Here is a 228,314-nt window from a genome sequence, read left to right on the forward strand (position 1 = left end):
AGCCTGTTCGGCGACGAGCTGGAGGCGATCCAGGAGTTCGACCCCCTGACCGGCAAGAAGACCGCCGACCTGACCGAGATCACCGTCTACGCCGCCAGCCACTATGTGACCCCGCGCCCCACGCTGAACCAGGCCACCAACGGCATCAAGGCCGAGCTGAAGGAGACGCTGGACTGGATGATCGAGAACGGCAAACTGCTCGAGGCCCAGCGCCTGGAGCAACGCACCCGTTTCGACCTGGAGATGATGGAGGCCACCGGCAGCTGCGCCGGCATCGAGAACTACTCCCGCTGGCTGACCGGCCGCGCCCCGGGCGAGCCCCCGCCCACCTTCTTCGAATACATCCCCGACAACGCCCTGCTGTTCGTGGACGAGAGCCACGTCACCATCGGCCAGATCAACGGCATGTTCCGCGGCGACTACCGCCGCAAATCCACCCTGGCCGAATACGGCTTCCGCCTGCCCTCCTGCATCGACAACCGCCCGCTGAAGTTCGAGGAATGGGAGGCCATGCGCCCCCAGACGGTTCACGTGTCAGCCACCCCCGGCGCCTGGGAGATGGACCAGGCCGGCGGCGTCTTCGTCGAACAGGTCATTCGCCCCACCGGCCTGATCGACCCGCCCGTCGAGATCCGCCCGGTCTCCGGCGCCACCCGCAACCAGGTCGACGACGTCATCGACGAGGTCAAGGCCACCACCCGCGCCGGCTACCGCTCCCTGGTCACCACCCTGACCAAGAAGATGGCCGAGGACCTGACCGAATATATGCATGAACAGGGGATCCGCGTCCGCTACATGCACTCCGACGTCGACACGCTGGAGCGGATCGAGATCCTGCGCGACCTGCGTCTGGGCTCGTTCGACTGCCTGATCGGCATCAACCTGCTGCGCGAGGGGCTGGACATCCCCGAATGCGGCTTGGTCGCCATCCTGGACGCGGACAAGGAGGGCTTCCTGCGCTCCGAGACCTCGCTGATCCAGACCATCGGCCGCGCCGCGCGCAACATCGACGGCCGCGTCATCCTGTACGCCGACCGCATGACCGGCAGTATGGAGCGCGCCATCGCCGAGACCGACCGCCGCCGCGAACGCCAGATGGCCTACAACACCGAACACGGCATCACGCCCGAGAGCGTCAAGCGCGACATCAAGGAGCTGATGGACAGCCCCTATGAGTCCCGCGAAATGGACCGCCTGACCCGCCCCGGCGTCGCCGAGGCCTCCAAACCCTTCGTCGGCTCAAACTTCCAGGCCGCGCTCAAAGACCTGGAAGGCCGCATGCGCGAAGCCGCCTCCAACCTGGAGTTCGAGGAAGCCGGCCGCCTGCGCGACGAGATCAAGCGCATGAAGCTGCTGGACCTGGAATTCGCCAACGAGGCCCTGACGGGGGCGGGGGAAGAGGTGGACCGGTCGGCGCCGAAGAAGTGGCGCGCGGAAGCGGCGGCGGAGAAGGCGGAGGCGTTCAGGAAGGGGCGGTTGTAGGGGCATCGGGCAAGGGAGACCTTGCTCGTTAGCCGGCAATCAATTTTTCGGCTTTGTTGCGCAAGCTAGCTGGCAGAGCTTTCTCTGCAATTCCCGTTAACGCGCCTAGCACGATGGCAATCAGAGGGCTTGTTACCCATCCTACAGCTTTGTATTCGCCGATCTGTACAGCAAACAATCCAGCCCAAAGCATCAACGAAAACAGTGTTGCCAGAAAGCCTGTAAATATCAACCTAACAGCGGGCTCAAGCTGATCTTCACTAATCCGTGATAAATCAAAAAATCCAATGTCAAGCTTTCTACTTGCAAAAGACACCCAAGTGCCCGCCTGATTTGCGCACCATAAGCAGCTTAAGTTGAACAATGGGCTATCAAAAGAATCCACACCATAAAAAATATACATGCCTGCTATTACCAATGCCGCAGGAATACTTGTAAGCCCTGCAAATAGGCCAAGTTTTTTTAGGAAATCATTTTTTACTCGAGAGCCATCAAGCTCAGCGATTTCGTCTTGTAGACTTTTAAGCGCGCCCCTCGCTATCGCCGAATTTGATTCGCCTCGCACGCCAACAAGTCCAAGCTGTGACAGCATAAGCAGTTTCGATACGACCTCATCGTACCGAGAAGCATATTCTCTAGCTCCAAATATAGCATGAATAGCCGTAAGCGTTTTTTCTATCTCCGCATGCAAATCCGCCTGATCTGGCGTGACATCTTGCGGTTTACAAACCGAAAAATGGATATCGGAACGGCCGTCTTTGCCATCACGCCGGTGGACGATCCATACGGGCTGGTAGTCGACGTCCGGCGTAGATAGCTTTTTAGAGGGTCGTTTTATCGGCCACAGCACGGGCAACCCGCTCCGCTGCCTGCAGACTTAGTCACCGACGTTTCAATGCCTCGTACAGCTTCACTAAGGAGCCTGGCATCTAGGGCATTAAGTTCAGAAAGTAGATTAGTCTCGTTCGAGCTCTTAACGCTCTTGGCGTTTAGCCGGTTACGGATATTTGAAAGTTCTGTCGGTAAAGCCATCTACGAATCCCCATCTATAAGTTTCTATTAGCTACTCGCTAAGACGGGCAGCGCAGACGACCATAGCGCGACTTTCCGTCAAGTCCAGCGAGTGAACTCAGCTCCAACGGCAATTGAGATTTAGGCGACTTCTAATCCTCTTCGTCAACTCAGCCCCCTGTTTCGCTCCGCGCAGATCATGCCTGTGCCGTCATCGCCGTTCTGATCCTTCTCCCCTTGCGGGAGAAGGTGGCCGAGCGCAGCGAGGTCGGATGAGGGGTTTCACCGGCCCTGACGATCCACGCCGAACCGACCCCTCATCCGGCCCTGCGGGCCACCTTCTCCCGGAAGGGGAGAAGGAAGGGCGATTAGCGCCCTGGTAAAGACCGTCGCCGTCATACTAACCTAAGGTTGGCGGGGAGACTGGGTTGGTCGATCAGGGCAAGTATGGCCGAGACTGGGATGAGGAGGAGTTAGACCTCATCGTCGCCGACTATTTCGCCATGCTCGACGACGCGGTCTCTGGTCGTCCGCTGATCAAGGCCCGTCACGCCAAGGCGCTGTCCGATCAGATCGGCCGAACCGTCGGCTCGGTCGGTCAAAAATACGGGAACATCTCCGCCGTCCTGACCGAACTGGGCATGCCCAAGCTGAATGGTTTCGGCAGTCGGCCTAACTACCAAGAGGCCATCTTCTCCGCACTGGAACGCCATCTCGACCAGAATCCAGCCGCTTGGGACATCGGGATGCCATTGCGCGACTCCCTGCGGGTCCAAGCGACCGAACAGCCGACGTATGGAAGCGGGGTGTCGGAGCCCTCGACCGTGTTTGACCCGGCGCCCCTGCTGATGACCTCAGCCCCTCCCCTTGGCGCGGAGAGACCCCGACGACCCGCAGGTCTGTCGCGACTGGTTCGGAAGTTCGATCCGGCGGCTCGCGATCAGCGGAACCGGCAGCTTGGCTTGTTGGGCGAGGAGCGGATCTTCCATCACGAACGCGCCCAGTTGATCGCCCATGACCGGGCGGATCTCGCGACGAAAGTCGAATGGACGTCGCAGGAGCGCGGAGACGGGGCCGGATACGACATCCGCAGCTTCGACCCGACGGATGGTTGTGAGCGACTGATCGAGGTGAAGGCCACGCGTGGCGGCCCATCGACGGACTTCTTCCTCACGCGAACGGAATGCGAGGTGGCGCAGGAGCGGCCTGACGCATGGCGGCTTTACCGGGTGCATAGCTTGCCCGTCCGGCCGGAATTTTTCGTCCTAGCGCCGCCGCTGGAAAGCGCGGTGATGCTGACGCCGGAGGCGTGGCGGGCGTCCTTCTGACCCCTCATCCGACCTCGCTGCGCTCGGCCACCTTCTCCCGCAAGGGGAGAAGGAAGAGGTTGCAATCTTGGCGGGCGTTGCGCACAATCTGGATATGGACGACTGGCTGCAATCCCGCGCCAAACAGATGCGCCGCGAGCCCGTCCATTATGAGCGGCGGCTGTGGGGCCTGTTGCGGGATCGGCGGCTGGCGGGGCTGAAGTTTCGGCGGCAGATGGTGATCGGGCGGTATATCGTCGACTTCGTCTGTCTGAGGCATCGGCTGATCGTCGAGGCGGACGGGCCGCAGCATGACGACCGGATCGAGGACGCCGAGCGGGACGCCTGGTTGCGCGAACAGGGGTTCCGGGTGCTGCGATTTCCGAATGGGATGATCGGGAACCAGCGGGAAGCGGTGCTGTCGGCCATTGTGGCGGCGACGGAGGAAGGCCTGACGCGCGACTAAACCTTCCTTCTCCCCTTGCGGGAGAAGGTGGCAGCCGAAGGCTGACGGATGAGGGGTTTCACCGGCCCTGACGGTTCACGCCAAACCGACCCCTCATCCGACCTCGCTGCGCTCGGCCACCTTCTCCCGCAAGGGGAGAAGGAAGCCCCCTCAATCCTCCAGCCTCACCCTGAACTCCGCCGCCGGCATCTGCCGCGTCCCCGCGCCGTCGGGCGCAATGACATCGATCCCCAACCGCACGCGCGCCGCCCGCTCATCCTCCTCCACCGGCGGGATGCCCCGCCCTTCCAGCTGCGCCTCCAGCGCCTTGACCCGCGCCTCGGTGGCGGAGCGGCGGCGGGTCTTGACCTCTTCGTGGGCCCGGCGGCGCAGCGAACCCTGTCGCCGCCACTCGTGATAGGCCGCCTTGACCGGATCGACCTCGTCCGGCTTGCGCCAGAACCGGTCCTCCAGGGCGATGCGGTCCATGGTCAGGATGTCGAGGACCAGTTCCAGCGGCGCGGTTTCCGCCGTCAGGCCGTTGCGGGCCGGGTCGGCGCGCTCGGCCAGCTTGTGATAGGCCTCGGCCAGGCCGGCCAGGGTGCGGGCCTCGGTCCAGGCGCGGGCGCGCATGGCCCGGCCCGAGGCCACGGTGGCGGTGCGGACCAGGACGGCAGGGTCGTCGGGCGTTTCATCGCCCTCATCCGGCAAGCCGTCGAACCAGGCCGTCTTGTCGGGCGCCGCCTCGCCCTTCGGCTCCGTCTGCGGCTGCAGATACCGCGACCAGCCCTCGCGCGACGCTCGGGCGCGCAGGGCCTCGGTCCCGACGCCGTACCGCGCGGCCACCTGCCGGGCGCCGTCCCCGGCCAGATAATCCCGGCGCACCAGTTCCCAGATCGAGGGCGGCTGAATCTTGTATTTCCGTCGCTGTTCCATGCATCGCATCATGAATCATGCGGATGCTCAGGCGAGAAACTAACCGAATTTACAGGTCAAAGGCCTGAATTTACAGGACTCGCGGCGCCGGTTTACAGCCCCCAGCGCGCATAACCAGACCCTCTCCCGCTTGCGGGGGAGGTGGCCCGGCGTCCGCGCAGCGGACCAGGGTCGGAGGGGGAAGTGTCGCCTGACGCAAGACTTCCCCCATCGTCAGGCGTGTCGCTGCGCGCCACGGCCTGACACTTCCCCCGCAAGCGGGGGAAGATCCGGGATCAGTCCTCGTCCATCTTCAGGGCGGCGATGAAGGCTTCCTGCGGGATTTCGACCTTGCCGAACTGACGCATCTTCTTCTTGCCGGCCTTCTGCTTCTCCAGCAGCTTCTTCTTCCGCGTGGCGTCGCCGCCGTAGCATTTCGAGGTCACGTCCTTGCGGAGCGCGCGCACGGTCTCGCGGGCGATGATCTTGCCGCCGATGGCCGCCTGGATCGGGATGACGAACAGATGGGGCGGGATCAGCTCCTTCATCTTCTCGACCATGCCCCGGCCGCGCGTCTCGGCGCGGGCGCGGTGGACCAGCATGGACAGGGCGTCCACCGGCTCGGCGTTGACCAGGATGTTCATCTTCACCAGGTCGCCGACCTTGTATTCGGTGATCTCGTAGTCGAACGAGGCATAGCCCTTCGAGATCGACTTCAGACGGTCGTAGAAGTCGAACACCACCTCGTTCAGCGGCAGTTCGTAGACCACCATGGCGCGGGCGCCGACGTAGGACAGTTCGATCTGCTGGCCGCGGCGGTCCTGGCACAGCTTGATGACGCTGCCGAGGTATTCGTCGGGCGTCAGGATGGTGGCCTTGATCCAGGGCTCGGAAATGGTCTCGATCTGCATCACGTCGGGCAGGTCGGCCGGATTGTGCAGGTCGATCTCGGAGCCGTCGCGCAGGCCGATCTTGTAAACCACCGACGGGGCGGTCGCGATCAGGTCCAGGTTGAACTCGCGGCTGAGCCGTTCCTGGATGATCTCCAGGTGCAGCAGGCCCAGGAAGCCGCAGCGGAAGCCGAAGCCCAGGGCGGCGCTGGATTCCATCTCGTAGGTGAATGACGCATCATTCAGCCGCAGCTTGCCGATGGCGGCGCGCAGGTCCTCGAAGTCGGCGGCGTCGACCGGGAACAGGCCGCAGAAGACCACCGACTGGACCTCCTTGAACCCCTTCAGCGGTTCGGCGGTCGGCTTTCTTTCATCGGTGATGGTGTCGCCGACGGCGGCGTGGGCGACTTCCTTGATCTGGGCGGTGATGAAGCCGACCTCGCCGGGGCCCAGCTGGTCCACCGGGGTGTTCTTGGGCAGGAAGACGCCGACGCGGTCGATCAGGTGGGTCGAGCCGTTGCGCATCATCTTGACCCGCATGCCGGTCTTCAGCACCCCGTCGAAGACGCGCACCAGGACGACGACGCCCAGATAGGGGTCGTACCAGGCGTCGACCAGCATGGCCTTCAGCGGGGCGTCGGGGTCGCCCTTGGGGGCCGGGAGTTTGGTGACGATGGCTTCGAGGACATCCTCGATGCCGATGCCGGACTTGGCGCTGCACAGCACGGCCTCGGAGGCGTCGATGCCGATGACGTCCTCGATCTGGGCGCGGACCCGCTCGGGCTCGGCGGCCGGCAGATCGACCTTGTTCAGGACGGGGACGATCTCGTGGTTGTTATCAATGGCCTGATAGACGTTCGCCAGCGTCTGGGCCTCGACCCCCTGCGACGCATCCACGACCAGCAGCGACCCCTCGCACGCCGCCAGCGACCGGCTGACCTCATAGGCGAAGTCCACGTGGCCCGGCGTGTCCATCAGGTTCAGGACATAGTCCTGCCCGTCCTTGGCGCGGTAGTTCAGGCGCACCGTCTGCGCCTTGATCGTGATGCCCCGTTCCTTCTCGATATCCATATTGTCCAAGACCTGCTCGGACATCTCGCGCGCGGTCAGGCCGCCGGTGAATTGGATCAGTCGGTCGGACAGGGTGGACTTGCCGTGGTCGATGTGCGCGACCACGCTGAAGTTCCGGATGTTCGAGATAGGGGGAGTCGTCATCCGCGCGCCCCTATCACGCGTAGAGGTCCGGGACCAGCGGGCGCGGCGATCCGCGCCCCTGACAGTGTCAGATTAAGGCTTTGCAATAAAGCGCATGGGCGTTTGAGGACCGTTCGCAGACGCGGTAAGAAGCGGGTCTGCGATCACCGGCGTCAGCCGGGCGGTCCGCTTCGCCTGCAACCGAGGAAATCTCCCGTGTCCAAGACGACCCGAACCGCCTTCAGCCTTGGCGCTCTCGCCGTGTCGGCCTTCCTGCTGGCCGGCTGCGGGGGGCATGGCGACGAGGCGACCGAGGAGAGGGCCGCCGGCGGCTCGCGCCAGACCGTCACCGCCGCCACCGTGACCCAGACCAATCTGCGGCGCACCGTCACCGCCTCGGGCACCGTCTCAGCCTGGGAGGAAGTGCCGGTCGCGGCGGAGACCGGCGGCCTGACCGCCGTCGCCGTCTATGTGGATGAGGGCTCCTATGTCCGTCAGGGCCAGCCCCTGGTGCAGATGAACGACGTCCTGCTGCGCGCCCAGCTGCGCCAGCAGCAGGCCCAGGTGCAGCTGGCCGAAGCCAATGTGGCGCGCGACGACGCGGCCCTGGACCGGGCGCAGCAGCTGAAGGAACGCGGCTTCCTCAGCCAGGCCTCGCTGGACACCGCCCTGGCCAACCAGCGGGCCTCAAACGCCAATCTGGCCGCCGCCCGCGCCACCCTGGCCCAGACACAGACGCAACTGTCCCAGGCCACCATTCGCGCGCCCGTCGCCGGCCTGATTATCAGCCGCAGCGTCACCAAGGGCCAGATCATCGCCGCCGGAACCGAACTGTTCCGCATGGTCCGCGACGGCCGGCTGGAGCTGGACGCCCAGGTGCCCGAGACCGAGCTGGCCCAGGTTCGCGCCGGCCAGTCGGCGACCGTCTCCTCAAGCGAGGCCGGAACCACCAGCGGCACGGTCCGGATCGTCACGCCCGAGGTCAACGCCAACACCCGCCTGGGCCTGGCGCGCATCTCGCTGTCGCCAGGCGCCCCGCTGCGGCCGGGCATGTTCGCCCGCGCCGACATCGACGTCGGCGACCAGCCGGCCACCACGGTGCCGACGGGCGCGGTCCTGTATCGCGACAACAAGCCGGGGGTCTTCAGCCTGGCCGCCGACGGTCGGGTTCACTTCCAGCCGGTCGTCATCCTGTCGCGGACCGACACCCAGACGGCGGTCACCGGCGTCAATGTCGGCGCCCAGGTCATCGTCGACGGCGCCGGCTTCCTGAACGAGGGCGACCGGGTCAACGTCGCCCAGGCCCCCGGCGGCGCCCGCCCCGCTACACAGCCTGCGGCCAAGTAGGACCGACCGATGAACCAGATGTCGTCCTGGGCGATCAAGAACCCGATTCCGATCATCCTGCTGTTCCTGCTGCTGACGCTCGGCGGCGTGGTCGGCTTCATGGGGATGCGGATCAATCAGAACCCTGACATCGACTTCCCGCTGGTCAATGTCACCGCCGCCCGCCCCGGCTCGGCGCCGGCGGAAATGGAGGTCCAGGTCACGCGGCTGATCGAGGACTCGCTGGCCGGCCTGTCGGGCGTGCGCCACATCACCTCGAACATCAGCGACGGCGTCTCGACGACGGTGATCGAGTTCGAACTGGGCACGGACACCGACCGCGCGACCAATGACGTGCGCAACGCCATGACCGGCCTGCGCGCCAGCCTGCCCCAGGACATGCAGGAGCCGGCGGTCCAGCGCATCGACATCACCGGCGACGCCCTGATCACCTATGTGGTCCGGTCGCCGACCATGACGCCGGAAGAGATCAGCTGGTTCATCGACAACGAGATGAGCCGGGCCCTGCTGGCCCTGGGCGGCGTGGGCGAGGTCAACCGGTCAGGCGGCGTGGATCGCGAGATCCGGGTGGAGCTGGATCCGCAACGGCTGTCGGCCTACGGCGTCACCGCGGCCGAGGTCAGCCAGGCGCTGAACAACGTCAACAACAACCTGCCCGGCGGCCGCGTCACCATCGCCGGGTCCGAGCGCGCCGTCCGCACCCTGGGCGCCGCCACCTCGGTCGCACAGTTGCGCGAGACCCTGGTGCCGCTGGGCGACGGCAAGACCGTGCGCCTGGATAACCTCGGCACGGTCGAGGACAAGTGGAGCGAACCGCGTCGCCTGGCCCGCTACAACGGCCAGGAGGCCGTAACCTTCAACTTCCTGCGCTCGCGCACTGCGTCCGAGGTCAAGGTCGCGGAACGGGTCCGCGAAGAGGTCCAGAAGATCGACGAGGTCCATCCCGAGCTGACCATCAGTCAGGTCACGGCCAGCGTCGAGGAGATCGAAGAGAGCTATCTGGCCTCGCTGGAGGCCCTGCTGCTGGGCGCCGTCCTGGCCGTCATTATCGTCTTCATCTTCCTGCGCGACTGGCGCGCCACCCTGATCGCGGCGACGGCCATGCCGATGTCGCTGATCCCGACCTTCGCCATCCTGGGCCCGCTGGACCAGTCGCTGAACGTCGTCACCCTGCTGGCCCTGTCCCTGACCATCGGCATCCTGGTCGACGACGCCATCGTGGAGATCGAGAACATCGTCCGCCACATGCGCGACGGCAAGCCGCCCTATGACGCCTCGCTGGAGGCGGCGGACGAGATCGGTCTGGCGGTCGTGGCCACCACGGCCACCATCATCGCCGTCTTTGCGCCGGTCGGCTTCATGCCGGGCATCATCGGCCAGTTCTTCAAGGCCTTCGCCCTGGCGGCCTGCGTCTCCGTGGCCTTCTCACTGTTGGTGGCGCGGACCCTGACGCCGCTGATGGCGGCCTTCATCCTGAAACACACCCACCATGAGGATCGCGATCCCTTCTGGATGAGCGGCTATCTGAAGGCCCTGCGCTGGTGCCTGGGCAATCGCTGGAAGGTCTTCATCATCGGCATCCTGTTCCTGGTCGGGTCGATCGGAACCTCGATCGTGGCCAAGATGTCGTTCGAGTTCATGTCGCCCGGCGACACGGCCCGCGCGGCCTTCCAGGTCGAGCTGCCGCCGGGTTCGACCCTGCGCCAGACCGACGCCGTGGTGCAGCAGATCACCCGCAAGCTGGAGGCCCGCCCCGAGGTCACCTCGGTCTATGCCGCCATCGGCGGCCAGGACGTGACCCAGGCCAACATCTACGCCGACATGGTGCCCAAGGGCGACCGCGAACTGAGCCAGCAGGCCTTTGCGCGGGTCATGGTCGACGAGATGAAACAGATCCCCGGCGCCCGCATCCGCGCCGGCATCGCTCAACAAGGGGGCGGGCCGGGCGACGGCACGACCTACACCTTCTCAATTCTGAGCGACAATCCTGAGGCCCTGACCGCAGCCGCGCGCAAGGTGGAGGAGGAGATGCGCGGCGTCCCGGGCCTGGCCAACGTCGTCAACTCGGCCGCCATCGCCCGCCCGGAAATCCTGGTCACGCCGCGCGCGGACGAGGCCGCCCTGGCCGGGGTTTCGGCCGGCGCCATCTCGCAGGCGGTGCGGGTCGCCACCATCGGCGACGTCGATCAGAACCTGCCCAAATATAATCTGGGCGACCGCCAGATCCCGATCCGGCTGCAGTTGACCGAGGAAGCCCGCGAGGACCTGAGCGTGCTGGAGACCCTGCGCGTGCCCGGCAACAACGGCGCCTCGGTGCCGCTGAGCGCCGTCGCCGACATCGAGTTCGGCGCCGGTCCGGCCACCGTCACCCGCCAAGACCGGTCGCGCATCGCCTCGATCAGCGCCGAACTGGACGGCATCACCACGGGCGCGGCCGGCGTGGCGGTCAACCGCCTGCCCTCGGTTCAGAACCTGCCCGCCGGCGTGCGTCAGGTGCCGGCCGGCGACGCCGAGTTCATCCAGGAGATGCTGACCGGTTTCGGCATCGCCTTCGCCTCGGGCATTCTGCTGATGTATGCGGTGCTGACCCTGCTGTTCAAAAGCTTCGCCTATCCGATCACCATCATGGCGGCCCTGCCCCTGGCCATCGGCGGCGCCTTCATCGCCCTGGCCATCGGCGGCGCCAACTTCTCCATGTCGGCCCTGATCGGAGTGCTGATGCTGATGGGGATCGCGGCCAAGAACTCCATCCTGCTGGTCGACTATGTCATCATGGCCGAGAAGGAGGGGATGCCGCGATACGAAGCCATCATGGATGCGGCGCACAAGCGCGCCCGGCCCATCCTGATGACCACCTTCGCCATGGGCGCGGGCATGGTGCCGATCGCCATGGGGATCGGGGCCGACGTCCAGTTCCGCTCGCCGATGGCGATTGCGGTGCTGGGGGGGCTGATCTCCTCGACCTTCCTGTCCCTGCTCTATATCCCCGCCATCTTCACCATCATCGACGATGTGGCCAAGTGGGCGCGGCGCATCCTGCGCCGGTCGACGGCGGGACAGCGGGAACTGGCCCAGCCGAGGCAGGGGCCGTTGGTGGAGTAGTGGGTTCCCGTAAATCCGTCTCCTTGTCCTGACGGCGCGGCGCCGACATCGGTCCCGGCGACCGTTCGGGCTGGTTTATGAAGGGGGGCGGCGCCCCCGGGCTCAAGCACGGTCTGAAAGGACCAAGGGCGGCCGGTGCGCCGCCATCAACCTGGACAATCAGACGAGGCCGTCAGCAGACAAGGGTGACGGATTTTGGAGGGACGGAGATCGCGGCGGAAACACGGCGACGCACTGGCGCGACGCAAAAGCCGCGGTTATAGCTGGCGGATAAGGCGAGTTCATCGCCAGCCTAATTATAGAGATGAAACGCATGGCCGACGCGCACGCCGCTCCGCACCACGACTATCACCTCGTGCCGCCCAGCCCGTGGCCGCTGCTGTCGTCCATTGCGGCGACGATCATGTTCATCGGCGCGGTGATCTGGATGAAGGGGCTGGCCCCGGCCGAGAACGGGCCGATCGCCGCCAACTTCCTGGCCGAGGGTCGGCAGGGGGTCTTCTTCGCCGGTCTGGCGGGCGTGCTGATCTCCGCCTTCGGCTGGTGGTCGGACGTGATCAAGGAATCCAAGGCGGGCGACCATACGCCGGTCGTGTCCATCGGCCTGCGCTACGGCATGATCCTGTTCATCGCGTCGGAGGTGATGTTCTTCGTCGCCTTCTTCTGGATGTTCTTCGACATGGCCCTGTTCCATGAATCGCGGGCCCTGACGCCGGAAGTCGGAACCTGGGCCGATACGGCCAAGGCCTGGTCCACCTGGCCGCCGCAAGGTGTCGAGGTTCTGTCGCCGTGGCAACTGCCGCTGCTGAACACCGTGACCCTGCTGCTGAGCGGCTGCACCGTGACCTGGGCCCACCACGCGATCCAGGTCGGCGACCGCAAGGGCGCCAAGATCGCCCTGATCATAACCGTGATCCTGGGCGTCTTCTTCACCAGCGTTCAGGCCTACGAATATCAGCACATCCTGCACGAGCACCTGTTCTTCAACGAGGAAGCCATCAACTCGGGCCTGTATGGGTCGATCTTCTTCATGGCGACGGGCTTCCACGGCTTCCACGTCCTGATCGGCACCATCTTCCTGGCGGTCTGCCTGATCCGCCTGCTGGCCGGCGACTTCACCCCGCAGAAGCATTTCGGCTTCGAGGCGGCGGCCTGGTACTGGCATTTCGTGGACGTGGTCTGGCTGTTCCTGTTCGCCTTTGTCTACGTCGTCTTCGGTTGATCGAAGACGGCCCTGAAGACCTCAAGACGGCGCGGGACGAGGGATCGTCCCGCGCCGTCGTGGTTTGCGACACGCCGGTTCGGGCGGCGATGCGCGGGCGCTGTCCCCGGTGCGGGCAGGGGGCCCTGTTCGCGGGCTTTCTGAAGGTGGGGGCGGCCTGCTCCGTCTGCGGCCTGGACTACACCACCATTCAGACCGGCGACGGGCCGGCCAGTTTCATCATGCAGATCGCCGGCTTTGTGGTGGGGTTTTCGGCCCTGGTGGTCGAGATCAAATTCCACCCGCCCATGTGGCTGCACCTGATCGTCTGGCTGCCGCTGGTGGTGGCCTTGTCGCTGGCGCTGATGCGGCCGGGGCGGGGGCTGATGATCGGCTTGCAGTACAGGAACCAGACATGAGGCGGTTTCCCTGGATCCTGACCGTTCTGACGGTCGTCGCCCTGGCGCTGCTGATCGGGCTGGGCGTCTGGCAGGTCGAGCGGCTGAAGTGGAAAGAGGGGCTGATCGCGGCGTCGGAGGCGGCGGCGGCCAAGCCGCCTGCGCCGCTGGATCAGGTGCTGGGTGAGGGCGATCTGGAGTTCAGGAAGGCGCTGATCGTCTGTCCGGGCCTCGCGACCGCTCCCTTTGTCGAGCTGCAGTCGATCCATGACGGCGAGGCCGGGGTGCGGCTGATCTCGGCGTGCAAACCGGCGGGGGCGGAGTTCAGCCTGCTGATCGACCGGGGCTTCGTCGCCGATGGGGTGAGCGAGCGGCCGCGCGTGATCGAGACCACCCTGCCGCTGGTGCTGATCGGCGAGTTCCGCAGTTTCGATCCGCCCAGCGGCATGACGCCGGCGCCGGCGAACGGCCGCTTCTACGGCCGCGACACGGCGGCTATGGCCGAGGCCTTGAAGGTCCAGGGGCCGGTGCGGCCCGAAGCGGTGTTCGCGGTCAGCGCGACCAATCCCGAGTTCGCGGCCCTTAGGCCGTCCGCGCCGCCGGCGGCCTTTTCCAACAATCATTTCGGCTACGCCCTGACGTGGTTCGGACTGGCGATTGCGCTGGCGGGCTTCTATGTGGCCCTGCTTCGACGTCGAACCAAGAAAGACATCCCCTGACGGCTTCCCTGCACACCCTGTCCAACGGCGTTCGCGTCATCTGCGACCCTATGCCCGGCCTGAAGACCTTGGCCGTCGTCGTCACCGTCAAGGGCGGGGCGCGATGGGAGGCGGAGGAGCGCTCCGGCTGGTCGCACCTGCTGGAGCATCTGGTGTTCAAGGGCGCCGGCGACATGGCCGCGCGCGAGATCGTCGAACGGATCGAGGCCGAGGGCGGCACGATCAACGCCTCGACCGGCTATGAGCGGACCAGTTTCGAGGTGCGGGGCCTGGACGGGTCGCTGCCGCTGGCGATGCAGGTGCTGTCGGACCTGGTGTTCCGGCCCACGCTCGACCCCGCCGAGATCGAGCGGGAAAAGGACGTGGTGGCCCAGGAGATCGCCGAGGCCTTCGACACGCCCGACGACCATGTGTTCGAGATGGTCCAGACGCGCGCCTTCGCCGGCCAGCCGCTGGGCCGGCCGATCCTGGGCTCGGTCGCCAGCCTGAAACCGGCGGACAAGGCGACGGTCGAGGCCTGGCGGGCGCGGTTGTATTCGCCCGACCGGATGGTGGTGTCGGTCTCCGGCGCGGTCGAGGAGGGCGAACTGCTGGCCCTGGCCGAGCGTTGGTTCGGCGCGGCGGCGGCGACCCCCGTCGAGGCGCCGGCGCCGGCCCTGTTTGTCGGCGGGCATGCGGCCCTGACGCGCAAGATCGAACAGGCCAATCTGGTGTTCCAGCTGCCGGCCCTGTCGGCGACCGACCCGGCCCTGTCGTCGATGCGGTTGTTCGGCGAGATCCTGGGCGGGGGCATGGCCTCGCGCCTGTTCCAGAGCGCGCGCGAGGAGCGGGGCCTAGCCTACGCCATCGACGCCTATCAGGAGCCGTATGAAGATACGGGGGTGCTGGGCATCTACGCCGGCGCGGCGGCGGACCGGGCGAAAGAACTGGCCCAGGTGGCGGCGGGCGAGGTGCGGGCCCTGGCCGAGACGGGGCCGACCGAGAAGGAGCTGTCGCGGGCCAAGGCGGTGATGAAGGCGGGCCTGTGGATGTCGGACGAGAATCCGATGAGCCGGGCGGGACGCAACGCGGCCCAGACCCTGATCTTCGGCGCGCCCCGGTCCAGCCTGTCGATGACCGAACAGCTGGAAGGCCAGACGGTCGAGGACGTGCGGGCGGTCGGTGCGCGGATGCTGGCGGGCGGCCGGGCGGCCAGCGCCGTGCTGGGGCCCAAGTCGGCGGCTCCGGCGGGCGAGGCGTTTGCGGCGGGGCTGTTCGGGGGGTAGCTCCCAGCCCCAAAAGAAAGGGCCGCCTCGTTTCCGAAGCGGCCCAAGTTTGCTCAGGGGAGAAATCAGAAGCGGTAGTTCATGCCCACCGCGAAGGTCCGGCCGTAGCTCTGATAATCGATTGTCCGGCGTTCATCGCCGTTCTCGAAGGTCTTGAACGGCTCGTCGGTCAGGTTGTTGACCTGGGCCAGGATCGACAGGCCTTCCAGCGGGCCGGACTGGAACTCGTAGCCGACCTGGGCGTCGACGACGGTTTCCTCGGCCACTGAACGCAGGGTGCGGCCGTTGCCGAAGCCGGCGACCTCGCCCAGGAAGTCCGAACGGTAACGGGCCGAGACGCGGCCCTGGAAGCCGTAGCGTTCATAGTAGAGCGTGCCGTTCATGACCGTTTCCGACAGGCCCGGCAGGGTGGTGGGCGGGTTGGCGGGATCCGGCTGGACCTCGCTGTCCGTCTGCGAGGCGCTGAACAAGCCGCCGAAGCCTTCCAGCGCCGGGTGGAAGATATCAAATGGCGCGGAGACCGAGAATTCCAGACCCTTGATCCAGCCGCCGTCGCCGTTTTCAGGCGTCGTTAGAACACCCTCATTGATCACGGGCGTGACGCCGCCGGTCGGATAGCCGGTGAAATCGAACAGCACGCTACGCGTGTAGACGTAGCTTTCCAGGTTCTTGTAGAAGGCCGCCAGCGAGACATAGCCCTTACGGTTGGCGAAGTACTTCTCGAACGAGACGTCGACCACATCGGCGATGAAGGGCTTCAGCTCGGGATTTCCGCCGCCGCCGCCCCAGGGCGAGTTCTGGGTCGGCGTCGCGTTTGCGTTGTTGTTGCCCGCGTTGAACGAGAAGTTCCGCGAGGCGCGCATGTCGTCCATCCGCGGACGCGCCAGGGTGCGGGCCACGGCGAAGCGGGCGAACATGTCGTCGCCGACCTCCAGAATGAAGTTTGAGCTGGGCAGGATTTCCAGATAGTCCGCGCCGCCGGTGAGCTCGGCGACGGCGGCCACGCCCTGGCTGATCTGCTGGGCCTCAAAGCCCTGTCCCTGCTGATCGGTGTAGACGAACTGCATGCCGACATTACCGGTCAAGGGCAGGCCGAACAGATTGTGATCGATGTTGGCGCGGACATAGGCGGTCGAGACCTTTTCCGTGACTTCCCAGTTGCCGGCGGCGACGTCGGCGTTGGGGTTGCGGACCAGGTCCAGCAGGCCGCTGTTGACCAGGCCGAGGGCGTCATAGCTGAGCACCTGCGAGATGCCGAGGTAGCCCAGGTCGGTCGGGTCCAGCAGATACTCCGACGGCACGAACAGATCGCCGCCGCCCGGGACGCCGATGTAATACTGATCGTTGACGAAGCTCTTCGACCGTTCCGAATAGTTGAAGCCGAAGTCGATCGACTTGAACGGGCTCTGGTGCAGTTGGCGGTTCGCGGTCAGGCGCACCGCCTTGATCTCGTCCTCGATGGACGGGGTGTTCATATAGCCGACCTGGCCGCCCGTGATGACGTCGCTGCCCCAGCCCTGGGCTGAGGTGATGCGGATCAGGGTCGGGTCGGCGTAGTCGAGCTGGCTGGTGAAGCGGGTGACGCCGTCATCGGTCAGTTCGAAGCCGAGGGTGTCCAGCGCGCCGTTGATGTTACGGCCAGTGCCGGCGTTGGTCTCGAGGATGATGTCGTTCCGCTCGACCTTCGAATAGTTGACGTCGAGCGCCAGGGTCCAGTCGTCGTTGGCGACGAACTCGGTGTTCCAGCCCAGGGCCGTGATGTTGCTGTCACGCTTGTTCAGGTCGTTGCGGACGACGCCCTTGATGTTGTCCCAGGTGCCGGCGACGATCAGGCCGTCCTCGACCGTATAGCCGGGGCGCAGAGACGGGCCAGGACGGCAGACGGCGCTTTGAACATTGCCGCCCGCGGCGCAGGCGCCCGACGCAGCCTCAGCCGAACCGCCCCAGGCCAGCGGGAATTCGATGCCGCGCAGGACCTGGGTGTTCTTGAACTCGGAATAGAAGGCGTCGATCGTCGAGTGGATGCGATCGTTCGGGCGCCATTCAAGCACGCCCATATAGCCGTCGCGCTCCAGCTCCGACGACATGACATAGGGTTTGACGCCGCCGGTCAGCAGATTGCCGTCGCTATAGTTCGGATAGCCCCAGGCGTTGAACCGTTCCGACTGATACGGCGAGCTCATGTGAGCGTAACCCAGGGCGACGCCCAGGGTCCCGTCCATGAACTGGTCGATGTAGGAAATCGTGTAGCGGTCGCCGCTGTCGGTCGTGCCGGAGTTCAGGGCGCCGATGTCGTTCCACTCGTGACGATAGTTCACGGCGATGGCCTGGCGGCCGTAGGCCAGCGGGCGGACGGTGCGCAGGTCGACGGTGCCGGCCAAGCCCTGGCCGACCAGGGCCGAATCCGGGGTCTTGTAGACGACCACGCTGCCCAGCAGTTCCGACGGGAATTGGTCGAACTCAACGCCGCGGTTGTCGCCGGTGGTGACCAGTTCGCGTCCGTTCAGCAGGGCGGTGGTGAAGTCCGGGCCCAGGCCGCGGATGGAGATCTGCTGGCTGCGGCCGTCCAGGCGCTGCATGGTCACGCCCGGCAGGCGGGCCAGGGATTCGGCGATGGAGACGTCCGGCAGCTTGCCGATGTCTTCGGCCGAAATGACCTCGACGATCGAGGTGTTGTTGGCCTTGGCCGAAATCGAGGCCTCGATCGAGCGGCGGATGCCGGTGACGACGATTTCGCCGACTTCGGCGGCCTGGTCGTCGGCCGGGGCGGCGGTTTGGGCGTGAACGCTGCTGACGGCCATCAGCATGGCGGCGCCGAATGCGGCACCCGACATCAGGCGCACGCGCCGGTTAAGACGTTGAGACATGGTCATCCTCCCTGAGGCTGTCGCGATTCTGAATGTCGCAACCGAAGCCTTCGCAAAAATATGCAAACATTTGTCATTCTTGCAAGCAGTTAATCTCTGCGGCTCATTTTCGCCGCACCTCAAGCTAGGCGTTTACCCCGTATTTGCCCTTATTCTGAGCGTTCCTTCCCACCCAATGCTGCGCCGCAGCATTCTAATGCGCGTTGACACATGGCATCGGGACTGCAAAATCTTGCAAATCGATCTGGAAGGCTTTGCACTTTCCGGACAGGGAGGACGACAGGATGACGCTCAACCGACTGTGGAAGACGCCGAAGCGCGCCATAATGATGGCTGCCGCCCTGCTGGGCTCGACCTCTCCCCTGCCCGTTCAAGCGTCAGACGCCCTGACGGCGCTGCGTCAGCGCCCGCCCCAGGACGAGGTCATCTATTTCCTGCTGCCGGACCGGTTCGCCAACGGCGATCCGTCGAACGACCACGGCGGCTATGCGCCCGAGCGGCTGAAGAGCGGCTTCGATCCGTCCGACACCGACTTCTATCACGGCGGCGATTTAGCCGGGGTGACTCAACGGCTGGACTATATCCAGGGCCTCGGCGCGACTGCGGTGTGGCTGGCGCCCATCTTCAAGAACAAGCCGGTCCAGACGCACGGAAATTACACGGGTGCGGCCCACCACGGCTACTGGATCACCGACTTCACCACCGTGGATCCGCATTTCGGCGACGAGGCGGCGATGCGCGCCCTGGTCGATGCGGCCCATGCGCGGGGCATGAAGGTCTATCTGGACATCGTCGCCAACCATACGGCCGACGTGATCCGTTATCGCGAGTGTCCCGACCGGCCCTGCGAATACCGCAGCCGGGCCGACTATCCCTACACCCGCCGCGGCGGGCTGGACGGGGCGGCGATCAACGCGGGTTTCGATGGACGGGACTTCTCGCGCCTGACCCGGCCCGACTACGCCTATACGCCCTATGTCCCGGCGGGGGAGGAGACCGCCAAGGTTCCGGCCTGGCTGAACGACCCGATCCGCTATCATAACCGGGGCGACAGCACCTTTACGGGCGAGAGCTCGCTGGACGGGGACTTCGCCGGTCTGGACGACCTGCTGACCGAGGATCCGGTCGTGATCCAGGGCATGATCGACATCTTCGGCGGCTGGATCGACAAGTACGGGATCGACGGCTACCGCATCGACACCGCGCGCCACGTGAACCCCGAGTTCTGGCAGGCCTTCATCCCCGCCATGCTGGAGCGGGCGCGGACCAAGGGGATCCCGAACTTCCACATCTTCGGCGAGGTCTATGACCATGACCCGGCGGTCACGGCGCGGTTCACGCGGGTGGACGCCTATCCCGCGGTGCTGGATTTCCCGTTCCAGAAGACGGCGGTGGACGTCGCCTCGGGCAAGTCGGGGACCGACACCCTGGCCAAACTGTTCGCCGCCGACGCGATCTACGCCAAGGGTCCGGACACCGCCGCCATCCTGCCGACCTTCCTGGGCAACCACGACATGGGACGGGTCGGCTTCTTCGTGAAACAGGCCAATCCGAACGCCGACGAGGCCGAGGTCCTGGCCCGGGTGAAACTGGCCCACGCCCTGATGATGTTCAGCCGCGGCGTGCCGACCCTCTATTACGGTGACGAACAGGGCTTCGCCGGCGCCGGCGGTTACGGAAACTCACGCCAGGACATGTTCGCCAGCCAGACGGCCGTCTATGCGGCGGAGCAGCCCATCGGCGGCCGCCAGCCGGCCTATTCGACTGAAGCCCCGCTCTATACGGCCATCGCCGAGATGGGGCGCATCCGCGCCGCTGAACCGGCGTTGCGTCACGGGCGTCAGGTCGTCCGCGCCGCCGGCGACGCGCCGGGTCTGTTCGCCATGTCCCGCCTCGACGAGGCCGGGAAGGAAACCCTGGTCCTGTTCAACACCTCGACCGCCGAAGTCGCGGCCCAGGTTGAGGTGGAGCCCGCCTCGCTGCGGTGGCAAGCTGTTCGCGGCGACTGCCAGGCCCAGGCTTCGGCGCCGGCCAGCTACGCCGTCCGCATCGCCCCTCTCGACTATCTGATCTGCAAGAGCACGCCCAAGTGAACGCCCACACCCTCGATCTCGCGACCGCCGCCCAGCCGGCGACCGCCCACACTGAATGGTGGCGGGGCGCGGTGCTGTACCAGATTTATCCCCGCAGTTTCGCCGATGCGAACGACGACGGCGTCGGCGACCTGAAGGGGATCACCCAGCATCTGGACCATGTCGCCTCGCTGGGCGTGGACGGCATCTGGCTGTCGCCCTTCTTCACCTCGCCGATGAAGGATTTCGGCTATGACGTCGCCGACTATTGCGACGTGGATCCGATCTTCGGAACCCTGACCGATTTCGACGCCCTGGTGGCGCGCGCCCATGCGCTGGGCCTGAAGGTGGTGATCGACCAGGTCTTCTCGCACACCTCGGACGAACACCCCTGGTTCCTGGACAGCCGCGCGTCGCGCACCGGGCCGCACGCCGACTGGTACGTCTGGGCCGACGCCAAGCCGGACGGATCGCCGCCGTCGAACTGGCAGTCGGTGTTCGGCGGTCCGGCCTGGACCTGGAACGCCCGGCGCGGCCAGTACTACATGCACAACTTCCTGGCCTCCCAGCCGCAGTTGAACGTGCGGAACCCCGAGGTGCAGGACGCCCTGATCGAGGCGGCGCGGTTTTGGCTGGACAGAGGGGTGGACGGGTTCCGGCTGGACGCCATCAACTTCTCCATCCACGACCTGAAACTGACCGATAATCCGCCGATCAACGACGGCAAGAAGCGCACCCGTCCGTTCGACTTCCAGGACAAGATCAATAATCAGAGCCAGCCGGAGATCATCGGCTTCCTGAACCGGATCCGCGCCCTGACCGACAGCTACGAGGGCCGGTTCACCGTCGCGGAGGTCGGCGGCGATCACGCCGACCGCGAGATGAAGGAATATACGGCCGGCGATGACCGCCTGCATTCGGCCTACGGCTTCCTGTACCTCTACGCAGATGCGCTGAAGAGCGAACTGGTCGCGCAGGGCGAGACCATGTGGCCGGACCAGCAGGGCGAAGGCTGGCCGTCCTGGACCTTCTCGAACCACGACGCGCCGCGCGCGGTGTCACGCTGGGCCCAGGGCCGGGACCGCAAGGCCTTCGCCGAGATGGCCCTGCTGCTGCTGGTCTGCCTGCGCGGGAACGTCTTCGTCTATCAGGGCGAGGAGTTGGGCCTGCCCCAGGCCGAGGTGCCGTTCGAGCGGCTGGTCGATCCCGAGGCTATCGCCAACTGGCCCGAGACCCTGGGCCGCGACGGCGCCCGCACGCCCATGCCCTGGCATGCGGGCCAGACCAACGCCGGCTTCTCCACCGTCGAGCCCTGGCTGCCGGTCGACGCCCGCCACCTGCCGCTGGCGGTGGATGCGCAGGAGGCCGATCCGACCTCGACCTTGCAGGTGGCGCGCCGGATGATCCGGCTGCGCCACCAGCATGCGGCCCTGCGCTACGGCGGGATGGCGCCGATCGAGACGTCCCACCTGCTGGTGTTCGAACGGCAGGAGCGCGGCGGGAGCGGAGAACGGCTTCTGTGCGTCTTCAATCTGGGCCACGATCCCATCGACTGGAGTCCGCCGGCCGAGGCGACGCGGGTCGAGGCGATCAACTGGACCGAGGCCGACGGCGCCACCCTGCCGCCGCTCGCCGGGCTGGTCTTCAGACTGGCATGAGCCGGTCAGCCGCCACAGGTCTCGCGCACGATCAGATCGGTGGGAACACGTTCCGACCGACCGGCGGTCGCGCCCCCGTGGTCCAGCAGTTTGGACACCATCAGCCGGCCCGCCTTCATCGTGTCCTGGGCGATGGTGGACAGGGCCGGGCGCGAGTAGCGGCTGAAAGGCACATTGTCGAAACCGATCACCGAGACGTCGCCCGGCACGGTCAGTCCGGCATGCTCCAGCGCGCGCACCGCGCCCAGGGCGATCTGGTCGGACGCCGCCACCACGCCGTCGAACCGCACGCCCCGACGAACCAGCGCGTCCACGGCCGCCTCGGCGGACTCGACCTCGAAATGGGCGGGGACGATCAGTTCGGCGTCGACCGACAGTCCCGCCGTCTCCAGCGCCTCCAGATAGCCCCGGTGCCTCTGCATCGCCTCGGGCGGATCGAGGTCGCCCAGAAACACGATCCGCGTGCGCCCCAGCCGCGCCAGATGCGAGGTCGCGCGACGACCGCCCGAGAAGTTGTCGGAGCCGATGGAGCAATAGTCCTGTTCCGGCAGGTCGGCGCCCCAGACCACGAAGCGATAATCGCCCGCCGCCAGCCGGTTGAAGGCGCCGTGCAGGCTGGACTGGCCCAGGAAGATCACGCCGTCGGCGCGACTGGTGTTCATCGCAGCCGCCAGTTCGTCATAGGTGGCCGGCGAGATATGGCTCATCAGCAGGTCGCAGCCGCGTTCGCGCGCCGCCTCGCCCACCCCGGCCAGAAGCTCCAGGAAGAAGGGGTCGGAGATCCGGCCTTCCCGACCCTGAGGCCGCGGCGTCACCAGGGCGATCGTGCCCTGGGCCCCGATCGGGCCGGCGGGCATGTAGCGGCGGAACGGGTAGTCGTGCTCCTTCGCCAGCTTCCAGATCAGTTGCTTGGTGCGGTCATTGACTGCGGGGCTGTCGTTCAGCGCCCGCGAGGTGGTGGCGACCGACACGCCGGCCAGGCGCGCAATGTCTTCGAGTCGAGTGGTCTTGCGGCTCAAGGTCGCGGGTCCCCAGCACAGCCTGTTCTGGCTGCAAATTTTTCTGCAAACATTTCAGCCACCGTTCGCGGCGGTTGGCAAGAGGCGGCGTAACGGAGTTCCCATGATGCAGCGTAGATCCTTCCTGGCCCTTGGCGGCGCCTCGATCCTGGCCTTTGGAGCGACGGGCGTTCGCGCCCAGACCACGCCGACCCATGCCCGCGCCAGCTCGCCCGGCGGCGTCCTGACGGTCGAGGCCTTCACCGACAACGACGGCCGGCCGATGTACGCCGTCCTGCGTCAGGGCCGGATGGTCGTCGCCCCGTCGAAGCTGGGTTTCCTGCTGACCGACGCCCCGGCGCTGGAGCGCGGTCTGGGCCTGACCGCCGGCCAACCGGTGACGGTGGACGAGACCTGGGAGCAACCGTGGGGCGAGCGCCGGTTCATCCGCAACCACTACAACGAATGGCGGGTCAGCTACGCCGAGACCGCCGGCCTGCAACGCCGCGTCGATGTGGTGTTCCGCCTGTATGACGACGGCCTGGGCTTCCGCTACGAGTTCCCGGACCAGGCCGCGCTGAAGACGGTCCGCATCGGTTCGGAGATCACCGAGTTCAACCTGGCCGAGGACGGCGAGGCCCTCTGGTGCCCGGCCTGGGAATGGAACCGCGAGGAATACCTCTACAGCCGCACGCCGATCAGCGCGGTCGGCAGCGCCCAGACGCCGATGACGGTCAAGGGCCAGTCGGGCCTGCACGTCTCGATCCACGAGGCCGCCTGCGTCGACTACGCCGGGATGAACCTGCGACGGTCGGAGGAGACGAAGTTCCGCGCCCAGCTGACGCCGGGCCTGACCAACGCCGCCGTAGTGCGCCAGGCGCCGTTCAACACGCCTTGGCGGACGCTGCAGGTGTCGGACACAGCGGCCGGCCTGATCGAGGCGAGCCTGATCCTGAACCTGAACGAACCCAACAAGCTGGGCGACGTGTCGTGGTTCAAGCCGATGAAGTACGTCGGCGTCTGGTGGGAGATGCACCTGGAGCTGAAGAGCTGGAACTCCGGCCCCAAACACGGGGCGACGACCGAGAACACGATCAAGCACATCGACTTCGCGGCCAAGCACGGTTTCGGCGGGGTTCTGGTCGAAGGCTGGAACAAGGGTTGGGACGGCCAGTGGTTCGCCAATGGTTCGGACTTCAGCTTCACCGAAGCCTATCCGGACTTCGATCTGGAACGGGTCACGACCTATGCCGCCTCCAAGGGCGTTCAGCTGATCGGCCACCACGAGACCGGCGGCAACGCCTTCCACTATGAGCAGCAGCTCGAGGCGGCGATGGCGCTGTACGGCCGCCTGGGCGTCCATTCGGTCAAGACCGGCTATGTGGCGGACGCGCAAGGCGCGCGCGTCGCCGGACCGGACGGCCAGATGGTCATGGCCTGGCACGAGAGCCAGGCGATGGCCCAGCACCACATGAAGGTCGTCGAGGCGGGCGCGCGTCACAAGGTGGCGATCAACGCCCACGAACCGTTCAAGGACACCGGCCTGCGCCGCACCTATCCGAACATCATCAGCCGCGAAGGCCAGCGGGGCATGGAGTATTCGGCCTGGGGCGCCCCCGGCAATCCGCCCGAGCATGAGCCGAACCTGGTCTTCACCCGCCTGCTGGCCGGGCCGATGGACTATACCCCCGGCATCTTCGGCATGGAGACGCGCAGCCCCGGCGGGGTGCAGACGACCTGGGCCAAACAGCTGGCCCTCTATGTCGTCATCTACAGCCCGATCCAGATGGCGGCCGACCTGCTGGTCAATTACGAGGCCAATCCCGGCCCGTTCCAGTTCATCAAGGACGTGCCCTGCGACTGGGCCGAGACCCGCGTGCTGGCGGCCGAGATCGGCGACTATGTCGCCATTGCGCGCAAGGACCGGGCGTCGGATGTCTGGGCCCTGGGCGCCATCACCGACGAGCATCCGCGCGTCCTGACCGCCCACCTCGACTTCCTGGGCGATGGTCGCCGCTATCGCGCGGAGATCTACCGGGATGGGCCGGAGGCCGACTATCGCGGCAAGCGCGAGGACATCGTCGTCGAGCAGCGCGAGGTGACTTCGGCCGACGTCCTGACCCTGGCCCTGGCGCCCGGCGGCGGCCAGGCGATCCGGTTTGTGCCGCTGGGACGGAGCCGTCGTCGATGAGCGGCCCTCAACCCTCAAACCCGTCATCCTCGGGCTTGACCCGAGGACCGGATGATCAGCCGCTCATGCGAAGGGGCGATGCACAGCCCGACCGGCGCCCGGTCCTCGGGTCAAGCCCGAGGATGACGGATTGGGGGAGCGCCACATGACCCTGGTCGCCCAACGCCCGCGCCTGTCCGGCCTGGCGATCTGGAACATGTGCGTCGGCTTCTTCGGCATCCAGATCGGCTTCGGCCTGCAGAACGCCAACACCAGCCGGATCTTCCAGACCCTGGGCGCCGAGGTGGATTCGCTGGCGATCCTCTGGATCGCCGCGCCGCTGACCGGACTGCTGGTCCAGCCGATCATCGGCCATTTCAGCGACCGGACCTGGACACGGTTCGGGCGTCGGCGTCCCTATTTCCTGGTCGGCGCCATCGCCACCACCCTGGCACTGATCGCCATGCCCAACAGCCCCGGCCTGTGGTTCGCCGCGGCCATGCTTTGGATCATGGACGCCTCGATCAATATCACCATGGAGCCGTTCCGCGCCTTCGTCGGCGACAATCTGCCGGAAGAGCAGCGCACCGCCGGCTATGCGATGCAGAGCTTCTTCATCGGCGCCGGCGCGGTGTTCGCCTCGGTCCTGCCGTGGCTGCTGTCCAACGTCTTTAACATCGCCTCGACGGCCGAGGCCGGCGTCGTGCCCCTGACGGTCAAGATCGCCTTCTATGTCGGCGCCGCCGGCCTGTTCTCGGCCGTGCTGTGGACTGTGCTGAGCACCAGAGAATACAGCCCCGAACAGATCGCCGCCTTCGAGCGCGCCAAACAGGAAGCGCTGGGCGCGCCTGTCGACGACGGGCCCGAGGCGCCGGCGCGCAGCGTTCAGGGCTGGATGACGTCGGGCCTGGTCTGCGCCGTGCTGGGCGGGCTGGGTTTCGTGCTGATCGGCGCGCTGAACCTGGAGAAGGAGCTGCTGGTTCTGGCCGGCTTCTTCGCCGGTTTCGGCCTGTTGCAGATGGCCGTCGGCATGATGCAACGCCGCCAGATCGTCAACGCCGCCACCGAGATCCTGAACGACATCTTCCGCATGCCCGAGACCATGCGCGGCCTGGCGGTGGTGCAGTTCTTCAGCTGGTTCGCCCTGTTCTCCCTGTGGATCTACACCACCGCCGCCGTGACCAGCGTTCACTACGGCACGACCGACACGACCTCGGCCGCCTATGCCGCCGGGGCCGACTGGGTCGGGGTTCTGTTCGGGGTCTATAACGGCGTGGCGGCCCTGGCGGCCTTCACCCTGCCGGTGCTGGCCAGGCGTATCGGCCGCAAGGCGACCCATGCCCTGATGCTGCTGCTGGGCGCGGCGGGCCTGTTCGGGGTCTTCGTCATCCGCGATCCGGGCCTGCTGTGGCTGCCGATGATCGGCGTCGGCTTCGCCTGGGCCTCAATCGTCTCCATGCCGTACGCCATCCTGTCGGCGGCGGTGCCGGGCCGAAAAATGGGCGTCTATATGGGCGTCTTCAACATCTTCATCGTCGTGCCGCAGCTGCTGGCCGCCACCGTCCTGGGCCTGATCCTGAAGACCCTGTTCGACGGCCAGGCCATCTGGGCCCTGGTGCTCGGCGCCGTCTCCTTCGTGCTGGCGGCCGCGAGCGCCCTGCTGGTGCGCGAACATTCCCCCTCCCCCACGCCCAACCCGTGAGGCTTCTCCATGCGTAAGTTCAAAACCCTTTGCCTGGCCGGCGCCGCCGGTCTGGCCGTCGCCTCGGCCGCATCTGCACAGTCCGTAGCGCCAACCGCCGTCGCCCCGGGCGCGCCGGGCGATCTGCCGACCTGGTCCAGCGCCGCCAAGACCGGCGCCGGCGCCTCCTACGAGGCCTATGTCGACGGCCAATATCGCGACGGCGGCCAGACCGGGGCGGTGTCCAAGGTCTGGTTCTCGATCGCCGACGGGGTCCTGACCGAGACTATGTACGGCCTGATCCACGAGGCCCAGATCAAGGCGCTGCGCTTCGCCGTCGTCACGCCGGATGGTCTGGCGCTGGAAGGCGACGACACCACGGCCAAGACCGAATACCTGCACGTGGACGCGGAGGGGCGTCCGCTGTCCCCCGCCTACAAGGTCACGACCCGCGACAAGGCCGGCCGGTTCGAGATCGAGAAGCGCATCTTCACCGATCCCGACCGCAACGCCCTTGTGCTGCGCGTTCGGATCACGGCCCTCAGCGGAGAGGCCACGCCCTATCTTCTGCTGGAGCCGCACATCGCCAATACCGGCGTCGATGACCACGGCGCGGTGACAACCCAGGACTTCCACGCGTGGGAGGGGGACACGCATCTGGTGCTGAAGCCCAGCGAGGCCTTCACTGCGGCCAGCGTCGGCTTCGTCGGTGCGTCCGACGGGCTGACTGATCTGAAGGACAGCAGGCTGGACTGGACCTATGCTTCGACCGGCGAGACGGCGGGCAATACGATGATGACCGGGGCCCTGCCGCGCCTGCGCATGGGCCAGAGCGTTCAGCGCGACTTCGTTATCGGCTTCGGCGACAGCGAGGCGGCGGCCCAGGCGGCGGCGGACGGCGCCTTGGCGACCGGACTGGACGAGGTGCTGGCCCGCTTCAACGGCGAGGGTGAGCGCGCGGGTTGGGAGGACTATGTCGCCTCCCTGACCGAACTGCCCCGGATCGCCGAACAGGCGACCGACGGGGGCAAGCTGGCCTATGCCTCGGCCCTGATGCTGAAGGTGCAGGAGGACCGCACCCACGCCGGCGCCCTGATCGCGTCGTTGTCGAACCCCTGGGGCGACACGGTGGACGCGTCGAAATCCTCGACCGGCTACAAGGCGGTCTGGCCGCGCGACTTCTATCAGGTGGCCATGGCCCTGGCGGCCCTGGGCGACAGGGAGACGCCGCTGGCGGCCTTCAACTATCTGCCCCAGGTCCAGGTAGGGCCGGACACGCCCGGCAACACCGGCGTCGGCGGCTGGTTCCTGCAAAAGACCCACGTCGATGGGGAGCTGGAATGGGTCGCGATCCAGCTGGACCAGACGGCTATGCCGATCATGCTGGGCTACCGCTTATGGAAGATGGGCTGGCTGTCAGACGCCCAGATGACCGAGCACTACACCGCTATGCTGAAGCCGGCCGCCGATTTCCTGGTCGACGGCGGCAAGGTCGGGCTGTTGTGGAACGAGGCCGAGATCAAGCCGCCCTTCACCCAGCAGGAACGCTGGGAAGAGCAGCAGGGCTATTCCCCGTCCAGCACCGCCGCCGTGGTCGCCGGCCTGACGGTCGCCGCCGAGATGGCCCGAGCCTCGGGCGATGCGGCGGGCGCGACCCGCTATCAGGCCGCCGCCGACAGCTATGCGTCCAAGATCGAAGAGCGGATGTTCACCACCACCGGCGACTTCGGCGACGGTCGCTACTACATCCGCATCACCCAAAACGAGAACCCGAACGACAAGGCCCCGATCGGCGCCGCCAATGGTCAGATCGCCCCGGCCGAGGATCGGGTCGTGGACGGCGGCTTCCTGGAACTGGTCCGCTACGGCGTGCGCAAGGCCGACGATCCGCACATCCTGTCCACCCTGCCGGTCTATGATGATCAGAGCCTGGAAGACCTTTACCGCGTCCGCTACGACTTCGGGCCCGAGGGCGACAAGACCCCGGGTTGGCGACGTTATGGCGTGGACGGCTACGGCGAGGATCATCTAACGGGCGCCAACTACGGCGTCGGCGGCGAGATGAGCCCCGGCCAGCGCGGCCGGGTCTGGCCCTTCTTCACCGGGGAACGCGGCCATTATGAACTGGCTCGCGTCAGCGTGAACGGGACGCCGTCCGCGGCAGACATCGCGGCCATCCGCCAGACCTATGTGCGCGGCATGGAGCGGTTCGCCAACGACGGCCTGATGCTGGCCGAACAGGTTTGGGACGGGGTCGGCGATCCCACGGCCCACGACTACGCCCTGGGCCAGAACACCGACTCGGCCACGCCCCTAGCCTGGACCCACGCTGAATATCTGAAGCTGCTGCGGTCGCTGGCCGACGGCAAGGTGTGGGATAGGTACGCCCCGGTGGAAAGCCGCTACGCCCGCTGATGCAAAAAGGCCCCGGAGATCGCTCTCCGGGGCCTTCTTCATTCAGGAAAGGAAGCGATCAGAACGCCAGCTTCAGGGCGCCGACCACGCGACCGTCGGCGATGGTGACATCGTCGACGTCGGTGTCGTGATAGCGCACGTCGAGCGCCAGATTGTCAGTCAGGGCGTAGGCGACGCCGACGTTCCAGGTCACATAGTCGTCGCTAACATCCAGCCATTGCTGGCCCACGGCGCCCGAGATCGTCCACCGTTCAGCGGGGGCGAAGGCGGCGTTGACTTCAGCATAGGTCGCCGCCTCGTCCGCGCCGAAGAAGTCGGGTGAATAATAAACGGCGGCGCCGACCGTGGCGGGCCCGACGGCGCGCGAGGCTGCTGCCTTGAACTCGGCATAATTATAGTCGGTTTCATCCGGCGCTCCTGCATAGAGGTAGCCGATCACGCCGAAGTCGAGGGCGAAGCCGGCTGCTTCAGTCCGATAGCCGCCGTAAATGTCGAATTCGGCGTCGGTGTCGTCGCCGAAGTCCACGTTCGAGGCCCAGGCGCCGGCGTAGAAGCTGCCTGCGGTCAGATCGACGCCGCCCTGAATAGCCGGATCCTCGTTGGTCTGGCTGAACCCGCGGAAGACATAGTCGCTGAAGACGCCGACGTTAAAGGCGACATCGACGTCGCTTTGCGCCGAGGCGGGCGCGGCTAGACCGATCAGGCCCGCGGCGAGAGCGGCCGCAGCGGCGGCGGAACGGTAAAATCCAAACTTCATAGTCATATCCCCTTGATTATATTTGTTTCTAAGAGCCGAGACGGACCCGGCAGGCTGGACGCGGCCGGCGGAGCCGCGTCCAGATCGCATCAGTGATCGAGGCTCTCCCCGTGCAGCGAGGTATCCAGACCGGCGGCTTCTTCCGCCTCGCTCACGCGCAGGCCCGTGGTGAACTTGCAGATGATGAGGATGACGAAGGTGCCGACTGCGCTGTAGGCGATGGTCCAGGCCAGGCCGAGGGCCTGGGAGCCGACATTGGCGCCTTCCGACAGGCTGTTGATCGCGGTGGTCGCGAACACGCCGGTCAGCAGGGCGCCGATCAGACCGCCGGCGCCGTGGATGCCGAAGGCGTCCAGCGAGTCGTCGTAGCGCAGCAGTTTCTTGATCCAGACCGACGAGATGTAGCAGACCGGTCCGGCGATCAGGCCGATGATGACCGCGCCCTTGGGATCGACGAAGCCGGCGGCCGGAGTGATGGCGACCAGACCGGCGACCACGCCCGACAGCATGCCGATCAACGAGACCTTCTTCTTCTCGATCAGTTCGATGATCTTCCAGGTCAGGGCGGCGGCGGCGGCGGCCAGGACGGTGTTCAGCAGGGCGACGCCCATCAGTTCGTTGGCGGCGCCCGCCGAACCGGCGTTGAAGCCGATCCAGCCGACCAGCAGCAGCGAGGCGCCGATCATGGTCAGGACCGGGTTGTGCGCGAGGATGGGTTCAGCGCCATAGCCTTTGCGACGGCCCAGGAAGATGGCGCAGACCAGACCGGCTACGCCCGAGTTGACGTGGACGACCGCACCACCGGCAAAGTCCAGCACGCCGGCCGAACCGAGGAAGCCGCCGCCCCACACCCAGTGACAGATGGGCGAGTAGATCAGCAGCGACCACAGGGCCGTGAACAGCAGCAAGCCCGAATATTTCATCCGCTCGGCGAAGGCGCCGGTGACCAGGGCCGGGGTGATGATGGCGAAGGTCATCTGGAAGGCGATGAACAGATATTCGGGAATGCCCGTCAGCAGGCTGTTGGCCGTGCCCAGGGTCACGCCGTTCAGGAACAGCATTTCGATGCTGCCGACATAGGGCTGAAGGGCCGGGTCCGGATTGGCGCCGAAGGCGATGCTGTAGCCGGCGATGAACCAGACCAGCGAAACGACGGCGAAGACGCCGACCGACTGGGTGATGGTGGCGATGACGTTCTTGCGGCGCACCATGCCGCCGTAGAACAGCGCCAGGCCCGGCAGGGTCATCAGCAGGACCAGGGCGGTCGAAGTGCCCAGCCAGGCCGTGCCCGCAGCGTCCAGCTCGAGCGCCGACTGGTGCGCCAGAAGCGCAGGGGCCGCCTCGGGCGTCTGGGCGAAGGCCCCGCCCGCATAAAACAGCCCGATGGTCAAAAGCAGGAGCGCGGCGGCTCCCGGAAGTCGATTCCAGACACGCGACATGAGCAAAAATCCCCCTTAGCAATCTCGCAGATGCGAAGGTTTTACTGCAATCGCGTTCGACGCAAGAGGCTTGACCGTAAACGGTGCAACTTTCTTGCAACGGTCATTAAGAAAAAGTAAAGCCCCGCATGATCCGTGCGTCACGCGGGGCTTTTGCTCTTAATTGTTGTTCCAACAAACGGTGTTTGCGGCACGAAATTCGAGCCCCGATTTGGTCAAGCCCAGTGCATTTGCACCCGATGCGCCGCCGCCCAGTGGATGGCCCGGATGGCGTCGATCACCGCCTCGGTCGCCGCGCGCGTGCCCAAGGCTCCGCCCAGATCGGCGGTAACGGCGCCGGCGGCGAGGACGGCCGCCACGGCGGCCTCGATCGAGTCGGCCTCATCCTCCAGCTTCAGGCTGTGACGCAGCAGCAGGGCCGCCGACAGGATGGTTCCGACCGGATTGGCCAGATCCTGTCCGGCGATGTCCGGCGCCGAGCCGTGAATCGGCTCGAACAGGCCCGGCCCTTCGGTCCCCAGCGAGGCCGACGGCAACAGGCCGATCGAACCGCCCAGCACCGAGATCTCGTCCGACAGGATGTCGCCGAACATGTTCTCGGTCAGGATGACGTCATATTCGCGCGGCTTGCGGATCAGGTGCATGGCCATGGAATCGACCAAGGCGTGTTCCAGCGCGATCTCGGGGAATTCCTCGGCGTGGATACGGGTCACCACCTCGCGCCACAGGCGGCTGGTCTCCATGACATTGGCCTTGTCGACCGAGGTCACCTTGCCACGGCGCTGGCGGGCGGTCTGGAAGGCCGCACGGGTGACGCGCTCGATCTCCGGCACCGTGTATTCGCACAGGTCGGTGGCCCGGTCGGCGGTGCGGGTCTTTTCCCCGAAATAGACGCCGCCCGTCAGTTCGCGGAAGACGATCAGATCGACGCCCTCGACGATCTCCTTCTTCAGCGGCGAACGGTGCGCCAGCACCGGCGAGACCTGCAACGGCCGCAGATTGGCGAACAGGCCCATGGCCTTGCGGATGGCCAGCAGGCCCTCTTCGGGCCGGCGCTTGCCGCCGTCCCACTTGGGCCCGCCGACCGCGCCCAGCAGCACGGCGTCGGATGCGACGCAGGCCGCCTTTGTGGCTTCCGGCAGGGGCTCGCCCGTCTCGTCTATTGCGGCGCCGCCGATCAGATGTTCGGAGAAGTTGAAACTGTGGCCGTAGAAGTCGCCGATGACCGCCAGGACGTCGCGCGCGGCGCGCGTAACCTCCGGCCCGACGCCGTCGCCGGGCAGCAGGACGATATTATAGGTCTTGGGGGCGGTATGGGGCATCAGACGATCTCTCTCGAACGCTCAAAGGCTTCGATCTCAGGCAGGTTTGATTGCAGCCAGCCCAGGGTGTCCACCCCGTTCAGCAGGCATTCGCGCGCGAAGGATTCAACCGTAAACGACACGGGCTGAGCATTGCCGCGCCGGATCTGGTTGGCCTGAAGGTCGATCGTGACCGGTTGGTCCGGTTGCGACGCCAGATCGTCCCACACGTCCTGGCTTACGACGATGGGCAGCAGGCCGTTTTTCAACGCGTTAGATGTAAAAATGTCAGCGATTTCGGTCGAGATCACCGCCCGGAAGCCATAGTCGTACAGGGCCCAGGGGGCGTGTTCGCGCGACGAGCCGCAGGCGAAATTCTTGCCCGCCAGCAAGATGCGATGTTCGGCCGGATCGATCCGGTTCAGGATGGCCTCAGGCTTCTCCGATCCGTCCGTCTCATAGCGCCAGTCATAAAAGGCCGCCTTGCCCAGCCCCTCGCGCGAGGTCGTGGTCAGGAAGCGCGCAGGGATGATCTGATCCGTATCGATATTGGCCTGACTCAAGGTCACGGTCTTGGAGGTCAAAACCTGAAAGGGCTCAGACATGCTCGACCTCATTCAGATAGACGCGCGGATCGGTCAGCACCCCGGCCACCGCCGTCGCCGCCGCCGTCGCGGGACTGGCCAGGATGGTGCGGGCGTCCTTGCCCTGGCGGCCTTCGAAATTGCGGTTCGAGGTCGAGACGGCCAGCTGACCCGGCGCGACGAAATCCCCGTTCATGGCGATACACATCGAACAGCCGGGTATCCGCCACTCGGCCCCGGCAGAGATGAAGACCTCGTGCAGGCCTTCCGCCTCGGCGTCGCGACGCACGGCCTCCGAACCGGGAACCACCAGCATGCGCAGACCGGGCTTGACCTTGCGGCCGCGCAGCACCTCTGCGGCGGCGCGCAGATCGGGCAGTCGGCCGTTGGTGCACGAGCCGATGAAGACCACGTCCACCGGCTGGCTGGTCGTCGTCTCGCCGGCCGTGAAGCCCATATAGGCGATGGCCTTGCGGTCGCTGTCCGACTGGGGCTGGGGCACGGGCGTGCCGATGGGAGCGCCCGCATCCGGCGTCGTGCCCCAGGTCGCCATCGGGCGAATGGCGGCGCCGTCGATGACGACTTCCTGGTCAAAGACCGCGCCCGGATCCGTGGCCAGCTTCAGCCATTCGACCGTCGCGGCCTCATAGTCGGCGGGCGCGTGTTTGCGGCCGCGCAGCCAATCGATGGTGGTCAGGTCCGGGGCGATCATGCCCGCGCGGGCGCCCGCCTCAATGGACATGTTGCACAGGGTCATCCGCCCTTCCATGTCCAGCGACCGCACCGCCTCGCCGGCGTATTCGATGACATAGCCGGTGCCCCCGCCGAAGCCGATGGCGGCGATCACGGCCAGGGCGACATCCTTGCCCGAGACGCCGGGTTGCAGCCGACCGGTCACCGTCACCCGCATGGCCTTGGCCTTGCGCTGCAACAGGCACTGGGTCGCCAGCACATGGCCGACTTCCGAGGTGCCGATGCCGAAGGCCAGGGCCCCGAAGGCGCCGTGGGTGGCGGTATGGCTGTCGCCGCAGACCACGGTCATGCCCGGCTGGGTCAGGCCCAGCTCCGGTCCCATCACATGGACCACGCCGCGATCATCGGAGTCCCAACCCGCCAGCGGCACGCCGTGGGCGGCGCAGTTCTTCTCCAGCCGATGGACTTGGGCCTCGGCCTGGGCGGTGACATAGGGTTTCAGGCCGTTCAGCCCCGCCGGCAGGGTCGGGGTCGAATGGTCCAGGGTCGCATAGGTTCGGTCCGGCCGGCGAACCTTCAGCCCGCGCGCCTCGATCTCGCTGAAGGCCTGCGGGCTGGTGACCTCGTGGACCAGGTGCAGGTCGATATACAGAACCCCAGGCGTGTCAGCGGTCTCGGACCGCACGACGTGGGCGTCCCAGACCTTGTCGAACAGGGTTTTGGGATCAGGCATACTGGGCCACCGTCACGCCGTCGACACGGTCGATGATGGCGATCAGTTCGGCGTCGCTGATCTCGCCGATCTGGTCGGCGCGCTGCTTGAAGCCGGCGACCACCGCAACCAGCCGCTCGCCCTCAATGGGACGGCCGATGGTCTCGGCGCGCTTGGCGATGGCGTGGCGGCCCGAATGCTTGCCCAGAACGAACCAGCTGCCTTCGAAGCCCACGTCCTGGGGCCGCATGATCTCATAGGTGCGGCTGTCGGCCAGCATGCCGTGCTGATGGATGCCGGCCTCGTGAGCGAAGGCGTTGATTCCGACCACCGACTTGTTGCGGGCGATGACCGTCTCGGTGATCTCGCACAGGATCTTGGAGGCGCGAACCAGATGGCGGCTGTCGGCGCCGGTCGTGACGCCGTAACGGTCCTCGCGGACCTTCAGGGCCATGATGACCTCTTCGATCGAGGCGTTGCCGGCGCGCTCGCCGATGCCGTTGATCGCGCCTTCGACCTGACGCGCACCGCCCTCGATGGCGGCCAGGGAGTTGGCGACCGCCATGCCCAGGTCGTCGTGGCAGTGGGCCGAGAAGATCACGTGCGGGTGGCGCTTGTGGATCCGCGCGGCCAGGGCGCGATAGGTCTCGCGCACCTCTTCCGGGGTCGCGTAACCGACGGTGTCGGGCACGTTCAGGGTCCGGGCGCCGGCGTCGGCGGCGGCCTCCAGCACATCGGCCAGGAATTCGGGCTCGGTGCGGAAGGCGTCCTCGGCCGAGAACTCGACGTCGTCAAACAGGCTGACGGCGTATTCGACCGAGCGGACGGCCGTCGACAGCACCTCGTTGGTCGACATCTTCAGCTTGGCGGTGCGGTGGATCGGGCTGGTGCCGATGAAGGTGTGGCAGCGACGATGCGACTTGGGCGCCGGCTGCAGGGCGCGGAAAGTGGCGTCGATGTCCTTTTCGTTGGCGCGCGACAGCGAGCAGAAGATCGGCCCTTCGACCTCCCCGGCCACGCGGCGGATACAGTCCTCGTCGCCGGGCGAGGCTGCGGCGAAGCCGGCCTCGATAACGTCGACGCCCAGGTCCTTCAGGACCTGGGCCATCTTCACCTTGGCTTGGGCGCTCATGGAGAAGCCGGGCGCCTGCTCCCCGTCCCGCATCGTCGTGTCGAAGATGATGACGCGGTTGGGGTCGGCGGCGATCTCCTCAGTTCGGGATACGCCGGATACTCGTACTTTTTCGGCGGTCATTACGCGGCCTCGGATTGAATAATGTCGTTGCCGATGCGGCGCACGCCGAACAGGCGGTCGATCTGGCGACCCAAATTGTCAATACACCGGCTCGCGTCGCGGCCGCGCACGGTCAGGGCGATGTGGCGGAAGGCTCCCCCCGAACCGGGAACGTCGGCCATGTTCATGCCGTCGATGTGGAAGCCGCGGCGTTCCACAAGGCCGATGAGACGCTGAAGCGAACCGTCCGCGCGGTCGATCTGGATGTGGATCGTGTCGCTCATCTCAGGAGCCCTCCATCATTTCGGCGTTGCTCTTGCCCGGCGGAACCAGCGGCCAGACATTGTCTCGGGAATCGATGACCACATGGGCCAGGCAGGGACCTTCGGCGGCCAGCAGGCGCTGGATGCCGTCGGACACCTGATCGCGGCGATCGATACGGAAGGCTTCGATGCCAAAGGCCTCGGCCACCTTCACGAAGTCCGGATTGTCGGACAGGTCGATCTCGGAATAGTTCTCGGCGAAGAACAGCTCCTGCCACTGGCGCACCAGCCCCAGCGAGGAGTTGTCGATCAGCACGATCTTCAGTGGGATGCCGTAACGCTTCAGCGTCGCCAGCTCCTGGATGTTCATCATGAAGCCGCCGTCGCCGGCGATGGTGACGACGGTCGCCGACGGATCGGCCAGCTTGGCGCCGATGCCCGCGGGCAGGCCGAAGCCCATGGCGCCCAGGCCGCCCGAGGTGATGTGGGCCTCAGGCTTGGAGAAGCGGCAGTGCATGGCCGCCCACATCTGATGCTGGCCCACGTCGCAGGCGGCGACGAAGGCGTCGCCCGCCGCTTCGGACACTTCTTTCAGCAGGGCCGGGGCATAGACCCCCTCGCCGGGCGCGTCATAGCGGTAGGCGCTGGTCCGGGCGGCGTCGACGCACTCGTCGACCCAGGGCTGGATGTCCAGGGCCGGGCCGCCGGCTATGCGCGCCGTCAGGGCTTCGATCCCGTCCTTCAGCTCGCCGACGACGGCGACATTGGCCGCCCGCAGCTTGCCGACTTCAGAGGCGTCGATGTCGAAATGGACGATCCGGGCGTTGGGCGCGAACTCGGCCAGCTTGCCCGTCGCGCGGTCGTCGAACCGGGCGCCGACGACGATCAACAGATCGCTGTCCTGGACCGCATGATTGGCGGCGCGAGCGCCGTGCATGCCCAACATGCCCAGCATGCCGGGCGCATCGGTCGGGATGGTGCCCAGGGCGTTCAGGGTCGAGACCTGGGGGATGCCGGTGGCCGCGACGAAGGCGCGCAGGGCCTCGGTCGCACGGCCGATCTTCACCCCGCCGCCGATATAGACCAGCGGCTTCTTCGCGGCCCGGATCGCGGCCTCGGCGGCGGCGATGGCGTCGTGATCGATGCGCGGCGTCTCGTTGGGGATGTGGAAGCCGTAGTCATCGCTAGTCGTGGCGAACTGCACGTCCTTGGGCAGATCGACCAGGACCGGACCGGGGCGGCCCGAGGCGGCGATATGGAAGGCCTCCTCGATGGCGGCCGGAACATCTGCGGCGGACCGGACCAGGATCGAGTGTTTCACGATCGGCAGGGTGACGCCCAGGATGTCGATCTCCTGGAAGGCGTCGGTCCCCATCAGGCCCTGGGCCACATTGCCGGTGATGCAGACCATTGGCACCGAATCCATCATCGCATTGGCGATGCCGGTGATCAGATTGGTGGCGCCCGGGCCGGAGGTGGCCATGCACACCCCGACCTTGCCGCTCTTGCGCGCATAGGCGTCGGCGGCGAAGGCCGCGCCCTGCTCGTGGCGGACCAGGATGTGCTTCAGCTTGGACCCGGCCAGGGCGTCATAGACCGGCATGATGGCGCCGCCCGGATAACCGAACACCACCTCCACGCCCAGCCGCTCCAGGGTGGAGACCAGCAGGCGCGCGCCCGATTGCGGGGCGGCCTCGGCTGAGGATTTGAAGGCGGCGGCGGTCATCAGGGTCATCCGGTCTTTACGCTTGGGCTCAGGCCGCTTCGGACTTGGGCGTGTTCAGCCAGGCCATCCGCTCGCGCAGACGGGCGCCGACCTGTTCGATCTGGCTTTCGCGGTCCGCCTTCAGCCAAGCTTCGTACTGCGGCTTGCCGGCCTCGTTCTCGGCGATCCAGTTGCGCGCGAAGGTGCCGTCCTGGATCTCTTCCAGGATGGTCTTCATGCGGGCCTTGGTCTCTTCGTTGACGACGCGCGGGCCGCTGGCGACTGCGCCGTACTTGGCCGTCTCAGAGATGAAGTGGTGCATCTTCGAGATGCCGCCTTCGTAGAACAGGTCCACGATCAGCTTCAGCTCGTGCAGGCATTCGAAATAGGCGATCTCGGGCTGGTAGCCGGCCTCGACCAGGGTGTTGAACCCCTGCATCACCAGTTCCTTGGCGCCGCCGCACAGGACGGCCTGTTCGCCGAACAGGTCGGTCTCGGTCTCTTCGCGGAAGGTGGTTTCCAGCAGGCCGCCGGTCGCGCCGCCATTGCCCTTGGCGTAACCCATGGCCCGGTCGCGGGCCTTGCCGGTCACGTCCTTCTCGATGGCGAACAGCGAGGGCACGCCGCGGCCGCGCTGGAACTCGCGACGGACCAGATCGCCCGGGCCCTTGGGCGCGACCAGGATCACGTCCATGTCGGCGCGCGGGGTGATGCGCTCGTAGATGATCGAGAAGCCGTGGGCGAACAGCAGGGCCGAACCTTCCTTGGCGTTCGGCTCGATGATGTCGCGATAGACCTCGCCCTGGACCATGTCGGGGGTCAGGATGGCGATGATGTCGGCGCCCTTGACGGCCTCGGCCGGTTCGGCGGTCGGGACACCGTCGGCGGTGGCGTGTTTCCAGCCCGTCCCGCCATGACGGACGCCGGCGACCACGTCATGACCGCTGTCCTTCAGGTTCTGCGCATGGGCCCGGCCTTGCGAGCCATAGCCGATGATGGCGATGCGCTGACCGGCGATGGCGCCCGGCTTGATGTCTTCGTTGGTGTAGATGGTGATGGCCATGAGAATTCAGGCGTCCTGAGCAGCAGTGGATTTGTGAGACGCCTGGCCAAAATCGGGGATCTGGGCCGGCGGCGGGTTGGGAATGGTGACCGCGCCCTGGGCCGCCGAGGCGACCGAGGCGCGGTACTTGGCGAAGACACCTCGCGCCGGGCGGACTACGTGGGGCGTAAAGCCCGCCCGGCGCGTCGCCAGATCGACATTGACGTCGATGCGGCGGTTGGTGACGTCGATGGTGATGCGGTCACCATCGCGAATGAGAGCGATCGGGCCGCCGACGGCGGCTTCCGGCGAGACGTGGCCGGCGACGAAGCCGTAGCTGGCGCCCGAGAAGCGACCGTCGGTCAGCAGGGCGACATTGTCGATCTTGCGGCCCTTCAGGGCGGCGGTGACCTGCAGCATCTCGCGCATGCCCGGGCCGCCCTTGGGCCCTTCGTAGCGGATGATGATGACGTCGCCTTCGCCGACAGAACCGTCCTGGACAGCGTGGAAGGCGTCTTCCTCGCTGTCGAAGACGCAGGCCGGGCCTTCGAACTTATCGACCTTGTGTCCGGTCAGCTTGATGACCGCGCCCTCGGGGGCGACGTCGCCATAGATGACGGCGAAGCTGCCGCGGTCCATGACCGGAGCGTCGAAGGTGGTCACGACCACCTGGCCGGGAGTTTCCTCGGCCTCGGCCGCCTCGGCGAACAGGCTGCGGCCGCTGACGGTGGGGGTGTTCACGATCTTGCCGGCTTCGGCCATCCGCTGGGTGACCAGGCGGGTGCCGCCGACGGCGAACAGGTGCGAGGCCAGGAAGCGGCCGCCCGGCTTCAGGTCGCAGATGACCGGCGCCTCGACGCAGGCCTGGTGACAGTCCTCGACGCCGAAATCGACGCCGGCCTCGGCCGCGATGGCCGTCAGGTGCATGACCGCGTTGGTCGATCCGCCCGAGGCCGAAACCGCAACGGCGGCGTTCTTCAGGCTGGCGCGGGTGATGTATTTGCGGGCGGTGTCGCCGGCGAAGACCCGTTCGACGATCAGTCGGCCGCAGCGTTCGCCCTCGGCGGCCTTGCCGGGATCGACCGCCGGGACGTCATTGGCGCCCATGGGCGAGATGCCCATGACCGACAGGGCCATGGCCATGGTGTTGGCCGTGAACTGGCCGCCGCAGGCCCCGGCGCCGGGGCAGACGGCCTGTTCGACCGCCTTCAGGCCGGCGTCGTCCAGCGTCCCGGCCGAATGGGCGCCGATGGCCTCGAACACCTCCTGGACCGAGACCTCCCTCGCCCCGATCACGCCGGGCATGATGGTGCCGCCGTAATAGACCAGGCCCGGGATATCCATCCGCGCGAGGGCCATGGCCGCCGCCGGGATCGTCTTGTCGCAGCCGACGATGCAGACCACGCCGTCCAGCTGGTGGCCCTCGATGGCCAGTTCGATGGAGTCGGCGACGACCTCGCGGCTGATCAGCGAGGCCTTCATGCCCGCCGTGCCCATCGAGATGCCGTCGGTGACGACGATGGTGTTGAAATCGACCGGATAGCCGCCCGCCGCGATGATGCCGGCGCGCACGTCCTTGGCCAGGCGGTCCAGGTGCATGTTGCACGGGGTGACCGTCGACCAGGTGTTGACGATGCCGATCATCGGCTTGTCGAAGTCAGCGTCCTGCATGCCGGCGGCGCGCAGATACGAGCGGGCGGCGGCCCGGTTCGGGCCGGCCGTCACCGCCGCGCTGCGCGCGTTGGGCGTTCTGGGCTGAGAGGTAAAATCTTGCGTCATCGGTCCGGTTCTTTTTGAACCGCCAAGCACGAAAAACCCCGCTTCCTTATCGGGAGCGGGGTGGTGCGAGGCGATCCTGAGTGTGTTTAGGTCAGGTCGCGTGCATCCACGCCGCTTGCGTAAGCAGGCCGAGGAGTACGAGGAGAATGAGGAATACAGGGGCCTCTAGGCCGTTCGGCGCGCGAACGGCCGCTGCCGCCTGAGCGGCGCGTCCCTTCATCATGTCGCGCGTCATCGTGGCCACGGGGGCTCCTTGTTCTGACGCCAAGAAACCATACCGGCCGGGGTCGCACAACCCCTGTCGCAAAAATTTTGCTCAATGCATGCCAAACCGCCTCCGCAGAGGTGTTTCTTGCCTGATGCCCTCCAAACTCACCCGAACCGCAACGCTTGCTCACGCCAAGTTAGGCTTAAGGCGCGGCGGCGGGGTTGAAACCGGGCCGCGACAGTTCCATTGAGACGCCCAACAACATAATCGTTCAGAGGAGCCTCCCCATGACCGTTCGCGTCGCCATCAATGGTTTCGGCCGCATCGGCCGTCTCGTCCTTCGCTCGATCATCGAGCACGGCCGCACGGACATCGAAGTGGTGGCGATCAACGATCTGGGCCCGGTGGAGACCAACGCCCACCTATTCCGCTACGACTCGGTTCACGGCCGCTTCCCCGGCACGGTGACCTCGGGCGAAGACTGGATCGACGTCGGCACGGGCAAGATCAAGGTGACGGCCGAGCGCGACCCCGCCAACCTGCCGCACGCCGAACTGAAGGTGGACATCGCCTTCGAATGCACCGGCATCTTCACCGCCAAGGACAAGGCCAGCGCCCACCTGAAGGCCGGCGCCAAGCGCGTCCTCGTCTCGGCTCCCGCCGAGGGCGCCGACAAGACCATCGTCTATAAGGTCAACCACGAGACCCTGACCGCCGACGACATCATCGTTTCGAACGGCTCGTGCACCACCAACGCCCTGGCCCCCGTCGCCAAGGTGCTGAACGACCTGTTCGGCATCGAGCGCGGCTATATGACCACCATCCACTCCTACACCGGCGACCAGCCGACGCTGGATACGATGCACAAGGATCTGTACCGCGCCCGCGCCGCCGCCCTGTCGATGATCCCGACCTCGACCGGCGCCGCCAAGGCCCTGGGCCTGGTCCTGCCGGAACTGAAGGGCAAGCTGGACGGATCGTCGATCCGCGTCCCGACCCCGAACGTCTCGGTCGTCGATCTGAAGGTCGTCTCCGGCCGCGACACCTCGGTGGACGAGATCAACGCCGCGCTTCAGGCCGCCGCCGACGGCCCGATGAAGGGCGTCCTGTTCACGACGACGGACCCGCTGGTCTCCAGCGACCTGAACCACATCGCCGCTTCGTCCACCGCCGCCCTGCCCCAGACCCAAGTCGTCGACGGCAAGCTGGCCCGCGTGCTCAGCTGGTACGACAACGAATGGGGCTTCGCGACCCGCATGGCCGACACGGCCCTGGTGATGGCGAAGTTCCTGTAAACCCCGCCTCCCTCTCCCGGCGGGAGAGGGCTTGAGCGCACGGCGGCGCAAGCCGCCGTTCTGGCGCGAAAGGGTGAGGGGCACGGTGTGCGAATTGGCCCACCGGCTGTCCCTCATCCGTCTCGCTCCGCGAGCCACCTTCTCCCCATGGGAGAAGGAACATGAGAGATTTAAGCCATGACCTTCCGCACCCTCGACGACGCCAAGGACCTCGCCGGCAAGACGGCCCTGGTCCGTGTGGACTTCAATGTCCCGATGGAGGGCGGCAAGGTCACGGACGACACCCGGCTGCGGGTCGCCCTGCCGACGATCCAGCGTCTGCGCGACGCCGGCGCCAAGGTCGCACTGCTGGCCCACTTCGACCGGCCCAAGGGCCAGCGCGTCCCGTCGATGAGCCTGAAGCCGGTGGTCCTGCCGCTGGAGGAACTGCTCGGCGCCCCGGTCCGCTTCGCCGACGACTGCATCGGCCCGGACGCCGTGGACGCCATCCGCGACCTGGACGCCGGCGGCGTGGTCCTGCTGGAGAACGTGCGCTTCCATGCGGCGGAAGAGGCCAATGATCCGGTCTTCGCCCAGAAACTGGCCGATCTGGGCGACCTCTATGTCAACGACGCCTTCTCGGCCGCCCACCGCGCCCACGCCTCGACCGAAGGGATCGCGCACCACCTGCCCGCCTACGCCGGCGAGTCCATGCGCCGCGAGCTGGACGCTTTGGACGCCGCCCTGGGCAATCCGCAAAAGCCGGTCATCGGCATCGTCGGCGGCGCCAAGGTTTCGACCAAGCTGGACCTGCTGAAGAACCTGGTCGGCAAGCTGGACCGGCTGGCCATCGGCGGCGGCATGGCCAACACCTTCCTGTTCGCCCAGGGCATCGACATCGGCGGTTCGCTGGCCGAACGCGACATGGCCGACACGGCCCGCGAGATCATGGCCGAGGCCGAGGCGCGGGGTTGTGCGCTGCTGCTGCCCGTCGATTTCGTGGTGGCGACAGAGGTCAAGCCGGGCGCCGCGTCACGCCCCGTCGTCGCCGGGGCCGCCCTGTCGGCCGACGACAAGATCCTGGACGCCGGTCCGGCCACGGTCGCGCGCCTGCTTGAGGCCCTGACGGCGTCGAAGACCCTGATCTGGAATGGCCCCCTGGGCGTGTTCGAGGTTCCGCCCTTCGACGCCGCCACCGTGGCCGTCGCCCGCCATGCGGCGGCTCTGGCCAAGGCCAGAGTGCTGGTCGCCGTCGGCGGCGGCGGCGACACGGTGTCGGCCCTGAACCACGCGGGCGTGTCAGACGACATGACCTTCGTCTCCACCGCCGGCGGCGCCTTCCTGGAATGGATGGAGGGCAAGCCCCTGCCGGGCGTCGAGGCCTTGCAGGCGTGACCCGCCCGTTCGATCCGCGTCGTTTCGGCAAGACGGCGCGGAACGAACAGCGCAAACTGGTCGCCACCACCCTGAACACATCGGGCATCGCTGTCCTCGGGATCGGCGTCCTGACTCCGGTCTTTTCGGCCGCCGGATTTCAAGGTTCCCCAGTGAAATTCGCAGTGACTTGTGCTATATTCGCGGCGTTGCACATGTTCGCTCAACGTGTGCTCACGGACTTGGAGGAATAATCTTGACGATTGATCCGACTTGGTTGCCCCAACTTGCAGGCATCGGCGTGGGTGTTTTCCTGTTCGTCTACTGGCGCATTCTAGAACACGGATGGGCCAAGGATATCGAACGCGAGCGTCGCGAACAGGCCGACTGGGACGCCGCCCACCCTGCCGAATAGCAGGACTTGGGCGCTTGCTCTTACCCTGCGATGCAAGCGGATCACGCCTCTGATCAGATCGAATAGGCCCAGAGGAACTCGCTGTTACACAGCGTGACTTTGCTGCGCCGCAACGCTAGTCTCCCGCCCAATCATAAAAGACTTTCGGCTCAGGAGATTTCATCATGGCGCGCATCACGCTGCGACAGCTGCTCGACCACGCGGCAGAGAACGACTACGCCCTGCCCGCCTACAACATCAACAATATGGAGCAGGGTCTGGCGATCATGGAGGCGGCCCACGAGGTCAACGCCCCGGTCATCATCCAGGCCTCGCGCGGCGCCCGCAACTACGCCAACGACATCGTCCTGGCCAAGCTGATCGACGCCCTGGCTGAACTTTATCCCGATATCCCGGTCTGCATGCACCAGGACCACGGCAACGGCCCGGCCACCTGCGCCACCGCCATCCAGTACGGCTTCACCTCGGTGATGATGGACGGCTCGCTGGAAGAGGACGCCAAGACCCCCGCCTCCTACGAGTACAATGTCGAGGTCACGCGCCGCGTCACCGAAATGGCCCACGCCTGCGGCGTCTCTGTCGAGGGCGAGCTGGGCGTTCTGGGCTCGCTGGAAACCGGCATGGGCGAGGCGGAGGACGGCCACGGCTTCGAAGGCAAGCTGGATCATTCGCAACTGCTGACCGACCCGGATCAGGCCGTCGACTTCGTCGCCGCCACCAAGGTCGACGCCCTGGCCATCGCCATGGGCACCAGCCACGGCGCCTACAAGTTCAGCAAGAAGCCGGACGGCGACATCCTGGCCATGAATGTGATCGAGGACATCCACCGCCGCCTGCCCAACACCCACCTGGTGATGCACGGCAGCTCGTCGGTGCCGCAGGACCTGCAGGACATTATCAACCAGTACGGCGGCGAAATGCCCCAGACCTGGGGCGTGCCGGTCGAGGAAATCCAGCGCGGCATCCGCCACGGCGTGCGCAAGGTCAATATCGACACCGACAACCGCATGGCCATCACCGGCGCCATCCGTAAGGCGCTGATGGAAAACCCGCGCGAGTTCGATCCGCGCGCCTATCTGAAGCCCGCCAAGGCGGCGATGAAGAAGCTCTGCTTGGAGCGGTATCAGCAGTTTGGCTGCGAGGGTCAGGCGTCGCGGATCCGCCCCCTGTCCACCGCCCAGATGGCCCACCGTTACGCCTCGGGCGACCTTGACCCGTCCTTCCGCGGCGCCGCCGTCAAAGCCGCCTGATCGATCAGAACACCGGGTAGCGGCCGCTCAGTTCGCCGCGCACCTGGCGCAGGTCCCATTCGGCGCGATCCAGGGCGTCGCGCGCTTCTCGAGCGTTGCGGCGCGCGTCGCGGACTTCCCCGCGCACCTCGTCGATTCGATCACGAATCCGCTGCTTCTGTTCGTCCGTCAGGCCGTCCTGGCGCAGTTCGCGCTGCTTGGCGTCCAGCTTGTCCTCGCGATCCTCGATACGGGACTCGGCGCTGCTCAGCGCGCTTTCAGCGTTGTCGACCGCCGCCTCGACCTCATGCAGCCTGCGCCCGTCGTTATAGGCGGGCAGGAACTCCACCTCCTCTTCGGGTCGGCAGACGCCGTAGTAGCTATTGCCCGTCCGCCCCTCGACCCAGCCCCGCTGGAAGGTGCAGTAGCTTCTCAGCCCGTCCTCGCGCGCCGATCCATAGGCGGCCGGATTGGGCGGCGCCTGATATTTCTCACAGGCCTTGGCGTGGTCGTCCAGCCGGCTCATCGGATAGCCTGCCGCCCCGTCGGCATAGCCCTTTTCCCCCCAGGCGCCGGCCAGACATTCGTCCTTGCTCATGGTCGTGCAACTGCCCAGCATCGCCGCTGCAGCGATCCCGCCGCCCGTGATCAGAAAACGCTTCATCGGATTCCCCTCCGCCCCAAGCTTCACTATCGAACGACGACAGGTCATCGCGCAAGCCGCGCGTCATGCTAGGGAGCGCAAGTGCCCGACCCTGATCTGATCGACGAAGACGACCTGCCCCCGCCCCCAGCCGCCATGGAGGTGCTGGAAGCCCGCATCAACGCGCCCGGGGGTCGCCTGGACAAGGTGTTAGCGGACGCCTTCCCGACGCTGTCCCGCGCCCGGCTCCAGGCTCTGCTGGCGGAAGGCGCTGTCCGTCGCGACGGCGCGGTCCTGACCGGCGGCTCCGCCAAGGCCCAGCCCGGCCTCTATATCGTCGCCCTGCCGCCCGTCGCCCCGGCGACGCCTCAGCCCGAAGCCATCCCCCTGACGGTCCTGTACGAGGACGCCGACCTGATCGTTATCGACAAACCCGCCGGCATGGCCGCCCACCCGGCGCCGGGCTGCGAGACAGGCACCCTGGTCAACGCCCTGCTCGCCCACTGCGGCGACAGTCTGTCGGGCATAGGCGGGGTCGCGCGCCCCGGCATCGTCCACCGCCTGGACAAGGACACCTCCGGCGTCATGGTCGCCGCCAAGACCGACCGCGCCCACCAAGGCCTGTCCGCCCTATTCGCGACCCACGATATCGAACGCACCTATATCGCCCTGACGCGCGGCGCGCCGTCACCGTCCAGAGGCCGGATCGAAACCCGCATCGGACGCTCGACCGGTGACCGCAAGAAGATGGCTGTGCTGAAGGCCGGCGGCCGCGAGGCGATCACCGACTATGTCGTCCAGACGACCTTCGGCGAACCCGCCAAATCAGGCGGCGCGCCAATGGCCGCCCGCGTCGCCTGCACGCTCCACACCGGCCGGACCCACCAGATCCGCGTCCACCTGTCTTCCAAGGGCTCCCCCATCCTCGGCGACGCTACCTATGGCTCTGGCAGCTCCGCTGTGGCGGTGCGGGCCGCCATCGCGGAAGCCGGCCTGAGCCGTCAGGCCCTGCACGCGGCGGTCCTGGGTTTCGTCCATCCCGTCACCGGCGAAACCCTGCGCTTCGAGACCGCCCCGCCCCCTGATATCATGCGGCTTGAAGCCCTGCTCTCCGACTTCTGAGGCCTGCCATGATTGACCCCGATATTCGCGACAACGATGAACTCAAGCGTTACGAACTGCCCGTGGATGGCGAGGTGGCGGTCGTCACCTACAACCTGTCCCCGCCGAACCTGATGATCACCGAAACCTTGGTGCCGGAACGTCTCGAAGGCCAGGGCATCGCCAGCCGATTGGCGAAGCATGTGCTGGCCGACGCAAAGGCCCGCAATCTGCTGATCCTCCCGGTCTGCCCCTTCTTCTCCTCCTATTTGAAGAAGCACCCCGAGTACGCGGATACGGTGCACCCGACATACCGGGGTATTCTGGGGCTTTAGGCGCAGCACCCGCACACGGTGCCTCGCGCAGTCAATCTTGAATAGCAACTGACTAAGTTCTATATGGAGGTCCTGTCGGCGTAAGTGGCGCCGGGGCCACGGTCACGCTTTCGTGTGACCCGCCGCCTCTAAAAATGGCGGCAACCCATCGCTACTTTACCGGTTGAGGGGTGAGACGTCGGCGCACACGCCGTGGCCGACGACGAAGAACCCGCTCGTTTGACGGTCGGAGGGACCATATGGCTGCCAATAGTACGCTCGCGGTGATGTCGCCTGAACAAGGCCTGTCGCGTTACCTGACGGAAATCCGCAAGTTTCCGATGCTGACCAAGGACGAGGAGTTCATGCTCGCCAAGCGTTGGTCGGAGCACCAGGACCCCGAGGCCGCCCACCGTCTCGTGACCTCGCACCTTCGTCTCGTGGCCAAGATCGCCATGGGGTATCGCGGCTACGGCCTGCCGATCGGCGAAGTGATCTCCGAAGGCAATGTCGGTCTGATGCAGGCCGTCAAGAAGTTCGACCCGGACAAGGGCTTCCGCCTGGCGACCTACGCCATGTGGTGGATCCGCGCCTCGATCCAGGAGTATATCCTGCGCAGCTGGTCGCTCGTGAAGATGGGCACCACCGCAGCGCAGAAGAAGCTGTTCTTCAACCTTCGCAAGGCCAAGAGCCAGATCTCGGCCTTCGAGGAGGGCGATCTGCACCCCGAACACCTCGCCGCCATCGCCACCAAACTGGGCGTCAGCGAGGAAGAAGTCACCAACATGAACCGTCGCCTCGGCGGCGACGCCTCGCTGAACGCGCCGCTGCGCGCCGACGGTGAAAGCGAATGGCAGGACTGGCTGGCCGACGATACGGCCGTTTCCCAGGAAACCCAGCTCGCTGAAGACGAGGAAAAGGGCATTCGCATGAGCCTCCTTCAAGAGGCCATGGAAGAGCTGACAGATCGCGAGAAACACATTCTGACCGAGCGCCGCCTGAAGGATGACCCGGTCACTCTGGAAGAGCTCGCCGGCGAGTACGGCGTGTCGCGCGAGCGCGTTCGTCAGATTGAGGTCCGCGCCTTCGAGAAGCTGCAGAAGGCCATGCGCGCCGCCGCTGAAGAGCGCAACCTCGTCGACGCCTGATCCGAAGCCGACGTCACCTGTGGCGACGCCTCAGGTGACGTCGGCTCAGGACGCCCGGGCCATCTCGACTACAGGAGCCGATCTTGCAGTCGCCAACAGTTCGTCGATCGGCATCAACAGCCCCGCCTTGGTCACGGCGCCGGATCCCATAAAGGCTTCCAGTCCGCCGGCTGCAATAGCCAGTTTGGCGTCACCGCCCTTGACCGCCAGGCCCTTTAAAGTTTGAGCCTGCTGGTGAATCGCCCGAATAGCCTGAGCCGGATCCTGATCAAACTGGGCTATGGCCGCCGCCAAGATTCGGATGGCCTGATCCTTGACGTCAATCTTGCCGCCGCTGGCGCCGTCCGCCCGGCGCTTGCGCGCTCCGGAATATTCGCCAGAGTTGAAGCGACGCCGATCAGGACCGACATAGCCGACGGCCTCCACCCAGGGCCGTGACTTCAGGGCGACGTTCTCCACCCGTTTGAACAGGTCGCCAATCGTATAGGGCTTGCGCAGGAACTCGTGCACGCCGGCGTCGCGCGCGCCCTTGATGGCGGCGGCCGTGGCCTCATTGGTGATCATAATGATCGGCGCCGTGCGGCACGCCATGTTCGACCGACGAATCCGCCGCGCCAAGGTCTCCCCGTTCAGCGCCTCGCCGGCGCGTTCGGTAAAGATGATTCCCGGCTCTACATCGCGCAGCAGCTCGAGCGCGCCTTCTTCGTTCACCGCGACATAAACCTCGCGCGCGCCTAGGCCCTTCATGATGTCGGACAGAAGTCGCGAGGCGGCGACGTTCGGCTCGACGATCACGACCCGGCGCACTGCGGGCTCGATGCGGCTCAGGGTTCTGGTGTCGGCGGTGAACAAGGGCTTCTGCTCCGGTTTCAGTCGGAACCCTAGCTTCTGCTGGTTAAGGCCCGTTGAATCGAAGCGCCTTTTCGTCTCACCCCTGGAAGGGATCTCGCATCAGGATCGTGTCATCCCGCTCGGGACTGGTCGACAGCAGAGCCACCGGCGCGCCGATCAGTTCCTCGATCCGCCGCACATATTTTATGGCGTTGGCATTGATGTCCTTGAAGCTGCGGACCCCGGCGGTGCTTTCGCTCCAGCCTTCCAGTTCCTCGAATACGGGTTCGGCCGCCGCCTGGGCCCTCAGGCTGGACGGCAGATAATCGAGTACCTCGCCATCAACCTTGTAGCCGACGCAAATCTTCAGCGTCTTCAACCCGTCCAGCACGTCCAGCTTGGTCAGGGCGATGCCGTCGATGCCGTTGATCGCCACCGACTGACGCACCAGCACAGCGTCGAACCAGCCGCAGCGCCGCGCCCGGCCCGTATTCACCCCGACCTCGCGGCCGACAGTCGCGAGATGCTGTCCGACCTCGTCATCCAGCTCGCAGGCGAACGGGCCTTCACCGACGCGGGTCGTATAGGCCTTCACGATGCCCAGCACATAGCCGACGCCGCGCGGCCCGATGCCCGACCCCGCCGCCGCCTGGCCCGCCACGGTGTTGGAGCTGGTTACATAGGGATAGGTGCCGTGGTCCACATCCAGGAAGGCGCCCTGCGCCCCCTCGAACAACACCCGTTTGCCGTCCTTTTGCGCCTGGTCCAGCACCCGCCAGGCCGGCTTCACATAGGGCAGGATCTTCGGCGCGATCTCCAGCAGCGACGCCAGCAACGCCTCCGGGTCGATCGGCTCCAGCCCCAGGCCCGCACGCAGCGGATCGTGGTGCGAGCGCAGACGCTCGATCTTGACCTTCAGGTCGTCTTCATTGGCCAGGTCGCAGACCCGGATCGCCCGCCGGCCGACCTTGTCCTCATAGGCAGGACCGATGCCGCGACCGGTCGTGCCGATCTTGGCGCCCGGTGCGCTAGCCGCCGCCTCACGCGCCACGTCCAGCGCCGGGTGGATCGGCAGGATCAGGCAGGCGTTATCGGCGATGGTCAGGATGTCGGGGCTGATGGCCACGCCCTGGGCCTCGATCTTGGAGATCTCGCCCACCAGGTGCCAGGGGTCCACAACCACGCCATTGCCGATGATCGACGGCTTGCCCTGAACCACGCCCGAGGGCAGCAGGGCCAGCTTATAGACCTTGCCATCCACGACCAGCGTATGGCCCGCATTGTGACCGCCCTGGAACCGCACGACCATGTCGGCGCGGTTGGACAGCCAATCCACGATCTTGCCCTTGCCCTCGTCGCCCCACTGGGCGCCGACTACAGCCACGTTCGCCAAAGCCGTCTCTCCGCTTGAATGCGGGCGCAGCCTATAGCGAGGGAATCATCCGATGTCGTCCCGTCTCGCGCATTTATGCGACTTCAGCCGCCGCCGTCTCAAACGCCCACTCCAGCCACGGCGTCGCCGCCACCACATCGGCGACCTCGACCGTGCAGCCGCACCACAGCCTCAGCCCTGGCGGCGCATTCCGGTGCGGCTCCATATCGAACACCGCCGCCTCGCCTTCCAGCAGGGCCTTGAAGCGCATCACGAAGGCCTTCTGCGCCTCTGCGTCCAGGGCCGCGATGCGCGGGTCTGTGAACTTCAGACAAACCGAGGTGGTCGAGCGGATCTCTGGCCGTTCGGGCAGAAAGTCGAGCCAGTCGGTCCGCACCACCCATTCGGCCAAGGCGGCGTAGTTTGCGTCCGTCCGCCGGATCAGTTCGGTCAGCCCGCCGATCCCTTGCGCCCACTCCAGCGCATCAATCCAGTCCTCGAGGGTCAAGATCGAAAAGGTGTTGATCGCCACCCCATCGCCCAGCGCCCGGTCAAACCCCTTGCCGTCCGTCAACCGCAGCAGTTTGGGAATGGCCCGATCCGGCCGATAAGTATCCAGCCGCTGCACCGCCCGCGGTGACAGCGCCACCACGCCGATGCCGGCCTCTCCCCCCAGCGCCTTCTGGAAACTGAACGTCACCACATCCAGCTTGTCCCAAGGCAGATCCATGGCGAAGGCGGCCGAGGTGGCGTCGCAGATCGCCAGGCCCTCGCGATCATCGGCGATCCAGTCGGCGTCCGGCACACGAACGCCCGAGGTCGTGCCATTCCATGGAAACACCACGTCCTTGGACCAGTCGACCAAGCTCAGGTCCGGCAGTTCGCCCCAAGGCGCCGTCAGGGCCTCTGGCTCCAGGCCCAGATGATCCCGCACGTCAGCCAACCAGGTCAGGCCGAAATTCTCGAAAGCCACCACCTGCACTTGGCGAGCTCCCAGCATCCCCCACAAGGCTGCCTCGACCGCGCCGGTGTCGGACCCCGGCGTATAGAGCAGGACATGGCTCTCCGGCACTTCCAGCACCGCCCGCGTTAGCCGCAAACCCTGCGCGAACCGCTCCACCACCTCCGGCGCGCGAATGCCTCGCCCCAGCAAATCCTGCGGCAGACCGGCCAAGCTGTACCCAGGCCGCTTGGCCGTCGGCCCGGCCGAAAACCACGGCCGCGCCGGCTTCACATCAGGCTTTGCGATCATGGCTTTTCCCTTGTGCTACCGCGCTTGGCGCTGCTGGAGCGCCGCTCAACGTCCCGGCGTATAGGGCCGCTTGGCGCGCCAGTCTTCGGCGAATTTGACCAGGGCCGCATCCGGCTCATCCGGCAGAGTAACCACCAGTCGCGCCAACAGATCGCCCCGACGTCCCTGGGCGAAGGCGCCCCGCCCCTTCAGGCGCAGCAGCTTGCCGGAGTTGGAGCCGGCCGGAATCGTCATCTGCACCACGCCCTCGGGCGTTGGAACCCGAACCTTGGCGCCCAGCACCGCATCTGGCACCGATACCGGTAGATCCATAGTCAGGTCCGCGCCGTCACGCTTGTAGATGGGGTGCGGCTCGATCTTCAGCTCGATCAGGGCGTCGCCGTTCTCGGCGCCACGTCCGGGCGATCCTTGCCCCCGCAAGCGAATAGTCTGGCCATCCGCCGCCCCCTTGGGAATGGTCACATCCAGCGTGCGTCCATCAGAAAACTGAATTCGCTTGGTCGCCCCGGCGATCGCGTCTTCCAGACTGATGTCCAGCGTCGCCTTCACATCCTGACCGCGCGCGGTGAAGTCCCGCGCGCCGCGCTGACGCCCGCCGCCGCCGAACATGCCGAACAGGTCGTCCAGATCGACGCCCTCGAAGTTGGCGCGCCCGCCAGGGCCGCCGCCGCCCGAAAAGCCGCCTTGCCCGAACGGACCGCCCCCCGCACGGCCGCCGCCGCCGAAGCCCCGGTACTGTTCGTTGCCGTCGTTATCCAGCTGGCCGGCGTCGTACTTGGCCCGTTTCTCGGCATCGCCCAGGATGTCGAAGGCGGCCGTCACCCGTTTGAACTTGTCCTCGGTGATCTTGTCCCCGGGATTCTTGTCGGGGTGCAGCTCCTTGGCCAGCTTGCGGAACGCCTTCTTGATCTCGTCCGCGCTCGCGCCCTTCGAAACGCCTAGTTCCTTATAGGGATCGCCTGCCACGTGCGTTGCCGCTCCAACTGAAAACACCGAGAGGCCGTCAGTTAAGCCATGCCCCCGCCCCCGCAAAGGGCCGAACCCGGCATATTTGCTCAGACCAGCCCGATTTCCGCCTCTACGCCCCAGCCGAACCCCTCGCCCCATTGCGCTACACCGATACGCGCCGTAGGCGTCACCCCGCCCGGAAAGTCTGCGGCCAAATCGGATTCGGAATAAAGAACGGTCGTCCCCTCGACCTCCATCAACCGCACCACCGCCTCGGCATTGAGCACCCGGACCTGGAACAGGATGGGATCAACTGCGGTCGGCTCGCCGTCCCAGCCGTCGCCGTACAGCCGCACGCGCGGTGTCCAGCGCACCGCCAATCCTTCGTCCCCAGCCTCGACCGTCAGTCCTGCCGGAGACCAAGGCCGCGCATAAAGCCCGTGTAAGGTGAAGCCGAGCTCGCTGAACCCCGCCCCTCCCGGCGCAGCCCCCGCAGGTCCGACGCGACAGACCAGCGGCAATCCCCGCTCATTCCGCCCGATCTCCGCCCGCGCCAGCCTGTCGTCCAGAAACACCACGACCGCACCGGACCGCAGCCCCGACCGCATCTCGACCTCGGTTCCCTGCTGCCCGCGCAGCAGACCCGTCAGCCGCCAGATCTCCGGCCCAACCAGCACGGCCGATCGATATTGCACCACCTCCCACCCCGAAGGCGTTTCGACCGCCAGCCTATTGGCCCCGCCCAGCACCGCCGTCTCATTCGTGCTCCCCGGCGCCGCCCCCTCGACACGGACGATGATCGCGTTGACCTCGTCCCAGCGGTGACGCACCCCAGGCTGCAGCCGATCGACCAGCACCCCGACCGTCGCCGGCGCGGCCATGTCTGCCCGTTCGGTCAGAGCATTGGCGGAGGCTCCGGCGTGCAGCCGCATCGTCCGCCACGGCTCCGCCGCCGCCGCCACGACTGGCCGCCCATCGTCCTCGCGGCCGATCAGCGGCGGCAGGTCCATGACCCGCACGAAGGGCGCCCCGACCAAAGCAGGCGCCTCGCTTCCGCCTCCACCGACCTGGTCCTCGAAGGATCGCCTGTCCCCAATCGGTTCCAGCACGGCGGACGGAGCGTCATCGGCCGTGACACGCGTTACCCGCCAATCGCCTTGGCGCCCCTCAGGGCGCAGGACATCCCCCGGCTCCACCCGCAAGGCCTCTAGCGGCCCCAGCGCCACGGTGACCGTCTCCACGCCTGTCTCTTCCAAGGCCCGCACCGCCGCCGCCCTCGCCAAACCGTCGCCGCACGCCAGCGGCAGGTCCAGATCGACACCGCCGCCGGTCCTGGCAGCACCGTCGTCGGCCCGCACCGTCACGGCTCCAGTCTGATAGTCCGCCACTTCGTCGATAAAACGCACCCGCGCCTCACCGGGTCTTGGCTCCAGTGCTCGGTCAGCTGTTTCCGCCGCCCCTTGGCCCGGCAAAGCCAGCGCCTCCCGGCGCAGATCGGCGCAAACGGCGGTCCGGCCCAACACCGCCACCCGTCCGTCGCGTTCGGCCGCTACGGCGTCAAAGGCTGCCAGCAAGGGCTCCAGCGCATCGCGCGTCCGCATCGGTCGGTCGATGACATAGCCGGCCGCGCGCCCCTCGATTCCCTCGACAATCTTCTCGTCCGCCGCCAGTCCCCCGCGCCACAACACAGCTTCGATCAGGTCGCGCCCATCGCCCGCCAGCCGTCCGTTCAGCCAATGCCCGGCCCTCCAGGCCCCTGCATCCGCCCAGACATCCGCCCGCCCCGGAAAGGCCGGGTAGGGCCTCGCGTCCCAGCACCAGGCATCCGCGCCTTCCAGCATTCGCCCGCCATAGACCGCAGACACCGGATTGTTCTCGGCCCGGCCATAGTGGTTCAGCACCGCCTCCAGCGCCGCCCGCTGCACCGCGTCGTCACGCGCTCCGGTCGATCCCGGCGGCAGACTGCTCTCGTTGCTCTTGGGATCCTGGAAAAGGTTCGGCGCATTGCCGCCTCGGTCCACCGCCGCACAGCCGAATTCCGACAACCGCACTGGCTTCATCCCAGGAACCCAGGCCGTCGGCGTCGCGCTTCGCACACCGCCCGGCCGATCATGATGGAAGTTGGACCACCAGGATTTCAGATCCTTGAGCCGGAACACCCAGTCTTCGCCTTGCGCCCTATCGGCGATGGGCGTCCGCAACTGCGCCGCCCGATCCGCCTCATTCACGTAATACCAGTCGAACCCGTCCCCGCCCGCGACGCCCGCCGCCAGATAGGCCGGATCAGCCGCGCCATCGAACACGGCTGCATCCATGCCGCCGTCGCCCTCGCGCCAGTCGGTCAGCGGCGGATACCAGTCGATGGACACATGGTCGATGTTCGGATCGGCCCATAGCGGGTCCAGATGGAACACCACCTCTCCGCCGTTCTGACGCCCGAAATATTCGCTCCAGTCGGCCGCGTACGACAGCTTCACCATTGGCCCGACCACCACCCGGCATTCAGCCGCCAACCGCTGAAACTGTTCGACCGCCGGAAAGCCTCCAGCCGCATCCCGCGTCCTGGTCACGCCCCGCATCTCCGACCCGATCAGCAAGCCGTCGGCGCCTTCCTCGGCGGCGATCCGGGCATAGTGCAGCGCCATACGCCGCAGCCCCCAATCCTCGGCCCGGCCAAACAGGGCCGCGATCTCCGCCGTCGCGCCCGCACCGTCCACGCCCGCCACCCGTCCCCGCCACGGATAGCCGGGGCAATCCATGAAGACAAAGGGGTACAACGTCACCTCCAGCCCCCGCGCCTTCAGCTCCCGGATCGCCTGCCGAACGCTCTCGTCCGACGGCGTCCCTCCATAGGCCGGCGCCCCATCCACCCGACTGACCTCATAGGCCTGGTGGCGCTCCAACCCAGCCACTGACCAGATCATCGGCTCCGTGGGCTTGTTCCGCCGCTCCACCCCCGGCCGCACGCGGCAGGCGCCCGCCCGCAGATCATCCCCAAACCACCCCACCACCAAACTGACCCGTTTCAGATTCGGCAGTTGCGCCTGCAGCTGATCCAGCGACACGACCAAGTCCGTCCGCCCCTCGCCATTATGGCCATTCTCCGCCGTCGTCCGCGTCAGCCCCTCGCGCCGCACCACCGCCTCGGTCGCCAAGGCGAACTCCCCCGCGCCAGGGATCACGCACACGCCTTCCAGCAGATCCTCCAGCCGCGACTCCGCGCCGCGCGGCCGACGAAAAACCTCGAAACTCAGCTGCGGAATCCGATCCCCGAACGGCCCCAATGGCAGGTCCTCGAACACCACATAGGCCGTGCCTCGGTAGGCCGAAGCATCCCCCTCGACCGCCTCGATCAGCGGGTCGGGCGTCTGTGCCTCGCCCCCGCGATACACCCGCATCGCCACGCCGCTCAGGTCCATCAGCCGCCCGTCGGCCCAGACCCTTCCGATGCCGTCGATCTCCCCCTCGCACAGGGCCACGGCGAAGCTGAGCGAATAGACATAATCGACCGTCTTCGGTCCGCCCTTGCCCACTTGTCCCTTGTTCTTGCTTTCCAAAAACCGGGCCGCCCAGATCACCTGCCCCGTCACCCGCGCCCGTCCGAAGACACAGGCCATCGGCGCACCCTCCGCCGTCCCCTGCACCTTCAGAGCCTCCAGCCTAGGCCCGACCTGCCGCGCCGGCGACAGCGATCCGATCACCCGATTGTCGATCGCCCGCCCGATCGTCGCCCCGATCGCCCGACCGACCGGCCCGCCTACCGACTGCCCCACCGCGCTCAGTACCAATTGCGCCATTCAACCCTCCTGCAAACCACGCTGCGGGAATCGGAAGACCGCCACCAGACGCCGACGCCACCAGACGCCCATCCAGCTTTCCACCACCGCCCGGCCCCAGTAGGCGTGGATCATCCTCGGCTCCGGCCCATCGCGATCGCTCAGGATCGCGCAGTGTTTCGCCGCCGCGCCCGGCGACATCCGGAACACCAGCACGTCGCCCGCCCGCATATCCTCGACCGGCACTGGCCGTAGCCACCGCTCCGCCGCCTCCAGAAGGGTCTCGCGCCCGCCGGTCTCGGCCCAGTCCGCCGAATAGGCCGGCGGCGTCTCCGGCTCCTCCCCAACCACCTCGCGCCACACCCCGCGCACCAACCCCAGACAGTCCGCCCCCACGTCCTTCACACTGGCCTGATGCCGGTAGGGCGTGCCCAGCCAGGACCGGGCGGCGGCCGCCGCCTCCCCCCTCAACGCCGGCTCCCGCCGTCGTTCCGCGCGCTTCCTGCCGGATAGGCCGTCAGGAAATCATCGCCCGGCACGTCTGCGAAGCCTCGGAAGTTCACGCCATTGCCAAACGTCCCGACGCAGGTCTCCCACCGCTTGTCACACCGCCGCCCGGCCGCCACGATCCCGCAGCGTTCATCCCCCAGCCGCGCGTCGCACATCCGCCCATAGGTCCGCCCGACCACCCGCTCCAACTTGGCCAGCGGCCCTTCCAGATCAGCGACAAAGGCTCCGTCTTGCCGACGAATTCGCGCCAGCGTCCCAGCCCACAGCCGCACACTCAGCTCAGGTTCGGACCAGTCCACGCGCCACAGCTCGACTAACGCCCCGTCGAACAGCCCTGCCGCCACGTCCGCCTCTGTGATCGCCGAGTCGTCCAGCGCCCCCGCTGCAGAAGCCGCGCTCGCCGCCAGACCGACCGCGGTCTCGGCCGCCCCTGTCGTCCAACCGCTCCCGGCCCGACAGACCACCCCGTCGACCACCAGGTCACGATCATGGTCGGTGAACCCCGTCACCGTCCCATCGGCCCGCTCCAGCCGCCAGACATGACAAAGCCGCGCCGCCCCGCTCTCGATGCGGACGGCCATTTCCTCCGGTACGTCTCGCATGATCAGACCCGAACCTCGATGAGCGGAACCGCCGCCATCCGTCCAGCCTCGAAACTCTCCAGCGTCGTCTCGATCCGGTCCGTGTCGAACCGCACCGGCGTGTCGAACTGAAAGCCCGCCGTCACCACCGCCCCGGTCGGCGGCGCGACCGCCAGCCTCACAGCCCCTGTCGCTGCGTCCACCAAGGAGCCGGCCACCTCGGCGCCCCCGACCGCAATCCGAACCGACCCCTGGACCGGCTTGGCGATCGGCCGCTCCACGTCGCCGTAAGCCTTGATCAGCTGGAACGCCGTCCGCACACCGTCCCCCGCGCCCAACGCCTGATCCGTCGCCAACACCGTCCCGCTCGGCGGGCACGACTTGAAGTCGGCGAAGTCCTTGAACCGAAACCCATACAGCCGGCCTCGCCGCCCCTCGAAGAAGGCGATCAGTTCGGCCATGTCGTCCAACGACCTCAGATTGGCCCCGATCAGATACCGCCTCCGCCCCAGGGCCCACGGCGTCGACCGCCGCTCGAAGCCCGAGGCCAGGGTCGCGATCTCCGTCCGCCGCTCCACCCCGCCCGTCGAGCCGAAGGCCAGCCGCGCGGGCAGACGCACCTCATGGAAATCCATCCGAACCTGTCCCCTGTTTCACTTGTTCGCAAAGCGCCGCTCGTCCATGCTCGCGGCACTGCGGCCGCCACGGCCGTATCAAGACGGGAGCGAAGACTTGCGCGGCGAAATCCTCAGCTATGACACCACGGCCGGAACCGGCCTGATCAGCGGCGACGACGGCGTGCGCTACAGCTTCATCTCATCCGGGCTTCAGTCGCCGGCCGTTCCCGCCGCCGGCGTTCGCGTCGACTTCGTGCCGGAGGGCGCAGAGGCGACCCAGATCCTCATCCTGGCCGGCGGCCCCTCCACCGTCGGCGTCGCCGGCGGCCTGTCCGCCTCGACCGACACCACCGTCGCCGGCTTCGACTGGCAGAAGCTGTTCCTGTCGTTCGAGGGTCGCACCCGCCGGAGCCATTTCTGGATCGGCTGGCTGGTCCTTTTGGGCGTCGGCGTTGTCATCAACTGGATTCCCGTCATCAACCTGCTGGGCTTCGTGCTGATCTGGCCAAACCTAGCGATCTCGGTGAAACGTTTGCACGACATGGGCAAGACTGGCTGGCTGATCGCCATTCCCTGGGCCTCTGCCGTCGTCTTCTTCATGGCGGGTCTCGTCATGGTCGGCATGGCCGCCGTCGCCAACGGCATGACCGACTATGACTTCGATGAAGACCCGGCCGCCGTCCTGGCCCTGATCGGCCCCGGCATGATCGCCTTCACCCTCTCCGCCGTCGTCCCCTTGATCTTCCTGCTGTGGATCGGTCTCGTTGAAGGCCAGAAGGGCGACAACAGCTTCGGCCCGAACCCCAAGGGCGAATAAGCCCTACGCGAGGGCGAGTGGTCGGCGTTCTTCGCCGCCACTCGCCTCTCCACTCTACATCCGTCTCGCGCCCAGGCTGACCGCCCGCGCCAGCATCTGGGCCAACTGGGCCTCGGACCGCAGCAGGGCTGCCGCCCCGCCGTCCACCGTCACATTGACCGTGACCCCGCCGCCCGCCGCTGGCCCGATCTCGCCACCAGTTGCAGGCCGAAACACCTCCGGCCCGCGTTCCCCGACCAGATAGGCCCCGCCGCCCAACACCGTCCCTCCGTCGGCCCGCGCCCCGCTGAAGCTCGACACCGCCGCCTGGGTCGCCGCACTCAGCTCGCCTCCTGAACCGCCGGATCCTGCGGCCGCGTTCACCGCATTCAGCACCGCCTTCGCCAGCTCCGAAAGCGACACCTCCCCGTCCGCCGCCGCCCGCGCCAGTGACCGGGTCAGACTGTCGCCCGCCCTGCCGAACGCCGCTTCGATGGCGTTGGCGGCATCCTCGGCCGGCCCCTTCAGCGCCTCCAGCGCCGCCCCCGCCTCGGCGGCCTTCTGCGGCACATCGTCGATCCCGCCCCGCCCGAACTCATCCCTCATCCGGCCAGTCCTCCATCAGTTTCGCCAGGCCCGCGCGTCCCATCGGCGCCGTCCCGCGCGGCGTCTCGGTCAGCATCCGCCACTCCTTCAGCGACAGCCGCCAGAAAGCCTCGGGCGCCACCCCCATCCGCATCGCCGTCCGCAACATCTCGCCCCACGGGGTCAATTGGGGTGTCTGTTCCGCCGTCACCGCGCCGCCGCCTCGAACGCCGCCGCCACCGCCCGCGCCGCCTCGCACGGCTCGACGGCGTCCACCTCAGGTGCGCCTTCGCCGCCACCGCGCAGCACCGCCGCCAGCACCACCATCAGGTCCCGCGCCGACAGAGCCTTCATCCGCTCCGCCACCGCCGCCAGCCCCTCGACCGCTAGCCCGGTCTCGATTTCCGCCAGCGCCCCCAGCGTCAGACACACCCGACGCCGCACTCCGCCCAAAACCACGCCCGCCTCGCCCCGCGCCCCAATCTCCCCCCCTTGGGGGGAGTGGGCCGCCCCGCGGCCCGAGGGGGGCCAGTCCCAGCCGCTCATGTAGCCGAAAACCCGATCTCGCCCGCGCTGGCCAGGCTCAGCGCAAACGTCGCCTCCCCCTCGTGCTCACCGGCGTACTCCAGCGCCGCCACCAGGAACGGTCCCTCCAGCACGCCGAAGTCCGGCACCACCAGCCGCCAGCGTTTCGCCGCCTGATCGAAGAAGGCCTCACGCACCAGGGCGTCCGACGTCGCATCGCGGAAGATCCCCTGCCCCGACACAGCCGCCGACTTGACCCCCGCCCCCGCCAGCAGCTCACGCCACCGCCCGGCGCTGTCGCCGTCGGTCGCATCCACCGTCCGCGCATTCAGCGAGATCGTCCGCGCCCTCAACCCCGCCACTGTCGTAAACACGCCCGGTGCGCCCTCGATCTTCAGCAGCATGTCCTTGCCCGCCTGTGCGGTCATCAGCCTTCTCCCACGTCCTCGGTAACCGCCCTCAGCCGCACCACCGAATAGGTCCGACGCCCATCCCCGGCCCGGAACACATCGGCGAAGTTCGCCCTCAGCGTCGCCGTACGAACCCCGTCCGCTTCCAGCACGGCCTCGTGCAGGCACGCCCGCACCGCCGCCGCCACGGCCTTGGCCTCTTCCGATCCCGCGAACCGCGATACGCCCGTCAGTGTCAGCCTCTGCTCCACCCCGCCCCCGTCCGCCGCCACCGGCCGGCTCTCGGACCGGCCGAACGTCAGATAGGGGCAAGCCGCCCCCTCCGGCGCCTGATCGAACACTCGCGCACCCACGAGGGCCGCCACCGCCGCATCCGCCTTCAGCGCCGCCAGAACCGCCTTCTGCAGCGCGCTTTCGTGATCCCTCATCGCACCCGCTCCAAGCCCAGCTTGACCCGCCCAGGCCCCAGCGCCTCCACTGAAACTAGGTCCCAATCCGCCCCGCCGAACCGCAGAACCCGCCCGACCGCCAGCCTTTCATCAGCTCGCGCCTCGGCGCTCAGGGTCTCCAGCGTCCGCCGCTGATCCCCTTCACCTCGCTCGACCCGCCGCCGCGCCCCGCATTTCAGCCAGGCCGACCCAACCGCCTCGAACGTCACGCTCCGCCCGCCATAGGGCGTCTCCGCCTCCACCGTCCGGAACAGCCCCGCCAAGGTCCTCACAGCCGCACCACCCGATAGGGCGCCACCCATTCGTCGATCGGCGGAACACCCGCGTCGTCTCCCCGCTCATAGGCCCGCAGCACCAGCATCAGGATCGCCAGCCTCAACCCCGCCGGCGCGGTGGAGGTCAGGCTCACCCCCACATCCGCCTCCACCTGGGCCTGGGCCGCCTCGATCAGGGTCTGGATCAACCCGTCCTCGGCCTCATGCTCGACCCTCAGAAACAGCTTCGCCTCCGCCACCGTCACCGGCTGCGCCATGGCAGTCTCCCTTTCAAGAATCTCCCTCCCCACGGGGGAGGGGCGTCGCGCAGCGACGGGGTGGGGCGGGCAGGCGATCCGGACTCGGTTTCCCTGCCGCCCCCACCCGGCCGCTCACGCGGCCTGCCCTCCCCCGCAGGGGGAGGGAGAAACCGAGCGGCCGTCGCCGCCCATCACCCAGCGCTGAACTTCATCACCTTCACCGCGTCGAAGTTCTGCACCCCGCCGCCGACCCGTTTGGTCGTGTAGAACAGCACATAGGGCTTGGCCGAATACGGGTCCCTCAGCACCCGCACCCCCGCCCGGTCCACGATCAGATACCCCCGCTGGAAATCCCCGAAGGCGATGGACAGGCTGTTGGCCGCCACGTCCGGCATGGTCTCGATCTCCGTGACCGGATAGCCCAGCAGCGACGCCGTCTCGCCCAGCCGCGTCGCCGGCTGCCAGATGTAGTTGCCGTCCGCGTCCTTGAACTTGCGCACGGCCGAGACCGTTTTGCGGTTCATCACGAACCGCCCGTTCGGCCGGTACTGGGCCTTGGGCGCATAGACCAGGTCAATCAGACGATCCGCCGGACTGATCGGTGCGAACCCGCCCGCCGCGCCCGACGCCACATAACCGATCTGACCCCAGGCCTGACCCGCGTCCGCCACCGTCGGATAGGTCAGGAAGCCCTTGGGCTTGTTCACACCGTCGCCGTTGACGAAGGCCTGGGTCTCCTGGGCCGCAAAGGCGTCCTCGACTTCGGCCGCCAGCCATTCGTCCAGATCGACCATGGCGTCGTCCAACAGAGCCTGGGTCGCCGCCGGATTGGCGTACAGATCGGCCGAGGGGAACTCCAGCAGGGCTAGGGACGCCGGGTCCGTCTCCGGCCGCGCCGCCGTCTCCGCCACCCAGCCGCAGGCCACGCCCGCCGTCGACACCGGCTTTCTGAACACCCCCGCCGCCACCGTCCTGACCGTCGCGATCTCGCGCATCGGCGAGGCCGCCATCAGCCGCCGCTCGATGGCCCGCTCGGTCTCATACGGCACGACATAGCCGCCCGAGGTCGCCCCGCCCGACAACCCCGCCTTGACCTCCAGCGCGCCAGATTGGCCCGTCTTCAGATAGCCGTCCCAAGCCGCTTTGGCTTCTGGCGCCGACGCCGGCTCGGCGGGCTCGCCGCCGATAGCCGGACGCCTATTCTGGCTCATCACCCGATCCAGCCGCGCCTGCGCAGCCGCCACCGCCTGGTCGATCCTCGCGACCTTCTCCTCCAGCAGCACATCGGCCACCGCCTTCTTCTCGATCTCGCCCAGCCGGACGTCGTTCGCCCCTTTGAACGCCTCGAACGCCGCCATCATCTCGCGTACGACAGCCTGCGCTTCCGGCGAGCCGGAAGCCTGTTTGGTCTCTTTCATGATGTCTCCGTTGGAAAAAATCGCCGGCCGGAGCCGACCTCGTCAGGCGAGGCTGAACCTCGCCCCCGGCAGCATGGGAAAGGTCACCAGCGACACCTCCCACAGCTCGACCCCGCTCAGCACCCTTAAGCGCCCCTCACGCCGCGCCCGCGCCGTGCGGTAGCCGATCGACAGCCCGTCCATCGCCCCCGCCCGGCTCAGAGCCTGGGCGAAGCGGGCCTCGGGCGACCAGTCTTCGATCCGGCCGCACACCCACAGGCCGCGCGCATCCTCGATGATCTCGTCCCAGATCCCGACCGGCGCCCGCGCGTCATGCTGGTTCAGCATCCGCACCCCTGACGCGCCCGTCTTCTCCAGACTGTCCGCAAACGCCCCCGCCTGCACCACATCCCCGTTCAGATCCGCCACGCCCCACAGGGAGGCGTAGCCTTCGATCAAAAGGGGCCCGCCGCCTCTCCCTCCCCCTGCGGGGGAGGGGGGTCGAGCCGCAGGCGAGACCGGGTGGGAAGGGCCAGGCGATGCATTCCCCGTCTGTGCGCCCTTGCCCTGCCGCCCCCACCCGGTCGCTTCGCGCCCCCCCTCCCCGGAACGGGGAGGGAGAAGATCGTGCGCCAATCCCCTCATCGCCCCTCCAGCCTCCGCTCGATCCGCTCCACCGCCGCCGCCGTCGCCTCCCCCTGCGTCTCCAGCCGCGCCAGCCGTTCGGCGACCAGCCTCTGCTCCCCCACCCTCTGTTCCAGCGTCGCGATCCGCGCCGCCGCGCCCCCGGCCCAGACCAGCCCTCCGACCGTCTGCACCGCTAGGGCGGCGATCAGGGCCGCCACGGTTTTCTTCACCGCGTCGCTCATCCTTCCACCCCCGCCATCCGCCGTCGCTCCTCGTCCGTCAGGAAGCTCGCCGCCTCCAGCCGCGCCCACAAGGCGTCGCGCTCGGTCTGCAGCGCCGGCACGGCCTCAAGGTCGGCCCGCACCTCGCAGCCGGGGAACCGTCCGCCCAGCCAGCCCGTCATCGCCCCCGCCGCCTTGCGGACCAAGGGCGCGATCGTCTGCCGCCAGAAGGCGGTGTTGGCCTCGCGATAGTTGGCGTAGGTGGCGTCCCCCGGTATCCCCAGCAGCTGCGACGGCACCCCGAAGGCCAGGGCGATCTCGCGCGCCGCCGCATGTTTGCCGGCGGTGAAATCCATCTCGGCCGGGGTCAGGCTCAACGGCTTCCAGTCCATCCCGCCTTCCAGCAGGATCGGCCGCCCGGCGTTCTCCGCCCCGGCGTATGCGGACGACAGCTGCGCCTTCAGCGCCTCGAACTGCCCATCCGTCAGCCGCTCGCCCTTCTGCGCCCCATAGACCAGCGCCCCCGACGGCCGCGCCGCATTGTCCAACAGGGCCTTGTTCCAGGCGCCCGCCGCATTGTGCGCATCCACCCCCTGCGCCGCCGCCTCCATCGGCGACAGTCCGTACCAGTCGTCCAGCGGGTGCCACAGCTTCAGCTGCATCACCGGCCCCCAGCCGTCCGCCGCCCGCCCGATCCGCATCGACCGTCCGTCGACGCAATACTCCCACGCCTCGGGCCAGCCCGACCGGCCGGGAACCACCTTCACCCGGTCGGAACTCAGCGCCCACAGCTCTTCGGGAACCTCGTCCCCGACCGCCTCGACCCAGGCGTTGCCCGACACCTGAAGCGCCCCATAGACCGCCTCCATCAGCTCCGCCCCCGACTGTTCGGGATTGGGCCGGCGGATCAGCCGCGCCAGCGGATGGGCCTCGTCCCGCACCCCCTCCACAAACACCGCAAAGGGCGCCGAGGCCGCCGCCTCCGCGATCATCCGGATACAGCGATAGGCAACCGCATTCTTCTGATACCCCTCGCGCGCCAGACTGGCGTAGTCATTGGGCGTCCACCGCGCCCGCCCGACGCCTGACAGCAGCACCGCCGCCCGACTGGCCTTCTCTTCCGGCGCGCGCCAACGCCCCGCCTGGCCGAACGGCCATCGGATCGAAACCATCAAACTCTCCCTGAATTCCAGATCCTCCCCTTCATGGGGAGGGACGGCGAGGCGTCAGCCGAGCCCGGGTGGAGCCGTGCAATCCGGCACGCCGCCGTCAGCCTCAACGTCTTTCAACCGCGCCCTGTCGGACCCCACCCCGATCGCTTCGCGATCGCCCCTCCCCATGAAGGGGAGGGAGAAATGTGGCTTCGCCATCCATCGCAACATCGGCCGCTCGACCCACACATGCACCGCCGCTCCGGCCGCCAGACTGGCGATTACAGTCAGCGCTACAACCGCATCTCCCGGCAGGACCGCGCCCGCCTCGAACACCCGACCCAGCCCCCGGATCACCAACACATGGACCAGATAAACCGCATACGAAGCCTCCCCCATGAAGATCAGCCCGCGCCAGACCGGCCCCCGCCGCGTCTCCCCCACGACCGCCCCCAGCACCACCAACCCCGCCGGCAATCCCCAGATCGCCACCCGCGCCAGCCCGATCAGGGGCTGGTTCAGCGCCGCCTCGCCGTCGATCTCGCCATATCCAAACCCCAGCGACAGCCCGAACCCGACCAGGCCCAGCCCTACCGCGACCGGCCCCCATACCCTCGGCAGGCCGCGCCCCCAGCGCGCGATCCCCACCCCGATCAGGAACTCCAGCACCATCGGCGACCCGACGAACCTCAGCACCGGCGTCGCCACCGCCAGCCCCGCGACCACCGCCACCACGGCGCCGCCCGCCAGCCCCCATCCGGCCCGTCCGCCCCCCGCAATCGCCAGGCCGAACCCGGCGTAGAACAGCATCTCGAAACACAGGGTCCACCCCGCCCCCAGGGCCGGGAACGTCATTACCAGTCCACTGAACGGCCAGAACAGAAAGGTCGCCGCGGCCACATCGGGCGTCAGCGTCCCGCCCCGCGCCATCCCGAACAGGATCGGCAAGGACAACAGCCAATAGAGGGGGGCCACCCGCAGGAACCGCCGCCACAGGAAATCCCCCGCAGCCCGCAGTCCCGTCTGGCCCCGCGTCGTCGTGGCGATGATGAAGCCGCTGATCACAAAAAACAGATCGACCCCCGCCGCCCCGAAATCCTCCACCGTCCCGCCTGCCAGAACAGTCTCTAGACCCAGCCGCCCCGCGCTCAGATCGACCGCATGGGCGACCACCACCCCTGTGGCCGCCACGAACCGCAACACCTGGATGTCGTCGAACCTTCGCCCCATCCGTCACGGATAACACCAGCGCGAACCAGACCCAACCTCAGATCATTACTCGCGCCCGCACCGCCTGTGCGATCCGCGCCTGGCCCGCCGCATTGGGATGGACCGAATCGAACATCAGGCCCGGCGCAAACGTCCCGCCGAACAGGGCCGCCCCGTCGATGGGCGCCGCCAATCCCTTCTCCGCCGCCACCGCCACGGCCGCCGCCGCAATGGCCTGCTGCGTGGCGTAGCTCGCCTTGCCCTGGGCCGGGTCCGACGGCGTCCCCGTCATCATCAGCACATCGCCACTGATCAGGGCCCGCTCCACCAGCAGCCCCAGATTGGCCTGATAGGCCGCGACCGCTGTCCCATTGTTCCAGTCATTGATCGTCAGGCAGATCACCGTCAGATCCGCCCCCGCCGCCGGCAACGCCCCATAGGCCCGGTACGCCTGGTCCGTCGTGGCCCAGTCCGCCACACGCGACCCGCCCCAGCCGGCGTTGATCACCTGCACGCGCCGAAGCTCGGATTTCCACGCCACGCCCCCGGCGATGAAGACCGCCCCGCCTGAGGCCCGTCGCACCGAAATCGGCCCCGTCGTCTCGGGGAAACGGACCGTATGCCGCTCCAGCCCCGGCGCCTTCAGCGTGTCAATGGTCGCCCGCACCACGCCGTCGGTCTCGACCGCGATCACGCCCAGGGCCGTGTTGCACACCGCATAGAGGTCGAACCGGTCCACCGGCCCGTCCGGCTGGAACGCCCAGGTCTCGGTTCCCCAGTCCGGCGTCGTGAACAACCGCCCGCCCAGACTGGCCAGGGTCGTGACGCTCCACCCGCTCCCCAGGCTGACGCGCGGGTCATAGGCGCCGTATCCCCCGGTCGCCAGATCGCCCGCCCCCGCCCCCGCCAGCGACGCCGCCGAGGCCGGCAGACCGCCCGCGCTCATCAGATCCGCCAGCCGCTTCGGCTAGGCCGCCCCGCGCCCGTCCGGCGTCCACCCGCCCGGCACGCCGCCGAAGCCCTGGGCCACGCTGTCGCTGACGACCAGAAGCCGCGCATCCCCCACCCCCGCCAGCATCCCGCGCACCGCCGCCGACCAGCGCGGCAGGTCGGGCACGTCGAACGCCGGCCGCGACGGCGCCAGCATCCCGCCTGGCGCCGTCGTCCTCGCCTCGACGGCCAGGCTCAATCGAACACCGCCACGACCTGGGCCGCCGTCGTCCCCGTGGCCAGAACCCGCCGCACCTGCACCGGCAACCACCCCACCGGATGATTGGCGAAGGTCACGGCCTCCCCGTCCTCGCCCCCGACCGTCAGCACCCGCACATTCCCCGCCGCCCCGACATACAGCGCCTTGGCGTAGATCGTCAGATCGGCCGTATCGCTGGGCGTCACCGCCGCCGCGCGCCGCCCCGGCCCGCTGGCGTCCCGCCCATGATTCAGCAACCCGTCCCGCTCCGCTATGGCCGGCATGTCTCTCTCCTGGATGTAGTGGATCACCTCCCACTGGAGGAACGGGCCGCGCACGAGATCGGATGGGATCACCCGCCCCGCTCATCGCTATTTCCCGCCATGCCCAAACACTACCGCAACAGCGTCCTCAGGCGCGCAAACAGCGGAGACAAAAGCACAAGCCTTTGAAGTCCAACGATTCAGACCAGCGTCATTGTAATAGAAGCCGCCGCGAACCTATCAGGCCGCGGCCGTCAGCCTCGCTCGACCGCCCACTCGGGCGCCTCGAAATCCAGCGCGTCCTCAGGATCGGCCAGCGACAGTTCAGAGATCGTCTGGCCGCGCACCGACACCCCAGCCGTATGCACCGTCTCCGGATCGCCCGAGATCAGCGGATGCCAGACCGCCAGCGGCCGCCCCTCGTGCAGCCGGCGATAGGCGCAGGACTTGGGCATCCATTGCAACGCCTCGATATTGTGCGGCGTCAGCTTGATGCAATCCGGGACCTGGGCCTTGCGATTTACATAGTCCGAGCAGGAGCAGGCCTGGGAATCGAACAGCTTGCAGTGAACACGCGTCGGGATGACCTCGCCCGAATCCTCGTCCTCGAACCGGATCACGCAGCACAGGCCGCACCCGTCGCACAGCCGCTCCCATTCGGCCGGAGACATCTCGGCCAGGGTCTTGGTTTCCCAATAGGGCGGAACGGAGGACGGAACGGAAAGCATGGGACGGCGCGCCTAGTCGACGGATGCGGCCATCAGATGGCGGCCGCGTCCTGAACCAGGCACCCATACCATCCCAGGCCCTCATAGGTCTCGTATCCGGGCGTGCGGGCATAGCCGACGGTCCGGTCGCCCTTGGAATAGCTGCCCATGGCGCCCGCGCCGACATCCAGTTTCACCGTCTCGCTCAAGACTCCGACTCCGTCGGAGGCCGCCAGCACCCGGTGCTTCTGGTCCAGCAACAGCACCCGCGTCCGGGCCCGCTCCTCGGGCGTCAGCCGCACCCCGTCCACCACCGTCTGCGCCTGGCTCTGCCAGTCGAAATGGATGCCCAACACCCCAATCACGGCCCCGTTCGCCAGGCCGCCCTTGCGGATAGCGGTCGCATAGGTCGCGACCGGCGCCCCGTTCAGTTCTTCCAGCCGCGCGATGTCCGCCACCGCGAAATCATCGCCCGACTTCGTCGCCATGGCGTCGCGGAACCAGGACATGTCCCGCGCCGACTTCCCCTGCACCACGTACCGATCGGGCCGGCCGTTGGCCACGATCGCGCCGCTCCGGTCGCAGATCCACAGGTCCAGATAAACAGTATAGGCGTCCAGAATGACCTTCAGCCTCTGGCTGGCGTGCTCGGCCTTGGCCCCGTCGGGTTCGGCGACGCAGTCCACCACCGCGCTGTCCGTCGCCCACCAGCGGACGTCGCAGGTCCGCTCATACAGGTTCCGGTCGATGATCTCGATGGCGTTCAGCGCCAGGTCCGCCAGCCTCTGCCCCCGCAGCTGACCCAGGATCGCCCCGCCGATGGCCGACAGTTCCGTCAGATCGCCCCGCACCTGCTGTTCCAGCGCCCCGGCGACATCGTCGATCTGGCCCGAGATCCGCTTGAACTCTTCGGCCACGACCATGAAACTGCGCCCCGCATCCCCGCTGCGCGCGGCCACGACCTGGGCGTTGACCACCAGCATCTTGGCGGCTCGGTTGACCGAGGCGATCTCCCCGATCTTCTCGCCCGCCACGAGGTTGAGCCGCTTGGACAACTCGAGAATACGCTCCGGCCTGGCGGCCGCGCCCACATCGCTCATCTGAGATCCCCACCTCGCCCATCTTGGCGCGCCAGAGGGAGGGAGGGCGAAGCCGAAGATGCCGCAACACCTAAGGCTTTAAAACTTAACGCATTCTAACCATGATTCAGTGAACAATGGTCTTTGAAAACAGATTGATCACCCCGACCCCGCCGACGATCATCGCCAGCCCCATCACTGCCGGCAGATCCAGCCTCTGGCGGAAGGCCACCGCCCCGATCACCGAGATCGCCACCACCCCCAGCCCGCTCCAGATCGCATAGGCGATCCCCACCGGCATCTGTTTCAGCGCGACCGACAGCAAATAGAAGGCCAGGCCGTAACAGATCGCCATCCCCGCCGTCGGCCAGGGCCGGCTGAACTGCTGGCTTTGCTGCAACAAGGTCGTCCCCACGACCTCCAGCCCGATGGCGCCCAGCAGCGCGCCCCAGGTAAGGGGGCTCATGCCTCGTTAGCCGTGATAGGATGGCCGGGCGTCAACAGCGACAGCAGCGCCTGCCGCTGCTCGGGCGACACGTCATGCACCCCGAACAGGTCTGACACCCACAGTCCATCGGCCAAAAGCCGCAACATCAAGGCGTCGTCCGCCCCGACCGGATCGCTGGGATCATCCACCTTCACCCGGTCGATCCAGGTCCGCCAGCGCTGTGCCAGGGCCGGCTCGATGGCGCAGGCGGCCATCACCACCCGGCCGATGCTGACGTCCTGCGGCGTCACCGGCTCCGTAACCGTCGCCCGCAGATAGGCCCGCGCACTGCGGCCATAGGGCTCCGGGTCCCGCGCCGCCTCAGCCAGAATGCCGTCGGTGTGCATCTGCCCCAAATGGTCGATCATCCCCTCCAACAGGGCGATCTTGGTCGGAAAATGATGCAGCAGCGCCCCCTTGCTGACCGTCGTCCGCGCCGCCACCGCATCCAGCGTAAAGCCGGACGCCCCCAGTTCGGCCGCCACCTCCAGCGCCTTTTCGATGATCTGGGCCCGAGTGTCTTCGGGGGCGCGTCGGCGTGTGGTCGTGTCCATGGCCCTTACATACCAACCGGACGGTATGTGTCAAATCCCAAAGGTCGTGGCGGATCGCCCTCCCCTCCTCTATATGGCCGCCCATGGCAGCCAGACCCCCCCTCGTCGCACTCAAGGACGTTCGCCTTCAGGACGGCCAGCGCCCTCTCTTTGACGGCGTCGACCTCGCGGTCGAACCGCGCAGCCGCGCGGCCCTCGTCGGCCGCAACGGCGCCGGCAAATCCACCCTGATGAAGGTGGTCATGGGTCTGATCGAACCCGACAGCGGCGACCGCTCGATCCAGTCCGCCGTCCGCTTCGCCTATGTGCCGCAGGAGCCCGTCATCACCGGCGAGACCCTGCTGGACTACGCTTCTTCCGGCGAGGCCGAGAGCTGGACCGCCGAAGCCTGGCTGGCCACCTTCGGTCTGGACCCTGAAAAATCTACGCAGGGATTATCCGGCGGCGAGACCCGCCGCGCCGCCCTGGCCAAGGCCTTCGCCGAAGAGCCCGACCTGCTGCTGCTGGACGAGCCGACCAACCACCTCGACATCCTGGCCATCGAACTGCTGGAGAACGAGCTGATCCAGGCCCGGCTCGCCCTTCTGGTCGTAAGCCACGACCGCGCCTTCCTGAACCGCGTCACCAACACCGTTCACTGGCTGGAAAACCGCCGCGTCCGCACCCTGAACAAGGGCTTCGTCGAGTTCGACGAATGGTCGACCAAGGTCATGGAGGAAGAGGCCGAATCCCTGCGCCGCCTGACCAAGACCATCGAGCGTGAGACCGCCACCTTCTACAGCTCCATCACGGCCCGCCGCAGCCGCAACGAAGGCCGCGCCCGCTCGCTGAACGCTCTGCGCGCCGAGCGCGCCGAGAAGATGAAGGACGCCCCGCGCGAACTCTATCTGGGCGTCGATTCCGGCTCGACCTCGGGCAAGCTGGTCGCCGAGATCAAGGGCGTGTCCAAGGGCTTCAACGGCCGCACACTGTTCAAGGACCTGACCACCCGCATCATCCGCGGCGACCGCCTGGGCATCGTCGGTCCCAACGGCGCGGGCAAGACCACCTTGGTCAAGACCCTGCTGGGCGAATTGCCGCCGGACGAGGGCACGGTCCGCATGGGCTCCAACCTTGAGTCCGTCTATCTGGACCAGTCGCGCGAGGGGCTGAAGTCGGACATGACCCTGTGGGACGCCCTGACCCCGGGTGGCGGCGACTCCATACTGGTGCGCGGTGTATCCAAACACGTCGCCGCCTACGCCAAGGACTTCCTCTTCTCCGAAGCCCAGCTGCGCCAGCCGATCTCGACCCTATCGGGCGGCGAGCGCAACCGCCTGCTTCTGGCCCGCGCGCTTGCGAAATCCGCCAATCTGCTGATCCTCGACGAGCCGACCAACGACCTCGACATGGACACGCTCGACAAGCTGGAGGAGCTGCTTGAGGGCTATGACGGCACCCTGATCCTGGTCTCCCACGACCGCGACTTCATCGACCGCCTGTCCACCTCGACCCTGGCCCTGAACGGGCGCGGCGACATCGTCGAGACCCCCGGCGGCTGGACCGACTTCATCCGCCAGAATCCCGGCTTCCTCCAGCCGGGCTCGAACCCCCGCCCCCAGGACAAGGCCGCCGCCCAGCGCGCCGCCGACAACCCCGCGCCCGCCGTCGCCCAGGCCGCCGTCAAAAAGACCGCCAAACTCTCCTTCAAGGACGCCCACCGCCTGAAGGAGCTGGAGGCCCTGATCGACAGTCTTCCCGCCGTCATCGCCAAACACGACGCCACCCTGGCCGACCCCAACCTCTACACCCGAGACCCCAAGGCTTTCGACGCTGCCATGAAGGCCGCCGACAGGGCCCGCGCCGACCTTGAGGCCGCCGAACTGGAATGGCTGGAGCTGGAAGAGAAAAAGGCCGCCCTGGCGGGGTGAGGGTCGCGGCCTAAACGCCCGTTTCGCCGTCTTTCGCCTCACCGTCCTGTTCGGCAGGCTTCGGCGCCTCGCGCCGGTTCTGCATGACGCCGACGACGATGAAGGCGACAATCCCGAAGGCGAACCAAAGGCCGAAATTCTTGGTCAGCAGACCGACCAGGCCAAAGATCAGCAAGACGCCAAAGGGTGTGAGCCGTTTCATTGCGCCGACCTTACGGCGGATTTCGGCGTTTGGCGAATTGGTCGACGCCCGCGCCCTTGAAACCAAACCCGCCCTCGCCCACTCCAGCAGCATGACCCTGCGCACCCACGTCGTCGACTTCCCTCCGCCCCAGCGGGCGGCGGTGCGGCGGATCAACGCCGTCCTGGCCCGCGCACCGCGCCTTCGCACCGACGCCTGGCGCATCGAGGCCGGCCAACGCCTGTCGCTCTGGCTGGACGCCGCCGCCGGCGCCGTCACTGTGCCGCGCCTGCGCAAACGCGGCGTCACGGTAGAAATCCTCCAGACCGACGGCGACCACCCCGTTCCCCTTCGCATCCTCCGCCCCGAGGGGCCGCCCCGCGCCGTCGTGCTGGACATCCACGGCGGCGGCTGGGTTCTGGGCAGCGCGGGCCTGAACGACCGGCTCAACGCCCACCTGGCGCGCCACGGCTTCTGCGTCGTCTCGGTCGACTACCGCCTGCTGTCCGAGCGTCGCCAGGTCTATATCGACGCCGCCATCGCCGACTGCCTGGCCGCCGCGCACTGGACCGTCGCCAATATCGACCGCCTGGGCGCCGCGACCGTCTTCCTTACGGGCGAATCCGCCGGCGGCCACCTCGCCGCCCTGACCGCCATCGCCCTGCGCGACCAGGGCCTGATCGACCGGGTTTCGGGCTGCGTCTTCACCTATGGCGTCTTTGATCTGTCGGGGACCGAAAGCGTCCGTTCCGCCGGCCCGGACACCCTGTTGTTCAACGGTCCGACCATGCAGGCCGACCTGGCACGGTTGGCGCCCGACCGCGACGAGGCGGGCCTTCGCCGGCCCGACGTCTCGCCCCTCTATGCCGACCTGACCGGCCTGCCCCCTGCCCTCTTCCTGGCCGGCGAGTACGATCCCCTGTTTGAGGACAGCCTGCTGATGGCCGCCCGATGGGGCGAAGCCGCCGATGCCGACTTGATCCGCGTGCCAGAGACGCCCCACGGATTCCTACACTTCGGAGGTCCCGCCGCCCGTGGCGCCCGCAGCGCCGTTCGCGCCTGGCTGAGCAGCCGGCTCACAACCTGAATCATTTCACGATTGTCGCACCGAGCGATTTCCCTTACCGCAGAAACCTTCACCGCCGCGCAAGTCCATACGCAGGGAAGAAGAGGAAGCGGCTTTTGAATCCGGCGTGGTTTCGCAGCAATCCGATCTATGGCTACGGCCTGGCGATCTGCGCCTGGCTGACGGCCTTCTGCGTCCGCATGGCCCTGGCCGACTGGTTTCCGCCCGGTTTCCCCTACCTGACCTTCTTTCCGGCCGTGGTTATGGCCGCCTATTTCGCAGGCCTGTGGCCGGCGGTGCTGACCGCCGTCCTGTCGGGCCTTAGCGCCTGGTGGTTCTGGATCGGGGCGCCCGGCTTCGACTGGAGCACGGCGACCGGCCTCGCCCTGGCCTTCTATGTCTTCGTCGTCGCCGTCGACATCTTCTTCATCATCGGCATGAACTCCGCGACCGACAATCTGCGACGCGAAGTGGCGCGCAACGCCGCCCTGGCCGAGAGCCGAGACCTGCTTCTGAAAGAGGTTCAGCACCGCGTCTCCAACAATATCCAGGTGGTCAGCAGCCTGCTGCGGCTGGAGGCTGGAATGACAAAAGACCCCGCCGCCCGTCGCGCCCTGTCCGAGGCCTCGGCTCGGACCGCCATGATCGCCAATGTCCAGCGCAGCCTGCTCGACGCCGACGGGGCCGCCGCGCCCTTTGACGACCTGGCGCGCCGGCTGGTCTGCGACGCCCTGGACGCCGCCGGCCGCACCGACGTGACCGTCGTGGTTCAGGAAGCCCGCCACGCCCTGACGGCGGAGGAGGCGACGCCGGTCGTCCTGATCCTGCTGGAATGCGTCAACAACGCCCTGGAACACGCCTTCCCCGACCGTCCCGGCCGCATCGACGTCCGCCTGTACGAAGACGGGTCCGAACGTCGGCTCGAGGTGCGCGACAACGGCGACGGACCGCCGCCGAACTTCGACCCCGCCAAAGGGCGCAGCCTGGGCCTGCGGATCGTCCTGGGCCTGGCTGCGCAGCTTCACGGCCGCTTCAGCATCACGGACGCCGCCGGCGCAGTATGCGTTCTCAGCTATCCCAAGCCCATTGCGCACTGACATCGCGTTTCTGTGGACAAGACAAACCGCTGATACGCCAAAGCGAATTCGATCCGTCCACCGATGTTCACAGGCTTGTCCACCGCCGCCGGGCCAATCATGCACATCGGGGCGAGTTCGGGCGCTTGCCTCATACCGGGTTTCGCGAGAACGTCAACAGGCCGAGGGACACGGCGGCGCGGAAACCGGGGGAGACCCCGGCTTCAAGCGAACCGGCCCGGCTCTCCGACCCGGCGTGATCGGGCGATCTTCGGATCGTAACGTGCGCCAGGCGGGATCCACGGCCCCGACTTTCGATGGTCTTCGGATCGACGTCAGCAGGGGAATCGGATCGGGATCGACGGACGACGCGGACGCAATGCCGTGGAACGCCTGAGACCCGGAGCGCGACAGGATACAGCCGACCGTCCTCGCAGGTTCGCCCGCGACGACGCCCAGGCCGAGGTCCTGACCCAGACGGCCAAGTCCAACCCGGACTTGGCGAGGGGACGAAGTTCACGGGTTCCCCCTGAACGCTTCGTCCCCTCGCTCAATTGGGGCCCGATTTCACAGGTTTGCGCTAGACAGCCGCCGCGCCATCTGCACCCATGCCGTGCAGTTGGAGGCCGTCATGCGTGCAGTACAGTTCCCTCTCAGCATCCTGGCCGCCGTCGCCGTTGCGGCAGGGGCAGCCAAGGCCGATCAACGGCCCGAGTATGTCGGTCCCCCCGTCATCATTCCGACGCCGTCCCCTCCGCCTATCAGCGTAAGAAGCGGCGCTCTGGCCGAACCGGTCGAGGCCACCATACTGCGCGTGCCCCAGGCTGAGGCGACATGCGAAGGGGTCGTGGTCGCTCCGACCTACAACGATCTCCTTGCCGCCGCGCCACAGCGTCAAGGCGCGTCGTACGGCGACGCGGTCCTGGCTTTCTCGATCGGCCCCGACGGACGGACCCTGGACATCCGCCCGGATGAGGGGCCGCCCATCCTGTTCGACACCCTCCAGGCCGGGCTCGCCGCCTGGCGTTTTCCGGCTCAGGCGCGCAAGGATTGCCGCCTGACCGTTCGCTGGCGCGCGGTCGGCGTGGACGAAGCTGAAACGCCCGACCTGCTGAACTATTTCGCCGTCAACCGCGACCGTGGCGCGCTGCGCGACGCCGTGGCTAAACGTTTGGGTGGGGCTGGCGCCGACTGCGGCGACCGCTTCGGCGGACGGCGCCCCGCCGTCATGGCCTATCCTGACTTCCAAAAAGGTCATCGCCCGCCGCCCGGCGGACGCAGCTGGACCGTGGTCCGTTGGAACATCGACGCCGAGGGTCGTACGACCGATGTCGAGACTCTGGGCTCGTCCGGCGACGTCGATCTGGACGCCGAGGCCCGACGCGCCACCGCCGACAGCCGTATGCATCCCGGCCCGGCCCGCGTCGGCTGCGTCTACAACTTCTACCGCCTCGGCGAGACTCTGGAGGCTCCCCCCATGCCTCCGGAGGACCAGCGGCAAGATCCTCTTCAGCAGTGCCCGCCGGCTGTCGCCGAACGCTTCAAGGTCCGATCCCAGCTAAGCTTCCCGAGGGCATTCCGCGACCGCTCCATCGAGGGTTGGGCTCTGATCCGCTTCGATATCGCCCCCTGGGGCCAGATCGGCAACGCCTCGGTGATCGAGGCCCAGCCGGCCGCCGCCTTTGGCGTGGAGGCCTTGCGATTGGTTCAGACCAGCCAGGCCACGCCGGGGTTCGAAGCCGGCGTCCGATGCGTTATTCCCGTACGCTACAAGCTCTCGGACCACGAAGAACCCGCGGACGCGGATCGGAACTGAAACCCGCCTTCCCAAGGCCCTCATCCCCTCGTAAAGCAGGGCCATGATCCAGCGTGGGAATCGCCTGCTGACCCGTCGCCGCGCCTTGCTCACGGGCGGCGCGGCCGTGATCGGCGGAGCAGCGCTCGGCCTGCGCGCCTGCACGCGGTCCGAGGCGCCGGTGGACGAACAGGGCCGGGTGCGGCTGCGCTTCGCCACCGACTGGCGCGCCCAGGCCGAACAGGGCGGTTTCTACCAGGCCCTCGCGACCGGCGCCTATGAGAAGCGCGGCCTGAACGTCGAGATCATCCAGGGCGGACCGGGCGTCAATGTGCCGCAACTGCTGGCCTCTGGCGCCGTCGAGCTGGGCATGGGCTCCAACAGCTTCATCCCGATGAACCTGGTTGCCGCCGGCGCTCCGGTGAAGGCCGTCGCCGCTTTCTTCCAGAAGGACCCCCAGGTTCTGATCGCCCACCCCGATCCGGCGCTGGAAACCATCGCCGATCTGACGGGCCGCCCCATCCTTCTGGCCGACGCCTCGATCAACGCCTTCTGGGTCTGGCTGAAGGCCAAATACGGCTTCACCGACGATCAGGTGCGCAAATACACCTTCAACCTAGCGCCCTTCCTCGCAGACGAGCGGGCGGTGCAGCAGGGCTATCTGACCAGCGAACCCTACACCATCGAACAGGAGGCCGGGTTCGAGCCCGAGGTCTTCCTGCTGGCCGACGAAGGCTATCCCTCCTACGCCGCCATGGTCCTGGCCCCGAACGCCTTCGCGCGGGACAACGCCACGGCCCTGCGCAGCTTCATCGCCGCCTCGGCCGAGGGCTGGCGCGACTATCTGCGCGGTGATGCCGCGCCGGGCGACGCCTTGATCCGCAAGGACAATCCGGAAATGACCCAGGCCATACTGGATCAGGCCCGGCAGAAGCTGCGCGACAACGCCATCGTCGACGGCGGCGACGCGGCCCTCTACGGCCTGGGCGCCATGACCGCAGACCGCTGGCAGGCCTTCTTCGAGGTCACCAGCCAGGCCGGCGTTTTCGATCCCGGCCTGAACTGGCGCGAGGCCTTCACCGACAACTATCTGCCGGGCCGTGGCTGAGCCCATCGCCGCGCTACGGGGCGTGACGGTCGATCTTGTCGGCCGCGCCCCGCTCGGCCCCCTCGACCTGACCGTGGCGCGGGGCGAAATCCTGGCCCTGGTCGGCGCCTCAGGCGCGGGCAAGTCCACCACCCTGCGGCTGCTGGCCGGGCTTCAGCCCGCGAGCGCGGGCGAGGTGTCCCGCACGGCCGGCGCCGCCCGCACCGGTTTCGTCTTCCAGAGCCCGACCCTGATGCCCTGGGCCGACGCTCTGTCCAACGTCGCCCTGCCGCTGGAACTGGCGGGCATGGTCCGGTCCCAGGCTCGCGACCGCGCCGCCACAGCCCTGGCGGCCGTCGGCCTGAGCGAGCGGCTGGACGCCCGCCCGTCCCAGCTGTCGGGCGGCATGGCCATGCGCGTCGCCCTGGCCCGCGCCCTGGTCACCGCCCCCGACCTGCTGCTGCTGGACGAGCCCTTCGCCGCCCTGGACAGCGTCACCCGTCGTCGCCTGATCGAGGATCTGCACGCACTCTGGGCCACGGCTGATCCCCGCCCCGCCGTCGTCTTCGTCACCCATGACGTCGAAGAAGCCGTCTATCTGGCCCAGCGCGTCGTGGTGCTGGACGCGGCGACCGGCCGACCCGTCGCCGACCTGCCGACGCCCGGCGCCCTGCCCCGCCCCCCGCGCTGGCGCGCCGATCCCGCCTATCGCCAGACGGTCGAGGCGGCGGCGGACGCGCTGGAGGCCGCCATGGTCCCCAAGGCCGAGACGGCGGCATGAGACGCCTCGCCGATCTCGTCCCGCCCCTGATCCTGGCCGTCCTGCTGCTGACGGCCTGGGAGGCTGCTTGCCGCTTCGCGGACCTGCCCGTCTATTTCCTGCCGCCGCCCAGCGCCGTGGCCGTCGCCCTGATCCAGGCGGGACCGCGCCTGGCCGCCTCGGCCTGGATCACCTTCGGCATGGCGGTTCAGGCCCTGGTCCTAGCCGGTCTGGTCGGCGGCGGCCTGGCCCTGGCGGTGTCGCTACACCCGGCGGCGGAGCGGGCCGTGCGGCCCCTGGCCGTGGCGCTGCAGGTCACGCCCGTCGTCGCCGTGGCCCCCCTGGTGCTGATCTGGGCCGGCCTGGATCACGCGGATCGGGCAGTCGTGGCTCTGGCTGCCATTGTCGCCTTCTTCCCGCTGTTCTCGGGGATTCTGACCGGGCTGAAGTCGGCCGATCCGGACCTGGAGCGGCTGTTCGACCTCTATGGCGCCACGCCCCTGCAACGGCTGTGGCGACTGCGCCTGCCCTCGGCACTGCCCTTTGCGCTGGAAGGCCTGCGGGTCGCGGCGGGTCTGGCCGTCATCGGCGCCGTGGTGGCCGAATTCGTCTCGGGCTCGGGCGCGACACAGGGCCTGGCCTGGCGGTTGTTGGAGGCCGGCAACAGGCTGCGCACCGCCGAAATGCTGGCCGGGGTCCTTTGCCTGACCCTGCTGGGACTGGTTCTGAACGCCGCCGTCGGCGGGATTGGGCGATTCCTGCTCCGCCGTTAGCGGCGGGTTAAGCGATGACCGCCTAGCGTGTGGGCTGTCTATCAATCGCGTGAGAACCGCCCCTTTGCGACGCGTCCTGATCCTGTCGAGTGTCCTGGTCGCCGCCTGTGCGACGTCGGGCGCCGCCATGGCTCAAGCCCAAGGTCAAACGCAGACCACGGCCAATGGCCTGCGCTACCTGTCCTGGCCGGGCAAGGCGAAGATCGGACAGGCTGCGGCGCCCTCGCCGACACCGGTCGTTCGGTCGCTTCCCCTGCCCCGGATCGCCGCGCCGGCTCCGATCGTCGCCTCCGCCCGTCGCGGCCTGACCCCAGCCAGCGACTGGACGACGCCGCCAGCCGCCGCATCCAGCGCGACGCTCCAGCCCTATGTTCCCTCGCGCGAGCCAGCGGCCCATGCGCCGACGCCGCCCGTCCACGCCCAGACCGCCGCCGCCCCTTCTCCTGCCCCCAGCGCCCTTCCGGAACAGGTTCTGGTAGAGGCCCAAGGTCAGGCCGAGGTCGCATCGGCCGCCGCCGTCTTCGACCCGATGGCCCCCCGACGCGACGCGCCGATCTTCCGGCTGCAGGCGCAAGCGCAGCCGACCGTAGAAGCCCCGCGCCCAACCGTATCCGAGACGTCCGGTTCCAGCTCGCCCCCCGCTCCCCAGACCAACGCCAAGCCGCAGATCGTCCAGGCCGCGCTGTCTTCCGCCCCAGTGCTGGGCGCGCGCTTCTACTCCGTACACCGTCAGGCCGGCCGCCGCCCTGACCCGATCAATGCAGTTCAGCCCATCTATCTCGACGCCCTGCCGGTCGAGATGACCCAGACCCCGTCGTCCGCCGACCTGGCCCGACCCGACGGCCCGCCGGCCCTGCTGCGCAACAGCGACGGCACGGTCCGCGCCGCACCCCAGACCGAGGAGGACGATCTGCCGTGACTGACGCCTCCTCTTCCGAACAAGAAATCATTCAGGCCTCGCGCCTGCCCGACCTCATCGCCCTCGCCAACGAGACCTCCAGCGAGAAGCGTCGGCTGCTGCTGCGTGAACTGTCCGACCACTTCCTGGGTGGGATAGAGCACAGCGCCGCCGAGACCGAGCTCTACGGCTCGGTGTTGGAAACCCTGTCCGACGAGATGGAGACGGCCGTCCGCGCCGAATTGGCCGCCCGGTTCGCCACCGCGCCCAATGCTCCAGCCAACCTGATCCGACGCCTCGCCGAGGACGACATCGAGGTCGCCGGACCGGTGCTGCGCGGCTCCACCCTGTTGACGGACGCCGACCTGATCGGCGTGGTCAGCCGCCAGGGCCAGGACCATATGCGCGCCGTCTCCGGCCGGATCGAAGTCTCCGAGGCCGTATCCGAAATCATCGTCGAGCGCGGCGACGATCAGACCCTGGGCGTCCTGCTCCGCAACGACGGCGCCCAACTGTCCCGCGCGGCGTCCGAAACCGCCGTCGAACGGGCCAAGAGCAATCCCGAGCTTCACGCCCCCGCTGTCGAACGCAAGGGCCTGCCCGCCGACCTGCTGAACGACATGTATTTCGTCGTCGAGGCCCGGCTGCGTCAGCAGATCCTCGAACAGAACGCCCAGATGGATCCGGAACTGCTGGAGGCGGCCCTGGCCGCCGGCCGCACCCGCGTGGCCACCGACGACGGCGCCCTGCCGCCCGACTACGCCGACAGCCAGGCCTATGTCGAAGAGCTTTACGCCGCCGGCCAGCTGACGCCGCAGATGCTGATCCGCTTCCTGCGCTCCAAGGGCCGCACCCCCTTCCTGATCGCCCTGTCGCGCCTGTCGGACGTGGATTTCCACACCGCGCGCAGCATCGTCGATCGTCGCGACCTGGACGCCCTGTCGATCATCTGCAAGGCGGCCGACATCGACCGGGCCATCTTCCTGACCTATGCGGTGTCCCTGCTGGGCGCCGATTCCAACCCGATGGGCAAGGCCGCCGCCTATGGCCGGATGTACGGCGAACTGACCCGCGAAGCCGCCATGCGCACCCTGCGCTTCTGGCGCATGCGCCGCGTCGCCCAGGCGGCTTAAGAATCACGATTTCTCCCTCCCCCTGCGGGGGAGGAAACGTCCGTCCGCCGCTCCAAACAAAAACGCCCGCCTCCTTGCGGAAGCGGGCGTCTTCTTACCGGTAAAAACGGGGTCTTACTTCTTGGCGCGCGCGGTGCGGGCAGGTTTGCGGCCGCCCTGACCCAGGCCCATCTGCTTGGCCAGTTCCGAACGGGCCTTGGCGTAGTTGGGCGCGACCATCGGATAGTCTTTCGGCAGACCCCATTTGGCGCGGTAATCTTCGGGGCTCATGTCGTACTTGGTGCGCAGGTGACGCTTCAGCGACTTGAACTTGCGACCGTCTTCCAGGCAGATCAGGAAGTCCGCATTGATCGACTTGCGGATCGGCACAGCCGGCTCTTTGGGCTCGGGCTCGACCTCAACGGGACCATTCGAAACGCCCGACAGCGCGGCGTGAATATTGGCGATCAGCGCCGGCAGGGCTTCAGCCGTGACGGTATTGTTGCCGACATAGGCCGACACGATGTCGGCGGTCATTTCGAGCAGTTCGGGCTTCTCTTCCATTCGCGGCGTCTCTTTCGTGATCTATTTCATTCGACTGAAACGCCAGTCGAACTTTGACGTCGGGTCTTAGGGTTGTTTGGCATCAAAAGCAATCCAGCGAAATACGGGCATTTCGCATCAGTGTCGCAACACTTCCTGTGGTGCTGATCTAACGCCCGAAGTCTTCGGCCAAGGCCATCATGGCCGCTCGCTCAGGCGCCGAATATTCATCAACCGCGTCATCCTCACCCTCGCGGATCGCGCGCAAGAGATTTGGAGTCAGCGCTGACGACAGAGACCAGTTCCAGTAACGCAATACGGTCTGCGCCCGATCCACCGCCAGAATTTCATAGGTGATCTGCACGCGATCCAGATCCGGGTGCACCGTGCCTTCGACCGTCGTCTCGGGCCGACGCATCGAGCGCCAGAGGTTGAGCAGATCGACACGCGATAGCCCCGTGGCCTTGCACAGGATCGCCAGGGGCTCGCCACCCGGGTCGCCCAGGATCTTGGCTCCCGTCAGCGGCTTCACTCCCGCCAGGAAGGCGATCTCCGACGCCACCTCGCGCGACAGCCCGTCCTGAGCGGCGACGGCGATGGCGTGCTCCAGTCCATCATACGGGCTTTTCTCGATCGCGGCGCGGTTGCGTTGCCTCCGTTCGATGAACTGCAGCGCCTTGCGCGACACCGGGTCCGACCAGGCCTCGTCCGCCGCCATGGCGAAGACGTCCTCGGACACCTCCTGCATCAACTCCCGCGACACGGCGAAACGCTGCAGGATGACGCGTCGATCCTCAGCCCCGCACCACCAGAACATCACATAGGCGCCCGACGGCCTCAGCTCGGGCCGTTTCAGCAGCAGGCCGCACAGCCGCGGCTGTTTACGGCTCAGCGCGACCACCGACTCTATTCCCACCTGGGACAGTCGCGCGCTGGAATTGCGCAGGACCGCCTCGATGGTCTCGACCTCGCCGAAGCTGAACAGGGTCTCAGTGACGATTTCGGACAGGCCGCGACGACCAGCCATGATCAGCCGATGTTCGGGCCCGGCGTCCCGTGCGCAGCCGACCAGATCGGCGTCGCTCAGAGCGGCGCACTGCTCGATCAGCAGGCCCGCGATCTCGGGCGCATCGCGCAGCAGCAGCCGCGCCACACTGTCGGGCAACTCGGCCAACGGCGTCAGCCGCGCCGCGACGCGCCGACGCTCCTGCGGCGAGGCCTGGCGCAGCATCTCGACCAGCAGATCGGCGGTGACGGCCCGTTCGAAGGCGTTGATCCGGCTGGCCGGAAGAGACACGACGTCGGCCAGGCGTTTCAGCAGGGCGTGCCGCGCCTTCAGCGCCGGCGGCGCCGCGTCGTCGTCATCCAGGGCTGTCGCCTCGTTCATGGCTCCAGACTAGGGCGGCGCGGGTTAACCCGGCGTATCGCCGCCACGGCCGTCAAAGGCCTTCGAACAGGGCCGTGGACAGATAACGTTCGGCGAAGGACGGGATGATCACCACAATGGTCTTGCCCGCATTCTCGTCGCGCGCCGCCAAGCGGAAGGCGGCGGTCAGGGCCGCGCCCGAGCTGATGCCGACAGGAACGCCCTCAACGCGGGCGACCTTTCGCGCCATGTCGAAAGCGTCGTCGTTCGAGACCTGCTCCACCCCATCGACCACCGAACCATCATAGATGGCGGGGACAAAGCCGGCGCCTATGCCCTGAATCTTGTGCGGCCCCGGCGCCCCGCCCGACAGGACGGGCGAGGCCTCGGGCTCGACCGCGATCATCTGGATCGAAGCCTTGCGGGCCTTTAACGCCTGGCCGACGCCCGAGATGGTGCCGCCAGTCCCGACGCCGGCCACGATCATGTCAACGGCGCCGTCCGTGTCGTTCCAGATTTCCTCGGCCGTGGTCGCGCGGTGAATGGCCGGATTGGCCAGGTTCTCGAACTGCGACGGGCTGACGGCGTTCGGCGTCGAGGCCAGCAGCTCCTCCGCCCGGGCGATGGCGCCCTTCATCCCCTTCTCGGCCGGCGTCAGCTCCAGCTGCGCGCCCAGAAGGGCCAGCATCTTGCGCCGCTCGATGGACATACTCTCCGGCATGCACAGGATCAGCTTCAGCCCCTTGGCGGCCGCCACGAAGGCCAGGGCGATGCCGGTGTTGCCGCTTGTCGGTTCGATCAGCACCGTATCGGCCTTGATCTTGCCCGCGTCTTCCAGCGCCTCGACCATGGCCACCCCGATCCGGTCCTTGACCGAGGCGATGGGGTTGAAGAACTCCAGCTTGGCCAGCACCGTCGCCTTGGCTCCATACTCAGCCGACAGACGCGGCAACCGCACAATGGGCGTGTCGCCGATGGTGTCGATGATCGAATCATACACCTTGCCCCGCCCCTTCTTCAGATGGCGGGACGCGTCGTAGCTGAAGTCGGACATGGGGGGCTCCGGTCGGTTCGGGTCGTTCAGGGTGCGTAACAGATAGGCGGCGAAGTCGATCCGCAAGGGGGCGACGGCGATGATTTCTATCCGCCCCGCCCAGATCCGGCGCCGCCAAGGTCCGCCTAGCCGAAGAAGACGCCGGATAGGGCTATCCCGAACAGCACCACGATGCTGCCAAAAGAAACCGCGGCGGCGACAGCGCCAAGTCCGAGCACGATCATCAACAAGCGGTCGGACTTCTTGGCCATTGGCCCAGCCTAGCGGCGAGATAAGGAAGCGTCGAGCGCGCGCCCATCCGGCGCCCCCTAAAACCATCCCTCCGCCCGCAGCGCCGCTACCCGCGCCCGCGACACCGGCGCCGTCAGGCCGCCCTTCAGCCTCAGGCTCAGATTGCGGCCGTTCTCCGCCGCGCCGACGACGGCCGCTCGCGCCACCCACCAGGACCGATGGGTCTGACGCCCTTCGACACCCGTCAGCCCCGCCATGGCCTGCGACAACGACATCAGCATGAGGTCAGACCCCAGGGGCGTGTGGACGCGCACGTAGTGATCCTCCATCTGCAGACAGATCACCTCGCGCCCCAGGTACACGGGCAGCCGGTCGCGCGGATCGGCCGACAGCGGCGCTGCCGCAGCCGTCCCGGCGGCGGCGGGCGGGCGCGACATCAGCCACAGCATCACTCCGGTCGCCAAGGCGCTGACGATCAGGCTCTGTCCGAACCATTCCAGCAGACCGACCTCGAAGGTTCGGCCCCAGACCATCTGCGCCAGGGCGCGACTGATCATCGTCATGGGGGCCGCCAGCAGCACGACTGAAGGCGGCGCCCACAGCCAAGGGGACAGCCCCCGCCGCATCGCCTGTGTGGCCAGCAGGGGCAGGGTCAGGCCGAACAAGACCCAGCCGGCCCAGAGGCTGGCCACCCAATACAGTATCCGCGCCGGCGCCGCGCCGTTCATATAGGAGCCGAAAGGCCCGACCAGACCCAGCAGCACGCCAAGACCGGTGGCGACGGCCAGCCCCAGCCGCGCCGCCCGCCCGACGCCCCATCGCGAATCCCCGATCTTCATACGCCCTTCCTAGCCGTTCGGCGGCCGTTGCGGAATCGCCGCGCGGTCCCCGTTCGCCGGATCGCGAACCCGTTCGCCCATTGGCGCAAACCCGGTGGCGTGGGCCGGTCGGCGCACGGCAGGAAACCGGCTCTCGACCCGCTGACAGACGAAGGCTTCCATGTCCCTGATCGCCGCCCTTGTTCCTACCCTGACCGCCCTGACCCTCCAGGCCGCCCCCCTCCCCGACGCGCGCCCGGCGTCCGTTCCATCTGCAAGCCTACCCATCGATCGGTCCCTCCCGCAGGCGGTGACCTTCGCCAGGCTGGAGATCCCGGACGGCGCCGGCCCCGCCTTAGAGGCCGGGGTCTGGACGCTCGCACCAAAGACCGAGACCCGCCTGCCGCTGATCGTCATCTCCCACGGCAACGGCGGTGATTTCCGCAGCCACGAAGCCACCGCTCGCGCCCTGGCCCAGGCCGGGTTCGCGGTCGCCGCCCTGACCCACACTGGCGACAACTGGCGGGATCAGAGCCAGGCGACCAACATGGCCCAGCGCCCGCGCCAGCTTCACGTCCTGATCGACTACATGACGAGCCAATGGGACGGGCGTGGCGGGATCGATCCGAACCGCATCGGCGCCTTCGGCTTCTCCTCCGGCGGCTTCACCGTTCTAACGGCCGCAGGCGGCGAACCCGACCTGGGACGCGTCCTCGATCACTGCCGCGCCCACCCCGAGTTCTACGATTGCGGCCTGGTGTCGTCGCACGGCGCGCCGCCGTCTGTCATGGACCAGACCTGGGTGCACGACGCGCGGATCAGGTCGGTCGTGGCCGCAGCCCCGGCCCTGGGTTTCACCTTCACGCGCCAAGGTCTGTCCGGCGTGACTCAGCCGGTCCAGCTTTGGCGGGCCGAGCGCGACCGCGTCTTGCCCAGCCCCTTCTACGCCGAGCCGGTGCGCGACGCCCTGCCTCGCCCGCCAGAGTATCGCTCGGTTCCGGGCGCCGACCATTTCGACTTCCTGCCGCCCTGCTCGACCCGGTTGGCCGCTCTCGCGCCCATGATCTGCACGCCGACGCCCGGCTTCGACCGGGCGACTTTCCAGAATGACTTCAACCGGCAGGTCATCGACTTCTTCAGCCGGACCCTGTGACCTAGAAGGACTCCCACCCGTCGGCGTCGGGCGCCGAAACCGGCGCCGGCGCCGCGCCGCCGCGGCCGACGGCCTTAAGGGCGGCGACGGGCTGATGCGAGGCGGCGGCCGCGACGCGGGTCGCGCGAGCGCCGCCCACCCGGAACCGGGACACCGCAGCGGCCAGACCGTCAGCCTCTTGCGACAGCGAGTGGCTGGCGGCGGTGGATTCCTCGACCATGGCCGCGTTCTGCTGCGTCATCTGGTCCATCTGGTTGACCGCCGTATTGACCTGCTGGAGCCCCGTCGCCTGTTCGGCGGCCGAGGACGATATCTCCGTCACCAGGCCTTCGATCTGGGCCACATGGGCCACGATCCGGTCCAGCGCCTGCCCGGTCTCGGTCACCAGTTTCACCCCCGACCCGACCTGCACGGTCGATTGCCCGATCAGGGCCTTGATCTCCTTGGCCGCCTGGGCCGAGCGTTCGGCCAGGGCGCGGACTTCCGAGGCGACGACCGCAAAGCCACGGCCGGACTCGCCCGCTCGCGCCGCCTCGACCCCGGCGTTCAGCGCCAGAAGATTTGTCTGGAACGCGATCTCGTCGATGACGCCGATGATCTGGTTGATCTCGCTGGACGACCGCTCGATCTCGCCCATGGCGGCGACCGCATCGCGCACCACCGCGCCGCTCTTGTCGGCGTCGTTCCGGGCGGCCTGAACCGCGCCGGCGGCCTGGACCGCGCCCGAAGCCGTAGCCTTGACCGTGGCCGTGACCTCATCCAGGGCGGCGGCGGTCTCTTCCAGACTGGCGGCCTGTTGCTCAGTGCGGCGCGACAGCTCGTCAGCGGCCTTTGCGATCTCGGCCGCCCCGGCGTTGATGGCGCCCGTATTGGCGGCGATGGTGCCGATGGCCTCCTGCAGCCCCTCGACAGCCGCGTTGAAGTTGGTGCGCAGCTGTTCGTAGGCCGGCGGGAAGGCGTCGGTGATGCGGACCGTCAGATCCGCCTGCGCCAGGGCGTCCAGCCCCCGGGTCAGACCAGAGACGACGACGGCCTGCTCGCGCGCGGCGGCCTCGCGCGACTGGTCTCCGACGGCGCGGTCCTCCTCCTCCTTCGCCCGACGTCGGTCAGCCTCAGCTCCCTCGGCCTGAGCGCGGGCGACGATCAGGGCCTGAATATCGACGACGGCGCGGGCGATGTCGCCGACCTCGTCCTTGCGGCGCGCCTCGCTCAGCTTCACCTCGGTCTGACCCTGGGCCATGCTGCGCAGATCGCCGGTCAGGCGACGGATCGGAGCCACCACGCCGCGGGCCCCGGCGACCATGACGCCGATACTGATGGCCAGAGCGGCCAGCACGGCGGCGATCATCACAATCCTGCCTGTCGCCGCCGCCGCATCGGCGGCGACGCGGTTTTTGTCGGCGGTGCCTTCGATCTTGTCGGCCGCCGTGCTCATGGCCGTTTCCAACGCGGTGAACTGGACCTGGAAGTCCGCCATCTTGCCTTGAGCCGCGACAATGTCGCGCTCCGCCAGATCCACGATCTCCGCCGCCGCGGCGATATAGGCCTGAAGCGGCGCCTCGACCGCGCCGAGCGCCGCCTGCATCTCCGGATCGGTCGCCAGCGTCTTGTTTTCGGCTATGGATGTCTGGAAAATTTCGCGATGCTCAGCCAGATCGGCCTTCACCGCATCAATCTGGACGCCATTGGCCGGCTCGGGCGCCAGCATAGCTCCGAAGACATCCGACCTCAGGGCGTCGTGCATCATGTCGGCCTGCATATGATTGCGCAGAATCGACGATGAAACGGACGCCCGGTGCAGCGCCTCGCCCAACTGTTCGTTCATGACCAGGCCGACGCCTGCCGTCCCGACCGACAGCAGCAATACGGCGATCCCGGTCGCCGCCACCTTCTTGCCGATCGTCAAACGCATGCCGCCGCTTCCCCTCGGACCCTATCCTAACAGCGATACGCAAACGAGGTTAACACCATCTTTGCACACGCCTACGTCGTTTCCCCACGCCACCCTAAGGACGATTTTCACCGGTTCTGGCCTAGGTCTTCCGTCGAACAGAACGGACCATGGCCATGCAGAACGCCCAGCCGGCAACAGTGAAGACCCGCCTCGCCGCCGCGTTGGGCGCTGCCCTCCTCGCCCTTCCCACCGCCACCCAGGCGGCCGACCCCGAGCCGACCTGGACCCTGTCAGCGGAATATACGTCCGACTTCACTGGCGTCGTTTCCGGCGGCCAGAAACACGCCGGCCGGTATTTGGACAATCTGAGCATCAATCTGGACGGCGACCTGGAACAGGCCTGGGGCTGGCGCGGCGCACAGCTGCACATGTCCGGCCTCTATAACGGCGGGGGCGAGCCCAACGCCCTGGCCGGAACCCTGCAGGGCGTCGATAACATCGAGGTCGGGGCCCAGGGCGCCCGCCTGTTCGAGGCCTGGATCGAACAGGATCTGGGCCGATCCGCCACGCTTCTGGCCGGCCTGTACGATCTGAACAGCGAGTTCTACGCCACTGAGGCCTCAGGCCTGCTGATCTCGCCACCGTTCGGCATCGGTTCCGAATTGGCCTCGACCGGCCCCAACGGCCCGGCCATCTTCCCCTCTTCGTCCCTGGCGGCGCGTCTGCGGATCGGCGACACGGACAAGACCTATGCCCAGTTCGCCGTCGTCAACGCCGACGCCCGCACCTTCGGCGATCATGGCGGGGTGGACACGGACCTGGATCACGGCGTCCTGGCCATCGCCGAGTTCGGCAGCCGCGCCCCCGTCGGCGCGGCCGCCATCCGCTACGCTTTAGGCGTCTGGCGCTACAACCAGCGTCAGGACGACATCCGCGACCAGACCCCCGCCGGCGACCCCGATAGCAACATCGCCCAAGGCGCCTACGCCCTGGCCGAAGGTCAGATCTGGGGCGCCGCCGCCCCCGACGGCCCCAAGGTCGACGCCTTCGCCCGCCTGGGCGTGTCCGACGGCGACACCACCGATTTTCAGGGCGGCTGGCAGGCCGGGATCCTGGTGCGCCAGGTCTTCGCCGCCCGCCCCGATAGCCAGCTGTCCTTCGGCGTCCACCAGGGCTGGCTGTCGTCCAAGGCACGCGCCAACCTGACCGACACGCCCGCCGACCCGGCCCGCTACGAAGAAGGCCTGGAGCTGACCTACGCCGACCGCATCGGCCGCTTCACCATCCAGCCGAACATCCAGCTGATCCGCCATCCCGGCGGACTGAAGGACGCCGACGACGTGGTGGTGGTGTCCCTGCGCGTGATCACGCCGCTGTTTTGACGCCAGGGGCCAGCCCTGCGGTTCCACCTCTCTCGGAAATAAAGCACGATGGCCGCGGCGCCATATCCGGGCATGCGCATTTCGCTCGGATGACGTCATCGATTGCGTTCGTCGGCGCCGGTCCGACCACCCTGTACACCTTGGCGGCGCTGCTGCCTGCCGCCCGGCCGGGATTGGCGATCACGGTCTTTGAAGAGGCGGCGACGGCCGGGTTCGGCAGCCCCTATCGCCCCGGCTGGAACGATCCCGCCATGCTGTCGAACATCGCCAGCATCGAGATCCCTCCCGTCAGCGAGACCCTGCTGTCCTGGTTGCGCCGTCTGCCCCGGTCCGAGTGCGACGCCCTGGGCTTGGATCCCGAGACAGCGGACGAGCGGACGTTTGTTCCCCGCGTGGCTCTGGGCGCCTATTTCCGCGACCAGTTCGCCATTCTGACCGAGGGGCTGCGAGCGCGAGGCGCCGTGGTCGAGGTTTCGACAGGAGCCCGCGTCATCGACGCCGCCATCCTCGAGGCCGGGATCCGCCTGACGGTCGCTACGCCTCAGTCACCCGCCCAGGACAGCATATTCGACTACGCCGTCCTCGCGACAGGTCACCAGTGGCCCAGCCGCCAGCAGGCGCGGCCGGGCTATTTCACTAGTCCCTGGCCCGCCGCCGGCTTGTCGCAGATCGGGCCGGTCGCAGTCGGCATACGCGGCTCGTCCCTGACCGCCATCGACGCCGCCATCGCGGTCGCCGCCGCCCACGGACGGTTCGAACGCAGCGACGACCGCCTCGTGTATGCACCCAAGGCCGACGCGGACGGTTTCCGTGTCGCCATGATGTCCCGCAAGGGACTGCTGCCCGAAGCCGACTTCTTCTTCCCCTTGCCGCATGCGCCGCTGGCGATCATGACGCCGGAGGCGATAGCCGCCCTGACGGCCCACGCCGACGACGTGGGCGACGACGACTTGCTGGATCGGGCCTTCGATCTGTTCAAGCGCGAGTTGATGCTCGCCGATCCGGCATACGCCGCTGACATCGGCCTTGAGGACGTGGATCTCGAAACCTTCTCGGACCGGTATTTCCAACGCCGCACCGCCGTCGATCCTTTCCAGTGGGCCGAGACGAACCTGGAGGAGGCGCGGCTCAACCACGCGAACCGCATCACCGTGGCCTGGCGCGACGCTATTTTGCGCATGCACGAGGTAATGGCCGCCATCGCGCCGCATCTGACCGGCGTCGCCTTCGAGCGGTTCAACAGCCACCTGAAGCCGGTCTTCGTCGACAACTACAGTTCGGTTCCCCATGAATCGATCGAGCGTATGCTGGCGCTCCACCGCGCGGGTCGGCTGGAGGTCCTGGCTCTGGGCGACGACCACCATATCGACACCCGCCCGTCCGAAGGCGGCGCCGTGCTGACGCGGGGCGACGGCGAGAGACGACACTTCCCGGCTTTCATCGAGGCCACCGGCCAAAGGGCGCTATCCGGCCTACAATTCCCTTTCCTGACCTTGCTCGAACAGGGCGTGGTTCAGGACCAGGTCGAGGACGAGGGCGCGCCGGCGACGCGAGGGATCCGCATCGACGCGCATTTCCATCCCGTCGCGGAGTCTGGACCTGTCGACCGCCTGTTCTGCCTGAGCCTGCCCTTCATCATGGGCCGTCATCCCTTCGTTCAGGGCGTCACCAGTTCGCATCACATCGGCCAGATCGTCGGGGCGACGCTGACTGGGATCGTTGCTGGGATGGAGGCTGAGCGTGAAATTGAGATCGGGGCCGAAATTGGCGCATCGGGCCCCCTCAAGGTAGAGGCGGCCTGATGAAACTGTTTGCGATCTACATCGGCGGCGAACATCCCGGCGCCAATATCGAGGTCCACGACATGCGGTTCGTGGTCGCCCAATCCATTGAAGACACCTACGACGCCCTGCGACGCCAGTGGTGGGGCAAACCGGGCAGCCTCCACATCGACTGCTGGTCCGAAATCAGCCAAGCGGACGGCTATGAGGTCACCTTACGCTCCACGCCGTTTCAGGGGGACGCCCGCCTCTACTACGTCAACCTGGGCGGCTATGACGGAATCGACTTTGCGGAGAAGCACCGCAATGTCTTCGTCGTCGCCGACACCCTGGCGAACGCCAAGACCCGCGCGATCAAACGGGCGAAGGGTTGGGACGCCCCTCACCGTGACGACATGTTCGAGGCGGAACAGGCCTTCGCCCTGGACGACGCCGCCGCCGCAGAACGGCTGTACATCCACTTGACCCCTGCCGCCCTGACGCAGGACCCGCCCTTCACCTGCCGCTACACCCCGATCCGGGGTTAGGCGTTTTCCATCGCCGGCGCGGTGAACCGGCCCGGTCTTCGGCCTGCGTCAACACGCCGTTAACCATGATGCCCCATTTGGTTAACACCTGTTCCTGGGGTCCGTTTTGCACAATCTCGTCGCCGCCGTCGAAGCGATCGATCCGCTGGTCGTCACCGGCAAGGTCGCAGGCGTCTCGGGCCTGCTGATCGAGTCGCGCGGCGGCCTGTCGCGTCTGGCCGTCGGGGCGCGGGCGGAGATCAGCCGGCGCGGGCTGGCGGCCCTGCCGGCCGAGGTCGTGGGCTTCCGCGACGCCAAGGCCCTGTTGATGCCGTTCGGCCCGGTCGAGGGCGTCGCCCCCGGCGCCGAGATCCGCATCATCGACCAGGCCGCCAGCGTGCGCCCGACCACCGCCTGGCTGGGCCGGATCATCGACGCCTTCGGCAATCCCATCGACGGCAAGGGCCCCCTGCCCCAGGGCCAGGCCCCCTATCCGCTGCGCGCCCCCCCGCCCCCGGCCCATTCGCGCGGCCGGGTGGGCGAGCGGCTGGACCTGGGCGTGCGGGCCATGGACGTCTTCACCACCACCTGCCGGGGCCAGCGCCTGGGCATCTTCGCCGGCTCGGGCGTGGGCAAGTCGGTGCTTCTGTCCATGCTGGCCAAACAGGCCACCTGCGACGCTGTCGTCGTCGGCCTGATCGGCGAACGGGGCCGAGAGGTGCGCGAGTTCGTGGAAGAAACCCTGGGCGAAGAGGGACTGCGACGCGCCGTCGTTGTGGTCGCCACCTCGGACGAGCCTGCGCTGAAACGCCGCCAGTCGGCCTATATGACCATGGCCATCGCCGAGTTCCTGCGCGACCAGGATCTGGAGGTCCTGTGCCTGATGGACTCGGTGACCCGCTTCGCCATGGCCCAGCGCGAGATCGGCCTGGCGGCGGGCGAACCGCCGACGACCAAGGGCTATACCCCCACCGTCTTCACCGAACTGCCCAAGCTGCTGGAGCGGGCCGGGCCAGGACCGGTGCGGCCCGACGGCACGACGGCGGCCCCCATCACCGCCCTGTTCACCGTCCTGGTGGATGGCGGCGACCATGACGAGCCGATCGCCGACGCCGTGCGCGGTATTCTGGACGGCCATATCGTGATGGACCGCAAGATCGCCGAGCGCGGCCGCTTCCCCGCCATCGACGTGCTGAAATCCGTCAGCCGCACCATGCCCGCCTGCCAGACCCCGCCCGAACGCGAATTGAACAAGCGCGCCCGCCAGTCGCTGTCGGCCTATGCGAACATGGAAGAGCTGATCAAGATCGGCGCCTATCGCACCGGGGCCGACCCCATCGTGGACCGCGCCATCGCGCTGAACCCCGCGCTGGAAGATTTTTTGAGCCAGGACAAGGACGACGCCACGCGTCTTACCGATTCCTTTACCCGGCTCGAGCAAATCCTGAACCAAGGCATGATCAGGGAGTGAATACGAAATGACCGCTTGGGCCCAATCCCTGATCCGCATCTCCAACTATGAGGTCGAGACGCTGCAAAAGCGTCTGGCCGAGATCACCGCCCGCCGCGCCACCGCCGAGATGCGTCTCGCCGTGCTGGACGCCGAGGTCGAGATCGAACGCGAGCGCGCCCGCACAGACGCCGACGCCGGGATGATGCTGGCCGCCTATCTGAACGGCTGGAAGGCCCGCAAGGCCGCCGCCGAGGGTGATCTGACCGTGGTCGACGCAGAAGAAGCCGGCGCCCGCGACGCCCTGACCGGCGCCTTCGAAGAGCTGAAGAAGTTCGAACACGTCGCCGAAACCACCCGCCTGAACACCCTGCTCGCTATCGCCAAGCGCGAAACCGCCGCCTTCGACGAGCTGGGCCTGCGGAAACGTGCGGTCTAGCCAGACACATACCTTTCCCTCCCCCTGCGGGGGAGGGGCGTCGCGTAGCGACGGGGTGGGGGCGGCAAGGCGCCGCCGCACGGATTTCAGGCAAGCCAAGTCCGTGGGGCCTTGCCCGGCCCGGCCCATCCGGCTTCGGCTACGCCTTCGCCCCCCTCCCCCGCAGGGGGAGGGAGAATAGAATGTCGATCTCCCGCCGCACCGTCCTGGCCTCGTCGCTCGCACTGCCTCTGGCCGCACCCTTGGCCGCCTGCGACCGCACCTCGGCCGAACCGACCCCGCCGAACGTTCCCCCGCTGAAATCCGCCGCCCCCTGCCCCTTCGGCACGGCGATCAAGGCGATGCAGATCGACGACCCCGACTGGGTCGCCCTGGCCCGCGCCAATGTCTCCCAGCTCACGCCTGAGTGGGAGATGAAGATGGAATATGTCCTGGCCGACGGCCTGGACCGACCCCGCTTCGACCGTACCGACCGCATCGCCGCCTTCGCCGCCGCCCAGGGCATGGCCCTGCACGGCCACACCCTGATCTGGTACGCCCTAGGTAAAGAGGTGTTCGAAGGCCTGACCGGCGCCGCCTTCGACCGCGCCTTCGACGGCTATATCGCCGCCATGGCCGGCCGGTATCGCGGCAAGGTCCGCAGCTGGGACGTGGTCAACGAACCGATCCTCGACGACGGCTCGGGCCTGCGCGACTGCCACTGGAGCGCCCGCTACGGCCACGACGGCTATATCCTGCGCGCCTTCGAAAAGGCCCGGCTCGCCGACCCCGACGCCGTCATGTTCCTCAACGAATACAATCAGGAAAGCGTCCCAGCCAAGGGCGCCCAGTTCCTGAAACTGGTCGAACGCCTGCTGAAGGCCGGCTGTCCGCTCCAGGGACTGGGCCTTCAATCCCACCTGTGGATCGACATCCCCGAAGGCGTCATCGCCGCCTTCATGCGCGAAGTCGCCCAGTTCGGCCTGCCGATCCATGTGTCCGAGCTGGACTGCACCCTACGCACCGACAACCGCCTCGATCTGCGCGGCCAGGCCGACCGCCTGGCGCTCCAGACCGCCCGCGTCACCGAGATGGCCGAGGCCTTCATGGCCCTGCCCCCGGCCCAGCGCTTCGCCTTCACCGTCTGGGGCCTGCGCGACACCGACAGCTGGTATCGCCAGGGCGAGAAGGACGACGGCCGCGACAAGCCCCTGGCCTTCGACAGCTTCAGCCGCCCCAATCCGATGGCGGCGGCGTTGGCGGCGGCGTTCTCCAACTAATCTCCCTCCCCCTCGTGGGGAGGGCCAAACGCAAAACGCCCGCCGTTTCCGGCGGGCGTTTCAATCTTGCAGAACCTCGAAGGATCAGGCGGCGACGCTGTTGCCCGCCTCGGCCGGGTCGCGCAGCACATAGCCGCGGCCCCAGACGGTCTCGATATAGTGTTTGCCGTCGGCGGCGGTGGCCAGCTTCTTGCGCAGCTTGCAGATGAAGACGTCGATGATCTTCAGCTCGGGCTCGTCCATGCCGCCGTACAGGTGGTTCAGGAACATTTCCTTGGTCAGGGTCGTGCCCTTGCGGAGCGAGAGCAGCTCCAGCATCTGGTATTCCTTGCCGGTCAGGTGGACGCGGTGACCGTTCACCTCGACCGTCTTGGCGTCCAGGTTCACGGCGATCTCGCCGGTGTGGATGATCGCCTGGGCGTGACCCTTCGAACGACGGACCACGGCGTGGGTGCGCGCGATCAGCTCGTCCTTGTGGAAGGGCTTGGTCAGATAGTCGTCGGCGCCGCCGCCGAAGGTCTTCACCTTGGTCTCGATCTCGTGGCTGCCCGACAGGATCATGACCGGCGTATTGATCTTGCCGACGCGCAGCTGACGCAGGACCTCAAGGCCGCTCATGTCCGGCAGGTTCAGGTCCAGCAGAATGAGGTCGTAGTCATAGATCTTACCCAGATCGATGCCTTCTTCGCCCAGGTCGGTCGTATAGACATTGAAGCCTTCCGACTTAAGCATCAGCTCGATGCTTTGGGCAGTTGCGTGATCGTCTTCAATCAACAGGACGCGCATTCGTGCCCCTCCAGGCAAAAGCTTTGCGGTAACCACCCAGCCGCACGACCGGGTAACCTTGTTCGCAGGTTAAGACCCGAAAACCTTAAGAAGGGTTAACGCCGGGCGATTGAGTCGTTCCTAAGCTGATTTGCGAATCGCCGTCGAGAGTCCGGAGTCAATGATTCGAAATTTATTAACCATGTTGGTCCGCCTCGCTTCCAACCGAGGGGCACCGTCGCCCGCCCAGCGCCCATAACCCCCGCATCACAACCTCAAGTCCACACTGGCCTCACGTCCGCTTCTGACGTTGATTAGGACGATATTCCTATCTCAGGCGCCCGCCGACCTAGAATGGGGCATCTGAAGTTTGTGACGGGAGGCATGTGATGCTGGAGGAATACAGGGCGCCGGTTGGCGACGACGATCGGCGCAAGGCGGGATTGGCCATACATCTGGTGGCCGTCCGCACAGGGGCCCTGCCCGAGCGGATGACGGCGCGTGGGCGGCTGGACCCGCTCAGCTCCCGCGCCCGGCGCATGGCCATGTACCTGTCCCATGTGGCCTTCGGCTGGACGCTGGAGCGGGTGGGCCATGTTTTCGGCGTCAACCGCGCCACCGCCGGAATCGCCTGCCGCTGGGCCGAGGACGAGCGCGACGCGCGCGAGGTCGACGACCTACTGAATCAGCTGGAGGCCTGTATCTCTGGCCTCTATGCCGCGCGCGCGGAGCCCCGGCCATGAGCCGGTCCGTCGAACGCGCCCGCGCCCTTCTGGACCGATCCGGGGCCTGGCTGGCGGCCGAGAACGGGGTCTATGCGCTTCGCCTGGGCCCCGATCGACGCGGCCGCGTCAGCCTGACCCTGGCCGAGCCCGAGTTCCGCGCCCTGATCAACCGCCCCGGCCTGCGCCCCCGCCCCCAAGGCGGATGGACCGCTCGCCCCACCGCGCCCGATCCCGTCGCCAGCCCGCCCCCCGGACGCCCCGGCGTCATCGACGGCCAACGCGAACTGGTCGGCCCCGACGGTCGCATGATCCGCCACGCCGCCAATCTGGGCGAAAGCCCGATCGCCTGGCTGGCCCGCCGTAAGGACGCCATGGGCCGCCCCTGGCTGACCCCGGCCCAGGTCGCCGCCGGCGAGCGCCTGCGGGCCGAGATCGAGCAGGCCCGGTCCGGTCCCGCCCTGACCATGCGCTGGGACGCCCTGCCCCGCGCAGGGTCCGGCTCGGCCGAACGGTGCGAGCCCGGCGATCGCGCCCTGAGCGCCGCCCGCCGCGTGGAGGAAGCCCTGCGCGCCGTCGGCCCCCGCCTGCGCCCGATGCTGACCCGGATCTGCGTCCACGGCGACAGTCTGACACTGGCCGAAACCGGCCTCGGCCTGCGCCGCCGCCAGGGCAAGACTCTCCTCAGACAGGCGCTGGAAGCCCTGGCCGAGCACTATGGGATCGGGTGAAAGGCCCGCCAGTCACCCGGCCGTCGTGCCATTCGCCTCCATCGCCGCCTCGCGGATCCGGCCCACCATGCTGTTCAGACCGTTCGCGCGTTGGCGGGTCAGGGCCGAGGGCAGGCCCAGTCGGTCCAGGGCGGCCTTGGCGTCGAACGCCAGGATCTCGGTCGGGGTGCGGCCGGAATAGAGTTTCAGCAGCAGGGCGATATTGCCTTTGGACAGGGCGCTGTCGCTGTCTGCAGTGAACCACAGACGCTCCCCGTCCGACGCGGTCGCCAGCCAGACCTGGGCCGCGCAGCCCGGCACCTTGTTGGTTTCAATCCTGTCGGCGTCGTCCAGCGGGACCAACCCCCTGCCCAGTTCGATCACATATTCGATCCGCTGTTCCCAGTCGCCCAGCAGGTCGAAGTCCTCGGCCAGCTCCGCCAGAGTCTGGTCCAGATTTTCGGTCGGAGGCGTGCGATCGGTCATGACCGCCAGATAGGCCGCGCCGCCGTTAACGACAACCGGCCGTTTTGTCCCCCGATATTCATGGTGAACGCCGATCAGGATATCCCCTGAAACGGGAGCGGCCTCGCGCCGGCTTGCCCTGGAGGCTAGAGTCTGGGCCAGAAAAACGGCTTCACGCGCTTGCACGTCCACAACCAACAATCTCGGCAAAGCCTGCCCACGACGGACGCCCCGCATCCGTCGACGGCGCCGCCGTCGCCGTTGGCCCCGTCCTTACTGGCCATGTGGCACGCCTGTTGGGCGGTGGCGGTCTGTATCACGGCCTTCGTCGGCGAAAGCCTCGGCGGTCTGCAGGGCGAGGTTCTGGCCGCGCTGTTGATCATGACCCTGCCCGGCGTCGGCGGGGTGGCTCTGATGCTGCGGGATTCCGTCGGCCTGCGCTTCACCCTGATGGCGGCCTGGCTGCTGGCCTCGGTGGCGGCGGCAGGTCTGACGGGCGGCGCGACCGGGGCGGTTCCGGGCCTCCTGGTCATGCCTCTGGCGGCGGGGATCGCCCTGGAGCACCCCCGTATCGGCGACGGTCGTCTGACCAAGGTGGGAATCGCCGCCCTGACCCTGCCGCTGGCGTCGGGTCTGATCTCGGCCCTGCTGAACGGCGCCGATCCCCAGCCCCCGGTTCTGGCGGCCCTGTCCGGCCTGCTGGCCCTGGCAGCGACCGCCGCCGCCATCCGCCTGACCTGGGGCCAGCGCCAGCTTCGGCTGACCGCCGCCGAGGCGAACAGCAGCCGTCTCGAGGCGGTGCTGAACGCCCAGCCGGGCCTGACCCTGCTGCTTGATCCCGCCGGCCGCGCTGTCGCCGCATGGGGAACGCCGCCCCCGTCCCTGTCGGTCCAGGCCCTGTTCGACCAGGGACTGATCGCCGCCGTCCACGCCCCCGACCGTCCCGCCGTCGGCGCCGCCCTGCAACGCGCCCTGGCCGGCCAGCCCGCCGAGATCCTGTTCAGCCCCCGCGTCGCCCTGGACCGCCGCGTGGTCATGATCCTGCGCCGTTTCGACCATGCGGGGGATCGCCCCCAACTGATCGCCCAGGCCTTCGACGGCACGGCCCAGTTCGCCCGCGAACTGGGGCTGGAGAGCGCCCGGGTCGAGGCCGAGGCGCAGAGCGCGGGCAAGACCCGCTTCCTGGCCAATATGAGCCACGAGCTGCGTACCCCGCTGAACGCCGTGATCGGCTTCGCCGACATCATGCGCGAACGGCTGTTCGGCCCCCTGCCCGACCGTTACGCCGGCTACGCCGACTCGATCCACCAGGCCGGCGGCCATCTACTGGACCTAATCAACGACGTGCTGGACCTGTCGAAGATCGAGGCCGAACGCTACGAACTGTCGCTGGAAAACCTGGACGCGCGCGACCCCGTCTCGGCCGCCGTCGCCCTGGTCCGCGTCCAGGCCGACGACAAGGGCGTCGACTTGGCCCCGGTCCTGCCGCCCACCCCCCTGAGGGTTCAGGCCGACGCCCGCGCCCTGAAACAGATGGCGCTGAACCTGTTGTCGAACGCGCTGAAGTTCACCCCTTCTGGCGGCTCCGTCACCCTGACCCTGGACGGGGTCGGGCCCTATCTGGAACTGGTGGTGTCGGATACCGGCGTCGGCATCGCCCCGGAAGACCTGCAACGCATCGGCCGCCCCTTCGAACAGGCCGGCGACGCCGACCAGAAGGCGCGCGGCACGGGCCTGGGCCTGTCGCTGGTCCGCTCCCTGACCGAACTGCACGGCGGCCGCATGACCATCGACAGCACCCTGGGCGAAGGCACCGCCGTCATGATCCGCCTGCCGGTCATCCCGGTGGTTGTTCCGGCAGAAACGCCGAGCGAAGTCTCTTAAGCCCGCCCCATCGACAGGAAGGCGCGGCCGGCCGCGAAGTCGCCGGTCTCGAAGCTCGAGCGCGCTACGCTGCCGTCGCGAAAGAGGAATTCGACCACGAAGACCTCGCGCGGATCCAGGGTCGAAACCGCATCGGCCGCCGTAGCGGGGAACAGCCACACCTGCCCCGTCTTGCGTCCCTCGACCAGCAGGCCGGCGTCAGCCGCCTCTACTCCCGCCGCCCAGATCGAGCGACGCTGCGAAACCGGCGGCAGTTCGCGCGCCAGCCAGGGCCGGGGCGCCACATTGGCGTCGCGCAGGATGATCCGCACCCCGGTCGGGCGCGACCGCCCGTGCCAGGACACCACGGCCGCCAACTGGTCGGGCCGGTCCATCCCGCCGATCACCCCGAACCGCACGGGCGAGGCCCCGGTTCGCGTGCCCTGCATCAGTCGCCAGGTCGGCCGGGCGTAGGCCGCGCGATCCGCGCTCCAACCCGCCCGTTCGCCAGGAAAATTCATCCGCGCCATCCGCGACCAGCCGGAAAAGGCGTCGCGCACCCGGCCGCTGACCGTCTTCAGATCGGCGGAATCGCACCGCGTCGTCGCCGCTCGCGTCCGGGCCCGCTGCGCCGTCTCGGCCAGATCGCGCTCATTGCCCCCTGCCCGCAGGGCCGCGCCGCGCGCCTGCCAGGCGGCGGCGGTCAGGGCGGCGGTCAACTGGGGTTGGAACAGGCCGCACCGCGCATTGGCGGCCAGCACGAAACTGCGCTCGTAATAGCGATCGACCGGCGCCGCGCCCGCCAGACTCGGGGCCGCGATCAGCACGGCCGCGATCAGGGCTTGGGTTCGCCGGGGGGAAGAGCCTATCCTCATCCTCCGACCCTGGCACGTCCCGCCTTTGGGTCTGGTTTCCGTACAGGGTTAGCGAATTGCTTCTATCCAGCGACCTGTGGGTCAGCGCCCTGATCCGCCGCGCCGAGATCGAGGGCGCCTATGCGACCGTCGTCAAGAAGGGCGATGACCGCGCCGGCTCGGTCATCGTCAAGGCCTACGACACCTCGACCCGCACGGCCAAACTCTACACCGAGGCCTTCGGTCAGGACGGCGAACGCCTGTGGATCCAGCCGGTGACCAGCGACAGCGAAGCCGAACTGGACGCCTATATCGCGCGCCAGCGCGGCTACGACCCCGACCTCTGGGTGGTCGAGATCGAAGACAAGCAGGGCCGGCATTTCATCACCGAGAAGGTGCAGGGGTAAGGCGCGAAATTACCCGGCCGCTTTCTCCTCAGCGGTCGCGAGGGTCTGGTTCTATCGCGGGCGCCTGTTTCATAAACCGGCCCTTGGCAGACTCAGTTTGCATGCGATTGCGGTGTAAGGCTTCCGAATGACCAGCGAAACAATCACCCTCGCCGAGGCCGATCCCGCCGACTTTGCGATCTTCAAGAAAGAGCTGCAGGACGCGTTCGCAGTGGCGGTCGTCGATGAGTTCGGCGACCTTCCAGACGGGCCGATCCCCTCGGACGAGGTGTTGGACGGCGCCGTCAAATCGCCTGGCGCGGCGGCGCTGCGCATATTGTGCGATGGCCGAAAGGTCGGCGGCGCCGTCGTCACCATCGACCCCGTGAGCCACCGCAACTCTCTCGACCTCTTTTTTCTGAAGGTCGGCGAGGAGGGTCGGGGGCTCGGCCTCAAGGCCTGGCGCGCCATTGAGGACCGGTTTCCCGAGACGATCGCCTAGCAGACGCACACGCCGTATTTCGAGAAGCGAAATATCCACTTCTACGTCAACAAGTGCGGCTTCAGGATCATCGAGTTTTTCAACAAATATCACGCCGACCCTAACAATCCTGAGGCGCAAGACGATCTTCCCGGAGACGGGGATGCTTTTCAGTTCGAAAAGATCATGAGAGCGTCAAGTTCAGAGCTTTGAGCAGGTGGGGGTGGACAGCTCCCTCTCGGACCTTGCGTCGCCCGCTCTGGATCGCCCCCCCCCTACCCCTTTCGGGCGTCGAACGCCGCCCGCGCCGTCTCGATCCGGTCGATATTCGTCTCCGCCCAGGTCCACACCCCGCAGAAGGCCTCGGCCAGGGTGAAGCCCAGGTCGGTCAGTCGATATTCGACCTTGGGCGGGATGACCGGATGGACCGTGCGCACCACCAGGCCGTCGCGCTCCATCTGGCGCAGGGTCTGGGTCAGCATCTTTTGACTGATCCCTCCGACCAGTTCGCCCACGCGCGTGAACCGCGTCTCGCCGTGTTCGGCCAGGACCTCCAGGATCAGCATGGTCCACTTGTCGGCCACCCGGCCGATCACCTCGTTGACCAGGGCCTCGACGCGTGGATCGGCGACCTCGCCGGTCTCGGGGTGTGAAATTCTCGCGGGCGGAACAGCCGTCATATCCATTTCTTCCTTCGCGGTAAGTATGGCGGTTTCCAGTGCCTACTTTCCAATAGAGAGCGACCGTCATACCTGAGCTTCCGCACTGACGCACCCCCTGAGGAGAGCCCCATGAACATCAGCGGAAACACCATCCTGATCACCGGCGGCGGCACCGGCATCGGCCGCGCCCTGGCCGAGGCCCTGCACGCCCGCGGCAATCAGATCATCATCACCGGCCGTCGCGAAGACGTGCTGAAGGACGTCGCCGCCGCCAATCCCGGCATGGCCTGGGCCACCTTGGACGTCGCCGACCCCGCCGCCGTCGCCGCCTTCGGCGAACAGATCGTCAAGGACCACCCGACCCTGAACGCCGTCATTCTGAACGCCGGGATCATGAAGCCCGAAGACCTGACGGCCCGCCCGTTCGACTTCGCCACGGTCGAGGCCACCATCGCCACCAATCTGCTCGGTCCGATCCGCCTGACGGCGGCCCTGCTGCCCCGTCTGCAGGCCCAGCCCGCCGCGACGATCATGACCGTCACCTCCGGCCTGGCCTTCATCCCCCTGGCGGCGACCCCGACCTACAACGCTGCCAAGGCGGCCATCCACTCCTGGACCGAGTCCCTGCGTCATCAGTTGCGGGACACCGCCGTCGAGGTGCTGGAGTTGGCCCCGCCCGCCGTCGCCACCGACCTGATGCCGGGCCATGCCGAGAACCCCGCCTCCATGCCCCTGGCAGACTATACGGCCGAGGTGATCGGCCTGATCGAGAGCGGAAACACCCCGCGCGGCGAAATCCTGGTCGAACGGGTCAAGCCCCTGCGCTTCGCCGAGGCGAACGGCTACGAAGCCGTGTTCGAGATGCTCAACGGCTGACGCATTCTCCCTCTCCCTCCCCCTGCGGGGGAGGGGGGCGGAGGCGGAGCCGAAGCCGGGTGGGAAGGGCCGGGCGACGCATCACAGCTTGCAAAAACAGGTGCGCCCGCGCCCTGCCGCCCCCACCCCGTCGCTGGCGCGACGCCCCTCCCCCGCAGGGTGAGGGAAAGTTCAGCTCACCGCCCCACCGTAATCTCCATCGGCCGTGACATGAACAGCCGCACCCCGCCCAGGTCCAGCGCCAGCCGCCGGTCCTCGAACGCCCCCATGCCGATCAGCGCCTTGGGAAAGCCCGGCACAGGCACGTCGTCATAGATGGCCACCTCCGCATTCCGATACAGCTCGTCGCCGAACGTCAGTGTACGGACCGTTACCGCCTCGGCCCGCACCACCCCGCCCAGCACCAGGCTCTGCCCCGGCCGCCGTTCGCGTCCGTCCAGCAGGCCCGCGGCCTGAGCCGTCTCGCGCGTCACCGCCAGAACGGCCGAGGCGCCGGTGTCGATCACCGCCTCCACCGTCGCCCCCTCGACCGTGATCCCCGCCTGCAGCGCCTTGCCCGCACGGCTCACAGCGACGGCGGCCATATCCGGCGTCGGCGCCCAGGCCTCGGCCGCCACAAACCGCATCCGCCGCCGCCCCGTGTCCAACTCCAGCACCAGTTCGCGCAGCACGTCCTGCCCCAGGATCAGCGGCGCCCCCAGGCCCCGCTCCCCCGCCAGCGGCCCCAGATCCAGGATCGCCGCCCGCAGCCCGTCAAGCTTCAGCCCCCCGACCGCCACGTCCAGCGCCGTCCCCCGACCCATCTGCGGCTCGCCCCCGACGCCATAGGCCACCATCGGAATGCTGAAGACGTCGGTCAGGCCCAGGGTCTCGACCAGCGACCGATCGATCACTGAATACTGCGCCCCGGAATCCACCAGGGCCCGCACGTCCACCCCATTGACCGTCACCGCCACGGTCGGGGTAGGCGCGCGCCGTTCGGCATAGTCCAGCCAGCCGGACGACCCCTCCGCCCCGAACCCCACCGCCGGCCCCTTCCACAGCACATTGTCGCGCAGCCACCAGGCCCCGCCCACCCCGCCGGCGACCAGGCCCAGCCGGATCAGAAGATCGCGTCGTCTCATCCCTCAGACATGGACTGTCCGGCGCTCAGGCGCCAGCGGGGACGATGGTCGCAGGGGGTAGGCACGAACCAGACCAGCATGAATTTGTCGCACAAGCCCCCCACCCGTCGCCGCGCCGACAATTTCCTCCCCCGAACGACCAGAAACCGGGTGACGCCGCCGCTCCGGCTGGTTACGACCAGACCATTATGAGCACCTCCAGCGCCCGTTACGTCTCCACCCGCGGCCAAGCCCCCGAGACCGACTTCACCGACGCCCTGCTGCGCGGCATCGCCCCCGACGGCGGCCTCTATATGCCGACCGCCTGGCCCGAACTCTCGCCGTCCGCCTGGGACAAGGGCGCCGACTACAAGTCCATCGCCCTGCAAGCCGTCGCCCCCTTCATCGGCGACGCCCTGCCCGCCGGCGCCCTGGACCGCGCTCTGGACCGCCTCGCCGCCGGCTTCGCCCACCCGGCCGTCACCCCTCTGGTGGAGCTTGAGCCCGGCCTGTTCGTGCTGGAACTGTTCCACGGCCCCACCGCCGCCTTCAAGGACCTGGCGATGCAGCTGGTCGCCGCCCTGACGGACGAGGCCCTGGCCGCCTCGGGCGAGCGGCTGACCATTCTCACCGCCACCTCGGGCGACACCGGCGCCGCCGCCGTCCGCGCCTTCGCCGGCGCCCAGTCGGTCGATCTGGTCGTGCTCCATCCGCTGGACCGCGTCTCCCCGGTTCAGCGCAAGCAGATGACGACGGTCCAGGCCGACAATGTGCTGAACCTGGCCGTGCGCGGCGATTTCGACGACTGCCAGCGTCTGGTGAAGGGGCTGCTGGCCGAGGAATCCCTGCGTGAACGCGGCCGGCTGTCCTCGGTCAATTCGATCAACTGGGCGCGGCTGGCGGGCCAGATCCCCTATTATGTCTCGGCCACGGCCCAGCTGGGCGGCTCGGCGACCTTCGTCGTCCCCACCGGCAATTTCGGCGACGCCTTCGCCGGCATCGCGGCCACGAAAATGTGCCTGCCGTGCAACGGTTTCGTCGCGGCGGTGAACCAGAACGACGCCCTCGCCCGCGCCATCAATGACGGCGTCTATTCGCGCCGTCCGGCGGTCGAAAGCGGCAGCGTCTCCATGGACGTCCAGGCCCCGTCCAACTTCGAACGCCTGGTCTATGAGGCCACCAGCCGCGACGGCGACCGCACCCGCGCCGTGTTCAAAACCTTCGCCCGCGACGGCGCCGTCGCCTTCGATCCGGATCTGCTGACCGCCCTGCGGACCGCCGTCTCGGCCGTCTCCATCGACGAGATGGAAACCCGCGCCGAGATCGCCCTCGCCTACGAGGCCTGGGGCCGCGTCGTCTGCCCCCATACGGCTGTTGCGCTGGCCGCCGCCCGCCGCGTCGACCGTTCGACCGGCCCCGTCGTCGCCCTGTCCACCGCCCACCCGTCCAAGTTCGGCGCCTTCGTCTCCGACGTCCTCGGCTTCGAACCCGAGCCCGCGCCCGTCATCGCCGCTCTGGGCGATCAGGCGGAACGGATGACCATCATCGACGGCACAATGCACGCAGCTTTAGCCGCGATCCGCGCGCGCTGACACATAAGTCTCCCTCCCCCGCAGGGGGAGGGAGAGCGTTTTATTACCTACCGACGCCGCGTCAGCATCCCGACCAGCATCAACCCCACGCCCGCCACCGACAGGGTCGTCACCAGCGGCCGCTTGCGCGCCTCGCCGGCCACGGCCCGCGCCTTGTCGCGATAATCGACCGGGGCCTTCTCGACCAGCCGATCCACCGCGTCCATCGCCTTGCCGAAGGTGTCCAGCGACCGGCCCTTGGCGTCCTCGAACGCCCCCTCGACCTGCAGCTTCTGGTCGCCGACCAGCTTGCCGAAACCCTTTTTCGTCTTACCGGTCGCCTCATACGCGGCGCCCTCGATCCGTTCGTCGGTCATGTCTCTCATCCTCGGGGAGCACGGCCCTCATGGCCGCCTGACCAAGAAAATCCCGGAACCCGCTTCCGTTCCAGTGACGCGTGGACGCAGACGCCTAGCAGTCTTCAACTTCCCGGCGGCCTGTCGGAATCAGAGAGGACCCTGAACCCGTAATGCGACCACGCCACCGTAACTTTTCTCACATAGGGCAGCGCAAAATCATCCCTCCCCCTGACGGTCAATCCGTGGAAACCGCCGCTCGAACATCCCACCGAAAAATCGAAAAATTCGTCGATTTCGGACAGCTGACTATTGATCAATGAAAGCTCCTCGGCCGATGCTTCACGGTCGCCGATCGAGAATTTCTTGAGCTCGAGACGCGGCAAGGCGGCCAATTGCATCTCGACCTCGACGTCGAAGCACTTTGATCGCGAGCTTATGAATTGTTCCTGCGACCTTCGATATCCGCCGAAGGGGATGAGGGACGGACCTTCGCTCTGTTCGGCCCCATGGGCCAACAACGACGCCACAAGAATTCCGATCATTGGAGGCCGCCTTGGGCTGGGCTGTCAGGGTCAGTTCGAGCGCGAGATACTAGAGTTTATCACAACTTCCAAAGCGCCCTTGTCAAACTCGGCAGAGCGGCGAACATGAGGCTCCGCCTATTCGCGGCGCCCCGGAGCCCTCGCCATGTTGTTCCCCGCCGCCCTAGCGGCCTTCATCTCTGTTCAGGCCGCGCCTTCTGCGACCGAGGTTCTTCAAGGCTTGGACCTGACGTCCTTCCGGAACTCGACCGGCCCAGCCCGAGCGGAAGGCCTGCGACGTCCCGCCGACTGGTCCTTCTCGAATCTTACGGTGGAAGACGATGTCGCCAGCTTGCAGCGGACGGGCAACAGATGGCGGCTCGGCCTGAAAATACTGCGATCCACGCCCGACGGCGTCGTTGCCTGCTTCTATGATCAGGCGCTGAATGGCGGGAGCTACAGGGCTCAAAAAGCCCTGTTGATCGTCCGTGACGATCTGGGCGGTTATCGCGTCCAGGACCAGGACATTGTGGACCCCGCCTGCCTGCCCAATCCCGGACACGGGTGACCCTCTTCCAAGGTCTCCTCCCCACGTCGTGGGGAGGTGGCGCGGCGCCTCTTCGGCGCCGTGACGGAGGGGCTTTGGACCCGGACTCGGGGCGAAAAGAGCCCCGTCACCGTCAGTGGTGATCAGCCGCCCCAGGCCCATCGATGATCACCCAGGTAGCCTCATCCATTGCAACCATGACGTCCTGCCGCACCCACTGCCCAGAGGAGTCTCGCTGCCGATAACGACATCCGAACTCGGTCGGCTCCTCAGGAATGTCGTAGCAACTCAGCCGGTCGATATTGGACGACGAAATCGCAAGCACGCCCGCCAGATCCGCGCGGCTTGGACCGACTGATGACGCGCATCCGCCGAGGATCAGCAAGGTGGGCGACAGGATCTGGAGCAGCTTCATCATAAGGCCAAGCTATCACGCTTTAGGAGGCTAAGAACCTCGCGCGCGCACGGGATACGCCAAAGCCCTTCCCATCCTAATTCCGCAACCAACCCCCCGTCTTTTCAACCCCCTGGCGCCCGCAAGCGGCCCTCTACTCAGCGCCCTTCAAAACCGTGCCATACTCCCTGCCCGGTCTTTGAAAACTGAACCCCAGCCGCCCCGGCGAAATTGCACTCTTTTGCACATTGCACCGTCTTTTCCGCCCGGTGCAATTTCACCACGCGCCCGAGAATAGACGAAAATAGACTCCTTTTTTTCGGAGTCTAATCATGCATTTTCCAGCGCCCGCCAGTGGTCCATGCGGCGCAGGAAGACCGCCGGATCCTTGGGCGTGACCAGTTTGGACGGGTCGTGGAAGATGCGGTCGTGCAGGCGGGTGACGGTGAACCTCAGGGCCGCCGCCTCGCCCAGTCGCGGCAGGGCCGCGCGCTCGGCCTCGCTCAGCGGCCGCACCGCCTCATAGCCGCGCTGGAAGGCGGCCAAGGCCTCGGGCATGGCCCGGCCCTCGGCGTCAAAGCCCCAGGCCGACAGGGCGATGGCCAGGTCATAGACCAGCGGCCCGGTGCAGCCGAAGTAGAAGTCGATCACGGCCGACACCGCCCCCTCCTCGAACAGGATATTGTCGGGGAAATAGTCGGCATGGATCGCCCCGACCGGTAAATCATCCGTAAACGGATCATCCAGCCGCGCCAGCGCCGCCTCGACCTGGTCCAACAAGCTCCGGTCCTCGCCCGAAGCCCCCGCCGCGCACCGATCCGCCAGCCGTCGCCACATCGCCGGCCCGACCGGGTTGTCGCGCCGCCCGGCGAAGCCGGACGCCGTCTGGTGCAGCCGCGCCAGCACCGCCCCCGCCGCCGCCTGATCGGCTTCTGACGGATGGCGCAGCCAGGCGCCGGTCTTCCATTCGATCACCGCCGCCGCCCGGCCGTTCAGCCGCCCCAGCCAGCCGCCCGACCGATCCTCGATCGGCGTCGGGCAGGGGAATCCCTGCCCCGCCAGATGGGCCGTCAGCCCCAGGCAGAAGGGCAGAGACGCCTCGTCCGTCCGCGCCTCGAACAGGGTCAGGACGAACCGCCGTCGGGCCGAGCCTTGCCGGGTCTCCAGCCGGTAGTTGGTGTTCTCCACCCCCTCGGCGATGGCGGTCAGTTCGACCACCTCGCCCAGGTCGTAACCGGCCAGGAACCGCCTGGCCTCGTCGAACGAGACGGGAGTGAAGACGGCCATGACCTAGTTCAGGCCCGCGTCGGCGCGGCGCGCGCGCACGATCTCAGCCAAGTCGGCCATGATGCTCTCGGTCGTGGCCCAGCGGCCGGCGCCCCGGCCCCGGCAGCGCCACACCCGCCCATCGGCGCCATAGACCTTCAAGGCGTTGCCCTCGCCGCGCAGGCCGGAGAACAGCGGATCGCCGTGCTCGGCCGTCAGCTTGACCGAGGGCGCGATGACCCCGTCCTTCAGATGGGCGGCGCCGATCTGGCGCACCCCGCCGTCGGCCGATGTAGCCTCGGTCAGATGGTCGCGCGGGACCTCGCCGTCGGGCGAGCGGCCGAAGGCCTCGTGGCACAGCAGCCGCACCTTGGCGGCGGCGTCCAGACCTTCCAGATCCGCCGACGGATCCTCCTCGGCAAAGCCCGCCGCCCGGGCGTCGGCCAGAGCCTCGCCGAAGGCCGCCCCGTCGCCCAGCCGCTCCAGCATGAAGTTGACCGTGCCGTTCAGCACCGCCTCGAACCCGACCACCTCGCCGGCGGCGCGGGCCGCCCGCACCGTCTCGATCATCGGCGAACCGCCGCCAACCGAGGCCGACCAGAAGATCCGTCGGCCATGGGCCTTGGCCAGGTCCTGCAAGCCGCCGGGATCACGGCTGACCGCCTGTTTGTTGGCGCTGGCCACGTCGCAGCCGGCCTCCAGGGCGGCGCGGATGACCGCATGGCCCGCCTCGCCCTCCGACAGGGCCTCCAGCACGATATCCGGCTTCTTGGCCCAGAGGACGGCCGGGTCGGCGGTGAACAGGGACTGGGGACAGGCGACGTCGCGGACCTTCTTCGGATCGCGCACCAGCACCCCGACCACGTCATAGCGCGGGTCGCTGAGCAGCCGGGCCAGAACCCCGCCGCCCACCACGCCGCAGCCGGCGACCGCCACCTTCAGCGGCGGCAGGGCCGGGGCCGGTCCGGGCGGGGCTGACTTCTTGCCGATGACCGTGCCGTCGGCCCGGTCCAGGGCCGCGACCTCGATCTCCACGCCCCGGCTCTCGCCCAGGTCGATGGCGTCGTGCTGCACCAGGGCGCCGCCCAGTTTGCGCGCCACGTCCCAGGATGCGCGGCGATACCGCAGGGCCGGCGCGGTCCGGTCGTTCGGATCATGGTCGTACAGGCCGTCGACGTCCTTCACCAGCCGCACCTTCTTTAGGCCCAACTCGGCCGCCAGGAAGACCGCCGTCAGGTCCGACCCGCCCCGGCCCAGCAGGGCGATCCGCCCATCCGGCCGCACCGCGCCGAAACCGGGCACCACCACCACCTCGTGCCGGTCCAGCGCCTGTTTCAGATGGTCGGGCCGCAGGCCGCAGGGGCGCGAATGCTCCGGCTCGCCCTCGGCGACGATGCCCAGCTCCCGCACCGACAGGGCGCAGGCGTCCAGGCCGATCCGATCGCAGGCGATGGCGACCAGGGCCGCCGACTTCTCCTCGCCGAGCGCCACATAGCCGGGCAGCAGGTCGTTGGAATGGGCCAGGCCCAGGGCCCGCGCCTCGCCCAACATCTGGTCCGTCGCCCCGCCGAAGGCCGAGACCACCGCCACCACCTTGCGCCCCGCCCGCACATGGCCATAGACGGCCGAAGCCACCAACGGCGCCTCCGCCGGGCTGCGCAGGATCGACGACCCGAACTTCAGCACCACCACCTCGGCGGCGGCCTGGGCGGGCCGACTGCTGGGATCAGGGTTCTCGGACTTCTCTACGACGGCGAGCGAGGCGGACATTGGGGTTTCTCTGGAATGTTCGGAGGGGGTGGGGTGAATAGAAAAACCCCGCCAGGCGGACCGGGCGGGGTTCGGGTTCTGCGGTTGCCGGGGTTCGGCGCGCTAAACTCGTCCCGCCCGTGAGGGCATGGTGGTGGTGGTGCCGGTGGTGCCGCCAATAATCGAGCCGCCGAGGGTCATGCCGAGACGCGTCGCGGCGAGGCCGGCGGCGGTCGAAACTTCGGCGATGATCAGGCGCTGTTGCACAGGGCTGGTCCGGTTCAAATCTGAGCTTAGGGTGCTTGGATCACCCCCGCAGTGTCAAGCCGCATTGGATGATTTTTTCACGACAACGCACTTTTGGTCCGTTTCAGGCCCATTCGAACCGCACCGCCCGCCCCATAGGGTCGAATTTTTCTCTTGACCGGCGCCCTGGGTTTGATCAACGTAAGATCACTCATCAAGACCGGCTGAGGGATTAGGCCCTTTGACGCCGGGGCAACCATCGGGTTCCGCCCGAAACGGTGCCAACTCCTGCGGGGTCCTTCGGGCCGCGAGAGATGAGTGGAGCATCGACGAGGCGACGCTCCACGATCTGTCACCGCATCGAGGCTTGCTGAGGCGAGAACGATGCGGACGACGATAGATGACCCTGGCTGAAACATCCCTGTTTGAAGACCCCGAATGTCGGCCCGCGCCGTCGGCTGCACCCGTTCGTGAACGCGGCGGCGCCCGAGACGTGATCGTCTCCATCCCCTCCGATTTCCGCCTGGCCTCCGGCGAAAAGCTGAGCCAACCCAATATCGTGGGCCGTATCCATGGCCGCGCCGGCGCTCCGGTCGTTGTCGTGGCCGGCGGCATCTCGGCCGGCCGCTTCGTCCACCGCACCGAGACCAACGGCCTGGGCTGGTGGTCCGGCGCCGTGTCTGTGCGCGGCCCCATCGACCTGTCGCGTCTTCAGGTCCTGGCCGTCGATTTCGCGCCGGGCCAGGAGTTTCAGGACACCCCCGTCACCATCACCACCCACGACCAGGCCCGCCTGCTGGCCCTGGTGCTGAACCATCTGAAGATCGAGCGGGTCGCGGCCTTCGTCGGCTGTTCCTACGGCGGCATGGTCGGCCTGGCCTTCGCCGAACTGTATCCCGACTGGGCCGAGCAGCTGATCGTCGTCTCGGCCGCCCACCGCGCCCATCCGCAAGCCACCGCCTGGCGCGGCATCCAGCGCCGCATCCTTCAGTTCGCCGTCGCCGCCGGCCGGCCGGAAGAGGGCGTCGCCCTGGCCCGCGAACTGGCCATGACCACCTATCGTACGGCCGAGGAGTTCAACGACCGGTTCGACACCACCGCGCCACACGCGGTCGGCGGCGCCTATCCGGTCTGCGACTATCTGACGGCGCGGGGCCAAGCCTATCGCACCCACACCACCCCGGCGCGCTGGCTGTCGATGTCCGATTCCCTGGACCGCCACAGCGTGACGCCCGAGGCCATCACCACCCCCGTCACCCTGATCGGTTTCACTTCCGACCGGCTGGTGCCGATCGACGACATCCGCGAACTCGCCGCGCGGTTGCCGACCCTGTGGCGCTTCGTCGAAGCGCCTTCCCTGTATGGCCACGACGCCTTTCTGAAGGAGGACGCCTTCGTCGGCGACATCCTCCGCGCCGCTTTCAAGGACATTAAAGCATGACCCGTATCGCCAATCCGCACACGATCGCCGCCCGCACGGGCGTGGATTCGGACACGGCGCATGGCGCGGTCATGCCGCCGCTCTATCTGTCGTCCAACTATTCCTTCGCCGGCTTCGAACAGAAGCGGAAATACGACTACAGCCGCTCAGGCAATCCGACCCGCGACGTCCTGGCCGAAACCCTGGCCGAGTTGGAAGGCGGCGCCGGCTGCGTCATCACCGCCACCGGCATGGCGGCGGTCGACCTGCCCTTGGCCCTGCTGGAGCCCGGCGACCTGCTGATCGCCCCACACGACTGCTACGGCGGCACCTGCCGCCTGCTGAACGCCCGCGCCAGGAAGGGCCATTTCGAGCTGCTGCTGGTCGACCAGGGCGATCCGGAAGCCCTGGAGGCCGCTCTGGCGCTGAAGCCGAAACTGGTTCTGGTCGAAACCCCGTCCAACCCCCTGCTGCGCTTGGTCGATGTGGCCGACATCTGCACCCGCGCCCATGCCGCCGGCGCCAAGGTCGTCTGCGACAACACCTTCCTGTCGCCGGCGCTTCAGAACCCGATCAAGCTGGGCGCCGACTTCGTCGTTCACTCGACGACCAAGTTCATCAACGGCCACTCCGACGTGGTCGGCGGCGCCGTCGTCTCGGCCGACGCCGAGGATCATCAGACCCTGGCCTGGTGGGCCAACTGCACCGGCGTCACGGGGTCGCCGTTCGACGCCTATCTGACCCTGCGCGGCGTGCGCACCCTGTTCGCCCGCATCGAGCGGCAACAGGCCACGGCCGGCAAGATCGCCGAACGGCTGGCCGCCCACCCGGCGGTCAAGGTGGTTCACTATCCGGGCCTGAAGTCGCACCCGAACCACGCCCTGGTCGCCACGCAACAGGCCGGACCCGGCGCCATGCTCAGCTTTGAGCTGGAAGGCGGAACCGACGCCGTCCGCGCCCTGGTCGAAACGCTGGAGATCTTCACCCTGGCCGAATCCCTAGGCGGGGTCGAAAGCCTGATCACCCACCCCGCCACCATGACCCACGCCGCCATGACCTCCGAGCAGCGCGCCACCGCCGGCATCGGCGACGGCCTGGTGCGGCTGTCGGTCGGGCTGGAGCATGTCGAGGACCTGATCGCCGACCTGTTCCCGGCCCTGGACGCCGTCGTCCCGGCGAAGGCGGAAGCGGCGTAAGTTTTTGCTTGCAGGAGGGGCCGATCCGGGGCAAATGCGCCGCCCCGGCCGCGGTCCCTTCGTCTATCGGTTAGGACGTCAGGTTTTCAACCTGAAAAGAGGGGTTCGACTCCCCTAGGGACTGCCACCGGCGCCGATGATCGGCTGGATGAAGAGGCGTGTTGAGCAAGCGCTCCGCCTCCGGATTAAGATTTCAGTAAGTATTTTGTTCGGATCAGGACGCCAAGCCCTTCGATTCACGGACTTTTTTCGGACGCACTCAGGAACTATCCACAGACGCTGTGGTTAACCACACGTTAGCTCGGCGCAGAAGCGCCTCTCCCTCCTGAACCGAGATACCATGTTCATCGCCATCGCCCGTCCGGCGGTGGAGCCCCAAGGCCCCGACGCCGTCGCCGTCCCCGGCTCTCCCGTCATCGTCGAACTGTCGCCCCGCGCTCTGCACGCGCGCCTTCTGGAAAACGCCGCCCTCAGGCGGATGCGCGGCTTGGAACGCCGTCGCGAGCGTCGGCTGGACGACGCCGAATACTGGCTGCACGCCGCCCCGATGGCGGTGCAGAGGGCCAGCGCGCTGCGCGAGCATACGAGCTTCGCACCCTTGCCCTAACGCAGTTCGGGTATCCGCCGACGGAGCGACGCCTTCAGCTTGTCCAGCCGCTGGCCTGCCGACTTGGGGCGGACCCGCTCACGATGCTCGAAGCCGCCACCCCAACGGTCGTGGACGGCGGTTGCGAGGTGGGGGTGCCGATCATGCTGGTGGACGATAGGGCTGACCGTGCCGTCTTGATTGACCACCCTGCCATCCCGGAAGACCAAGCGATCCCCGGGCGTGAGGCCCAGGGTCGCCACCCGACCGTAGTTGGCCCGGATGGTCGCCGTCGTCAGACCCTGGTGAATGGCCATGTTGAAGGCAGCCTGGTCGGCTCCGAAGGCCCCGCCGATCTCGGACCGGGGCGTCGCCGCCAGAGACAGGATCAGCCGCGACAGACGCGCCACCTCGGCCCGCGGCCCCACGACCGTCCCCACACAGAGGCAGGCTCGGCCGCCTAGTTGGAGCGCCTGGGCCTCGCCAAACAAGGCGCGCAAGTACTTCATGTTGAAGGCGTGGTCGGAGAGCGGCGCCTCGGCCTCGATGAAGGCTTCCAACCCCTCGGGCGACGGCGTGAACGGCGCGTCCTGGAAGATCACATCGCGCACGTCGCAGGCCAGGGCAGCGCCAGGCCTGTCGCCCAGCAGACCCGCGAAGGCGACGAACCTCTGCATCACCGGATGGGGCGCCCAGCCGCGCCAGACCGGCGCATCGACGGCGGTCACGTCATTCTGGGCCAGAAAGGCGCGCAACTCTGGGTCGGCATCCACCACCAAAGCGACAGAACCGTCAAAAACGGCCCGCAGCGACAGCACGAACGGGGCGATGTCGGCCGCATCATAGCCGGTGGCGTAGCCGACCACCGCGTCCCCGTCGGGCAAGGGCGCGATCCGGCGTCCGACCTCCAGCGCCTGAGCCAGCCAGTCCAGATAGTTCGACCGGACCGCCCCCTGTTTCATGGCGTCAGCGCGGGCCCATCAGATCGGCGAACCGATCGAACAGATACAGGCTGTCGGCCGGCCCGGGCGAAGCCTCGGGGTGGTGCTGGACGCTGAAGATCGGCTTGTCCTTGACCGCGATGCCGCAGTTTGTGCCGTCGAACAGGCTGACGTGGGTTTCGGTGACGGCGTCGGGCAGGCTGTCGCGATCGACGGCGAAGCCGTGGTTCATCGACACGATCTCGACCTTGCCGGTGGTCAGATCCTTGACCGGATGGTTGGCGCCGTGGTGGCCCTGTTCCATCTTCACCGTCTTGGCGCCCAGGGCCAGGGCCAGCATCTGGTGGCCCAGGCAGATGCCCATCAGGGGCTTGCCGCTGGCGACCAGTTTCTGGATCTCGGGCACCGCGTATTCGCCGGTCGCGGCCGGATCGCCCGGACCGTTCGACAGGACGACGCCGTCGGGATTGCGCGCCAGAACCTCTTCCGCCGTCGTCGTGGCCGGGACCACGGTGATCCGCGCGCCGGTCGAGGCCAGGGCGCGCAGGATGTTGCGCTTCACCCCATAGTCGATGACAACCACGGCCTTGCGGCCTTGCGTCTTCGGATGGCCTTCCGGCCATTCCCACAGGCCCTCGTCCCATTCGAACGCCTGCAGCGTCGAGGCGGGCTTGGCCAGGTCCAGGCCGACCAGACCGGTCCAGGCCCTAGCCTGGGCGATCAGGGCGTCCAGATCGAACTGGCCGTCCGGATTATGGGCGATGACGGCGTGGGGGACGCCCTTGTCGCGGATGATCTTGGTCAGGGCGCGGGTGTCCACGCCGGCCAGGCCGACGACGCCGCGCCGCTTCATCCAGTCGTCGAAGCTGGCGTCCGAGCGATAGTTGGCCGGATCGGTCGGCACGTCGCGGAAGATGGCGCCCCGCGCCGAGGTGTCCGAACCGCCGCCCATCTGTTCGATGTCTTCCACATTGGTGCCGGTGTTGCCGACGTGCGGGAAGGTAAAAGCCAGGATCTGGCTCATGTAGGACGGGTCTGTCAGGATCTCCTGATAACCGGTCATGGCGGTGTTGAAGACCACCTCGCCCAGAGCCGATCCGACAGCGCCGACGCCGATCCCTTGCAGGATCGTGCCGTCGGCAAGCGCGAGGACGCCCGTCGCGCCCGGAAGGATCTTGGTCGTCATGGGCGCGCTCCTACACACGAATCCGGCCTAAACGGAGGCCTCAGACCGCTGGACTGAACAAACGGCGGGGTCGTTAAGCCCTGCCGTGCGCCGGGTCAACGACCATCCGCATTCTAAGCCGGGCCGACCAGACGGAACTGGGCCGTCGAACCGCCCTGAGCATGGGGCGCCAACCACAGATCGAACAGGCCCGGCTCGATCCGATACGTATTGTCCTCGCCGATGAAGCCCAGTTGGCGGGCGTTCAGGGTGAAGCGCACAGTCTCGCTCTGGCCCGGTCGCAGCGTCACTCGCTTGAAGTCCTTCAACAGCCGCCCCGGCTGGGTCAGGCTGGCGACCCGGTCGTGGATATAGAGCTGCACCAGTTCCTCGGCGACATGGGCGCCCTGGTTGGTGACGGTCACGGCCACGTCCAGCGTGCCGGCCCAGGCCAGTTGATCGCCGGCCATCTGCACCGGACCATAGGCCACGTCGCCATAGGTCAGGCCGTAGCCGAACGGATAAAGGGCCGTATTGGTCGTCTCGCGATAGCGGGCCTTGTATTCCTCGATCGGCAAGGCGGGATTGGCGGGACGGCCGGTGTTCTTGTGGTCGTAGGAATAGGGCTGCTGGCCCGACTTGTGCGGGAAGCTGACCGGCAGACGCGCCGAGGGTCCGTGGTCGCCGAAGATGACGTCGGCGACGGCGTTGCCCATCTGCTCGCCCAGGAACCAGGTGACGACGATGGCCTGGGCGTTCTTGACATTGCCTTCCAGCGCCAGGGCCCGCCCGTTGCGCAGCAGGATGACCATCGGCTTGCCGGTAGCCGCCATGGCGTCGACCAGGGCCTGTTGCGGGGCCGGAACGACGATCTCGGTGCGCGACTGCGCCTCGCCGGACATCTTCTGGCTCTCGCCGATGGCCAGGACGATGACGTCGGCGTTGGCAGCGGCGCGGATGGCCTCTTCGATGCCGCCGTCCAGCGGGGTCTCAATGCCCGAGCCGCGCGCGACGGTCAGCCCCTGCGGATCGGTCATGGCGGCGCGGAAGCCGGCCTCCAGCGACACCCGGCGCTCGGGCGCGCCCCAGATGGTCCACGGTCCCCAGACATTGTCCACGTCATCGGCGAACGGGCCGACCAGTGCGATCTTCTGGCTCTTGTTCAGCGGCAGAAGCTGGTTGTCGTTCTTCAGCAGCACCACAGCCTTGCGGCCGGCCTCGCGTGACAGCTCAATGTGCTCGCGCGAACCGACCACGGCCTTTTCACGCACCGGATCCGTGCCGCGATAGGGGTCGTCGAACAGGCCCAGGGCCGCCTTGGTGGTCAGCAGGCGGCGCACCGCCTCGTCCAGCCGGGCCATCGACACCTCGCCGCTCGCCACCAGACTGGGCAGGTGTTCGAGATAGAGGCCCGAGACCATCGACACATCGACGCCGGCGTTGAAGGCGATGCGCGCGGCGTCGCGGCCGTCCTCGGCGAAGCCGTGGGCGATCAGCTCCTGTTCAGAGGTGTAGTCGGAGACGACGAAGCCTTCGAAACCCCATTCGCCGCGCAGGATGTCTGTCAGCAGCTTGCGGCTGCCCGAGGCGGGCACGCCGTTCACATCATTGAAGGCGCTCATGATCGACAGGGCGCCGGCTTCCACCGAGGCCTTGAACGGCGGCAGATAGACCCCGCGCAGCGTCTGTTCGCTCATGTCGGTGGTGTTGTACTCGACCCCGCCGATGGCGCCCGAATAAGCGGCCATGTGTTTGGCGGTGGCCAGGACGGCGTCGCGATCGTCCAGACCTTTGTCGCCCTGGAAGCCGCGCACCCGGGCGGCGGCCAACAGGTTGTTCAGCAGCACGTCCTCGCCGGCGCCCTCGACATTGCGGCCCCAGCGCTGGTCGCGGGCCACGTCCACCATGGGGGCGTAGGTCTGGTGCACGGCCGAAGCCGCCGTCTCGACGGCGGCGGCGCGGGCGGTGCGATAGGCCAGCTGGGTGTCGAAGGCCGCAGCCTCGGCCAGGGGCACGGGGAAAATGGTGGACAGGCCGTGGATCACGTCCGCCGCGAACAGCAGCGGAATTTTCAGACGCGACTCCTCAACCGCCACCTGCTGGATACGGCGGCCGGTCTCGGCGCCGATGCCGTTGAACAGGCTGCCGACCTTGCCTTCGCGGATCATGGCGGTGACGCGCGCGGGATCTCCCGTGCCGTCCAGCGGGTTCACCGCCGTCGGCATCCAGCGGAAGGGATCGGCCAGCAGGTTCAGCTGTCCCGCCTTCTCTTCGACCGTCATGGCCGCGATCAGGTCCTCGATCCGCTGGCGATGGCGTTGAACAGTGCGCGAGATTTCAGCGGAAACAGGCATGGGGAAGACTCCGGCGCCCATCAGGGCGAGAAGCCCCAGGCCAGACAAGAAGTTTCGACGGGAAGCCGAAGGCTTTATAGGTCGCGTCTTAATGGGGCGCTCCTTCGGGAAGTTCAGGCGGGGAAGACCGGACTGCGAGGTTCGTGGCCTAACCTCTGGCGACGGGCGCCGTCCAGACCCGCGCCGGATGTAAATGATGTAACTGCCCCTTGGGCGAGCGCGATAAGCGGCTCAACCCAGGGCTATATCCAGGAACATCATGCCCACTAGGCCGATCATCAGCCCGATCATCGAACTGTCGCCCTTGGACTGTTCGCGGGTCTGCGGAATGATCTCGGCGGTCACCACATAGATCATCGCCCCGGCCGCCAGACCCAGCCCCCAAGGCAGGGCGCCCGGCAGCATCCCCACGACGCCGGCCCCGATCAGCCCCCCGATCGGTTCGACAAGACCCGAGGCCAGCGCGCCCAGAAAAGCGGGCCCGCGACCATAGCCCAACGACGCCATGGCGGCCGAGACCGCCAAGCCTTCGGGCATGTTCTGGATACCGATGCCCAGGGCCGTTGCCAGCCCCTGGTGCATGTCGCCGCCGCCGAAGCTGACGCCTACAGCGGCGCCTTCGGGGAAGTTGTGCAGGGTGATGGCGATGATGAACAACCAGATGCGCCGCGCCAGATGTTTCGATTGGGCCGGGCCGATGGCCAGCATGTCCACCGGCGCAAACCGGTTCATCAGACCGATGGCCGTGGCCCCGATCAGCACCGCCGCCGCCATTGTTCCCGCCGCCCAGGCCTGGGACGCGCCGCCGGCCTGAAGCACGTCCACGCCGGGAATAATCAGCGAAAAGAACGAGGCCGCCAGCATGACCCCTGCGGCGAACCCCAGAAGCACGCTCTGGGTCGGCTCGCTCGGTTTCTTCAGGAACAGCATGGGCACGGCGCCGACCGCCGTCATCATGCCGGCCGCCAGACTGCCCAGGGCGCCGGCCGCGATCGGGGAAAGGGATTCCATCATTCGCCTGCTGTGGCGGTCGATACGGCAAGAGACAAGCCCGAACAGCCGCGTTAGAGAAACCTTCATGTCTCAGGTCGCCTCCCCTGCCCCGCGCCCAGACTCTGCAACCGACGCCGCCTCCGCCCTGGAGGCGGCGCGCCGGGTCGTGGTCAAGATTGGATCCTCGCTGCTGATAGACGCCGAGACGCGGCGGCCGACGCATGACTGGCTGGCGGCCGTGGCGCGGGATCTGGCGGCCTTGAAGGCGCAGGGACGCGAGGTCATCGTCGTCTCGTCCGGCTCCATCGCCCTGGGGCGGGGCCGTCTGCCGAATCTAGGTACTAGACTGGAGGACAAGCAGGCGGCGGCCTCGGTCGGTCAGTCCCTGCTGATGGCCGCCTGGTCGGAGGCCCTGGCGCCCCACGACCTGGTCGTGGGCCAGGTGCTGCTCACCCGCGACGACACGGAACGCCGCCGTCGCTGGCTGAACGGCCGCGCCACGGTGGAGGCCCTGTTGGGCCATGGCGTTATCCCCATCGTTAACGAGAACGACACCGTGGCGACGGAAGAAATCCGCTATGGCGACAATGACCGGCTGGCGGCGCGGACGGCCCAGTTGGCGCGGGCCGATCTTCTGATCCTGCTGTCGGATGTGAACGGCCTCTACACCGCCGATCCGCGCCGTGATCCGAGCGCCACCCACCTGCCCCTGATCGAGACTCTAAGTCCCGACATCCTGGCCATGGGTGGGGGCGCCAACGCCCAGGCCGGGGTCGGGACCGGCGGCATGGCGACCAAGCTGGCGGCGGCCCAGATCGCCCGTTCGGCGGGCTGCGCCACCATCATCGCCTCGGGCCAGACCCTGTCGCCCTTGGCGGCCATAGCGGACGGCGCGCGCGCCACCCTGATCACCGCCCCTGACGGACCCATGGCCGCCTACAAGCAGTGGATCGCAGGCAGCCTCTCGCCGGCCGGCGCCCTGACGCTGGACCCCGGCGCCGTCACAGCGTTGAGGGCGGGCAAAAGCCTGCTGCCCGCCGGGGTGACAGCGGTCGCCGGCGATTTCGAAAAGGGCGACTGCGTGCGCTTGATCGACGCCGACGGCCGTGCGGTCGGGGTGGGCCTAGCCGCCTATGCCGCCGACGAGGCCGCCCGAATCCGGGGCCGCCGCAGCGACGAGATCGAGGCGATCCTCGGCTATCGAGGCGCCTCGGTTCTGATCCACCGCGACGACATGGTTCTGGACGACCGATGACCGATCTTGAGACCCGAATGTTAGACTTGGGCCAGCGCGCCCGCACCGCCGCTGCGGCCCTGCGTGAAGCGCCGGCCGCCGCCCGCACCCGCGCGCTGGAGATCCTGTCCGAAAAGCTGACGGCCGCCGAAGCCGACATCCTGGCCGCCAACGCCCGCGATGTGGACGCCGCCCGCGCCAACGGCATGACCGAGGCCCTGATCGACCGACTGGCCCTGACGCCTGCGCGCGTCGCCGGCATGGCGCAAGCGGTAGCGACCATCGCCGCCGTGGCCGATCCCCTGGGCGTCGAGACCGAACGCTGGACCCCGGCCAACGGCCTGGACATCGCCCGCGTCCGCACCCCCATCGGCGTGCTGGGCGTGATCTACGAAAGCCGGCCCAATGTCACCGCCGACGCGGCGGCCCTGTGCATCCGCTCGGGCAATGCCGCCATCCTGCGCTGCGGATCGGACTGTCTCCAGTCGTCCCTGGCCATCGCCGGCCTGATCGCGGAAGCCTTGGCCCAGGCCGGTCTGCCCGCCGATGCGGTGCAACTGGTCGATACGCCGGATCGTGAGGCCGTGGGCCTGATGCTGAGCGGGCTGGACGGCGCCATCGACGTCATCATTCCGCGCGGCGGCAAGAGCTTGGTGGCCCGTGTCCAGGCCGAGGCCAAGACGGCGGTGCTCAGCCATCTAGAGGGGCTGAACCACACCTATCTGCATGAGGACGCTGATCTGGACGACGCCCGCGCCATCATACTGAACGCCAAGATGCGGCGAGTGTCCGTCTGCGGCGCGACCGAGACCTTGCTGGTGGATCGCGCGGGCGCCGAACGCCTGTTGCCCTTGGTCGCCGCCGACCTGATCGCCGCCGGATGCGAACTGCGCGGCGACGCCGAGGCCGTCGCCATGGTTCCCCAGATGACGCCGGCCGTCGAGGCCGACTGGACCACGGAATATCTGGCGCCGATTTTGGCGGTGCGGATCGTCGATGGCCTGGAGGCGGCGACAGCGCACATCGCCCGTTATGGCTCAGGCCATACCGAGGCCATCGTCACCACCGACGCCCAGGCCGCCGAACGCTTCGCCGCCAAGGTCGATAGCGCCATCGTCCTGATCAACGCCTCGACCCAGTTCGCCGACGGCGGCGAGTTCGGCTTCGGCGGCGAGATCGGCATCTCCACCGCCCGCCTGCATGCGCGCGGCCCGGTGGGGGCCGAACAGCTGACCACCTACAAATACGTCGTGCGCGGCCAGGGTCAGACACGGCCCTGAAAGATCAAGAGCCGGAGACGTTTCCGCCTCCGGCTCTTCTTCATTTATCTCATAGGTCCCAGCAAGGAAGCTTATGCTCTGCCCTCGGGCAGAGCATAAGCGATGACATAGTCGCCCTTCGGCGTCTCCATGAAGTGGTGCCCGCCCGCCATGATGACGAGGTACTGACGGCCGTTCTGCTCATAGATCATCGGGTTGGCCTGACCGCCGGCCGGCAGCACGTCCGACCAGACCGTCTCACCGGTCTCGATGTCGATGGCGCGGATCAGGTCGTCGGTCGCTGCGGCGATGAAGATCAGACCGCCGGCCGTGACCACCGATCCACCGTTGTTTGGCGTGCCAATCTCCAACGGCAGATGCGAAGGTATGCCCCACGGCCCGTTCTTGCGCGCCGTGCCGAATGGACGGTCCCACAGAGTCTGGCCCGAGCGCATATCGACGGCGGTGATGCCGCCGTACGGTGGCTCCTTGCACAGCAGCCCCGTCCATTTCACGCGCCAGCCGGCGTTGACGTCGATGGCGTAAGGCACGCCAATCTGCGGATCGCCCGCCCCTTCGCCCTTGGACAGGTTGCCGCCGCGCACGGTCGCCTCCTCTTGCTGGGCGATGTAGCGAGGGTCGTCGCGCGGGAACCAGCCCTTCTCGTTCGCCTCTTCCCGCGGCACCAGACGGTTGTAGTTGGGCATGTCGTTGTAGTTGGCGATGATCACGCCCCGCACCGGATCAACCGCCACGCTGCCCCAGTCCGAACCTCCGTTGTAGCCCGGATAGTTGATGTAGTGGTTGGTCGAAGGCGGGGTGTAGTAGCCCTGGTAGTCGGCCTTCTTGAAGTTGATGCGGCACAACATCTGGTCGATGGGGGACATGCCCCACATGTCGCGTTCCGTCAGGTTCGGCTTGCGCAGAGTGGCGAAGAGAGAGAAGGGCTGGGTGGGCGCGCGCTTGCCCTGTTCGGCGCCGCCCGTGGTCGGGACCGGCCGTTCCTCCACCCCGTGCAGCAGTTGGCCTGTGGCGCGGTTGAAGACGTACATGTCGCCCTGTTTGGTCGGCAACAGCAGCGCCGGCACGACCCCGCCGGCCGAGGGGAAATCGATCAGCGTCGCCTGCGACCCCAGGTCGAAGTCCCAGACATCCTTGTGCACCGTCTGGAAATGCCAACGCGGCTTGCCCGTCGTCACATCCAGCGCGACTAGGGCGGTGGAATATTCGTTCTCCTGCGGTCGGCGTGAACTGGACCAGTAGTCCGCCGAAGAGTTCCCCATGGGCAGATAGACCAGGCCCAGGGCTTCATCGCCCGTGGCGGTCGTCCACATGTTGGGCGTGCCCGGCGTATAGGTCTCGCCCTCCGGCGGCAGGCCGTCGCGATCGGGACGCATCATGTCCCAAGCGAAGCTGAGTTCGCCCGTCTCGACATCAAAGCCTTGGATGACGCCAGAGGCGTTCCAGCGCTTCTGACCGTCCAACACCTGGTGGCCGGTGACGATGACGCCTCGCACGATGACGGGCGGCGAGGTGATCGACACCATGCCGGGATAAGGGTCGCCCATGCCGCGCTTGATATCGACGGCGCCGTTCTGGCCGAAGGCGGGACAGGGGCGGCCGGTGCGTGCATCCACGGCGATGATGCGGCCGTCCAGGGTGCCTTCGATGATCTTGGTCGCGCAGGGCTGGGCCGGATCGGCGTCGGCGCGCGCGTGGTAGGTCACGCCCCGGCAGGCGGCCGTATAAGGGATGTTCTCGTCGGCGACCTGAGGATCATAGGTCCATTTCTGCTGGCCTGTCGCAGCGTCCAGCGCAAACAGCTTGTTACGCGCCGAGCAGAGATAGACGGTGTCGTCGATCTTCAGCGGCGTGGTTTCGGCGCCCCAGCGTTCTTCCGGCAGATCGCCTGTGCGGAAGGTCCAGGCCCGTTCCAGCCGACCCACATTGTCCTTGTTGATCTGGGTCAGCGGCGAATAGCGCTGCGCGCTGTCCGTGCCGCCCCAGGCAGGCCAATCCGCGCCCGTCCGTAGCAGGGCAGGATCATTATAGGCGCCGCGCGCACCCGGGAGAGGATTGTCCACCTGCGCCCGGTTGGCTTGGGCGATCACGACGCCGAACAGGATCGTCAGAACCGCGAGACCTGCGGCGCCCCCGCCCGCCAGCTTGCCACCGCCCCGTCCTTTCAGCACGGGTAGGGCGGCCAGAACCAGGAACATCAACACCAGCGGGCCGAACAGCCGCGGAACCTGGGCCCAGCCGTCCAGTCCCTTTTCCCAGAGCGCCCATATCAGGGTGAAGACGAAGGCCACGCCATAGACCCATGCGCCCCGGATGTCGCGGAACGTCAGCAGTACGCCTGCCGCGATCAGCATTAAGCCGACGACCATATAGTACCAGGAACCGCCTAGACTCACGAGCTGAACGCCGCCTGCAGCCAGCACCGCTCCGATCAGCGCGATCAGGATGCCCAGAAGCAGCGTCAGCCACCCTCCCAGACCGGTTGGCGTCGTCCATCGTGGCATCGGAGCCCCCGTTTCAACTATGGATGAAGTTCAGCCAACGAGCTGCGGCTCAGGGGGTTCCGGTCCGCATCCTCCCTGAGCCTTCAAACCGTTCCACCAACAGCTCCCTCGCCACACGTTTTTTTCTTTCGTCTGGGCATGCCCGGACATTCTTTGCGAATTGTTCAGCTGAGAACCGCTCACAGCAATAATATTTGCCTCAACTGGTCCGATTGCGGCATATGCGCCTTATGCATAAGACCCTGAAGCAAGGCGGGACTTTCGTCGTAGAGCCGCGCCGCCTATCCAAGGCCTCAGCCGAACTGCGCGCACGCGGGTTCGGAGAGATTACGATTCCGCCCTCGACCGAGACGGCCGAGAAACAGGCGTCGCGCTGCACCGACTGCGGCGTGCCCTTCTGCCAGAACGCCTGTCCGCTTCAGAACAACATCCCCGACTGGCTGCGGCTGTCGGCCGAAAACGAGCCGCGCGAAGCCTGGCGTGTGGCGTCCCTGACCTCGACCATGCCCGAGATCTGCGGCCGCATCTGCCCGCAGGATCGGCTGTGCGAGGGCGCCTGCACCCTGAACCAGTCCGGCTGGGACGCCGTCACCATCGGCTCGGTCGAGGCCTGGCTGGGCGATCAGGCCTTCGCCAACGGCTGGGTCGAACCGATCCGCCCGGCGGCCGAGCGCGGCGAAAGCGTCGGCATCGTCGGCGCGGGCCCTGCGGGCCTGGCCGCCGCCGACCGCCTGCGCAGCGAAGGCTATCAGGTCACCGTCTATGACCGCCACGACCGCGCCGGCGGCCTGCTGATCTACGGCATCCCCGGATTCAAGCTGGAGAAGCACGTCGTGCAGCGGCGCGTGGACCGCCTGATCGACGGCGGCGTCCAGTTCGTGCTGGGCTGCGAGGTCGGCAAGGACGTGACCCTGACTGAACTGCGGGACCGCCATGACGTCGTCCTGCTGGCCATGGGCGTCTATCAGCCGCGCATCCTGTCTGCGCCGGGCCGTGGACCGGATTCGACCGTGGCGGCCCTGTCCTATCTGACGCACCAGAACCGACGCGATCTGGGCGACGCCGAGGAAGACGGTTGGCACGAGGCGCGCGGCAAGCGGGTTGTCGTGATCGGCGGCGGCGACACGGCCATGGACTGCGTGCGCACCGCCGTCCGTCAGGGCGCGGCATCGGTCACCTGCCTGTATCGTCGCGACCGCGAGAACATGCCCGGCTCGGCCCGCGAGGTCGTCAACGCCGAAGAGGAAGGCGTCGTCTTCGAATGGCTGGGCGCGCCCAAGGCCCTGCTGTCGCAAGGCGACACCGTCACCGGCGTTCGCGCCGCGCGGATGCAACTGACCGAAGCGGCCCCTGGCGAGCGGCGCGACATCGTGCCCGTCCCTGGCGCCGACTTCGACATTCCGGCCGATATCGTCATCGAGGCCCTGGGCTTCTCGCCCGAACCGTTCGCGGCGCATGAGCCCAATCTTCGCCTGCGCGACGACGGCACCATCAAGGTCGGCTCCGTCAGCTTCGCCACCAGCCTGCCCGGCGTCTTCGCCGCCGGCGACGCGGTGCGCGGCGCCTCGCTGGTGGTCTGGGCCGTCCGTGAAGGCCAAGACGCCGCCGCCGAGATCGACCGTTATCTGAAGACCCGCACCGAGGAGGTCGCGGCATGACCGATTGGCTGAACAAGTACGAAGAAACCCGCGACCGCCTGGAAGCCGGCCACGCCTATGACCGCGCCTCCGAGCGCGACGCCTGCGGCGTGGGCCTGGTCTGCTCAATCGACGGCACGCCGCGCCGCGACGTGGTCGAATATGCGATCCGCAGCCTGAAGGCCGTCGCCCACCGGGGCGCGGTCGATCCTGACGGCCTGTCCGGGGACGGCGCCGGCGTCATGTGCGAACTGCCGCAGGGCTTCTTCGCCGACCAGGTCGCCTCGATCGGCCAATCCCTGCGTCCCGGCCCGATCTGCGTCGGCCAGGTCTTCCTGCCGCGCACCGACCTGGGCGCCCAGGACCGCGCCCGCGCCATCGTCGAGACCGAGGCCCTGCGCGCCGGCTTCTGGATCTATGGCTGGCGCCAGACGCCCATCGACCTGTCGGTGGTGGGGACCAAGGCCGGGGCCACCCGGCCCGAGATCGAACAGATCATGCTAGCCCCGCCGCTGGACGACGCAGGTCAGCCGCTGGACGGCGAGGCGCTGGAGCGCGAGCTGTATCTGTGCCGCCGCCGCATCGAGAAGACGGTCAAGACCGAGAACCTGGCCGCCGTCTATATCTGCACCCTGTCCGCACGCTCCATCGCCTACAAGGGGATGGTGCGTGCCGAGCTGCTGGGGAACCTTTATCCCGACCTGGAAGACCCGCGTTTCGTCTCGGCCTACGCCGTCTTCCACCAGCGCTATTCGACCAATACCTTCCCCGAATGGAAGCTGGCCCAGCCCTTCCGCATGCTGGCCCACAACGGCGAGATCAACACGCTAAAGGGCAACCTGAACTGGATGAAGTCGCACGAGATCCGCATGGCCGCACAGGCCTTCGGGGATCGCGACCGCGAGGTGAAGCCGGTGGTCCAACCGGGCGGATCGGACTCCGCCGCACTGGACAATGTCATGGAGGTGCTGGTCCACGCCGGGCGCCCCGCGCCGATGGCCAAGGCCCTGCTGATCCCCGAGGCCTGGGCCAAGGACGACGTGGTCATGCCGCCCGAGCACCGGGCCTTCTACGCTTACTGCAACGCGGTCATGGAGCCCTGGGACGGCCCGGCCGCCATCTGCGCCGCCGACGGCCGCTGGATCGTGGCGGGCAAGGACCGCAACGGCCTGCGCCCCCTGCGTGCGGTCGAGACCGTCGACGGCCTGCTGATGGCCGGGTCGGAAGCCGGTCTGGTGCCGATCCCCGAGAGCCGGGTGAAGCGCCGTCTGCACATCGGCCCCGGCAAGCTGATCGCCGTCGATATGAAGCACGGCCGTCTGTACGACGAGCACGAGGCCATCGATGCGCTGGCCGCCGCCCACCCCTATACCGAGTGGCTGGACAATATGGTCGATCTGGAGCCGATCATCGGCCCCGGACCTGAGCCGCGTTCGACCTTGGGCGAGGACCTGACGCGCCGCCAGATCGCCGCCGGCTACAGCCGCGAAGATCTGGACCTGCTGCTGGACGCCCTGGTGCGCGACGGCAAGGAGGCGGTCGGCTCAATGGGCGACGACGCCCCGCCGGCGGTTCTGTCGGCCCTGCCGCGCCCGCTGAGCCACTATTTCCGCCAGAACTTCAGCCAGGTCACCAACCCGCCCATCGACCCCTTGCGTGAAGCGGGGGCGATGAGCCTGAAGACCCGGTTCAAGAACCTGGGCAATATCCTGGCCCAGGAAGAGGCCCAGACCGACGTCTTTGTCTTGGACAGCCCGGTCCTGACCAACGGCATGTACGACCGGATGGTCGCCACCGTCGGCGCCGGTTCGACCGTGGTCATCGACTGTAGCTACGATACGCCGTCAGAAGACGCCCGTCCCGGCGCCGGCCTGCGCGCGGCGCTGGACCGGATCATGGACGAGGCCGAGGCCGCCGCCCGTGACGGCGCCGCCCTGATCGTGCTGACGGACCAGCAGGGTTCCGCGACTCGTTTGGCCGCTCCGATGATCCTGGCCACGGCTGGGGTTCACGGCCGACTGACCGCCGCCGGTCTGCGGACCTATTGCTCCATCGTGGTTCGCACCGCCGAGACCCTGGACCCGCACGGCTTCGCCGTCCTGGTCGGGGTTGGCGCCACCACCGTCAACGCCTGGCTGGCCCAGGACCTGTTCCAGGAGCGTCTGGACCGGGGCCTGTATCCCGGCCTGACGCTGCGCGACGCCTGCCTGAACTACAAGCACGGCATCGAGGCGGGTCTGCTGAAGACCTTGGCGCGCAAGGGGATCAGCGTCATCTCCGCCTATCGCGGCGGCTGCGAGTTCGAGGTGCTGGGCCTGTCCCGCGCCCTGACGGCCGAGTTCTTCCCCGGCGCCCCGTCGCGCATTTCCGGCATTGGCCTGGCCGGTCTGGAACAGGCGGCGATGAAGCGGCACAAGGTGGCCTGGGGCGAGGCCCTGCCCTCGCCCGCCATCGGGGGCTTCTTCAAGATCCGCTCAGGCGGCGAGGCCCACGCCCACGAGGCCAAGACCATCCACCTGTTGCAGGACGCCTGTAACAGGGGCGACTACCGCCGCTTCAAGCAGTTCTCGGAGGCCGTCCGCAATCAGCCGGACCTGAGCCTGCGCGACCTGCTGGACTTCCGCGAGGGCGTCGCCATCCCGGTCGATCAGGTCGAGAGCGTGTCGGACATCCGTCGCCGCTTCCTGACCCAGGCCATGTCCCTGGGGGCGCTTGGCCCCGAGGCGCACGAGACGCTCAACATCGCCATGAACCGCATCGGCGCCCGCTCGGTCTCGGGCGAGGGCGGCGAGGATCCGGAACGCTATCACCCGCGCGCCAACGGCGACGACGCCAACTCGGCCGTCAAACAGGTGGCCTCGGGCCGGTTCGGCGTCACGGCCGAATATCTGAACCAGTGCCGCGAAATCGAGATCAAGGTGGCCCAGGGCGCCAAGCCCGGCGAGGGCGGGCAACTGCCCGGCTTCAAGGTGACCGAGTTCATCGCTCGGATGCGCCACGCCGTGCCCGGCACCACCCTGATCAGCCCGCCGCCGCACCACGACATCTATTCGATCGAGGACCTGGCCCAGCTGATCTATGATCTGAAGGCCATCAATCCCGACGCCAAGGTGACGGTGAAACTGGTGTCGGCCTCGGGCATCGGGGCCATCGCATCGGGGGTCGCCAAGGCCAATGCCGACGCCATCCTGATCGCCGGCCACAACGGCGGCACCGGCGCCTCGCCCCAGACCTCGATCAAGCATGCCGGCCTGCCGTGGGAGATCGGCCTGGCCGAGGCCCACCAGGTGCTGACGCTGAACAATCTGCGCGGCTCGGTGACGTTGCGCACCGACGGCGGGGTCCGCACGGGACGCGACGTCGTGATCGCCGCCATGCTGGGCGCCGAGGAATACGGCGTCGGCACCGCCGCCCTGATCGCCATGGGCTGTCTGATGGTGCGCCAGTGCCATTCGAACACCTGCCCCGTCGGCGTCTGTTCCCAGGACGAGCGGCTGCGCGAGAAGTTCACCGGCACGCCCGACAAGGTGGTCAACCTGTTCACCTTCATCGCCGAGGAGACGCGCGAAATCCTGGCCTCCATCGGGGCCCGGACGATGGACGAGATCATCGGCCGCACCGACCTGTTGCGTCAGGTCCGGCGCGGCGGCTCGCACCTGGATGACCTGGACCTGAACCCCCTGCTGGTTCGGGTGGACGATGGCGCGGCCGGCAAGTGGGCGGACAAGGTGCGCAAGCCCATCGCCGACAGCCTGGACGCCCGGGTGCTGAAGGATGCGGTCCGGTTCCTGGATCGCGGCCAGACGCTGGAACTGTCCTATCCGCTGAACAACACCCAGCGCACCGTCGGCGCCGCCGTGTCCTCCGCCATTGTGAGGCGGTTCGGCGCCCAGGGGCCGGCCGGTCGTCTGAAGCTGCGTCTGGAAGGCATCGCCGGCCAGAGCTTCGGCGCATTCGCCGCCAAGGGTCTGGAACTACACCTGACCGGCGAGGCCAACGACTATGTCGGCAAGGGTCTGTCGGGCGCCGAGATTTCGGTCCGCACGCCCGAATGGCGCGAAGAGCAGCTGATCTGCGGCAACACCACCCTGTATGGCGCGACCTCGGGCCGCCTGTTCGTGGCCGGTGCGGCGGGCGAGCGGTTCGCGGTGCGCAACTCGGGCGCCGAGGCGGTGGTCGAGGGCCTGGGCGCCCACGGCTGCGAATATATGACCGGCGGCCGGGTGGTGGTGCTGGGCGCGGTCGGCTGGAACCTGGCGGCGGGCATGAGCGGCGGCGAGCTGTTCGTACTGGACCAGGCCGGCTTCGCCGAACGGGCCCTGAACGGCGACCTGGCGGGCGTGGCCGACATCGACACGGCGGCGGCCGAACGGCTGCGTGGGTTGGTCGAGGCCCACTTCGCGGCGACGGGTTCGCCCCTGGCGCGGCGGCTGCTGGGCGACTGGGAAGCCACGCTTGACCGTTTCGTGCGCATCCTGCCGCTCACGGACATTGTCAGGGCGGAGGAACGGCTTAAGACTTCGGCCTGAGCCGTTCCTTACCTCTCCTCCCCGAGACGCCTGAAATGACCCGAACCGCCGCCTTTTCCGCCGTCGCCTTAGTCGGGGCGGCGGTCGCCTCTCCAGCCGCCGCCGCGCCCCTGCTGGCGCATCAGGCGCCCCTGGTGATCGACAATGCGGCGACCGCCTGGATCCTGACGTCCACCGCCCTGGTGCTGCTGATGACCCTGCCGGGTCTGGCGCTGTTCTACGGCGGCATGGTGCGGAAGAAGAACATCATCAGCGTCATCGCTCAGTCGGCGGCGGCTTTCGCCATCGTGTCGGTGCTGTGGTTCCTGGTCGGCTATTCCCTATCGTTCGGCGCCGGTCCCGATGCGGTCAACGGCCTGATCGGCGGGGTCGAGGCGGCCTTCCTGAACGGGGTCACGATGGAGACGGCGCACAGTCTGCTGCCCGGCCTGCCGGAGCTGTTGTTCGTCAGTTTCCAGATGACCTTCGCCATCATCACCCCAGCCCTGATCGCCGGCGCCTTCGCCGAGCGGATGAAGTTCTCGGCCAGCCTGCTGTTCTTCGCCTTGTGGCATCTGATCGTCTATGCGCCGATCTGCCATCAGGTCTGGGGCGGCGGCTATCTGGGCGGGATGGGCGTGCTGGACTTCGCCGGCGGGGCGGTGGTCCACGTCAATGCGGGCGTCGCCGGCCTGGTCTGCGCCCTGGTGCTAGGTCCGCGCCATGGCTTCGGCCGAGACAACATGGCCCCCGCCAATCTGGTCTACAGCGCCATCGGCACCGGCCTGCTGCTGGTCGGCTGGATCGGCTTCAACGCCGGGTCGGCCGGCGCGGCCGATGCGCTGGCCGCCACCGCCGCCTTCAACACCATCCTGGCCGCCGGGGCTGCGGCCCTGGGCTGGATGGCGGTGGAATGGTTCGACCGCAAGCGCCCCACCCTGCTGGGCCTGTTGTCGGGCGTCGTCGGCGGCCTGGTGGCCATCACCCCGGCGGCCGGCTTCGTCGATCCCAAGGGCGCCTTCTTCATCGGCCTGATCGCCGGCCCGGCCTGCTATGCGGGCGCTGTCTGGCTGAAACATGCGCTGAAGTACGACGACAGTCTGGATGCGTTCGGCGTGCACGGGATCGGCGGCATCGTCGGCGCCCTGCTGACCGGCGTCTTCGCCACCACCAGCGTCAACGCCCTGTCCGAGGGCGCGACGGTGTGGAAACAGGCGCTCGGCCTGGGCGGCGCCATTGTCTGGAGCGCGGTTGGCACGTTCGTCGTCCTGATGATCTGCAAGTTCACCACAGGCCTGCGCGTGACCAAGGACGAAGAGGTCGAAGGGCTGGACTATACCCAGCACGGCGAAGCCATCCACTGAACGATCAGCCCAGCCTCATCCTCGTCTGTTAACGAAGACCAGGGGCGCCAGCCCTATTCGTCCGTCTTCGCCTTCTCCGCCCGCTCGGCCGCCAGCTTGGCCAGCACACGCCCTCGCCCCTTGGCCAGGGCGTGGATAGCGCCGCGCATAGTGGCGACCTCCTGTTCGGAGAAGGCGGCGCGGCCCAGCATGACGCGCAGGTTCTGGCTCATCGAGCGCTTCTTCTCGGGCGGATAGAAGAAGCCGCCGAGCTCCAGCTCCGCCTCCAGATGTTCGTACATGCCAACCAACAGATCGTTCGACGCCGGCGGCTCACTGTCGCGGAAACGGGGCGGCGGGGCGTCCAGGATCAGGGTCCGCCACTCATAGGCGTTGATCGCCACCGCCTGGGCCAGGTTCAGCGAATGGTGTTTCGGGTCGATGGGAATGGTGACGATGCCGGCGCATAGGGCGATGTCGGTCGTCTCCAGCCCCGCGCGCTCGCCGCCGAACAACAGACCGGTCTTCAGGCCCGAGGCGGTGTCGTCGTACAGGATACGGCCGGCTTCGCGCGGCGTCCGAACGGGCTGACGCGTCTCGCGCGGGCGGGCGGTGGTGGCGAAGACGGTGTTCAGGTCGGCGACGGCTGCGGAGACGCTGTCGAACACCCGCACACCCTCCAGCACCCAGTCGGCGCCCGAGGCCGTGGCCCAGGCCCGCTCCTGGGGCCAGCCGTCACGCGGCGTCACCAGCCGCAGGTCGGTCAGGCCGAAATTGGCCATCACCCGCGCCACAGCGCCGATGTTCTCGGCCATCTGGGACTTGTCGAGGATGACGGCGGGGGGCGTTAGGTCGGACAAGAAGATCAATCCTCTCCGACCATGGCGAGCCACGGATCAACGGTTCCAGCCTCGACCTCGGCGACCTTGACGGCGGGCCAGCCGATGGAGGCGCTGCCCGAGGCGGTCCAGGCGGCGCTAATGAAATCACGCAGCTCGGCCGCGCCCGCCGCCAGGCGCTCATTGACAAAGGCGGCGCCGCGCGGATCGCTGTCGCGGAAAGCCCCCCCCTTGTCCAGCCGGTAGAAGGGGATGACCGTTCCGAGCGTCGTGGTCAGATAGGCGACGGTGCGCGCCTTGACGTCGAACCCGTCCAGGTTGGCGGCCGGCATGGCCGCCTCGACCGCGTCCAGGCGGGCGACGTGGTTGGTGAAGGCACCTTCGAACAAGGCATGGGTCTGGCGCGAATTGGTGAAGCCCTCGGGGTTCGGGAAGTCGCCCCAGCCGTTGTAGTGGATCGTCGTGTGATGGGGCTGGGATCCGTCGCCGACGTAATGGCCCATCACCCCGATGTCGCGCAGGATCAAGGCCTCGCGGCGGATGCGGTCGGCCCGATACCAGGCCTGGCGCTCCATGTTCGTCTCGCGCTTCTCGGCGGCGTTCAGCACGCGCCAATAGGCGAAGTCCCGGCCCAGATTCTGCCAAGCGTCGATCATTGCGTAGGGCAGATAACCAGCGTCATCGACGTCCAGACCCGCCTTCGTCAGGGCGGCGTCGTATTCCGACTTCAGGCGCGGCAGTTCGGCCAGGGTCATGCCGCGTTGGTCGAAGACGTGGCCGTTGTCGTCCAGGTCGATGAAGTGGGCGGTGTCGCGCTCGCGGTCATGCGGCTGGCCCGCGCCCTTCCAGCGGTCGGGCTCTCGCGCCAGTTCGCCGACGTCAGCAATGGCGCTGGGCGTCTTCAGGAAGGCGGGCAGCGCGTCAGGCAGGGCCCGCATCGCCGCCACACCGATCAGCCTGTGTCCAGTATTGCCCCAGGCGTCCACATGGACGGCAGGCGCGACTACGGCGACGAGGGCCAGGGCGGCGAAGACGAGACGTTTCATGAGGGAACCTGTACGACGATCACGCCCGTCTAACGCATCGTTGATCGGCTCTCCAGCCCGTCAGCGAGCTTGGCGGGTTGCCATTAGGCGACGGCTGCCTAGGTTAAGGACGCTCCTCGTTCCTTTTTGGCCCATCAGGCTCCACATCCTGCGAGGAGGCGGGCGTGACTGCGCCGGCGCTGTCGCCGACGGCCCCTGTGGACGCCAGACCGAAAGGACACGCCCATGCGCGCGCCCCCTCTCGCCTTTCCCCCTCTCGCCCTTATTGTATCCACCGTCGCCCTAGCGGCCGCCGGCAGCGCCCAGGCGCGACAGGCCACGCCGACGCAGCCCGCGACCGCGCAAGCCGCCCCGACGACCGCCCCCTTCACCGACGCCGAACTCAAGATGTTCAGCGACGCCATGACCGAGGTTCGCGCCGTCAGCGACACCTTGAACGGAGCCGAGCCCACGCCGGAGCAACAGGCCGAAATGGCCCGGGCGGTGATGGACTCCGGGTTAGAAGTCACACGCTTCAACGCTATTTCCAACGCCCTGGCCAATGACCCGCGGTTGGCCGCAAGGATCGCGATCTTGTCAGCGCCCCCGCCGGCGCCCGGTTCGGTCGCCGCCAGCGTCACGCCTGAGGAGTTGACCCTCTACACCACGGCCATGGCGAAGATGCGCGAGATCGCCGCTGGAACACCCAACGATCAGCTGACGCTGCAGCAGCAGACCGCCATCGGCAATGTGGTGGGCGAGTCCGGCCTGGATCCCCAGCGCTTCAGCGCCATCGCGGATGCTGTGGCCGCCGATCCGGGCCTGCGGGCTCGCGTGAACCTGGAGCGGGCCAGGCTCGAGCGCCAAACCGCCCGGCAATAGGATCAGGTGTCGGCGGGTTCGCGCAGCGTCTCCGGCGCCGCCGGCCCCGCCTCGTCTTCGTTGAGCAGCCGTCCCTCGCGACGGGGCTTGATATAAGGGGCGGGCTGCGGCGTCGGCATATTGCCGCGCATCAGCTGACGACCGGCCTTGATGCCGCCAGTCAGTTGCAGGTCCAGCCGCGCTTCGTCGCGACGGCGCACGTCGCCGATGGCCTCGGCCGCCTGCCCCTCGTCCATGCCCAGTTCGATCAGGGCCCGCTCACCGAACTTCAGCGCCGATTCGAAGGTCTCGCGGATCTGGTAGTCGACCCCCGCCTGGATCAACCGCATCGAATGGCCCCGGTCGAAGGCGCGGACCATAATCTTGGTGGTGGGAAACTCGGACTTGACCAGTTCGACGATGCGGTCGGCGACCTCCGGCTTGTCGACGCAGACCAGAACGATCTCGGCCTCGTCGGCCCCGGAGGCCCGCAGGGTGTGGAGCTGGGCGCCGTCGCCGTAATAGACCTTGAAGCCGAACTGGGAGGCGGCCTGAATCATCTCGACGTCGTTCTCGATGATCGAGACGTCCACGTCGCGCGCAAGCAGGGGCTGGGACACGACTTGGGCGAAGCGGCCGAAGCCGATGATCAGCACTTGACCGCGCAGATCCTTGGCGAAGTCCACGCCCTCGGCGCCCTCGGCCGATACGACCGGCTTGGGCAGAAGCCGCGTCGTCAGCAGACTGGTCAGGGGCGTCAGGGCCATGGACAGGATGACGACGGCCGACAGCATGGCCCCAACCTGGGCGTCGAACAGGCCCGCCGTCACCGCCGCGCCGTAGAGGACGAAGGCGAACTCACCGCCCTGGGCGAACAGGGCCGCGCGTTCGACCGCCTCGTGGTGCGAGGCCTTGAACAGGCGGGCCACGACATAGATGCCAACCGCCTTGACCGCCATGAAGGCGACCACGCCGCCGACAACGAGGCGCCAGTCGGCGACCACCACCGCCAGGTCCAGCGACATGCCGACGCTGAGGAAGAACAGGCCCAGCAGGATAGCGCGGAAGGGCTCTACATCGGCTTCCAGCTGATGACGGAAGGTCGATTCAGACAACAGCACACCGGCCAGGAAGGCGCCCATGGCCATCGACAGCCCGCCCAGGGACATGGCCCAGGCGGCGCCGACCACGACCAGCAGGGCGGCGGCCGTCATCACCTCGCGCCCGCCGTACCGCGCCAACAGGCGGAAGATCGGATTGACCAGATATTTGCCGGCCAACAACACGCCGCCGACGGCGGCAACCGCGAAGCCGATCGTCTGCCACAGCGGCGGCGCCTGCTCGTTCGCCACGCCCAGCACCGAGGCCAGAATGGCGACGATGGCCAGAAGCGGCACGATGGCCAGGTCTTCCAGCAGCAGGATCGAGACGGACCGCTGTCCAGGCCCGCCCGCGATCTCGCCCCGCTCTTCCAGCATCTGCATGATGACGGCGGTGGACGACAGGACAAAGCCCATGGCGCCGACGAAGGCGACCGGCGCGGGAAAACCGGCCAGCATGGCGGTCAGGGTCAGGATCAGCCCGCAGAACAACACCTGGGCCGCGCCCAGGCCGAAGATGTCCCTTCGAAGACCCCACAGGCGTTTGGGCCGCATCTCCAGCCCGATGATGAACAGGAAGATGACCACGCCGAACTCAGCGACATGCAGGATGGTCTCCGGCTCCTGAAACAGCTTCAGGCCGAACGGTCCAATGGCCAACCCAGCCGCCAGATAACCGAGCACGGAGCCCAGCCCGACCCGCTTGAACACCGGCACGGCGATGACGCCCGCCGCCAGCAAGGCCGCAGCCGCCCCCAGATCCAGTCCCGTCGCCGCCTCGGCCATAATGTCCCCTGATATGCGAGAGACAATATTGGGGAAGCGAACGCGATAATGCGACCCCTATCCGCCCAGACCAACGCCGTGATCAACCAAAGACGATGCTGATTTTCGTCAGGCCGTCCCCGGCGGGCGACATCGCCGACCAATCTTCGGCCAGTCCGTCGGCCAGATTTTTCAACCGCTCCAGAACGGCAAGCATCGGATAGGGACCGGTGCTGATCCGACAAGCGCCCGCCGCGAACAGCGCCGTCGCCGGCCGCGCATCCGGCCCCGCCATCAGGCTGATCGGCCCGCCGACGCCATCGGCCAGACGCTTCACGACGGCGGGCTCGGTCACGCCCGGCAGGAAGACGACATCCGCCCCTGCCTTCAGCCAGGCGCGCCCCCGTTCGATCGCCATTCCGACCCGCTCGGCGTCGCTGTCGCCCAGCCCCAACAGGAAGACGTCCGTTCGGGCGTTGATGACTATTTCAGGCGCGGCGGCGCGCATCGCGGCGATGCGGGCCTGCTGATCGGAAACCGACGTGAGGGCGCCCGGGGCAGAATAGTCTGCGTCCTCGAAATTGACGCCGACGGCGCCGGCCGCCCAGGCCTGGCGCGCGGTCTCGGCCGCATCGGCCGCAGCGGCGCCGTACCCGGCCTCGACGTCGGCGTTCAGCGGCAGATCAAGGGCGCGGGCGATGGTCGCGATCTCCCGCATCATCTCGGCGCGCGTCAAACCCTCCCCGTCGCGAGCGCCGCGCGCCCAGGCGACGCCAGCGCTGGTGGTGGCCACGGCGGCGAACCCTGAGGCCTGAAACACCCGCGCGCTGGCGGCATCCCAGGCGTTCGGCAAAATCAGACCGCCCTGTCGATGCAAGTCGCGGAAGCCTTGGGCGCGGCGTGTCTGATCGGTCATGCTGATCTCCTGTCTGGACGAACATCTGACATCAAATCCAGGCCAGAGGGCTGGCGATTTTCGGACGCGGTCAACAATGGCGGCGTGACGGCCTCAGCTCGCCGCACAGTGGCGGTTCACAGCGGAACCCCGCTGCTTTCGACGGGTTTTACCGCCAAGCCTTCACAAGGAAATCCGATGAAAATCCGCGACGTGATGACCCGGGATGTCCACCTCGCCCGGCCAGGCGACACGATCCAGGAGGTTGCGGCGCGGATGGCGAAGGGCGATTTCGGCTTCGTGCCCGTGGCGGACGGCGACCAGCTGATCGGCGCCATCACCGATCGCGACATCGTCGTGCGCGCCCTCGCCGCCGGCGCCGCCCCCACCGCGTCTGTCGTCGAATACATCACCCGCGATCCACAGACGGTCCTGGACACGGATGACCTGAAGTCCGTTCTCGATCTGATGGGATCGCGCCAGATTCGCCGCGCGCCCGTGGTCGACAAACATGGACGGATCGTCGGGGTGATCTCGCTGGGCGACCTGTCTACGCGGGTCAAGGAGAAGTACGCCGGCGAGACGCTGGAGAGTATCTCGCGTTAACCCAACCCTCACACCGGGCGCTAACGCCCGTCGTGCATCCTCGCGCAAATCGCTGGAGGGTGGGATGGCGCGCGCGCAGTTCCAGAAGGGTCAAAAAGTCTGGGTCGAATGCGTCGGCGCCTGGGCCACCATCGAAAAGGTCCAGCCCGTCTGGGCCAAGGGTTTCGACGAACCGGTGCGCGTCACCTATGACGTCGGCCTGGGGCGTGAATTCGCCGCCACCGAACTGATGATGGCTGCAGAAGACGCCGCCGGCGCCGAAGTCGGCGACTGGCGCCTGCTGCGAGCGCGCAACAAGTGGCAGGCCGAGGAAGACTGCCTGCATCATCCCCAGCCGGGAACCTACCCCGTCGTCGTCACTGACACCGCCGATTGGGGCGGCTGGCGGGTGCCGGGGGCCGAATATGACCGGGACCCTGAGAAAATCGAATTCCAGGCTCGGCTGATCGCCGCCGCACCGCGCCTGATGCAACTGGCCGAAAGCTTGATCGATCTGGTGGCTGAAGCGCCCGATGACGCTCCGCCCGCTGTTCTGGCCTTGGCGCGACAGGCCCGCGACACCCTGCGGCCGGTGACCGAGATACTGGAGTCCGCGCCGTCGCGGATTCCATCCCCGGCGGCGGCGGCCTGAGGTTCAGAAACCGTTAACCAAGCCTCGACAGGAATCCGCGACGCAGCCTAGATTCCCCGTGAAGCTGATTTGGTCGGGAGAGCGCCTTGCGGGGCATGGAGCGGAGGCAGGAAGGACGGGGTCGACGCGCCACCGACCGCGCCTCCGGCGCTCCGGCCTGGATGCGGATCGGCGTCTTGGTTCTGGCCTTGGGCGCCACCGGTTATGGCCTGCTGCTGTCACGCGAGGCCGGCCGGCCTGTCCGTGAGGCGCTGCGCCTCAGCGAAGAGAACCTTACCCTCAATGCGCGGCTGACGGCCAGTCAGACCGCAGATCTGATGCGCGCTGCGCGCGACGGTCTGGACGCTGGCGAAGCCGCCCTGAGCGAGGACGCCGAACCCATTGCCGTCGTGGAGGCCGCGCGTCAGGCGGCGCCGGGCATTGGCTTCACCGTCATCGGCGCCGATGGCGCCGTCCTGGCCAGCCAGGGCGAGGGCGAAGTTGCCATGCCTGGATCCGACCTCTGGGAACGACGGCTGGAAGCGCGGATCACGCCGCCTCTTGAGAAGGACGCCGGCATACGGATCGTTTCCGCCGCTGGGATCGTCCTAGCCTCCCCAAACGCAGACGAGCGGGGCAAAACGGTCCAGGCCGTGCTGGGCGTCGCGGCGGGCGACCTGGCCTCGCTGGACCAGCCGCGCGAGATCAAGACCGGCGCGGACGAGCACACAGTCGTCGCCGTGCCGGTCGCGCCCGGCGGCCCCTATGTGGTGGCGGCGGGCGAGCCGCCGGCGCGCGGGCTGGCCGCGCTGATCGACGACTCCTGGGTTCTGGGCGCGCCCATCGTTCTGGGCCTGGGCGTCATGGCCCTGTTCCTTTGGCAGGGTGTTCGCCGGGCCCGCGCCAGCCGCGAATGGGCCTCGTCCGAGCGCCGCTTCCGTGTCGCCGTCGAGGCCGCCCGTTGCGGCGTCTGGGAATGGGACCTGGAGGCCGAGGAAGTCACCCTGTCCGACTATATGGCGACCCTGCTGGGCTTCGAGCGCGGCGGCGTGACGTCTAGCGATGCGGTGATGGCCCGCATCCATCCCCGTTTCCGCGACGAGGTGCGGCACGCCCTGCGTCAGGCCTCGGCCTATGGCGCCTTCGAGGTGACCTTTCCCGTTCCCGGCGAAGGGGGACGCACCCGCTGGATTGATGCGCGGGGCCAGGCGCGCGGCGAACGCGGCGAGAGCGGATTTTCGGTCATCTTGGGGGTGGCGCTCGACATCACCGAGGCGCGCCGCGCCAAGGCTGCCGCCCAGTCGGCCGAAAGCCGACTGCGGGACGGGGTCGAGAGCATCTCCGACGCCTTCGTCCTGTTCGACCGGCACGGCAGACTGATCCTGTCGAACCAAGCCTTCGAAGACGCCTTCGGATTCGAGCGGGGCGTGGTGCGGCGCGGCGCGGCCAAGGATGAGTTGAACCGGATCGCCGCCCTGGCCATCAAGGCCGAGCACGCCCCGGCGCATGGGCGCGCGGGGCTGCGCGAGGTCGAATTGCACGACGGGCGCTGGCTTCAGCTGTCCGAGCGTTTTACCTCAGAAGGCGGATCGGTCGTCACCGCCGCCGACATCACCGCCATCAAGCGCGAAGAGGCCGAGCGCCGCCGCGCCGTCGAAGATCTGAGCCGGACCGTGGCCCAGCTTGAATCCAGCCAACAGATGCTGTCCCAGTTGGCGCGGAAATATGAGGTCGCCATGACCCGGGCCGAGGCCGCCAACCAGGCCAAGTCCGAATTCCTGGCCAATATGAGCCACGAACTGCGCACCCCGCTGAACGCCATCAACGGCTTCTCGGAGATCATGGCCGCCGAATTGTTCGGCCCCATAGGCGACAAGTACAAGGGCTATGCCGGCGACATCCTGAAGTCGGGCCAGCACCTGCTCAGCCTGATCAACGACATCCTGGACATGGCCAAGATCGAGGCCGGCAAGATGACCCTGCACTACGAGCCCGTGTCGCTGCGCGAGGTGTGCGACGACGCGGTCCGTCTTATGCGCGGCAAGGCGGAGGACGCAGGCCTGAGCCTGTCGGTCGAGGCCGGCGATCTGCCCGATATCGAGGCCGACCAGCGAGGCGTGAAACAGATCCTGCTGAACCTGATCTCAAACGCGGTGAAGTTCACGCCCGAGGGCGGCGCCGTCACCCTGTCGCTGACGCCGTTCAGGGGACCGGCCGGCGAGGCTCGCATCCGGGTCGCCTGCGCCGACACCGGTATCGGGATTGCGCCTGAGGATCTGGTGCGTCTGGCCCGCCCGTTCGAACAGGTCGAGGGGCAGCACTCGAAGACGACCCAGGGCACAGGCCTGGGCCTGGCCTTGACCAAGTCGCTGATCGAGCTGCACGGCGGCCAGCTGGCGATGCAGAGCGAACCCGGGGTCGGCACCGTGGTCAGTTTCGACCTGCCGACCCGCCGACCGACGTCGTCGGTCACGCCGATGAAGGCCGCCTTCGCCGCCTGAGGTGGCGCGCCCCTTCAGGCCGTGCGGACGATCCCACCCTCGGCCGTCACTGGCCAGGGCGTCAGCCGGCCACCCGCGCAAGGGCCGCCCTTGCACTCGCCGGTCAAGGGCTCGAACACCGCCCCGTGCCAACCACATAGGATCAGCGCGCCATCGGGCGTCAGATAGCGGTCCAACTCCATGGCGATGGGGAAGCCGGCGTGCGGGCACCGGTCGATCCAGCCGGCGACCTTGCCCTCCTTACGCACCACGAAGCCATGAAAGAAGGCATCGCCGATCTGCAAGACGAAACCGCGCGAGCCGGGATCGGCGATATCGGCCTCAGCGCACAAGGCGACCCCCGCCGGGGTTTTCCAGACCCGTTTGCGCTCGGCCGCTTCGTCGGACACGGAGTTCAGACCCGCTCGGCCTTCAGCGGGCGCGACAGCAGGCCGTCGATCAGACCATCGACGGTGATCTCGCCCGCCAAAAGGGCGGCGATGCCCTCGGCGATGGGAGTCTCCACGCCCAGACGGGCGGCCAGGGCGCGCACGGCCGGCGCGCTCTCATAGCCTTCGGCCACCGAGCGCTTGCCCGCCAGGGCCTGTTCCACCGTCTGGCCCTGGCCCAGGGCAAGACCCAGGCTCATGTTGCGCGATTGGGGACTGGAGCAGGTCAGGACGAGATCGCCCAGACCGCACAGCCCCGCCACCGTCTCGGCCTGTCCGCCCATGGCGACGGCGAGGCGGGTCATTTCCGCAAAACCGCGCGTGATCAGGGCTGCGTGGGCGCTGCGGCCCAGCTGCCGTCCCTCGGACACGCCGCAGGCGATGGCCAGGACATTCTTCAGCGCCCCACCCGCCTCGGCCCCGATCAGGTCGGTGGCCAGATAGGGCCTGAAGCCCGGCGCCGACAGGGTGTTCAGCAGGGCCTGGCCCAGCACAGGATCGGCGCAGGCCAGGGTGACGGCGGTCGGAAGGCCGCGCGCCACCTCGCCGGCGAAACTGGGACCGGACAGGACCGCCGCCGGGGCGTCCGGCAGGGTTTCGGCCAGCACCTCGGTCATCAGTTTCATCGTGCCCCGCTCCACACCCTTGGAGCACAGCACGACCGGCACGCCGGCGCGGTGATGGGGCGCAAAGGCCGTCAGGGTCGCCCGCATATGCTGGGCCGGGGGAACGGCCAGGATCAGGTCGCAGTCGCGCAGATCTGCCAGATCGGCGGTGAACTTCAGATCCTCGGCCAGGGGGACGCCTGGCAGATAGAGGTCATTGGCCCGCGTCGCCGCCAGAGTCTCGACCAACTGGGGCTCGCGCGCCTGCAGCGTCGTCTCCAATCCGGCGCGGACGCAGACCTGGGCCAGGGCGGTGCCCCAGGCGCCGGCGCCGATAACCCCTGCGGTGCGGAATTCCATGCGCCCTCCCAAGGCGGTCTCGTTGGTCATGCTTTCGCGCCCTTGCGGCCCGGCTTGTGCGAAGGATCGGCCAGGGCGCGGGCTTCGTCCAGCGGCCATCGCGGCCGGGCGACCACGTCGATGTCGCTGGTCAGGCCCAGGGCCAGCCGTTCCGCCCCCGCCAGGGCGATCATCGCCGCATTATCGGTGCAATAGGCCATCGGCGGCGCCAGGAAGTCGAAGCCGTGTTTCGCCGCCGTCGCCTGTAGCGTGGCGCGAATGGTCTTGTTGGCCGCGACCCCGCCCGCCACCACGAACAGCCGGTGCTCATGTGTCTCGGCATAGGCGGCCAACGCCCGTTCGGAGCGATCCGACAGTTGCCGGGCGATGGCGCTCTGGACCGCGTCGGCCAGATCGGCCTTGTCCTGCTCGGTCTCGCAGGTCTGGGCGATGCGGAAGGCGGCCGTCTTCAGACCTGAAAAGGAGAAGTCGCAGTCCTTGCGGCCCAGCAGGGCGCGCGGCAGGTCGATCTTCGAGCCGTCGCCTTGCGCCGCTAACCGCTCCAGCGCCGGCCCGCCGGGATAACCCAGGCCCAGGGCCTTGGCGATCTTGTCGAAGGCCTCGCCGGCCGCGTCGTCGATGGTGGCGCCGATCCGGCTCATGTCGCCGACGCCGCGCACCTCCAGCAGCTGGCAATGGCCGCCGGAAACCAGCAGCAGCAGGAAGGGATAGGTCACTTCCTCGCCCAATCGGGCCGAGACCGCATGACCCTCCAGATGATTGACCGCCACCAGGGGCAGGCCCCGCGCCAGGGCCGCCGCCTTGCCGAAGCTCAAGCCCACCATGACTCCGCCGACCAGGCCTGGCCCCGCGGTCGCGGCGATCCCGTCCAGGCCGTCATAGCCCAGGCCGGATTCGGCCATGGCGCGGCGCGTGACATCGGCGATCATCTCCACATGGCTGCGGGCCGCGATTTCGGGAACGACGCCGCCGTAGGCCGCGTGGTCGTCGATCTGGCTATGGACGACCGAGGACAGGACCTCAGCCCTGCCGCCCCGTTCAGACGGGTGCAGTCGCACCACCGAGGCGGCGGTCTCGTCGCAGCTGGTCTCGAGACCCAGCACCGTCAGGGCTTTACCAGGAAGGGGGGGGACATCCCGTCCAGTTGCCGCTTCGGCGCCGCTGCTATAGTCGGCGGAACTCTCCATCGGGTCGAGGTAGCGATCCGGCGTCCGGTAAGCAACGACCATGAACCTTCCTCTCCGCATTGGCACCCGGCGGTCCAAGCTCGCCCTGGCCCAATCGGGCATGATGCAACGCGCCATCGGCCGGGCCCTGGGCATAGCCGAGGCCGAGATCGAGACGGCCGTGCCCCTGGTCGAGATCGTCACCACCGGCGACCGCATCCAGGATCGCCGGCTGATGGAGCTGGGCGGCAAGGCCCTGTTCACCAAGGAGATCGAGGAGGCCCTGCTGGACGGCCGGATCGACATCGCCATCCATTCCATGAAGGACGTCCCCGCCGAACAGCCCGAGGGCCTGTGCATCGCCGCCATCCCGGAACGCGAGGACGCCCGCGACGCCTTCATCAGCCGCGACTTCGACAGTTTCGACCAACTGCCCTTCGGCGCCCGGCTGGGAACGGCCAGCCTGCGGCGCCAGGCCCAGGCCCTGGCCCTGCGGCCCGACCTGAAGGTGGAAATGCTACGCGGCAATATCGACACCCGGCTGCGACGCGCGGCCGAGGGCGACTTTGACGCCATACTGTTGGCCGTCTCTGGCATGACCCGGCTGGGCGTGACCGAACATATCCGCGAGAAACTGTCGCTGGACGCCTTCCTGCCGGCGCCGGGCCAGGGCGCCCTGGCGATCCAGACCCGCGCCGAGGACATCGACGCCCCCTGGGTCTCGGCCCTGAACCATGCCGAGACCGCCGTCGCCGTCGCCGCCGAACGAGGGGCCATGACCGCGCTGGAAGGGTCGTGCCGCACCGCCGTCGGCGCCTACGCCCTGATCGAGGGCGACACCCTGCGCCTGACCACCGAAATGCTGAGCCCCGACGGCTCGGCCCGCTGGCGCCGCACCGGCGAACTGTTCCAACCGACCGAGGCCGACGCCCGCGCCCTGGGCCAGAGACTGGGCGGCGAGGTCCATGCCTTCGCCGGCGATCAGGAGGTCGATCCCGCGAGCCTGGACGGATGACCGCTCCCCTCCCCGAAAGCCCGGCCAAACCGCGCGTCTGGGTCACCCGCGCCGAGCCGGGGGCCTCGCGCACCGCGGTCCGCCTGCGCGACATGGGGTTCGAGCCGCTCGTCCATCCACTGCTGGTGGTCGAAAATCTGACGCCGGCTCTTCCAGACCTGGAAAGGTTCGCCGCCCTGGCCTTCACCAGCGCCAATGGCGTCGCCGCCTTCACCGCCCTGACCCCGCGCCGCGACCGCCCCGTCTTCGCCGTTGGCGGGGCCACGGCACAGGCCGCGCGGCAGGCGGGCTTCGTCGCCGTCCGCTCCGCCGATGGCGACTTGACCGCTCTGGCGCGATTGATTGCAACCGAATTGAGTGACGCGGTCCTGCTGGCGCCCCAGGCCGAGACGCCCGCTGGCGACCTGGTCGACGCCCTGGATGCGGCGGATGCCCGTCACATCACAGTTCTGCCCCTCGCCGTTTACCGTACGACTTGTGTTCAGCAGCCGATTCCGCCCGTCTGCGACGCCGTGCTGATACATTCTCCACGCGGCGGTCAGGCGTTGACGTCCTGTCGGCCCCTACCTGCCGACGCTGTTTACGTCTGTATCTCAGCTGCAGCTGCAGCACCCCTGATCACCCACGGCCTGACTCCGGCCGTTGCCGAACGGCCCGACGAGGCGACATTGTTGGCGACCTTGAAAGCGGCGCTTGGCAAGCGCGATAGGCCCGTATAAAGAGCCCCTCTCGCGCGGGCTGGTTCGCCTTCGCAACCGGGCCGCTTTAGCTCAGCCGGTAGAGCACCTCATTCGTAATGAGGGGGTCGCGTGTTCGAGTCACGCAAGCGGCACCACCTCGCGGCCTTCGTTGCCGCAGGTCTGAAGCAAACACCGGGCTTGTCTTGGGGCGCTTTAGAATTGAGGCCGAGAGGTCTATCTGAGATCTACTTTTTTAGCCTCGATACATTAACCTTGATAATCGCTTCATGGTTGACAGGAATGATAGTCTGAGTACGTAGCATTCCTCTAAAGTGCAGCTACGGCTTGACGCCTTCGATGATTTGGGGCCTGACGGCGGCATTATCGTCTCCCCCCGAAGGCCAAGATGAGCGACACTGTAGATCCCATCGACATCGCCATCGGCGCGCGTATCCGCAGCCGTCGCGAAGAACTCCGCATAACCCAGGCCCAACTGGCCGCCGGCGCCGGCGTGACCTTCCAGCAGATTCAGAAGTACGAGCGCGGAGTAAACCGCGTATCGGCCGCCCGGCTGCTGCAGATTGCCGCCGTTCTGAAATCGACCGGCGCCGCCTTGCTCGGCGAACTGGAGACGGCAGAAGGCGACGAACTGGTTCTCGCCTCTCCCGGCGTAGCGGAATTGCTTTCGGCCTTCCGCAGCATCCGCGACGCCGAGAAACGCGACGCCCTGCTGGTCGTGGCCAAGGGTCTGCGCGGCTGAATTCAGGGGCGGGGTTTCAACAGCCGTTCAATGGCTGGCCCCGCCCCTTCGCCGACCGTCAGGTTCGCCAACCAGGACTGGACTGCCTCCAGCGCCCGCATGTCCAGACTGTCCGAACGCCCCGCATCGGCTATGTTCTGGCGGACGATTTCCAACAGGCAGGCGGCCTCGGTGGCGCTGGACGGAGCGTGGCTCAGCAATCTCGCCTCGGCCTCGACCATGGGGCCGAGATCCAGTTCGGCGAGAAGATTGTCTCCGCTGGACGCGAGACTGGAGACGCCGAGACTGTCGGCTATATGGGCCGTTTCGAACCATGATCGAAACAGCGGCATGAAGTTCGCGAGAGATTGAGCGGTCACAGTTGGATACCTTTGTCGTTCAAGACATGCGCGGCTTGGCGCGATCTGGTTTTTGATTGGCGTAGGGGGCGGTGTTTGCTTCCCAGACCCCGAACAGCCCGAGGATCATGATTTCGACCCAGGCCACCATGCGCGTGGTCACGATCGACCAAGTGAGGGCGTCCGGCCCGACTAGGGAAGACAAATGGGTGCCGAGCGCGAGAAGCTGGGCGCCGGAGGCGAACAGCAGCCACCAGCGGTTATAACGAAGGCTGAGTTGGACGAGCCAAGCCAGAAGACCGACGGATATCAGCGCCACCGCCCAGCGGAACTGCCCCATGACGAGGTGGTCGGCCCAGCCGGACAGAAGTTGCGCGAGATAAAGACCGACGGCCGCCTCACGTTCCGGTCGCTTCCCCTTCCAGATCAGTAGTCCCAGGGAAAGAACAGTGAGGCAGACGCCGAAGATCCAGAGCGGTGATGGCATGCCGTCGGCGCCGATCAGGCCGCGAGTTGCAGCACGCCAGCAGGCGCGGCTGCCTTGGTCTTGCTTTCGCCCATCCCCTCCATTCGCCAGCCGATCTGATGTTCGTCGGCCACGGTCGCCAGACCGGCGTGACCGGCGGCGACCGCCGCACGAACCGCAGCGAGACGGTTCAAACCTGTCATTATGTCTTCCAGAGCGGACTGGCCGACTTCGGCCGCCAATCGCGCCTCAAATCGCCCCTCCAGCGAAGCCTGGATCAGCTTACAGACCTCGATCATGGCCTGATCGACCGCCTGTTCGGCGGTCCTGACCTGGCGTGCGACTTTGAGCCCGACCTGCATGTTTCTCATTGTCTCATCCTCCAAAACGGTTCCCGTGTCAGCGGGCCCACTCGGGAGCGATCCGATCAAACAGGGAGGGAACCACCATGCCTGCCGTCACGATCCCGATGGCGAGCAACAGGGCGACGGCGGCCCCTGCGACAATGACCGCCAACCTACCGCCGACGCCGCGAGGCGGAGCAGGAAGGAACCAGGCGGTCCGAAGTCCTGGGCCGTCGTCCTCCGATTGTCCGGCCGACGCCAGATCAACAAGCCCGTCTTCGCCGACATCGGAAATGAGTATCGACTCCCCTGAGTAAACGTTACTCAGCCGCCGCGCGGCCAGTCGGCGATCGGACACCCCCAGTTTGCCGTACGCGCGATGCAGGTGATTGCCGACGGTTCGCGGCGATATGCCCAGACGCGCAGCGATCTGCTTGTCCTCGAGGCCCAGCCCCGCCAAGCGAACACACTCGATCTCTCTTGGCGACAGGCTGTCAGACATTCACGCGCTCCCCACCCTTGTCATAGAGGAATTTGCAGTGACAACCAGATACGACGTGCTCCCAAGCGTCAAAGGCGGGAAGGTCACTTGAACATATAAACATGTCTTTATATGTTTGACGGATACCATTTCGGGCTGACACAGACAGGAGCCTCTATTGGCCGCTCGTTCTTCCTTCCTCTTCACCTCGGAAAGCGTGTCCGAGGGTCACCCCGACAAGGTCGCCGATCGCATCTCGGACACCGTCGTCGACGCCTTCCTGTCGAAGGACCCTGAGGCCCGCGTGGCGTGCGAGACCATGGTCACCACCCAGCGGATCGTCCTGGCCGGCGAGGTGCGCGCCACCCAGCCGGGTAACACCAAGGAACAGAACGAAGCCTTCACCCAGTCCATCATCGACAGCCTCGAGCCGCTGGTTCGCGCGGCGGTGAAGGACATCGGCTATGAGCAGGACGGCTTCCACTGGGAGACGGCGGAATACGCCTGCTACCTGCACGCCCAGTCGGCCGACATCGCCGTCGGCGTCGACTCGACCAATGAAAAGGACGAGGGCGCAGGCGACCAGGGCATCATGTTCGGCTACGCCTCGAACGAGACGCCGGAGCTGATGCCGGCCACCCTCCAATACAGCCACAATATCCTGAAGCGTCTGGCGGAGGTGCGCCACGCCGGCGGGTCGCAACTGGAACCTGACGCCAAGAGCCAGGTGACGATCCAGTACGTGGACGGCAAGCCGGTCCGCGCCACCTCCATCGTCCTCTCGACCCAGCACGCCAAGGGCTTGAGCTCCGAGCAGGTCGCCGAGATCGTCAAACCCTACATCCTGGAAGTCCTGCCCGAGGGCTTCACCGACGAGAACACCGTCTGGCACATCAATCCGACCGGCATCTTCGAGATCGGCGGACCGGACGGCGACGCCGGCCTGACCGGCCGCAAGATCATCGTCGATACCTATGGCGGTGCAGCCCCGCACGGTGGCGGCGCCTTCTCGGGCAAGGATCCGACCAAGGTGGACCGTTCGGCCGCCTACGCTTGCCGTTACCTCGCGAAGAACGTGGTCGCCGCCGGCCTGGCCGACCGTTGCACCATCCAGATTTCCTACGCCATCGGCGTGGCCAAGCCCCAGTCGATCCACGTCGATCTGCACGGCACCGGCAATATCTCGGAATCGGTGCTGGAGGACAAGATTCTGGACCTGATCGGCGGCGCCACGCCGCGGGCCATCCGCAGCCATCTGGGGCTGAACAAGCCGATCTACGCCCGCACCACCGCCTATGGGCATTTCGGCCGCGAGCCGGACGCCGAGGGCGGCTTCAGCTGGGAAAAGACCGATCTGGTCGATCAGTTGAAGGCGCTGGCCTAAGGGCTAGGCGGCCTGGTCGTCAAGGACCAGGCCGCGGACGCCCGTCAGGTTGGCGTCCGTCAGGTCCAGTTGGCGGGTCTGGGCGCCGTGCAGGGTCGCACGCCCAAGATCCGCACCCGTCATGATCGCGCGGCGCAGGTCGGCGCCCGAAAGGTCGGCGCCCCGCAGTACGGCTCCGGTCAGGTCGGCGGAAAGCAGTCGATCCGCACCGATCAGCAGGGGGCCCAGTTGCGCCCCGCGCATGTCCGCCCCGTTCAGCTTGGCGTTCTTCAACCGAGCGCCCCGCAGGTCGGCCCGATAAAGCTTGACCGAGCGCAGGTCGGCGTTTTCGAGGTGGGCGCCCTGAAGCTGCACCCCCTCCATGTCCAAACCATAGAAGACCGCCCCCTTAGCCGACAGGGCGGTCAGGTTCAGGCCCGTGATCGACTTCAGCGGACGCAGGTCGACCCCGTCGAAGACGGACGGCTGGCCCTCGGCCCCGCCCGTCTCACACCAGCGGGCATGGACGCGCAGCATCTCGGCCGCAGGCATCCGGTCAACGGACTCGCCGACGGTGCTCTTGTCCGTCAGGGCGCCTTCCATATTGGCGCCGTCGGCGCACCACATGGTCATCTTGCAGCCCACCAGAATGGCGTCGCGCATGTCGGCGCCGGACAGGTTGGCGCCCGACAGATCCGCGCCGGCCAGGTCCGCGCCCCGGAAGTCGGCCTGTTTGAGATTGGCGCGGATCATCTTGCAATCCTTCATCACCGCGCCCGAAAAATCGGCCTTGATCGCGATGACGCCCGACATCTTGGAGCGTTGAAGATTGGCGCCGGCCAGGCAGGCGCCGGTGGCCTCGGTCTCCTGGCGATGGCGGGGCTCGATAACCTTGAAGCCCAGCTTCGCGTCCGCGGCGGCGATGGTGCCCTCGCGTAGGTCGGCCTCGAACAGATCAGCGCCGGACAGATCCGCGCCCCGCAGACAGGCTCCGCGAAGATCGGCGCGCCGAAGACTGGACTCGGCCAAAACCGCATCCTGCATGTCCGCGCCAAAGAAGTTGGCGTTGTCCAGCTTGGCGCCGGTCAGGTCGCAGCCTTCCAGACAGGCAGCGGCGAAATCGGCGTCCGCCAGGTTGCGGCCGGTCAGTTTCAGGCCGGAGATGTCCATCCAGGCGAAGACCGCGCGGGCGCCGCCGGGGCGGGCCTGGAACAGTCGGTCATGGCGGGCGCAGATCACGTCCACTTCCGCCTGGGTCAGGCGCTTGCGCACAAGGGGTTCAGCAGCCTGGGCCATTGGACCAGATTAACGCCCAGCAACTTAAGAAAGCCTTGCGCAACAGGCGGTTGTCACTCGGTCAGCAGGCCCTGCTCGCGAAGGGCGTCCGCCAGTTCTCCAGGCGAGGTCCACAGACGCGTATAGCCGGCCTCGCCCAACCGCTTAAGCTCGGTCACCAGATCCGCCTTGGGCGAGGCGGCGAACCGCCCGTCGAACCCGGCGCCGTCCTTGCTGATCCGCACCATCGGCCGTCCGGTCTCCAGCCGATGTAGAAAACCCTCGCAAAGGGCCGCGCCCTCTTCGCACATCAGTCCGGTCTCGACCGTCAAGCCCTTGGCGCGAAGGCGCTCGGTGCCGCGGCCAGCGGCAAAGGGCGAGGGGTCCAGACAGGCCACGACGACACGCCCAACCTGGGCCTCAGTCAGGAAATGGGCGCAGGACTGCCGACCGGATGACCGGGCGCCGCACGGCTCCAGGGTGACATAGACGGTTGCGCCCGCAACCTCCGCGCCGGCGGCGGGAACAGCCTGTTCTTCAGCATGGGGACGTCCGCCCGGCGCCGTGGCGGCCTGGGCGATCACCCGACCGTCCTTGACGATGACGCAGCCGACGGCGGGATTGGGCCAGGTCTCGCCCATACGGCCGGTCGCCAGTTCTATGGCCTGGGCCATGAAGGCGCGGTCGGCGTCGGACCAGCTCATGCGACGGCCGGCAGCTCTTCGGCGCGGGCGGCGTCAAGATAACGGGCGGCGGTCGGCTTCAGGTCGGCGTCGAGGTCGATCTCCAGCGGATTACCGGTCGGGATCTCCACCCCGACGATCTTGTCGTCCGGCACCGCGAACAACAGTTTGACGATGGCGCGCAGCGAATTGCCGTGGGCCGCGATCAGGACGTCTTCGCCGGCCTTCAGGCGCGGCGCGATCTCGGCGTCCCAATAAGGTTCGACCCGCTCGAGGGTAGTCTTCAGGCTTTCGGTGTCGGGAATAGCCTTGCCCGCATAGCGGGGATCAGCGTTAAAATCGAACTCGCCGCCGGGCGCCAGCGGCGGAGGCGGCACATCGTAGCTGCGGCGCCAGACCTTGACCTGGTCCTCGCCGTGCTTCTGGGCCGTCTCAGCCTTGTTGAGCCCGGTCAGGCCGCCGTAGTGACGCTCATTCAGGCGCCAGTCCTCGACGACCGGAACATCCGTCAGGCCCGCAGATTGCAGCGCCAGGGTGCCGGTGCGTTTGGCGCGCGTCAGGACCGAGGTGAACATGACGGCCGGCGTGAACCCGGCCTCGGCGATCAGTTCGCCTCCACGACGCGCCTGGGCCTCGCCCTCCGCCGTCAGATCGACATCGACCCAGCCGGTGAAACGGTTTTCCAGGTTCCATTGGCTCTGGCCATGGCGGAGCAGGATCAGGCGCGGCATTCGATCGGTCCTCGGCAAAACAGTCTGTCCGGGTAAGCCGCCGTCATGAGCCGGTCAAGGCTTGCGCGCGCCGCCGTGTTGCAGCGCACAGCCAAGCTGGCGCGTGTCGGCTTGTAGCGTCTGGGGGCGGCCGCTAGGCTGTCGCCATGTCCGACCGTCTGTTCTTTCCCATCGCCTTGGCCGCTGTCGCCATTCTGATCGCCCTGGCGGTGGTCTGGCCCTGATCGTTCGTCAGGCAGTCCGGAAGGCAGGAGGGCCCGACACCGCCCTGCCCTCTCCAATCAGTACAGGATCTTGCGCAGGTTGATCCGGAACACCCGGCCCTGCGGGTCGAGGTAATCGCGCTGATAATTGACCGGCGTCGCGCCGTCGCTGCTGGTGACGGAAATCCGGTCGTCGAAGATGTTCTGCACGCCCAAACCGACACGGGCCCCCTTCAGGAAGGGGAAACGCTCGACCCATGCGGTGCGTTGGGTCAGGTCGGCGAAGGCGAACAGGTTGATCGTTGTCCGGTCGGAGAAATCCAGATTGGCTGAATCCGCAGTATCGCCCTCGACGGTCGTGCCCGATTTCCAGTTTGCGTTCACGAAGGCGCCGAAGCCGTTCTTGAACAGTCCGGTCTGCACCTGAACCTCGTGACGCGACTGGCCGCCCGAGCCGGAGATGGAATCCCCGTCCAGCAGGTCCAGCGGCGCCAGGCCGTCGCGGATCGTCACCTCATCCTGAACGCGCCAGGTGTGGGTCAGCGAGAAGTTGAACATCCCTTGGCCGGGTTGCATGCCGGGAGCGGTCGAACCGCGCAACCGCCCGCCGCCGGGGCCGCGCGGACCGCCGCCGGGGCCGCCAATACGCATTCCACCTCCGGGGCCGCCCGGCCTCTGACCCATCGCGGCTTCGTTGGGCTTGCCGAAAGGTTGGGAGAAGTTGAAGCCCCACTGAACGTCCTGCTGCTCGCGGCTGGCGAAGTTCAGCGGGCGGGCGTCGATGGACGTCAGAGTGCCGTCATCGGCGCGGGAGAACCGCTCCGGCAAGGCGGCTTCGAGGTCGGGGGTGATGGCGGGGAAGCCGGAAATCTCGTCCTCGGCCTCGGTGCGGGTATAGGCCAGGTTCAGGCGCAGGTCGGTAGCCGACAGCGGCTGCCAATTGACGCCCAGCTTCAGGATCCGGCGGTTCTCGGCCTTCAGGTTCGGGTCTCCGCCGGTGATCTGGGTGACCTGAACAGTTTGACCGGTCGAATAGTCGAAGACGGCGGTGTTCGGCGTCGAGATGGTCGGATCGTTCAGTTGCTGGATCGTCGGCGCCTTGTCCTCGTTCGAGTAATTGGCCGACAGGGACAGCCGAGCGACTGGCGACCAGTTTACACCACCACCCAGCGCCGAGACGCCGCCGAAGTCCGACAACTCCTGATAGGCCAGGTTCATATTGGCGGACAGATCGCCGATCTTCGGCAGGACGCCGCGATCCACGCTGGAGATTGGCAGGTCGAAATTGGCCTGCAGGCTGCCCAGGTCGCGCGACTGCGACCGATCGGCGGCCACGCCGGACCGGAGGCTTTCTGAGTCCAGCGACTGGTGCTCGCCTCCGACCTTGAAGGTGGTGGTGACGCCGCCGGCAGGCAGCTCCCAAGCCGTTCCGTTCAGGACGACCTCGCCCTCGAGCGACTGCGAAACCGAGTTGGCGGTGTCGCGGGCAGCCCTCTTCGCCCCCCCACTCAGATCGCCGTAGGGATTCACGCTCGTGTCGCCCGCGTCTATTGCGGCCTGAAGGGCGTCCTCGTCGACCCCGCGCCCGGTGGTGGTGTCCGTCTCGGTGCGGCTATACTCGCCGGTCGCAGTCCAGCGCCATTCGCCCAGATAGCCGTCGAACACCGTGCCCAGTTCCGCAGCCCGCGTATTGGTCTGGCGCTGCAGCGCGTCTGGCAGGCCAATGTAGCGATATAGATCGACAGCCGCGCCGTCGGGCGACCAGGGATTGCCCTCGGGCAGGCTCAGGCTGACGCCCGGCAAGCCCAGATAGCTGCGACTGCTGCTGTCCTCCAGGCTGCCGCTCAAGGTCATTCCGACCTTGTCGTTCAGGTCGTGCTTGTAGGTTCCCGCCACCGACGCCTCGGCCGTGCGCGGCTGTAGAGTGCGATAGGCGTTCAGATCAGTGTCGCCCACGGAATCGAGCTGCGCGGTCCCGGTACGATCGATATTCCTTTCGGACTCGTACAAGGCGTTGCTGCTGTTGCCGTTGATATCGAGCGACCAGCGATCCGCACCGGCGATGTTGAGGATGTTGTTCTCGCTCGCGGTCGTCGTGCGACCGCCCTGATCCGACCGGCTGACGTTGACCGAGGCGGTCAGCGAACGGAATTGGGCCTTGAGGATGATGTTCACGACACGCTGGTTGGCGCTGTAGCCGTAAGACAGGGCCGTTTCCTCGGGCAGGACCTCAAAGCGTTCGATCGCCTCGGGCGGCACGCCCCGGATTTCGCGGAAGCCCGAGATGCGACGACCGTTGACCAGGAAGACCGGGGATCCGCCACGGGCGCTGCGGGTCTGGGCCTCCAGCAGGGTCACCAGTTCCCCGATATTGGTGGCGCCGAAGGCCTGGATCTGAGTGGAGTCATAGGAGACGATCGGCTCCTGCCCGCCCAGGGCGACGCCACGCTTGGTCGCAGTCACCTCGATATCCGGGAGGACCGTAGTCGCTTCCTCCTGCTGCGGCGACTGGATTTCAGTCCCTGCGGTGGGGGCGAGTGCGAGCAGCATGAGCGCGGTCGGGATCATGAAAACCGTGTTCCAGAGGAAGAAATCAGCCCCCTTGGGACGGGACAATCATGGCCGGAAAGCGGCTAAATTCATGAAGTTTCAGAAAGCGTTGCATGGCTTCAACACTGCCAAAACTTCAGCGACGGAAACCGCTCCGACCCCCGTTAAACAGGGTTTGAATGGAGTCTCATTTTCAAAGAAGAAGGGGCGGAACAAGCGCCCCGCCCCTCCCTATTCTGTCAGAACTCTTCCCAGCCGTCAGAACCCGACCCCACTGTCATATCCCGTCCGTTCGCGACCTTGACGACGCGTTGCTCAACCCTCGGCGCCGGGCGCGAAGGGGGACTCGCCGGCCCACCTTGGACCGACGAAGCCTTCTGGCCCGGTTTTCCACCGGATACCTGGAAGAAGGACACCTGCGCCGACAGTTCGGCCGTTTCCTGGCGCAGCGAATTGCTCGCCGCCGTCGCCTGTTCGACCATCGCAGCATTTTGCTGAGTGACCTGATCCATCTGGTTCACGGCGATGTTGATCTCGTGCAGACCCGTAGCCTGCTCCTTGGCGGAGGCCGCGATCTCGACGACCAGGGCGCTGATGTCGTTGACCTGGGATGCGATGGCCTGCAGGGCGGACCCGGCCTCGCTGACCAGGCGGACGCCGTTCTCGACCTCGGAGCCGGAGCTGCTGATCAGGGTCTTGATCTCCTTGGCGGCCTCGGCCGAGCGCTGGGCCAGGGCCCGCACTTCGGAGGCGACCACGGCGAAGCCGCGACCGGATTCGCCCGCCCGCGCCGCCTCGACCCCGGCGTTCAGGGCCAGCAGGTTGGTCTGGAAGGCGATCTCGTCGATCACGCCGACGATCTGGCTGATCTGGCGTGAGCCGTCCTCGATCTTCTGCATGGCTTCAACGGCGTTCATGACGACCGCGCCCGAAGCCTCGGCGCTTTGACGCGCCCCGTTGGTGACAGTAGCGGCCTTGGTGGCGCCCTCCGCGGTCATGCGGACCGTTGCGGTGATTTCGTCCAGGGCGGCGGCGGTTTCTTCCAGGCTGGCGGCCTGTTGTTCGGTACGGCGCGACAGGTCGTCAGAGGCCTGACTGATCTCGCCGGCGCCGGAGTCGATGCCGTGGACCGAGCCGAGCACGCCGCTTACGGTCTCTTCCAGACGGGCGATCGAGCGATTGAAGTCGGTTTTCAGAATCTCGCTACGCTCGGGGAAGGGCGCGTCGATGCGATAGACTAGGTCGCCGTCGGCCAGGGCGGACAGCCCCTTGCCAAGGCTTTCGATAACGACGGCGTTTTCGGCCGCTTCCTGCTTCGCGGCGGCCTCGCGGCGGCGACGTTCGGTCTCAGACTCGTCGCGCATCGATTCCGCTTCCTGCTCCAGCGCCTTGGCGCGCAGGCCGTTGTCGCGGAAGATCTGCATGGCTTGAGCCATGGCGCCGACCTCGTCCTTGCGCTCCGTGTCGGGAATGGCGACGTCCAGCTTGCCCTGCGCCATGACGGACATTGCGCCGGTCATACGACGAACCGGGGCGACCATCAGGATCGACAACTGCACGCCCAGGAAGACGGCGGCCGCGACCAGGATCAACCCGCCAACAGCAAGGGCGAGGAAGGAGGCTGTGATCGCCGACGCCTGTTCGGCGTCACGCAGGGTCATCCGTTCGACTTCGATGTCGCGGACCTGGGTGATGGCCTTGGTGATATGGGTCACCCGAACCTTGTCGCCCGAGTCGATCACGACGCGACGTGCGGCTTCAATACGCGCCGTATCAAGCGCGGCCTCGGTCAGCGGCGTCCCGAACTCGGTCCGCCAGGCCACTGCATCCTGCTGAGCCTTATCGACCAGCGCTTTCTCTTCGGGGGTAAGATTGGACACCTGCAGAGCGGCGACGGATGCCTCAAACTGCTCCCAGCCGGTTTTATATACGTCGAGATAATCAGCATTGCCGGTCAGCAAGACGCCGCGCATCTGCGAATTCAGGCGAATGAAGCCTTTCTCGGCGACGTGGGTGTGGTCGATGATCGCCTTGCTCTCTGCGTTCAGCTCGGCGGCTGTCTTCATGGCGGACAACTGGAAGAACACGGCGCCGATCATCGCGGCGGCCACGGTCAGCAAAAGGGCGAATGCGATCGCCAACTTCCGCTGCATCGGAATGTTCTTCGGATTCATGTTGTCGTCTCGTTACGGCTCAATACTGTCTTGGGCGTTAATTATGAAGAAACCCGGAACGGCGGACCGTTCCGGGCTGATATTCTAGACTTAGAATGCGGTCTGGACACGGACGGTGGCGGTATTGCCGCTGTCGTCACCGGCGAAGGTCCCGGTTCTGTTGTCGACCGACCAGGCGCTCCAGTGAGCCGAGATGCGCGTATTGTTCGTCGGGTACCAGTTGACGCCCAGCAGCCAGGTGTCGGCCTCGCCGCCGGTAAGATTGTCGCTGTAATCGGCCGTATCATAGCGACCGACGATCTCCACCGCGCCGTAGCCGTCGGCGCCGAGGGGGTTCAGGACCTTGGGCCGGGTCCAGGTGCCGGTGCGGGCCGAAAGCGGCGGCTTCTCTCCGGTGATGAAGAAGCCGGCCGAGATGCTGTAGGCGTCCTGATCATAGTCGCGCGTAGCGGTTTCCAGCACCCGCTTGCCGCCCTCGGCCATCAGCCAGCCCGAGCGATGCACGCCGCCCAGTTCAAGGCCCAGGCCCTTGCTGCCCTTGGGATCAGTGTACGCTCCAGCGGCAAGCCGCAGATTGTCGTTGCCGCGCGACGAAACGACCAGACTGCGCGAGGCGACCGAGGCGTTGGGCGTCAGATCCTCGACAAAGCCCCAGCCGCCCAGGTGCAGGAAGCCGGCGTCCGTCTTGAACGGCGACCAGTGGGTACGTCCCATCAGGGTGATGGAGTCGTTCGCCGTACCGCCGCTGATGGCGTCGCCGGTCAGCGACAGCGAAGCGTGCCAGACGCTGCCCGTCAGTTTGGAGGTGACGCCGACGCCATAGGCGCCCCGTTCCGGGCCGACGGTGTTGACCATCAGACTGCGTTCCAGGAAGGGAACCACGTCCTCAGCCGTGCCGCCTTCCACGCCGCGGTCGTTCAGGCGTTGGCCCATCGACACTTCCAGATCGCGACCATCCAGTTTGCGGTTGTAGGACATGAAGGCATTGGCGACGCTGACCGCATTATCGGCGATATCAGCTTCAATCCAGTAGCTGAACCCGCCGGGCGTCTTGCCCTGAGCGCCCAGGCGCAGGCCGCGGAGTTCCGTGGTGGTCAGGTTGCGGCTGTCGAAGTCTGAGCCGAAGGTGTTGGACAGGTCGGCCGTGACGCGAACACGCGGCTTGAAGGTGAAGCCGCCGTCGGGGCTGCGGAGCTCAGGCAGGCCCGTGGCCCAATCGACCGACGAAGGCGTGCTGGCGGCCTGGGCGGCCGGACGCGGCGCAGCGGCCGAGGCGACGGACGGCGTTCCCGCTGCGGCAGGGGCCGTAGCCTGGGCCTGCGACTGGGCCTCCAACTGCTCAAGGCGGGCGGACAAGGCCTGGACCTGGGCGCGCAACGCGGAGATTTCGTCTGCAGACGGCGTCGATTGGGCGAAGGCCGACGAGCTTAGCGCGGCGAAGCCGACACCTGCCAGCAGGGTGCGTTGAATCATCATGGGGCTGTACTCGTCAGTGGATGGTCGTTGTCATCAGACGTAAAGCGTGACTGTTAACGAAGGGCCAAACCTGGATAAGCAGAACTGCGTATCGTCGGTTGAGCGGGGTCCGAATGCAGTACAGGCGCCGCGCTTTCGCGACGGCGCCTGTTTTCCGGGGAGGAAATCAGTCGGCGGTGACCAAATCCTTGTCACCCGGTCCAGCGGCGGGATCCGGCTGGGCCGCGATCGGCTGGGCGGGACCGTTCAGCGCCGCGTGCAGAGCGTCCCGGTCCAACTCGCCCTCCCATCGGGCGACGACGATGGTGGCCACCGCATTGCCGATGAAGTTGGTCAGGGCGCGACACTCGCTCATGAAACGGTCGATGCCGAGGATCAGGGCCATGCCCGCGACCGGGACCGTAGGAACCACCGACAGGGTCGCCGCCAGGGTGATGAAGCCCGCGCCGGTGATGCCCGCCGCCCCCTTGGATGACAGCATGGCGACCAGCAGCAGCAGGATCTGTTGTTCCAGCGTCAGGTCAATGTTCAGGGCCTGGGCGATGAACAGGGCCGCCATCGTCATATAGATATTGGTGCCGTCCAGATTGAACGAATAGCCGGTCGGAACGACCAGACCGACCACCGACTTCGACGCGCCGGCGCGCTCCATCTTGTTGAGGAGCGAAGGCAGGGCGGCTTCCGAAGAGGAGGTGCCCAGGACCAGCAGCAGTTCTTCCTTCAGATAGCGGATAAGCTTCAGGATGTTGAACCCGTTGGCCCAGGCGACCAGGCCCAGAATACCGACCACGAAGACGATGGCGGTGATGTAGAAGGTGGCGACCAGGGCGGCGAGATTGGCGATCGAGCCGATGCCGTATTTGCCGATGGTGAAGGCGAAGGCCCCGAAGGCGCCGATCGGCGCGGCCTTCATCAGAATGGCCACCAGTTTGAAGAAGGCGTGGCTGATCGACTCCAGGAAATTCAGCACCGGCTTGCCGACATCGCCGACCAGGGCCAGGGCCAGGCCGAACAGGACCGAGACGAACAGGACCTGAAGAATATTCCCTTCAGAGAAGGCCGAAACCATCGTGTCCGGAATTATGCCCATCAGGAAGCCGGTGATGGTCGTCTCGTGCGCCTGCTCCGAGTATTTGGCGACCGCGCCCACATCCAGGGTGGCTGGGTCGATGTTCAACCCACGGCCCGGCTGGACGATATTGGCGATGATCAGGCCGACGATCAGGGCCAGGGTCGAGAAGGTCAGGAAATAGGCGAAGGCCTTGGCCGCCACGCGGCCGACGCGCCCGATGTCACTCATGCCGGCGATGCCGGTGACGATGGTCAGGAAGATGACCGGGGCGATGATCATCTTCACCAGCTTGATGAAGGCGTCGCCCAGCGGTTTCAGGCTTTCACCGAAGGACGGCCAGAAGTGACCGATGACAGCGCCCGCGACGATGGCGGTCAGAACCTGGAAATAGAGATGCCGATAGAAGGGCCGGCGGACGGACGGCTCTGGGGCGGAAGGTAACGCGATCACGGGGGGGGGGACTCCTGTACTGCGGGACCATCCCGCGGTTTCCTCGGCGGCCCCCGCTGCTGACGTCGAGGTGCGCAGGCAAATGTCCCGCACGGTTTGAAACCGTCCAAGTTCATTCGAAGGATGATTTAGGATTCTGTTTTAGAACGGCAATTCTTCGTTAGGGCAGCCTTAGGCGCACAGGAACGTGCGAGGGACCGCACAAAGAGTTCGCACATTTGTGCGAAATGTCGCACAGATCGGGCATGGAACCTTCTGCGCCTCGTCAAATTCTCGAAAGAGCGTCGAGTTTCATCCGAAATCCCTGGACGGCTTTGGCCGTCGCCTGGTTGGCGGCGAGTCTGTTTCTGGGCGGCGTCGCCGGCGAGGCCGCGAGACGTGATGCACTTGGAGAGCTGGAGCGACAGGCGACCGCCGGCGCCGCCATGCATGCGGCGGTGTTGCGCAGCGAGTTGGAAAAGCAGCGCGCCGTACCCGTCATCCTGGCTGAGGATCCCGATGTGGCGAGGCTTTTGGCGACACCCGACGCCCGCACCGTTGATCGCGTCGATCGCAAGCTTGAACGTCTGGCGATCCAGACGCGCGCCGCCGTCATCTATGTCCTGGACGCCAAAGGCTTGACCTTGGCTTCCAGCAATTGGCGGGCGCCCACCAGTTTTGTCGGCATGCGCTACGACTTCAGACCCTATTTCACCAACGCGATGCGCGACGCGAAGGGCGAGTTCTATGCGCTCGGCACGCGCAGCGGACGACCCGGCCTGTATCTTTCTCGCCGCGTGGATGCGAGGGACGGAACGCCTTTGGGCGTGGTGGTGCTGAAGCTGGAATTCGACGCACTGGAGTCCGAATGGCGCAGTTCGGGCGAACCCGCCTGGGTCGTCGGTCCGGGCGGCGTGGTGCTGGTGACCAGCGTGCCGGAATGGCGTTTCCGCGCCACAGGACCGATGGACGAAACCCGGCGTCGTCTCAGCCAGACAGATCTGACCCTGCGCCCCGACGCCCTTGCCCCCCTGCCCTTCAGGACGCCGGACGGCGACCATCCCCGACTGGTGCACGCGGCCGTTGGCGAGGGTCGCCCTCAAACATGGATGCACTCCAAGACCGGAACGGCCACGCCGGGATGGACCCTGCATCTGCTGACCCCCGAGCGAGGCATGGTCGGGACCGCCGTGGCGGGCGGGCGCGGGATCGCCTTGCTGTTCACCAGCCTGCTCGCGCTCGCTGCAGCCCTGCTGCTACGGCGGCGTCGCCAGGCCATCGCCCGTGCGCGAGCCGAAGAGGAAGGTCGGCTGGAGCTCGAACGCCGCATCAGCGAACGCACCCACGAACTTCACGAAGCCAATCTCGCCCTGAACCGGCAGATCGAGGAGCGGCGGCGCGCAGAAGCCGCCCGCGAACTGCTGCGCGACGAACTGGTTCAGGCCAGCAAGCTGGCGGCGCTCGGCCAGATCGTCGCCAGCGTGGCTCATGAGATCAACCAGCCGGTCGCCGCCATCTGGACCCATGCGGACACTGCCGTTCTGTTGCTGGAGCGGAGCGAAACCGACAAGGCGCGCGACGCGCTTCGAAAGATCGGCGATCTGACCCGCCGGATCGGCGCCATCACCCAGGACCTGCGTCTGTTCTCGCGCAAGGCCGCGCCCAGCATCGACGAAATCCGGCTGGAAGACGCCATCGAGGGCGGACTTCAACTGACCCGTGGAAGGCTGGAGGAAGGCGGGATAAGTCTGGAACGGATCGGCGACGGCGACATCACCATCCTCGCCGATCGATTCCGGCTGGAACAGGTCATCGTCAATCTGGTCAAGAACGCTGCGGAGGCCATGGAAGGCCAGGGCGACGCTCGGCTGGTCCTGACCATCGAACGCCAGGGCGAGCGGGTGCGCCTGATCTTCGCCGACAACGGCCCCGGCGTCGCACCCGAGGTGGCCAGCCAACTGTTCACCCCCTTCGTCACGACCCGCGCCAACGGCCTGGGCCTGGGCCTCGTCATCTGCCGCGACATCATCGCCAGTTTCGGCGGCGAGCTGGACCTTGTCCCCAGCGCCCGGGGCGCAACCTTTATCGCCTCGCTCAAAGCCGCCTGATGCAACCGTTCCCTTCGCAAACCGTGGCCCTGGTGGAGGACGACGCCGACTTCCGACAGGCGCTGGTGGAGCGCATGACCCTGGAGGGGCTGGAGGTGAAAGCCTTCGCCGCCGCCGAGCCAGCGCTGAAGTCTGTGACCGCTGACTTTCCCGGCGTGGTGGTGACCGACCTTCGTATGGCCGGCATGGACGGGCGTCAGCTTCTGACCAGGCTTCAGATCTTGGACCCGACCCTTCCGGTCATCATGATCACAGGGCACGGCGATATCGCCGACGCCGTCGCCGCCATGCACGACGGGGCCTATGACTTTGTGGCGAAACCGTTTCCCTTCGAGCGTCTGCAGGACAGCCTGACCCGAGCGCTGGAGAAGCGCAGCCTGGTGCTCGAGAACCGACGCTTGGCCGCTCTGGCCGCCGGGGACGACGGCCATGAACTGCCGCTGGCCGGCTCATCGCGCGCGATCACGGCGTTGCGGGCCACCATCGCCCAGATCGCCGACGCCCGTATGGATGTGCTGATCGAGGGCGAGACCGGCGTCGGCAAGGAGGCGGTGGCGCGGGCCCTGCACAACGGCGGCCGCCGCCGGCTGGCGCCCTTCGTCGCCGTCAACTGCGGCGCCCTGCCCGACGGACTGATCGAGAGTGAGTTGTTCGGACACGAACTGGGCGCCTTCGCAGGGGCCATGCGGCGACGCGTCGGCCATGTGGAGCGGGCGCACAATGGTTCGTTGTTTCTCGACGAGGTCGAGAGCATGCCGCTGGCGGTCCAGGTCAAAATGCTCCGGGTGCTCGAAGAGCGCGAAATCCACCCGATCGGCGCCAACGAACCCCGGGTGCTGGACCTGCGGATCCTGGCCTCGGCCAAGATCGACCTGAGCGAGGCGGCGCGGCGTGGGGATTTCCGCGAGGATCTCTTCTACCGGCTGAATGTCGTGCGGCTGCGGGTGCCGCCGCTGCGTGAGCGTCGTGAGGATATTCCGCTGTTGTTCGCCCAGTTCCTGCGCCGCGCCGCAGACCGCCACGGCGTCGAACCGCCGAGCGTGACCGACGGCGTCCGCCGCCGCCTTCTGGAAGAAGACTGGCCCGGCAATATTCGCGAACTGGCCCATTTCGCGGAACGAGTTGTCCTGGGCCTGGAGGAAGGAACCGGGGGCCAGGAGACCGACCTCAGTCTGCCCGACCGGCTGCACCGGTTCGAGGGCGAACTGTTGCGAGGCGCCCTTCAAGCGCACTGCGGCGATATCGTCGCGGTGCTGGAAGAAATGAGAATTCCACGAAAGACCTTGTACGATAAGCTGCAGCGCCACGGGCTGAAGCCCGCCGACTTCCGCAGTTGAGGGTCAAGCCGCGACGGGGCTCTTGAGCCGCTCGACCGAGCCCAGCGCCCCCGCCACGCCGTCAAGCAGACCCACCAAGGTGATCGGCTTGGACAGATGGCCGTCGGCGCCGGCGGCCCGTCCGGCCTCGACATGATCCGGCAGGGCGTTCGCCGTCAGCATGATGATCGGCGTGCGCGCCCAACCCTTCTCGGCCTCAAGCGCGCGAATGGCGGCGGTGGCGGTCAGGCCGTCCATCACCGGCATCTGCATGTCCATCAGGATCAGGTCGAACCCACCCTGGTCGGCCGCGTCCAAAGCCTGCCGCCCGTCCTCGACAAGGATCAGTTCGGTCGGCAGGCCAGCCAGCATGATCTCGATGACCTTGCGGTTCGCCGGATGGTCGTCGGCCAGAAGGATGCGAGCGGGGAAGGCCACCTCCCCAGCATCCGCCGCTTCATCCTGGCTTTGTACAACGCATTTCGGCATCTCGGCCTGCGCCTGGGCCAAGGGGAGCTCGAACCAGAACTCCGCCCCCTCCCCCGGCCGGCCGTGGCAGTCCAGGACGCCGCCCATCAACTCGACCAGCTCTCTTGAGATAGCCAGCCCCAGGCCCGTTCCGCCGAACCGACGCGTGATCGAGCCGTCGGCCTGCTGAAAGCGGATGAAGATGCGCGACTTCTGCTCGTCGTCGAAGCCGCAGCCGGTATCGCTGATCGTGAACCGCACCCGGTCGTCGTCTGCGGCCACGGCCGTGACGCTGACCGATCCCGCCTCGGTGAACTTCAGCGCATTGGAGATCAGGTTCGACAGCACCTGGCGCAGCCGGACCACGTCGCCCTCCACCGCACCTTCAATGAGGGGATCGACCTGGACGCGCAGGGCGACGCCCTTTTCCTCGGCCGTCGGCCGATACAGCGCCGCAGCGCCGCGCACCGTGTCCCCCAGATCGAAGATCGACCGTTCCAGCGCGATCTGGCCCGCCTCGATCTTGGCGGAGTCGAGGATGTCGGAAAGCAGCCGTTCCAGCGTTACGCCAGAGGATTGGATCACCTCCACCATCTCTCGCTCGCGCGGCTCCAGACGGGCGCGCGTCAGGGCGTCCGCCATGGCCACCACGCCGTTCAGGGGTGTGCGGATTTCGTGGCTCATATTGGCCAGGAACTCGGATTTGGACCGGCTGGCGTCTTCCGCGCGCCGACGCGCGACGCGAAGGTCCTTGGCCTGGCTCCACATCCACAGCAAGGCGGCGACCGCCGACAGAACGAAGATGACGCAGAAGGCGAGCAGTATACCCTGCAGCCGCGTGTTGGCCCGCGCTGTCTCCAGTTGGGCGCGCCGCTCCGTCAACTGCTGTTGCATGTCGCCGGTGACTTGGCGAATGCCGCCGCTGAAACGGCGGGCGTCTGCGATACGTTCCTGACGGGCGTGATCCCGAAGCTTAACGAAGGCCTCGGACGCCCGTCCCTCGGCAAACAGTATCTCGGCCTCCAAATGGGTGATTTCCGACTGTCCCTCCTCCCGGAAGCGATCGACGGCGGCGCGGCGGCGGATTTGCTCCAGATCCCGGCGCGCGTCGGCGACCTGGCCCACCTTGGCGCGGGCTATGGCGCGGACCGGCAAGAGCTGCGCCGCCAGAAAGGACGCCTCCTCCAAGCCTTCTCCATAGGGCGCCAGACACTGGAGCACATCTTGCGGCGCATCGGCGGCCTCGGCCGCCATGGCGCATAGCCGGGCGTCATAGACAGCAAGGCTGGGAATGCCGGCGCGCAGGGTCAGCCGATGATGGGCCTGATAAAGACGCTTCGCCTGCTCGGCATCGCCCAGCTGGGCCGAAAGCCTCGAGAGATTGTAGATGGCGTCGAAGTCGGGTCGTGGATAGTTCGGATTGGCGAGGTCGATCTCGAACTGACCGAAGGCGGCCGTGGCCCCGTCGATGTCGTTCAACTTCATCAGGCCCATGCCCGTCATTTCCCAAAGACCGGCCCGAGCTACCCGTGCATACGGAGCCTTGTCTGGAATGAGGGAGTCGGCGTCCGCCAGCAGCTTCAATCCCTCGCCGATCTGGTCGCGATCCATCAGGGCCAAGGCCCAGATACGGATGGCGTGGACGCGGGCGAACCAGTCCGGCTCCATCGCCGCGAGCCGCCGCATTTCCTCGGCGGCGGAGGTTTCGCCCTCGTCATAGCGCAGGGTCAGGCCGTTCAGTTGAGCGATCCGGACATAGCGTTGGTCCCCCTGGTGTTGGGCGGCCGCAGCCAGACGATCATTCCACATCTCGGCGGTGTCGAACTCTCCTTGGTTCAGGAAAATCCAGGTCACGTGATAGAGGCGCTGCAGACCTTCACGGTCGTTGCGCCTCATCGCGTCGTGCCCGAAGGCTTCCAACGCCGCGAAATTGGTGGCGCCGGCCCGTCGCTCGACCGCCTGGGCCAGCTCAAGAGGCGAGCGCGCCCCGCTGTTCGGCTGGGCGGACGCGTCATCGACGACGACAAGGCCCCAAAGGAAGCAAACGAGGGTTACAAGAACGGGTAATCTGAACATGCGGCTTCCGATTTGGACGGATATTGGCCGACATTTCGTTGAATAAGCTTTATCGGCCTCGCCCAAACGACGCTTGAGGGGGCGGAAATCAGACTCCGCGTTGACCACCCCCAGGCTTTCGGCTATAGGCCCGCCCTCTTGAGATTTCCGCGCCGTGGACGTGTGCTCCGCGGCGTTTTCCGTTCGAAGGTTTGAAATGGCTAACAACCCCGGCGCCCGCAAGGCGATCCGCAAGATCGAAGCGCGGACCGAAGTGAACAAGGCGCGTCGTTCGCGCGTCCGCACCTATCTGCGCAAGTTCCAGGAAGCCCTGGCCGGCGGCGACGCCGCTGTCGCCAAGACCGCCTTCGTGGAGGCTCAGTCCGAGCTGATGCGCGCCGTTTCCAAGGGCGTTGTTCACAAGAACACCGGCTCGCGCAAAGTCTCGCGTCTGGCCGCCCAGCTGAAGAAGCTGTCGGCCGCCTAAATCCCCTCAGGGATTCCCAGCGTACAGAGCGGCTGTCGTCGTTCCGTTACGACATTAGTTCGCGTTTTCAACGGCGAAGGAGCATGTGCTCCTTCGCCGTTTTGCGTTTGGCTATTAACTCTCTTTACGCACGAATACGGACTCCACATGCCCGAAACGGGGAATTTCCCAAGCAGGATTAGCGTTTGACGGAGTCAAACAATTTAACTGCGAATCGACCAACGAATCAGCGTTGACCGGACCGGCGTGCGGCGTAAGTTTTGGCCTCTAACGCACTTCCATCCCAACACGGATGAAGACGGCGCGGGACGATAGTTTCGCGTTGGCGGGAGATGTCTGTCCAGGAGCTCGGCCCCGCCCGAAAAGCATCGCTTTTCGGGGCAGGAGAAGTCGTCCCTGAACCATCGCCCTGAAGTGCCGAAGGTCGGAACAGTTTTTTGAATCGGGCGGCGGAATTATGGTTGGGGGTGCGACGGCGGCAGTGAGTGGCGTAAACGGATCGAACATGACCGACCCGGATCGCATCTGGAACGAGGCCTCTGTGCGTCTGCGGGCCGAAATCGGCGACGGTCCCTTTTCGTCCTACATCGCGCCGTCCGCCGTGCGGATGGATTCCGCCGGACAGCTGATCCTGGTGACCCCGACCGCCTATGCCCGCGACTGGGTCCGCAAGAACGCCCTGCGCCGGATGAACGAGCTGTGGCTGGGGCTGGACGGGCTGAACCGTCGCCTGGACGTCCGCTGCCGCGCCGAAGTGGGGTCTGCGCCCCCGGCCTCGGCCATCATCACCGGCAATGTCCTGGACGCCACCCCGCGCCTGGCGGCCCTCGCCAACCCGACCGTCGCCCCCATCGCCGACGGCGCCCGGGCCGTGCGCGCCGCCGGTCTGCAGGACCGTCTGACCTTCGACAGCTTCGTCGAAGGCCAAGGCAACGCCTTCGCCCTGGCCATCGCCAAACAGGTGGCCAGCTGGGCCGACGGCCATTTCAACCCGGTCTTCTTCTGCGGCCCCTACGGCTACGGCAAGACCCATCTGCTGAACGCCATCGCCTGGGAGGCCCAGCGTCTGCGGCCCGAGGCCAAGGTCGTCTATCTGACCGCCGAACGTTTCCTGTCGACCTTCGTCAAGGCGATGCAGGACCGCTCGACCGCCGCCTTCAAGGAAAGCCTGCGCTCGGCCGACATGCTGCTGCTGGACGACGTCCAGTTCGTCGGCGGCAAGACCTCGACCCAGGAAGAACTGCTCTCGACCCTGACCGCCCTGATCGAGGACGGCAAACGGATCGTCTTCTCGGCCGACCGCGCCCCCATGGCCCTGACCGAGGTCGAGCCGCGTCTGCGCAGCCACCTGGCCGCCGGCCTGACTTGCCCGGTCGAGGCGGGCGACCGCGAGCTGAAGATCGCCGTGGCCCAGAACCGTCTGAAGGCCCTGTCGGCCCTCGGCGTCGTCCAGGGCGAGGCCAATCCCGAAGTTCTGGCCCAACTGGTCGATCGTACGCCCGGCTCGATGCGTGAACTGGAAGGCGCCGTGAACACCCTGGCCGCCGCCGCCGGATCGCGTCTGGCGACCGTCTCGGTCGACGAGGCCTCCACCCTGCTGGGCGCCGCCCTGCGCGGCGGGCCGGAACGTCGCATCACCGTCGACGAGATCCAGAAGACGGTCGCCGACCACTTCAACCTGAAACAGGCCGATCTGCTGAGCGAGCGCCGCACTCGTTCGGTCGCCCGTCCGCGTCAGATGGCCATGTACCTGTGCAAACAGCACACGACCCGCTCCTACCCCGACATCGGCCGTCGCTTCGGCGGGCGCGACCACACCACGGTGCTGCATGGCGTGCGCAAGATCGAGGAGCTGATGGGCCAGGACGACCAGATCGCCCGCGACGTCGAGGCTCTGACGCGCAAGCTGCGGGGGTGAATTTCCCCTCCCCCTGCCGGGGAGTGAGAAATCTGTGAACGGCTCGAACCGCTTTCCTTGCCCCGCCCGCCTAATCCGCTAGTGTCCTAGGCCACTTAACCGCGACCCTTCGAGTCGGGCCGCGCCGGGCGAGACGACATGCAACTGACCATCGAACGATCCGCGCTCCTGAAGGCCCTGGGCCATGTGCAGAGCGTGGTCGAACGTCGAAACACCATCCCGATCCTGTCCAACGTCCTGCTCAGCGCGGGCCGGGACCGGCTGGCCTTCGCAGCCACCGACCTGGATATGGAGATGGTGGACGAGGCCGAGGCGACGGTGAACGTCGAGGGCCAGATCACCGCCCCCGCCCACACCCTGTACGAAATCGTGCGCAAGCTGCCGGAAGGCGCCGAGGTGTCGCTGCTCTATTCGGGCGACGATCCCCGCCTGGTGGTCTCGGCCGGCCGGTCGCGCTTCAACCTGCCGGTCCTGCCGGCGGGCGACTTCCCGGTCATGTCCACCGACAGCGCCGGCGCCTCCTACGTCATGCCCAAGGAAGACCTGGCGCGGCTGATCGACAAGACCCGGTTCGCTGTCTCGACCGAAGAGACCCGCTATTATCTGAACGGCCTGTACCTGCACACGGTGGCCGAGGCAGGCGTGCCCCTGCTGCGCGCCGTGGCCACCGACGGCCACCGCCTGGCCCTGGCCGAGACCCCGGCGCCCGAGGGCGCGGCCGGCGGCCCCGGCGTCATCGTGCCGCGCAAGACCATTGATCAGGTCCGCCGCCTGCTGGACGACGCCGGCGGCCCGGTCGAGGTCACGGTCTCCGCCCAGAAGATCCGCTTCCAGATGGGCGAGGCGTCCCTGACGTCCAAGGTCATCGACGGCGCCTTCCCCGACTATCTGCGCGTCATTCCCAAGGGCAATGACAAACAGGCCGACATCGACAACGCCCTGTTCGCCAAGGCCGTCGACCGCGTCGCCACCATCTCGGCTGAAAAGAGCCGTTCGGTGAAACTGGCCTTCGACAACGACCGGGTGAAACTGACCGTCCGCAACATGGAAGCCGGCCAAGCCGAGGAAGAGGTCGAGATCGGCTATTCCGACGAGCCGTTCGAGATCGGCTTCAACGCCCGATACCTGCTTGACGTCGCCGGCCAAATCACCGGCGAAAACGCTGCCTTCCGCTTCGCCGACCCGGCCTCGCCGACGCTGGTGCTTGATCCGGGCGATCCGGGCGTGCAATATGTACTGATGCCGCTGCGGGTGTGATCCTGACCGCCGCGCGTTAAGGAGAGAGCGTGATCCGCTCCCTCGCCCTCACCGACTTCCGCTCCTATAGGAGCGCGCGGCTGGACCTCGCCTCCGGCCCCGTGGTGCTTCACGGCCCGAACGGGGCGGGCAAGACCAATCTGCTGGAGGCCGTCAGCCTTCTGACCCCCGGCAAGGGGCTGCGAGGCGCGACCGCCGCCGAGATGGGCCGGCGCGAGCCCGGCGAAGCGACCGGCCGCGCCTGGGCCGTCATGGTCGAACTGGACGATGAGACCCGTCTGGGCACCGGTGTCCAGACGGCGGGCGCGGCGCGGCGCATCGTCCGCATCGACGGCGAGACGGCCCAGCCGGGGCGGTTGCTCGATTATCTTCGTCCCGTCTGGGCGACGCCCGAGCAGGACCGGCTGTTTTCCGACGCCCGGGCCGAGCGGCTGAAATTCTTCGACAGGCTGGTGTTCGCCGCCGATCCCGACCACGCCGCCGCCGTCTCCGCCTATGAAAAGGCCCTGCGCGAGCGGCTGCGGCTGCTGAACGACGCACAGGATGGACGCGAGGCCGACCCGGTCTGGCTGGACGCCCTGGAGGCCCAGCTGGGCGAGGCCGGCGCCCGCGCGGCCCTGGCCCGCGTCGCCGCCCTGCACGCGCTCCAGGCCGCCATCGACGCCCGCAGCGACCGCCCATTCCCCCAGGCCGACCTGGGCCTGGACGGCCCCGCCGAACAGATGGCCGAGGCCGGGGCGGAAGAAGACGAGATCGCCGCTGCGATCCGCGAGGGTCTGGCCAAGGCCCGCGCCCGCGACGGCGCCGCCGGCCGTTCCCTGTTCGGCCCGCACCGCACCGACCTGACCGCCCTGCACCGCGAGAAGAACCGCCCCGCCGCCGAGGGCTCGTCCGGCGAGCAGAAGGCCCTGGTCCTGAACCTGATCCTGGCCCAGATCAGCCGCCTCGCGCACCATGAGGCCGCCGGCGCCGCCCGCCCCGTCCTGCTGCTGGACGAAGCCCCCGCCCACCTGGACGAAGCCCGCCGCGCCGCCCTGTTCGACGAGATCGTCGCCCTGAACCTTCAGGCCTTCATGACCGGCACCGAACGCGGCCTGTTCGCCGGTCTCGAGGACCGCGCCCAGTTCGTCCGCGTCGCCGGCGGGGCCCTGGAAAACGACTAGGATTCCACGCCGGAATTCCTCGCTTTTTCGCCGCAAATTCCTATATGTTGCGGGCTTCGGCCCGGTGCGATCCCGGCGTCGATTCGAGCGCCCGAAGCGGCGCTCAATCCCCGTCCCGGTCGGGACTTCAGAGCCATAGATTTCATGACCGATCCGATTGCCGACATGCCCGAATACGGCGCCGATTCCATCAAGGTTCTCAAAGGCCTGGACGCGGTGCGCAAACGTCCCGGCATGTATATCGGCGACACGGACGACGGCTCCGGCCTTCACCACATGGTCTATGAGGTGGTGGACAACGCCATCGACGAGGCCCTGGCCGGCCACGCCGACCTGGTCCAGGTCATCCTGAACGCCGACGGCTCGGTCACCGTGACCGACAACGGCCGCGGCATCCCCACCGGCATCCACGAAGGCGAAGGCGTCTCGGCGGCCGAGGTCATCATGACCCAGCTGCACGCCGGCGGTAAGTTCGACCAGAACTCGTACAAGGTCTCGGGCGGTCTGCACGGCGTGGGCGTGTCCGTCGTCAACGCCCTGTCCGACTGGCTGGAGCTGAAGATCTATCGCGACGGCAAGGCGCACCAGATGCGGTTTGAGCGCGGCGACACAGTCAAGTCGCTGGTGATCACCGGCGACGCCCCGATCCGCGAGGACACCGGCAAGCCGCTGAGCGGCACCGAAGTCACCTTCTATCCGTCGGTCACCACCTTCAGCCACATCGACTTCGACCTGAAGACGCTGGAACACCGGCTGCGCGAACTGGCCTTCCTGAACTCGGGCGTGGTCATCAAGCTGGCCGACCAGCGTCATGCCGAGCCGATCGAGATGATCCTGCACTACGAGGGCGGGGTCGAGGCCTTCGTGCGCCACCTGGACAAGTCCAAGGCGCCGATCCTGAAGGACGTCATCGTCATTCGCGGCAAGAAGGAAGGGATCGAGCTGGATCTCGCCCTGTGGTGGAACGACAGCTACCACGAGACCATGCTGTGCTTCACCAACAACATCCCCCAGCGGGATGGGGGCACCCACCTGTCGGCCTTCCGCGCCAGCCTGACGCGCGTCATGGGCGGCTATATCGAGAGCTCGGGCGCCGGCAAGAAGGAGAAGGTCTCCGTCACCGGCGAAGACGCCCGCGAAGGCCTGACCTGCGTCCTGTCGGTCAAGGTGCCGGATCCCAAATTCTCAAGCCAGACCAAGGACAAGCTGGTCTCGTCCGAAGTGCGCCCCGCCGTCGAGGCCCTGTGCTCCGAAGGCCTGGCCCAATGGTTCGAGGAACACCCGGTCGAGGCCAAGATGGTCGTCGCCAAGATCATCGAGGCGGCGTCCGCGCGTGAAGCCGCCCGCAAGGCGCGCGACCTGACCCGCCGCAAGTCGGCGCTTGAGATCAGCAGCCTGCCGGGCAAGCTGGCCGACTGCCAGGAGCGCGATCCCGCCAAGTCCGAACTGTTCATCGTCGAGGGCGATTCCGCCGGCGGCTCTGCCAAACAGGCGCGCAACCGCGAGAACCAGGCCGTCCTGCCCCTGCGCGGCAAGATCCTGAACGTCGAGCGGGCGCGGTTCGACCGGATGTTGTCGTCAGACCTGATCGGCACCCTGATCCTGGCCCTGGGCACCGGCATCGGCCGCGACGACTTCAACGCCGACAAGCTGCGCTATCACAAGATCATCCTGATGGCGGACGCCGACGTCGACGGCGCCCACATCCGCACCCTGCTGCTGACCTTCTTCTATCGGCAGATGCCCGAGCTGATCACGCGCGGCCACGTCTATATCGCCCAGCCGCCCCTCTATAAGGTCTCCAAGGGCAAGCAGTCGCGCTACCTGAAGGATCAGGCCGAGATGGACTCCTATCTGATCGAGGAGGGCTCGTCCGAGGCCGAGCTGGACCTGTCGACCGGCGAACGCCGCCTGGGTCTGGATCTTCAGGCCCTGGTGCGCGAGGCCAAGGCCTTCAAGGCCGGCGTCGACCGCCTCAGCCAGCGCGCGCCCGCCTTCGCCATCGAACAGGCGGCCCTGGCCGGCCTGTTCATCGAGAACGCCGACACCGCCGAGGCGGCTGCGGCCGCCGCCGTCCGCCTGAACCTCTACGCCGAAGAGGGCGACGGGGACTGGACCGGCGCGCCGGGCGAACAGGGCGCCGTGGTCTTCACCCGCACCCGTCGCGCGGTGCAGGAAACCATCGTGCTGGAAGAAACCCTGCTGCGTTCGCTGGACGCACGTCGTCTGGCCGAGCGCGCCGCCGCCTTCGACGGCGTCTTCTCCGCTCCGGCCACCTATCGCCGCAAGGAAAAGTCCACCACCATCCGCGGGCCGCTGGACCTGCTGAACGCCGTACTGGACGCCGGCAAGAAGGGCCTGGCCATCCAGCGCTACAAGGGTCTGGGCGAGATGAACCCCGAGCAGCTGTGGGAGACCACGCTGGACTCCAACGCCCGCACCCTTCTGCAGGTCTCGGTCGAGCACGAGGAAGACGCCAACGACCTGTTCGCCAAACTGATGGGCGACGTGGTCGAGCCACGCCGCGAGTTCATTCAGGAAAACGCGCTGGACGCGGCGGTCGACGTCTAAACCAGTTCGACGCCCATGGCGGTGGCCTCGCCACCGCCGATGCACAGGGCGGCCATGCCGCGCGTCTTGCCGCGCGCCTTCAGGGCCGACAGCAGGGTGGTCAGGACGCGTGCGCCCGAGGCGCCCAGCGGGTGGCCCAGGGCGCAGGCGCCGCCGTTGACGTTGATCTTGTCATGCGGGACGCCCAGCTCCTGCATGGCGATCATCGGCACGATGGCGAAGGCCTCGTTGACCTCCCACAGATCGACGTCGTCGGCGGTCCAGCCCGCCTTGGCCAGGGCCTTCTTCAGGGCGAAGACCGGTGCGGTGGTGAACAGGCTGGGCTCATGGGCGTGCGCAGCCTGGCTGACGACGCGGGCGATCGGGGTCAGGCCCAGGGCGTCCGCCGTCGATTGACGCATCATGACCAGGGCGGCGGCGCCGTCCGAGATCGAGGCGGCCGAGGCGGCGGTGATGGTGCCGTCCTTGCCGAAGGCGGGCTTCAGATTGGGGATCTTGGAGGGATCGGACTTGGTCGGCTGTTCGTCGCGGTCCACGACCACCACGCCCTTGCGCGTCTTGACCTCGACCGGCGTGATCTCGGCGTCGAAGTCGCCGCTGTCCTGGGCGCGCTTGGCCCGGCCCGCGCTTTCGACCGCGTAGGCGTCCTGCTGTTCGCGGCTGAACTGATAGGCCTTGGCGGTGTCCTCGGCGAACTGACCCATCAGCTTGCCGGGCTCATAGGCGTCTTCCAGCCCGTCCAGATACATGCTGTCGGAAATGACGTCGTGGCCGATCCGGGCCCCGCCCCGGTGCTTCTGCATCAGATAGGGCGCATTGGTCATCGACTCCATGCCGCCCGCCACGATCACCTCGGCCGAACCGGCCAGCAGGGCGTCGTGCGCCATCATCGCGGCCTGCATGCCCGAGCCGCACATCTTGTTGATCGTGGTCGCCTCGGTCGAGATCGGCAGGCCGGCGCCCAGGCCCGCCTGACGCGCCGGCGCCTGGCCCAGACCCGCGGGCAGGACGCAGCCCATGATGATCTGCTCGACTTTGTTCGGATCCAGGCCCGCCCGGTCGAGCGCCGCCTTCACCGCCGTCGCGCCCAGGTCAGTGGACTTGGCGTCCGACAGCGCGCCCTGGAAACCGCCCATCGGCGTGCGGGCGTAGGAGACGATGACCACAGGATCGGCAGACATGGGCGAGCTTCCTCTTGCTTTGGCGTCTGAGATAGCGATCCGACCGCCCGATGTGAACGGGCGCCTGCTCAATCAGGCGAAGTGCAGCCGCCGGTAGCGGCCCCTGAAATAGAGCAGCGGGTCGCGGCGCGGCTCGAACCGGGCGCGCGTGACCCGGCCGATGAAGACCAGATGGTCTCCGGCCTCGACCACCTGATGGGTCGCGCATTCGAAACTGGCCAGAGAACCGGAGAGGATGGGCGCGCCTGTGTCCCAGGTCTCCCAGGCCACGCCGTCGAACCGTTCGGCCGAAGACCGGGCGAAGGCGCCCGACATCGGCTGCTGGCCGATGTGCAGCACATTGATGGCGAAATGCTCCGCGCGCTTGAACCGCTCCAGGTTGGACGAACTGCGGGCCAGGCAGAACAGGATCAGCGGCGGGTCCAGCGACACCGAGGAGAAGGAGTTGGCGGTCAGCCCGACCGGTTGGCCGCCCTCGTCCAGCGTCGTCACCACCGTCACCCCGGTGGCGAAACAGCCCAGGGCGTCGCGCAGGGTGCGGGGATCGGAGCCGGCCTGGTAGTAGAGGGCCTCGCGCGGCGCCTGGCGTTCCAGAAAGCCCAGTATGGCCGCCTCCGCCGCCTCAGCTGGATCGGCGGGGTCCAGACAGAGGATCGACAGGCCATCGAGCATCGCCTCAGCCTGCGGCGGCGCATCGCCGACGACGATCAGGCAACTGGCCAGGGCCGGCCCCGTAACGACAAGCGCCGGCGCAACGCTGCCCAGGGTCTCCGAAGCACATAGAATGGCGGGCCGCGACGAGATGTCGGTCAGCAACCCCCGCAGAGCGGCGGCCTCTTCGCCTCTTTCGAGAACCGGCGCCAGCAGCACGTGCCGTCCCGCCTCTTCCAGCGCCCGCACCCAATGGCGCCAGTCCGGCGACAGGCGCTCGAGCGGTCCGATCAGCAGGACGACCGGATCCTCGGGATCGCCCCAACCCTGGACGTCCAGACCTCCGATCCGGGGCGGCGATACAGTCATGAAGCGAGGCGGTCCAATCCGGCGGTGAAGAGACGTCTAATAGGGCAGGTCCGGCCGCAGACGCCACGATTTACGCCGGCGGCCGGGGATCGGATCATCCCGCGTCCAGATCGCTCAACCGCCCCCGTAGCATCTGTAGCATGGCCGAGAAGTCTCGCCCGCCGTGGCCCAAGCCGTCGAACAGGGCGTACATCGCCTCGGCCTGCGCGCCCAGGGGCGTCGAGGCGCCGGACTTGGCCGCCGCGTCCTGGGCCAGTTTCAGGTCCTTCAGCATCATGGCCGTGGCGAAACCGCCCTGATAGTCGCGGTTCGACGGCGCGGTCGGCACCGGGCCGGGCCAAGGGTAATAGCTGGTCACGCTCCAGCACTGGCCCGAGGATTTGGACGCGATCTCGAAGAAGCGTTCGGGATCCAGACCCAGTTTCTCGGCCAGGGCGATCGCCTCGCACGTGCCCAGCATGGAAATGCCCAGCAGCATATTGTTGCAGATCTTGGCCGCCTGACCGGCGCCGTGATCGCCGGCGCGGATGGTGATCCGGCTCATCGGCTCCAGCACCGCCTCGATACGGGGAAAGTCAGGCTCCTCGCAGCCGACCATGAAGGCCAGGGTTCCTGCATCGGCCGCCGCCGTCCCGCCCGACACCGGCGCGTCGGCGAAGGCGTATCCCGCCTCCTTTGCCAGGCCCGCTACCTTGCGCGCCGTCTCCACGTCGATGGTCGAACAGTCCAGCAGCAGGGCGGTGGATGGGGCCGCGCCGATGATCTGTTCGGCGTAGACCTTATGCACATGCGGCCCTGCGGGCAGCATGGTGATCACCACCTCAGCGTCGCGCACGGCCTCTGCGACCGAGGCCGCCGGCGCGCAGCCCGCTGCGGACGCCCGCTCCAGCGCCCCCGCGTTCAGGTCGAAGGCGGCGACCGAATGGCCGGCCTTCGCTTGGTTTGCGGCCATGCCGCCGCCCATATTGCCCAGGCCGATAAAGGCGATCTTGGTCATGGTCTCTCTCCCTGTGTCGGCGTCCCTATCTGTCGAGGGGCGTCCATTTTTCATGATCCGGCAGCGGCGCGAACAGCGCGTCCAGCGTCGCCTCCGTAACGCCCGGCAGGTCCGAAGGGGACCATTTCGGCGCATTGTCCTTGTCCACGATGACGGCCCGCACCCCCTCCTGGAAGTCGTGGGTCCGAACCACGCGTCCGCCCAGGGCGTATTCCATGGCCATATTGTCGGCGAAACTGGCGAGCGTCGCCCCGGACCGAAGCTGGCGCAAAGTCACCTTCAGCGACTGCGGCGACTTGGTCTTCAGGATCGCCGACTGGGCCAGAGCCCAGTCCGAGCCGTCCGCCTCCAGCGCCGCGAAGATCTCCTCGACCGTGTCGAAAGCGAACAGCCGGTCGATGGCCTCGCGGTGCGGATTCAACGGCGCCTCTTCCGGCTCGGTGGCGCAGACCCAACGGTTCGCCTCTTCCAGCGGGTCCGTCGGGTTCGCCAGTAGCGCCGCCTTGAACCCCTCGATATCAATGGCCGGAACGAAATGGGTGTGGACCCCCAACGCCACCGTGTCCGCCGCCTTCAGCCGCGCCCCCGTCAGCGCCAGCCAGACGCCCGTCTGTCCCGGCAGACGCGGCAGGAACCAGCCGCCGCCGACGTCAGGGAACAGGCCGATCCCCGTCTCCGGCATGGCGTAGGTGGTCCGCTCGGTGGCGATGCGGATGTCGGCAGGCTCCGAAATCCCGACGCCGCCGCCCATGACGATCCCGTCCACGATGGCCGTGATCGGCTTGGGATAGTCGAACATCAGATGGTTCAGCCGGTACTCCGCCAGGAAGAAGGCCTTGGCCTCGGACGCGTCCCCCGCCCCGCTCTCGGCGATCATGCGGATGTCGCCGCCGGCGCAGAAGCCGCGCTCGCCCGCATGGTCGATCAGCACCGACTGCACCGCCGCATCGTCGCGCCAGGCCAGCAACGCCGCCGTCATCGCCTCACACATCGCCCGGTTCAGGGCGTGGATGGCCTTTGGGCGGTTCAGGGTGATCCGGCCGACGCCGTTCTCGACCCGGGCGATGATTTCGGCGTCATTCATCGGGCCATCTCCCGCGCGATGATCACCCGCATGATTTCGTTCGTCCCTTCCAGGATGCGGTGAACCCGCAGATCCCGCACGATCCGTTCCAGCGGATAGTCCTTCAGATAGCCGTAGCCGCCATGCAGTTGCAGAGCCTCGTCGGCGATCTGGAAACAGGCGTCGGTGGCCAGGCGCTTGGCCATGGCGCACCATTTGGTCTTTTCGGGATGATCGGCATCAATCGCCCAGGCGCCGCGCAGCACCATCAGCCGTGCGGCCTCCAGGTCGGTCGCCATGTCGGCCAGGCGGAACTGCAACGCCTGGAACTCGCCGATCGGTCGGCCGAACTGTTTGCGGGTGGCGACGTAATCCTGCGCCGTCTCCAGCGCCAGCCGCGCACCGCCCAGCGAACAGGCGGCGATGTTCAGCCGCCCGCCGTCCAGACCCGCCATGGCGTAGCGGAAGCCCGCCCCTTCTTCCCCCAGAAGATTGGCGACCGGCACGCGGCAGTCGTCGAACTGGACGATGGCGGTCGGCTGGGCGTTCCAGCCCATCTTGCGCTCCTGCGCCCCAAACGACAGGCCGGGCGTCCCTGCCTCGACGACGACGGCGCTGACCCCCTTGGGGCCCTCTCCGCCCGTGCGGACCATGACGACATAGAGGTCGCTGGTCCCCGCGCCGGAGATAAAGGCCTTGGACCCGTTCAGCACATAGTGATCGCCGTCGCGCACGGCCGTAGTTCGCAAGGCGGCCGCGTCCGACCCTGATCCCGGCTCCGTCAGGCAATAGCTGGCGATCTTCTCCATACCAACCAGATCGGGCACGAACCTCGCGCGCAGGTCGTCCGACCCGAACCGGTCGATCATCCAGGTCGCCATATTGTGGATCGAGATGAAGGCCGCCGTCGCCACATCGCCGCGCGACAGCTCCTCGAAGATCAGCGCCGCCTCGACCCGGCCCAGGGCCATGCCGCCGTGTTCCTCGCCCGTATAGATGCCGCAGAAGCCCATCTCGGCCGCCTGTTTCATCACATTGACAGGGAAATGCTTGTCCTCGTCCCAGCGGGCCGAATGGGGCGCCAGTTCGGCCTCGGCGAAAGCGCGCGCCGCGTCCTGGATGGCGCGCTGGTCGTCGGTAAGGGCGAAGTCCATGATCTCTAAACCTGCTCCGTCATCCTAGGGCCTCCCGATTACCGGCAAGCGTCCGGCACGAGTAGAATGACGCCATCATGGCGGACTATCTCGCCCCCGTCAGCACCCCATACAGATCCGTCCGCCGATCCCGGAAAAAGCCCCAGGCTGCGCGGTACTTGTCCAGCTCATCCAGGTCGAAGCGGTGCACCAGCACCCCCTCCTCCTCGGCGCCCAGGCTCTCGACCAGTTCGCCCTGCTGATCGGCGATGAAGGAATGGCCGTAGAAGCTCTGGCCCACCTCGGTCACCGTCTCACGCCCGATCCGGTTGGCCCCGACGACCGGAACCGCGTTGGACACGGCATGGCCCTGCATGGCGCGGCGCCAGGGCTGGGCCGTATGCAGGCTCGCGTCGTGCGGCTCGGTGCCGATCGCGGTCGGATACATCAGCACGTCGGCGCCCATCAGCATCATCGCGCGCGCGGCCTCCGGGAACCACTGGTCCCAGCAGATGCCGACCCCGACCTTGCCGAACCGGGTGTTCCAGACCTTGAAGCCCGTATCGCCCGGCCGGAAATAATATTTCTCCTGATAGCCGGGACCATCGGGAATATGGCTCTTGCGATAGACGCCCAAAGCCTCGCCGTCCGCGTCCAGCATGACCAGCGAGTTGTAATACTGCGGCCCGTCCTTCTCGAAGATCGAGACCGGAATGGCCACGCCCAGTTCCTTGGCTACCGGCGCCATGGCCGTCACGCACGGATGCTCGCGCCACTCATAGGCCTGGCTGAACCAGTGCTCCTCCTGCGACACGCAGAAATACGGCCCCTGGAACAGTTCCGACGGCAGTATCACCTGCGCGCCCTTGCCCGCCGCCTCGCGCACGAAGTCGATCGTCTTGGCGATGTTCGCCTGCATGTCCTCGCCATAAGAGGTCTGGATGCCGGCGACGGTGATGTTGCGGGTCATGCGGGCTCCTGCTGGGAGATACAGTGGAACGAGCCGCCGCCGGTCAGGATGGCCTTGGACGGCAGCGGGATGATTTCGCGATCGGGGAAGGCCTCCTTCAACGCCTTACACGCCATATCGGCTGCACCGTCGTCGCCATAGGTCGGGACCACCACGGCGCCGTTGGCGATCAGGAAGTTCATGTGGCTGGCCGGGATCGGGCGTTCGTCCTCGTCCAGAACCAGGCCAGGCGACGGGATCCTCAGTACACGGATCTTACGTCCCTCAGCATCCGTCATGCCCGACAGATCGCGCGCCGTGGCGTCATAGACCTCGGCGTTGGGGTCGTTCCGCCCCCAGGCGATAGGACAGGCCACGACGCCCGGCGCGACGAACCGGGCCAGGTTGTCGACGTGTCCGTCGGTGTGGTCGTTCAGCAGGCCGTCGCCCAGCCACAGCACGGCCTTGGCGCCAATGGCCGTCTCCAGCGCCGCGGTCGCGACCGTCTCGTCCTGATTCCACGCCGGGTTGCGGTTGGGGTTCAACAGGCACTGGCGCGTGGTCAGGACCGTCCCCTCCCCGTCGTGATCCAGCGACCCGCCCTCCATGACGAAGTCGTTCCACGTCAGGGGCACGCCCGAATGCTCGCCGATCTGGCCCGCGACCAGCTCGTCGCCCGGCATGTCGTACTTGCCGCCCCAGCCGTTGAACCGGAACGCCGCCGCCGTCTTCGACCCCGCGCCGAAGATCGGCCCGGTGTCGCGCAGCCAGATGTCGCCGAACTCACCCGGCACGACCTCGACATTCTCGACGCCCTCAAAGCGCGCCCGGGCGTCCGCCAGCACCTCGGCCTTGCCGACCATCAGCCTGACCTGTTCACGCCCCGGCCCGGCCAGGGCCCGCACCAGACCCTCGACCTCGTCCTGCGCCTGTTCCAGCGCCTCGAACCAGTACTCGGCATGACTGGGCCAGCCCACCCACATGGCGCGGTGCGGCGCCCACTCGGCGGGGATGGGAGCGGAGATGGGAGCGGTCATGGGCGGACGGTCCTGTCTGGGTTCCGGAGGTGTCGGCGGGCGACCCGCGAGCCGCGCCATATGGCCCCTCCCGCCCCCGACTTCAACGGCGGGCGTTGCGCAAAGAAAAGGGCGGCCCGCGAACGGACCGCCCTTCGTCGTTTCAGTCTGGCTTGGCCTTAGAAGGCGTAGCGGACCGAGGCCTGAACCGTGCGCGGCGCGCCTTGCGAGGCATACAGCGACGAGCTCGAGTTCAAACCGGTGCCCAACGAGCCGTAGTATTGCTCGTCGAACAGGTTGATCACGTTCACGCTGACGCTGGTGCCGTCATAACCGAAGTAGCCCAGGTCGAAGCGGGCGTCGGCGTTGACGACAGTGTAGCTCGGCACGGCCAGGTCGTTGACGTCGGTCAGCCAACGCTCGCCGACGTAGCGGGCCTGGATGCCGGCGCTCAGCGGGCCGGTTTCGTACTTGGCGCTCAGGACGAAGGTCCAATCCGGCGTTTCCACCAGGCTCTTGCCGCCGACCGGGATGGTGGTGCTGGAGCTGGAGCGGTAGTCGTCCTGGATCTCGCTGTCGTTATACGAAGCCGAGGCATAGAAGGACAGCGACTCGATCGGCGAGTAGCCGAGTTGAGCGTCGAAGCCCATCATGTCCACATCGCCGACGTTACGGTCGGTGCTGATGTTGGTTTCCGGATCATAGGCCGACAGGATGCGGTTCTGGAACTGGGTGTACCAGACGTTGGCCGAAGCGATCAGGGTTCCGGTCTGGTAGCGGTAGCCGGCGTCGTAGGTCTTGCTGGTTTCCGGGTTCAGGATCGGGCTGATCAGTTCGCCGGAGGTGTCATACAGAACCGTGTACAGGTTGTCGGTGCGCGGCAGGGTCAGGCTTTCCGCATAGGAGAAGTAGATGCTGCTGGCGCCGTCGAAGCGCCAGACGGCGTTCAGGTTCGGCAGGACGTCGTCGAACGTCTTCTCGCGGCTGTAGGGCGCGATGTAGTCCGTCGTCGAGGTGCCGATGCGGTAGTAGGTGTAGTTGGCGGTCGAGTTCGGCGACACGGTCGTCGTCTGCGTGGTGCAGACCACCGAGCTGGAACCCTTGGCCGAGTAGCAGTTCTGGTTCATCTCGCGCTTGAAGTAGGGCACGCGGACACCCAGGCTGACGCGCAGGTGATCATCGATGAACTTGCCGCGGTATTCCAGCGCGCCCTGGTTCAGGATCGCGTAGGATAGACGGTCACGCGCACGCAGGTCGTAGCCGTCCAGGTTGGTGATGGTCTCGCCGTTACGGCCGCCGAAGTAGTTCGAGAAACGCGGCTCGGACGGATTGGAGAAGTCGATCGTGCCGTAGGCGCCGGTCTGACGGTGACGCGCCCAGTCCAGCGTATAGGCGGCGCGGATCGAGTGGTTGTCGTTCAGGTTCCAGATCAGCGACGAGTTGACGCCATAACGCTGGGTGTGGGTGTTCGACGGGGTCATGACCCGGACGGTGTCCAAGGTGTCGCCGTCGCCGTTCAGGTCCACGCCGCCCGTGGTCTTGGAACCGCGCAGCAGGGCGTCAGTCTCGGAAAGGGTCCTCTGTTGCGAGCCGCCGTTGGCCAGAACGTACTGGAAGGAGGGGTCGAAGGTGAAGATCAGGCCTTCAGCCAGGGTGAAGCGCGACTGGCCGCGCAGGTTGCCCGTGTCCGAGGGGTTGATACGCAGACCCCAATAGCTGGTGGGGTTGCGGTCGATGTCAGCCGCACCGTTGACGAAGGTCGGCGCCGTATAGGTCGGGGTCAGATCGACGTTCCAACCGAACGGGCTGGTGTCGGCCGTCGAACCCAGCGAGCCATCCGCGTTACGGAACAGGTTCGGGCCGTTGTAGCTGTTGTTGCGGTTGCGGTTCCAGTGCGCGGCCAGCGAAACGAAGTCGCCGTTGTCGCGGATCGGCTGATACACCTTGGCGTTGTACTGGATCTTGCCCAGGTCGCCGATGCCCTTGTACTTGTCATAGGACTGGTCGGAATAGGCCAGCCAGGCGCGGGTGCCCCAGGGGCCGACGGCGCCGGTGTTCACCATGCCGATGACGCGCTTGTAGTTGAAGTCGCCCAGCGAGCCCTTCACGAAGCCGCCGAAGTCTTCGGTCGGCGTCAGCGACGAGATGTTGATCGTACCGCCGGTGGCCGAGGCGGAGGGGCTGTCGGCGTCGGTCGTGCCGGTGTTGACCGTGGCGCGGTCGATCAGCTCAGCGTCCAGTTGTTGGTTCGTATAGAGGGCGTAGTTACCGGAGTCGTTCAGCGGCATGCCGTCGAAAGTCTGGGCGATGCGGTTGCCGTCGAAGCCGTGCAGACGGATGTTGCCGCCCGACGAACCGTACGGGTCGTTGTTGGTGAAGTTCATGCCGGGAACGAGGTTCAGGATCTCATTGATCGACTGACCCGAGGCCTGGGTCGAGATGAACTCTTGCGTGATGGTCGAGCGGCTCTTGCCGACGTTTTCAGCCACGATGGCGCCGTCGATGGTGCGCGGGCCGCGCTGACCGGTGACGACGATTTCGTTCAGTTCGGCGGCTTCCGTACCGGTCGATTGCGCGGAGGCGGCGCCGGCGCCGGCGAGCGTGCCGACGATGGCGGTGGTCGCCCAGAAGAGGCGCTTGCGGTTGATCATTGCATCTATCCCCAGATGAAGGCCGACAAGGCCCCTAAAGGCGACAGGCGGGGTCGCCTGTCGAAATCTGGCCCCATCTACGTCGGGCGATGCAACGTCCGACGACAGTTATACGACAGTGATATGACAAGGCCCTCATGTGGCCTCGTCGCAACAATCATGCTGCGTCGTGTTGGAGCGGTTAGAAATTCCGCTCAAACATGTCGGCGACGCCATGCGCCGTTCGCTTGATCGCCCGCGGCTCATGGAAATTGCCGTTCACCTGACTCTGGGCGATCACATGGGCCCGGAAACGGGCGAAGAGGGCCGGATCTGGCGCTTGGGGCGCCGCCCAGAAATCGTCCAGCGATTGCTGATCCGTCAGGCCGTCGAAGTCGAAGAAGGCGTCGCCCATCACCTTTACCGGGGTATGGAAGCCCAGGGCCGACAGTGCGGCGCTGGAGTTGTTGACCACCATGCCGCGCGAGGCCCGGCACAGCTGGGCCAGATTGCCGCCGTCGATGAAATCGACCCGACCCTGCAGCCCCCGCTCTATGACCAACCGTCGCGTGACCGCCGCCAGATCGACCACGCCGGGATCGAGCGGATGGTTCTTGACCACGAGCCGGGCCTGTTTGGGCGCATGGGCCGCGAAGCTGGTCATCAATCTGGCCAGGAAGGCCGTATTGTCCGGGTAACGGGAATAGCGCAGCAATTGGGCGTCGCCCTCGCGCTGAAGACAGGCGATGAAGAAATCGCCCCGTGGCGCGATGGCGTCCACGTGGCTGGCGGCGGACGACTGGAAAGCCAGACCCAGATAGCGCCGAATATGGCCCAGGCACTGGGCCAGGGGCGAAAACGTATAGTGGTTGACGTAGCGCGGGAAAAGCAGCCCGCCCAACCCCTGAACCAGATGATAGGCGCTGATGTTCAGCACATGATACGGCAGAATCCGGCCGACCTGGACGGGCTCGGGCAGTTTCGGCGCTGGCGCGCCATAGGCCTGTTTGAAGCGTGGCAGGCCGCTGGACGCGTTCACGCCGTTCCGCTCCACCGTAATCCAGTCCGGACGGAAATAGCCGTTCTCAAGCACCCAGACCTTGGCCTTCAGGCCCTCGCCGGCCGACAGAACGGCGCGATTATAGGGGCCGCCTTCGCCAAACAGGACAATGTCGGTGAATTCCGCCGTCATTTCCTGAAGCCGCGACGCCCAGACATCGGCCCCGCCCTTGAACACCACCCCGCCGCTTCGCCGCCACTCCATGGCGTCGCCTGCATTGAATATCATCCGCCGCACCGTGGCGCCCCGCGCCTCCAGCACCGCCGCCAGAGCCAAACTGAAGCGACCGAACGGCGCCGAAACGATAAGAAACCGCCGCCCCTCCAGACGCGCGGATTGCGATCTCTCCGCCTCCGCGGGTCGAGCGAGGACATAGGTCGGCCCGCCAATCTTTTCGGCTGGTTGGGGCTTGTGCAGGGTTCTGATCCTGGCCTGGGCTAGGCCTGAACCGTCGGCGCGAAGCCGGTAGCGGCGCGAGCGCCTCGCTGACACGGACCGATGAACGGGACGAAGATCGACCATCTAGACGACTCTCGATCGCATGGCGCCGCCTCGGCAAGACGCGCAGGCCGGACCGGCGCACTCGAAACGTTTGGCGAAGAGGGCGATCATCTTGCTCTATGTGGCTTGTCGCTGAAGTTCGTTCAACCGAAATGACGGACCGTCAAACTGGTTTTTTGGCCGCGATTTGCGGTGGCCAAAACCCGAAAGCCGCCGCTTCCAGCAAGGAAACGGCGGCTTTGGCCGTCAACTTCATACAACCTCGACCTTAGTGGCCGACCCGACGAGAGCCGGGTCGGCGCTCAAAGGCTTAGAAGTTGATGTCGATGGTGGCGCGACGGTTCAGCGGCTCACGCACGCCGTCAGCCGTGGGCTTGGCCAGGGCGGTTTCGCCCTTGCCGTCCAGGGCGATGACGCCGCCGTTGACGCCTTGGGCGACCAGGGCGTCGGCGACGGTGCGCGAACGACGGTTCGACAGGCCGAGGTTATAGGCGGCCGAGCCGGAGGTGTCGGTGTAGCCGACGATGACGACGCGGGTCGCAGCGCCGGTCTTGGCGTAGCTGGCGGCCTGGGTCACGACCGAGCGGGCTTCAGCCGTCAGGTCCGAACGATCCCAGTCGAAGTAGACCACGAACTGACGCGCGGCCGGCTTCTGAGCGACCGGCGGAGGCGGCGGCGGGGGCGGAGGAGGCGGGGGGGGCGGGGGCGGCGGGGGCGGAGGCGGCGGAGGAGCCATCTCTTCTGCGCCGAAGCTGTAGCGCAGGCCCAGGGTCACAGTGTGCGACTGGTCGTAGTCGCCGTCCCATTCGCCGAACGACGTAGCGCCCGCGCCGGTGCCGACGGTGGTCGAGGCCCAGGAGGCGTCGCCCGTCAGATAGCGGTAGGTCAGGTCGATGTTGGCGCGGTCGCCGATCGCCCAAGCCAGGCCGGCGATCGCCTGAGCGGCGAACTCGGTCGAGCTGTCGTCGATGCCGAAGCTGGCGCCGCGGTTGGCGCGCAGGTTGCCGACGGTCTCAGCGTTGATGTGGTTCACGCCGGCGCCGAGGCCGACGAAGGGACGCACGCCCCAGGCTTCGTAGCCGAAGTCGTAGAGGACGTTGGCCATCAGGGTGGCGGACTCGATGTCGCCTTCCGGGGAGAAGCAGCCGCCCGTCGCCGGGGTCAGGTTGCAGACGCCCTGGGTGCCCGACACGGCGCGGATCTTGCCGATGTCGCCCGAGCGGTAACCGCCTTCCAGTTCAACGCGCCAGCTGGGGTTGAAGCGATAGCCGAGGCGGGCGAAGGCCGCCCAGCCGTCGTTCACTTCATAGTTCCAGTTAGCGCCGGTGGTCGTCGACTCGGCATTGATGTCGTCGATGATGTGGTAGCCGGCGTCGATCGCGCCGTACCAGCCGTTGGGTTCCGCCGAGGCCGCGCCGGCTGCGAACAGCCCTGCGATGGCGACGGAGGCGAGAAGTTTGAGCTTCATAGCTTCCTCAATCTGTAAAATGCCCGAAGCCGAGCTGCTGCCCGACGTTCCCGAGCCAAACGACATCACCTGACCCTAGTTCCGCCCGACTTCGACGAATGTGGCGACTGTGGCGCCATTTCAACACAATGAGCGAACGCGGATCCATAAGCTCGACCATTCCTTGCGACACACGCCCTTGCGTTGCCCCAACGTGAGGCCCCTAACTTCGAGATCGAGGAAACGTCTTCAGCCACGCCTTAAGTGGCCCAACCAGTCAGCCGGAAACGGGGCTCAAGCAGCCCTAAAGGCGATAGCCCCAGGAAAGAGAATCCCATGCGTGAAGCCGTCATCGTCTCCACCGCCCGCACCCCGATCGGCCGGGCCTATCGCGGGGCCTTCAACGACACCCAGGCCCAGCAGCTGGGCGCCCATGCGGTGAAACACGCGGTCCAGCGCGCCGGCGTGGATCCGGCTGAGATCGAGGACGTGATCATGGGCGCCGCCCTGCAGCAGGGCTCGACCGGCACCAACGTCGCCCGCCAGATCGCCCTGGCCGCCGGCCTGCCCTCGACGGTTCCGGGCATGAGCCTGGACCGCCAGTGCGCCTCGGGCCTGATGGGCATCGCCACGGCGGCCAAACAGGTCATGTTCGATCAGCAGAAGATGGCGGTCGGCGGCGGTCTGGAGAGCATCTCCCTGGTCCAGAACCAGCACATGAACCTGTACCGGGGCAAGGACGAGGCCCTGCTGAAGCTGGCGCCTCATATGTATATGTCGATGCTGGAGACGGCCGAGGTCGTGGCCCGCCGCTACAACATCAGCCGCGACCGCCAGGACGAGTACGCGCTTCAGTCCCAGCAGCGCACGGCGGCGGCCCAGGCGGAAGGCCGATTGGACGCCGAGATCGTGCCCATGACCACCACCATGCTGGTCACGGACAAGGCGACCGGCGAGACCGCCTCGAAGGAAGTGACCCTGTCGAAGGACGAGGGCAACCGGCCCGACACGACGCTTGAGGGCTTGAAGGCGTTGAAGCCGGTCTTCGGCAGCGGCGAGGAGATTCAGCAGGGCGAATATATCACCGCTGGCAATGCGTCCCAGCTGTCGGACGGCGCCTCGGCCTGTGTGATCATGGAGGCCGGCGAGGCGGTGAAGCGCAATCTCCAGCCGCTCGGCGCCTATCGCGGCATGGCGGTGGCGGGCGTAGAGCCGGACGAAATGGGCATCGGACCGGTCTACGCCGTGCCCAAACTGCTGAAACGCCACGGCCTGACGATCGATGACATCGGCATCTGGGAGCTGAACGAGGCCTTCGCCGTCCAGGTCCTATACTGCCGCGACACCCTAGGCATCCCGGACGAGCTGCTGAACGTCTCCGGCGGCGCCATCTCCATCGGCCACCCCTACGGCATGTCCGGCGCCCGGATGACCGGCCACGTCCTGATCGAGGGCAAGCGGCGCGGCGCCAAATACGGCGTCGTCACCATGTGCATTGGCGGCGGAATGGGCGCGGCAGGGCTGTTCGAGATTTTCTAAGGCTCTCGTCTCCTCCCCGTGGCGAAGCGATGGGGAGGAGACGGTCTAGATCTTCTCGCTGACCTTGATCGCCACCCGGCACCCGGCCTTGATCACCCCGCTCAGCAGCCGATAGGCCGGGGCCTCGCGGCTGCCGTGGTCGATGGCGTGGTCGTGGTGGGCCAGTTCCTCGTCTCGGAACTGTTTCAGCTCGGCGGCCAGGGCCGGGTCGCGGTCGCCGATCTCGGCGATCTGGTCGGCATAATGTTTCTCGATCACGCTCTCGACCGCCTCGGTGCAGGCGTGCGCCGCCTTTTCACCCATCAAGGCCGTGCCGGCGCCCAGGGCCGAGGCCGCGATCCGCCACAGCGGCGTCATCGCCGTGGGCCGCACCCGGCGCTCGTTCAGCAGCCGCTCGAACCGGGCCAGGTGCACTGCCTCCTGATCCTGCATCTCGCCCAGGTCGCGCGCCATGTCGCCGTGCGCCTTGCGCCCTTCGAACACAGTCTTCTGGGCGCGATAGATCAGCACGGCCGCATATTCGCCGGCGTGATCGACCCGCAGGATCTCGTCCATCCGCGCCTTTCTGGCGCCCATTCCGGGCCGTGGCAGGGGAATATGGGATGCGGCGTCGGTCATGGCGTCAGGCCTTTTCGAACCGGGGGGCGCGGGCGTCCTTGGGGCGCTTGGCCGCCAGCAGGCTGAATATCGCCAACGCCAGGGAGATCAGGCCGTTCCAACCGGCCATCGACAGGCCCAACCAGCTCCAGGCCACGGAATCGCACATGGCCACCCGCTGGGCCGGGCCCGTGCCCAGCGCCAGGGCGGTCAGGCTCTCTAGATCGACATCGCCCCCGCCTACGCAGGTCGCCGGCAGGCTCCACCACTTGTATTCGCCGCCCATGTGGAAGATCGCGGTCACGGCCCCGGTGGCGAAAACGGCCGCCAAAAGGAAAGAGGCGATCCGCGGCGTGCCGCGTCGGCTGCCGCTCAGAATGGTCCAGGCCGTCGCCACGACCGCCACGGCCACCGCGCCCCAATAGACCTCGCGCTGCTTCAGACACAGGTTGCAGGGCGCCAGGCCCGCGAACCGTTCAAACGCATGGGCCGCGCCCAGCATGACCAGCGACGCGGCCAAGGCGAAAGCGGTCCACCAACGGGTCAGCAGGCGATAGAGTTTTCTCATCGATCCGATGTTTACCTCGCTCCAGCGTCGCCGTCGATGGACGGTTTCGGCTTCGCCGCCGGACCGGACGTGCTAAGCCTAGCCCCTTCCCTCCCTCAAGTGCAAAGCGCCATGTCCGCCCAAGATCTCCATCAGGACGACGTCACCCACGACATCACTCGCCTGCTTCGGCGTCTGTCCGACGAAGGGGGCGACGCGGGCCTGACCCTGGACGAGATCCGCGACCGTCTGGACGAACGGGCCTACGGCCTGCTGATCCTGCTACTGTCCATTCCCTGCCTGGTGCCCGGCCTTTACGGCGTGCCCCAGGTGGTCGGCGTCGCCATCATCCTGCTGGCGGCCCAGATGCTTGTCGGCCGCGAGGAACCCTGGCTGCCGCGCTGGCTGCTGAACCTGCGCGCCAAGGCCTCCTGGCTGAAGGCCATGGCCGATTTCGCCGAATCCAAACTGGGCTGGATCGACCGGCTGTCGCGCCCCCGCCTGCGTCGCTTCGCCGACGGACCAGGCGAGAAGCTGGCGGCGGTCTTCATGATCCTCGCCACCCTGACCATCGTCCTGCCGATGACCAACACCATCCCCTCCGTCGCCCTGGCCCTGCTGTCCGTCGGCCTGATCCAACGCGACGGCCTGTTCGTGATCGCGGGCGCGGCGGTGACGACGGGCTGGCTGACGATCCTGGGCGTGGTGGCGACCGGCCTGCTGCTGGGAGCCGAATGGGCGACGCGGCTGCTGCCGGGCTGACTTCCATCACGACCCCGTGGTCCGCCTTGGCTCTGTCGTCATCCGCGACTAGGTTCCGCGCCAATCGGCGGCCCCTTTCGGTTAAGCCCGCCACAAAAGTTATGCGGGAGACGCGCCATGAACGACATGACCCCCACTTCTAATCAGACGACTGCGGAACAGATCAACCTGGAAAACCCCCTCGGCGTCGACGGATTTGAATTCGTCGAATTCACCGGCCCGGAACCCAAGGCGATGATTTCGCGCCTTGAACTGATGGGCTTCACCCAAACCCACGTGAACCCGAAGACCGACGTGGTGCGCCTGAAACAGGGCGACATCTCCTTCCTGGTCCACCGCACGCCGAACGGTCAGGCCCAGGCCTTCGCCGCCGACCACGGCCCCTCGGCCAACGGCATGGCCTTCCGCACCACAGACGCCAAGGCCGCCTATGAAGGCGCGCTCCAACGCGGCGCCGTGGCGGCGACCGATGCGAACGGCGGGGCGCTGGGCGACTATCCCTATATCCTCCAGGGCATCGGCGGTTCGCTGCTGTACGTCATCGACCAGTATGGCGACGCCGGCTCGCTGTACGACGCCTGGGACGAGATCGAGGGCTGGGAAGAGGCCGAGCGCAAGAACTCGATGGGTCTCGAGATCCTGGACCACCTGACCCACAATGTCCGCCGCGGCCAGATGCGCACCTGGTCGGGCTTCTACGGCTCGGTCTTCAACTTCGAAGAGCAGAAGTATTTCGACATCAAGGGCAAGGCGACCGGCCTGTTCTCGCAAGCCATGATCGCGCCCGACCGCGCCATCCGCATCCCCTTGAACGAAAGCCAGGACGACAACTCCCAGATCGAGGAATTCCTGCGCCGCTACAACGGCGAAGGCATCCAGCACATCGCCCTGACCACCGAGAACATCTTCGAGACGGTCGAGGCCATGCGCGCGCGCGGCGTCGACTTCCAGGACACGATCGAGACCTATTTCGAACTGATCGACAAACGCCTGCCCAACCATGGCGAGGACGTGGAGCGGATGCGCAAGAACCGCATCCTGATCGACGGCTCGGACGAGGACGGCCTGCTGCTGCAGATCTTCACCCAGGACACCTTCGGCCCGATCTTCTTCGAGATCATCCAGCGCAAGGGCAACGAGGGCTTCGGCAACGGCAACTTCCAGGCCCTGTTCGACTCCATCGAACTGGACCAGATCCGTCGCGGCGTCATCAAGGTCGACGCCTGAATGCGGATGCGGCCGCCGACCTGGCTGCCCTACCTGGGGCCGCCTCTGGCCGGGCTGGGCGCCGGCTCCGTCGGGATGTGGCTGGGCGGCGGGTTCTGGGTCTCCCTGATCGCCGCCCTCTTCATCGGCTTCGCCCCCATCGTCGTCTACTATGTCTGGAAGCGCCTGCACCATCGGGGGTGAGCCCCACGGGCTTGTCCCGGGGCCACCTGTCCGCCGCACGGAAAGGGGATGGCGCCGCCGCCCCACTCCCCACTCCCGTCATCCTCGGGCTTGACCCGAGGACCGGACGTTCTGCCGCATTGCGCCTGAAGCGACGCACAGTCCGCCCAACGCCTGATCCTCGGGTCAAGCCCGAGGATGACGAAGAAGAGGCGTCAGCTCGCACAGTCTCTTCCGCCCAGCATCTGAAAACGCACAGCTTTTCAGATTCTCTCTGCAATCGACCTGACACGCTCCTCCGCGCGGTTAGAATGGCGGCCCAAAGCGGGAGCCGGCCATGACGCGAACGACACGGACTGTACCACGGACGCATCACAACGCGTCGCCCCGGCTCAGCGCCGCCGAAGAATCCACTAAAATAGACTCAAAAAAATTAGAGTGGAATCGTGCATTCATGCAGACGCGCGCCGTCTTGGCCGCCCTTGCGGCCCTCGCCGCCGCCCCCGCAACCGCCCAAACCCCGACCGACGCCCCGCGCTGGTCCCTGGCCATCCACGGCGGCGCCGGCGTGATCGAGCGCGCCAGTCTGACGCCGGAACAGGACGCCGCCTATCGCGCCGCCCTGCAACGCGCGCTGGACGCCGGATCGGCGGTGCTGGCGCACGACGGCTCAGCCCTCGACGCGGTCCAGGCCGCCGTCCAGGTCATGGAGGACGATCCCCTGTTCAACGCCGGGCGCGGCGCCGTCTTCACCGCCGCCGGCCGCAACGAACTGGACGCCGCCGTCATGAACGGCGCGGACCTGACCGCCGGCGCCGTCGCCGGCCTGACCACCACCCGCCATCCGGTCGCCGCCGCCCGCGCGGTGATGGAGCAGTCGCCGCACGTCATGCTGATCGGTCCCGGCGCCGACGCCTTCGCCGCCCAGGCCGGTCTGGAACAGGTCGATCCGGCCTTCTTCTTCACCGAACGCCGCTGGCAGGGCCTGATCAAGGCCCTGACCGAGGCCGGCCTGCCCCTGCCCGCCCCTCCCGCCGGAGCCCCCGCGCCTGGAGCCCAAGCGGCCGTCGCCCCGCCGCTGAACGAGAAGAAGTTCGGCACCGTCGGCGCCGTCGCCCTGGACAGCCAGGGCCGTCTCGCCGCCGCCACCTCGACCGGCGGCATGACCGCCAAACGCTGGGGCCGGGTCGGCGACGTGCCGATCATCGGCGCCGGCACCTACGCCTCCAACGCCGACGGCTGCGCGGTCTCCGCCACCGGCTCGGGCGAGTATTTCATCCGCTCCACCGTGGCCCGCGACATCTGCCGCCGCACCGCTGACGGCGCGACCGTCCAGACGGCGGCCGAAGCCGAGATCGCCGACGTCGGCTCCATCGGCGGCGACGGCGGCGTCATCGTCATGGGCCTGACCGGAGCCCCGGCCTTCGCCATGAACACCTCGGGCATGTATCGGGGGGCGGTGTCCTCGAATACGCCGCCCCACGTCGCTATCTATGCCGACGAAGACTGACCTCCTCTTTCGTCATCCTCCGACAAGCCGCGCAGCGGCGCAGATCGGGGGACCCAGCGGCGCGCGCGAGCGCGAACCTGTCGCGGACTCGCCCCTTAGCGTTCTTGCGGCGGATGGATTTCGCCTCCGGCGCCGCTGGGTCCCCCGATCTGCGCCGCTGCGCGGCCCGGAGGATGACGAAAGCAAAAAGCCGTTCCCTCCTGTGAGGCTGACCCCATGACCCCGACAGACGACGAACTGACCGTGATGGCCGAAGAAGAGCTGGACGCCGCCTGCGCCATGCCCTTCGTCGAGTTGAAGAAGATCACCCCCTGGGGCGACTCCTATGTCGGATTCGCCCCGTCCGGCCGCGAGGTCGAGGTCGAGCGCCGCTATCTGTGGGCGGTTGAACCCGCAGGCGGGGTGGTCGTCGAGGTCGAGGTGCGCGACCCCGCCGCCCGCGCCGGCGCCGAGGCCAAGGCCCTGCTCACGGAACATCGTTAACCTTTCACTTGGCCCAGCTTCGCGGCTGCGGCATGATGTGAGCGTCTGGGGACAGGGGCGTGCGCATGGCGATTTCGATCAACTACCCGTCGGATTTCGTCCCGGCCGAGCCCGCGCCCTTCGACGTGGCGGACCCAACCCTGTTCCTGGGCGTGGATCCCCTCATTCTTCTGCTCCTGTTCGTGATCGGCCTGTTGCTGTTCGCCGCAGGGGGCTGGGGCGCACGCGAATACAGCTATCGGCGCGAAGGCGGGTTCGGCCGCGACGGCGACGCGGTTCCCCATATCTACAAGCGCCTGCTCCTTGTGCTGGAGAACGCGATGAAGGCCAGCAGCAACGCCCTGCCCGCCCGCGCCCAGGAAGTGGAGGAAGAATTCCAGCGCCTGCTGGGTCCCCTGCTGGTCATCTGCGCCGGCGTCGGCGGACCGTTGAAGGATTTGAAGAAGGCCCTGATCGGCGACGCGCCGAAGGAAGAACCCAAGAAGGCCGACAAACCGGCCGAACCCAAGCCTGAGGCCGCGTGCGGCTGCGGTGGGCATGGTGGACAGGATCGGGGCTGTAGTTGCGGCGTCGGCGCCGCGCGTGACCGGGGCTGCGGCGGCGGCGGCCATTCCGTCATGCCCGCCGTGATCGTCAGCCAGACGGTGGTGGCCAACGGCTTCGTCTGCCTCTGCGGCCGCCCCTCCAAGGGTGAAGCCTGCACCTGTTCGAAGGAACCGGCCAAGCCTCACGCCAAGCCCGCCGAAGCTCATGCGGAGGCCAAGCCCGACAAGCCTGAGAAACCCAAGAAAATGCCTGAGGACCAGCGTGCACGCGCTTTGCGCGAAGCCCTCCAGGCGCTCTACGATCACTGGTCGGTCGAGGTCGATCGGATCAGAGAGCTTGAAAACGCCCGCCGCGCCCTGTGCACCGCCCCGCCGAAACCCAGGAGCGAGGCGGAGACCGACCGATCCCCCGTCTGGTCCAGAGGCTGACCACCGGTCTGTTCCCCCCGCCGCGAAATCGGTCTAGGCCTTGGGCATGAAACTCGCCTCGCTCAAGCACGGCCGCGACGGCCGCCTCGTGGTCGTCTCGCAGGACCTGCACTGGTTCACCGACGCCTTCCTGATCGCCCCCACCCTTCAGGCCGCCCTGGACGACTGGGACCGCTGCGGTCCCCGGCTTCTGGCCCTGGCCGAAAGCCTGGAGCATGAGGCCGTGCCGCGCGGCCGCTTCCACGAACGCGACGCCGCCTCCCCCCTGCCCCGCGCCTACCAGTGGGCCGACGGCTCGGCCTATGTGAACCACGTCGAGCTGGTGCGCCGCGCCCGCGGCGCCGAGATGCCCGCCAGCTTCTGGACCGATCCCCTGATGTACCAGGGCGGTTCCGACAGCTTCCTGGCGCCCCGCGATCCCATCCCCCTGGCCGACCCCGCCTGGGGCTGCGACCTCGAGGCCGAGATCGTCGTGGTCGTCGGCGATGTGCCCCAGGGCGCAACGCGGGACGAGGCCCTGGCCGCCGTCCGCCTGGTCGGCCTGGTCAACGACGTCTCTCTGCGCAACCTGATCCCCGCCGAACTGGCCAAGGGGTTCGGCTTCGTCCAATCCAAACCCGCCAGCGCCCTGTCCCCCGTCCTGGTCACGCCCGAGGCTCTGGGCGACCGCTGGAAGGACGGCAAGCTGCACGGCGAACTGACCGTCCAACTGAACGGCGCCGACTTCGGCAAGGCTGACGCCGGCGTGGATATGACCTTCGACTTCGGAACCCTGATCGCCCACCTGGCCAAGACCCGGTCCCTGTCGGCCGGGACGATCATCGGTTCAGGCACGGTCTCCAACCGCGACGCCGACGGCGGCCCCGGCAAGCCGGTGTCCGAGGGCGGGCTGGGCTATTCCTGCATCGCCGAGGTCCGCACGGTCGAGACGATCCTGCGCGGTCAGGCTGAAACGCCTTTCCTGGCCCATGGCGACACGGTCCGGATCGAAATGCTGGACGACCACCATCACTCGATCTTCGGCGCCATCGAACAGACGGTCGAACCACTTTTACGCGAGGCCTGACCACACTGGATTGACCGATGCGTCCGCACGCACCAAACACGCTGTGGTTGGCGGGCCGAACCCGCACATGGAGGTGACCGCGTGAAATCGACTGTGCTTCCCCTTGTGTTTTGCGCGGCGAGCCTGTGGGCCGGCGCATCCGCTGCGCAGGACGCATCCGGCGAGCCCGACTGGGATCTCGTGAAGGATGAGTCGAAAAAGGCGACAATCGCCTACGTGACCACGACAAACGGACTGACGATCGCCACAAGGTGCATGGACGGCGACTATTCCGCACTCCTGGCCGGCCTCCCCGCCTTCGAGGCAGACCAAAAGACGCGCGCGCTGCTCCTGAGGTTCAGAGACGATACCGAGACAGAGTGGCGCTGGAACGTCACGACCGACCCCACGGCCGCAATAGCAGACTTTCCGGCGCCGTTCGCACGCCAGTTGCGCAAGGGAGGACGGCTCCAGGTCCGAATTCCAGACGGCGCGGCCCCCGGACGGGCTCTTCGCTACGACTTGATGCTGCCTCCGTCAGGAGGCGCGATAGACCAGACCCTGACCGCCTGCAGCCGTCCCGTTGACGATGCGCGCGACTTCAACCTCTCGGCGATCGCCGAGAATGGCCTGCCGTTCGGCGCAAGATGGGGGCGACGGATCAACCCGCGATTTCCCAATACCCGTTACGCCGAAGGTTTCGCCACAGTCAGTTGCGTGGCTCATCCGACGGGCCAGCTAAGCGATTGCAAGGTCGAGGCGCAACACCCCGGCGACGGCCGCTTTGGCGATGCGGTCCTGCGTGCCGCCGACGACGCGACCATCGCCTATGATGTTCCGCCGAACGTTCCGGGCCTGATCGCCTTCCGTGTAAACTTCATCATGAGGTAAAGAGCCTCTGGACCCGCCTTGCCCGTCTGTGGCAAGAGGCGGTCCTTCCGCTGCGGGCGTGGTGGAATTGGTAGACGCGCTGGACTCAAAATCCAGTTCCGAGAGGAGTGCCGGTTCGACCCCGGCCGCCCGCACCACCTTCTGAAATTTATGGAAATTCGCGCTCTAAGGCGGTCTTCATATGGAGACGGCCCGTCCCGGAGCCAGCAGGTTCGGCGCGCATGCGCGCACCGGAGCCAGATCAGGTTCGGAACGGGCCGTAAAAGATCGGTACGAATACTTAAATCCGACCCGCAGCCATATTGGCATTAAGTCGCATTGTTGGAAAGGTGCACCGCTAACGAAAATGCGCTTCACCCGCAAAAGACCGGTCATTGACTTAGCGCCCTGTGGAAGAAGCCTGTCACATCAGCCAGCACGGTCGCCTTTTTGCGGAACAGCGGGGAGAAGGTAGCCACTAGGTCTGCATGGTCCAGCCCCGGATAGAGTTTCGCCTCCGACCGACCGCCTGCCGCCCTCATCCGTTGGTCAAGGATGGTCGTGTCCTCGGCATGGACCACGACATCCTCCGTTCCGTGGCCCAGCCAGATCGGCGGGGCGTCCGGCCGGACGAAGGTGACCGGCTGGGTCAGGGTGGGGTCCGGCGCGCGGCCGAAGGCGTTCCGCGCCGCCCCCGCATCAAGCGGCAGAAAATCGTAGGGCCCGGCCAGACCCGCCGCTGCCTTGATCAGGCCCGGACGCCTCACGGCCTCCATATAGCGGCGGTCTAGCGCGATCATCATGGCCAGGTGCGCGCCCGCCGAATGGCCCAGAACACCCAGTTTGTCGGGGTCTCCACCATGGGCGGCGGCGACGTCTGCTGTCCTGGCCGTAGCGGCGGCGGCGTCTTCGATGAAGGCGGGAAAAACGGCCTGGGGCGCCAGCCTATAATCGGGGAGAGCTACGACGAAGCCTTGAGCCGCCAGGGCCTGCGCCGCCCAGCCGTACAGGTCGCGCGACCCCGAATCCCAGCCTCCGCCATAGAAGAAGACCAGGGTCGGATAGGGTCCCCGCGCGCTGGGGGCATAGAGATCCATCCGCTGCCGGGGGTCGTCGCCATAGGCGAGGTCGCGCGCCACACGGCGCGCACCGGCGTCTCGAGGCCCAAGGCTGTTGAGCAGACTCAAAGGCGAACAGGCGCCGGCGATAAGGCCCAGGGCGGGCGCCAACAGACCCCGGCGTGTCATGCGATACGATCCATGGCTTCCAATACGTCTTCGCGCCCCGTTCGGCTCCCTTGAAGATTATCGCGCGCCGGCGATCAATCCGCCGCAGTCAGCGTCCTCGGCCAGGCCAGGATCGACGAAGGCGAACAATGCGGTGATCGGCGCCGCCACCGTGCTCAACAACCCTGCCAGCCCGCCCTGACGGACCACCGCGCCGACATCGACGCCCACGCTGGGCGCCGTCAGCGCGCCGCGAACTGTGATCGGCGCCCAGACCCGCAGCAGGCGCGGCTTCTTGGACTCGCCGTCGATGCGCAGATCCAGCGTCTCGGCGCCGAGATCGATCGAACCCGTCCCCTGGGCCAGGACGACGTCGGTATCGATGACCAGGGTCTTGGCCGTCGCCGTGCCGGACCGGACGTCGAAATCGGCCACGGCGCAGCGGATCTGAGCCGTCGATTGATCGCCACGCAGCAGCTTCAGCAAACCGGCGCTGGCGTTGATGCCCAGCAGTTCGGCGAAGGCGGACCGCATCTGGCCATTGGGCACGACCAGGCTGAGCGAGCCTTTCGACGCCGCCGCGAAATCATGGATCGACGCCCCAGGCCCTTCCAGCTTAGCCCGCCCCAGAGCCCGTCCCGTCAACGGGGCGGAGCCGTCGCGCGCCGGGATGATCGATTCCAGCGGATACCCGGCCAGGCGGAAATCGGCCACGCTATAGGGCGTGTCCCGTGTGGCGTTGATCCGCGCCGTCCCGTTCAACTCGCCACGATTGAAGTTGAAGCTGACCGGATCGAGATTGAGGATCCCATCCTTCAAGTCGGCGCCCAGATTCACCGCCCGTACGTGCAGATCATTCGCCTTCACCGTGGCGGCGCGATAGGTCAGGCTGCCATCCATGGTCCGCAGGCGCTCGGTCTGCAGAGGCGCGTCCGGAAGCAGTTTCCCGCCGACGACGACCGGGGCCTCGGTATTGGTGCCGGCCGCATTCGTCTGTGTCCGCGCGCCCAGGACGGCGGCCAGGTCGTCGATATCCAGGCGACGAGACGTCAGGCGTGCATCGACCCGCAGCCGCTCGGCCGCATCCACCCGCACGTCCCCGGCCAGATCCGAGGCCCCGACCCGGCCGTTGAAATCATTGAAGGTCCAGATGTTCTCGTCCCGCTTCAACGCGCCGGCCAGGCGATAGGGCGGGGTGTTGGGCAGGGTCACGCCGGTCAGCAGATACAGGTCGGACAGATCCCGCCCCTGCAGGGTCAGGGTCGCGTCGAACCGGCCCAGGTCGAACGGCCGCGTCACCGCCCCCTTCGCCTCGAGGCTGGAGCCCGCGCCGCTGACGCTCGCCTCGAACTGATAGGGCCGGTCGCGGCGAATATTGATGAAGGGTCCGCCCTGGATCCGCAGCCTCAACGGCGAACTGTTCACCGTGCCCTCGCCCTCGAGGACAAAACCCGCCGCCCCGTCCTGCCCCTCGCGCGCATCGACGACAGCTTCCAGCTTCAGGTCCCGGCGACGTTCGTCGAAGGTCAGCCGGCCGTCGGTGATGACCAGTTGCTGGATGACCGGCAGCTTCATGCCCTCGCCCGTGTCCGGCTTGTCGGGGTTCAACTCCCAGCTTTTGCGGCCGTCCTCCGCCGCAATCAGCACCATCTTGGGCCGGGTGAAGCTGAGCAACGGCATTTCAATCTGGCCGGCGAACAGTTTGCGTAGCCGCACAGAGGCGCGAATTCCCTCGATATCGGCCGTATCGCGGTCACGCGCCCACTCAGGCCCGCCGATTTTCAGCCCGCGCACCACCACCGACGGAGTCCAGCTGAACAGGTAGACGTCGAGATCGCCGCGCAGCGCGATCTCGCGGTCATACTCGGCCGAGGCCCACCGTCCTATCGGCCCGCGAAGCATGTTCCAGTCGAACAGGATCAGGGCCAGCACCACTAGCCCGATCAACGCCAAGCCGATCCCGCCGGCCCAGGCCTCGGCCCAACCGGGACGGCGAACGGCGGCATAGACGGGATCGTTCGTCCGAACCCACTCGCGAAATTCCCGCGCACGCACGACCGCCGGCGCCACGCCCCGACGACGCAAGTTCGACCAGAGTTCGTTCGATTTCAGCATTTTGGCCCAGACGTCGGCTTTAACAGTTCGACTCAACGCAGCAGGCGGTGTTTGGCGCCGCCACTCCGGCGGCGGCATGGCTTGGAGAGAAATATTGTCCGATATCGACCTAGCTGTCGTGAAAGCTTTACATTTCAAAAAATCGGCGCATATTTCATCAGAGCCCTGATCTTAATTCAGGCCACAGGAGGATGCCCGATGACCCGTTTCGTAACGCCTGTCTTGATCGCCGCCGCTCTGGCCGCGGTCGCCACCCCCAGCCTGGCCCAGTCTGCACGCACCCAGACCGCCCAGCAGGCCAAGCTTCAGTCCGTCATGGTCTGCGCCACCGACGCCGCGACACGGCGCGCCTATCAGCGCGAGTTCGGCGCCGCCCCGATCTTCGTCACCGCCCAGGAAGCGGTTGAAGCCCGCCAGGCCGGTCAGCGCTGGGCCGCCCCGCGTTGCATGACCGAGCGGCAGTACGACCGCCTGATCTCCACGACGCAGACCCGCGCCTCGCTCTGACGCCTGAGGCGACGCAATAAAAAAGGGGCGCGGCCTTGCGGCTGCGCCCCTCTTTCGTTCTGGAGATGACCCGACCTATTGGGCCGGGGTCAGGTATTTGTTCAGCCAGCCGAACACCTCATTGTGCCATTGCAGGCTGTTGGCCGGCTTCAGCACCCAGTGGTTCTCGTTCGGGAAGACGATCAGGCGGCTGTCGATGCCCCGACGCTGCAGCGCCGCATAGGTGGACAGGCCCTGGGCGGTCGGAATGCGGAAGTCCAGGTCGCCCTGGACCACCAGCATCGGCGTCTTCCAGTTTTCGACATGGTTGGCCGGGTTGAACTTCTGATAGCCCTCCGGCTTGTCCCACGGCGTGCCGCCGTATTCCCACTCGGTGAACCACAGCTCCTCGGTCGAATAGCCCATGCCGAAGGTGTCGAAGACGCCGTCGTGGTTGACCAGGCATTTGAACGCATCCGACCAGTTTCCGGCGATCCAGTTGATCATATAGCCGCCGTAAGACGCGCCAAGGGCGCAGGCGTTGTCGCCGTCCAGGAAATCATACTTCTGCTGCGCCGCGGCCCAGCCCTTCTGCAGGTCCTCCAGCGGACGATCGCCCCAGTGCTGGCTGATGGCGTCGGTGAAGGCCTGGCCGTAGCCGGTCGAACCGTGGAAATCGATCATCACCACCGCATAGCCCGCCCCGGCGTAGGTCTCGGGGTTCCAGCGATAGGACCAGCCGTCCCCGAACGAACCCTGCGGCCCGCCGTGGATCAGGAAGGCGACAGGGTATTTCTTGCCTTCCTCATAGCCGACCGGCTTGATGACATAGCCGTGCACCGTCTCATTGTTCCAGCCGGGGAAGTTGAACTGCTCGTATTCGCCGAAGGCCTTGGCCTCCAGGGCCGGGTTGGCCTGGGTCAGGCGACGCGGCATTTCACGGCCCAGATAGGTTTTGAAATACAGATCGCTGGGCGACTTCAGACTGTCCTGGGCGAAGACGAAGCCCGCTGGGGTCTGCTGGAAGGCCGAGACGTGGCCGGGGCCGGTGACCGGGGTCACGACGCCGTTGCGCGTGTCCACCGCGAATAGCTTGGTCGAACCGACGTCCCCGGCGGTCGTGTACAGGGTCTGGCCGTCCCGCGACCATTGCAGGGTGTCGGCCGAACGGTCCCAGTTCGACGCAATCTCGCGCTTCTGGCCCGACTGCACATCCATCAGCACGATCTGGTAGCGATCGGCCTCGAAACCGGGCCGCGCCATGGCGCGGTAGGCCAGGGTCCGGCCGTCCGGCGAAAACACCGGACCCGCGTCCCAAGCCGGATTGTCCGGCGTCAGGTTCGAGAAGGTTCCGTCGCCAGTCAGGCCGTTGGTCTTCCACAGGTCGAAATTGGTGCTCCACGGCTCGGTCTTGCCGGCCAGACGCGCCGAGAAGACGACCGAATCCCCTGCGGGGGTGAAAACGAAGTCGCTCTCGTCGCCGAACGGCTTGGACGGGGTGTCGCCATCGAAGCCCTTGGTCACCCAGACCGGGTTTCCGGTCGCCTGGCCGTTCCGGCCGATCGACTGGACGAACAGATGGTTCTGGGTGTGGTCGTTCCACGTATCCCAGTGGCGTACGAACATCCGGTCATAAACCTGGCCGGTCGTTTTCCGCTCGGCCACAGCCTTGCCCATCTCGACCGAGGCGTTCAGGTCGGCCGCATCCGGATAGACGGCCAGCGACACAGCCACCTTGTCGCCGCTCGGGCTGATGCGATAGGCGTTCACGTCCAGCGGCAGATTGGTCACCTGCACCGGCGTCGCCGTGGGAGACGCCACCCGCCAGACCTGGCTGGCGCCTGACTTGCCCGACAAGAAATACAGATTGCCGTCCCCGCCCCAGCGCGCGGTGTTCGCGCCCTGGTCCGAGATGGCCAGCCGGCGCGGCGCCACGTCCGGCGTCTCCAGATCCAGCATCCATAGGCTGCCGGCGCGACGGTTCGCCTCCACATCCGTCGTCGTCACCGAATAAACGACGTAGCGGCCGTCCGGCGACACCTGCGGATCGCCCAGCCGGTTGGCCGTGATCATGTCGCGATAGGTGAAGGCGTCGGGCGTCGCGGGCGCAGCCGGAACCGGCGCGGGCGGAACCTGGGCCAGAGCCGGAGCGGCGCTCATCAGAGCGACCGCCGCGCAGGCGGCGGACAGGAGAGAACGGTGGCGCATGGGGCATTCCTCGCAAAACTCGCAGCGGCGAGGCGTAGCACCACCGTTCGCCAGGCGAAAGTTGCTGACGGCTCAGAAGTTAGCTAAGCTGCTTGGACCAAGGAGCGCGACATGACCACTGTCACCGTCCACCACGCCAAGACCCATCTCTCAAAACTGATCGCCGCCGCCGAACGCGGCGAAGAGGTCGTCATTGCGCGCGGCGACAAGCCCGCAGTACGGATTGTGCCCTTCGAACCGGCCGCGAAGCCTGAACGCAAGCCGGGTCGGCTGAAGGGCATCGGGGGGTTTGACGACAGCTTCTTCGACCCGCTCCCCGAAGACGAACTTCGCCTCTGGGAAGGGCGCGGCGATTGAATATCCTGCTCGATACCCATGCCTTGATGTGGTGGGTTTGGGACAACGAACGGCTGTCGCAGACGGCGCGCCATGCGATCCGAAATGCTGAAACCGTCTTCGCAAGCAGCGTCTCTGCTATCGAGATCGCCATCAAATACCGCATCGGCAAACTCCCCAACGGCCAAGTTCTGGCCGAGCACTTTGTTCAAGTCATGCAAAACGAGGCCTTCGCCGAATTGCCCGTGAGCTGGCAGGAAGCAAGCCTGGCCGGCCGGATGGCGGGCGAGCACCGCGACCCGTTCGACCGGCTGCTGATCGCACAGGGCCTGATCAACAACCTGACGATCGTCTCCAATGAGCAGGTGTTCGACAGCTTCGGCGTGGCGCGCCTCTGGTAGGCTTGCTCCCTTTCGCCGAACCGGCGACAAGCGGTCGTCCATGAATTCCGCCCCCCTTCCCGTTCGTCGTTCGCCCCATATCGTCGATGACCTCATCGCCGAGCGCGCCCCGCGTCTGACCGCCTCTCCCTTCTGGCCGGTCGTGCGGCCGGCCCTGTATTCCATGCTGAACTACAGGGCGGCTGTGCGGATGGCCGACGCCATCCAGAACCGGTCGGGCGCTGAAACCCTGGACCACGTCTCGGACCTGCTCAGCCTGAAGGTCTCTACCGCCCATCTGGACCGTCTACCCGCGACCGGCCGGTGCGTCGTGGTCGCCAATCACCCCACCGGCATCGCCGATGGGGTCGCGGTCTATGACGCCGTCCGCCAGCGCCGCCCGGACGCCATCTTCTTCGCCAACGCCGACGCCCTGCGCGTCTCGCCGCGACTGGCCGAGACGGTCATCCCGGTCGAATGGGTCCACGACAAACGCACCCGCGAAAAGACCCGCGCCACCCTGAACGCGGCCAGGGACGCCTTCGAGGCCGAACGCTGCGTCGTCATGTTCCCCGCCGGCCGTCTGGCCCGCGAGAAGAACGGCGTCCTGACCGATCCCGAATGGGCGCCCACCGCCGCCTCCCTGGCGCGCAAATACGCCGCCCCGGTCATTCCCATGCACGTAACCGGCCCCTACAGTCGGCTGTTCCACCTGTTCGACAAGGTCTCGCAGGAACTGCGCGACGTCACCCTGTTCCACGAACTGCTGAACAAGGCGGGCAAGCCCTTCGGCGTTGGGGTCGGTCAGCCCATCCCGCCCGAGCGGCTGGACGTGGACGCCGTAAAAGCCACCGTGGCCCTGAAACATTTCACAGAACGCACCCTGGCTGCCGATCCCGACGCGGTGTTCCCATGAAGATCGAACTCCCCGACGCCGAGGCCACCACCCGTCTGGGCCAGATCGTCGCCCCTCTGCTTGAGCCCGGCGACAGCCTGCTGCTGTACGGGCCGCTGGGCATGGGCAAGTCGACCCTGGCGCGCGGCCTGATCCGCGCCCTGACCACGCCGGACGAGGACGTGCCCAGCCCGACCTTCACCCTGGTCCAGTTCTATGAATCCGACCCGCCCGTCGCCCATTTCGACCTCTATCGCCTGACCCGGCCGGAAGAGGCCTTCGAGATCGGCCTGGACGAGGCCCTGGACGAGGGCTGCGCCATCATCGAATGGCCCGAGCGTCTGGGCGAGGCGCCCGAGCGGTTCCTGGGGCCGGACCGGCTGGTCATCGAAATTTCCGAACACGGCGATGGCCGTGTTGCGACCGTTTCCGGCGCAGGCCGGTGGGAAGGCCTGATCGACCATGTCCGTTTCTGACCGCGAACAGCTTCGCCTCGACTTCCTGAAGGGCGCCGGCCTGGCTGCGGCCGCGCGCGCCCCCTTGCCCGGCGACGCCTCGACGCGGCGCTACGAGCGGCTGACCACGCCGGGCGGCGCCAGCCTGATGCTGATGGACCAGGCCCCGGCCGCCGAGAGCCCGCCGGCCGATCCGGCCTGGACCCCGGCCGAGCGTCAGGCCGCCGGGTGGAACGCCGTCGCGCGCCTGTCCGCCGGACGGATTGAGGCTTTCGCCGCCGTCGCCGCCCATCTGAAGTCGCTGGGCCTGTCCGCGCCCGAGATTCCCGCCCTGGACGCCCCGAACGGCCTGGCCGTGCTGGAAGATTTCGGCGACGCCCTGTTCGCCCGCGTGATCGAGGACGGCGCCGACGAGACGCCGCTGTATCTGACCGCTATCGAGGCCCTGGCGGCCCTGCACGAGGCCGGGAGCCCGCCGCAGACCCTGCACGGCCCCGGCGGCGACTGGCCCCTGCTGACCTATGACGAGACGGCGCTTCAGGGCGGGGCGGATCTGTTCGTCGACTGGCTGCCCAGGCTGGACGACCGCGTCGCCTTCGACGCCGCCGCCGTGACGGCGTGGCGCGAGGCCTGGGCGCCCCTGGTCGCTTCGGGCGCGGGCGGGGCCTCGGTCATGGCCCACCGCGACTATCACGCCGAAAACCTGATCTGGCTGCCCGAGCGCGAGGGCCCTGCCCGCGTCGGCATGATCGACTTCCAGGACGCGGTCCGCGCCCACCCGTCTTGGGACCTGCACTCCCTGCTTCAAGACGCCCGCCGCGACGTGTCGCCGGCGCTGGAGGCCGAGGCCCTGGACCGCTATTTCGCCCTGCGGCCCCAGGTGGACCGCGCCGCCTTCATGGCCGACTACGCCGGGCTCGCCGCCCTGAACGAGGCGCGGATCATCGGCATCTTCGCCCGGCTGATCGCCCGCGACGGCAAGCCCCGTTATCATCAGTTCCTGCCGCGCATGTGGCGGCATCTGAACGCCAATCTGAACCAGCCGGCCCTGGCGCCTGTCGCCCGCTGGTTTGACCGCCACGTCCCGGCCGAGGTGCGAGCATGACCGCTCCCAAGACCGCAATGGTGCTGGCCGCCGGCCTGGGCACCCGCATGCGTCCCCTGACCGACGACCGGCCCAAGGCCCTGGTCGAGGTGGCCAGCCGCGCCCTGATCGACCATGTGCTGGACCGACTGGCCGACGCCGGCGTCGAGACGGCCGTGGTCAACGTCCACTGGTTCGCCGACCGCCTGGAAGCCCATCTGGCCGCGCGCGGACGCGGCCCCCGCATCCTCATCTCCGACGAACGGGCCGAACTTCTGGAGACCGGCGGCGGCCTGAAGAAGGCCCGTCCCCTGCTGGGCGACGATCCGATCTTCGTCGCCAATATCGACAGCGTCTGGCTCGACCGGGGCGATGCGTTGGCGGACCTCGTCCGCCTGTGGAACCCGGACACGATGGACGCCGCCCTGCTGCTCGCCCGCCGCGAGGGCTCCGTCGGCTTCGAGGGCGACGGCGACTTCTTCTTGGCCGAGGATGGGAGATTGACCTTCCGCGGCGACGCCCCGTCCGCCCCCTTCGCCTATATGGGCGTCCACATCACCCGCCCCGGATACGCCGACCACGGCCCCGACGGCCCCTTCTCCCTCAGCCCCCTGTGGCGCAAATCCGCCGCCGAAGGCCGCCTCTACGGATGCGTCCTGGACGGCGACTGGATGCACGTCGGCGATCCCCAGGCGCGGGATCAGGCCGAGGCGAAATTGGCGGGAGACGCGTGAGCGCGTTCGATCCTTTCACGGCGTCCAGCCCCCGCTGGTACGCCATACCCGCCCACCGGCCTTTCCTTGAAGACCTGGCCGCCGGCGTCCTGGCCTGGCTTGGCGATCTGCCGCCCGAGACCCTGTCCGACGCCACCATCCTGCTGCCCAACCGGCGCGCCGCCCGCGCCTTCACCGGCGCCCTGTCGAAACTCTCGCAGGGCCGCCCCATCCTGCTGCCCCAGGTCCGTCCGCTGGGCGATCTGGAGGAGGACGAGCCGCCCTTCACCCCCGGCGCCCTCGGCCTCGACTTGCCGCCCGCCATCCCCGCCCTGACCCGCCGGTTCGAGATGGCGCGGATGATCGTCGAACAGTTCGACAGCGGCCTGACGCCGATGCGGGCCCTGGATCTGGCGGATGCGCTCGGCGGCTTCCTCGATTCCTGTCAGTTGGAAGAAGTCCAGAACCCTGAACGGATCGCCACACTGGTGGACGGCGAAATGGCCGAACACTGGGAACGGTCAGCCGAGTTCCTGGGCCTCGCCGTCACCGCCTGGCCCAAACGCCTGGTTGAGCTGGGCCTGGTCGATCCCGCCTGGCGCCGCGCGACCCTGCTGAGACGCCTGGCCGAACTGTGGGACCATACGCCCCCGACTCAGGCTGTCATCGCCGCGGGTTCCACCGGCACCGTCCCTGCCGCCGGCGACGTGCTGAAGGCCGTGGCCAGGGCGCCGCTGGGCTGCGTCGTCCTGCCCGGCCTCGACCTCGATCTGGATGAGACGGTCTGGGACCGCCTGGACGAACAGCATCCGCAAAGCGCGATGAAACGACTGCTGGACCGCTGCGACATCCCCCGCAAAGCCGTCCGCCCCTGGTTCGCCCCGCCCCAGCCGCCTGCCGCCCTCGCCCGCGGCCAGGCCCGCCAGCGGCTGGTCAACGAGGCCCTGCGCCCCGCCGAGGCCACCGACGACTGGCGCCGCGCCATCCGCGACCTCCGCTCGACCGCCGCCGCGCGCGGCGAGGCCCGCGACCCTATCGCCGAAGGGCTTCAGGGCCTGTCCCTGCTGACCGTCCGCGCAGAGGAGGAAGCCGCCGCCGCCATCGCCCTGATGATGCGCGAGACGCTGGAGACGCCCGGCAAGACCTGCGCCCTCGTTACCCCCGATCAGGCCTTGGGCCGCCGCGTCGCCGCCCGGCTGGAACGCTGGGGCGTCATCCCCGATTCCTCGGCCGGCGCCCCCCTGTCGCGCCTGCCCGCCGGCGCCCTGGTCGATCTGTGCGCCCGCTGGATCGCCGATCCGGTCCAGCCCCATCTGCTGCTGGCGATCGTCAAACATCCGTTGGTCCGGTTCGACCTAGGCGACGCCCCTCAAGCCGCCGCCGTCACCGCGCTGGAGGAACACGCCCTGCGCGGTCCTCGCCCGCGCGACTTCGCCGCCATCCGCCGTCGCCTGCTCGAGGCGGTCGAACCCGACCGGCGCGGCAAGGCCCCGCCCGAGTGGAAACGGGAACGCCTGTCGGCCGCCACCCGCCTTGTCGAGCGTCTGCAAACCGCCATCGAGGCCGCGACCGCCGTCTTCTTGCCCCAGACCGAGCGAAATGGGGCCGACCTGAACGTCGCCGCCTCGGCCCTGACGCGCCTGATCGAGACCCTGGCCGGCCAGGACGCCTGGGCCGGCCCCGACGGCGAGGCCGCAGCCGCCCTTCTGTCTGGCCTGATCGAGGGCGGGGCCTCGCTGGGCCGTATCGACCGAGCCGACCTGGCCGAGCTGACCACGTCCCTGGTGCGCGAGACCGTGGTCCGCACAGGCGGCGCTACCCATCCGTCGCTGCGTATCCTCGGGGCTATCGAGGCGCGGCTGGTGCGCGCCGACCGGATGATCCTGGCGGGCTTAGAAGAAGGCGTCTGGCCCCAGGCCGCCCCGACCGACCCCTTCCTGTCGCGCCCGATGCGCAAGGCCCTGGGCCTGCCCCCGCCCGAGCGCCGCCTGGGTCAAACGGCCCAGGACTTCGTCCAGGCCGCCTGCGCCGACGAAGTCATCCTGGTCCACAGCGAACGGCGCGGCGGCCAGCCGGCCGTCCGCTCCCGCTGGCTGTGGCGGCTGGAGATGCTGACGCGCGGCGCCCATTCCGTCGAGACGCCGGTCGAGCTGCCCCGCCCCCGCACCGTTCTGGACTGGACCCGCGCCCTGGACGCGCCCCCGCCCGGCCCGCCGCGCTTCGCCAAACGGCCCGAGCCCCGCCCGCCGGTGCATCGCCGCCCCCGCAGCCTTTATGTCACCCGCATCGAACGCTGGGTGCGCGACCCCTACGCCATCTACGCCCTGTGGGTGCTGGGGCTCGAGGCGATGGAGCGTCCCGGCGCTTCTGCCGAAGCGCTCGCCCGTGGCAACGCCGTCCACGCCGCCATCGAACGGTTGACCCTGGACTGGCCCGACGATCTGCCCGATGACTGCGAAGCCATCCTGCACGACCATCTGCTGCGTGAACTGGGCGCACGGGGGTTCGAGGATGCGGCCATGGCGCGCGAGGCGCCGCTCGCTCGCAACTGCGCCCGCTGGCTGACCGATTTCGAGCGCCGCCGTCGCGCGCGGGGCATCGACATCCTGGTCGAGCAGCAGGGCGCCATGACCTTCGACGGCCCCGCCGGCCCCTTCACCGTCAAGGCCTTCGCCGACCGGATCGAGCTGGCCTCGGACGGGGCGGCGGTGATGGACTTCAAGACCGGCGCCGCGCCATCCGCCAAACAGGTCAAGTCCGGCTTCGCTCCCCAGTTGACCCTGACCGCCGCCATCCTGGCCGACGGCGGGTTTGAACGCACCAACGGCCCGGTCACGCCCGACGAACTGACCTATGTCCGCGTGGTCGGGCGCAAGACGGCGGGCGAGGTCATCACCCGCGCCTCGGGCGCCGAGGCCGCCGACCTGGCTCAGGCGGCGCTGGACGGACTGAAGCGCCGCATCGCCCGCTTCGACGACCCGAACACCCCCTATGTCTCCTGGGCCGCGCCCCAGTTCATGGGCAATCAGGGCGGCAACTACGACCATCTGGCCCGCGTCTGGGAATGGTCGGTGATCGGCGACGGCGAGGACAGCGAATGACCGCCCCCTCTCCCCAGATCGTCGCGGCCGACCCGCGCCTGACCGTCTTCGTCACCGCCAACGCCGGTTCCGGCAAGACCACCACCCTGGTCAACCGGGTGGCGCGGCTGCTGCTGGACCAAGTCGATCCTGGCGCCATCCTGTGCGTCACCTACACCAAGGCCGCCGCCGCCGAGATGCAGGCCCGGCTGTTCGACCAGCTGGGCGGCTGGGCCGTGCTGGACGACGCCGCCTTGTCGCGCGAACTGGCCCGGCTGGACGACGGCGATCCGCAGGCGATGGACCACGCCGCCCTGTCGCGCGCCCGCAAGCTGTTCGCTCGCGCGCTGGAGACGCCGGGTGGCCTGAAGATCCAAACCATCCACGCCTTCTGCGAAAAACTTCTGCGCCGCTTCCCGCTGGAAGCCGGGGTCTCGCCCCGCTTCACCGTGCTGGAAGACCAGGCCGCCACCGCCCTCAGCCATTCCGCGCGCGAGGACCTGGCCCGCGCCGCTGTCGCCGCCCCGGACGGCCCCATCGGCCAAGCCTACAGCCATTTCGCCGTCGAGTTGGACTGGCAGAGGTTCCAGGCCCTGCTGTCGATGATCGAGGCCAAGCGCGCCGACCTGCTGGACTATATCGACCGGGCCGAGGCCGGAACCGCGCCCGATCCCTACGCCCTGACCGGCGCCGAACCCGACCGCAGCCCCGAAGAGCTGGAACACGACTTCGTCGCCTGGATCGACCCCGCCGAATGGAACCGCATGGCCGAGGCCATGGAGACCGGTTCGACCAACGACCGCAAGATCGCCGACGCCATGAGCGTGGCCGCCCCGCCCCACGCCGGGTTCGCCGCCCTGGCCGGAGTCTTCTGCACCCAGGCGGGCGAGCCGCGAAAGAGCATGGGCACCAAGTCGGCGCCGCAAGGGGCGGTCGGCTGGCTGCTGGACCTCCAGACCAAGTTCCTCGCCACCCGCGAGGCTCTGAGGAAGGCCAAGGTCGCTGATGACACGGTCAAGGTCATGTTCCTGGCACGGCTCCACGCGGCCCTCTACAAGACCGCCAAAGATCGACGCGGCGCTCTGGACTTCCCTGACCTGGTTGCCAAGGCGGCAGCGCTTCTGACCAAAGAAACGGCCGCTGCTTGGGTTCTCTACAAGCTGGACGGTGGCATCGATCATGTCCTGATCGACGAGGCCCAAGACACAGCGCCCGACCAATGGGACATCGTCGAAGCCATCACTGGCGAGTTTTATACGGGCGAGAAATCAGGTCGTACCGTTTTCGCCGTCGGCGACGAGAAGCAGTCGATCTATTCCTTCCAAGGCGCGCGACCGGAACAACTTCGAGAAAAACGTACGAAGTTCCTGGCCCTGGCCGAAGGCGCCGGCGAACCCTTCGCCGGGCCCGAGCTGAACACCTCTTACCGTTCGACCGAGGAGGTTCTGACCTTCGTCGACGCCGTCTTCGCCGATCCCGACCGCACCCGCGCCCTGACCGGCCCCCAGGGCGACATCGCCCGCCACATCCCGGCCCGCATCGGCCAGCACGGCGCCATCGACCTGTGGCCCCTGTTCCTCGACGAGCCCGCGCCCGAGACCGACGCCTGGGACGATCCGGTCGATCAGGAAAGCGTCGGCAGCGCCCGCAAACGCCTGGCCCGCGACCTGGCCCGCGAGATCTGCCGTCAGGTCGAAAGCGGCCTCGCCGTCTTCGACCGCAGCACCCGTGAGCTCCGCCCCGCCGGCTACGGCGACTACATCGTCCTGGTCCGCCGCCGCGACGCCACCTTCGAAGAGATCATTCGCGCGCTGAAGACCGAGGGCGTGCCCGTCGCCGGCGCCGACCGGCTGAAACTGTCCAGCCACATCGTCTTCGACGACCTGATCGCCCTGGCCCGTTTCGCCCTCTTCCCCGACGACGACCTGTCCCTGGCGGAGGTGCTGCGCAGCCCCCTGTGCGACGTGGACGAGGACGGCCTCTACGCCTTGGCCGGCCGCGAGAACCGCAAGTCCGGCCAGCTGTGGCGCGACCTGCGCGACCGGGCGCACGAACGCCCCGAATGGACCCGCGCCCGCGACGCGCTTCAGGCCGCCGTCGATGCACGCGGCGGCGATCCCTTCGCCTTCTTCTCCCAGGCTCTAAACCGCGTGGACGACACGGGCCGCTCCGGCCGCGCCCGCATCCTGGCCCGCCTAGGCCGCGAGGCGGAAGAAGCCGTCGACGAAACCCTGAACCAGGTCCTGGCGGCCGAGAACCGGGGCGCGATCGACCTGGAGACCTGCCTCGCCCAGCTGGAGGCCGCCGACGTCGAGGTGAAACGCGAACTGGAAGGCGCGCGCGGCGAGGTCCGCGTCATGACCGTCCACGGCGCCAAGGGGCTGGAGGCGCCCATCGTCATCCTGCCCGACACCACCATGAAGGCGAAGGCCCAGGGGCCGTCCCTGATGCCCGCCGTCACCGATGAGGACGAAGGCGAGGCCTGGCTGATGGCCCCCGGCTCGGCCAAGGACGACTGCCCCGCCTCGGCGGACGCCCGCGCGGCGCGCCAGGCCCGCACCGACGACGAGACCCTGCGCCTGCTCTATGTCGCCCTGACCCGCGCCCGCGACCGGGTCATCGTCATGGGCCGCGCCTCCAGCCGGGGCGCCGAGCCCGGCAGCTGGTGGTCGGTGATCGAGGAGACCTTCGACCGGCTCGCCGCTGAATCGGGCGACCAGGTGCGCGAGGTCGAGAACGGCGTGCGCCGCTTCGGCGTCGATCCCGAGCGCCGTCCCGTCACGACCGCCCAAGACCGCACGACCGCAGCCCTGCTGCCCGCCTGGGCCGCCACCCCGCCCCCTGCCGACGCCGCCGCCCGTTTCGCCGCGCCGTCGCGGATGGAGGGGTCGATCCGCATCCCCGCCCCCTCGCCTCTGGCCCGCAGCGCGGCCGGCGGCGCCGCCCTGGGCCGGTTCCGGCGCGGCGACCTGATCCACCGGCTGCTGGAGCGCCTGCCCGAGATCGCGCCCGCCGACCGCCCCGACGCCGCGCGGCGTCTGCTGGCGCGCGAGACCGATCTGGATGAGGCCCAGCGCGCCGAAATGATCGCCGCCGCCTTCTCGGTGCTGGACGACGCCCGCTTCGCCCCCGTCTTCGGCCCCGGCTCCCGCGCCGAGGTCGCCCTGACCGGCGCCCTGCCTGGACCGTCCAGCGTGGCGATCAACGGCCGCATCGACCGGCTGGTGGTCACGCCCGACCGGGTCCTGGTCATCGACTACAAGACCAACCGCCCCGCCCCCGACGCCATGGACCGGGTCGATCCCGCCTATGTCTTGCAGGCCGCCGTCTATGTCGCCGTGCTGAAACGCCTCTACCCCGACCGCCCGGTCGAGGCCGCCCTGGTCTGGACCGACGGCCCAAAACTGATGCCGATCCCGCAGGCGATGCTGGACGCGGCGCTCGCGTCTTAAGCCCGTCGCTCGGGCTTCACCCGAAGCTCTGGCCCGCCGCCGCAACGACCTTCAAAGCATAGCCGCGTTCACCGCCCTGCACTCGGGACGATCCCAGGAGTGACGAATGGAGGGAGCGAGATCAGGGGGACGGAGGCGCGTCCAACAGCGGCAGCGGCGGCGGAGACTTTCCGGCGCCCCGCCCTTCCCGCGCTGCGCCGCCCGGTCCCTTGCGGGCCAACAACTCGGCCAAGGCCGCCCGGTCCTGGACGTCTAGTTTTTGCAGCATGGCGATAGTCCCGCCCTCAAGGCGCGCCCGGCCGCGCAGCTCGGCCGTGCGGGACTGGTCCAGCAGGGCCTGGACCCGCGCCGGATCCATCTGCGGCTGCTTGGCCGCCTCGACCGCCTGACGCCGCGCCTCTCGCGCCGCCTCGAAATCCGGGCGGGCCGACAGGGCGACAGCGCGCATCGAGGTGCGAACCTCCCGGCGGGCCTCCGGGCTGAGGCGGCTGATCAGTTGGGGGAAACCGCCTTCACGGCCGGGGCGTCGTTGTTCGGCGACCCGTTCATCCACCTTGGCGCGGCTGATCAGAAAGGCCGTCCCTGCGCCCAGGGCGAACAGGTTCAGCGCCACCGACGCCGCCAGGGCGATCTTCAGGGTGCGACCGCTCATCCCAGAACCTCCGTGTCGTCCACCGCGACCAGGGTGGATTGATACAGGACCGCATCGGCCCGCTCATTGGCGGTGACATGGGTGGTCAGGCCCACGCCCGCGACCACGCCTGCGCAGGCCGCCGCCGCCCAGCCGGCGCCGAGATAAAGTGCGATCCGGTCCAGATGCAATCGACGGCCCCGAGGCTTCGGCGCAGCGGCCAGAATGCGCGCCGCCAGATCCGTCGATGGCGTCGGGGCGGGCGAGGCGTCCAGCAGGGCGTCCAGAGCCGCCGCCTGGTCCAGCAGGGCCCGAAGCGAAGGGTCAGCTGCGATCAGGGTCTCGGCGAAGGCGCGTTCGGACGCGGGCCACCGACGCAGGTCGGCGCCGTAAGCGTCCGCCAGAGCGTGCAACCGTTCCGCCTTCATCGTCCGTCTCCTTCACTCGCCCCTGGGGCCATATCCACCAGGGCCAGACGCAGTGCGCGGCGTCCGCGCGACAACAAACTTTCCAGCGCCTCGACGCTGATCTCCATCAGGGCGGCCGCCTCGATATTGGACAGCTCCTGATAATGGCACAGGACGACCGCCTCGCGCTGGCGGTCCGGCAGACGTTTCAGCGCCGCATCGACCCGCACCCCCGTTTCGGCCGCCAACAGGCCCCGATCCGGCGCCGGCCCTTCGTCGGGCCGATCCGGCGGCGTGTCCGTGGGAATTTCGCGCCGTCGCCGCAGCCGGTCGTAACAGAGGTTCAGCGCCACCCGGTGCAGCCAGGTGTCGAACCGGGCCTTGCCGGGCGTCCATTTCGGCGCCTGCCGCCAGGCCTTCAGCATCGTTTCCTGGGCCACGTCCTCGGCCTCGGCCGGGTCGCCCAGCATGCGCTGGGCCAGGGCCAGGATGCGCGGCAGCTTGCGTGCGACAAGCGTCTGCGCGGCCGCCGGATCGCCCTGACCCACGCGGCGCACCAGATCCTCGTCGGGGTCGACGATCGCGACCAAATCCGCCTCTTCCGCTGCTGACGAAAGGGACCGATTCGCACGCGAAGGCCGACCCCGACACAGTTCTTACTCCGAAGCGGGGGGCGGGGAAGCCGGTTCTTGGCCCGGACCTTGATGGCGGCGGTGATCGGGACGCTCGCCGCGACGGGCCGGCATGGCGGCGCGACGTTCTTCGGCGGTGACGACGCCGTTCTTGTCCGCGTCCATCTTGTCGAAGCGCTCGCCCAGCTTGGCGGCGACCTCGGCGATCACCACGGGGCCGGGTTCGCGACCTTCGGGTCCGCCCGGACCGCCGGGGCCTTGAGGACCGCCGGGACCGCGCATCGCATGGCGAGGGCCGCCGCGACCCGGACCCCGTTCGCCACGGGGACTGCGGTCGTCGCCCTCGGCCCGTTCGGGGCGGTCGGGCCGACCGGCGTCGAACTCGGCGCGGCTGATGGCGCCGTCGCTGTTCGCGTCCAGTTTAGCGAAGCGTTCATCGGCCCGTTCGGCGCGCTTGGCCTGCATGGCGGCTTCGCGCTCGGCGACGCTGACCGTCCCGTCGCGATCGGCGTCCAGGGCCGTCAGGCGGGCGAGGCGGGCGTCGACGAAGGCGGCGCGGGTCAGGTCGGCGTTCCGGTCCGGACCGTCTTCGAAAGGCCCGTCCATATCATGCGGCGGCGGGGGCGCGTCTGCTGGAGGCGGAGGGGGCGGAGGAACCTCTGCGGTCGCGGCGCCGGCCACGGCGCCCATGGCGGCGGCCAGAGCGACGGCGCTGAGGCTGTTCAGAAAGATCTTTCTCATCTCGATATCTCCTTGGGACCGCTTAGCGCGGCCTTCGACATGCCCTGTCAGGAGATTGAACGCGGCCCCGGCTCATCTCCGTCGCGGGCCTCTTCGCGACCGGCGGGGACCGCCCGTTCGAAGGCCTTGCGCGCCCGCGTCCGCAGTTCGGTCAGTTCGGTCTTCAGGGCTTCGAAGTCCTGCGCCCCCGCCGCTTCGGCCAGCCGCAACCGGAAGACCCCCGGCTCGGCCTCGGGATCGACCCGGCCTTCGAAGGCGGCGGCCAGCAGATGGGCCAGCCGCTGCTGCACTCGCCAGGCCTCGGCCAGGACGGGGTCGTCGTGCAGGGCCTCCAGGGTCGAGAGGGTCAGGGGCTCGCCCGCCACGGCGGCCTGAAGCTGGCGGTATTGGGCCGCGAACTCGGCGTCCACTTGTCCGCCCGGCGACAGTTTCAGATCCCAGAAGCCGTGCGGGCGGCGTTCGCGGTCCATCAGGGCGCGCATCTTGCGGATGTCGGCGGGCACATCGACGCCGGAACGGGGCCGACGCAAGGCCGCCTCGATCGCCGCCGAGACCCGGTCGCCGAAGACTGGATCGCTGGCCCAGACGACGCGGGCGCGGGTCAGGACCATGAACTCCCAGGTCTCGGCCTCGCCGGCGTAATAGTCGTCGAAGGTGGACAGCCGCACCGAAACCGGTCCCTTGGACCCTGTGGGGCGCAGTCGCATGTCCACCTCGTACAGACCGCCCTCGGCCGTATGGGCCGACAGGGCCGCGATCAGCCGCTGGGTGAAGCGGGCGTAGAAGACGTCGGCGGTCCAGCCCTTGATCTCGGACACGGTCTCGGGTGGGGCGTCGTACAGGGTCATCAGGTCCAGGTCGGACCCCGCCGTCATCTCTCGCGACCCGGCCTTGCCCAGGGCCACCACCGCCACCGCGCCGGGGAAGCCGCCGCCCAGCCGTTCGGCCTCGGCCAAAGCGGCCGGAGACAGGGTGCGCATGGCGGCGTCGGCCAGGGCGGCGTAGGCGCGGCCAGCCGCCTCGGGACCGGCGCGGCCGGTCAGGGCGTGGATGCCGATGCGGAACATCTGTTCGCGGTGCAGGCGGCGCACGGCGTTCATCGCGCCTTCGAAATCTTCCGTCTCGGCCGCCTCGCGCAGCATCTGTTCGGTCAGGCCGGTCTCGTCCGACAGGTCCTCCAGAAAGCGGGCGTCCAGCACCCCGTCCAGGGCCGCCGGCTGACGCCCCAGGGTCCGGGCCAGGCGCGGGGCGAAGGCCATGACGCCCAGCACCATCTCGAACAGTTTCGGCTGGTTCAGGAACAGGGCCTGGACCTGAACCCCCGCCGCCAGGCCCGAAAAGAAGACAGCGAACCGGCGGAAGGCGTCGTCGGGCGCGCCGGACCGCGCCAGGGCCTCCAGCAGCCGGGGCGCCAGCCGGGTGAACAATTCCCGCCCCCGCTCGGTCCGGGTCGCGGGGATGCGGCCGTGGTGCCAACTGCGAATGGTGTCGGCGACCGAGGGCGCCTCGGAAAAGCCCATGCGGCGCAGGGTCTCCAGGGTCTCGGGATCGTTCTCGACCCCGGTGAAGACCAGGCTGCCATAGCTGGAATCCAGCTCCTCGCCGCCTTCGAACAGTTCGCCGTAGCGGGTGTTGACCCGGACCAGCAGGGCCTCGACATGGGCGTCGAAGGCGGCCAGGTCGGTCCAGCCGGCCAGGGCGGCGACGGCGGCGCGGGCCTGGGCGTCTTCGGGCAGGCGGTGGGTCTGCTCGTCGTCCAGCATCTGGACCCGGTGCTCCAGGCCGCGCAGTTCGACATAGGCGGCCGACATCTCCTCGGCGACGGCGGCCGGGATGTGGTCGGCTTGGGCCAGGGCGGTCAGGGCGTCGAGGGTGCGCGTCGCGCGCAGGTCGGGGTCGCGGCCGGCCAGGATCAGCTGCTGGGTCTGGGCGTAGAATTCGATCTCGCGAATGCCGCCCCGGCCCAGTTTCAGATTGGCGCCGGCGGCCTGCAGCCCCTCGCCCGTCTTGTGGACGTGGATCTGTTTCTTGATCGACTGGATGTCGAGGACGGCGGCGTAGTCGAGGCTGCGGCGCCAGACGAAGGGGCGCAGGGCTTTCACGAACCGGGCGGCGGCGCGCTGGTCGCCCAGCACCGGCCGCGCCTTGATGAAGGCCGCCCGTTCCCAGTTCTGGCCGACGCTCTCGTAATAGGCCAGGGCCATCGGCCCGGCGACCACCGGCGGGGTCGAGGACGGATCGGGGCGCAGCCGCAGATCGACGCGGAAGACATAGCCGTCGGCCGTCCGTTCGGTCAGCAGGGTGGCGATCCCCTTGCCGACCCGGTTGGCGAAGTCCTGCATCTCCTCGCCCTCGCGCAGGGCCAGGCCCATCAGGCGCGGCTCGAAAAAGAGGGAGATGTCGATGTCGGACGAATAGTTCAGCTCGTTCGCGCCATGCTTGCCCATGGCCAGGCCGAACAGGCCGGGAACCGGCCCGCGCGCATCGTCCGGCGGGGAGATCAGCCGGCCCCGCGCGCGTTGTTCGATGGCGACGGCGCGCAGGGCGGCGCGGCAGGCGGCGTCGGCGAAGCTGGACAGCGCGCCCGTCACCTGATCCAGATCCCAGACCCCGCCCAGATCGGCTAGGGCCGTCAGCAGGTGCAGATCGGCCTTCAGCACCCGCAGCGGGGCGCGGACATCATCGGGTTCGGCGTCCAGAGCGTCGGTGTCGGCGAGGATGCGGATCAGGCCCGAGGTGGGATTGGTCTCCAGCAACCGACGCAGATGGGCGGGGCGGCGACGCATCAGGCCGGCGAGGTAGGGCGAGGCGCCGGCCACGGGGGCCAGGGCGGGCCAGGCGGCATCCAGGGTGTCGCGCCAGCCGTCGGCCTCGGCGGCCTCGGTCAGGGTCTCCAGCAGGCGTTCGGCGGCGGCGGGGTTGGCGACGGGGCCTGCGGGGCTCAGGATCTCGAACAGGGGTTGGGGCTTGGGATCAGGCATTCCACTCTTCCGCTCATCCCGGCGAAAGCCGGGACCCAGTGCTTTCGCTCGGCACAGCGTTGGACCACGATCCTGACACGGATCACAAGGCCGCGCGCCCAAAGGACTGGGTCCCCGCTTTCGCCGGGATGAGCGGAAATCTCTAAGTTTGCCCCGCCGGCGGCAGCACAAGGGCCACCCGCAGGCCCGGTCCGAAGCCGTCATAGGCGCCGGGGCCTTCGTCCAGCACCACCCGGCCGCCGTGGGCCTCGGCCACCGCCGTGACCAGGGACAGGCCCAGGCCCGAGCCCGGCTCGGTGCGACTGTTGTCCAGGCGCACGAACCGCTGAACGACGCGCTCGCGGTCCTCTTCCGGCACGCCAGGGCCGGTGTCGGTGACCGAATATTCGATCTCGCCCGACGAGCGCCGCCGCGCCCGCAGCTTCACCGCCCCGCCGGCCGGGGTGTATTTGATGGCGTTGTCGATCAGATTGGCCAGGGCCTGGGCCAGGAAGGGCTGGTTGCCCTCGATCATCAGGCCGGTCTCGACCTCGGACGAGAAGTCGATCGATTTGTCCTCGGCCGCCGGTTCGTAAAGCTCGGCCATGTCGGCGGCCAGTTCGGCGGCGTCCATGAGCTTGGGGTCCGGCGCACCGCCGGCTTGCAGACGGGCGATGGCCAGGACGGTGTTGAAGGTCTTCAGCAGATGGTCGGCCTCGTCCAGGGCGATGCCCAGGGCGTCGACCCCGTCGATCTTGCCCGCCTCGGCGTCGATCAGAGCCACCTCCAGCTTGGCCCGCATCCGCGTCAAGGGCGAACGCAGGTCGTGGGCAATGGCGTCGCCGGCATGGCGGATCGAGGCCATCGACCCCTCCAGCCGGTCCAGCATGGTGTTCAGCCCCTGGCCCAGTTCGTCCAGCTCGTCGCCGGTGTGGCGGATGACGGCGCGTTGCTTCAGGTCGCCGTCCTGCACCGCCTGGACGACACGGTTCAGCCCGCCCATGGCGCTTTCGACCCGGCGGCTGATGTAGAGGCCGCCGGCAAGACCCAGCAGCATGACCAGGCCCATGGCGCCCCACAGGGCCTGGGTCAGGCGTGACAGATATTCCTCGATCCCGCCGATGTCCTCGCCGACGAACAGGGTGTCGCCGCCCGCCAGGGGCATGATCACCCCGATGGAGCGTCGAGTCTCGACCCGGCCGTCGGGATCGGTGTCGGTCAGGCGGAAGGTGCTCCACTCGCCCTGGCCGGCCTGAGGCGTCTCGTCCAGGTCGAAGGGCATGACGGACAGGTTGCCGGTGACGATCTTCCCGTCCGGCCCAGTCAGCAGATACAGATAGGGCCCGCCCCGGATGGTTCGTTCGACCAGGGCCTGGTTCAGGGCGTCGATCCCGCGCGTGCGGTGGACGGCGGTCAGGGCCTCAAGCTCGGTCTCCACATCCGTCCGCGCCCGCGCCTGGGCCTCGGACGCCGAGGCGAAATAGACATAGGCCAGGATCGCCCCCGCCGCCGCCACGAACAGCGCCAGGAACAGCAGCGTCAGCCGGAAGGGCGTGCGGCGAAGGAGGGAGGGAAGGCGCATGAATCAGGACAAGCCGTCTCCCTCCCCCGAGGGGGAGGGAGAATTATGCCTAAGCCTCCAACCGATAGCCCGCGCCGCGGACTGTCTGGAGCATGGCCTTGTCGAAGCCCTTATCGATCTTGGAGCGCAGGCGGCTGATGTGGACGTCGATGACATTGGTCTGGGGGTCGAAATGATATTCCCAAACCTTCTCCAGCAACATGGTGCGGGTCACCGACTGGCCGGCGTGGCGCATCAAGAATTCCAGCAACTGGAACTCGCGGGGTTGTAGGTCGATCTCGGTCTCGCCCCGGTGAACCGTGCGGGCGATCAGGTTCATTTCCAGGTCGCCGACCTTCAGCACCGTCTGCACCCCGCCGGTCTCGCGACGGCGCGACAGGGCCTCGACCCGGGCGATCAGTTCGGCGAAGGCGTAGGGCTTGACCAGATAGTCGTCGGCGCCGGCCTTCAGGCCCGTGACCCGGTCCTCGACCTCGCCCAGGGCCGACAGGAACAGGACCGGGGTCTGGTCCCCGCCCTTGCGGACGGTCTCGACCATGCCGACGCCGTCCAGGCGCGGCATCATCCGGTCGACAACATAGACGTCGTAGCCGCCCTTCTGGGTCTCCAGCAGGCCGAACGCCCCGTCCACGGCATGGGTCACGTCATGCCCCGCTTCGGACAGCCCTCGCACCATGGCCGTCGCCGCCTCGGCATCGTCCTCGACCACCAAAATCCGCATGGAACCCCTCCCGGAATCAAAATCGCCGCCGATGTTAGCGCATCGGCGGCGATTCAGTGAGTTACGGCTTGGTCAGATTACCGATCATTCGCCAGCCAGCGGCAATACCACCGGCGCATTGCCTTGAGGGGTCCGGACCAGCAGCAGGACGCCTGGACGCCCGGCGCCCTTGACCGCGGCCACAGCCTCCTTGAGGTCATTGGACGATTGGAGGGGTCGGCCGTTGGCCTGGACGATCACCATGCCGGGCTGGAAACGCAGACGCGCCGCCCGCGAGGAGGGATCAACAGCGGTCAGCACCAGACCCTGCACGTCCTCGGGCAGGCTGTAGCGGTTGCGCAGCGCGGCGTTGACGGGAGACACCGTCATCCCCTCCACAGTTTCGCCGGCGGCGACGCCAGGCTTGCCGGGTCCCTGCGCCCCGCCGTCCTCCGATTGCTGGCTCGCGCTCAGATTGGCGGGCCGGACGCCGGAACGCACGTTGACCGCCTGACGACGCCCTTCGCGCAGCACTTCAAGCCGCAGCATGTCGCCGGGCTTTGCGTCGCCGACAGCGCGGGTCAGCTGGGTGGAGGTTTCAATAGCGCCGCCATTCAGGGAGACGACCACGTCGCCGGGACGCAGGCCTGCCTGCTCTGCCGGCGCGCCCGCCGTCACATCGGTGATGAAGGCGCCCTTGGTCGCTTCCGGCAAACCGAGGCTTTCGCGATACTCCTCAGTTAGATTGCCGATGGTAACGCCCAGATAGCCACGTTCGATCGCCTCGCCGCGCATCAACTGCGTGGTGATCCGCTTGGCCGTTTCGGCCGGAATGGCGAAGCCGATGCCGACCGATGAGCCCGTGGGCGAAAGGATCGCGGAGTTCACGCCAATCACCCGGCCGTGAACATCGAAGGTCGGACCGCCCGAATTGCCCCGGTTGATGGCGGCGTCGATCTGAAGGAAGTCGGTATAGGGGCTTTCTGGGCCGCCGATGTCGCGGGCCTTGGCCGAAACAATGCCGGCGGTCGCCGTGCCGCCCAGGCCGAACGGGTTGCCGATGGCGATGACCCAGTCGCCGACGCGCGGATCGGCCGTCTCTTCAAAGCTGACGTATTTGAAGTTGTCGCCATCGACCTTGATCACCGCTAGGTCCGTCGCCTCGTCGCGCCCCACCAGCCGTGCCGGAAGCTCACGGCCGTCCGACATCTTGACCTTGATCTCGGTGGCGTCGGCGACGACGTGGTTGTTGGTGACGATGAAACCGTCCTGCGAGATGAAGAAGCCGGAACCGGCGCCCTGGGTCGTCTGGGGCTCGGCGTCTTCGCCTTCGCTGCCCCGGCCCTGGGGCGGAACGAATTGGAACGGCAGGCCGGGGATCTGGAAGGAACCCTGGGGCTGATCGACCTTGACCGTCACGTCGATCTGGACGACGGCGGGGGCGACCTGTTCGAAGATGTTGGCGAAGCTGTTGGGCGCGCCGGGCGGGGGCGAGAAGCTGTCGCCGTTGGCCGGGACGGGGGTGATCCGGTTCACCGCCTGGGGGTCGGCGTGGGCGCCGGGCCAGTTGATGACCCCGCCCGCCGTCGCCGCCGCCGCGAGGGTGAGGCCGGCCGCGGCCCCGAGAATGAACTCTTTACGCTTCAGCATCGTGGTCCTTGCGATCCTTTGTCGGGGCGAAACCGCCTCGTCTTCGCGATTGATATAGGCCGAACGGCCCTGACGCCAATTCCGGCGTTCGATGGATGATCTCGACTAGCGCCCGTCGTGAGGCGAGGTTGCGTCAGGATCGCGGCGAAGCTTCTCATTTCGGAGAACTTCGTCCAGCCGCCGTTGCTCGTCCGGCGAAAGCGGCGCGGCCTCAGGCGTCGGGCGGCGTGCGCGCAGCGCCAGAACGAGCGCCGCCAGCGCAGCCAGAGCGAAGGGGCCGAACCACAACAGCCAGGTCCCGGCTCTTACCGGCGGGGTGAACAGCACATAGTCGCCGAACCGCCGCACCAGGTCGTCGCGCACCGCCTGGTTGGAGGCGCCGGAGGCGATTTCCTCGCGGATCAGGCGGCGCATGTCGCCGGCCACGCCCGCCGGACTGTCGGCGATGGCCTCGTGCTGGCAGACGACGCAGCGGACATCCTTGAACAGGGCCTGGGCGCGGGCCTCCTGGGCCGGGTCGTTCAGCGGACGGTCGGGAGTAGCCGGGGGCTCGGCCGCCGTCAGCATGATCGCCAGGACCGGCGCGGCGAGCAGGATCGACAGCCGCCTCACGCCGTCGTCCTCCGCCGCGCGCCGACGCCCAGCCGCAGCCGGCGATCCAGCAAGGACAAAAGCCCCCCGAACGCCATGATCATCGGCCCCAGGAAGATCAGCCGCGCCCAGGGGTTCCAGTACAGGCGCACGACCCAGGCCGGTTGTTCGGGCGTCCCCGCCCGCTCGCCCATCACCACATAGACGTCGTCCAGCCCCCGGAAATCCAGGCCGACCTCGGTCGTCGTCTGCCCCCCGGCGGGGAAGAAGCGGCGTTCGGCCGTCACCGTCTTCTCCCGGCCCCGGTCGTTCGAAGGCCGCACGGTCAGCCGGCCCTGTTCCGCGAGATAGTTCGGACCCTCGACCACCCGGACCTGATCCAGGGTCACGGTCCAGGGGCCGGCGGAAACGCTCTGGCCCAGCGACAGGGCGCGGGCGGCCTCGGCCTTGAAGCCGGTCTCGACCACCGCCCCCAGGATGAAGACGCCCAGGCCCAGGTGGGCCAGGCTCATGCCACAGGCGCCCAGGGGCAAACCTTTCAGGCGACGCAGGGTCTCGGCGCCCGAGGCGCGGAACAGGCGCGCCCGTTCGGCGACCTCGGCCAGGGATCCGAGGATCAACCAGGCGCCCAGACCGATGCCGGCGGCGGCGAAGGCCCTTTTCGGCTCCCACAGGGCGTAGGCGGCGATAGCGGAGACCAGGGCCAAACCGGCCGCGACGGCCAGCCTCTGCATCGCCCCGGTCAGGTCGCCGCGCTTCCACGCCAGCAGGGGCCCGGCGGGCAGGATCAGGAAGGCGACGGTCATCAGCGGAACGAAGGTGGCGGCGAAATAGGGCGGGCCGACCGAGATGGTCGCGCCGGACGCCGCCTCCAGGATCAACGGATAGAGGGTGCCCAGCAGCACGGTCGCGGCGGCGGCCGTCAGGAACAGATTGTTGAGCACCAGCGCGCCTTCGCGGCTTACGGGTGCGAACATTCCGCCGCCCTTCAGCTGGGGCGCGCGCCAGGCGAACAGGGCGAAGGCGGCGCCGGCCGTGATCCCCAGGATCGCCAGCAGCATCAGGCCGCGCTGCGGATCGACGGCGAAGGCGTGGACGGAGGTCAGCACCCCCGATCGCACCAGGAAGGCGCCCAGCATGGAGAAGCTGAAGGCCAGCAGGGCCAGGAAGACGGTCCAGCCCGCCAGCGCCCCGCGCCGCTCGGTCACCACGGCGCTGTGCAGCAGGGCCGCGCCCGCCAGCCAAGGCATGAAAGAGGCGTTCTCGACCGGATCCCAGAACCACCAGCCGCCCCAGCCCAGCTCATAATAGGCCCAGAAAGAGCCCAGGGTGATGCCGACGGTCAGAAAGGCCCAGCTGGCCAGGGCCCAGGGTCGCACCCACCGGCCCCAGGCGGGCCAGAAGGCGGTCTGGGCCCGCCCCTCGATCAGGGCGGCCACGGCCAGGGAGAAGCAGACGGAGAAGCCGACATAGCCGGCGTAGAGCAGGGGCGGATGCACGGCCAGGGCCGGGTCCTGCAGCAGGGGGTTCAGCGAGGCGCCCTGGAAGGGGGCGGGGTCCAGGCGGACAAAGGGGCTGGAGGTGAAGACCGCGAAGGCCAGGAAAAGCGCCCCCAGCGCGCCCTGCACCGCCACGGCCGAGGCCTTCAGCCCGAACGGCAGGCCGCGCGCGCGGGCCAGGGCGCCGCCGAAGACCGTCAAGACCAGGCACCACAGCAGCAGCGAGCCCTCGTGACTGCCCCAGGCGCCGGCGACCTTGTACAGCATCGGCTTGTCGGTGTGGCTGTTGGCCGCGACGTTCGAGACCGAGAAGTCGGAGACCACGAAGGCGTAGATCAGCACCGCGAAACTGACCGCGACGGCGCCCGCCGCCGCCAGGGCCGCGCCCTGGGCCGCGCCGGCCAGCACCGGACTGCGCCGCCAGCGCCCTGCGGCGGACAAGCCTGTCTGAAGGATCGACAGGGCCAGGGCCAGGGCCAGGGCGAAAGCCCCCAGTTCCACAATCATAGGGTTTTTGTCGCGCTATCGGCCTGCGGCCGACTTGAGCGCATGTTCGTCGCCTCCGGCCGCCACTCGCCCTTGGCCTTGATCCGGTCGGCGACCTCGCGCGGCATATAGTTTTCGTCGTGCTTGGCCAGGACCTGACTGGCGTGGAAGACGCGGTCGGCCCCGAACGATCCCTGGGCCACGATCCCCTGCCCCTCGCGGAACAGGTCGGGCAAGTCGCCGTGATACTGGACCTGGGTCGCAGCGATATTGTCGGTGACGGTGAAGACGACCAGGCCGTCGCCGGATTTCTGCACGCTGCCGGTCTCGACCAGGCCGCCCAGACGGATGTCGCGGCCCTCCGGCGCCTTGTCGGCGGTGGCCTCGGACGGGGAATAGAAGAAGGTCACGCTGTCCTGCATGGCCCACAGCGACAGGCCGACCGCCAGGGCCAGGATCGGGGCCACGGCCGCGACGACCCACAGGCGACGACGCGCCTTCGGCGATTTCGGCAGCCAGCTCATGGGTTTGCGGTCCCGCTCCCCGACGGAATTTTCTTTCCGTCTATAGGGGCCTGCGCCCCGCGCCAACGCGTCATTGCGCCCTCGGCAGGCGGCGTTCCAAATCCTGGCGACGCGGATCGGCCGGGTCCAGGGCGGCGATCAACGGCGTCCACTGGGCGCGCGTCGCCGCCGCATCGCCCCGCTCGAACGCCGCCTGCCCCAGAAAGAAGCGCGCGCCCAACTGGTCCGGGTCCAGCCGCACCGCCTCGCGGAAGGCGGCCTCGGCGTCGCCGCCGATCCGGCCGTCATTAGCCCGCACCAGGCTTTCGCCCAGCCGCGCCCAGGCCTGGGCGTCCGTCGGCTCCAGTTCGATCAGCCGGCGAAAGGCCGAGGCGGCGCCCAGCGGGTCGTCGGCCGCGAACCGGGCCGCGCCCAGCATGGCCAGGGCCTGACGATCTTCGGGATTGTCCCGCGCGACCCGCGCCGTCACCGCCGCCAGTTGCGCCGGCTCAAGAGTTTCGAGGTTTGCGGCCCAGTCATCGACCCGCCGCTCATAGGCCTGGTCCGGCAGGCCGGGCGATCCGGTCAGGACATAAAGAGCCAGGGCCCCCGCCGTCGCCGCCGCAATCCCGGCCAGCACCCAGACGCGGTCACGCCGCCCCACGACCGGCGCCGTCACGGCCGGCCCCGCCAGCAGTCGCCGCCCCGCCTCGGCCCGAGCCGCAGCATGCGCCGCCTCGTCCAGCAGGCCCCGCGCCTTCAGCCGATCCAGTTCGTCCAGTTCCCGCCCGCCAATCTCGGCCTCGCCGGCCGCAGCCGTATCGGCCCCGCGCCGCGCCCCGGTCAGCACCAGCAGCCCGGCCATCGCCGCCGCCAGGCCGGTCATTATCCAGAAGACGATCATCCCCGCCGTCTATCGCATCAGACGACGCCGGGCGAGGCCTCTCGCGTCGCCCGCAGGGCCTCGGCGGCGGCGGCGCGTCGTCGCACCGCCCGTGCGGCCTCCAGCGCATCGAGCAGAGTCAGGAAGCGCGCCGCCACGCCGATTAGCCGCAAGGCCTGATCCGGATCTTCCACCTCGGCGTCCGCGACACTATCCAGCGCCTCGTTGGCCCAGGTCGACAGATAGTCTGTCAGCTCGGTCTTCAACGCCATCCGGTCGGCCTCGCAGCCGAAGGTGTTGGCCGCGCCGCGCAGGCTGGAGACCGCAGACAAGAGCGCCGCCGCCGCTTCGATGGGCTCGCCCTTGGCTGGGGCCTCCAGCCAGGGGCACAGGCGGGTCATGCGGCCGGTTATGACCTGACGCTTCATCGGCAGCGCGGCGTGAACAGCGACTGAGGTGGACTTCATCAGGCCCGAGAGCTGGCCCACAACCTGGACCCGCGACATCCGCGCCGCCCGCCCCCAGGGGGAGTCGGGCCGCACCTGAAGGGTCAGGTCCATCTCGGCGAGAACCCCGGCGCACCAGGCCACATCGGCGACGACCTCGGCCATGGCTGTCTCGTCCTGCAATGGCCGGGCGGCGGCGATCCGCTGACCGCGCGTCTGGACCGAAGCCAGCAGGCGTTCGACGAAGACCCCCATGTCCGAATGGCTCAGAACGAACTCGCTGTCGGCCAGCCGGCTGGTTTGGGTGACGACCCGAAGCATCCGTTCGGCGTCGGCGACGTGGGCGAACAGGATGTCGATCATCCGCCGCCCGCCCTCCGGGGACACCGCCATGGCGTCCTGGATCAGCAGCCTTAGCCCCGCCAGCTGATTGGCGTCGGGTCGCTCCAGCCAGGCCGGCAGGCGCGGCAGGGCGCTGCGCGCCAGGGGGACCAGGTCGAAACAGCCAGCCAGTTCGGTCGGGGTCGCGGGCGGCGCGTCCGCCTGGGGCTTGCGATACTCCGGCCAGACCTCGCCGGGTCGATCCCGAAGCACCGCCGCCGCATGGGCGCACAGCCGGTCCGCGACCAGGGTCCATTCCCCGTGAGAGGGACCGGCCCCGTCCAGCAAACTGAGAAGCGCCTCCTCGTCCTTTTTGGCCTCGCGCCATATCCGCGCCAGAAGGAAGGACGGGAAGACCAGGGACGGGGTGGCGTCCAATCGCGGTTGGAACAGGGGCAGCACGGGCGCAAAGGCTGTATCGCGGCGGGCGCGGTCGCGCGCCTCCTGCACGATCATGACCGCCAATTCCGCCGCCTTGTCTCCGCCCAAGGCGGGCACGGCCGCGCCCAGCTTCGCCAGGGCGACGTCCGGCGCGGCCTGAACCACTGCCTGAAGGGCGGCGCGATGGGCGGCGGACAGCGAGGACAATGGGCGCTCCCGTCAAAGGGCGTCGAAGACGACACCGTGCCTGCTTTCGGTTAACAACGGCTTCTCGACGAGCGCCCCCCTTGAGCCCGGACGACGGAACGCCATATTCGCGCCACGACGCCGGGCGCGAGAGTCTCGGATTACGGAGCGCCGATGCCGGTTATCGAAATCCAAGGCCTGACCAAGACCTACAAGTCGGGGCTTCAGGCGCTGAAACGCGTCGATCTGACCATAGAGAAGGGCGAGATCTTCGCCCTGCTGGGTCCGAACGGGGCCGGCAAGACCACCCTGATCTCCATCGTCTGCGGCATCGTCAACGCCACGACGGGGACGGTGGTCGCCGACGGCCACGATATCCGCAAGGATTTCCGCGCCGCCCGCACCAAGATCGGCCTGGTGCCGCAGGAGCTGACCACCGACGCCTTCGAGACGGTCCTGGCCACCGTCACCTTCAGCCGGGGCCTGTTCGGCAAGCCGGGAAACCCCGCCCTGATCGAGCAGATCCTGAAAGACCTGTCGCTGTGGGACAAGCGCGACTCCAAGATCATGACCCTGTCGGGCGGGATGAAGCGCCGCGTGATGATCGCCAAGGCCCTGAGCCACGAGCCGGACATCCTGTTCCTGGACGAACCCACCGCCGGGGTGGACGTCGAACTGCGCCGCGACATGTGGGCCATGGTCCGCAAACTGCGCGAGCGCGGCGTCACCATCATATTGACCACCCACTATATCGAGGAGGCCGAGGAGATGGCCGACCGGGTGGGGGTGATCCTGAAGGGCGAGCTGATCCTGGTCGAGGAAAAGACCGCCCTGATGAAGAAGCTGGGCAAGAAGACCCTGACCCTGAACCTGATCGAACCCCTGGCCGCCCTGCCGGCTGAACTGTCGGACTGGGACCTGACGTTGAACGCGGACGGGGGCGAGCTGGAATACAGTTTCGACGCCCAGGCCGACGACACCGGCGTGCCGTCGCTGATCCGCCGGCTGGAACGGCTGAACATCGGCTTCAAGGATCTGAACACCCGCCAGAGCTCGCTGGAAGACATTTTCGTCAGCCTGGTCCACCGCGACGGGGAGGCCGCCTGATGAACTTCAACGGACATGGCGTCTGGGCCATCTATCGGTTCGAGATGGCGCGGGCCCTGCGCACCCTGTGGCAGAGCGTGGTCACGCCGGTGATCACCACCGCTCTGTATTTCGTCGTCTTCGGCAGCGCGATCGGCGGTCGGATGGAGGCGGTCGACGGCGTCGCCTATGGCGCCTTCATCGTGCCGGGCTTGATCATGCTGAGCCTGTTCACCCAGTCGATCTTCAACGCCTCCTTCGGCATCTATTTCCCGAAATTCACCGGCACCATCTACGAGATCCTGTCGGCGCCGGTGTCGTCGCTGGAGGTGGTGCTGGCCTATGTCGGGGCGGCGGCGACCAAGTCGGCGGTGCTGGGCCTGATCATCCTGGCGACCGCGGCCCTGTTCGTGCCGCTGCAGGTGCTGCACCCGGTCATGATGCTGGCCATGCTGGTGCTGATCTCGGTGACCTTCAGCCTGTTCGGCTTCATCATCGGCATCTGGGCCGGCAGTTTCGAACAGCTGAACTTCATTCCCATGCTGATCGTGACGCCCCTGACCTTCCTGGGCGGGTCCTTCTATTCGATCGACATGTTGCCCGAGGGCTGGCGCACCGTGGCCCTGTTCAACCCGGTAGTCTATC

At 67.5% G+C, this 228,314-nt stretch carries 202 protein-coding genes, 3 tRNA genes, 1 pseudogene and 1 riboswitch (2 of these 207 cut by a window edge); of the genes and pseudogenes, 93 read left to right on the plus strand and 113 right to left on the minus strand.

The genetic code is table 11. The features are described 5' to 3' along the window. Nucleotides 1-1,482, plus strand: partial view of an excinuclease ABC subunit UvrB gene (gene uvrB, locus ACW170_RS00835; RefSeq protein WP_492087817.1) — the 3' portion only. It extends 861 nt beyond the left edge of the window; the window shows 1,482 of its 2,343 coding nt (coding positions 862-2,343); the start codon falls outside the window, past its left edge; the stop codon is at nucleotides 1,480-1,482. A gap of 28 nt (nucleotides 1,483-1,510) precedes the next feature. Here uvrB and ACW170_RS00840 read toward each other — a convergent pair whose 3' ends face one another. Then, the gene (locus ACW170_RS00840) at nucleotides 1,511-2,332 is read right to left on the minus strand and encodes a hypothetical protein (RefSeq protein WP_492087818.1); all 822 of its coding nucleotides are present in this window, start codon (nucleotides 2,330-2,332) and stop codon (nucleotides 1,511-1,513) included. Between the two features lie 589 nt (nucleotides 2,333-2,921). Here ACW170_RS00840 and ACW170_RS00845 point away from each other — a divergent pair. Next, nucleotides 2,922-3,821, plus strand: a complete 900-nt coding sequence (locus ACW170_RS00845) for a protein NO VEIN domain-containing protein (RefSeq protein WP_492087819.1) — start codon at nucleotides 2,922-2,924, stop codon at nucleotides 3,819-3,821. 151 nt (nucleotides 3,822-3,972) lie between these two features. Then, a pseudogene (locus ACW170_RS00850) lies at nucleotides 3,973-4,189 on the plus strand (DUF559 domain-containing protein); the annotation flags it as partial. 227 nt (nucleotides 4,190-4,416) lie between these two features. Here ACW170_RS00850 and ACW170_RS00855 read toward each other — a convergent pair. Beyond that, nucleotides 4,417-5,181 (minus strand): hypothetical protein, encoded by a 765-nt coding sequence (locus ACW170_RS00855; RefSeq protein WP_492087820.1) that lies wholly within the window; start codon nucleotides 5,179-5,181, stop codon nucleotides 4,417-4,419. Between the two features lie 275 nt (nucleotides 5,182-5,456). Continuing rightward, the gene (gene lepA / locus ACW170_RS00860; RefSeq protein WP_426024834.1) at nucleotides 5,457-7,265 is read right to left on the minus strand and encodes a translation elongation factor 4; all 1,809 of its coding nucleotides are present in this window, start codon (nucleotides 7,263-7,265) and stop codon (nucleotides 5,457-5,459) included. 195 nt (nucleotides 7,266-7,460) lie between these two features. Here lepA and ACW170_RS00865 point away from each other — a divergent pair, with 195 nt between their 5' ends. From ACW170_RS00865 to ACW170_RS00890, 6 genes are all read left to right on the plus strand, one after another. Then, complete coding sequence (locus tag ACW170_RS00865) at nucleotides 7,461-8,591, plus strand: efflux RND transporter periplasmic adaptor subunit (protein WP_492087821.1); 1,131 nt, start codon at nucleotides 7,461-7,463, stop codon at nucleotides 8,589-8,591. A 9-nt stretch (nucleotides 8,592-8,600) separates the two neighbouring features. Next, nucleotides 8,601-11,693: an efflux RND transporter permease subunit gene (locus tag ACW170_RS00870; protein WP_492087822.1), complete on the plus strand. Its 3,093-nt coding sequence runs from the start codon at nucleotides 8,601-8,603 to the stop codon at nucleotides 11,691-11,693. 313 nt (nucleotides 11,694-12,006) lie between these two features. After that, entirely contained in the window at nucleotides 12,007-12,915 is a 909-nt protein-coding gene (locus tag ACW170_RS00875; protein WP_492087823.1) for a cytochrome c oxidase subunit 3, read from the plus strand. Beyond that, nucleotides 12,912-13,313 carry a DUF983 domain-containing protein gene (locus tag ACW170_RS00880; protein ID WP_492087824.1) on the plus strand — a complete coding sequence of 134 codons (402 nt, stop codon included), beginning with the start codon at nucleotides 12,912-12,914 and terminating at the stop codon, nucleotides 13,311-13,313. Before ACW170_RS00875 ends, ACW170_RS00880 begins: the two co-directional genes overlap by 4 nt. Next, the gene (locus ACW170_RS00885) at nucleotides 13,310-14,011 is read left to right on the plus strand and encodes an SURF1 family protein (RefSeq protein WP_492087825.1); all 702 of its coding nucleotides are present in this window, start codon (nucleotides 13,310-13,312) and stop codon (nucleotides 14,009-14,011) included. The genes ACW170_RS00880 and ACW170_RS00885 overlap by 4 nt, the downstream gene beginning before the upstream one ends. 50 nt (nucleotides 14,012-14,061) lie before the next feature. Continuing rightward, nucleotides 14,062-15,276: a M16 family metallopeptidase gene (locus tag ACW170_RS00890; RefSeq protein ID WP_492087826.1), complete on the plus strand. Its 1,215-nt coding sequence runs from the start codon at nucleotides 14,062-14,064 to the stop codon at nucleotides 15,274-15,276. Nucleotides 15,277-15,341: 65 nt separating this feature from the next. Here ACW170_RS00890 and ACW170_RS00895 read toward each other — a convergent pair whose 3' ends face one another. Beyond that, complete coding sequence (locus ACW170_RS00895) at nucleotides 15,342-18,143, minus strand: TonB-dependent receptor (RefSeq protein ID WP_492087827.1); 2,802 nt, start codon at nucleotides 18,141-18,143, stop codon at nucleotides 15,342-15,344. Between the two features lie 284 nt (nucleotides 18,144-18,427). Here ACW170_RS00895 and ACW170_RS00900 point away from each other — a divergent pair, with 284 nt between their 5' ends. Continuing rightward, a complete protein-coding gene (locus ACW170_RS00900) occupies nucleotides 18,428-20,236 on the plus strand; it encodes an alpha-amylase family glycosyl hydrolase (protein WP_492087828.1) in 1,809 nt (602 codons plus the stop codon). Continuing rightward, on the plus strand, nucleotides 20,233-21,873 hold the full coding sequence (locus tag ACW170_RS00905; protein WP_492087829.1) for an alpha-glucosidase: 1,641 nt from the start codon (nucleotides 20,233-20,235) through the stop codon (nucleotides 21,871-21,873). Before ACW170_RS00900 ends, ACW170_RS00905 begins: the two co-directional genes overlap by 4 nt. A gap of 5 nt (nucleotides 21,874-21,878) precedes the next feature. Here ACW170_RS00905 and ACW170_RS00910 read toward each other — a convergent pair whose 3' ends face one another. Continuing rightward, nucleotides 21,879-22,892 (minus strand): LacI family DNA-binding transcriptional regulator, encoded by a 1,014-nt coding sequence (locus ACW170_RS00910; protein ID WP_492087830.1) that lies wholly within the window; start codon nucleotides 22,890-22,892, stop codon nucleotides 21,879-21,881. A gap of 103 nt (nucleotides 22,893-22,995) precedes the next feature. Here ACW170_RS00910 and ACW170_RS00915 point away from each other — a divergent pair, with 103 nt between their 5' ends. The 3 genes from ACW170_RS00915 (at nucleotide 22,996) to ACW170_RS00925 (ending at nucleotide 29,137) form a co-directional block, all read left to right on the plus strand. Further along, the gene (locus tag ACW170_RS00915) at nucleotides 22,996-25,062 is read left to right on the plus strand and encodes a glycoside hydrolase family 97 protein (protein WP_492087831.1); all 2,067 of its coding nucleotides are present in this window, start codon (nucleotides 22,996-22,998) and stop codon (nucleotides 25,060-25,062) included. Nucleotides 25,063-25,207: 145 nt separating this feature from the next. Next, complete coding sequence (locus ACW170_RS00920) at nucleotides 25,208-26,743, plus strand: MFS transporter (RefSeq protein WP_492087832.1); 1,536 nt, start codon at nucleotides 25,208-25,210, stop codon at nucleotides 26,741-26,743. Nucleotides 26,744-26,752: 9 nt separating this feature from the next. Then, nucleotides 26,753-29,137, plus strand: coding sequence for a glucan 1,4-alpha-glucosidase (locus ACW170_RS00925; RefSeq protein ID WP_492087833.1), 2,385 nt, complete (start codon nucleotides 26,753-26,755; stop codon nucleotides 29,135-29,137). Between the two features lie 58 nt (nucleotides 29,138-29,195). On the opposite strand, the gene ACW170_RS00930 is transcribed toward ACW170_RS00925, so the two are convergent. From ACW170_RS00930 to ilvD, 10 genes are all read right to left on the minus strand, one after another. Continuing rightward, nucleotides 29,196-29,894, minus strand: a complete 699-nt coding sequence (locus tag ACW170_RS00930; protein WP_492087834.1) for a TorF family putative porin — start codon at nucleotides 29,892-29,894, stop codon at nucleotides 29,196-29,198. An 89-nt stretch (nucleotides 29,895-29,983) separates the two neighbouring features. Then, nucleotides 29,984-31,333 carry an ammonium transporter gene (locus ACW170_RS00935; RefSeq protein WP_492087835.1) on the minus strand — a complete coding sequence of 450 codons (1,350 nt, stop codon included), beginning with the start codon at nucleotides 31,331-31,333 and terminating at the stop codon, nucleotides 29,984-29,986. A 215-nt stretch (nucleotides 31,334-31,548) separates the two neighbouring features. After that, nucleotides 31,549-32,655, minus strand: a complete 1,107-nt coding sequence (leuB, locus tag ACW170_RS00940) for a 3-isopropylmalate dehydrogenase (protein ID WP_492087836.1) — start codon at nucleotides 32,653-32,655, stop codon at nucleotides 31,549-31,551. Then, nucleotides 32,655-33,239 carry a 3-isopropylmalate dehydratase small subunit gene (gene leuD, locus ACW170_RS00945; protein WP_492087837.1) on the minus strand — a complete coding sequence of 195 codons (585 nt, stop codon included), beginning with the start codon at nucleotides 33,237-33,239 and terminating at the stop codon, nucleotides 32,655-32,657. The genes leuB and leuD overlap by 1 nt, the downstream gene beginning before the upstream one ends. Then, nucleotides 33,232-34,644, minus strand: coding sequence for a 3-isopropylmalate dehydratase large subunit (gene leuC, locus ACW170_RS00950; protein ID WP_492087838.1), 1,413 nt, complete (start codon nucleotides 34,642-34,644; stop codon nucleotides 33,232-33,234). The genes leuD and leuC overlap by 8 nt, the downstream gene beginning before the upstream one ends. After that, the gene (locus ACW170_RS00955) at nucleotides 34,637-35,878 is read right to left on the minus strand and encodes a 2-isopropylmalate synthase (protein WP_492087839.1); all 1,242 of its coding nucleotides are present in this window, start codon (nucleotides 35,876-35,878) and stop codon (nucleotides 34,637-34,639) included. The genes leuC and ACW170_RS00955 overlap by 8 nt, the downstream gene beginning before the upstream one ends. Then, the gene (locus ACW170_RS00960; RefSeq protein WP_492087840.1) at nucleotides 35,878-36,141 is read right to left on the minus strand and encodes an ACT domain-containing protein; all 264 of its coding nucleotides are present in this window, start codon (nucleotides 36,139-36,141) and stop codon (nucleotides 35,878-35,880) included. Before ACW170_RS00960 ends, ACW170_RS00955 begins: the two co-directional genes overlap by 1 nt. Nucleotide 36,142: 1 nt before the next feature. Next, entirely contained in the window at nucleotides 36,143-37,855 is a 1,713-nt protein-coding gene (gene ilvG, locus ACW170_RS00965) for an acetolactate synthase 2 catalytic subunit (RefSeq protein WP_492087841.1), read from the minus strand. 19 nt (nucleotides 37,856-37,874) lie between these two features. After that, nucleotides 37,875-38,888, minus strand: coding sequence for a ketol-acid reductoisomerase (gene ilvC / locus ACW170_RS00970; protein WP_492087842.1), 1,014 nt, complete (start codon nucleotides 38,886-38,888; stop codon nucleotides 37,875-37,877). 6 nt (nucleotides 38,889-38,894) lie between these two features. Then, nucleotides 38,895-40,646, minus strand: a complete 1,752-nt coding sequence (ilvD, locus tag ACW170_RS00975) for a dihydroxy-acid dehydratase (RefSeq protein WP_492087843.1) — start codon at nucleotides 40,644-40,646, stop codon at nucleotides 38,895-38,897. A gap of 495 nt (nucleotides 40,647-41,141) precedes the next feature. On the opposite strand from ilvD, the gene gap reads away from it, so the two are divergent. The 5 genes from gap (at nucleotide 41,142) to fba (ending at nucleotide 45,167) form a co-directional block, all read left to right on the plus strand. Further along, complete coding sequence (gene gap, locus ACW170_RS00980; RefSeq protein ID WP_492087844.1) at nucleotides 41,142-42,149, plus strand: type I glyceraldehyde-3-phosphate dehydrogenase; 1,008 nt, start codon at nucleotides 41,142-41,144, stop codon at nucleotides 42,147-42,149. 177 nt (nucleotides 42,150-42,326) lie between these two features. Further along, on the plus strand, nucleotides 42,327-43,523 hold the full coding sequence (locus ACW170_RS00985; protein WP_492087845.1) for a phosphoglycerate kinase: 1,197 nt from the start codon (nucleotides 42,327-42,329) through the stop codon (nucleotides 43,521-43,523). Continuing rightward, nucleotides 43,520-43,756: a hypothetical protein gene (locus tag ACW170_RS00990; protein WP_492087846.1), complete on the plus strand. Its 237-nt coding sequence runs from the start codon at nucleotides 43,520-43,522 to the stop codon at nucleotides 43,754-43,756. Before ACW170_RS00985 ends, ACW170_RS00990 begins: the two co-directional genes overlap by 4 nt. 2 nt (nucleotides 43,757-43,758) lie before the next feature. Further along, nucleotides 43,759-43,917 carry a hypothetical protein gene (locus ACW170_RS00995; protein ID WP_492087847.1) on the plus strand — a complete coding sequence of 53 codons (159 nt, stop codon included), beginning with the start codon at nucleotides 43,759-43,761 and terminating at the stop codon, nucleotides 43,915-43,917. Nucleotides 43,918-44,081: 164 nt separating this feature from the next. Further along, nucleotides 44,082-45,167 carry a class II fructose-bisphosphate aldolase gene (fba, locus tag ACW170_RS01000; RefSeq protein WP_267514358.1) on the plus strand — a complete coding sequence of 362 codons (1,086 nt, stop codon included), beginning with the start codon at nucleotides 44,082-44,084 and terminating at the stop codon, nucleotides 45,165-45,167. A gap of 4 nt (nucleotides 45,168-45,171) precedes the next feature. On the opposite strand, the gene ACW170_RS01005 is transcribed toward fba, so the two are convergent. Beyond that, a complete protein-coding gene (locus ACW170_RS01005; RefSeq protein WP_492087848.1) occupies nucleotides 45,172-45,810 on the minus strand; it encodes a DUF2799 domain-containing protein in 639 nt (212 codons plus the stop codon). 135 nt (nucleotides 45,811-45,945) lie between these two features. On the opposite strand from ACW170_RS01005, the gene ACW170_RS01010 reads away from it, so the two are divergent. The 3 genes from ACW170_RS01010 (at nucleotide 45,946) to rpoH (ending at nucleotide 48,352) form a co-directional block, all read left to right on the plus strand. Beyond that, nucleotides 45,946-46,911, plus strand: coding sequence for an RluA family pseudouridine synthase (locus ACW170_RS01010; protein WP_492089213.1), 966 nt, complete (start codon nucleotides 45,946-45,948; stop codon nucleotides 46,909-46,911). Nucleotides 46,912-46,919: 8 nt separating this feature from the next. Further along, nucleotides 46,920-47,225: a GNAT family N-acetyltransferase gene (locus tag ACW170_RS01015; RefSeq protein ID WP_492087849.1), complete on the plus strand. Its 306-nt coding sequence runs from the start codon at nucleotides 46,920-46,922 to the stop codon at nucleotides 47,223-47,225. A 239-nt stretch (nucleotides 47,226-47,464) separates the two neighbouring features. Beyond that, the gene (gene rpoH / locus ACW170_RS01020; protein ID WP_267514364.1) at nucleotides 47,465-48,352 is read left to right on the plus strand and encodes an RNA polymerase sigma factor RpoH; all 888 of its coding nucleotides are present in this window, start codon (nucleotides 47,465-47,467) and stop codon (nucleotides 48,350-48,352) included. Nucleotides 48,353-48,397: 45 nt separating this feature from the next. Here the strand turns inward: rpoH and ACW170_RS01025 are convergent, their stop codons facing one another. The 8 genes from ACW170_RS01025 to ACW170_RS01060 all read right to left on the minus strand — a co-directional run bounded on the left by ACW170_RS01025 (nucleotide 48,398) and on the right by ACW170_RS01060 (nucleotide 58,257). Beyond that, a complete protein-coding gene (locus ACW170_RS01025) occupies nucleotides 48,398-49,204 on the minus strand; it encodes a response regulator (protein ID WP_492087850.1) in 807 nt (268 codons plus the stop codon). A 76-nt stretch (nucleotides 49,205-49,280) separates the two neighbouring features. After that, nucleotides 49,281-50,576, minus strand: a complete 1,296-nt coding sequence (locus tag ACW170_RS01030) for an adenylosuccinate synthase (RefSeq protein WP_492087851.1) — start codon at nucleotides 50,574-50,576, stop codon at nucleotides 49,281-49,283. Nucleotides 50,577-50,649: 73 nt separating this feature from the next. Then, entirely contained in the window at nucleotides 50,650-51,807 is a 1,158-nt protein-coding gene (locus ACW170_RS01035; RefSeq protein WP_492087852.1) for a phosphoserine transaminase, read from the minus strand. 45 nt (nucleotides 51,808-51,852) lie between these two features. After that, the gene (locus ACW170_RS01040) at nucleotides 51,853-52,773 is read right to left on the minus strand and encodes a DnaJ C-terminal domain-containing protein (protein ID WP_492087853.1); all 921 of its coding nucleotides are present in this window, start codon (nucleotides 52,771-52,773) and stop codon (nucleotides 51,853-51,855) included. Between the two features lie 89 nt (nucleotides 52,774-52,862). Further along, entirely contained in the window at nucleotides 52,863-56,552 is a 3,690-nt protein-coding gene (locus ACW170_RS01045) for a baseplate multidomain protein megatron (protein WP_492087854.1), read from the minus strand. Continuing rightward, on the minus strand, nucleotides 56,553-57,002 hold the full coding sequence (locus ACW170_RS01050; RefSeq protein WP_492087855.1) for an NlpC/P60 family protein: 450 nt from the start codon (nucleotides 57,000-57,002) through the stop codon (nucleotides 56,553-56,555). Continuing rightward, nucleotides 56,999-57,643: a phage/gene transfer agent baseplate hub protein gene (locus ACW170_RS01055; protein ID WP_492087856.1), complete on the minus strand. Its 645-nt coding sequence runs from the start codon at nucleotides 57,641-57,643 to the stop codon at nucleotides 56,999-57,001. The genes ACW170_RS01050 and ACW170_RS01055 overlap by 4 nt, the downstream gene beginning before the upstream one ends. 2 nt (nucleotides 57,644-57,645) lie before the next feature. Next, on the minus strand, nucleotides 57,646-58,257 hold the full coding sequence (locus ACW170_RS01060; RefSeq protein ID WP_492087857.1) for a phage distal tail protein, Rcc01695 family: 612 nt from the start codon (nucleotides 58,255-58,257) through the stop codon (nucleotides 57,646-57,648). A 97-nt stretch (nucleotides 58,258-58,354) separates the two neighbouring features. On the opposite strand from ACW170_RS01060, the gene ACW170_RS01065 reads away from it, so the two are divergent. Beyond that, complete coding sequence (locus ACW170_RS01065; protein ID WP_492087858.1) at nucleotides 58,355-59,056, plus strand: DUF805 domain-containing protein; 702 nt, start codon at nucleotides 58,355-58,357, stop codon at nucleotides 59,054-59,056. A gap of 54 nt (nucleotides 59,057-59,110) precedes the next feature. Here the strand turns inward: ACW170_RS01065 and ACW170_RS01070 are convergent, their stop codons facing one another. The 19 genes from ACW170_RS01070 to ACW170_RS01160 form a co-directional block, all read right to left on the minus strand. Next, nucleotides 59,111-59,641 carry a phage tail tape measure protein gene (locus ACW170_RS01070; protein WP_492087859.1) on the minus strand — a complete coding sequence of 177 codons (531 nt, stop codon included), beginning with the start codon at nucleotides 59,639-59,641 and terminating at the stop codon, nucleotides 59,111-59,113. Then, the gene (locus tag ACW170_RS01075; protein ID WP_492087860.1) at nucleotides 59,631-59,807 is read right to left on the minus strand and encodes a phage tail assembly chaperone; all 177 of its coding nucleotides are present in this window, start codon (nucleotides 59,805-59,807) and stop codon (nucleotides 59,631-59,633) included. The genes ACW170_RS01070 and ACW170_RS01075 overlap by 11 nt, the downstream gene beginning before the upstream one ends. A 20-nt stretch (nucleotides 59,808-59,827) precedes the next feature. Next, complete coding sequence (locus ACW170_RS01080) at nucleotides 59,828-60,166, minus strand: GTA-gp10 family protein (RefSeq protein WP_492087861.1); 339 nt, start codon at nucleotides 60,164-60,166, stop codon at nucleotides 59,828-59,830. Beyond that, complete coding sequence (locus ACW170_RS01085) at nucleotides 60,163-60,573, minus strand: phage major tail protein, TP901-1 family (RefSeq protein ID WP_492087862.1); 411 nt, start codon at nucleotides 60,571-60,573, stop codon at nucleotides 60,163-60,165. Before ACW170_RS01085 ends, ACW170_RS01080 begins: the two co-directional genes overlap by 4 nt. Further along, a complete protein-coding gene (locus ACW170_RS01090; RefSeq protein WP_492087863.1) occupies nucleotides 60,573-60,983 on the minus strand; it encodes a DUF3168 domain-containing protein in 411 nt (136 codons plus the stop codon). Before ACW170_RS01090 ends, ACW170_RS01085 begins: the two co-directional genes overlap by 1 nt. After that, nucleotides 60,980-61,276: a phage head-tail adapter protein gene (locus ACW170_RS01095; RefSeq protein WP_492087864.1), complete on the minus strand. Its 297-nt coding sequence runs from the start codon at nucleotides 61,274-61,276 to the stop codon at nucleotides 60,980-60,982. Before ACW170_RS01095 ends, ACW170_RS01090 begins: the two co-directional genes overlap by 4 nt. Then, nucleotides 61,273-61,536, minus strand: coding sequence for a head-tail connector protein (locus ACW170_RS01100; protein ID WP_492087866.1), 264 nt, complete (start codon nucleotides 61,534-61,536; stop codon nucleotides 61,273-61,275). The genes ACW170_RS01095 and ACW170_RS01100 overlap by 4 nt, the downstream gene beginning before the upstream one ends. 173 nt (nucleotides 61,537-61,709) lie before the next feature. Beyond that, the gene (locus ACW170_RS01105) at nucleotides 61,710-62,936 is read right to left on the minus strand and encodes a phage major capsid protein (RefSeq protein WP_492087867.1); all 1,227 of its coding nucleotides are present in this window, start codon (nucleotides 62,934-62,936) and stop codon (nucleotides 61,710-61,712) included. 42 nt (nucleotides 62,937-62,978) lie between these two features. After that, nucleotides 62,979-63,374: an HK97 family phage prohead protease gene (locus tag ACW170_RS01110; protein ID WP_492087868.1), complete on the minus strand. Its 396-nt coding sequence runs from the start codon at nucleotides 63,372-63,374 to the stop codon at nucleotides 62,979-62,981. A 182-nt stretch (nucleotides 63,375-63,556) separates the two neighbouring features. Next, nucleotides 63,557-63,784 carry a hypothetical protein gene (locus tag ACW170_RS01115; RefSeq protein ID WP_492087869.1) on the minus strand — a complete coding sequence of 76 codons (228 nt, stop codon included), beginning with the start codon at nucleotides 63,782-63,784 and terminating at the stop codon, nucleotides 63,557-63,559. Next, the gene (locus ACW170_RS01120; RefSeq protein ID WP_492087870.1) at nucleotides 63,781-64,935 is read right to left on the minus strand and encodes a phage portal protein; all 1,155 of its coding nucleotides are present in this window, start codon (nucleotides 64,933-64,935) and stop codon (nucleotides 63,781-63,783) included. Before ACW170_RS01120 ends, ACW170_RS01115 begins: the two co-directional genes overlap by 4 nt. A gap of 54 nt (nucleotides 64,936-64,989) precedes the next feature. Further along, nucleotides 64,990-66,144 (minus strand): acyltransferase family protein, encoded by a 1,155-nt coding sequence (locus ACW170_RS01125; protein WP_492087871.1) that lies wholly within the window; start codon nucleotides 66,142-66,144, stop codon nucleotides 64,990-64,992. A 37-nt stretch (nucleotides 66,145-66,181) separates the two neighbouring features. Continuing rightward, nucleotides 66,182-67,069 carry an SGNH/GDSL hydrolase family protein gene (locus ACW170_RS01130; protein WP_492087872.1) on the minus strand — a complete coding sequence of 296 codons (888 nt, stop codon included), beginning with the start codon at nucleotides 67,067-67,069 and terminating at the stop codon, nucleotides 66,182-66,184. Between the two features lie 21 nt (nucleotides 67,070-67,090). Beyond that, nucleotides 67,091-67,312, minus strand: a complete 222-nt coding sequence (locus ACW170_RS01135; RefSeq protein WP_492087873.1) for a hypothetical protein — start codon at nucleotides 67,310-67,312, stop codon at nucleotides 67,091-67,093. Continuing rightward, a complete protein-coding gene (locus ACW170_RS01140; protein ID WP_492087874.1) occupies nucleotides 67,309-67,668 on the minus strand; it encodes a spike base protein, RCAP_Rcc01079 family in 360 nt (119 codons plus the stop codon). Before ACW170_RS01140 ends, ACW170_RS01135 begins: the two co-directional genes overlap by 4 nt. Nucleotides 67,669-67,829: 161 nt before the next feature. After that, nucleotides 67,830-68,303 (minus strand): YcgN family cysteine cluster protein, encoded by a 474-nt coding sequence (locus ACW170_RS01145; protein ID WP_492087875.1) that lies wholly within the window; start codon nucleotides 68,301-68,303, stop codon nucleotides 67,830-67,832. Between the two features lie 32 nt (nucleotides 68,304-68,335). Then, nucleotides 68,336-69,382 (minus strand): cache domain-containing protein, encoded by a 1,047-nt coding sequence (locus tag ACW170_RS01150; RefSeq protein WP_492087876.1) that lies wholly within the window; start codon nucleotides 69,380-69,382, stop codon nucleotides 68,336-68,338. A gap of 106 nt (nucleotides 69,383-69,488) precedes the next feature. Next, nucleotides 69,489-69,827 (minus strand): DMT family transporter, encoded by a 339-nt coding sequence (locus ACW170_RS01155; RefSeq protein ID WP_492087877.1) that lies wholly within the window; start codon nucleotides 69,825-69,827, stop codon nucleotides 69,489-69,491. Beyond that, nucleotides 69,824-70,402: a TetR/AcrR family transcriptional regulator gene (locus tag ACW170_RS01160; RefSeq protein ID WP_492087878.1), complete on the minus strand. Its 579-nt coding sequence runs from the start codon at nucleotides 70,400-70,402 to the stop codon at nucleotides 69,824-69,826. The genes ACW170_RS01155 and ACW170_RS01160 overlap by 4 nt, the downstream gene beginning before the upstream one ends. An 83-nt stretch (nucleotides 70,403-70,485) precedes the next feature. Here ACW170_RS01160 and ACW170_RS01165 point away from each other — a divergent pair, with 83 nt between their 5' ends. Beyond that, complete coding sequence (locus ACW170_RS01165) at nucleotides 70,486-72,312, plus strand: ABC-F family ATP-binding cassette domain-containing protein (protein WP_492087879.1); 1,827 nt, start codon at nucleotides 70,486-70,488, stop codon at nucleotides 72,310-72,312. A gap of 10 nt (nucleotides 72,313-72,322) precedes the next feature. On the opposite strand, the gene ACW170_RS01170 is transcribed toward ACW170_RS01165, so the two are convergent. Then, nucleotides 72,323-72,514, minus strand: coding sequence for a hypothetical protein (locus ACW170_RS01170; RefSeq protein ID WP_492087880.1), 192 nt, complete (start codon nucleotides 72,512-72,514; stop codon nucleotides 72,323-72,325). Nucleotides 72,515-72,551: 37 nt separating this feature from the next. Here ACW170_RS01170 and ACW170_RS01175 point away from each other — a divergent pair, with 37 nt between their 5' ends. The 8 genes from ACW170_RS01175 to ACW170_RS01210 all read left to right on the plus strand — a co-directional run bounded on the left by ACW170_RS01175 (nucleotide 72,552) and on the right by ACW170_RS01210 (nucleotide 81,081). Continuing rightward, a complete protein-coding gene (locus tag ACW170_RS01175; protein ID WP_492087881.1) occupies nucleotides 72,552-73,580 on the plus strand; it encodes an alpha/beta hydrolase in 1,029 nt (342 codons plus the stop codon). Between the two features lie 95 nt (nucleotides 73,581-73,675). Further along, nucleotides 73,676-74,656 (plus strand): sensor histidine kinase, encoded by a 981-nt coding sequence (locus ACW170_RS01180; RefSeq protein ID WP_492087882.1) that lies wholly within the window; start codon nucleotides 73,676-73,678, stop codon nucleotides 74,654-74,656. A 610-nt stretch (nucleotides 74,657-75,266) separates the two neighbouring features. Beyond that, nucleotides 75,267-76,451, plus strand: a complete 1,185-nt coding sequence (locus tag ACW170_RS01185) for a TonB family protein (RefSeq protein ID WP_492087883.1) — start codon at nucleotides 75,267-75,269, stop codon at nucleotides 76,449-76,451. Between the two features lie 43 nt (nucleotides 76,452-76,494). Continuing rightward, on the plus strand, nucleotides 76,495-77,538 hold the full coding sequence (locus ACW170_RS01190) for an ABC transporter substrate-binding protein (protein ID WP_492087884.1): 1,044 nt from the start codon (nucleotides 76,495-76,497) through the stop codon (nucleotides 77,536-77,538). Further along, nucleotides 77,531-78,298 (plus strand): ABC transporter ATP-binding protein, encoded by a 768-nt coding sequence (locus ACW170_RS01195; RefSeq protein WP_492087885.1) that lies wholly within the window; start codon nucleotides 77,531-77,533, stop codon nucleotides 78,296-78,298. Before ACW170_RS01190 ends, ACW170_RS01195 begins: the two co-directional genes overlap by 8 nt. Further along, nucleotides 78,295-79,050: an ABC transporter permease gene (locus ACW170_RS01200; RefSeq protein ID WP_492087886.1), complete on the plus strand. Its 756-nt coding sequence runs from the start codon at nucleotides 78,295-78,297 to the stop codon at nucleotides 79,048-79,050. The genes ACW170_RS01195 and ACW170_RS01200 overlap by 4 nt, the downstream gene beginning before the upstream one ends. A 64-nt stretch (nucleotides 79,051-79,114) precedes the next feature. Next, nucleotides 79,115-79,969 carry a hypothetical protein gene (locus ACW170_RS01205; protein WP_492087887.1) on the plus strand — a complete coding sequence of 285 codons (855 nt, stop codon included), beginning with the start codon at nucleotides 79,115-79,117 and terminating at the stop codon, nucleotides 79,967-79,969. Continuing rightward, nucleotides 79,966-81,081, plus strand: coding sequence for a DUF2336 domain-containing protein (locus ACW170_RS01210; RefSeq protein WP_492087889.1), 1,116 nt, complete (start codon nucleotides 79,966-79,968; stop codon nucleotides 81,079-81,081). Before ACW170_RS01205 ends, ACW170_RS01210 begins: the two co-directional genes overlap by 4 nt. Nucleotides 81,082-81,195: 114 nt before the next feature. Here the strand turns inward: ACW170_RS01210 and ACW170_RS01215 are convergent, their stop codons facing one another. The 5 genes from ACW170_RS01215 to ACW170_RS01235 form a co-directional block, all read right to left on the minus strand. Further along, on the minus strand, nucleotides 81,196-81,624 hold the full coding sequence (locus ACW170_RS01215; RefSeq protein WP_492087890.1) for a Ros/MucR family transcriptional regulator: 429 nt from the start codon (nucleotides 81,622-81,624) through the stop codon (nucleotides 81,196-81,198). Between the two features lie 148 nt (nucleotides 81,625-81,772). After that, entirely contained in the window at nucleotides 81,773-82,990 is a 1,218-nt protein-coding gene (locus tag ACW170_RS01220) for a DUF2336 domain-containing protein (protein ID WP_492087891.1), read from the minus strand. 52 nt (nucleotides 82,991-83,042) lie between these two features. After that, nucleotides 83,043-84,023 carry a cysteine synthase A gene (gene cysK / locus ACW170_RS01225; RefSeq protein ID WP_492087892.1) on the minus strand — a complete coding sequence of 327 codons (981 nt, stop codon included), beginning with the start codon at nucleotides 84,021-84,023 and terminating at the stop codon, nucleotides 83,043-83,045. A 125-nt stretch (nucleotides 84,024-84,148) separates the two neighbouring features. Beyond that, nucleotides 84,149-84,274, minus strand: a complete 126-nt coding sequence (locus ACW170_RS01230; RefSeq protein WP_492087893.1) for a hypothetical protein — start codon at nucleotides 84,272-84,274, stop codon at nucleotides 84,149-84,151. 57 nt (nucleotides 84,275-84,331) lie between these two features. Continuing rightward, entirely contained in the window at nucleotides 84,332-85,093 is a 762-nt protein-coding gene (locus ACW170_RS01235) for a LytTR family DNA-binding domain-containing protein (RefSeq protein WP_492087894.1), read from the minus strand. Between the two features lie 160 nt (nucleotides 85,094-85,253). Here ACW170_RS01235 and ACW170_RS01240 point away from each other — a divergent pair, with 160 nt between their 5' ends. Continuing rightward, nucleotides 85,254-86,225: an alpha/beta hydrolase family protein gene (locus ACW170_RS01240; protein ID WP_492087895.1), complete on the plus strand. Its 972-nt coding sequence runs from the start codon at nucleotides 85,254-85,256 to the stop codon at nucleotides 86,223-86,225. A 1-nt stretch (nucleotide 86,226) separates the two neighbouring features. On the opposite strand, the gene ACW170_RS01245 is transcribed toward ACW170_RS01240, so the two are convergent. Continuing rightward, entirely contained in the window at nucleotides 86,227-88,137 is a 1,911-nt protein-coding gene (locus tag ACW170_RS01245; protein ID WP_492087896.1) for a HAMP domain-containing methyl-accepting chemotaxis protein, read from the minus strand. A gap of 149 nt (nucleotides 88,138-88,286) precedes the next feature. On the opposite strand from ACW170_RS01245, the gene ACW170_RS01250 reads away from it, so the two are divergent. The 6 genes from ACW170_RS01250 to ACW170_RS01275 all read left to right on the plus strand — a co-directional run bounded on the left by ACW170_RS01250 (nucleotide 88,287) and on the right by ACW170_RS01275 (nucleotide 94,936). Next, entirely contained in the window at nucleotides 88,287-89,501 is a 1,215-nt protein-coding gene (locus tag ACW170_RS01250) for a carbohydrate porin (protein ID WP_492087897.1), read from the plus strand. An 89-nt stretch (nucleotides 89,502-89,590) separates the two neighbouring features. Further along, the gene (locus ACW170_RS01255) at nucleotides 89,591-91,303 is read left to right on the plus strand and encodes an FAD/NAD(P)-binding protein (protein WP_492087899.1); all 1,713 of its coding nucleotides are present in this window, start codon (nucleotides 89,591-89,593) and stop codon (nucleotides 91,301-91,303) included. After that, nucleotides 91,303-91,809: a DUF1543 domain-containing protein gene (locus ACW170_RS01260; RefSeq protein WP_492087900.1), complete on the plus strand. Its 507-nt coding sequence runs from the start codon at nucleotides 91,303-91,305 to the stop codon at nucleotides 91,807-91,809. Before ACW170_RS01255 ends, ACW170_RS01260 begins: the two co-directional genes overlap by 1 nt. Nucleotides 91,810-91,915: 106 nt before the next feature. Further along, a complete protein-coding gene (gene fliI, locus ACW170_RS01265) occupies nucleotides 91,916-93,259 on the plus strand; it encodes a flagellar protein export ATPase FliI (RefSeq protein ID WP_492087901.1) in 1,344 nt (447 codons plus the stop codon). Between the two features lie 7 nt (nucleotides 93,260-93,266). Further along, nucleotides 93,267-93,677 (plus strand): flagellar export protein FliJ, encoded by a 411-nt coding sequence (locus ACW170_RS01270; protein ID WP_492087902.1) that lies wholly within the window; start codon nucleotides 93,267-93,269, stop codon nucleotides 93,675-93,677. Nucleotides 93,678-93,859: 182 nt separating this feature from the next. Beyond that, nucleotides 93,860-94,936 (plus strand): endo-1,4-beta-xylanase, encoded by a 1,077-nt coding sequence (locus tag ACW170_RS01275; RefSeq protein WP_492087903.1) that lies wholly within the window; start codon nucleotides 93,860-93,862, stop codon nucleotides 94,934-94,936. Between the two features lie 84 nt (nucleotides 94,937-95,020). On the opposite strand, the gene ctrA is transcribed toward ACW170_RS01275, so the two are convergent. Further along, nucleotides 95,021-95,722: a response regulator transcription factor CtrA gene (gene ctrA, locus ACW170_RS01280; RefSeq protein WP_166622771.1), complete on the minus strand. Its 702-nt coding sequence runs from the start codon at nucleotides 95,720-95,722 to the stop codon at nucleotides 95,021-95,023. 368 nt (nucleotides 95,723-96,090) lie between these two features. On the opposite strand from ctrA, the gene ACW170_RS01285 reads away from it, so the two are divergent. Together ACW170_RS01285 and ACW170_RS01290 are read left to right on the plus strand one after the other, a co-directional pair. Next, nucleotides 96,091-96,444 carry a chromosomal replication initiator DnaA gene (locus ACW170_RS01285; protein ID WP_492087904.1) on the plus strand — a complete coding sequence of 118 codons (354 nt, stop codon included), beginning with the start codon at nucleotides 96,091-96,093 and terminating at the stop codon, nucleotides 96,442-96,444. Further along, nucleotides 96,441-97,154: a DUF6456 domain-containing protein gene (locus tag ACW170_RS01290; RefSeq protein ID WP_492087905.1), complete on the plus strand. Its 714-nt coding sequence runs from the start codon at nucleotides 96,441-96,443 to the stop codon at nucleotides 97,152-97,154. The genes ACW170_RS01285 and ACW170_RS01290 overlap by 4 nt, the downstream gene beginning before the upstream one ends. A gap of 12 nt (nucleotides 97,155-97,166) precedes the next feature. On the opposite strand, the gene ACW170_RS01295 is transcribed toward ACW170_RS01290, so the two are convergent. Further along, a complete protein-coding gene (locus tag ACW170_RS01295; RefSeq protein ID WP_492087906.1) occupies nucleotides 97,167-97,619 on the minus strand; it encodes a SufE family protein in 453 nt (150 codons plus the stop codon). Nucleotides 97,620-97,874: 255 nt separating this feature from the next. Here ACW170_RS01295 and ACW170_RS01300 point away from each other — a divergent pair, with 255 nt between their 5' ends. Continuing rightward, nucleotides 97,875-99,482 (plus strand): sensor histidine kinase, encoded by a 1,608-nt coding sequence (locus ACW170_RS01300; RefSeq protein ID WP_492089214.1) that lies wholly within the window; start codon nucleotides 97,875-97,877, stop codon nucleotides 99,480-99,482. On the opposite strand, the gene ACW170_RS01305 is transcribed toward ACW170_RS01300, so the two are convergent. Next, the gene (locus ACW170_RS01305) at nucleotides 99,479-100,288 is read right to left on the minus strand and encodes a hypothetical protein (RefSeq protein WP_492087907.1); all 810 of its coding nucleotides are present in this window, start codon (nucleotides 100,286-100,288) and stop codon (nucleotides 99,479-99,481) included. The genes ACW170_RS01300 and ACW170_RS01305 overlap by 4 nt on opposite strands. 104 nt (nucleotides 100,289-100,392) lie before the next feature. Between ACW170_RS01305 and ACW170_RS01310 the strand changes: the two genes are divergently transcribed. Together ACW170_RS01310 and ACW170_RS01315 are read left to right on the plus strand one after the other, a co-directional pair. After that, on the plus strand, nucleotides 100,393-100,722 hold the full coding sequence (locus ACW170_RS01310; RefSeq protein ID WP_492087909.1) for a DUF1491 family protein: 330 nt from the start codon (nucleotides 100,393-100,395) through the stop codon (nucleotides 100,720-100,722). A 127-nt stretch (nucleotides 100,723-100,849) separates the two neighbouring features. Further along, on the plus strand, nucleotides 100,850-101,203 hold the full coding sequence (locus tag ACW170_RS01315) for a hypothetical protein (protein ID WP_492087910.1): 354 nt from the start codon (nucleotides 100,850-100,852) through the stop codon (nucleotides 101,201-101,203). 254 nt (nucleotides 101,204-101,457) lie between these two features. Here the strand turns inward: ACW170_RS01315 and ACW170_RS01320 are convergent, their stop codons facing one another. Beyond that, nucleotides 101,458-101,862: a winged helix-turn-helix transcriptional regulator gene (locus ACW170_RS01320; protein ID WP_492087911.1), complete on the minus strand. Its 405-nt coding sequence runs from the start codon at nucleotides 101,860-101,862 to the stop codon at nucleotides 101,458-101,460. 111 nt (nucleotides 101,863-101,973) lie between these two features. Between ACW170_RS01320 and ACW170_RS01325 the strand changes: the two genes are divergently transcribed. After that, entirely contained in the window at nucleotides 101,974-102,720 is a 747-nt protein-coding gene (locus ACW170_RS01325; RefSeq protein WP_492087912.1) for an SDR family oxidoreductase, read from the plus strand. 176 nt (nucleotides 102,721-102,896) lie between these two features. Here ACW170_RS01325 and ACW170_RS01330 read toward each other — a convergent pair whose 3' ends face one another. Then, a complete protein-coding gene (locus ACW170_RS01330) occupies nucleotides 102,897-103,844 on the minus strand; it encodes an aspartyl protease family protein (protein ID WP_492087913.1) in 948 nt (315 codons plus the stop codon). A gap of 188 nt (nucleotides 103,845-104,032) precedes the next feature. Here ACW170_RS01330 and thrC point away from each other — a divergent pair, with 188 nt between their 5' ends. Continuing rightward, entirely contained in the window at nucleotides 104,033-105,415 is a 1,383-nt protein-coding gene (gene thrC, locus ACW170_RS01335) for a threonine synthase (protein ID WP_492087914.1), read from the plus strand. Between the two features lie 47 nt (nucleotides 105,416-105,462). Here the strand turns inward: thrC and ACW170_RS01340 are convergent, their stop codons facing one another. Together ACW170_RS01340 and ACW170_RS01345 are read right to left on the minus strand one after the other, a co-directional pair. Next, complete coding sequence (locus ACW170_RS01340; protein WP_492087915.1) at nucleotides 105,463-105,771, minus strand: CsbD family protein; 309 nt, start codon at nucleotides 105,769-105,771, stop codon at nucleotides 105,463-105,465. Between the two features lie 104 nt (nucleotides 105,772-105,875). Beyond that, on the minus strand, nucleotides 105,876-106,295 hold the full coding sequence (locus ACW170_RS01345) for a hypothetical protein (RefSeq protein ID WP_492087917.1): 420 nt from the start codon (nucleotides 106,293-106,295) through the stop codon (nucleotides 105,876-105,878). Nucleotides 106,296-106,440: 145 nt separating this feature from the next. Between ACW170_RS01345 and ACW170_RS01350 the strand changes: the two genes are divergently transcribed. Next, complete coding sequence (locus ACW170_RS01350; RefSeq protein WP_492087918.1) at nucleotides 106,441-106,842, plus strand: hypothetical protein; 402 nt, start codon at nucleotides 106,441-106,443, stop codon at nucleotides 106,840-106,842. A gap of 112 nt (nucleotides 106,843-106,954) precedes the next feature. Here ACW170_RS01350 and ACW170_RS01355 read toward each other — a convergent pair whose 3' ends face one another. From ACW170_RS01355 to ACW170_RS01370, 4 genes are all read right to left on the minus strand, one after another. Beyond that, entirely contained in the window at nucleotides 106,955-107,239 is a 285-nt protein-coding gene (locus ACW170_RS01355) for a hypothetical protein (protein ID WP_492087919.1), read from the minus strand. Nucleotides 107,240-107,545: 306 nt separating this feature from the next. Next, the gene (gene thrB / locus ACW170_RS01360) at nucleotides 107,546-108,502 is read right to left on the minus strand and encodes a homoserine kinase (protein ID WP_492087920.1); all 957 of its coding nucleotides are present in this window, start codon (nucleotides 108,500-108,502) and stop codon (nucleotides 107,546-107,548) included. Between the two features lie 3 nt (nucleotides 108,503-108,505). Continuing rightward, nucleotides 108,506-110,251, minus strand: a complete 1,746-nt coding sequence (locus tag ACW170_RS01365) for an amino acid kinase family protein (protein ID WP_492087921.1) — start codon at nucleotides 110,249-110,251, stop codon at nucleotides 108,506-108,508. 102 nt (nucleotides 110,252-110,353) lie between these two features. Continuing rightward, nucleotides 110,354-110,515: a hypothetical protein gene (locus tag ACW170_RS01370; RefSeq protein ID WP_492087922.1), complete on the minus strand. Its 162-nt coding sequence runs from the start codon at nucleotides 110,513-110,515 to the stop codon at nucleotides 110,354-110,356. A gap of 169 nt (nucleotides 110,516-110,684) precedes the next feature. Further along, a riboswitch (SAM riboswitch) is annotated at nucleotides 110,685-110,797 on the plus strand. A 79-nt stretch (nucleotides 110,798-110,876) separates the two neighbouring features. Here ACW170_RS01370 and metX point away from each other — a divergent pair. From metX to ACW170_RS01390, 4 genes are all read left to right on the plus strand, one after another. Then, on the plus strand, nucleotides 110,877-111,917 hold the full coding sequence (gene metX, locus ACW170_RS01375) for a homoserine O-succinyltransferase MetX (RefSeq protein WP_492087923.1): 1,041 nt from the start codon (nucleotides 110,877-110,879) through the stop codon (nucleotides 111,915-111,917). Further along, a complete protein-coding gene (gene metB / locus ACW170_RS01380; RefSeq protein WP_492087924.1) occupies nucleotides 111,914-113,092 on the plus strand; it encodes a cystathionine gamma-synthase in 1,179 nt (392 codons plus the stop codon). The genes metX and metB overlap by 4 nt, the downstream gene beginning before the upstream one ends. Before the next feature lie 52 nt (nucleotides 113,093-113,144). Further along, a tRNA-Glu gene (locus ACW170_RS01385) sits at nucleotides 113,145-113,219 on the plus strand. A 213-nt stretch (nucleotides 113,220-113,432) separates the two neighbouring features. Further along, complete coding sequence (locus ACW170_RS01390; protein ID WP_492087925.1) at nucleotides 113,433-113,699, plus strand: hypothetical protein; 267 nt, start codon at nucleotides 113,433-113,435, stop codon at nucleotides 113,697-113,699. Here the strand turns inward: ACW170_RS01390 and ACW170_RS01395 are convergent. From ACW170_RS01395 to ACW170_RS01410, 4 genes are all read right to left on the minus strand, one after another. Further along, a complete protein-coding gene (locus tag ACW170_RS01395) occupies nucleotides 113,696-114,640 on the minus strand; it encodes a hypothetical protein (protein WP_492087926.1) in 945 nt (314 codons plus the stop codon). The two genes, ACW170_RS01390 and ACW170_RS01395, sit on opposite strands and share 4 nt — an antisense overlap. A gap of 4 nt (nucleotides 114,641-114,644) precedes the next feature. After that, entirely contained in the window at nucleotides 114,645-115,805 is a 1,161-nt protein-coding gene (gene carA, locus ACW170_RS01400; protein ID WP_492087927.1) for a glutamine-hydrolyzing carbamoyl-phosphate synthase small subunit, read from the minus strand. A 113-nt stretch (nucleotides 115,806-115,918) separates the two neighbouring features. After that, complete coding sequence (locus ACW170_RS01405; RefSeq protein ID WP_492087928.1) at nucleotides 115,919-118,138, minus strand: glycoside hydrolase family 3 N-terminal domain-containing protein; 2,220 nt, start codon at nucleotides 118,136-118,138, stop codon at nucleotides 115,919-115,921. Between the two features lie 231 nt (nucleotides 118,139-118,369). Next, a complete protein-coding gene (locus tag ACW170_RS01410) occupies nucleotides 118,370-119,152 on the minus strand; it encodes a ZIP family metal transporter (RefSeq protein ID WP_492087929.1) in 783 nt (260 codons plus the stop codon). 64 nt (nucleotides 119,153-119,216) lie between these two features. Between ACW170_RS01410 and proB the strand changes: the two genes are divergently transcribed. Then, nucleotides 119,217-120,386 carry a glutamate 5-kinase gene (gene proB / locus ACW170_RS01415; protein ID WP_492087930.1) on the plus strand — a complete coding sequence of 390 codons (1,170 nt, stop codon included), beginning with the start codon at nucleotides 119,217-119,219 and terminating at the stop codon, nucleotides 120,384-120,386. Then, on the plus strand, nucleotides 120,383-121,645 hold the full coding sequence (locus tag ACW170_RS01420; RefSeq protein WP_492087931.1) for a glutamate-5-semialdehyde dehydrogenase: 1,263 nt from the start codon (nucleotides 120,383-120,385) through the stop codon (nucleotides 121,643-121,645). The genes proB and ACW170_RS01420 overlap by 4 nt, the downstream gene beginning before the upstream one ends. Before the next feature lie 71 nt (nucleotides 121,646-121,716). Here the strand turns inward: ACW170_RS01420 and ACW170_RS01425 are convergent, their stop codons facing one another. Beyond that, a complete protein-coding gene (locus ACW170_RS01425) occupies nucleotides 121,717-124,149 on the minus strand; it encodes a membrane-bound PQQ-dependent dehydrogenase, glucose/quinate/shikimate family (RefSeq protein ID WP_492087932.1) in 2,433 nt (810 codons plus the stop codon). Between the two features lie 230 nt (nucleotides 124,150-124,379). Here ACW170_RS01425 and ACW170_RS01430 point away from each other — a divergent pair, with 230 nt between their 5' ends. The 3 genes from ACW170_RS01430 to ACW170_RS01440 are packed head-to-tail and all read left to right on the plus strand — an operon-like array spanning nucleotide 124,380 to nucleotide 131,658. Continuing rightward, nucleotides 124,380-125,807, plus strand: coding sequence for an NAD(P)-dependent oxidoreductase (locus ACW170_RS01430; RefSeq protein ID WP_492089121.1), 1,428 nt, complete (start codon nucleotides 124,380-124,382; stop codon nucleotides 125,805-125,807). Then, a complete protein-coding gene (gene gltB, locus ACW170_RS01435) occupies nucleotides 125,804-130,315 on the plus strand; it encodes a glutamate synthase large subunit (RefSeq protein ID WP_492087933.1) in 4,512 nt (1,503 codons plus the stop codon). The genes ACW170_RS01430 and gltB overlap by 4 nt, the downstream gene beginning before the upstream one ends. Before the next feature lie 35 nt (nucleotides 130,316-130,350). Beyond that, nucleotides 130,351-131,658 carry an ammonium transporter gene (locus ACW170_RS01440; RefSeq protein ID WP_492087934.1) on the plus strand — a complete coding sequence of 436 codons (1,308 nt, stop codon included), beginning with the start codon at nucleotides 130,351-130,353 and terminating at the stop codon, nucleotides 131,656-131,658. A 53-nt stretch (nucleotides 131,659-131,711) separates the two neighbouring features. Here the strand turns inward: ACW170_RS01440 and ACW170_RS01445 are convergent, their stop codons facing one another. Continuing rightward, entirely contained in the window at nucleotides 131,712-132,452 is a 741-nt protein-coding gene (locus tag ACW170_RS01445) for an RNA methyltransferase (protein ID WP_492089122.1), read from the minus strand. Nucleotides 132,453-132,502: 50 nt separating this feature from the next. After that, nucleotides 132,503-133,522, minus strand: coding sequence for a phospholipase C/P1 nuclease family protein (locus ACW170_RS01450; RefSeq protein ID WP_492087935.1), 1,020 nt, complete (start codon nucleotides 133,520-133,522; stop codon nucleotides 132,503-132,505). A gap of 225 nt (nucleotides 133,523-133,747) precedes the next feature. Between ACW170_RS01450 and ACW170_RS01455 the strand changes: the two genes are divergently transcribed. Beyond that, nucleotides 133,748-134,383: a DUF4168 domain-containing protein gene (locus ACW170_RS01455; protein ID WP_492087936.1), complete on the plus strand. Its 636-nt coding sequence runs from the start codon at nucleotides 133,748-133,750 to the stop codon at nucleotides 134,381-134,383. Between the two features lie 2 nt (nucleotides 134,384-134,385). Here ACW170_RS01455 and ACW170_RS01460 read toward each other — a convergent pair whose 3' ends face one another. Together ACW170_RS01460 and ACW170_RS01465 are read right to left on the minus strand one after the other, a co-directional pair. Beyond that, nucleotides 134,386-136,248 carry a monovalent cation:proton antiporter-2 (CPA2) family protein gene (locus ACW170_RS01460; RefSeq protein WP_492087937.1) on the minus strand — a complete coding sequence of 621 codons (1,863 nt, stop codon included), beginning with the start codon at nucleotides 136,246-136,248 and terminating at the stop codon, nucleotides 134,386-134,388. 82 nt (nucleotides 136,249-136,330) lie between these two features. Beyond that, on the minus strand, nucleotides 136,331-137,143 hold the full coding sequence (locus tag ACW170_RS01465; protein ID WP_492087938.1) for an isocitrate lyase/PEP mutase family protein: 813 nt from the start codon (nucleotides 137,141-137,143) through the stop codon (nucleotides 136,331-136,333). 177 nt (nucleotides 137,144-137,320) lie between these two features. Between ACW170_RS01465 and ACW170_RS01470 the strand changes: the two genes are divergently transcribed. The 3 genes from ACW170_RS01470 (at nucleotide 137,321) to ACW170_RS01480 (ending at nucleotide 140,839) form a co-directional block, all read left to right on the plus strand. Then, nucleotides 137,321-137,728 carry a CBS domain-containing protein gene (locus tag ACW170_RS01470; RefSeq protein ID WP_492087939.1) on the plus strand — a complete coding sequence of 136 codons (408 nt, stop codon included), beginning with the start codon at nucleotides 137,321-137,323 and terminating at the stop codon, nucleotides 137,726-137,728. 64 nt (nucleotides 137,729-137,792) lie between these two features. Continuing rightward, a complete protein-coding gene (locus ACW170_RS01475; RefSeq protein WP_492087940.1) occupies nucleotides 137,793-138,359 on the plus strand; it encodes a hypothetical protein in 567 nt (188 codons plus the stop codon). A gap of 95 nt (nucleotides 138,360-138,454) precedes the next feature. After that, entirely contained in the window at nucleotides 138,455-140,839 is a 2,385-nt protein-coding gene (locus tag ACW170_RS01480; RefSeq protein ID WP_492087941.1) for a PAS domain-containing sensor histidine kinase, read from the plus strand. Between the two features lie 14 nt (nucleotides 140,840-140,853). Here ACW170_RS01480 and ACW170_RS01485 read toward each other — a convergent pair whose 3' ends face one another. From ACW170_RS01485 to tsaD, 3 genes are read right to left on the minus strand one after another with little or no spacing between them, the layout of a single operon-like run. Further along, complete coding sequence (locus ACW170_RS01485; RefSeq protein ID WP_492087942.1) at nucleotides 140,854-141,228, minus strand: Rieske (2Fe-2S) protein; 375 nt, start codon at nucleotides 141,226-141,228, stop codon at nucleotides 140,854-140,856. 5 nt (nucleotides 141,229-141,233) lie between these two features. Next, nucleotides 141,234-142,232, minus strand: a complete 999-nt coding sequence (locus ACW170_RS01490) for an NAD(P)H-dependent glycerol-3-phosphate dehydrogenase (RefSeq protein WP_492089123.1) — start codon at nucleotides 142,230-142,232, stop codon at nucleotides 141,234-141,236. 26 nt (nucleotides 142,233-142,258) lie between these two features. Further along, complete coding sequence (tsaD, locus tag ACW170_RS01495; RefSeq protein ID WP_492087943.1) at nucleotides 142,259-143,461, minus strand: tRNA (adenosine(37)-N6)-threonylcarbamoyltransferase complex transferase subunit TsaD; 1,203 nt, start codon at nucleotides 143,459-143,461, stop codon at nucleotides 142,259-142,261. Here tsaD and hemC point away from each other — a divergent pair. The 4 genes from hemC (at nucleotide 143,460) to ACW170_RS01515 (ending at nucleotide 145,853) form a co-directional block, all read left to right on the plus strand. Further along, nucleotides 143,460-144,413, plus strand: coding sequence for a hydroxymethylbilane synthase (gene hemC / locus ACW170_RS01500; protein ID WP_492087944.1), 954 nt, complete (start codon nucleotides 143,460-143,462; stop codon nucleotides 144,411-144,413). The two genes, tsaD and hemC, sit on opposite strands and share 2 nt — an antisense overlap. Beyond that, the gene (locus ACW170_RS01505; RefSeq protein ID WP_492087945.1) at nucleotides 144,410-145,132 is read left to right on the plus strand and encodes a uroporphyrinogen-III synthase; all 723 of its coding nucleotides are present in this window, start codon (nucleotides 144,410-144,412) and stop codon (nucleotides 145,130-145,132) included. The genes hemC and ACW170_RS01505 overlap by 4 nt, the downstream gene beginning before the upstream one ends. Before the next feature lie 40 nt (nucleotides 145,133-145,172). After that, nucleotides 145,173-145,248 (plus strand) — tRNA-Thr (locus ACW170_RS01510). A gap of 251 nt (nucleotides 145,249-145,499) precedes the next feature. Next, the gene (locus ACW170_RS01515) at nucleotides 145,500-145,853 is read left to right on the plus strand and encodes a helix-turn-helix domain-containing protein (RefSeq protein ID WP_492087946.1); all 354 of its coding nucleotides are present in this window, start codon (nucleotides 145,500-145,502) and stop codon (nucleotides 145,851-145,853) included. Nucleotides 145,854-145,855: 2 nt separating this feature from the next. Here ACW170_RS01515 and ACW170_RS01520 read toward each other — a convergent pair whose 3' ends face one another. The 4 genes from ACW170_RS01520 to ACW170_RS01535 are packed head-to-tail and all read right to left on the minus strand — an operon-like array spanning nucleotide 145,856 to nucleotide 147,503. Continuing rightward, on the minus strand, nucleotides 145,856-146,212 hold the full coding sequence (locus tag ACW170_RS01520) for a hypothetical protein (RefSeq protein ID WP_492087947.1): 357 nt from the start codon (nucleotides 146,210-146,212) through the stop codon (nucleotides 145,856-145,858). 19 nt (nucleotides 146,213-146,231) lie between these two features. Next, nucleotides 146,232-146,678, minus strand: coding sequence for a hypothetical protein (locus ACW170_RS01525; RefSeq protein ID WP_492087948.1), 447 nt, complete (start codon nucleotides 146,676-146,678; stop codon nucleotides 146,232-146,234). A gap of 14 nt (nucleotides 146,679-146,692) precedes the next feature. Then, a complete protein-coding gene (locus ACW170_RS01530) occupies nucleotides 146,693-147,028 on the minus strand; it encodes a hypothetical protein (RefSeq protein ID WP_492087949.1) in 336 nt (111 codons plus the stop codon). A gap of 28 nt (nucleotides 147,029-147,056) precedes the next feature. After that, on the minus strand, nucleotides 147,057-147,503 hold the full coding sequence (locus ACW170_RS01535; protein ID WP_492087950.1) for a helix-turn-helix domain-containing protein: 447 nt from the start codon (nucleotides 147,501-147,503) through the stop codon (nucleotides 147,057-147,059). Nucleotides 147,504-147,660: 157 nt separating this feature from the next. Here ACW170_RS01535 and metK point away from each other — a divergent pair, with 157 nt between their 5' ends. Beyond that, complete coding sequence (gene metK, locus ACW170_RS01540) at nucleotides 147,661-148,866, plus strand: methionine adenosyltransferase (RefSeq protein ID WP_492087951.1); 1,206 nt, start codon at nucleotides 147,661-147,663, stop codon at nucleotides 148,864-148,866. Between the two features lie 3 nt (nucleotides 148,867-148,869). Here the strand turns inward: metK and ACW170_RS01545 are convergent, their stop codons facing one another. From ACW170_RS01545 to ACW170_RS01575, 7 genes are all read right to left on the minus strand, one after another. After that, entirely contained in the window at nucleotides 148,870-150,141 is a 1,272-nt protein-coding gene (locus ACW170_RS01545; RefSeq protein WP_492087952.1) for a pentapeptide repeat-containing protein, read from the minus strand. 53 nt (nucleotides 150,142-150,194) lie between these two features. Next, a complete protein-coding gene (locus ACW170_RS01550; protein ID WP_492087953.1) occupies nucleotides 150,195-150,824 on the minus strand; it encodes a bifunctional diaminohydroxyphosphoribosylaminopyrimidine deaminase/5-amino-6-(5-phosphoribosylamino)uracil reductase RibD in 630 nt (209 codons plus the stop codon). Further along, nucleotides 150,821-151,534, minus strand: a complete 714-nt coding sequence (gpmA, locus tag ACW170_RS01555) for a 2,3-diphosphoglycerate-dependent phosphoglycerate mutase (protein ID WP_492087954.1) — start codon at nucleotides 151,532-151,534, stop codon at nucleotides 150,821-150,823. The genes ACW170_RS01550 and gpmA overlap by 4 nt, the downstream gene beginning before the upstream one ends. 281 nt (nucleotides 151,535-151,815) lie before the next feature. Further along, complete coding sequence (locus ACW170_RS01560) at nucleotides 151,816-154,305, minus strand: TonB-dependent receptor plug domain-containing protein (protein WP_492087955.1); 2,490 nt, start codon at nucleotides 154,303-154,305, stop codon at nucleotides 151,816-151,818. A 221-nt stretch (nucleotides 154,306-154,526) separates the two neighbouring features. Continuing rightward, nucleotides 154,527-156,461, minus strand: a complete 1,935-nt coding sequence (locus ACW170_RS01565) for a methyl-accepting chemotaxis protein (RefSeq protein ID WP_492087956.1) — start codon at nucleotides 156,459-156,461, stop codon at nucleotides 154,527-154,529. Nucleotides 156,462-156,551: 90 nt separating this feature from the next. Next, on the minus strand, nucleotides 156,552-157,937 hold the full coding sequence (locus tag ACW170_RS01570; protein ID WP_492087957.1) for an OprO/OprP family phosphate-selective porin: 1,386 nt from the start codon (nucleotides 157,935-157,937) through the stop codon (nucleotides 156,552-156,554). Nucleotides 157,938-158,103: 166 nt separating this feature from the next. Next, nucleotides 158,104-159,459, minus strand: a complete 1,356-nt coding sequence (locus ACW170_RS01575) for a dicarboxylate/amino acid:cation symporter (protein ID WP_492087958.1) — start codon at nucleotides 159,457-159,459, stop codon at nucleotides 158,104-158,106. A 314-nt stretch (nucleotides 159,460-159,773) separates the two neighbouring features. On the opposite strand from ACW170_RS01575, the gene ACW170_RS01580 reads away from it, so the two are divergent. Beyond that, entirely contained in the window at nucleotides 159,774-161,546 is a 1,773-nt protein-coding gene (locus ACW170_RS01580) for an ATP-binding protein (protein ID WP_492087959.1), read from the plus strand. Continuing rightward, entirely contained in the window at nucleotides 161,546-162,883 is a 1,338-nt protein-coding gene (locus tag ACW170_RS01585) for a sigma-54-dependent transcriptional regulator (protein ID WP_492087960.1), read from the plus strand. Before ACW170_RS01580 ends, ACW170_RS01585 begins: the two co-directional genes overlap by 1 nt. 3 nt (nucleotides 162,884-162,886) lie before the next feature. Here the strand turns inward: ACW170_RS01585 and ACW170_RS01590 are convergent, their stop codons facing one another. Continuing rightward, complete coding sequence (locus tag ACW170_RS01590) at nucleotides 162,887-165,406, minus strand: ATP-binding protein (protein ID WP_492087961.1); 2,520 nt, start codon at nucleotides 165,404-165,406, stop codon at nucleotides 162,887-162,889. 196 nt (nucleotides 165,407-165,602) lie between these two features. On the opposite strand from ACW170_RS01590, the gene rpsT reads away from it, so the two are divergent. From rpsT to gyrB, 5 genes are all read left to right on the plus strand, one after another. After that, the gene (rpsT, locus tag ACW170_RS01595) at nucleotides 165,603-165,872 is read left to right on the plus strand and encodes a 30S ribosomal protein S20 (RefSeq protein ID WP_135194610.1); all 270 of its coding nucleotides are present in this window, start codon (nucleotides 165,603-165,605) and stop codon (nucleotides 165,870-165,872) included. Between the two features lie 505 nt (nucleotides 165,873-166,377). After that, nucleotides 166,378-167,790: a chromosomal replication initiator protein DnaA gene (gene dnaA, locus ACW170_RS01600; protein WP_492087962.1), complete on the plus strand. Its 1,413-nt coding sequence runs from the start codon at nucleotides 166,378-166,380 to the stop codon at nucleotides 167,788-167,790. Between the two features lie 138 nt (nucleotides 167,791-167,928). Beyond that, nucleotides 167,929-169,047 carry a DNA polymerase III subunit beta gene (dnaN, locus tag ACW170_RS01605; RefSeq protein WP_492087964.1) on the plus strand — a complete coding sequence of 373 codons (1,119 nt, stop codon included), beginning with the start codon at nucleotides 167,929-167,931 and terminating at the stop codon, nucleotides 169,045-169,047. A gap of 29 nt (nucleotides 169,048-169,076) precedes the next feature. Then, on the plus strand, nucleotides 169,077-170,210 hold the full coding sequence (gene recF / locus ACW170_RS01610; protein WP_492087965.1) for a DNA replication/repair protein RecF: 1,134 nt from the start codon (nucleotides 169,077-169,079) through the stop codon (nucleotides 170,208-170,210). 144 nt (nucleotides 170,211-170,354) lie between these two features. Next, nucleotides 170,355-172,781, plus strand: a complete 2,427-nt coding sequence (gyrB, locus tag ACW170_RS01615) for a DNA topoisomerase (ATP-hydrolyzing) subunit B (protein ID WP_492087966.1) — start codon at nucleotides 170,355-170,357, stop codon at nucleotides 172,779-172,781. Here gyrB and ACW170_RS01620 read toward each other — a convergent pair. From ACW170_RS01620 to ACW170_RS01665, 10 genes are all read right to left on the minus strand, one after another. Continuing rightward, complete coding sequence (locus ACW170_RS01620) at nucleotides 172,778-173,962, minus strand: acetyl-CoA C-acyltransferase (protein ID WP_492087967.1); 1,185 nt, start codon at nucleotides 173,960-173,962, stop codon at nucleotides 172,778-172,780. The genes gyrB and ACW170_RS01620 overlap by 4 nt on opposite strands. 72 nt (nucleotides 173,963-174,034) lie before the next feature. Then, on the minus strand, nucleotides 174,035-174,982 hold the full coding sequence (locus ACW170_RS01625; RefSeq protein ID WP_492087968.1) for a flavin reductase family protein: 948 nt from the start codon (nucleotides 174,980-174,982) through the stop codon (nucleotides 174,035-174,037). 94 nt (nucleotides 174,983-175,076) lie between these two features. Continuing rightward, nucleotides 175,077-175,979, minus strand: a complete 903-nt coding sequence (gene mmsB, locus ACW170_RS01630; protein ID WP_492087969.1) for a 3-hydroxyisobutyrate dehydrogenase — start codon at nucleotides 175,977-175,979, stop codon at nucleotides 175,077-175,079. Nucleotides 175,980-176,004: 25 nt separating this feature from the next. Beyond that, the gene (locus ACW170_RS01635) at nucleotides 176,005-177,063 is read right to left on the minus strand and encodes an enoyl-CoA hydratase/isomerase family protein (protein WP_492087970.1); all 1,059 of its coding nucleotides are present in this window, start codon (nucleotides 177,061-177,063) and stop codon (nucleotides 176,005-176,007) included. Then, the gene (locus ACW170_RS01640) at nucleotides 177,060-178,196 is read right to left on the minus strand and encodes an isobutyryl-CoA dehydrogenase (RefSeq protein WP_492087971.1); all 1,137 of its coding nucleotides are present in this window, start codon (nucleotides 178,194-178,196) and stop codon (nucleotides 177,060-177,062) included. The genes ACW170_RS01635 and ACW170_RS01640 overlap by 4 nt, the downstream gene beginning before the upstream one ends. Nucleotides 178,197-178,281: 85 nt before the next feature. Continuing rightward, complete coding sequence (gene aguB, locus ACW170_RS01645; protein ID WP_492087972.1) at nucleotides 178,282-179,145, minus strand: N-carbamoylputrescine amidase; 864 nt, start codon at nucleotides 179,143-179,145, stop codon at nucleotides 178,282-178,284. Continuing rightward, nucleotides 179,142-180,161: an agmatine deiminase family protein gene (locus tag ACW170_RS01650; RefSeq protein WP_492087973.1), complete on the minus strand. Its 1,020-nt coding sequence runs from the start codon at nucleotides 180,159-180,161 to the stop codon at nucleotides 179,142-179,144. The genes aguB and ACW170_RS01650 overlap by 4 nt, the downstream gene beginning before the upstream one ends. A 158-nt stretch (nucleotides 180,162-180,319) precedes the next feature. Beyond that, nucleotides 180,320-182,791, minus strand: a complete 2,472-nt coding sequence (locus ACW170_RS01655; protein WP_492042402.1) for a TonB-dependent receptor — start codon at nucleotides 182,789-182,791, stop codon at nucleotides 180,320-180,322. A gap of 181 nt (nucleotides 182,792-182,972) precedes the next feature. Next, nucleotides 182,973-184,106: a capsular polysaccharide export protein, LipB/KpsS family gene (locus ACW170_RS01660; RefSeq protein ID WP_492087974.1), complete on the minus strand. Its 1,134-nt coding sequence runs from the start codon at nucleotides 184,104-184,106 to the stop codon at nucleotides 182,973-182,975. 535 nt (nucleotides 184,107-184,641) lie between these two features. Continuing rightward, nucleotides 184,642-185,799, minus strand: a complete 1,158-nt coding sequence (locus ACW170_RS01665; RefSeq protein WP_492087975.1) for an OmpA family protein — start codon at nucleotides 185,797-185,799, stop codon at nucleotides 184,642-184,644. A gap of 315 nt (nucleotides 185,800-186,114) precedes the next feature. On the opposite strand from ACW170_RS01665, the gene ACW170_RS01670 reads away from it, so the two are divergent. Continuing rightward, nucleotides 186,115-187,317: an acetyl-CoA C-acyltransferase gene (locus tag ACW170_RS01670; protein WP_492087976.1), complete on the plus strand. Its 1,203-nt coding sequence runs from the start codon at nucleotides 186,115-186,117 to the stop codon at nucleotides 187,315-187,317. Nucleotides 187,318-187,362: 45 nt separating this feature from the next. Here the strand turns inward: ACW170_RS01670 and ACW170_RS01675 are convergent, their stop codons facing one another. Continuing rightward, the gene (locus ACW170_RS01675) at nucleotides 187,363-187,935 is read right to left on the minus strand and encodes a demethoxyubiquinone hydroxylase family protein (protein WP_492087977.1); all 573 of its coding nucleotides are present in this window, start codon (nucleotides 187,933-187,935) and stop codon (nucleotides 187,363-187,365) included. Between the two features lie 4 nt (nucleotides 187,936-187,939). Beyond that, nucleotides 187,940-188,482 (minus strand): disulfide bond formation protein B, encoded by a 543-nt coding sequence (locus tag ACW170_RS01680; RefSeq protein WP_492087978.1) that lies wholly within the window; start codon nucleotides 188,480-188,482, stop codon nucleotides 187,940-187,942. Nucleotides 188,483-188,593: 111 nt separating this feature from the next. On the opposite strand from ACW170_RS01680, the gene ACW170_RS01685 reads away from it, so the two are divergent. The 9 genes from ACW170_RS01685 (at nucleotide 188,594) to ACW170_RS01725 (ending at nucleotide 195,652) form a co-directional block, all read left to right on the plus strand. After that, the gene (locus ACW170_RS01685) at nucleotides 188,594-189,223 is read left to right on the plus strand and encodes an exopolysaccharide biosynthesis protein (RefSeq protein ID WP_492087979.1); all 630 of its coding nucleotides are present in this window, start codon (nucleotides 188,594-188,596) and stop codon (nucleotides 189,221-189,223) included. A gap of 117 nt (nucleotides 189,224-189,340) precedes the next feature. Further along, the gene (hppD, locus tag ACW170_RS01690) at nucleotides 189,341-190,450 is read left to right on the plus strand and encodes a 4-hydroxyphenylpyruvate dioxygenase (protein ID WP_492087980.1); all 1,110 of its coding nucleotides are present in this window, start codon (nucleotides 189,341-189,343) and stop codon (nucleotides 190,448-190,450) included. Between the two features lie 6 nt (nucleotides 190,451-190,456). Then, entirely contained in the window at nucleotides 190,457-190,633 is a 177-nt protein-coding gene (locus tag ACW170_RS01695; protein ID WP_492087981.1) for a hypothetical protein, read from the plus strand. A 433-nt stretch (nucleotides 190,634-191,066) separates the two neighbouring features. Continuing rightward, nucleotides 191,067-192,122, plus strand: a complete 1,056-nt coding sequence (locus ACW170_RS01700) for an isoaspartyl peptidase/L-asparaginase family protein (protein ID WP_492087982.1) — start codon at nucleotides 191,067-191,069, stop codon at nucleotides 192,120-192,122. Nucleotides 192,123-192,338: 216 nt separating this feature from the next. Continuing rightward, complete coding sequence (locus ACW170_RS01705) at nucleotides 192,339-192,605, plus strand: hypothetical protein (RefSeq protein ID WP_492087983.1); 267 nt, start codon at nucleotides 192,339-192,341, stop codon at nucleotides 192,603-192,605. Between the two features lie 65 nt (nucleotides 192,606-192,670). Then, a complete protein-coding gene (locus ACW170_RS01710; protein WP_492087984.1) occupies nucleotides 192,671-193,579 on the plus strand; it encodes a hypothetical protein in 909 nt (302 codons plus the stop codon). 46 nt (nucleotides 193,580-193,625) lie between these two features. Beyond that, nucleotides 193,626-194,645, plus strand: coding sequence for a fumarylacetoacetate hydrolase family protein (locus ACW170_RS01715; protein ID WP_492087985.1), 1,020 nt, complete (start codon nucleotides 193,626-193,628; stop codon nucleotides 194,643-194,645). Between the two features lie 81 nt (nucleotides 194,646-194,726). Continuing rightward, nucleotides 194,727-195,515 carry a hypothetical protein gene (locus ACW170_RS01720; RefSeq protein ID WP_492087986.1) on the plus strand — a complete coding sequence of 263 codons (789 nt, stop codon included), beginning with the start codon at nucleotides 194,727-194,729 and terminating at the stop codon, nucleotides 195,513-195,515. A 52-nt stretch (nucleotides 195,516-195,567) separates the two neighbouring features. Then, nucleotides 195,568-195,652 (plus strand) — tRNA-Leu (locus ACW170_RS01725). Between the two features lie 234 nt (nucleotides 195,653-195,886). On the opposite strand, the gene ACW170_RS01730 is transcribed toward ACW170_RS01725, so the two are convergent. Beyond that, nucleotides 195,887-196,741 (minus strand): alpha/beta hydrolase, encoded by an 855-nt coding sequence (locus tag ACW170_RS01730; protein ID WP_492087987.1) that lies wholly within the window; start codon nucleotides 196,739-196,741, stop codon nucleotides 195,887-195,889. Nucleotides 196,742-196,798: 57 nt separating this feature from the next. Continuing rightward, on the minus strand, nucleotides 196,799-198,835 hold the full coding sequence (locus ACW170_RS01735; protein ID WP_492087988.1) for an AsmA family protein: 2,037 nt from the start codon (nucleotides 198,833-198,835) through the stop codon (nucleotides 196,799-196,801). 198 nt (nucleotides 198,836-199,033) lie between these two features. Here ACW170_RS01735 and ACW170_RS01740 point away from each other — a divergent pair, with 198 nt between their 5' ends. After that, the gene (locus tag ACW170_RS01740; RefSeq protein ID WP_492087989.1) at nucleotides 199,034-199,342 is read left to right on the plus strand and encodes a hypothetical protein; all 309 of its coding nucleotides are present in this window, start codon (nucleotides 199,034-199,036) and stop codon (nucleotides 199,340-199,342) included. A gap of 75 nt (nucleotides 199,343-199,417) precedes the next feature. Here the strand turns inward: ACW170_RS01740 and ACW170_RS01745 are convergent, their stop codons facing one another. After that, the gene (locus ACW170_RS01745) at nucleotides 199,418-201,529 is read right to left on the minus strand and encodes a S9 family peptidase (protein ID WP_492087990.1); all 2,112 of its coding nucleotides are present in this window, start codon (nucleotides 201,527-201,529) and stop codon (nucleotides 199,418-199,420) included. Nucleotides 201,530-201,640: 111 nt separating this feature from the next. Between ACW170_RS01745 and ACW170_RS01750 the strand changes: the two genes are divergently transcribed. From ACW170_RS01750 to addA, 8 genes are read left to right on the plus strand one after another with little or no spacing between them, the layout of a single operon-like run. After that, nucleotides 201,641-201,886, plus strand: coding sequence for a type II toxin-antitoxin system Phd/YefM family antitoxin (locus tag ACW170_RS01750; protein WP_492087991.1), 246 nt, complete (start codon nucleotides 201,641-201,643; stop codon nucleotides 201,884-201,886). Beyond that, nucleotides 201,883-202,266, plus strand: coding sequence for a type II toxin-antitoxin system VapC family toxin (locus ACW170_RS01755; RefSeq protein WP_492087993.1), 384 nt, complete (start codon nucleotides 201,883-201,885; stop codon nucleotides 202,264-202,266). The genes ACW170_RS01750 and ACW170_RS01755 overlap by 4 nt, the downstream gene beginning before the upstream one ends. Before the next feature lie 40 nt (nucleotides 202,267-202,306). Beyond that, nucleotides 202,307-203,161: a GNAT family N-acetyltransferase gene (locus tag ACW170_RS01760; RefSeq protein ID WP_492087994.1), complete on the plus strand. Its 855-nt coding sequence runs from the start codon at nucleotides 202,307-202,309 to the stop codon at nucleotides 203,159-203,161. Beyond that, nucleotides 203,158-203,616: a tRNA (adenosine(37)-N6)-threonylcarbamoyltransferase complex ATPase subunit type 1 TsaE gene (gene tsaE, locus ACW170_RS01765; RefSeq protein WP_492087995.1), complete on the plus strand. Its 459-nt coding sequence runs from the start codon at nucleotides 203,158-203,160 to the stop codon at nucleotides 203,614-203,616. Before ACW170_RS01760 ends, tsaE begins: the two co-directional genes overlap by 4 nt. After that, a complete protein-coding gene (gene amgK / locus ACW170_RS01770) occupies nucleotides 203,603-204,700 on the plus strand; it encodes an N-acetylmuramate/N-acetylglucosamine kinase AmgK (protein ID WP_492087996.1) in 1,098 nt (365 codons plus the stop codon). The genes tsaE and amgK overlap by 14 nt, the downstream gene beginning before the upstream one ends. Beyond that, complete coding sequence (murU, locus tag ACW170_RS01775; protein WP_492087997.1) at nucleotides 204,697-205,413, plus strand: N-acetylmuramate alpha-1-phosphate uridylyltransferase MurU; 717 nt, start codon at nucleotides 204,697-204,699, stop codon at nucleotides 205,411-205,413. Before amgK ends, murU begins: the two co-directional genes overlap by 4 nt. Then, nucleotides 205,410-208,493 (plus strand): double-strand break repair protein AddB, encoded by a 3,084-nt coding sequence (gene addB, locus ACW170_RS01780; RefSeq protein ID WP_492087998.1) that lies wholly within the window; start codon nucleotides 205,410-205,412, stop codon nucleotides 208,491-208,493. The genes murU and addB overlap by 4 nt, the downstream gene beginning before the upstream one ends. Further along, entirely contained in the window at nucleotides 208,490-211,924 is a 3,435-nt protein-coding gene (addA, locus tag ACW170_RS01785) for a double-strand break repair helicase AddA (protein ID WP_492087999.1), read from the plus strand. The genes addB and addA overlap by 4 nt, the downstream gene beginning before the upstream one ends. A gap of 121 nt (nucleotides 211,925-212,045) precedes the next feature. On the opposite strand, the gene ACW170_RS01790 is transcribed toward addA, so the two are convergent. From ACW170_RS01790 to ACW170_RS01850, 13 genes are all read right to left on the minus strand, one after another. Beyond that, nucleotides 212,046-212,576, minus strand: a complete 531-nt coding sequence (locus ACW170_RS01790) for a periplasmic heavy metal sensor (protein WP_492088000.1) — start codon at nucleotides 212,574-212,576, stop codon at nucleotides 212,046-212,048. Then, nucleotides 212,573-212,983, minus strand: coding sequence for a hypothetical protein (locus ACW170_RS01795; RefSeq protein ID WP_492088001.1), 411 nt, complete (start codon nucleotides 212,981-212,983; stop codon nucleotides 212,573-212,575). Before ACW170_RS01795 ends, ACW170_RS01790 begins: the two co-directional genes overlap by 4 nt. Further along, nucleotides 212,980-213,552 (minus strand): RNA polymerase sigma factor, encoded by a 573-nt coding sequence (locus tag ACW170_RS01800; RefSeq protein ID WP_492088002.1) that lies wholly within the window; start codon nucleotides 213,550-213,552, stop codon nucleotides 212,980-212,982. The genes ACW170_RS01795 and ACW170_RS01800 overlap by 4 nt, the downstream gene beginning before the upstream one ends. Before the next feature lie 66 nt (nucleotides 213,553-213,618). Further along, nucleotides 213,619-214,335, minus strand: coding sequence for an EF-hand domain-containing protein (locus ACW170_RS01805; protein WP_492088003.1), 717 nt, complete (start codon nucleotides 214,333-214,335; stop codon nucleotides 213,619-213,621). Nucleotides 214,336-214,382: 47 nt separating this feature from the next. Beyond that, nucleotides 214,383-217,316, minus strand: coding sequence for a bifunctional [glutamine synthetase] adenylyltransferase/[glutamine synthetase]-adenylyl-L-tyrosine phosphorylase (locus tag ACW170_RS01810; protein WP_492088004.1), 2,934 nt, complete (start codon nucleotides 217,314-217,316; stop codon nucleotides 214,383-214,385). A gap of 142 nt (nucleotides 217,317-217,458) precedes the next feature. Next, nucleotides 217,459-218,877: a sensor histidine kinase gene (locus tag ACW170_RS01815; protein WP_492088005.1), complete on the minus strand. Its 1,419-nt coding sequence runs from the start codon at nucleotides 218,875-218,877 to the stop codon at nucleotides 217,459-217,461. A 49-nt stretch (nucleotides 218,878-218,926) separates the two neighbouring features. Next, a complete protein-coding gene (locus tag ACW170_RS01820; RefSeq protein ID WP_492088006.1) occupies nucleotides 218,927-219,598 on the minus strand; it encodes a response regulator transcription factor in 672 nt (223 codons plus the stop codon). Between the two features lie 84 nt (nucleotides 219,599-219,682). Further along, nucleotides 219,683-221,227, minus strand: coding sequence for a Do family serine endopeptidase (locus tag ACW170_RS01825; RefSeq protein ID WP_492088007.1), 1,545 nt, complete (start codon nucleotides 221,225-221,227; stop codon nucleotides 219,683-219,685). Nucleotides 221,228-221,332: 105 nt separating this feature from the next. After that, complete coding sequence (locus ACW170_RS01830) at nucleotides 221,333-221,839, minus strand: cytochrome c-type biogenesis protein (RefSeq protein ID WP_492088008.1); 507 nt, start codon at nucleotides 221,837-221,839, stop codon at nucleotides 221,333-221,335. Continuing rightward, a complete protein-coding gene (locus ACW170_RS01835; protein WP_492088009.1) occupies nucleotides 221,836-223,824 on the minus strand; it encodes a heme lyase CcmF/NrfE family subunit in 1,989 nt (662 codons plus the stop codon). The genes ACW170_RS01830 and ACW170_RS01835 overlap by 4 nt, the downstream gene beginning before the upstream one ends. Then, a complete protein-coding gene (ccmE, locus tag ACW170_RS01840) occupies nucleotides 223,821-224,327 on the minus strand; it encodes a cytochrome c maturation protein CcmE (protein WP_492088010.1) in 507 nt (168 codons plus the stop codon). Before ccmE ends, ACW170_RS01835 begins: the two co-directional genes overlap by 4 nt. 70 nt (nucleotides 224,328-224,397) lie before the next feature. Further along, on the minus strand, nucleotides 224,398-225,210 hold the full coding sequence (ccmI, locus tag ACW170_RS01845; protein ID WP_492088011.1) for a c-type cytochrome biogenesis protein CcmI: 813 nt from the start codon (nucleotides 225,208-225,210) through the stop codon (nucleotides 224,398-224,400). Between the two features lie 17 nt (nucleotides 225,211-225,227). After that, the gene (locus ACW170_RS01850) at nucleotides 225,228-226,604 is read right to left on the minus strand and encodes a hypothetical protein (RefSeq protein ID WP_492088012.1); all 1,377 of its coding nucleotides are present in this window, start codon (nucleotides 226,602-226,604) and stop codon (nucleotides 225,228-225,230) included. 153 nt (nucleotides 226,605-226,757) lie between these two features. On the opposite strand from ACW170_RS01850, the gene ACW170_RS01855 reads away from it, so the two are divergent. Both ACW170_RS01855 and ACW170_RS01860 read left to right on the plus strand, forming a co-directional pair. After that, nucleotides 226,758-227,690: an ABC transporter ATP-binding protein gene (locus ACW170_RS01855; RefSeq protein ID WP_492088013.1), complete on the plus strand. Its 933-nt coding sequence runs from the start codon at nucleotides 226,758-226,760 to the stop codon at nucleotides 227,688-227,690. Further along, on the plus strand, nucleotides 227,690-228,314 hold the 5' portion of the coding sequence (locus tag ACW170_RS01860; RefSeq protein WP_492088014.1) for an ABC transporter permease. 143 nt of this gene lie beyond the right edge of the window; only the first 625 of its 768 coding nucleotides appear in the window; its start codon is at nucleotides 227,690-227,692; its stop codon lies off the right edge, out of view. The genes ACW170_RS01855 and ACW170_RS01860 overlap by 1 nt, the downstream gene beginning before the upstream one ends.

It is taken from the genome of Brevundimonas sp. FV2ps16, from assembly GCF_058681075.1.

Excerpts from the sequence above, each read along its gene's own strand:
- ACW170_RS01130 (WP_492087872.1), bottom strand. The coding sequence starts at position 67,069 with ATGAGCGCGGGCGGTCTGCCGGCCTCGGCGGCGTCGCTGGCGGGGGCG.
- ACW170_RS01700 (WP_492087982.1), top strand. The coding sequence starts at position 191,067 with ATGCAGACGCGCGCCGTCTTGGCCGCCCTTGCGGCCCTCGCCGCCGCC.
- leuC (WP_492087838.1), bottom strand. The coding sequence starts at position 34,644 with ATGCCTGATCCCAAAACCCTGTTCGACAAGGTCTGGGACGCCCACGTC.
- ACW170_RS01215 (WP_492087890.1), bottom strand. The coding sequence starts at position 81,624 with ATGGAAGAGAAGCCCGAACTGCTCGAAATGACCGCCGACATCGTGTCG.
- ACW170_RS01730 (WP_492087987.1), bottom strand. The coding sequence starts at position 196,741 with ATGACACGCCGGGGTCTGTTGGCGCCCGCCCTGGGCCTTATCGCCGGC.
- ACW170_RS01655 (WP_492042402.1), bottom strand. The coding sequence starts at position 182,791 with ATGATCAACCGCAAGCGCCTCTTCTGGGCGACCACCGCCATCGTCGGC.
- ACW170_RS01535 (WP_492087950.1), bottom strand. The coding sequence starts at position 147,503 with ATGTCTGACAGCCTGTCGCCAAGAGAGATCGAGTGTGTTCGCTTGGCG.
- ACW170_RS00985 (WP_492087845.1), top strand. The coding sequence starts at position 42,327 with ATGACCTTCCGCACCCTCGACGACGCCAAGGACCTCGCCGGCAAGACG.
- ACW170_RS01565 (WP_492087956.1), bottom strand. The coding sequence starts at position 156,461 with ATGAATCCGAAGAACATTCCGATGCAGCGGAAGTTGGCGATCGCATTC.
- ACW170_RS01090 (WP_492087863.1), bottom strand. The coding sequence starts at position 60,983 with ATGAGGGATCACGAAAGCGCGCTGCAGAAGGCGGTTCTGGCGGCGCTG.
- ACW170_RS01190 (WP_492087884.1), top strand. The coding sequence starts at position 76,495 with ATGATCCAGCGTGGGAATCGCCTGCTGACCCGTCGCCGCGCCTTGCTC.
- ACW170_RS01230 (WP_492087893.1), bottom strand. The coding sequence starts at position 84,274 with ATGGCCAAGAAGTCCGACCGCTTGTTGATGATCGTGCTCGGACTTGGC.
- ACW170_RS01525 (WP_492087948.1), bottom strand. The coding sequence starts at position 146,678 with ATGCCATCACCGCTCTGGATCTTCGGCGTCTGCCTCACTGTTCTTTCC.
- ACW170_RS01685 (WP_492087979.1), top strand. The coding sequence starts at position 188,594 with ATGTCCGCCCAAGATCTCCATCAGGACGACGTCACCCACGACATCACT.
- ACW170_RS01515 (WP_492087946.1), top strand. The coding sequence starts at position 145,500 with ATGAGCGACACTGTAGATCCCATCGACATCGCCATCGGCGCGCGTATC.
- ACW170_RS01410 (WP_492087929.1), bottom strand. The coding sequence starts at position 119,152 with ATGATGGAATCCCTTTCCCCGATCGCGGCCGGCGCCCTGGGCAGTCTG.
- ACW170_RS01450 (WP_492087935.1), bottom strand. The coding sequence starts at position 133,522 with ATGAAACGTCTCGTCTTCGCCGCCCTGGCCCTCGTCGCCGTAGTCGCG.
- ACW170_RS01150 (WP_492087876.1), bottom strand. The coding sequence starts at position 69,382 with ATGAGCGATGTGGGCGCGGCCGCCAGGCCGGAGCGTATTCTCGAGTTG.
- ACW170_RS00885 (WP_492087825.1), top strand. The coding sequence starts at position 13,310 with ATGAGGCGGTTTCCCTGGATCCTGACCGTTCTGACGGTCGTCGCCCTG.
- ACW170_RS01270 (WP_492087902.1), top strand. The coding sequence starts at position 93,267 with ATGACCGCTTGGGCCCAATCCCTGATCCGCATCTCCAACTATGAGGTC.
- ACW170_RS01145 (WP_492087875.1), bottom strand. The coding sequence starts at position 68,303 with ATGCTTTCCGTTCCGTCCTCCGTTCCGCCCTATTGGGAAACCAAGACC.
- ACW170_RS01275 (WP_492087903.1), top strand. The coding sequence starts at position 93,860 with ATGTCGATCTCCCGCCGCACCGTCCTGGCCTCGTCGCTCGCACTGCCT.
- amgK (WP_492087996.1), top strand. The coding sequence starts at position 203,603 with ATGTCCGTTTCTGACCGCGAACAGCTTCGCCTCGACTTCCTGAAGGGC.
- ACW170_RS01315 (WP_492087910.1), top strand. The coding sequence starts at position 100,850 with ATGACCAGCGAAACAATCACCCTCGCCGAGGCCGATCCCGCCGACTTT.
- ACW170_RS01395 (WP_492087926.1), bottom strand. The coding sequence starts at position 114,640 with ATGAAACAGGGGGCGGTCCGGTCGAACTATCTGGACTGGCTGGCTCAG.
- cysK (WP_492087892.1), bottom strand. The coding sequence starts at position 84,023 with ATGTCCGACTTCAGCTACGACGCGTCCCGCCATCTGAAGAAGGGGCGG.
- ACW170_RS01695 (WP_492087981.1), top strand. The coding sequence starts at position 190,457 with ATGCGGCCGCCGACCTGGCTGCCCTACCTGGGGCCGCCTCTGGCCGGG.
- proB (WP_492087930.1), top strand. The coding sequence starts at position 119,217 with ATGTCTCAGGTCGCCTCCCCTGCCCCGCGCCCAGACTCTGCAACCGAC.
- ACW170_RS01530 (WP_492087949.1), bottom strand. The coding sequence starts at position 147,028 with ATGAGAAACATGCAGGTCGGGCTCAAAGTCGCACGCCAGGTCAGGACC.
- ACW170_RS01085 (WP_492087862.1), bottom strand. The coding sequence starts at position 60,573 with ATGACCGCACAGGCGGGCAAGGACATGCTGCTGAAGATCGAGGGCGCA.
- tsaE (WP_492087995.1), top strand. The coding sequence starts at position 203,158 with ATGAAGATCGAACTCCCCGACGCCGAGGCCACCACCCGTCTGGGCCAG.
- ACW170_RS01035 (WP_492087852.1), bottom strand. The coding sequence starts at position 51,807 with ATGATCGCAAAGCCTGATGTGAAGCCGGCGCGGCCGTGGTTTTCGGCC.
- ACW170_RS01055 (WP_492087856.1), bottom strand. The coding sequence starts at position 57,643 with ATGCGAGACGTACCGGAGGAAATGGCCGTCCGCATCGAGAGCGGGGCG.
- ACW170_RS01675 (WP_492087977.1), bottom strand. The coding sequence starts at position 187,935 with ATGACCGACGCCGCATCCCATATTCCCCTGCCACGGCCCGGAATGGGC.
- ACW170_RS01330 (WP_492087913.1), bottom strand. The coding sequence starts at position 103,844 with ATGAGACGACGCGATCTTCTGATCCGGCTGGGCCTGGTCGCCGGCGGG.
- ACW170_RS00935 (WP_492087835.1), bottom strand. The coding sequence starts at position 31,333 with ATGTCGCGTGTCTGGAATCGACTTCCGGGAGCCGCCGCGCTCCTGCTT.
- ACW170_RS01320 (WP_492087911.1), bottom strand. The coding sequence starts at position 101,862 with ATGACGGCTGTTCCGCCCGCGAGAATTTCACACCCCGAGACCGGCGAG.
- ACW170_RS01015 (WP_492087849.1), top strand. The coding sequence starts at position 46,920 with ATGATTGACCCCGATATTCGCGACAACGATGAACTCAAGCGTTACGAA.
- ACW170_RS01100 (WP_492087866.1), bottom strand. The coding sequence starts at position 61,536 with ATGGCGCAGCCGGTGACGGTGGCGGAGGCGAAGCTGTTTCTGAGGGTC.
- ACW170_RS00875 (WP_492087823.1), top strand. The coding sequence starts at position 12,007 with ATGGCCGACGCGCACGCCGCTCCGCACCACGACTATCACCTCGTGCCG.
- ACW170_RS00915 (WP_492087831.1), top strand. The coding sequence starts at position 22,996 with ATGATGCAGCGTAGATCCTTCCTGGCCCTTGGCGGCGCCTCGATCCTG.
- ccmE (WP_492088010.1), bottom strand. The coding sequence starts at position 224,327 with ATGAGCTGGCTGCCGAAATCGCCGAAGGCGCGTCGTCGCCTGTGGGTC.
- ACW170_RS01115 (WP_492087869.1), bottom strand. The coding sequence starts at position 63,784 with ATGAGCGACGCGGTGAAGAAAACCGTGGCGGCCCTGATCGCCGCCCTA.
- ACW170_RS01445 (WP_492089122.1), bottom strand. The coding sequence starts at position 132,452 with ATGGCCGAGAACATCGGCGCTGTGGCGCGGGTGATGGCCAATTTCGGC.
- ACW170_RS01080 (WP_492087861.1), bottom strand. The coding sequence starts at position 60,166 with ATGAGCGGCTGGGACTGGCCCCCCTCGGGCCGCGGGGCGGCCCACTCC.
- ACW170_RS01790 (WP_492088000.1), bottom strand. The coding sequence starts at position 212,576 with ATGAGCGGTCGCACCCTGAAGATCGCCCTGGCGGCGTCGGTGGCGCTG.
- hppD (WP_492087980.1), top strand. The coding sequence starts at position 189,341 with ATGAACGACATGACCCCCACTTCTAATCAGACGACTGCGGAACAGATC.
- ilvD (WP_492087843.1), bottom strand. The coding sequence starts at position 40,646 with ATGACGCAAGATTTTACCTCTCAGCCCAGAACGCCCAACGCGCGCAGC.
- ACW170_RS01165 (WP_492087879.1), top strand. The coding sequence starts at position 70,486 with ATGGCAGCCAGACCCCCCCTCGTCGCACTCAAGGACGTTCGCCTTCAG.
- hemC (WP_492087944.1), top strand. The coding sequence starts at position 143,460 with ATGAACCTTCCTCTCCGCATTGGCACCCGGCGGTCCAAGCTCGCCCTG.
- ACW170_RS01235 (WP_492087894.1), bottom strand. The coding sequence starts at position 85,093 with ATGAAGATCGGGGATTCGCGATGGGGCGTCGGGCGGGCGGCGCGGCTG.
- ACW170_RS01635 (WP_492087970.1), bottom strand. The coding sequence starts at position 177,063 with ATGAATGACGCCGAAATCATCGCCCGGGTCGAGAACGGCGTCGGCCGG.
- ACW170_RS01815 (WP_492088005.1), bottom strand. The coding sequence starts at position 218,877 with ATGCGCCTTCCCTCCCTCCTTCGCCGCACGCCCTTCCGGCTGACGCTG.
- ACW170_RS01185 (WP_492087883.1), top strand. The coding sequence starts at position 75,267 with ATGCGTGCAGTACAGTTCCCTCTCAGCATCCTGGCCGCCGTCGCCGTT.
- ACW170_RS01745 (WP_492087990.1), bottom strand. The coding sequence starts at position 201,529 with ATGCGCCACCGTTCTCTCCTGTCCGCCGCCTGCGCGGCGGTCGCTCTG.
- ACW170_RS01220 (WP_492087891.1), bottom strand. The coding sequence starts at position 82,990 with ATGAACGAGGCGACAGCCCTGGATGACGACGACGCGGCGCCGCCGGCG.
- ACW170_RS01590 (WP_492087961.1), bottom strand. The coding sequence starts at position 165,406 with ATGTTCAGATTACCCGTTCTTGTAACCCTCGTTTGCTTCCTTTGGGGC.
- rpsT (WP_135194610.1), top strand. The coding sequence starts at position 165,603 with ATGGCTAACAACCCCGGCGCCCGCAAGGCGATCCGCAAGATCGAAGCG.
- ACW170_RS01350 (WP_492087918.1), top strand. The coding sequence starts at position 106,441 with ATGTTGTTCCCCGCCGCCCTAGCGGCCTTCATCTCTGTTCAGGCCGCG.
- ACW170_RS01285 (WP_492087904.1), top strand. The coding sequence starts at position 96,091 with ATGCTGGAGGAATACAGGGCGCCGGTTGGCGACGACGATCGGCGCAAG.
- ilvC (WP_492087842.1), bottom strand. The coding sequence starts at position 38,888 with ATGGCCATCACCATCTACACCAACGAAGACATCAAGCCGGGCGCCATC.
- ACW170_RS00925 (WP_492087833.1), top strand. The coding sequence starts at position 26,753 with ATGCGTAAGTTCAAAACCCTTTGCCTGGCCGGCGCCGCCGGTCTGGCC.
- ACW170_RS01440 (WP_492087934.1), top strand. The coding sequence starts at position 130,351 with ATGACCCGAACCGCCGCCTTTTCCGCCGTCGCCTTAGTCGGGGCGGCG.
- ACW170_RS00920 (WP_492087832.1), top strand. The coding sequence starts at position 25,208 with ATGACCCTGGTCGCCCAACGCCCGCGCCTGTCCGGCCTGGCGATCTGG.
- dnaA (WP_492087962.1), top strand. The coding sequence starts at position 166,378 with ATGACCGACCCGGATCGCATCTGGAACGAGGCCTCTGTGCGTCTGCGG.
- addA (WP_492087999.1), top strand. The coding sequence starts at position 208,490 with ATGACCGCCCCCTCTCCCCAGATCGTCGCGGCCGACCCGCGCCTGACC.
- ilvG (WP_492087841.1), bottom strand. The coding sequence starts at position 37,855 with ATGACCCTGATGACCGCCGCCGCCTTCAAATCCTCAGCCGAGGCCGCC.
- ACW170_RS01625 (WP_492087968.1), bottom strand. The coding sequence starts at position 174,982 with ATGACTGTATCGCCGCCCCGGATCGGAGGTCTGGACGTCCAGGGTTGG.
- ACW170_RS01070 (WP_492087859.1), bottom strand. The coding sequence starts at position 59,641 with ATGAGGGATGAGTTCGGGCGGGGCGGGATCGACGATGTGCCGCAGAAG.
- murU (WP_492087997.1), top strand. The coding sequence starts at position 204,697 with ATGACCGCTCCCAAGACCGCAATGGTGCTGGCCGCCGGCCTGGGCACC.
- thrB (WP_492087920.1), bottom strand. The coding sequence starts at position 108,502 with ATGGCCGTCTTCACTCCCGTCTCGTTCGACGAGGCCAGGCGGTTCCTG.
- ACW170_RS01250 (WP_492087897.1), top strand. The coding sequence starts at position 88,287 with ATGGCCATGCAGAACGCCCAGCCGGCAACAGTGAAGACCCGCCTCGCC.
- ACW170_RS01680 (WP_492087978.1), bottom strand. The coding sequence starts at position 188,482 with ATGAGAAAACTCTATCGCCTGCTGACCCGTTGGTGGACCGCTTTCGCC.
- ACW170_RS01835 (WP_492088009.1), bottom strand. The coding sequence starts at position 223,824 with ATGATTGTGGAACTGGGGGCTTTCGCCCTGGCCCTGGCCCTGGCCCTG.
- gap (WP_492087844.1), top strand. The coding sequence starts at position 41,142 with ATGACCGTTCGCGTCGCCATCAATGGTTTCGGCCGCATCGGCCGTCTC.
- ACW170_RS01325 (WP_492087912.1), top strand. The coding sequence starts at position 101,974 with ATGAACATCAGCGGAAACACCATCCTGATCACCGGCGGCGGCACCGGC.
- lepA (WP_426024834.1), bottom strand. The coding sequence starts at position 7,265 with ATGACGACTCCCCCTATCTCGAACATCCGGAACTTCAGCGTGGTCGCG.
- ACW170_RS01405 (WP_492087928.1), bottom strand. The coding sequence starts at position 118,138 with ATGCCTGTTTCCGCTGAAATCTCGCGCACTGTTCAACGCCATCGCCAG.
- ACW170_RS01045 (WP_492087854.1), bottom strand. The coding sequence starts at position 56,552 with ATGGCGCAATTGGTACTGAGCGCGGTGGGGCAGTCGGTAGGCGGGCCG.
- ACW170_RS01260 (WP_492087900.1), top strand. The coding sequence starts at position 91,303 with ATGAAACTGTTTGCGATCTACATCGGCGGCGAACATCCCGGCGCCAAT.
- carA (WP_492087927.1), bottom strand. The coding sequence starts at position 115,805 with ATGACGACCAAGATCCTTCCGGGCGCGACGGGCGTCCTCGCGCTTGCC.
- ACW170_RS01475 (WP_492087940.1), top strand. The coding sequence starts at position 137,793 with ATGGCGCGCGCGCAGTTCCAGAAGGGTCAAAAAGTCTGGGTCGAATGC.
- leuD (WP_492087837.1), bottom strand. The coding sequence starts at position 33,239 with ATGTCTGAGCCCTTTCAGGTTTTGACCTCCAAGACCGTGACCTTGAGT.
- ACW170_RS01455 (WP_492087936.1), top strand. The coding sequence starts at position 133,748 with ATGCGCGCGCCCCCTCTCGCCTTTCCCCCTCTCGCCCTTATTGTATCC.
- ACW170_RS01430 (WP_492089121.1), top strand. The coding sequence starts at position 124,380 with ATGCATAAGACCCTGAAGCAAGGCGGGACTTTCGTCGTAGAGCCGCGC.
- ACW170_RS00955 (WP_492087839.1), bottom strand. The coding sequence starts at position 35,878 with ATGACCGCCGAAAAAGTACGAGTATCCGGCGTATCCCGAACTGAGGAG.
- ACW170_RS00895 (WP_492087827.1), bottom strand. The coding sequence starts at position 18,143 with ATGTCTCAACGTCTTAACCGGCGCGTGCGCCTGATGTCGGGTGCCGCA.
- ACW170_RS00960 (WP_492087840.1), bottom strand. The coding sequence starts at position 36,141 with ATGAGCGACACGATCCACATCCAGATCGACCGCGCGGACGGTTCGCTT.
- ACW170_RS01425 (WP_492087932.1), bottom strand. The coding sequence starts at position 124,149 with ATGCCACGATGGACGACGCCAACCGGTCTGGGAGGGTGGCTGACGCTG.
- metX (WP_492087923.1), top strand. The coding sequence starts at position 110,877 with ATGACCCTGGCTGAAACATCCCTGTTTGAAGACCCCGAATGTCGGCCC.
- aguB (WP_492087972.1), bottom strand. The coding sequence starts at position 179,145 with ATGACCCGCAACATCACCGTCGCCGGCATCCAGACCTCTTATGGCGAG.
- ACW170_RS01470 (WP_492087939.1), top strand. The coding sequence starts at position 137,321 with ATGAAAATCCGCGACGTGATGACCCGGGATGTCCACCTCGCCCGGCCA.
- ACW170_RS01480 (WP_492087941.1), top strand. The coding sequence starts at position 138,455 with ATGGAGCGGAGGCAGGAAGGACGGGGTCGACGCGCCACCGACCGCGCC.
- ACW170_RS01120 (WP_492087870.1), bottom strand. The coding sequence starts at position 64,935 with ATGGTTTCGATCCGATGGCCGTTCGGCCAGGCGGGGCGTTGGCGCGCG.
- ACW170_RS01665 (WP_492087975.1), bottom strand. The coding sequence starts at position 185,799 with ATGAAGCTCAAACTTCTCGCCTCCGTCGCCATCGCAGGGCTGTTCGCA.
- ACW170_RS01295 (WP_492087906.1), bottom strand. The coding sequence starts at position 97,619 with ATGACCGATCGCACGCCTCCGACCGAAAATCTGGACCAGACTCTGGCG.
- ACW170_RS01585 (WP_492087960.1), top strand. The coding sequence starts at position 161,546 with ATGCAACCGTTCCCTTCGCAAACCGTGGCCCTGGTGGAGGACGACGCC.
- ACW170_RS01340 (WP_492087915.1), bottom strand. The coding sequence starts at position 105,771 with ATGACCGACGAACGGATCGAGGGCGCCGCGTATGAGGCGACCGGTAAG.
- ACW170_RS01735 (WP_492087988.1), bottom strand. The coding sequence starts at position 198,835 with ATGCTGAAATCGAACGAACTCTGGTCGAACTTGCGTCGTCGGGGCGTG.
- ACW170_RS01705 (WP_492087983.1), top strand. The coding sequence starts at position 192,339 with ATGACCCCGACAGACGACGAACTGACCGTGATGGCCGAAGAAGAGCTG.
- ACW170_RS01365 (WP_492087921.1), bottom strand. The coding sequence starts at position 110,251 with ATGTCCGCCTCGCTCGCCGTCGTAGAGAAGTCCGAGAACCCTGATCCC.
- ACW170_RS01805 (WP_492088003.1), bottom strand. The coding sequence starts at position 214,335 with ATGAGAAAGATCTTTCTGAACAGCCTCAGCGCCGTCGCTCTGGCCGCC.
- ctrA (WP_166622771.1), bottom strand. The coding sequence starts at position 95,722 with ATGCGCGTCCTGTTGATTGAAGACGATCACGCAACTGCCCAAAGCATC.
- gyrB (WP_492087966.1), top strand. The coding sequence starts at position 170,355 with ATGACCGATCCGATTGCCGACATGCCCGAATACGGCGCCGATTCCATC.
- ccmI (WP_492088011.1), bottom strand. The coding sequence starts at position 225,210 with ATGATCGTCTTCTGGATAATGACCGGCCTGGCGGCGGCGATGGCCGGG.
- ACW170_RS01355 (WP_492087919.1), bottom strand. The coding sequence starts at position 107,239 with ATGATGAAGCTGCTCCAGATCCTGTCGCCCACCTTGCTGATCCTCGGC.
- ACW170_RS01740 (WP_492087989.1), top strand. The coding sequence starts at position 199,034 with ATGACCCGTTTCGTAACGCCTGTCTTGATCGCCGCCGCTCTGGCCGCG.
- ACW170_RS01810 (WP_492088004.1), bottom strand. The coding sequence starts at position 217,316 with ATGCCTGATCCCAAGCCCCAACCCCTGTTCGAGATCCTGAGCCCCGCA.
- gltB (WP_492087933.1), top strand. The coding sequence starts at position 125,804 with ATGACCGATTGGCTGAACAAGTACGAAGAAACCCGCGACCGCCTGGAA.
- ACW170_RS01155 (WP_492087877.1), bottom strand. The coding sequence starts at position 69,827 with ATGAGCCCCCTTACCTGGGGCGCGCTGCTGGGCGCCATCGGGCTGGAG.
- ACW170_RS01620 (WP_492087967.1), bottom strand. The coding sequence starts at position 173,962 with ATGTCTGCCGATCCTGTGGTCATCGTCTCCTACGCCCGCACGCCGATG.
- ACW170_RS00890 (WP_492087826.1), top strand. The coding sequence starts at position 14,062 with ATGCCCGGCCTGAAGACCTTGGCCGTCGTCGTCACCGTCAAGGGCGGG.
- ACW170_RS01715 (WP_492087985.1), top strand. The coding sequence starts at position 193,626 with ATGAAACTCGCCTCGCTCAAGCACGGCCGCGACGGCCGCCTCGTGGTC.
- ACW170_RS00855 (WP_492087820.1), bottom strand. The coding sequence starts at position 5,181 with ATGGAACAGCGACGGAAATACAAGATTCAGCCGCCCTCGATCTGGGAA.
- ACW170_RS01570 (WP_492087957.1), bottom strand. The coding sequence starts at position 157,937 with ATGATGATTCAACGCACCCTGCTGGCAGGTGTCGGCTTCGCCGCGCTA.
- ACW170_RS01290 (WP_492087905.1), top strand. The coding sequence starts at position 96,441 with ATGAGCCGGTCCGTCGAACGCGCCCGCGCCCTTCTGGACCGATCCGGG.
- ACW170_RS01640 (WP_492087971.1), bottom strand. The coding sequence starts at position 178,196 with ATGGACTTCGCCCTTACCGACGACCAGCGCGCCATCCAGGACGCGGCG.
- leuB (WP_492087836.1), bottom strand. The coding sequence starts at position 32,655 with ATGCCCCATACCGCCCCCAAGACCTATAATATCGTCCTGCTGCCCGGC.
- ACW170_RS01795 (WP_492088001.1), bottom strand. The coding sequence starts at position 212,983 with ATGAAGGCGGAACGGTTGCACGCTCTGGCGGACGCTTACGGCGCCGAC.
- rpoH (WP_267514364.1), top strand. The coding sequence starts at position 47,465 with ATGGCTGCCAATAGTACGCTCGCGGTGATGTCGCCTGAACAAGGCCTG.
- ACW170_RS01545 (WP_492087952.1), bottom strand. The coding sequence starts at position 150,141 with ATGGCCCAGGCTGCTGAACCCCTTGTGCGCAAGCGCCTGACCCAGGCG.
- ACW170_RS01760 (WP_492087994.1), top strand. The coding sequence starts at position 202,307 with ATGAATTCCGCCCCCCTTCCCGTTCGTCGTTCGCCCCATATCGTCGAT.
- ACW170_RS01460 (WP_492087937.1), bottom strand. The coding sequence starts at position 136,248 with ATGGCCGAGGCGGCGACGGGACTGGATCTGGGGGCGGCTGCGGCCTTG.
- ACW170_RS01505 (WP_492087945.1), top strand. The coding sequence starts at position 144,410 with ATGACCGCTCCCCTCCCCGAAAGCCCGGCCAAACCGCGCGTCTGGGTC.
- ACW170_RS01160 (WP_492087878.1), bottom strand. The coding sequence starts at position 70,402 with ATGGACACGACCACACGCCGACGCGCCCCCGAAGACACTCGGGCCCAG.
- dnaN (WP_492087964.1), top strand. The coding sequence starts at position 167,929 with ATGCAACTGACCATCGAACGATCCGCGCTCCTGAAGGCCCTGGGCCAT.
- ACW170_RS01255 (WP_492087899.1), top strand. The coding sequence starts at position 89,591 with ATGACGTCATCGATTGCGTTCGTCGGCGCCGGTCCGACCACCCTGTAC.
- ACW170_RS00870 (WP_492087822.1), top strand. The coding sequence starts at position 8,601 with ATGAACCAGATGTCGTCCTGGGCGATCAAGAACCCGATTCCGATCATC.
- ACW170_RS00900 (WP_492087828.1), top strand. The coding sequence starts at position 18,428 with ATGACGCTCAACCGACTGTGGAAGACGCCGAAGCGCGCCATAATGATG.
- ACW170_RS01490 (WP_492089123.1), bottom strand. The coding sequence starts at position 142,232 with ATGGAATTCCGCACCGCAGGGGTTATCGGCGCCGGCGCCTGGGGCACC.
- ACW170_RS01560 (WP_492087955.1), bottom strand. The coding sequence starts at position 154,305 with ATGATCCCGACCGCGCTCATGCTGCTCGCACTCGCCCCCACCGCAGGG.
- tsaD (WP_492087943.1), bottom strand. The coding sequence starts at position 143,461 with ATGGTCGTTGCTTACCGGACGCCGGATCGCTACCTCGACCCGATGGAG.
- ACW170_RS01550 (WP_492087953.1), bottom strand. The coding sequence starts at position 150,824 with ATGAGCTGGTCCGACGCCGACCGCGCCTTCATGGCCCAGGCCATAGAA.
- mmsB (WP_492087969.1), bottom strand. The coding sequence starts at position 175,979 with ATGACCAAGATCGCCTTTATCGGCCTGGGCAATATGGGCGGCGGCATG.
- ACW170_RS01125 (WP_492087871.1), bottom strand. The coding sequence starts at position 66,144 with ATGGGGCGAAGGTTCGACGACATCCAGGTGTTGCGGTTCGTGGCGGCC.
- ACW170_RS01670 (WP_492087976.1), top strand. The coding sequence starts at position 186,115 with ATGCGTGAAGCCGTCATCGTCTCCACCGCCCGCACCCCGATCGGCCGG.
- ACW170_RS01170 (WP_492087880.1), bottom strand. The coding sequence starts at position 72,514 with ATGAAACGGCTCACACCCTTTGGCGTCTTGCTGATCTTTGGCCTGGTC.
- ACW170_RS01105 (WP_492087867.1), bottom strand. The coding sequence starts at position 62,936 with ATGAAAGAGACCAAACAGGCTTCCGGCTCGCCGGAAGCGCAGGCTGTC.
- metB (WP_492087924.1), top strand. The coding sequence starts at position 111,914 with ATGACCCGTATCGCCAATCCGCACACGATCGCCGCCCGCACGGGCGTG.
- ACW170_RS01010 (WP_492089213.1), top strand. The coding sequence starts at position 45,946 with ATGGAGGTGCTGGAAGCCCGCATCAACGCGCCCGGGGGTCGCCTGGAC.
- ACW170_RS01240 (WP_492087895.1), top strand. The coding sequence starts at position 85,254 with ATGTCCCTGATCGCCGCCCTTGTTCCTACCCTGACCGCCCTGACCCTC.
- ACW170_RS01825 (WP_492088007.1), bottom strand. The coding sequence starts at position 221,227 with ATGCTGAAGCGTAAAGAGTTCATTCTCGGGGCCGCGGCCGGCCTCACC.
- ACW170_RS00930 (WP_492087834.1), bottom strand. The coding sequence starts at position 29,894 with ATGAAGTTTGGATTTTACCGTTCCGCCGCCGCTGCGGCCGCTCTCGCC.
- ACW170_RS01005 (WP_492087848.1), bottom strand. The coding sequence starts at position 45,810 with ATGAAGCGTTTTCTGATCACGGGCGGCGGGATCGCTGCAGCGGCGATG.
- ACW170_RS01650 (WP_492087973.1), bottom strand. The coding sequence starts at position 180,161 with ATGACCGCTCCCATCTCCGCTCCCATCCCCGCCGAGTGGGCGCCGCAC.
- ACW170_RS01750 (WP_492087991.1), top strand. The coding sequence starts at position 201,641 with ATGACCACTGTCACCGTCCACCACGCCAAGACCCATCTCTCAAAACTG.
- ACW170_RS01710 (WP_492087984.1), top strand. The coding sequence starts at position 192,671 with ATGGCGATTTCGATCAACTACCCGTCGGATTTCGTCCCGGCCGAGCCC.
- ACW170_RS01820 (WP_492088006.1), bottom strand. The coding sequence starts at position 219,598 with ATGCGGATTTTGGTGGTCGAGGACGATGCCGAGGCGGCGACGGCCATG.
- thrC (WP_492087914.1), top strand. The coding sequence starts at position 104,033 with ATGAGCACCTCCAGCGCCCGTTACGTCTCCACCCGCGGCCAAGCCCCC.
- ACW170_RS01200 (WP_492087886.1), top strand. The coding sequence starts at position 78,295 with ATGAGACGCCTCGCCGATCTCGTCCCGCCCCTGATCCTGGCCGTCCTG.
- gpmA (WP_492087954.1), bottom strand. The coding sequence starts at position 151,534 with ATGCCGCGCCTGATCCTGCTCCGCCATGGCCAGAGCCAATGGAACCTG.
- ACW170_RS01390 (WP_492087925.1), top strand. The coding sequence starts at position 113,433 with ATGTTCATCGCCATCGCCCGTCCGGCGGTGGAGCCCCAAGGCCCCGAC.
- ACW170_RS01420 (WP_492087931.1), top strand. The coding sequence starts at position 120,383 with ATGACCGATCTTGAGACCCGAATGTTAGACTTGGGCCAGCGCGCCCGC.
- ACW170_RS01245 (WP_492087896.1), bottom strand. The coding sequence starts at position 88,137 with ATGCGTTTGACGATCGGCAAGAAGGTGGCGGCGACCGGGATCGCCGTA.
- fba (WP_267514358.1), top strand. The coding sequence starts at position 44,082 with ATGGCGCGCATCACGCTGCGACAGCTGCTCGACCACGCGGCAGAGAAC.
- ACW170_RS01465 (WP_492087938.1), bottom strand. The coding sequence starts at position 137,143 with ATGACCGATCAGACACGCCGCGCCCAAGGCTTCCGCGACTTGCATCGA.
- ACW170_RS01345 (WP_492087917.1), bottom strand. The coding sequence starts at position 106,295 with ATGATCGGAATTCTTGTGGCGTCGTTGTTGGCCCATGGGGCCGAACAG.
- ACW170_RS01855 (WP_492088013.1), top strand. The coding sequence starts at position 226,758 with ATGCCGGTTATCGAAATCCAAGGCCTGACCAAGACCTACAAGTCGGGG.
- ACW170_RS01060 (WP_492087857.1), bottom strand. The coding sequence starts at position 58,257 with ATGGATTTCCATGAGGTGCGTCTGCCCGCGCGGCTGGCCTTCGGCTCG.